The organism is Aquimarina megaterium XH134 (assembly GCF_000520975.1).
GTDB classification, from domain to species: Bacteria; Bacteroidota; Bacteroidia; order Flavobacteriales; family Flavobacteriaceae; genus Aquimarina; species Aquimarina megaterium.
The window spans coordinates 57672-288357 of record NZ_JACB01000003.1; the positions used below are offsets into that span (position 1 = coordinate 57672).

The 230686-nt window shown below is 32.4% G+C and carries 201 protein-coding genes and 1 other RNA gene (1 of these 202 running past the window's edge); 121 read left to right on the top strand and 81 right to left on the bottom strand.

The features are described 5' to 3' along the window. The 5 genes in view from Z053_RS31310 to Z053_RS0103100 are tightly spaced (at most 53 nt apart) and all read left to right on the top strand, a layout consistent with a single transcriptional unit that may run on beyond the window. On the top strand, window positions 1-1956 hold the 3' portion of the coding sequence (locus Z053_RS31310; RefSeq protein WP_160170044.1) for a NeuD/PglB/VioB family sugar acetyltransferase. The gene continues 279 nt to the left of window position 1, outside the view; only the last 1956 of its 2235 coding nucleotides appear in the window; its start codon lies off the left edge, out of view; its stop codon occupies window positions 1954-1956. 38 nt (window positions 1957-1994) lie between these two features. After that, window positions 1995-3083, top strand: a complete 1089-nt coding sequence (locus Z053_RS0103085; protein WP_025663566.1) for a GNAT family N-acetyltransferase — start codon at window positions 1995-1997, stop codon at window positions 3081-3083. Then, window positions 3080-4255, top strand: a complete 1176-nt coding sequence (locus tag Z053_RS0103090) for a GNAT family N-acetyltransferase (RefSeq protein WP_025663567.1) — start codon at window positions 3080-3082, stop codon at window positions 4253-4255. The genes Z053_RS0103085 and Z053_RS0103090 overlap by 4 nt, the downstream gene beginning before the upstream one ends. Window positions 4256-4308: 53 nt before the next feature. Continuing rightward, complete coding sequence (locus Z053_RS27805) at window positions 4309-4587, top strand: putative quinol monooxygenase (protein ID WP_025663568.1); 279 nt, start codon at window positions 4309-4311, stop codon at window positions 4585-4587. Between the two features lies 1 nt (window position 4588). Beyond that, window positions 4589-5404 (top strand): AraC family transcriptional regulator, encoded by an 816-nt coding sequence (locus Z053_RS0103100; protein WP_316930156.1) that lies wholly within the window; start codon window positions 4589-4591, stop codon window positions 5402-5404. 2 nt (window positions 5405-5406) lie between these two features. On the opposite strand, the gene Z053_RS0103105 is transcribed toward Z053_RS0103100, so the two are convergent. Next, the gene (locus tag Z053_RS0103105) at window positions 5407-6378 is read right to left on the bottom strand and encodes a hypothetical protein (RefSeq protein ID WP_025663570.1); all 972 of its coding nucleotides are present in this window, start codon (window positions 6376-6378) and stop codon (window positions 5407-5409) included. 54 nt (window positions 6379-6432) lie between these two features. Then, entirely contained in the window at window positions 6433-7884 is a 1452-nt protein-coding gene (locus tag Z053_RS0103110) for an MBOAT family O-acyltransferase (protein ID WP_025663571.1), read from the bottom strand. Window positions 7885-8564: 680 nt separating this feature from the next. On the opposite strand from Z053_RS0103110, the gene Z053_RS0103115 reads away from it, so the two are divergent. From Z053_RS0103115 to Z053_RS0103130, 4 genes are all read left to right on the top strand, one after another. Next, on the top strand, window positions 8565-9698 hold the full coding sequence (locus Z053_RS0103115) for a DegT/DnrJ/EryC1/StrS family aminotransferase (protein WP_035094878.1): 1134 nt from the start codon (window positions 8565-8567) through the stop codon (window positions 9696-9698). Continuing rightward, window positions 9695-11623, top strand: a complete 1929-nt coding sequence (locus tag Z053_RS0103120) for a polysaccharide biosynthesis protein (protein WP_025663573.1) — start codon at window positions 9695-9697, stop codon at window positions 11621-11623. The genes Z053_RS0103115 and Z053_RS0103120 overlap by 4 nt, the downstream gene beginning before the upstream one ends. A 332-nt stretch (window positions 11624-11955) precedes the next feature. Further along, window positions 11956-12648: a polysaccharide biosynthesis/export family protein gene (locus Z053_RS0103125; RefSeq protein ID WP_231389118.1), complete on the top strand. Its 693-nt coding sequence runs from the start codon at window positions 11956-11958 to the stop codon at window positions 12646-12648. Between the two features lie 7 nt (window positions 12649-12655). Further along, window positions 12656-15016, top strand: a complete 2361-nt coding sequence (locus Z053_RS0103130) for a GumC family protein (RefSeq protein ID WP_025663575.1) — start codon at window positions 12656-12658, stop codon at window positions 15014-15016. Here the strand turns inward: Z053_RS0103130 and Z053_RS0103135 are convergent. From Z053_RS0103135 to Z053_RS0103155, 5 genes are all read right to left on the bottom strand, one after another. Then, the gene (locus Z053_RS0103135; RefSeq protein WP_025663576.1) at window positions 15013-15750 is read right to left on the bottom strand and encodes a tyrosine-protein phosphatase; all 738 of its coding nucleotides are present in this window, start codon (window positions 15748-15750) and stop codon (window positions 15013-15015) included. The genes Z053_RS0103130 and Z053_RS0103135 overlap by 4 nt on opposite strands. 166 nt (window positions 15751-15916) lie before the next feature. Next, window positions 15917-16651: a head GIN domain-containing protein gene (locus Z053_RS0103140; protein WP_025663577.1), complete on the bottom strand. Its 735-nt coding sequence runs from the start codon at window positions 16649-16651 to the stop codon at window positions 15917-15919. A 29-nt stretch (window positions 16652-16680) separates the two neighbouring features. Beyond that, window positions 16681-17772 carry a DUF4097 family beta strand repeat-containing protein gene (locus Z053_RS0103145; protein WP_025663578.1) on the bottom strand — a complete coding sequence of 364 codons (1092 nt, stop codon included), beginning with the start codon at window positions 17770-17772 and terminating at the stop codon, window positions 16681-16683. Continuing rightward, window positions 17753-18313: a hypothetical protein gene (locus Z053_RS0103150; protein ID WP_025663579.1), complete on the bottom strand. Its 561-nt coding sequence runs from the start codon at window positions 18311-18313 to the stop codon at window positions 17753-17755. The genes Z053_RS0103145 and Z053_RS0103150 overlap by 20 nt, the downstream gene beginning before the upstream one ends. Further along, the gene (locus Z053_RS0103155) at window positions 18310-18858 is read right to left on the bottom strand and encodes an RNA polymerase sigma factor (RefSeq protein ID WP_025663580.1); all 549 of its coding nucleotides are present in this window, start codon (window positions 18856-18858) and stop codon (window positions 18310-18312) included. The genes Z053_RS0103150 and Z053_RS0103155 overlap by 4 nt, the downstream gene beginning before the upstream one ends. Before the next feature lie 222 nt (window positions 18859-19080). Here Z053_RS0103155 and lon point away from each other — a divergent pair, with 222 nt between their 5' ends. Next, window positions 19081-21531, top strand: coding sequence for an endopeptidase La (lon, locus tag Z053_RS0103160; RefSeq protein WP_025663581.1), 2451 nt, complete (start codon window positions 19081-19083; stop codon window positions 21529-21531). Between the two features lie 63 nt (window positions 21532-21594). Here lon and mreB read toward each other — a convergent pair whose 3' ends face one another. Further along, window positions 21595-22632, bottom strand: a complete 1038-nt coding sequence (gene mreB, locus Z053_RS0103165) for a rod shape-determining protein (protein WP_025663582.1) — start codon at window positions 22630-22632, stop codon at window positions 21595-21597. Between the two features lie 325 nt (window positions 22633-22957). Here mreB and cmk point away from each other — a divergent pair, with 325 nt between their 5' ends. Further along, entirely contained in the window at window positions 22958-23662 is a 705-nt protein-coding gene (gene cmk, locus Z053_RS0103170) for a (d)CMP kinase (protein WP_025663583.1), read from the top strand. Here the strand turns inward: cmk and Z053_RS27810 are convergent. From Z053_RS27810 to Z053_RS0103190, 4 genes are all read right to left on the bottom strand, one after another. Continuing rightward, on the bottom strand, window positions 23652-24020 hold the full coding sequence (locus Z053_RS27810) for a hypothetical protein (protein ID WP_035094881.1): 369 nt from the start codon (window positions 24018-24020) through the stop codon (window positions 23652-23654). The genes cmk and Z053_RS27810 overlap by 11 nt on opposite strands. Window positions 24021-24348: 328 nt before the next feature. After that, window positions 24349-24717, bottom strand: coding sequence for a hypothetical protein (locus Z053_RS27815; protein ID WP_025663585.1), 369 nt, complete (start codon window positions 24715-24717; stop codon window positions 24349-24351). Window positions 24718-24914: 197 nt separating this feature from the next. Next, entirely contained in the window at window positions 24915-28235 is a 3321-nt protein-coding gene (locus tag Z053_RS29785) for a reprolysin-like metallopeptidase (RefSeq protein ID WP_025663586.1), read from the bottom strand. Window positions 28236-28525: 290 nt separating this feature from the next. Beyond that, window positions 28526-28903, bottom strand: coding sequence for a LysM peptidoglycan-binding domain-containing protein (locus Z053_RS0103190; protein ID WP_025663587.1), 378 nt, complete (start codon window positions 28901-28903; stop codon window positions 28526-28528). Between the two features lie 150 nt (window positions 28904-29053). Here Z053_RS0103190 and Z053_RS0103195 point away from each other — a divergent pair, with 150 nt between their 5' ends. The 4 genes from Z053_RS0103195 to Z053_RS0103210 all read left to right on the top strand — a co-directional run bounded on the left by Z053_RS0103195 (window position 29054) and on the right by Z053_RS0103210 (window position 32526). Beyond that, window positions 29054-29842 carry a tRNA pseudouridine synthase A gene (locus tag Z053_RS0103195; protein WP_025663588.1) on the top strand — a complete coding sequence of 263 codons (789 nt, stop codon included), beginning with the start codon at window positions 29054-29056 and terminating at the stop codon, window positions 29840-29842. Window positions 29843-29845: 3 nt separating this feature from the next. Further along, window positions 29846-30493, top strand: coding sequence for an MOSC domain-containing protein (locus tag Z053_RS0103200; RefSeq protein WP_025663589.1), 648 nt, complete (start codon window positions 29846-29848; stop codon window positions 30491-30493). Between the two features lie 3 nt (window positions 30494-30496). Next, a complete protein-coding gene (locus tag Z053_RS0103205; protein ID WP_025663590.1) occupies window positions 30497-31297 on the top strand; it encodes an aldose epimerase family protein in 801 nt (266 codons plus the stop codon). 284 nt (window positions 31298-31581) lie between these two features. Then, window positions 31582-32526: a hypothetical protein gene (locus Z053_RS0103210; protein WP_025663591.1), complete on the top strand. Its 945-nt coding sequence runs from the start codon at window positions 31582-31584 to the stop codon at window positions 32524-32526. Window positions 32527-32528: 2 nt separating this feature from the next. On the opposite strand, the gene recQ is transcribed toward Z053_RS0103210, so the two are convergent. The 9 genes from recQ to epsC all read right to left on the bottom strand — a co-directional run bounded on the left by recQ (window position 32529) and on the right by epsC (window position 39942). Next, window positions 32529-34658, bottom strand: coding sequence for a DNA helicase RecQ (gene recQ, locus Z053_RS0103215; RefSeq protein ID WP_025663592.1), 2130 nt, complete (start codon window positions 34656-34658; stop codon window positions 32529-32531). A gap of 151 nt (window positions 34659-34809) precedes the next feature. Next, entirely contained in the window at window positions 34810-35274 is a 465-nt protein-coding gene (locus Z053_RS0103220; protein WP_025663593.1) for a hypothetical protein, read from the bottom strand. A gap of 254 nt (window positions 35275-35528) precedes the next feature. Beyond that, window positions 35529-36005 (bottom strand): hypothetical protein, encoded by a 477-nt coding sequence (locus Z053_RS0103225; protein WP_035094886.1) that lies wholly within the window; start codon window positions 36003-36005, stop codon window positions 35529-35531. A 140-nt stretch (window positions 36006-36145) separates the two neighbouring features. Further along, a complete protein-coding gene (locus Z053_RS0103230) occupies window positions 36146-36553 on the bottom strand; it encodes a GNAT family N-acetyltransferase (RefSeq protein ID WP_025663595.1) in 408 nt (135 codons plus the stop codon). Window positions 36554-36579: 26 nt separating this feature from the next. Then, entirely contained in the window at window positions 36580-37218 is a 639-nt protein-coding gene (locus Z053_RS0103235; protein WP_025663597.1) for a class I SAM-dependent methyltransferase, read from the bottom strand. A gap of 37 nt (window positions 37219-37255) precedes the next feature. After that, window positions 37256-37594, bottom strand: a complete 339-nt coding sequence (locus tag Z053_RS0103240) for a hypothetical protein (RefSeq protein ID WP_025663598.1) — start codon at window positions 37592-37594, stop codon at window positions 37256-37258. A gap of 161 nt (window positions 37595-37755) precedes the next feature. Further along, a complete protein-coding gene (locus Z053_RS0103245) occupies window positions 37756-38037 on the bottom strand; it encodes a hypothetical protein (RefSeq protein WP_025663599.1) in 282 nt (93 codons plus the stop codon). 229 nt (window positions 38038-38266) lie between these two features. Further along, window positions 38267-39151: a cysteine synthase CysM gene (cysM, locus tag Z053_RS0103250; protein WP_025663600.1), complete on the bottom strand. Its 885-nt coding sequence runs from the start codon at window positions 39149-39151 to the stop codon at window positions 38267-38269. Then, window positions 39151-39942: a serine O-acetyltransferase EpsC gene (gene epsC / locus Z053_RS0103255; protein ID WP_025663601.1), complete on the bottom strand. Its 792-nt coding sequence runs from the start codon at window positions 39940-39942 to the stop codon at window positions 39151-39153. Before epsC ends, cysM begins: the two co-directional genes overlap by 1 nt. A 285-nt stretch (window positions 39943-40227) precedes the next feature. On the opposite strand from epsC, the gene Z053_RS0103260 reads away from it, so the two are divergent. The 10 genes from Z053_RS0103260 to Z053_RS0103305 all read left to right on the top strand — a co-directional run bounded on the left by Z053_RS0103260 (window position 40228) and on the right by Z053_RS0103305 (window position 48603). Continuing rightward, complete coding sequence (locus Z053_RS0103260) at window positions 40228-40662, top strand: c-type cytochrome (RefSeq protein WP_025663602.1); 435 nt, start codon at window positions 40228-40230, stop codon at window positions 40660-40662. 21 nt (window positions 40663-40683) lie between these two features. Beyond that, window positions 40684-42024 (top strand): cbb3-type cytochrome c oxidase subunit I, encoded by a 1341-nt coding sequence (locus Z053_RS0103265; RefSeq protein WP_025663603.1) that lies wholly within the window; start codon window positions 40684-40686, stop codon window positions 42022-42024. Between the two features lie 188 nt (window positions 42025-42212). After that, the gene (locus Z053_RS0103270; protein WP_025663604.1) at window positions 42213-43049 is read left to right on the top strand and encodes a CbbQ/NirQ/NorQ/GpvN family protein; all 837 of its coding nucleotides are present in this window, start codon (window positions 42213-42215) and stop codon (window positions 43047-43049) included. Between the two features lie 9 nt (window positions 43050-43058). Beyond that, on the top strand, window positions 43059-44828 hold the full coding sequence (locus Z053_RS0103275) for a nitric oxide reductase activation protein NorD (protein ID WP_025663605.1): 1770 nt from the start codon (window positions 43059-43061) through the stop codon (window positions 44826-44828). Next, a complete protein-coding gene (locus Z053_RS0103280; RefSeq protein ID WP_025663606.1) occupies window positions 44829-45803 on the top strand; it encodes a DUF438 domain-containing protein in 975 nt (324 codons plus the stop codon). Between the two features lie 67 nt (window positions 45804-45870). Beyond that, window positions 45871-46446 carry a cytochrome c oxidase subunit 3 gene (locus Z053_RS0103285; protein ID WP_025663607.1) on the top strand — a complete coding sequence of 192 codons (576 nt, stop codon included), beginning with the start codon at window positions 45871-45873 and terminating at the stop codon, window positions 46444-46446. A gap of 55 nt (window positions 46447-46501) precedes the next feature. Continuing rightward, window positions 46502-46735 (top strand): cytochrome C oxidase subunit IV family protein, encoded by a 234-nt coding sequence (locus tag Z053_RS0103290; protein ID WP_035094890.1) that lies wholly within the window; start codon window positions 46502-46504, stop codon window positions 46733-46735. Between the two features lie 154 nt (window positions 46736-46889). Further along, the gene (locus tag Z053_RS0103295; RefSeq protein WP_025663609.1) at window positions 46890-47309 is read left to right on the top strand and encodes a CBS domain-containing protein; all 420 of its coding nucleotides are present in this window, start codon (window positions 46890-46892) and stop codon (window positions 47307-47309) included. A 154-nt stretch (window positions 47310-47463) separates the two neighbouring features. Next, entirely contained in the window at window positions 47464-48141 is a 678-nt protein-coding gene (locus Z053_RS0103300) for a DUF2461 domain-containing protein (protein ID WP_025663610.1), read from the top strand. A gap of 6 nt (window positions 48142-48147) precedes the next feature. Continuing rightward, on the top strand, window positions 48148-48603 hold the full coding sequence (locus Z053_RS0103305; protein ID WP_025663611.1) for a hypothetical protein: 456 nt from the start codon (window positions 48148-48150) through the stop codon (window positions 48601-48603). Between the two features lie 152 nt (window positions 48604-48755). Here Z053_RS0103305 and Z053_RS0103310 read toward each other — a convergent pair whose 3' ends face one another. The 7 genes from Z053_RS0103310 to Z053_RS0103335 form a co-directional block, all read right to left on the bottom strand. Continuing rightward, window positions 48756-49508 (bottom strand): SDR family NAD(P)-dependent oxidoreductase, encoded by a 753-nt coding sequence (locus Z053_RS0103310; protein ID WP_025663612.1) that lies wholly within the window; start codon window positions 49506-49508, stop codon window positions 48756-48758. Window positions 49509-49594: 86 nt separating this feature from the next. Next, window positions 49595-49906: a hypothetical protein gene (locus Z053_RS27825; protein ID WP_035094892.1), complete on the bottom strand. Its 312-nt coding sequence runs from the start codon at window positions 49904-49906 to the stop codon at window positions 49595-49597. Window positions 49907-50153: 247 nt separating this feature from the next. Then, a complete protein-coding gene (locus Z053_RS0103315) occupies window positions 50154-50903 on the bottom strand; it encodes an SDR family NAD(P)-dependent oxidoreductase (protein ID WP_025663613.1) in 750 nt (249 codons plus the stop codon). Window positions 50904-50968: 65 nt separating this feature from the next. Beyond that, on the bottom strand, window positions 50969-51550 hold the full coding sequence (locus tag Z053_RS0103320; RefSeq protein ID WP_025663614.1) for a TetR/AcrR family transcriptional regulator: 582 nt from the start codon (window positions 51548-51550) through the stop codon (window positions 50969-50971). 71 nt (window positions 51551-51621) lie between these two features. Further along, on the bottom strand, window positions 51622-52149 hold the full coding sequence (locus Z053_RS0103325) for a GNAT family N-acetyltransferase (protein ID WP_025663615.1): 528 nt from the start codon (window positions 52147-52149) through the stop codon (window positions 51622-51624). A gap of 155 nt (window positions 52150-52304) precedes the next feature. Continuing rightward, window positions 52305-53054, bottom strand: a complete 750-nt coding sequence (locus tag Z053_RS0103330) for a C40 family peptidase (RefSeq protein ID WP_025663616.1) — start codon at window positions 53052-53054, stop codon at window positions 52305-52307. A gap of 121 nt (window positions 53055-53175) precedes the next feature. Then, on the bottom strand, window positions 53176-54354 hold the full coding sequence (locus Z053_RS0103335) for an acetyl-CoA C-acyltransferase (RefSeq protein ID WP_025663617.1): 1179 nt from the start codon (window positions 54352-54354) through the stop codon (window positions 53176-53178). A 290-nt stretch (window positions 54355-54644) separates the two neighbouring features. On the opposite strand from Z053_RS0103335, the gene Z053_RS0103340 reads away from it, so the two are divergent. Continuing rightward, a complete protein-coding gene (locus tag Z053_RS0103340) occupies window positions 54645-56690 on the top strand; it encodes an HD family phosphohydrolase (protein WP_025663618.1) in 2046 nt (681 codons plus the stop codon). A 94-nt stretch (window positions 56691-56784) separates the two neighbouring features. Then, window positions 56785-57360: a hypothetical protein gene (locus tag Z053_RS0103345; protein ID WP_025663619.1), complete on the top strand. Its 576-nt coding sequence runs from the start codon at window positions 56785-56787 to the stop codon at window positions 57358-57360. On the opposite strand, the gene Z053_RS0103350 is transcribed toward Z053_RS0103345, so the two are convergent. The 6 genes from Z053_RS0103350 to Z053_RS0103375 form a co-directional block, all read right to left on the bottom strand. Then, window positions 57357-57629: a DUF3817 domain-containing protein gene (locus Z053_RS0103350; protein WP_025663620.1), complete on the bottom strand. Its 273-nt coding sequence runs from the start codon at window positions 57627-57629 to the stop codon at window positions 57357-57359. The genes Z053_RS0103345 and Z053_RS0103350 overlap by 4 nt on opposite strands. A gap of 18 nt (window positions 57630-57647) precedes the next feature. Continuing rightward, window positions 57648-58886: a mechanosensitive ion channel family protein gene (locus Z053_RS0103355; RefSeq protein ID WP_035094896.1), complete on the bottom strand. Its 1239-nt coding sequence runs from the start codon at window positions 58884-58886 to the stop codon at window positions 57648-57650. Between the two features lie 248 nt (window positions 58887-59134). Then, entirely contained in the window at window positions 59135-62104 is a 2970-nt protein-coding gene (locus tag Z053_RS0103360) for a TonB-dependent receptor (RefSeq protein ID WP_025663622.1), read from the bottom strand. Between the two features lie 417 nt (window positions 62105-62521). Continuing rightward, window positions 62522-65143, bottom strand: a complete 2622-nt coding sequence (locus tag Z053_RS0103365; RefSeq protein WP_025663623.1) for a TonB-dependent receptor — start codon at window positions 65141-65143, stop codon at window positions 62522-62524. Between the two features lie 244 nt (window positions 65144-65387). Continuing rightward, on the bottom strand, window positions 65388-65555 hold the full coding sequence (locus Z053_RS31790) for a hypothetical protein (protein ID WP_165944061.1): 168 nt from the start codon (window positions 65553-65555) through the stop codon (window positions 65388-65390). A gap of 200 nt (window positions 65556-65755) precedes the next feature. Further along, on the bottom strand, window positions 65756-66280 hold the full coding sequence (locus tag Z053_RS0103375; RefSeq protein ID WP_025663624.1) for a hypothetical protein: 525 nt from the start codon (window positions 66278-66280) through the stop codon (window positions 65756-65758). Window positions 66281-66488: 208 nt separating this feature from the next. Here Z053_RS0103375 and ychF point away from each other — a divergent pair, with 208 nt between their 5' ends. The 3 genes from ychF (at window position 66489) to Z053_RS0103395 (ending at window position 70262) form a co-directional block, all read left to right on the top strand. Beyond that, a complete protein-coding gene (gene ychF / locus Z053_RS0103380) occupies window positions 66489-67583 on the top strand; it encodes a redox-regulated ATPase YchF (RefSeq protein ID WP_025663625.1) in 1095 nt (364 codons plus the stop codon). 119 nt (window positions 67584-67702) lie between these two features. After that, window positions 67703-68593, top strand: a complete 891-nt coding sequence (locus Z053_RS0103390) for a DMT family transporter (RefSeq protein WP_025663626.1) — start codon at window positions 67703-67705, stop codon at window positions 68591-68593. A gap of 166 nt (window positions 68594-68759) precedes the next feature. After that, complete coding sequence (locus Z053_RS0103395) at window positions 68760-70262, top strand: response regulator (protein ID WP_025663627.1); 1503 nt, start codon at window positions 68760-68762, stop codon at window positions 70260-70262. A 3-nt stretch (window positions 70263-70265) separates the two neighbouring features. On the opposite strand, the gene Z053_RS0103400 is transcribed toward Z053_RS0103395, so the two are convergent. Beyond that, window positions 70266-71042, bottom strand: a complete 777-nt coding sequence (locus Z053_RS0103400; protein WP_241459806.1) for an alpha/beta fold hydrolase — start codon at window positions 71040-71042, stop codon at window positions 70266-70268. Between the two features lie 131 nt (window positions 71043-71173). Here Z053_RS0103400 and Z053_RS0103405 point away from each other — a divergent pair, with 131 nt between their 5' ends. Further along, window positions 71174-73051, top strand: coding sequence for a M61 family metallopeptidase (locus Z053_RS0103405; protein ID WP_025663629.1), 1878 nt, complete (start codon window positions 71174-71176; stop codon window positions 73049-73051). A 54-nt stretch (window positions 73052-73105) separates the two neighbouring features. On the opposite strand, the gene ppk2 (Z053_RS0103410) is transcribed toward Z053_RS0103405, so the two are convergent. The 4 genes from ppk2 (Z053_RS0103410) to Z053_RS0103425 form a co-directional block, all read right to left on the bottom strand. Continuing rightward, window positions 73106-73912: a polyphosphate kinase 2 gene (gene ppk2 / locus Z053_RS0103410; protein ID WP_035094902.1), complete on the bottom strand. Its 807-nt coding sequence runs from the start codon at window positions 73910-73912 to the stop codon at window positions 73106-73108. 3 nt (window positions 73913-73915) lie between these two features. Then, window positions 73916-74761 carry a polyphosphate kinase 2 gene (gene ppk2, locus Z053_RS0103415; protein WP_025663631.1) on the bottom strand — a complete coding sequence of 282 codons (846 nt, stop codon included), beginning with the start codon at window positions 74759-74761 and terminating at the stop codon, window positions 73916-73918. 126 nt (window positions 74762-74887) lie between these two features. Then, on the bottom strand, window positions 74888-75331 hold the full coding sequence (locus Z053_RS0103420) for a GNAT family N-acetyltransferase (protein ID WP_025663632.1): 444 nt from the start codon (window positions 75329-75331) through the stop codon (window positions 74888-74890). Window positions 75332-75340: 9 nt separating this feature from the next. After that, window positions 75341-75733: a rhodanese-like domain-containing protein gene (locus tag Z053_RS0103425; protein ID WP_025663633.1), complete on the bottom strand. Its 393-nt coding sequence runs from the start codon at window positions 75731-75733 to the stop codon at window positions 75341-75343. Between the two features lie 133 nt (window positions 75734-75866). Here Z053_RS0103425 and Z053_RS0103430 point away from each other — a divergent pair, with 133 nt between their 5' ends. The 4 genes from Z053_RS0103430 (at window position 75867) to Z053_RS0103445 (ending at window position 82055) form a co-directional block, all read left to right on the top strand. Further along, window positions 75867-76757 carry a LysR family transcriptional regulator gene (locus Z053_RS0103430; RefSeq protein WP_025663634.1) on the top strand — a complete coding sequence of 297 codons (891 nt, stop codon included), beginning with the start codon at window positions 75867-75869 and terminating at the stop codon, window positions 76755-76757. A gap of 160 nt (window positions 76758-76917) precedes the next feature. Then, on the top strand, window positions 76918-78777 hold the full coding sequence (locus tag Z053_RS0103435) for a DNA topoisomerase IV subunit B (RefSeq protein WP_025663635.1): 1860 nt from the start codon (window positions 76918-76920) through the stop codon (window positions 78775-78777). A 25-nt stretch (window positions 78778-78802) separates the two neighbouring features. Continuing rightward, a complete protein-coding gene (locus Z053_RS0103440) occupies window positions 78803-81469 on the top strand; it encodes a DNA gyrase/topoisomerase IV subunit A (RefSeq protein ID WP_035094906.1) in 2667 nt (888 codons plus the stop codon). A gap of 91 nt (window positions 81470-81560) precedes the next feature. Further along, window positions 81561-82055 carry a GNAT family N-acetyltransferase gene (locus tag Z053_RS0103445; protein WP_025663637.1) on the top strand — a complete coding sequence of 165 codons (495 nt, stop codon included), beginning with the start codon at window positions 81561-81563 and terminating at the stop codon, window positions 82053-82055. A gap of 11 nt (window positions 82056-82066) precedes the next feature. Here Z053_RS0103445 and Z053_RS0103450 read toward each other — a convergent pair whose 3' ends face one another. Beyond that, window positions 82067-82645 carry a PhnA domain-containing protein gene (locus Z053_RS0103450; protein ID WP_025663638.1) on the bottom strand — a complete coding sequence of 193 codons (579 nt, stop codon included), beginning with the start codon at window positions 82643-82645 and terminating at the stop codon, window positions 82067-82069. Window positions 82646-82820: 175 nt separating this feature from the next. Continuing rightward, the gene (locus Z053_RS0103455) at window positions 82821-85175 is read right to left on the bottom strand and encodes an outer membrane beta-barrel family protein (protein WP_025663639.1); all 2355 of its coding nucleotides are present in this window, start codon (window positions 85173-85175) and stop codon (window positions 82821-82823) included. A gap of 291 nt (window positions 85176-85466) precedes the next feature. Between Z053_RS0103455 and Z053_RS0103460 the strand changes: the two genes are divergently transcribed. The 4 genes from Z053_RS0103460 to Z053_RS0103475 all read left to right on the top strand — a co-directional run bounded on the left by Z053_RS0103460 (window position 85467) and on the right by Z053_RS0103475 (window position 89977). Next, a complete protein-coding gene (locus Z053_RS0103460; protein ID WP_025663640.1) occupies window positions 85467-86906 on the top strand; it encodes a serine hydrolase domain-containing protein in 1440 nt (479 codons plus the stop codon). A gap of 96 nt (window positions 86907-87002) precedes the next feature. Next, window positions 87003-88088 carry a hypothetical protein gene (locus Z053_RS0103465; protein WP_206539204.1) on the top strand — a complete coding sequence of 362 codons (1086 nt, stop codon included), beginning with the start codon at window positions 87003-87005 and terminating at the stop codon, window positions 88086-88088. 99 nt (window positions 88089-88187) lie between these two features. Then, window positions 88188-89249, top strand: a complete 1062-nt coding sequence (locus Z053_RS0103470; RefSeq protein WP_025663642.1) for a sensor histidine kinase — start codon at window positions 88188-88190, stop codon at window positions 89247-89249. Beyond that, complete coding sequence (locus Z053_RS0103475; protein WP_025663643.1) at window positions 89246-89977, top strand: LytR/AlgR family response regulator transcription factor; 732 nt, start codon at window positions 89246-89248, stop codon at window positions 89975-89977. The genes Z053_RS0103470 and Z053_RS0103475 overlap by 4 nt, the downstream gene beginning before the upstream one ends. Before the next feature lie 42 nt (window positions 89978-90019). Here Z053_RS0103475 and Z053_RS30650 read toward each other — a convergent pair whose 3' ends face one another. From Z053_RS30650 to Z053_RS0103530, 11 genes are all read right to left on the bottom strand, one after another. After that, the gene (locus tag Z053_RS30650) at window positions 90020-90913 is read right to left on the bottom strand and encodes an AraC family transcriptional regulator (protein ID WP_081748206.1); all 894 of its coding nucleotides are present in this window, start codon (window positions 90911-90913) and stop codon (window positions 90020-90022) included. Between the two features lie 220 nt (window positions 90914-91133). After that, window positions 91134-93860, bottom strand: a complete 2727-nt coding sequence (fdhF, locus tag Z053_RS0103485) for a formate dehydrogenase subunit alpha (protein ID WP_025663645.1) — start codon at window positions 93858-93860, stop codon at window positions 91134-91136. Window positions 93861-93872: 12 nt separating this feature from the next. Beyond that, window positions 93873-95525: an NADH-ubiquinone oxidoreductase-F iron-sulfur binding region domain-containing protein gene (locus tag Z053_RS0103490; protein WP_025663646.1), complete on the bottom strand. Its 1653-nt coding sequence runs from the start codon at window positions 95523-95525 to the stop codon at window positions 93873-93875. Between the two features lie 9 nt (window positions 95526-95534). Then, window positions 95535-96371, bottom strand: a complete 837-nt coding sequence (gene fdhD / locus Z053_RS0103495) for a formate dehydrogenase accessory sulfurtransferase FdhD (protein WP_025663647.1) — start codon at window positions 96369-96371, stop codon at window positions 95535-95537. A gap of 109 nt (window positions 96372-96480) precedes the next feature. Next, complete coding sequence (locus Z053_RS0103500; RefSeq protein ID WP_025663648.1) at window positions 96481-98148, bottom strand: formate--tetrahydrofolate ligase; 1668 nt, start codon at window positions 98146-98148, stop codon at window positions 96481-96483. A gap of 190 nt (window positions 98149-98338) precedes the next feature. After that, entirely contained in the window at window positions 98339-99133 is a 795-nt protein-coding gene (locus tag Z053_RS0103505) for an ABC transporter permease (RefSeq protein ID WP_025663649.1), read from the bottom strand. A 5-nt stretch (window positions 99134-99138) separates the two neighbouring features. Further along, window positions 99139-100056 carry an ABC transporter ATP-binding protein gene (locus Z053_RS0103510; protein WP_025663650.1) on the bottom strand — a complete coding sequence of 306 codons (918 nt, stop codon included), beginning with the start codon at window positions 100054-100056 and terminating at the stop codon, window positions 99139-99141. 96 nt (window positions 100057-100152) lie between these two features. Beyond that, the gene (locus Z053_RS0103515) at window positions 100153-100806 is read right to left on the bottom strand and encodes a tetratricopeptide repeat protein (RefSeq protein WP_025663651.1); all 654 of its coding nucleotides are present in this window, start codon (window positions 100804-100806) and stop codon (window positions 100153-100155) included. A gap of 66 nt (window positions 100807-100872) precedes the next feature. Then, on the bottom strand, window positions 100873-101679 hold the full coding sequence (locus tag Z053_RS0103520; RefSeq protein ID WP_025663652.1) for a TerC family protein: 807 nt from the start codon (window positions 101677-101679) through the stop codon (window positions 100873-100875). Beyond that, complete coding sequence (locus Z053_RS0103525; protein ID WP_025663653.1) at window positions 101679-102053, bottom strand: hypothetical protein; 375 nt, start codon at window positions 102051-102053, stop codon at window positions 101679-101681. The genes Z053_RS0103520 and Z053_RS0103525 overlap by 1 nt, the downstream gene beginning before the upstream one ends. A 69-nt stretch (window positions 102054-102122) precedes the next feature. Beyond that, window positions 102123-102602, bottom strand: coding sequence for a helix-turn-helix domain-containing protein (locus Z053_RS0103530; RefSeq protein ID WP_025663654.1), 480 nt, complete (start codon window positions 102600-102602; stop codon window positions 102123-102125). Between the two features lie 383 nt (window positions 102603-102985). Here Z053_RS0103530 and Z053_RS0103535 point away from each other — a divergent pair, with 383 nt between their 5' ends. The 5 genes from Z053_RS0103535 (at window position 102986) to Z053_RS32240 (ending at window position 108511) form a co-directional block, all read left to right on the top strand. Continuing rightward, the gene (locus Z053_RS0103535; protein ID WP_025663655.1) at window positions 102986-104143 is read left to right on the top strand and encodes a M14 family zinc carboxypeptidase; all 1158 of its coding nucleotides are present in this window, start codon (window positions 102986-102988) and stop codon (window positions 104141-104143) included. 76 nt (window positions 104144-104219) lie between these two features. After that, window positions 104220-104699 (top strand): Lrp/AsnC family transcriptional regulator, encoded by a 480-nt coding sequence (locus Z053_RS0103540; RefSeq protein ID WP_025663656.1) that lies wholly within the window; start codon window positions 104220-104222, stop codon window positions 104697-104699. Window positions 104700-104866: 167 nt separating this feature from the next. Next, entirely contained in the window at window positions 104867-107452 is a 2586-nt protein-coding gene (locus Z053_RS0103545; protein WP_025663657.1) for a phosphoenolpyruvate carboxylase, read from the top strand. 166 nt (window positions 107453-107618) lie between these two features. Beyond that, window positions 107619-108131, top strand: a complete 513-nt coding sequence (locus Z053_RS0103550; RefSeq protein WP_025663658.1) for a DinB family protein — start codon at window positions 107619-107621, stop codon at window positions 108129-108131. 2 nt (window positions 108132-108133) lie between these two features. Beyond that, window positions 108134-108511 carry a nuclear transport factor 2-like protein gene (locus Z053_RS32240; RefSeq protein ID WP_025663659.1) on the top strand — a complete coding sequence of 126 codons (378 nt, stop codon included), beginning with the start codon at window positions 108134-108136 and terminating at the stop codon, window positions 108509-108511. A gap of 10 nt (window positions 108512-108521) precedes the next feature. Here the strand turns inward: Z053_RS32240 and Z053_RS0103560 are convergent, their stop codons facing one another. From Z053_RS0103560 to Z053_RS0103570, 3 genes are read right to left on the bottom strand one after another with little or no spacing between them, the layout of a single operon-like run. Continuing rightward, a complete protein-coding gene (locus tag Z053_RS0103560; RefSeq protein ID WP_025663660.1) occupies window positions 108522-109160 on the bottom strand; it encodes an alpha/beta hydrolase in 639 nt (212 codons plus the stop codon). 28 nt (window positions 109161-109188) lie between these two features. Next, window positions 109189-110040: an alpha/beta hydrolase family protein gene (locus Z053_RS0103565; protein WP_025663661.1), complete on the bottom strand. Its 852-nt coding sequence runs from the start codon at window positions 110038-110040 to the stop codon at window positions 109189-109191. Between the two features lie 3 nt (window positions 110041-110043). Continuing rightward, window positions 110044-110607: a TetR/AcrR family transcriptional regulator gene (locus Z053_RS0103570; RefSeq protein WP_025663662.1), complete on the bottom strand. Its 564-nt coding sequence runs from the start codon at window positions 110605-110607 to the stop codon at window positions 110044-110046. Between the two features lie 87 nt (window positions 110608-110694). On the opposite strand from Z053_RS0103570, the gene Z053_RS0103575 reads away from it, so the two are divergent. The 7 genes from Z053_RS0103575 (at window position 110695) to Z053_RS0103605 (ending at window position 116407) form a co-directional block, all read left to right on the top strand. Further along, complete coding sequence (locus Z053_RS0103575; protein WP_025663663.1) at window positions 110695-111120, top strand: PaaI family thioesterase; 426 nt, start codon at window positions 110695-110697, stop codon at window positions 111118-111120. Window position 111121: 1 nt separating this feature from the next. Further along, window positions 111122-112213: a chorismate-binding protein gene (locus tag Z053_RS0103580; RefSeq protein ID WP_035094909.1), complete on the top strand. Its 1092-nt coding sequence runs from the start codon at window positions 111122-111124 to the stop codon at window positions 112211-112213. 63 nt (window positions 112214-112276) lie between these two features. Beyond that, entirely contained in the window at window positions 112277-114001 is a 1725-nt protein-coding gene (gene menD, locus Z053_RS0103585; RefSeq protein WP_025663665.1) for a 2-succinyl-5-enolpyruvyl-6-hydroxy-3-cyclohexene-1-carboxylic-acid synthase, read from the top strand. A 105-nt stretch (window positions 114002-114106) separates the two neighbouring features. After that, window positions 114107-114448, top strand: a complete 342-nt coding sequence (locus Z053_RS0103590) for a DUF2853 family protein (protein WP_025663666.1) — start codon at window positions 114107-114109, stop codon at window positions 114446-114448. Between the two features lie 111 nt (window positions 114449-114559). Further along, window positions 114560-115393, top strand: a complete 834-nt coding sequence (locus tag Z053_RS0103595) for a CvfB family protein (protein WP_025663667.1) — start codon at window positions 114560-114562, stop codon at window positions 115391-115393. A 101-nt stretch (window positions 115394-115494) separates the two neighbouring features. After that, window positions 115495-115806 (top strand): hypothetical protein, encoded by a 312-nt coding sequence (locus Z053_RS0103600; protein ID WP_025663668.1) that lies wholly within the window; start codon window positions 115495-115497, stop codon window positions 115804-115806. Between the two features lie 91 nt (window positions 115807-115897). Beyond that, entirely contained in the window at window positions 115898-116407 is a 510-nt protein-coding gene (locus Z053_RS0103605; protein WP_025663669.1) for a ferritin, read from the top strand. Window positions 116408-116471: 64 nt separating this feature from the next. Here the strand turns inward: Z053_RS0103605 and Z053_RS0103610 are convergent, their stop codons facing one another. Then, the gene (locus Z053_RS0103610; RefSeq protein ID WP_025663670.1) at window positions 116472-116882 is read right to left on the bottom strand and encodes a hypothetical protein; all 411 of its coding nucleotides are present in this window, start codon (window positions 116880-116882) and stop codon (window positions 116472-116474) included. Between the two features lie 161 nt (window positions 116883-117043). Here Z053_RS0103610 and Z053_RS0103615 point away from each other — a divergent pair, with 161 nt between their 5' ends. From Z053_RS0103615 to Z053_RS29790, 3 genes are all read left to right on the top strand, one after another. Then, window positions 117044-117886: a 1,4-dihydroxy-2-naphthoyl-CoA synthase gene (locus tag Z053_RS0103615; protein WP_025663671.1), complete on the top strand. Its 843-nt coding sequence runs from the start codon at window positions 117044-117046 to the stop codon at window positions 117884-117886. Window positions 117887-117936: 50 nt separating this feature from the next. Next, window positions 117937-118752 carry a hypothetical protein gene (locus Z053_RS0103620; protein WP_025663672.1) on the top strand — a complete coding sequence of 272 codons (816 nt, stop codon included), beginning with the start codon at window positions 117937-117939 and terminating at the stop codon, window positions 118750-118752. 69 nt (window positions 118753-118821) lie between these two features. Beyond that, entirely contained in the window at window positions 118822-119424 is a 603-nt protein-coding gene (locus tag Z053_RS29790; RefSeq protein ID WP_152538252.1) for a hypothetical protein, read from the top strand. 4 nt (window positions 119425-119428) lie between these two features. Here the strand turns inward: Z053_RS29790 and Z053_RS0103630 are convergent, their stop codons facing one another. The 4 genes from Z053_RS0103630 to uvrA all read right to left on the bottom strand — a co-directional run bounded on the left by Z053_RS0103630 (window position 119429) and on the right by uvrA (window position 128581). After that, window positions 119429-121843 carry an alpha-ketoacid dehydrogenase subunit alpha/beta gene (locus Z053_RS0103630; protein ID WP_025663674.1) on the bottom strand — a complete coding sequence of 805 codons (2415 nt, stop codon included), beginning with the start codon at window positions 121841-121843 and terminating at the stop codon, window positions 119429-119431. 202 nt (window positions 121844-122045) lie between these two features. After that, complete coding sequence (locus tag Z053_RS0103635) at window positions 122046-124874, bottom strand: gluzincin family metallopeptidase (protein WP_025663675.1); 2829 nt, start codon at window positions 124872-124874, stop codon at window positions 122046-122048. 164 nt (window positions 124875-125038) lie between these two features. Continuing rightward, window positions 125039-125728 carry an LOG family protein gene (locus Z053_RS0103640; RefSeq protein WP_025663676.1) on the bottom strand — a complete coding sequence of 230 codons (690 nt, stop codon included), beginning with the start codon at window positions 125726-125728 and terminating at the stop codon, window positions 125039-125041. A gap of 24 nt (window positions 125729-125752) precedes the next feature. Then, window positions 125753-128581, bottom strand: a complete 2829-nt coding sequence (gene uvrA, locus Z053_RS0103645) for an excinuclease ABC subunit UvrA (protein WP_025663677.1) — start codon at window positions 128579-128581, stop codon at window positions 125753-125755. A gap of 577 nt (window positions 128582-129158) precedes the next feature. Here uvrA and Z053_RS0103650 point away from each other — a divergent pair. Beyond that, window positions 129159-131258, top strand: a complete 2100-nt coding sequence (locus Z053_RS0103650; RefSeq protein WP_025663678.1) for a M12 family metallo-peptidase — start codon at window positions 129159-129161, stop codon at window positions 131256-131258. A 63-nt stretch (window positions 131259-131321) separates the two neighbouring features. Here the strand turns inward: Z053_RS0103650 and Z053_RS0103655 are convergent, their stop codons facing one another. Continuing rightward, window positions 131322-132035: a hypothetical protein gene (locus tag Z053_RS0103655; RefSeq protein WP_025663679.1), complete on the bottom strand. Its 714-nt coding sequence runs from the start codon at window positions 132033-132035 to the stop codon at window positions 131322-131324. Window positions 132036-132224: 189 nt separating this feature from the next. Further along, a complete protein-coding gene (aroB, locus tag Z053_RS0103660) occupies window positions 132225-133295 on the bottom strand; it encodes a 3-dehydroquinate synthase (RefSeq protein WP_025663680.1) in 1071 nt (356 codons plus the stop codon). A 150-nt stretch (window positions 133296-133445) separates the two neighbouring features. Here aroB and Z053_RS0103665 point away from each other — a divergent pair, with 150 nt between their 5' ends. The 3 genes from Z053_RS0103665 to Z053_RS0103675 all read left to right on the top strand — a co-directional run bounded on the left by Z053_RS0103665 (window position 133446) and on the right by Z053_RS0103675 (window position 135668). Continuing rightward, on the top strand, window positions 133446-134618 hold the full coding sequence (locus Z053_RS0103665) for a proline dehydrogenase family protein (RefSeq protein ID WP_025663681.1): 1173 nt from the start codon (window positions 133446-133448) through the stop codon (window positions 134616-134618). Window positions 134619-134701: 83 nt separating this feature from the next. Beyond that, window positions 134702-135079, top strand: a complete 378-nt coding sequence (locus tag Z053_RS0103670; RefSeq protein WP_025663682.1) for a VOC family protein — start codon at window positions 134702-134704, stop codon at window positions 135077-135079. Between the two features lie 19 nt (window positions 135080-135098). Next, a complete protein-coding gene (locus tag Z053_RS0103675; protein ID WP_025663683.1) occupies window positions 135099-135668 on the top strand; it encodes a pentapeptide repeat-containing protein in 570 nt (189 codons plus the stop codon). 16 nt (window positions 135669-135684) lie between these two features. On the opposite strand, the gene pdxR is transcribed toward Z053_RS0103675, so the two are convergent. Further along, window positions 135685-137190: a MocR-like pyridoxine biosynthesis transcription factor PdxR gene (gene pdxR, locus Z053_RS0103680; RefSeq protein WP_025663684.1), complete on the bottom strand. Its 1506-nt coding sequence runs from the start codon at window positions 137188-137190 to the stop codon at window positions 135685-135687. Between the two features lie 83 nt (window positions 137191-137273). Between pdxR and Z053_RS0103685 the strand changes: the two genes are divergently transcribed. The 7 genes from Z053_RS0103685 (at window position 137274) to Z053_RS0103715 (ending at window position 142495) form a co-directional block, all read left to right on the top strand. Next, entirely contained in the window at window positions 137274-137936 is a 663-nt protein-coding gene (locus Z053_RS0103685) for a pyridoxamine 5'-phosphate oxidase family protein (protein WP_025663685.1), read from the top strand. Window positions 137937-137944: 8 nt separating this feature from the next. After that, a complete protein-coding gene (locus tag Z053_RS0103690) occupies window positions 137945-138394 on the top strand; it encodes a pyridoxamine 5'-phosphate oxidase family protein (protein ID WP_025663686.1) in 450 nt (149 codons plus the stop codon). Window positions 138395-138406: 12 nt separating this feature from the next. Then, window positions 138407-138712: a DUF1272 domain-containing protein gene (locus Z053_RS0103695; protein WP_025663687.1), complete on the top strand. Its 306-nt coding sequence runs from the start codon at window positions 138407-138409 to the stop codon at window positions 138710-138712. Between the two features lie 30 nt (window positions 138713-138742). Continuing rightward, window positions 138743-139204 (top strand): GNAT family N-acetyltransferase, encoded by a 462-nt coding sequence (locus tag Z053_RS0103700; RefSeq protein ID WP_025663688.1) that lies wholly within the window; start codon window positions 138743-138745, stop codon window positions 139202-139204. A 51-nt stretch (window positions 139205-139255) separates the two neighbouring features. Then, entirely contained in the window at window positions 139256-139786 is a 531-nt protein-coding gene (locus Z053_RS0103705; protein ID WP_025663689.1) for a GNAT family N-acetyltransferase, read from the top strand. A 6-nt stretch (window positions 139787-139792) separates the two neighbouring features. Next, window positions 139793-140305, top strand: a complete 513-nt coding sequence (locus tag Z053_RS0103710) for a GNAT family N-acetyltransferase (protein ID WP_025663690.1) — start codon at window positions 139793-139795, stop codon at window positions 140303-140305. A gap of 303 nt (window positions 140306-140608) precedes the next feature. Further along, a complete protein-coding gene (locus Z053_RS0103715) occupies window positions 140609-142495 on the top strand; it encodes a tetratricopeptide repeat-containing sensor histidine kinase (protein WP_025663691.1) in 1887 nt (628 codons plus the stop codon). Between the two features lie 15 nt (window positions 142496-142510). Here the strand turns inward: Z053_RS0103715 and Z053_RS0103720 are convergent, their stop codons facing one another. The 4 genes from Z053_RS0103720 to porX all read right to left on the bottom strand — a co-directional run bounded on the left by Z053_RS0103720 (window position 142511) and on the right by porX (window position 146284). Then, window positions 142511-142885, bottom strand: a complete 375-nt coding sequence (locus tag Z053_RS0103720; RefSeq protein ID WP_025663692.1) for a DUF4258 domain-containing protein — start codon at window positions 142883-142885, stop codon at window positions 142511-142513. Window positions 142886-142985: 100 nt separating this feature from the next. Beyond that, entirely contained in the window at window positions 142986-144188 is a 1203-nt protein-coding gene (locus tag Z053_RS0103725) for an alanine dehydrogenase (protein WP_025663693.1), read from the bottom strand. Window positions 144189-144283: 95 nt separating this feature from the next. Continuing rightward, on the bottom strand, window positions 144284-144685 hold the full coding sequence (tsaE, locus tag Z053_RS0103730; protein WP_025663694.1) for a tRNA (adenosine(37)-N6)-threonylcarbamoyltransferase complex ATPase subunit type 1 TsaE: 402 nt from the start codon (window positions 144683-144685) through the stop codon (window positions 144284-144286). Between the two features lie 48 nt (window positions 144686-144733). Next, complete coding sequence (gene porX, locus Z053_RS0103735; RefSeq protein ID WP_025663695.1) at window positions 144734-146284, bottom strand: T9SS response regulator signal transducer PorX; 1551 nt, start codon at window positions 146282-146284, stop codon at window positions 144734-144736. 145 nt (window positions 146285-146429) lie between these two features. Here porX and Z053_RS0103740 point away from each other — a divergent pair, with 145 nt between their 5' ends. The 8 genes from Z053_RS0103740 (at window position 146430) to sucD (ending at window position 153822) form a co-directional block, all read left to right on the top strand. Beyond that, entirely contained in the window at window positions 146430-147659 is a 1230-nt protein-coding gene (locus tag Z053_RS0103740) for an HD domain-containing protein (RefSeq protein ID WP_025663696.1), read from the top strand. A gap of 24 nt (window positions 147660-147683) precedes the next feature. Then, window positions 147684-148712 carry a UDP-3-O-(3-hydroxymyristoyl)glucosamine N-acyltransferase gene (gene lpxD / locus Z053_RS0103745; RefSeq protein WP_025663697.1) on the top strand — a complete coding sequence of 343 codons (1029 nt, stop codon included), beginning with the start codon at window positions 147684-147686 and terminating at the stop codon, window positions 148710-148712. Continuing rightward, the gene (locus Z053_RS0103750) at window positions 148705-150108 is read left to right on the top strand and encodes a bifunctional UDP-3-O-[3-hydroxymyristoyl] N-acetylglucosamine deacetylase/3-hydroxyacyl-ACP dehydratase (protein ID WP_025663698.1); all 1404 of its coding nucleotides are present in this window, start codon (window positions 148705-148707) and stop codon (window positions 150106-150108) included. The genes lpxD (Z053_RS0103745) and Z053_RS0103750 overlap by 8 nt, the downstream gene beginning before the upstream one ends. 12 nt (window positions 150109-150120) lie before the next feature. Then, window positions 150121-150903 (top strand): acyl-ACP--UDP-N-acetylglucosamine O-acyltransferase, encoded by a 783-nt coding sequence (gene lpxA / locus Z053_RS0103755; RefSeq protein ID WP_025663699.1) that lies wholly within the window; start codon window positions 150121-150123, stop codon window positions 150901-150903. Between the two features lie 41 nt (window positions 150904-150944). Then, entirely contained in the window at window positions 150945-151511 is a 567-nt protein-coding gene (gene efp, locus Z053_RS0103760) for an elongation factor P (RefSeq protein WP_025663700.1), read from the top strand. A 24-nt stretch (window positions 151512-151535) separates the two neighbouring features. Continuing rightward, window positions 151536-152474 (top strand): UDP-3-O-(3-hydroxymyristoyl)glucosamine N-acyltransferase, encoded by a 939-nt coding sequence (gene lpxD, locus Z053_RS0103765; protein ID WP_025663701.1) that lies wholly within the window; start codon window positions 151536-151538, stop codon window positions 152472-152474. Further along, window positions 152467-152874 (top strand): nuclear transport factor 2 family protein, encoded by a 408-nt coding sequence (locus Z053_RS0103770; protein ID WP_025663702.1) that lies wholly within the window; start codon window positions 152467-152469, stop codon window positions 152872-152874. The genes lpxD (Z053_RS0103765) and Z053_RS0103770 overlap by 8 nt, the downstream gene beginning before the upstream one ends. 75 nt (window positions 152875-152949) lie before the next feature. After that, window positions 152950-153822, top strand: a complete 873-nt coding sequence (gene sucD / locus Z053_RS0103775; RefSeq protein WP_025663703.1) for a succinate--CoA ligase subunit alpha — start codon at window positions 152950-152952, stop codon at window positions 153820-153822. Window positions 153823-153907: 85 nt separating this feature from the next. Here the strand turns inward: sucD and Z053_RS0103780 are convergent, their stop codons facing one another. Both Z053_RS0103780 and Z053_RS0103785 read right to left on the bottom strand, forming a co-directional pair. After that, window positions 153908-154705, bottom strand: coding sequence for a tetratricopeptide repeat protein (locus Z053_RS0103780; protein ID WP_025663704.1), 798 nt, complete (start codon window positions 154703-154705; stop codon window positions 153908-153910). Continuing rightward, complete coding sequence (locus Z053_RS0103785; protein WP_025663705.1) at window positions 154702-155265, bottom strand: RNA polymerase sigma factor; 564 nt, start codon at window positions 155263-155265, stop codon at window positions 154702-154704. Before Z053_RS0103785 ends, Z053_RS0103780 begins: the two co-directional genes overlap by 4 nt. 116 nt (window positions 155266-155381) lie before the next feature. Here Z053_RS0103785 and Z053_RS0103790 point away from each other — a divergent pair, with 116 nt between their 5' ends. From Z053_RS0103790 to Z053_RS27835, 11 genes are all read left to right on the top strand, one after another. Then, window positions 155382-155777, top strand: coding sequence for a hypothetical protein (locus tag Z053_RS0103790; protein ID WP_025663706.1), 396 nt, complete (start codon window positions 155382-155384; stop codon window positions 155775-155777). Window positions 155778-155779: 2 nt separating this feature from the next. Next, the gene (locus Z053_RS0103795; RefSeq protein ID WP_035094916.1) at window positions 155780-158524 is read left to right on the top strand and encodes a CHAT domain-containing protein; all 2745 of its coding nucleotides are present in this window, start codon (window positions 155780-155782) and stop codon (window positions 158522-158524) included. A gap of 170 nt (window positions 158525-158694) precedes the next feature. Continuing rightward, the gene (locus Z053_RS0103800) at window positions 158695-159504 is read left to right on the top strand and encodes a hypothetical protein (protein ID WP_025663708.1); all 810 of its coding nucleotides are present in this window, start codon (window positions 158695-158697) and stop codon (window positions 159502-159504) included. Between the two features lie 223 nt (window positions 159505-159727). Then, entirely contained in the window at window positions 159728-160324 is a 597-nt protein-coding gene (locus Z053_RS0103805; protein WP_025663709.1) for a hypothetical protein, read from the top strand. A gap of 423 nt (window positions 160325-160747) precedes the next feature. Further along, complete coding sequence (locus Z053_RS0103810) at window positions 160748-163729, top strand: M16 family metallopeptidase (protein WP_025663710.1); 2982 nt, start codon at window positions 160748-160750, stop codon at window positions 163727-163729. A gap of 143 nt (window positions 163730-163872) precedes the next feature. Beyond that, entirely contained in the window at window positions 163873-164619 is a 747-nt protein-coding gene (gene fabG, locus Z053_RS0103815; protein WP_025663711.1) for a 3-oxoacyl-[acyl-carrier-protein] reductase, read from the top strand. A 165-nt stretch (window positions 164620-164784) separates the two neighbouring features. After that, the gene (locus tag Z053_RS0103820; RefSeq protein WP_025663712.1) at window positions 164785-166815 is read left to right on the top strand and encodes a hypothetical protein; all 2031 of its coding nucleotides are present in this window, start codon (window positions 164785-164787) and stop codon (window positions 166813-166815) included. A 21-nt stretch (window positions 166816-166836) separates the two neighbouring features. Continuing rightward, a complete protein-coding gene (locus Z053_RS0103825) occupies window positions 166837-167652 on the top strand; it encodes a prohibitin family protein (RefSeq protein ID WP_025663713.1) in 816 nt (271 codons plus the stop codon). A 156-nt stretch (window positions 167653-167808) separates the two neighbouring features. Next, window positions 167809-168948: a diaminopropionate ammonia-lyase gene (locus Z053_RS0103830; RefSeq protein WP_025663714.1), complete on the top strand. Its 1140-nt coding sequence runs from the start codon at window positions 167809-167811 to the stop codon at window positions 168946-168948. Window positions 168949-168970: 22 nt separating this feature from the next. Then, on the top strand, window positions 168971-169885 hold the full coding sequence (locus Z053_RS30660) for a GNAT family N-acetyltransferase (RefSeq protein WP_025663715.1): 915 nt from the start codon (window positions 168971-168973) through the stop codon (window positions 169883-169885). Between the two features lie 135 nt (window positions 169886-170020). After that, complete coding sequence (locus tag Z053_RS27835) at window positions 170021-174154, top strand: CUB domain-containing protein (protein WP_025663716.1); 4134 nt, start codon at window positions 170021-170023, stop codon at window positions 174152-174154. A 159-nt stretch (window positions 174155-174313) separates the two neighbouring features. Here the strand turns inward: Z053_RS27835 and Z053_RS0103845 are convergent, their stop codons facing one another. Together Z053_RS0103845 and Z053_RS0103850 are read right to left on the bottom strand one after the other, a co-directional pair. After that, window positions 174314-174823 (bottom strand): hypothetical protein, encoded by a 510-nt coding sequence (locus Z053_RS0103845; protein WP_025663717.1) that lies wholly within the window; start codon window positions 174821-174823, stop codon window positions 174314-174316. A gap of 13 nt (window positions 174824-174836) precedes the next feature. Next, window positions 174837-175760 carry an OmpA family protein gene (locus Z053_RS0103850; RefSeq protein ID WP_025663718.1) on the bottom strand — a complete coding sequence of 308 codons (924 nt, stop codon included), beginning with the start codon at window positions 175758-175760 and terminating at the stop codon, window positions 174837-174839. Window positions 175761-176104: 344 nt separating this feature from the next. Between Z053_RS0103850 and hisG the strand changes: the two genes are divergently transcribed. The 20 genes from hisG (at window position 176105) to pdxH (ending at window position 196738) form a co-directional block, all read left to right on the top strand. Then, window positions 176105-176962 (top strand): ATP phosphoribosyltransferase, encoded by an 858-nt coding sequence (hisG, locus tag Z053_RS0103855; RefSeq protein ID WP_025663719.1) that lies wholly within the window; start codon window positions 176105-176107, stop codon window positions 176960-176962. A 41-nt stretch (window positions 176963-177003) separates the two neighbouring features. Next, window positions 177004-178287, top strand: coding sequence for a histidinol dehydrogenase (gene hisD / locus Z053_RS0103860; protein WP_025663720.1), 1284 nt, complete (start codon window positions 177004-177006; stop codon window positions 178285-178287). 70 nt (window positions 178288-178357) lie between these two features. Further along, window positions 178358-179416: a histidinol-phosphate transaminase gene (hisC, locus tag Z053_RS0103865; RefSeq protein ID WP_025663721.1), complete on the top strand. Its 1059-nt coding sequence runs from the start codon at window positions 178358-178360 to the stop codon at window positions 179414-179416. Between the two features lie 148 nt (window positions 179417-179564). Further along, on the top strand, window positions 179565-180701 hold the full coding sequence (gene hisB / locus Z053_RS0103870) for a bifunctional histidinol-phosphatase/imidazoleglycerol-phosphate dehydratase HisB (protein WP_025663722.1): 1137 nt from the start codon (window positions 179565-179567) through the stop codon (window positions 180699-180701). A gap of 59 nt (window positions 180702-180760) precedes the next feature. Further along, window positions 180761-181342 (top strand): imidazole glycerol phosphate synthase subunit HisH, encoded by a 582-nt coding sequence (hisH, locus tag Z053_RS0103875; RefSeq protein ID WP_025663723.1) that lies wholly within the window; start codon window positions 180761-180763, stop codon window positions 181340-181342. A 111-nt stretch (window positions 181343-181453) separates the two neighbouring features. Continuing rightward, a complete protein-coding gene (gene hisA, locus Z053_RS0103880; RefSeq protein ID WP_025663724.1) occupies window positions 181454-182182 on the top strand; it encodes a 1-(5-phosphoribosyl)-5-[(5-phosphoribosylamino)methylideneamino]imidazole-4-carboxamide isomerase in 729 nt (242 codons plus the stop codon). Window positions 182183-182186: 4 nt separating this feature from the next. Next, the gene (locus tag Z053_RS31315; RefSeq protein ID WP_160170046.1) at window positions 182187-182330 is read left to right on the top strand and encodes a hypothetical protein; all 144 of its coding nucleotides are present in this window, start codon (window positions 182187-182189) and stop codon (window positions 182328-182330) included. Beyond that, window positions 182324-183079: an imidazole glycerol phosphate synthase subunit HisF gene (gene hisF / locus Z053_RS0103890; RefSeq protein WP_025663725.1), complete on the top strand. Its 756-nt coding sequence runs from the start codon at window positions 182324-182326 to the stop codon at window positions 183077-183079. The genes Z053_RS31315 and hisF overlap by 7 nt, the downstream gene beginning before the upstream one ends. A 77-nt stretch (window positions 183080-183156) precedes the next feature. Next, complete coding sequence (gene hisIE, locus Z053_RS0103895) at window positions 183157-183753, top strand: bifunctional phosphoribosyl-AMP cyclohydrolase/phosphoribosyl-ATP diphosphatase HisIE (protein ID WP_025663726.1); 597 nt, start codon at window positions 183157-183159, stop codon at window positions 183751-183753. 284 nt (window positions 183754-184037) lie between these two features. Further along, window positions 184038-186686, top strand: a complete 2649-nt coding sequence (locus Z053_RS0103900) for a gliding motility-associated C-terminal domain-containing protein (RefSeq protein WP_025663727.1) — start codon at window positions 184038-184040, stop codon at window positions 186684-186686. Window positions 186687-186690: 4 nt separating this feature from the next. Then, a complete protein-coding gene (locus Z053_RS0103905; RefSeq protein WP_025663728.1) occupies window positions 186691-187608 on the top strand; it encodes a PorP/SprF family type IX secretion system membrane protein in 918 nt (305 codons plus the stop codon). After that, on the top strand, window positions 187609-189696 hold the full coding sequence (locus Z053_RS0103910; protein ID WP_025663729.1) for an OmpA family protein: 2088 nt from the start codon (window positions 187609-187611) through the stop codon (window positions 189694-189696). Between the two features lie 174 nt (window positions 189697-189870). After that, entirely contained in the window at window positions 189871-191691 is a 1821-nt protein-coding gene (gene rpsA, locus Z053_RS0103915; RefSeq protein WP_025663730.1) for a 30S ribosomal protein S1, read from the top strand. Between the two features lie 375 nt (window positions 191692-192066). Continuing rightward, window positions 192067-192468, top strand: a complete 402-nt coding sequence (locus Z053_RS0103920; RefSeq protein ID WP_025663731.1) for a hypothetical protein — start codon at window positions 192067-192069, stop codon at window positions 192466-192468. Window positions 192469-192691: 223 nt separating this feature from the next. Continuing rightward, entirely contained in the window at window positions 192692-193231 is a 540-nt protein-coding gene (pyrR, locus tag Z053_RS0103925) for a bifunctional pyr operon transcriptional regulator/uracil phosphoribosyltransferase PyrR (protein WP_025663732.1), read from the top strand. A gap of 46 nt (window positions 193232-193277) precedes the next feature. After that, on the top strand, window positions 193278-194207 hold the full coding sequence (locus Z053_RS0103930; RefSeq protein ID WP_025663733.1) for an aspartate carbamoyltransferase catalytic subunit: 930 nt from the start codon (window positions 193278-193280) through the stop codon (window positions 194205-194207). A gap of 3 nt (window positions 194208-194210) precedes the next feature. Further along, window positions 194211-194543 (top strand): hypothetical protein, encoded by a 333-nt coding sequence (locus tag Z053_RS0103935; RefSeq protein WP_025663734.1) that lies wholly within the window; start codon window positions 194211-194213, stop codon window positions 194541-194543. Between the two features lie 49 nt (window positions 194544-194592). Then, window positions 194593-195051, top strand: a complete 459-nt coding sequence (locus tag Z053_RS0103940; RefSeq protein ID WP_025663735.1) for a thioredoxin family protein — start codon at window positions 194593-194595, stop codon at window positions 195049-195051. 62 nt (window positions 195052-195113) lie between these two features. Further along, the gene (locus Z053_RS0103945) at window positions 195114-196019 is read left to right on the top strand and encodes a ribonuclease Z (protein WP_025663736.1); all 906 of its coding nucleotides are present in this window, start codon (window positions 195114-195116) and stop codon (window positions 196017-196019) included. A gap of 74 nt (window positions 196020-196093) precedes the next feature. Beyond that, window positions 196094-196738 (top strand): pyridoxamine 5'-phosphate oxidase, encoded by a 645-nt coding sequence (pdxH, locus tag Z053_RS0103950; RefSeq protein ID WP_025663737.1) that lies wholly within the window; start codon window positions 196094-196096, stop codon window positions 196736-196738. Between the two features lie 6 nt (window positions 196739-196744). Here the strand turns inward: pdxH and Z053_RS0103955 are convergent, their stop codons facing one another. Next, window positions 196745-198946, bottom strand: coding sequence for an OmpA family protein (locus tag Z053_RS0103955; RefSeq protein WP_025663738.1), 2202 nt, complete (start codon window positions 198944-198946; stop codon window positions 196745-196747). Window positions 198947-199333: 387 nt separating this feature from the next. Here Z053_RS0103955 and Z053_RS0103960 point away from each other — a divergent pair, with 387 nt between their 5' ends. The 4 genes from Z053_RS0103960 (at window position 199334) to Z053_RS0103975 (ending at window position 203509) form a co-directional block, all read left to right on the top strand. Then, entirely contained in the window at window positions 199334-199819 is a 486-nt protein-coding gene (locus Z053_RS0103960) for a SixA phosphatase family protein (protein WP_025663739.1), read from the top strand. After that, entirely contained in the window at window positions 199819-201924 is a 2106-nt protein-coding gene (gene ppk1 / locus Z053_RS0103965) for a polyphosphate kinase 1 (protein WP_035094920.1), read from the top strand. The genes Z053_RS0103960 and ppk1 overlap by 1 nt, the downstream gene beginning before the upstream one ends. Window positions 201925-201929: 5 nt before the next feature. Continuing rightward, the gene (locus Z053_RS0103970; protein ID WP_025663741.1) at window positions 201930-202829 is read left to right on the top strand and encodes a Ppx/GppA phosphatase family protein; all 900 of its coding nucleotides are present in this window, start codon (window positions 201930-201932) and stop codon (window positions 202827-202829) included. A 119-nt stretch (window positions 202830-202948) separates the two neighbouring features. Continuing rightward, window positions 202949-203509 carry a porin family protein gene (locus Z053_RS0103975; RefSeq protein ID WP_025663742.1) on the top strand — a complete coding sequence of 187 codons (561 nt, stop codon included), beginning with the start codon at window positions 202949-202951 and terminating at the stop codon, window positions 203507-203509. A gap of 16 nt (window positions 203510-203525) precedes the next feature. Here the strand turns inward: Z053_RS0103975 and Z053_RS0103980 are convergent, their stop codons facing one another. Next, window positions 203526-204179 (bottom strand): Crp/Fnr family transcriptional regulator, encoded by a 654-nt coding sequence (locus Z053_RS0103980; RefSeq protein WP_025663743.1) that lies wholly within the window; start codon window positions 204177-204179, stop codon window positions 203526-203528. Between the two features lie 367 nt (window positions 204180-204546). Here Z053_RS0103980 and Z053_RS31830 point away from each other — a divergent pair, with 367 nt between their 5' ends. The 3 genes from Z053_RS31830 (at window position 204547) to Z053_RS29800 (ending at window position 209250) form a co-directional block, all read left to right on the top strand. Then, window positions 204547-207567, top strand: a complete 3021-nt coding sequence (locus Z053_RS31830) for an amino acid adenylation domain-containing protein (protein WP_025663744.1) — start codon at window positions 204547-204549, stop codon at window positions 207565-207567. A 128-nt stretch (window positions 207568-207695) separates the two neighbouring features. Beyond that, window positions 207696-208487 (top strand): enoyl-CoA hydratase, encoded by a 792-nt coding sequence (locus Z053_RS0103990; protein WP_025663745.1) that lies wholly within the window; start codon window positions 207696-207698, stop codon window positions 208485-208487. A 31-nt stretch (window positions 208488-208518) separates the two neighbouring features. After that, window positions 208519-209250, top strand: a complete 732-nt coding sequence (locus Z053_RS29800) for a DUF6733 family protein (protein WP_025663746.1) — start codon at window positions 208519-208521, stop codon at window positions 209248-209250. A 146-nt stretch (window positions 209251-209396) separates the two neighbouring features. On the opposite strand, the gene miaE (Z053_RS0104000) is transcribed toward Z053_RS29800, so the two are convergent. Next, window positions 209397-209978: a tRNA-(ms[2]io[6]A)-hydroxylase gene (gene miaE, locus Z053_RS0104000; RefSeq protein WP_025663747.1), complete on the bottom strand. Its 582-nt coding sequence runs from the start codon at window positions 209976-209978 to the stop codon at window positions 209397-209399. A gap of 147 nt (window positions 209979-210125) precedes the next feature. On the opposite strand from miaE (Z053_RS0104000), the gene Z053_RS0104005 reads away from it, so the two are divergent. After that, window positions 210126-210554, top strand: coding sequence for a hypothetical protein (locus tag Z053_RS0104005; protein WP_025663748.1), 429 nt, complete (start codon window positions 210126-210128; stop codon window positions 210552-210554). Window positions 210555-210590: 36 nt separating this feature from the next. Here the strand turns inward: Z053_RS0104005 and Z053_RS0104010 are convergent, their stop codons facing one another. Further along, a complete protein-coding gene (locus Z053_RS0104010; RefSeq protein ID WP_025663749.1) occupies window positions 210591-212405 on the bottom strand; it encodes a DNA polymerase III subunit gamma/tau in 1815 nt (604 codons plus the stop codon). A 127-nt stretch (window positions 212406-212532) separates the two neighbouring features. On the opposite strand from Z053_RS0104010, the gene rnpB reads away from it, so the two are divergent. After that, window positions 212533-212840: RNase P RNA component class A (gene rnpB, locus Z053_RS29855), an RNA gene on the top strand. A gap of 67 nt (window positions 212841-212907) precedes the next feature. Further along, the gene (gene bshA, locus Z053_RS0104015) at window positions 212908-214035 is read left to right on the top strand and encodes an N-acetyl-alpha-D-glucosaminyl L-malate synthase BshA (protein ID WP_025663750.1); all 1128 of its coding nucleotides are present in this window, start codon (window positions 212908-212910) and stop codon (window positions 214033-214035) included. Window positions 214036-214114: 79 nt separating this feature from the next. Here bshA and Z053_RS0104020 read toward each other — a convergent pair whose 3' ends face one another. From Z053_RS0104020 to Z053_RS0104030, 3 genes are all read right to left on the bottom strand, one after another. Further along, on the bottom strand, window positions 214115-214654 hold the full coding sequence (locus tag Z053_RS0104020; RefSeq protein WP_025663751.1) for a hypothetical protein: 540 nt from the start codon (window positions 214652-214654) through the stop codon (window positions 214115-214117). A 91-nt stretch (window positions 214655-214745) separates the two neighbouring features. Then, the gene (locus Z053_RS0104025; protein WP_025663752.1) at window positions 214746-215240 is read right to left on the bottom strand and encodes a porin family protein; all 495 of its coding nucleotides are present in this window, start codon (window positions 215238-215240) and stop codon (window positions 214746-214748) included. A gap of 91 nt (window positions 215241-215331) precedes the next feature. Then, complete coding sequence (locus Z053_RS0104030; RefSeq protein WP_025663753.1) at window positions 215332-216144, bottom strand: DUF1338 domain-containing protein; 813 nt, start codon at window positions 216142-216144, stop codon at window positions 215332-215334. Window positions 216145-216301: 157 nt separating this feature from the next. Here Z053_RS0104030 and Z053_RS0104035 point away from each other — a divergent pair, with 157 nt between their 5' ends. Continuing rightward, a complete protein-coding gene (locus Z053_RS0104035) occupies window positions 216302-216790 on the top strand; it encodes an Lrp/AsnC family transcriptional regulator (RefSeq protein WP_025663754.1) in 489 nt (162 codons plus the stop codon). Continuing rightward, window positions 216783-219704: an FAD-binding and (Fe-S)-binding domain-containing protein gene (locus Z053_RS0104040; protein WP_035094925.1), complete on the top strand. Its 2922-nt coding sequence runs from the start codon at window positions 216783-216785 to the stop codon at window positions 219702-219704. Before Z053_RS0104035 ends, Z053_RS0104040 begins: the two co-directional genes overlap by 8 nt. 59 nt (window positions 219705-219763) lie before the next feature. Here Z053_RS0104040 and miaE (Z053_RS0104045) read toward each other — a convergent pair whose 3' ends face one another. The 3 genes from miaE (Z053_RS0104045) to Z053_RS0104055 all read right to left on the bottom strand — a co-directional run bounded on the left by miaE (Z053_RS0104045) (window position 219764) and on the right by Z053_RS0104055 (window position 222053). Further along, window positions 219764-220345 (bottom strand): tRNA-(ms[2]io[6]A)-hydroxylase, encoded by a 582-nt coding sequence (gene miaE, locus Z053_RS0104045; protein ID WP_025663756.1) that lies wholly within the window; start codon window positions 220343-220345, stop codon window positions 219764-219766. Window positions 220346-220552: 207 nt separating this feature from the next. Further along, complete coding sequence (locus Z053_RS27850) at window positions 220553-221065, bottom strand: hypothetical protein (RefSeq protein WP_025663757.1); 513 nt, start codon at window positions 221063-221065, stop codon at window positions 220553-220555. Between the two features lie 130 nt (window positions 221066-221195). Next, window positions 221196-222053, bottom strand: a complete 858-nt coding sequence (locus tag Z053_RS0104055) for a UDP-2,3-diacylglucosamine diphosphatase (RefSeq protein WP_025663758.1) — start codon at window positions 222051-222053, stop codon at window positions 221196-221198. Window positions 222054-222347: 294 nt separating this feature from the next. On the opposite strand from Z053_RS0104055, the gene bglX reads away from it, so the two are divergent. From bglX to Z053_RS0104085, 5 genes are all read left to right on the top strand, one after another. After that, window positions 222348-224615 (top strand): beta-glucosidase BglX, encoded by a 2268-nt coding sequence (gene bglX, locus Z053_RS0104065; RefSeq protein ID WP_035094928.1) that lies wholly within the window; start codon window positions 222348-222350, stop codon window positions 224613-224615. Between the two features lie 11 nt (window positions 224616-224626). Then, the gene (gene gndA / locus Z053_RS0104070) at window positions 224627-226540 is read left to right on the top strand and encodes an NADP-dependent phosphogluconate dehydrogenase (protein WP_035094930.1); all 1914 of its coding nucleotides are present in this window, start codon (window positions 224627-224629) and stop codon (window positions 226538-226540) included. A gap of 5 nt (window positions 226541-226545) precedes the next feature. Continuing rightward, entirely contained in the window at window positions 226546-227889 is a 1344-nt protein-coding gene (locus tag Z053_RS0104075; protein WP_025663761.1) for a GntP family permease, read from the top strand. 228 nt (window positions 227890-228117) lie between these two features. Further along, window positions 228118-229182 carry a chorismate synthase gene (gene aroC, locus Z053_RS0104080; RefSeq protein WP_025663762.1) on the top strand — a complete coding sequence of 355 codons (1065 nt, stop codon included), beginning with the start codon at window positions 228118-228120 and terminating at the stop codon, window positions 229180-229182. Between the two features lie 178 nt (window positions 229183-229360). Then, window positions 229361-230683 (top strand): dicarboxylate/amino acid:cation symporter, encoded by a 1323-nt coding sequence (locus tag Z053_RS0104085; RefSeq protein WP_025663763.1) that lies wholly within the window; start codon window positions 229361-229363, stop codon window positions 230681-230683. Window positions 230684-230686: the final 3 nt, after the last annotated feature.

Below are 230686 nucleotides of genomic sequence, written 5' to 3' on the forward strand. Positions count from 1 at the left end.
ATACACCACTCAGCAATTATAGCCCCAACTGCAAAAATAGGAGAAGGTACCGTTGTTTTTGCGGGAGCGATAATTCAACCCAATACGGTTATCGGAGAACATGTAATTATAAATACAGCGGCAAGCATAGACCATGATAATATTATAGGAAATTTTGCACACATCTCGCCAAAAGCTGCTTTATGTGGCCATGTTGAAGTTGGAGAAGGTTCACATGTTGGAGTTGGTGCTGTTGTAATACCAAAAGTTAAAATAGGAAAATGGTGTACCATTGGCGCAGGAACCGTAGTTTTAAAAGACGTTCCTGATTATTCTACAGTTGTTGGTAACCCTGGTAAAATTATAAAAACAAAACTCACAGACTTGAAGCTTAATAACAAACCAAAATCGTCAGATATCACTTTTATTGGTTCGGGAATTTCATCATCCTTCACTATTTTGCATTTCTTGGATCTTATCGAAAACCATAAGACAAAAAGAAAGATTAATATTAATATAATCGATAAATATCGAGAGTTTCACTCAGGGATACCATATGGGTCAAGATCTGGTTTTTCGGTTCATCTTATAACATCTTTAAAAAACTTTTTACCAGAGCCAGAGTTGGGGAAATTTATTAAATGGCTTAATAACAATAAGAATTGGTTATTAGATGAATTAAAAAAAGATGGAGGTACCTTATCTTCCGAATGGATTACCAAACATGAGGATAAAATTAAAAATAATGAGTGGGAGGATCTTTTTATTCCTCGCCGCTTTTTTGGATGGTATATCAATGAAAAAGTAAAAAACAGATTAGAAGAATTTAAAATCAAAGGTGCTATTGATGTTAATTATATCAATGCAGAAGTGATAGATATAGAAAAATTAGAAAATACATATGAATTGCTTCTAGATAACAAAGACACTGTTTTTTCTGAAAAAGTTATCTTATCTGTTGGTTCTCTACCCGTTAATCACCTTTGGAAAAATGAAGATATAATAGAAGAGGATAAATTACTTTTTGTAAATGATCCTTACAGTTCTGAGTTAAAGACAACTTTAGAGAAAATAGATAGCTTTCTTGAAAAACAGTCAGAAAAGAAAACTAATGTGCTTATAGTAGGAGCCAATGCGAGTGGATTAGAGTTGCTGTATAAGTTAAATGACGTCGAAAATATAAAGTCCAGAATTAATAAATTCATTATTCTTTCTACTCAGGGATTATTGCCAGATGCTGTTATTGATGAAGAACGAAAAAAAGAATACACACCTTTTAACTTACAGGCATTAACCAAAGAAAAAAATATAACTGCAAAAATTATAGCAGAAGCAACATTTAAAGATTTGGATTATGCCGATCAGATTGATCTGGGAGCAGCTTCTACGGTAGATATTATATCAAAAGCTTTTGGTGCTTTATTAAATAAGTTAAACCCAGAAGAATTAAAAAAGTTTGCTTGCTATTATGGTAATGAAATAGGAAGAAGACAACGATGTGCCGGTTTTCATTATTCTAAAACCGTTGATGAATTGAAGGAGGAAAATCGTTTTGATCATATTGCAGGACGATTTAGAGATATTGATAATACAACTACGGGAGAATATTCTCTAGAATATTTAGATACAAAATCTGGGAAAAACAAAATCTATGAAGATTCTGTTGGGATAGTAATTAATTGTGTGGGTAGTACAAATCTAACCAAACAAAATATCCCAGAATTGTTAAAGAAATTAATAGAGAAAGGATATTGCAAACCTAATGATTCTAAGATAGGATTTGAGGTTAATGAGCAATTAGAAGCTTCTGATAATTTACATATTGTTGGACCACTACTAGCGGGAAATGTGTTTGATGGAAAAGCTGTGTGGCATGTAGAACATTGTGGTAGAATTATTTGGTTATCACAAGTGTTGTCTGAAAAAATAAATGATTACTTTTTAAAAAAAACAGAATTAAAAGAAAAACCTATATAGTACTAATAAACAACCATACCTAACTAATATTTTTACAATTGGAGCAAAATTACAAACTGTTAATTAAAAACCTTGATGAAAATTCAGACATCATAGAATATAAGACGCTCCTTCAAAAAAAATGGAACAATAATGTATATTATTCGGCCGAACATTTGTTACATTTTGAGAAGGACTCTGATACGCTAAAATACTTTTTGTTTGAAAAAGATAATGAGCCTGTTATTCTAATGCCTTTTGTTTTTAGAGAAATAAAGATAAAAGATAAGAAACATCCGTATTTTGATGTTACAAGCCCATATGGCTATAGTGGACCTTTGTTTAATGATACTGTGACAGAAGAAGATATTGTTCAATTTTGGAACAATGTTGATCAATGGTATATGGATCATAATGTAGTAACAGAGTTTATTCGATTTAGTTTAAATGGAAACCACAAAAAATATTCGGGATGTGTAACCAATACATTATCAAATGTAAGAGGGCATCTTTTAGAAAATTTTGACGATCAATGGGTGGCATTTTTACCTAAAGTTAGAAACAACTATAGAAAGGCAGTAAATCACAATTTAGTGTTTAAAATCTTTCATAAGCATGAAATAACAAAAGATATCATTAAAATCTTTAATGATATCTATGTGAATACGATGAATCGCAATAATGCAGATCGTATTTATTTTTTCTCCAATACTTATTTTGAAAACCTGATATTATCAAATTTAGATAATTTTTCTATTGCCATTGCATATTATGAGGGTACCCCAATTTCTATAGAACTTATCATTGGTTATAAGGATACTATTTTTGCATTTCTTGGAGGAACAAATGCAGAGTATTTTAGTTATAGGCCCAATGATTTTCTTAGAGTGAAAATTATAGAGTGGGCGATCAATAATAAGATCAAGTGTTATGTCTTAGGAGGAGGTATGAAAGATGGTGATGGATTGTACAGACATAAAAAATCACTTTTTCCAAAAGATGAGGATGTAATTTTTCATACCGGCAGAAAAATTATTAATGAAAAAATTTATGATGAGCTATGTCTCTCTGCCAATCTAGAATATTCTCATGTTCATAAAGAGAATGTAAAAGATTACTTTTTTCCCTTTTATAGATTAAGTATATGAAAAAGGTCCAGATAGATTATTTTTTTGAGCTTTTTGAAAAAGGATTGATTCCAAAAATCTTTCCTAAGATTGGTACTTTAGAAAGTGAAGAAGGATTAATTAATCCAGATTATGATGAAAAACTAATAAACAATCCCGATACGGTTTACTCGGTTTTCTTTATAGCTGATTATCTGAAGCCAGAACTTAATAAAAGAGTGTTTAATCTAAAAAAAATTGATCAGTTTTTTAAAGGGTATGCTATTTTACTGGAAGGTTTTGCTAGTGCAGATGCTTATGTAAAATATCGTTTCAGAAGTAATGCAAAAGGAATAAGAAGGAGAGTAAAACGACTCGAATCGTGTTTTCAGATTTCATATAGAACATATTATGGTGCAATAGAAGAGGAGGAATACGATCTATTGATGGATTGTTTAGAAAAAATGTTGATCAGAAGATTTAAACAGCGTAATGATGTGAGTCAAAGTCTTATTCGATGGAATCACTATAAAAGCATATATTTTTCTTTAATCAATCAAAAAAAAGCATCATTGTTTGTTGTTTATGACAATGATAATCCAATAGTTATATCACTTAATAATCATTTTTACGGACAACTATTTAGTGCAATATCATCATATGATATTGATTACCGAAAATTTAGTTTAGGGAGTGTAGAGATTTATAAGAAATTAGATTGGTGTATTGCAAATAATCATAAGTCTTATGAGATGGGGATGGGAGATCTTACTTACAAAAGAGAATGGTGCAACCATATCTATAATTTTGAACACCAAATAATCTATCCCAAAAAATCTATTTCTGCTGCTGTTACTGCCGCTATTGAATATTTGAAAGTAAGTTTTAAAGAACTTGTTTTTAAAATAGCCTATGTTCGATATAAAAAATATAAAGCAAAACGAAAAAAGAATACTGTTGCCTTACAGGAACCAACATATCAGGCATTACCTATAATAGAAGTACAGGATGATAAGCAATATCCTATAATAGATTATAATAGTGCCGAGTATAATTTTTTACGGAAAATTGTGTTTGACTTTTTGTATACGAGTATTGAAAAAGTATCAGATGTTAAAGTGTTAAAAGTTTTAGAAGAAGAAAATACATATTTGATTATAGGGAAATCGAAGATGCAAAAAATTGTTTTTGAGATCAATTCACATGTGTCCTAATTGATGTCGTTTTTTTACAATCCAGACATTGTATATCGGTATATATTTGTGATATGAAAAAAACAATTATAGCACGATTAAGTGTACAGAAAGAAAGTACTGATCAATTTTTGATACATGCAAAAAAGATGGTTCGGGAAAGTAATTTAGAAGATGGTTGTATGACCTATCGTTTATATCAAGAAATAGATGTCGATACAGAGTTTATTTTTTATGAAGAATATACAAATATGAATGCAGTTGATGCTCATAATTCTTCGAATCACTTTAAAGAGTTTATCTCACTAGTATCTTCAATGCTTACATTAGAACCAGTAATAGAAGTCTTCTAAATTGTTAATCAATAAAACGTCATATAAACCTAATAAAAGTTTGGCAATGTATGTTGATCGAATTTATGTGCTAAAACATTCGGGAGCATTTAAATTGCCTGCGATTTTGCCTGGCACTGGTTTAGAATTGTTGTTTCATACTCATGAACCACTGCTAATAAATAATTATAAATGTGATAATGGGCATATTATTTGCCCTAGAAATTCAATATTACATATAGATGAGTTTAGTGATGTTTCTTTCATATCGGTTCGATTTAAAAGTGGGGCTTTTCGTCACTTTTCTTCAATTCCATATATAGAGTTAAACAATCAGTTTGCTTCTGTCGAAGATATTTGGGGTTTCAGAGGTAAAGATTTTTTAGAGAAACTAAATGAGCACCATACTATTGATGACAAAATTAAATGTATAGAATCCTTTTTGCTTAAGTGTTTGTATGATTATCATGATAAACAAAATGACAAATGGGATACTATCATACATTCTTTGTATAAGCAGTATAATTCAATTTCTTTAAAGGAATTAGCTGCTTATACTAATTTGAGTTACCGCCAGTTTGAAAGAAATTTTAAATCTCAATTTGGGATTACACCAAAGAAAATCCAACGAATTATACGGTTTGAAGCTACAGTAAAAAAAATACTATTAAACAGAAATCCTGGGTATTTGTCTACTGCATTAGATCATGGCTATTATGATCAAAGTCATTTTATTAACGAATTTCAGTTTTTTACAAAAGAAAAGCCTTCTAACTATTTTGTAACAAAAAATTATGATCATCATTTTTATGATAAATCAATAAAAACACTAGAATGATATTAGTTTTTTACGAAGTTGGTATCTCTTAAATATTGGGTAATATCCTTTGCTATGATATCTCTACCGTGATTGTTCCAGTGTCTGTCATAGATCAAAGTGGTAGAACGATCAGAAGTTTCAAAAGAAGCAGAGAAATCAATGTAATTAAATTCATTTTTTTCTAAATACGATAAAAATAGAGGACTTGTTATTCTGGAGTCTAAAAGAAGCGTAAATCGTTTTTTATCATATCCATATTTAGAAATCAAACTTTTGAAGTTGGCCAGGTATTTTTCTTCATTTTCTTTTTTAATTCTCAAAATTTCGACATCATCTATCGAAACTGTCTTTTTTTTAGGTTTAAGCATATTAAGGAATCGATACATTAGTTCCTGAGGAGGATCTAAAACCCCAATGCTTTTACAGTATACTATTAGTTTACTTTTTTTAAGCATTTTGTTTATGGGAGATTCTAAAGCTAATCGACTATTAACAACCCGATATTCTGCACGGGTTAAATCGTTAGAGAATTTTATGCCCAAAATAACGTGGTCAATAAGGTCGAATTGAGAAGCATACGAATGTATCAGGTGCAGTTGATCTGCAAAATCATAGCCGGCATAACCATATTCATATACTTCAATTTCAGGAATAGCATTTTCAATCTTTTTACCAATAGAGTTATAGTAGTTTTGATGAAACCCTTCTATAAATGAATCCCCAACCAATGCTACTTCTATTTTATCTTTTGTTGGAGTAAATTCTCTATAAGAATTATACCCTGTTGTATTAATATGATATTCTGAAAAATTTTGCCTTCTGTTTCCGGTAACCGAAAAACCATTTTGGTTTGGTTTCCATTTTTCTACTTTATATTCGTCGAGAAATCGGGTAGGAGTGTCTTTTCCTAAATGAAAAACACGCACTAATCCTTCTAATACGATGAGTATTAAAAAAACATATAAGATACTTTTGATTATAAGTTTTTTCATGCGACTTTAAAATTATATCATAACGCTTTTTTTATTGTCATTGCCTATTTTTAATTAGAATTGGAAATAGATAAATGATCTGTCTATGTTGTCATCAAAGAACAGTAACATTCCTAAAATTACTAAAGTATATGCAACAAATCTCACGATTCTAGACTTAAATTTAAAAGGAGCACGCTCGTCTCTTCTAATTCTAAATTCATATAAAATAAAAAGACCTAACAAGATAAAATAATCTATCATACGATACCCTAAAGGATGTTGATAGGTTTCATAAGAAAAATTGACATATATCTGTTCTAAAAAACCAAAAGCATCTGTGATGGACTCAGATCTAAAGAATACTCTAGAAAATGTGACTAATAAAAAAGTGAGTAAAATTTGTGAGATTTCTGTTAAAGAGGGGAACCAACGATTTTCTGCTACCACAGTATTCATATAAATACGATTTCGCCCCATTAAAAAAACAGGAATGTATAAAACAGCATGAATTGCTCCCCATACGATAAAAGTCCAGTTTGCACCATGCCAAAAACCACTCACTAAGAAAATGATAATAATATTTCTAACCGATTTAAGTTTACTTACTCTGCTTCCGCCAAGAGGGATGTATACGTAATGTCTAAACCAGGTAGATAAAGAAACGTGCCATCGCTGCCAATATTCGGCAACATTTCTAGAAAATGTTGGAAACTTAAAGTTAGACATTAGTTCTATTCCAAATAGTTTGGCGGTTCCTATAGCAATATCAGAATATCCACTAAAATCTCCATAAACCTGAAAACTAAAAAGCGACACACCAAGGATTAAAGTAGAAGCAGAATAATCGTTATAATTAAGAAAGATGTCATCTACAATTGGTGCAATAGAATCTGCAATAACTACTTTTTTAAATAATCCCCAAAGTATAAGTCTTAGACCTTCTGTACATTGTGTGTAATTAAAAATTCTTTTGGTGGTGATTTGTGATAAGAGATTAGAAGCTCTTTCTATGGGACCAGCAACCAATTGAGGGAAAAAGCTAACAAATGTAGCAAAAGCAATAAAATTCTTGGTTGGAGTTAATCTTTTGTAATAAATATCTAATGAATACGACATGGTCTGAAACGTATAAAAAGATATCCCTACAGGTAAAATAATCTGTAATGTCCACGTGCTTTTAAGTTCGTATCCGAAAACAGAAAGAAAATCTACCCAGGATCCTATAAAGAAATTGTAGTATTTAAAGAAGCCTAAAAGACCGATGTTAAAAATTACACTTACCCATAACCAGACTTTTCTTTTTGAAGTAGAATCATTGGCGTGAATAGTTTGACCAATAAAAAAGTCAACAACTGTACTTGCCAGTATAAGAAATAGAAATCTCCAATCCCATAATCCATAAAAGATATAACTGGCGATAAGTATAAATAAATTCTGAACCTGATTTTTTTTATAGAACACAAACCAGTAAAGAACAAAAACGACTGGCAGGAATATAAAAAAATCTAAAGAATTGAATAACATCTATACTGTATATAATTATAAAATTCGGAGAAGGGGTATATAAAGAAATATTGCAAAAATATCTCATTGCTATTGAAGGGCATAAATTTTGTGTATTTAATTTTATAAATCAAATATTTATGAGATTATTTTTTATTTCATGCCAAATAATAGGTTTTGTTATAAAAAAAATGATGATAAGTGGGGGAAATCCCCCTATTCATAAATAGGTGTTATCCCCATGAAATTAATTTATTATTAAGCTATACTTGTACTACCCAAAATAGTTTACAAAAAAGTAATACAAAAAATGAATTTTGGTTATGCATTATGTATAATTTTGCGGTGAATTATGATTTTAGGTATAAATTCGTTTTTTATTACAAGTAGTTTTATGGAGTATCTATAATACTTTTCTTACGGGATTTCCGTATTGTAAGACAATATTTAGGCAAACGTGAGTCATTGAACGTTTTTTTTAAGTATTCTGTCTAAAAAATTAAATTTTGAATTGTTAATTGATTTAACTAGACTATTTTAGCTTTGGAAAACAAATTTAGAGTAAGTTCAAAAAAGGAAGTTCTACCCCCCTTCTTCCAGCGTTTTTTAGATTGTCATCAAAAAGATTTGACTAATTATTATACATGTTGTGTAATTGTTATGTCAATAGGAAATTATTGTTCATTATTAATGGGAAAATTATGAATATAATTGATTCAAAAAAAATATGGCTTTCTTCACCGCATATGGGTGGATCAGAGCAGAAATTTGTGAAAGAAGCATTTGACACAAACTGGGTAGCACCTTTGGGTCCAAACGTTAATGGATTTGAGAGTGATATCGAAAGTTATCTTGGAGAAGATGTTTATGCTGCAGCATTAAGCTCTGGTACAGCTGCATTACACCTCGGGTTAAAACTACTTGGTGTTACAGTAGGTGATGAAGTGTTATGCCAAAGTATGACATTTGCTGCTTCGGCCAATCCAATAGTATATCTTGGTGCTAAACCTATATTTATAGATAGCGAAAGAAGTACCTGGAATCTATGTCCAGATCAACTAGAAATAGCAATAAAAGATAGAATAGCAAAAGGTAAAAAGCCTAAAGCAATTATTGCTGTCCATTTATATGGAATGCCATATAATGTAGAAGCTATCCATAAGATTGCTTCAGAATACAAAATCCCAATATTAGAAGATAGTGCAGAAGCTTTAGGGAGTTCTTATCAAGGAATTAACTGTGGAACTTTTGGTGATATTGCAATCCTTTCATTTAATGGGAATAAGATTATAACTACATCTGGTGGTGGAGCACTTGTTTCAAAAAAACAACAATATAAAAATAAGGCCATTTTCTTGGCAACTCAAGCCAGAGATAATGCACCTCATTATGAGCATTCTGAAATAGGATATAATTACAGGATGAGCAATATTACTGCAGGTATAGGAAGAGGGCAGATGGAAGTTTTAGATGCCCATGTAGCCAATAGACGTAGTAATTATGAATTTTACAAAAAGAATCTTGAAGATTCATCTGAAATAAAGTTTTTAGAAGAGCCTTCGGGATATCATTCTAATAGATGGTTAACTTGTATAGAAACCAGTTCTTATAAATTAAGAGAAGGAATACGGTTATCATTAGCAGAAGAAAACATAGAATCAAGACCGTTATGGAAGCCCATGCATCAACAAGCTGTATTTGCAGATTGTGATGCGTACCTCAATGGAATTTCTGATGACCTATTTGATCGAGGCCTTTGCTTACCCAGCGGGTCTAATCTTGAAGAAGATGATTTATATAGAATTGTATCAGTAATTAAAAATGTATTGAGATGATAAAGAGCTACCTTATAAATAATTCGCATAAACACGCATCTAAATGGCTTGTTTTATCAATTGATGTGTTAATTACGATCTTTAATTTCTTTTTGGCGTATGTAATTAGATTTGGAATCACTTTAAATTTTGATACTACTAATTTAATATACCAATTACCAATTATAGCGGGGTTATCTACCTTAAGTTTTCTAATGATAGGCTCCTATAAAGGAGTGGTTAGACATACAGGAATGAGAGATGCTTATAACCTGTTTCTTGCTGTAACTATCTTAATTTGTTTAATGGGATTCTTTATGGCATCCAGTAGATTAGCACTAATGCCAGAATTGCTAAATATCCCTGTGTCTATAATTTGTGTGCATTATTTATTAAACATTATAACACTTACTACAAGTCGTTTGGTGTTTAAATATTGCTATTACTATGTGAAATCAAAAATAGGAGAGACTTCAAGAATATTGATTTATGGAGCAGGAGACTCTGGATTAATAACCCTTGCTGCAGTAACTAATGATTCTAATAGATCTTTGTCTGTAGTTGGTTTTATTGATGATAATTCTCAAAAAATAGGAAAAACCATTAATGGGATTAAGGTATATCCTTCGGGAATGATTGATCAAAGCTTTATCACAAAAAATAATATTAAGGAGATTGTTGTATCAATTCCGCATATAAGTAAGAAAAGGCTTTCAGAAATTTCTGATAACTTGCTTAAGCTAAAAGTTACCGTTAAAATAATCCCTGCAGTAAATGATTGGATTGATGGTAAGCTAAAAGTTTCTCAGATTAAAGAAATTCAAATAGAAGACTTATTAGAAAGGGCTCCTATTAGTATGGATAATCAGAATATCACACAAGAACTTAATGATAAAGTGATTTTGATAACAGGAGCAGCTGGATCAATAGGAAGCGAAATAGTAAGACAAGCTTCATTTTATAACTATAGACATCTTGTTTTGGTTGATCAGGCAGAATCTCCATTATATGATTTACAACAAGAACTTTTAAGTAAAGGAGTAACTAATTTTACGCCAATTGTTGCCGATATAAGAGATCATCAAAGAGTAGAAACTATATTTGAAAAATATAGACCTAATATGGTCTTTCATGCAGCTGCTTATAAGCATGTACCTCTTATGGAGAATAATCCTTGTGAGGCAATTAAAATTAATGTACTTGGAACCAGGAAACTGGCAGATTTGTCATCTGAGTTTGGTGTAGATAAGTTTGTTTTTGTATCTACAGATAAAGCAGTGAATCCTACAAATGTAATGGGAGCAACCAAGAGAGTTGCCGAAATGTATATAAAATGTATTAATGGAACCAGTAAAACTAAATTTATTACCACTAGATTCGGAAATGTACTGGGGTCGAATGGATCTGTTATTCCATTATTTAAAAAACAAATTCAAAAAGGAGGACCGTTAACAGTTACTCATAAAGATGTAACTCGCTTTTTTATGACTATACCAGAAGCTTCTCAATTGGTTATAGAAGCAGGAACAATGGGTAATGGAGGCGAAATATTTATCTTTGATATGGGAGAATCTGTAAAGATTTTTGACCTCGCAAAGAAAATGATACGATTATCTGGCCTTAGATATCCAGAAGATATAGATATAAAAATAACAGGCCTTAGACCTGGAGAGAAATTGTATGAAGAACTCCTGGCTGATACAGAAAATACGTTGCCAACATATCACAAGAAAATAATGATAAGTAGATTTGATGATAATGATTGTGTATTGGTAAAAGATAAAATTGATGACCTTTGTATTATGAATTTACTAAGTCAGGATCATCAAATTGTAGGGAAATTAAAAGAGATAGTTCCAGAATTTATCTCCAATAATTCTACGTTCGAAAGTATTGATAAAATTAATAAAAAAAGTATTCAAGGCAAGCGAGAAGTTCTTGCATAGAGCTTGATGTAACAAAAAAGTAGGGTATTATATAGTAAGGGAAAAAATACCTTCAAAATATTTTAGTAAGAAGAGATAGGCTTGTTTAGGGGAATAAACTTGCCTAAATGTTTTATGGTGTTCTTTTGGAACACATGAAAGGAAAATAGTATAGATAAAGCAAAATCTTATTGCTAAACTAAATAAAGTTATATTTTTGTAACTCATTAAAAGGCTTACTTATAAAGTATTAAAATATGCGATGTAGATTTTTGTTATTATTTGTGGTATTAATATCAGTTTTTTCCTGTAAAGTACCTGAAAATGTGGTTTATTTTCAAAATTCTGCAAATTTGGAGAAGATTTCTTCTACAAATTCTTTCACCTCTGTTTTTAAAGTTGATGATATTGTTGGCATACAGGTTTCTGCAGCAGATATGGATGCGGCAAGACCATTTAATTTGATGCAAGGTTCTTCTATATCGCTAGGAGAAGGTGGAGGAGGAAATACAGCAAGTTCTGCTGGGTCAAGTGAACCTACGTATCTAATAAACGAAGAAGGGAATATTGATTTCCCAGTTTTGGGGGAGCTAAAAATTGCTGGCCTAACTCGAATCGAGGTTAAGGAAATGATTAAAGAAAAATTAAAAATTTATATCAATGATCCTATAGTAAGTGTACGGCTTAAAAATTTTAAAATTACCGTTATGGGAGAAGTGTCAAGACCTGGTTCTTATACAATACCCAATGAGAGAATTACTATTATTGAAGCCCTTGGTTTAGCAGGAGATATGACTATTAAAGGAAGAAGAGAAAACCTAATGGTTATTAGAGAAAATGAAGGAGTAAATACATATCATCGTGTAGATCTTACTTCTAAATCAATTTTTGAATCCCCTGTATATTATCTAGCACAAAATGACGTTGTTTATGTTGAGCCAAATAACTCAAGAATAAAAGAATCCAAAACACGTAATAATACCCTTGGTGTCATTATTAGTATTGTTGGTGTAATTATATCTGTAGTAACTCTAGTTGTAAGATAATAAGTATATGATTTCTAATACCAATAATACCTCTACAAAGAATACTAATTTTGATTCGTCTTCTGGATTTAGTTTTAATCTTAGAGATCAAATTTTAAAATACCTTAAACGTTGGTATTGGTTTGTATTAAGTGTCTTTATTTTTGTTGGTTTAGCATATCTTAAAGTAAGGTATACAATTCCTCAATATAATGTGTCTTCTAGTATTGTGATCTCTCAGGATGAAAGTATGAGTGAATCAGAGTTATCGGCATTTAAAGATCTTGGTTTATTAGATGATGGGCAGAATAAAATTGAAAATGAGATTCAGATTCTAAAATCAAGAACACTATTAACTAATGTGGTTAATAATTTAAAACTTAATGTTCGATATTTTAGTGAAGGAAGAATTCTGGAAGTAGAGAATTATCCAAAATCACTTATTGAAATCAATTTTTTATCAGATGATTCTATTGTACATAAAAAATCAAAAGTTTTTCATGTGCAAATTGATTCTGATACCTCTTTCTCTTTTCTAGATGAAAAAAAGCAAAAAGTAAGTAATCATTCCTTCGGAAATACTATTAGTACTAGTATTGGTGATATTATTATTACCCCAAGTATGGATACTATGAATGCTAGTATTGGCAAAATCATCAAAATTGTAGTGACGCCAGTAAAGTTTGTTGCCGAGTCATATAGAAATAGGTTATCCATTATTTCGGTTAAAAATTCAGGTATTGTTAGATTGTCGTTAAACGACCCGGTCAAGGAAAAAGCAAAAGATATTATTAATAACCTTGTCGAAGAATACAACAAGGCAACTATAGAGAATAAAAAACAAGCTTCGGCAAGAACAGCAGATTTTATAAATGATCGTTTAGAGCTTATTTCGGGAGATTTGACCCAGGTAGATGATCAAGCAGCGACATATCAATCCAGTAGAGGATTAACTAGTAGTGATGTGGCAGTTCAAGCGCAGCAATTTTCAGATTTAGATACAAAAAACTCTCAAGAAATAGCACGATTAAATACGCAGCTTTACTTTATAGAATCCATGCGAAAGTTTGTGCTTAGCCAAGAGGGTAAGTTTGATCTTGTACCACAATCTAATTCTGGATTTAGTGATCCAACAGTTGCTAGTACGATATCAAGATATAATGGATTAATTCTTCAGAGACAACGTTTATTAAAAACGTCGAGTATAAAGAATCCCGTTGTTGTAAATATAGATCAACAAATTGGTGGATTAAGACAGGTTCTAACAGGAAGTTTGAATAGCCTTAAAAATTCTATCAATGGGCAATTACGAAGCTTAAATACCCAGAATCAATATTTTGGAGGTCAAATATATAGCGCACCAACACGACAGAAAGATATTAGAGCTATTGAGAGGGAGCAGACCATAAAAGAACAATTATATCTTTATCTACTTCAAAAAAGAGAAGAAGCAGAGATAAAGAGCCATATTACGCTTTCTAATGCCAGAGTAATCGATAAAGCATCTACATTAGGTTCATATCCAGTATCTCCAAATAAGAAAACAATATATGCAGGAGCTTTCTTTCTTGGTTTGATATTGCCTTTTCTTATTATTTATACTTCAGATTTGTTGAATGTAAAAGTAAGCTCAAGAGAAGATCTGGAAAAAGTGCTTTCTATGCCAATTATTGGATCTATACCAAAAGTGAAATCTAAAAATAAAATCATGATTTCGCAAAATGACAGATCAGGAATAGCGGAAGCATTTAGGATCTTAAGAACAAATTTAGACTTCTTAATGGCAGGAATTAACAAAGCTAAAGGGAAAGTTATTTTTGTTACATCTACTATTTCTGGGGAAGGAAAGACCTTAATCTCTTCAAATTTGGCTAAAACTTTGGCCATTTCAGGAAAAAAAGTAGCCTTTTTGGGTACAGATTTAAGAGATCCAAAATTGCATAAGTTTTTTGATCTGCCTAATGGGAAAGATTCTAAAGGACTTACTAATTTTATAATGAATGATGACTTAACTCCAGAAGATATCATATATAAATATAAAAAAGAAGATGCATTTGATATTGTACCATCTGGAGCAATACCGCCTAACCCTGCAGAACTTTTAATGCAAGAAAGAGTAAATGTAATGTTTAAGTATCTAGAAGAACACTATGATTATATTATTGTAGATACTGCTCCTGTTAGCCTTGTAACCGATACACTTTTAATAGCAAAACACGCAGATTTAAGTATTTATATAGTAAGAGAAAATTACTCTGATAAAAGAGTATTACAGGTTCCAGAAAATTTTTATAGAGAAAAACGTTTACCAAATATTGCAGTTTTACTTAATGCAGCTGGTAATAAGACTGGTTACAACTATGGATATGGTTACGGGAAAAAGAATTAAGAAAACTCGATATTGTTTTTCATTAATGAAGTAATCTTTTTAGCAATTTTAAAATCAAATCCTTTCTCAAGAATCTCTAGTTGATGATAATTGTGAACATCTGTACCCGTAAAGTCAATATAGTCCTGATCTATCAGTTTTTTTGTAAAAGATTTGATTTGCTCACCATAATATCCAGATATTGATAATAGGTTAACCTGAAACAGAAACCCTGATGCTTTTAACTCATCATATTTTTTTAGGTCATTTAGATAAAAAGAATATCGTTCTGGATGTGCCAAAATAGGAATGTATCCTGCTAATTTAATTTCGAATAAGATTTCGTTAAGATTAATAGGAGGAGCAAAAGTAGACATTTCGACCAGGATATAATTTTGGTGTAATGGTAAAATGTCATTGCTTTTTATACGTTCATAAAACAAATCGTCCATCATATATTCTGCACTTGCCTGTAATTCGATTTTTGTTATTCCCAAAGGAACAAGAACTTCTTTAAGTTTTTTAAAAGTACTAGTTATAGTTTGCGAAGAATTTGGCCATATATCTTGCATTATATGAGGAGTAGTAATTACTTTTTTAAAGCCAAAATTTTCAAATTGTTCCAAGATATAACCCGATTGATAAATTGTCTTTACTCCATCATCAATACCCGGAAGTAAATGTGAATGAATATCAATGTAACCATCGGGTACAATTTCTTTAAAAGGAACATCTTTTCTTGATAGGAACCGCAATTTGATTTTTGTTTTGGGGTGAACGTAAAATAATATATCTGTTATAATAACATTATTAGTGCATTATAACAAATAAAATGTAAAAATATAGATTTATTACACATAAAAAACTGTTTAAGAACAGAGATTCTTAAACAGTTTGATGTATTTAATAGTTATCTTAATGCTATCTTTTTGTAATATCTCCTGACCCAGATACCTTTTTATCTTCTTTTTGAGGGTCTCCTTTATAAAATATATCACCAGATCCTGATACACGAGCCTTTAAGTAGGTAGTGGCCATTACTTCAATATCACCAGAGCCAGATACGGTTGCTGTTACATTTTTTGCATTTAAGTCATATGCAGAAAGGTCACCAGATCCAGATACATTTCCGTTAAAACTACCAGCACTTCCTTTTAAAGCCAGATCACCAGACCCAGATACTTGTCCCCATATATTTTCGGCATCAACAACAAGTTGAACATCACCAGACCCAGATACTCCGGTTTTAAAATCAGAAGCCTTAATTGTATCAGAACTATACACATCTCCTGATCCTGATAATGTAACTTGAGTTAGATCTTTAAAAGGAACGGTAATAATTAATTTTTTTCCTACAGAAGGTTTTAGGTAATACCCTTTTTTTACATAAATTCTAAGAGCATCTCCTTGGATCTCGGTTACTATATAATCAATAAGGTTACTTTCTCCTTTGATTGTGATTTTTCCTTCTGTACCTGATATTAAGGATACATCTAGACTTCCTTTTACTTTTACTTGATCATAGTCTGATGTCGTTCTATTTTTGGTAACAGAATTGCCATTACCATTAATTTTTTTTCCATTTCCCCACCATTGTGCTTGTAAAGAAGTTATACTGCATAATGTAAGTCCTATAATAAATGCTGCTGTTCTCATTGTATTGATGTATTAATGTTTTGTATATATTAGTTTTTTCTTAATTTGATCCCACCATAGCTAGAGGTTATATTAATTGTTTTCCCGCTATTAGCTTGGCCATTATATCCCTGATAATCCTTTTTAGAATCCTTAACGTATTTCTTTTGCACATTTATATTGTCATCTAGTTTAATGCCTCCATACGAAGTTTTGATTGCAAAATCAAAAGTACATCCGTCCTCATATCCTATATTCACACTGGTATAATCTGTTTTGATTCTTACGCTTTTAAAGGTTGGTTGTAGTGAACGAACTTCGATAGATCCATAATCAGAATCAATACTTAGTTCTTCAGAAATACTTCCAAATTTGGTATTTACATAATCTGAAAAGCCTATTATTTTTCCTCCATTTTCTATTCGAATCCCGCCATAATCGCAGTTGTAGTTTAAGTTTTTTATAGATTTAAATTTTGATTGTGTATAATCTGCATTAAGATCAATCTTATCACCATTACCAACTTCAAAATCAGAATAATCGGCGTTTATTTTTCCATTTTTCATGTAAGAAATAGTACTGTTATTAGTGTAATCTATGTTGATATAATTATTGTCGCCTAATAGTTCTCCGATAATGATTTGACCATAATCGCAGTTAATTTTAGCATTACCTTTTATTTTATCCAGAGTGATGCTTCCGTAATCATTATTAAAATCTACACTATTAGTCACAGGAACTTTTACGGTATAATTGATTTTCATATTCATATTGTTGTTCCATCCACTTGTCCATTTATCCCACCAGGAGCTATTATTTTTATTAAAAGTGGTTTTGGCACTAACCATTTGAGAAGAAGAATCAAACTCAACATCGATAGATTCTAGTTTTTTGATCACTTTTTCTTCATTGTTTCCACTTACTTTAATGGTAATCTCCATAACAATTCGATTTTCATTCCAGGAAGTAATATCCAGATTACCATAATCGTTACTAATTTTTAATAAAGCATCTGCGTTAACCGAGAAATCTTTTTTTAATGTTTTTTCTTTGGTGTATTTTCCTTTCAGGTCTCCGTTATTGGCTAATGCCAAAGCAGGGATCATCAATAGGAGGATTATTTTATAGTATAAAGTTTTCATTTTCTGATAATTTAAATTCATTAATGCTGTTAATTTTTTGTAGTACCTCTTCTAATAAATTTGCACGTTTCTGAAAGTTCTTAATCATAGCGCTAATTACACGTTTATCGTTTCCACTATGAAAAAGGTCTTTTTTTAATATTTCATAATCAGATTCCAGCTTTTCTAATTGATTCATAGCATCCAAAACCAATTCTTTGGTTTCTGCAGAAGAAACTTTGTCGATTTCTTCGAGTTGCAATTGAATGGCAGAGGTAAAAAAGCTTTGAGTTTCCTTCATTTGAGGAGATACATTTGCTAGATCTACTTCTTCTTTTGGATTAAACATAAAAGTCATTGCTGCCATTCCAAATACTATAGCAATCGAAGCGGCTATTGCAAGTGGGGTATACCAATTCACCTTTTTAGGCTGCAATTGTACAACTTTGTTTTGTTGCTGCAACTTTTCTAAAAACCGAATTTGGTGATTAGCAGAAGGTTCGTGTATGTCTAATTGATCTTGCATACGTTTAAATAACTTTTCTATTTTATCGGTACTCATACAAATTGTATTTTTTTTCGTAAGCTTTCTTTTGCGCGCGAAATAAGCGTACGACAATTAGAATATGATATATTCATAATTTGACAGATTTCTTCATAATCATAACCTTCTATAAGGTGTAATGATAATGCAGTACTATAGCTGTCTTTAAGTTGAGTTAGTGTATTTAGCACTGTTTTTACTTTTACAGAAGAAAGGTCTTCTTCTACAATTCCGTTACTATCTGTAAGAGCATACTCAACAGTTTCTAGGGCTATTTCACGATGAACATCTTTTTTACGTGCTGCGGTTAAACTGGCGTTAATTACAATCCTTTTTAACCAAGCCCCAAACATATTATTGTCTTCTAGCATTGATAATTTTGTAAAAGCAGTTAAAAAGGCTTCTTGCATAATATCTTCAGCTTCTGCTGTGTCCTTTATGATTCTCAATGCTGTATTGTACATTGCCTTATAATAACGATTATATGTTTCGAGCTGCGCATTTTGATCTCGCTCGCGACATTTCGCAATTAATTGCTCTGTATTTAGTTGGGTTAGTGACAAAAAAAATAATTTACTTTAACATAAAGATATATATTGCAACGCATTGTTACAGTTTTTTAATTTTTTTTTTAAAACTTGTGGCATAACAATTGAAATGTAAATAATGAATCTATAATAAAGCCACTGTATTAATGGGTTTTATAAGGTTTTTAATCAGTTTCATTAAATTCTAAAAAAAAATGTTGTTTTGTCGTGATGACAAAATGACTTTGATATATACTTATGGCTAAAACCAAATTTACAACACTTGACAGTTTGTCATTTCAAGGGATAGATGAAGATGCAGAATTAATTCCTTTAATGACGCCAGAAGATGAAGAAGAAATAGACAAAGAAGATTTACCCGAAATATTACCGATATTACCTTTAAGAAATACTGTATTATTTCCTGGAGTTGTTATCCCTATTACTGCTGGAAGAGATAAATCGATTAAACTTCTTAACGAAGCTAATAATGGTAACAAAACAATTGGTGTAGTTTCTCAGAAAGAAGAGGGTATAGAAAACCCATCTTTAAAAGATATTAATAGAGTAGGTGTAGTAGCTCGTATTCTAAGAGTTTTAAAAATGCCTGACGGTAATACTACGGTAATATTACAAGGAAAAAAACGATTTCATATAGACGAAGTTGTAGAAGAAGTACCTTATATTAAAGCTAAGGTTAGAGAAGTTCCCGAAGCCAGACCGGCAAAAGAAAATAAAGAATTTAGTGCTATAATTGATTCTATCAAAGATTTGGCTCTAGAAATTATAAAAGAAAGCCCAACAATACCTTCTGAAGCTTCGTTTGCTATAAAGAATATAGAGAGTAATTCTTTTCTTATCAATTTTGTGTCTTCTAATTTAAACCTTCCTGTAGAAGAAAAACAAAAGTTATTAGAGATTAATGATCTTAAGAAAAGAGCTTTAGCTACTCTAAAATATATGAATGTAGAGTTTCAGAAACTGGAACTCAAAAATGTCATTCAAAGTAAGGTTCAGCATGACATGAGTCAGCAACAGCGAGAATATTTCTTACATCAACAGATGAAAACCATACAAGAAGAACTTGGTGGTGTTTCACATGAAGATGAAATCGAAGAAATGCGTGTACGCAGTAAGGATAAGAAATGGGACGAAAAAGTGAAGAAACACTTTGATAAAGAGCTATCCAAAATGCAACGTATGAATCCTCAGGTTGCAGAATATTCTATACAACGTAATTATTTAGATCTATTTCTGGATTTACCCTGGAATGAGTTTAGTACAGATAAATTTGATCTAAAAAGAGCTATGAAGATTTTGGATAGAGATCATTATGGTTTAGATGAAGTAAAGCGAAGAATTATAGAATATCTCGCAGTGTTAAAACTGCGTAATGATATGAAATCACCTATATTATGCCTATATGGCCCTCCTGGTGTAGGTAAGACTTCATTAGGAAAATCTATTGCAGAAGCTCTTGGAAGAGAATATGTGAGAATATCATTAGGGGGATTGCGTGATGAAGCAGAAATAAGAGGCCATCGAAAAACGTATATAGGAGCAATGCCAGGTAGAATTATCCAAAGTCTTAAAAAAGCAGGAACCAGTAACCCTGTATTTGTATTAGACGAAATAGATAAATTATCTGTCGGTAATCAAGGTGATCCATCTTCTGCTTTATTAGAGGTTTTAGATCCTGAGCAAAATTCTGAATTTCATGATAATTTCCTTGAAATGGGATTTGATCTCTCTAAAGTAATGTTTATAGCCACTTCTAATAGCTTAGGAACAATACAACCTGCTCTTAGAGATCGTATGGAGATTATTAATGTTACAGGATATACAATTGAAGAAAAAATAGAGATCGCTAAGCAACATTTGTTACCAAAACAGTTAGAAGAGCACGGGCTGGATAAGTCTCATATTAAAATAGGAAAACAGCAACTAGAAAAAATAGTTGAAGGATATACAAGAGAATCTGGAGTACGAGGCCTAGAAAAACAAATTGCTAAAATGGTACGTTATGCTGCGAAAAATATAGCAATGGAGGAGGAGTATAATGTAAAAATTAGTAATGAAGATATTGTAGAAGTTCTTGGAGCACCAAAGTTAGAACGCGATAAGTATGAAAATAATGATGTTGCAGGTGTAGTAACAGGACTTGCGTGGACAAGTGTAGGTGGAGATATTCTATTTATAGAATCAATTCTGTCTAAAGGAAAAGGAAACCTAACTATTACAGGAAACTTAGGAAAGGTGATGAAAGAATCTGCTACCATTGCCATGGAATATATTAAAGCTAATGCTGCAGAACTGAGTATTAATCCAGACATTTTTGATACTTACAATGTACACATACATGTGCCAGAAGGAGCTACACCAAAAGATGGTCCTAGTGCGGGAGTTACCATGCTAACATCTCTGGTTTCTTTATTTACACAACGTAAAGTTAAGAAAAGCCTGGCGATGACAGGAGAGATTACACTACGTGGAAAAGTATTACCTGTTGGTGGAATTAAAGAAAAGATCCTTGCTGCAAAAAGAGCGCATATAAAAGAGATATTACTTTGTGAAGATAATAGAAGAGATATTAATGAAATTAAAGAAGAATATTTGAAAGGACTTAAATTTCATTATGTTAAAGATATGGAAGATGTATTAAAACTTGCAATTACCAATACCAAGGTTAAGAATGCAAAGAAATTATAAGAATATAGCTTAACATGATTACAAAAACAAAGCAGCATTTTTAAATGCTGCTTTGTTTTTAAATTATCTTCTCTTTTTAATCAGGACATCTTTATACAATTCCATATTTTTTAAAACAATATCACTTCCTTTTACCACAGTTTTTAGTGGCTGATCTCCAAGATGTACTGGGAGTTCTGTAGCTCTGGATAATCGATCATCTAACCCTCTTAACATTGACCCACCACCTGTTAAATAGATTCCAGAATTATAAATATCAGCAGAGATTTCTGGTGGGATTTCAGAAAGCGTTTCCATAATTGCATTTTCTATCTGTATGATAGATTTGTCCAGGCTTTTTTCTATCTCTTTATATGATAACTGTATTTGCTTAGGTTTTCCGGTAAGAATATCTCTTCCTTCTACCCGCATTTTTTCTGGAGGTGATGCCAAGGTATCAATTGCAGAACCGATCTTAATTTTTATTTTCTCTGCCATAGATTCACCAATATGTAGATTTCGAGATTCTCGCACATATTGAGTAATATCTTCATTAAAAACATTTCCGGCAATTTTTACAGATTGCCCACTAATTATTCTACCCAAAGAGATTACTGCAATTTCTGTAGTTCCTCCACCTATATCTACAACCATGTTTCCTTTTGGCTCTAAAACATCTATCCCTCCACCTATAGCTGCTGCTATAGGTTCTGGTATAAGAAATATATTTTTTGCATTGAGTCGTTTTGCAGATTCTTGCACAGCTCGCATTTCAACTTCGGTACTTCCGCAGGGGATAGATATAATCATATTATAAGAAGTAGAAAAAGCAGAAGTATTAAAAACAGATAATCCTTTAATAAATGTTTTGAGCATTTTCTCTGCTGCATCAAAATTAGAAATAACGCCATTGTTAAACGGAGATATTGTTTTTATGTTCTTGTTAATTTTGCCACGCATCATACCAGCTTCTTTACCTACTGCAATAATTTTTCCGGTAATTTGATGAATTGATATGATAGAAGGATTGTCTACTGCTATTTTTCCTTTATAGGTAATAAGCGTATTTGAGGTGCCAAGATCTATTGCTATTTTTTCGTTTAAAAAATCAAAAAAGCCCATGATTTGTGTGTACTTATTAGATTAGTGTGTGATGATTTAAGGTGTGATAAAGTAGCTTATATTCATGCAGTTATGGTTTAAAGGTAAATAACTTCGATAAAACGTAATTATTGTATTTATAAATAAGTTTTACATTATTTCTTGTAGTGTCAAATGATAACATGCCCTTGCTGTAGCACAGTAACCCTGTATATTTTAATAAATAATTTATAAGATATCATGCGATATAATTATTTTATTAATAATAACTTTTTTTGTATAATCTGTATTTTCCAAATAGTTTGGTTTATTTTTGATTTTTAATACAAATAGTATTTCTCGTAAATTGGAAGACAATAAGATAATAATAGCTATAGATGGACATTCCTCTACAGGAAAAAGTACCGTCGCGAAACAATTGGCCAAAGCATTAGGGTATATTTATGTAGATACTGGAGCAATGTATCGAGCGGTTTCTTTATATGCTATGAGGAAAGAAATTATTGATGAGTTTCATTTTGATCAAGAAGAACTAGAAAAAGATCTTTCTGAAATAGATCTTAGATTTAAGATAAACCCAGAAACAGGCTTGGCAGAAATCTTACTTAATGGAGAAAATGTAGAAAGAGAAATCAGAACCCTTAAAGTTTCTAAATATGTAAGCAAAATTGCTGCTATCTCGAGTGTTCGTAAAAAATTAGTCGAACAACAACAAAAAATGGGGATAGATAAAGGGATTGTTATGGACGGAAGAGATATAGGAACTGTTGTTTTTCCAAATGCCGAACTTAAACTATTCATGACAGCAACCGCCAAGGATCGTGCAGAACGTAGATTTCTAGAACTTAGAGAAAGGGGAGAAGATGTAACTTATGAAGATGTTTTAAAAAATGTCGTAAATCGAGATCACATAGATAGTACAAGAAAAGATTCACCACTTAAGAAAGCAGAAGATGCTATCAAAATTGATAATTCTAATCTTACCTTAAAAGAACAATTTGAACAGATTATAGAATTGGCAAATAGTACAATACTAAAGGTTAGTTTTTAAGTCTTTTTTCTTTGATAATTGAAATAGAAATTTTTTTTGCGGCTATATTATTTACATCTCTGTATTCATAATATTTATAACCTTTCTCTGTCCATTCAACTAATCTTTTGAATCTCTGATTATTTTTAAGCAGTAATACACGGTTAATTCTTAATACTTGATTTTTTGCCGAAATGTATTTAGGGATTGAAGGATCGTTAACCCTGTAGAAAGGTTTGATTGTTGATATTTGATATTGCTCGCCATTATTCATAACTATTAGACTCGTATCTTCAAAGATTAATTGTACTTTAGAAAGACACTGGGCATAGTTATTAAATGAGAACAATAAAAATAATAATAGTATAATTTTTATCATAACTCATTGATTTAGTTGTTTTAACGTAATTAATTTACGGTTTTAAAGTAAGAAATCAAAAAATAATAAGATAAATTTTATTTGTGATAATGTAGCCGATGTATACAAGCCAGAAAAGTAAGAAGTAGGTTTTTACCAAATTACATGATTAAAATACAAGCACAAGCTTTATTTTCTATGTGATTGTTAATCATTGTTTTATGTGTTTAACTCTTTGTTGAAAATAAAAAGTGTTTATTATGATTAACTAATACTCGTATGTATTAATCAATAAAATAGTCTTTAGGTAAATTCTATACCTATTTAAAGCTAACATTATAATAAGAAATTAATTTCTTGGGGCAACAAGAGAACCCGAGATATTATTTTCCTGTAAATTTAAATCAGAAAGCTCACGAGATTCGTATAATTTCATTTCTTCTTTTACCCATTCGATTAATTGTATATACTCTTCATCATTACTAAGAATAAGGACACGATTTAATCGTAAAAGATGGTGATTAGCGTATTGCTTGTATTTTTTTATCGTAGTATCAGAAACTGAATAAAATGGTTTGTCAACCAGTATTTTATATTGTTTTCCGTTATTCATTACTATTTGATCCTTATGCTCGTATATAATCCTTGTTTTGGATAAGGATTGTGCGTAATTATGTAATGAAATAAATAAGAAAACTAAAAGTAATAATTTTTTCATATAAATATTCTATCGATTCGGAAAGCAAAAATACGGTAAAACCGTAAAACAACAAGGTTTGTAGTGCTTAGATCGTTGTTTTTTCGATGAAATGCATGATTTTTACCTTTTAACTAACTTAAAATGGAAAAAAAGCCATTAAAAAATATTTTTTAATGGCTTTTTATTCATGTTATATTAATGAAATTGATTCATAATTAGTTCATAATTAGCTTATGAACAGATGTTTTATGATCAGTTTTTAGCTTAACCAAATATGCTCCATTGGCAAGATTTCCAGGATTAAATGATTTATTACTTACATTATCATTTTTGTATACACTTCTTCCAAATAGATCGAAAATGATAACCGAAATATTATCTGTAGGAGCAGTAACTCTAAGGATTGTGTTAGTACCACTTACTACTGGATTTGGTGCTATTGAAACTTGAGAAGCTTTTGTAGTATTAAAACTCTCTACTGTTACGCCTCTAGCAGTACCACCTATCGTGAATGAAGTACTTTCTGAACTACCAAAAGAACCACCAGATGCTAATGTTGTACTACCTGCTGTTAATGAGTACGATCCGTTACCATATTGACAGCAAATTCCATCTCCATAAACATCACTTATTGTAAATGTATAAGTACCAGCAGCCAAACATTCTGTAAGAGTTAATGTAGAACCATCGGCCTGAGAACCATATGTTCCTCCAGAAGCTACAACTTGATTGCTACTATTAGTAATTTGCCAGCTTGTTTCTTCTGGGTAATTATCGAATGTAAAAGATAAATTTACATCAGTACAAGAAGGGGTTGTTCCTGTAGATAGTTTAACGTCATCAAAAGTGATATCACCACTCCAGGATGTGCTGGTAATACCATTAAATCTTAATTTTACTGTAGCTCCGGTATAGGATGCTAAATCAACACTTGCTGATTTCCAAGAATTACCTTGATTACCAGATTTGGTCCATAAAGAAGTCCAATTAGATCCATTATCTGTACTCGCTTCTAGTGTTAATGTTCCTATGCTAGTACCATACATATGATATTGAAAAGTAAATGTTGCTTGAGAAGCAGCACTAAGATCAAAACAAGGAGAGTTTAATATTGCTCTTTTGTTAGGGAATCCTGAACCGTTTCCTGAAGCTTCTGTATATACATAGTATGTACCTTCTGCCGCACTTGATGGCCCGGTGTTATTTGATGGAGTTCCGTTAGCATCTATAGTCCAGTTAATATCATCACTAGTAGCTTGAGACCATGCTCCAAGTGTATTTTCGAATCCTTCAGCATAAGGGAAAGACGAAATCTCTCCTGTACATCCTCCGCCAGTATTTCCTGGTAGTGTAGTTGCAGTTGCAGTATTACTAAAACCAGATTGGTTTCCTGCAGCATCTTTAGCTTTTACTCTAAAAGAATATGATGTATTAGCAGATAATCCAGTAGCTTGATAGGTTGTAGTTGTAGCTGTTCCTATAACTGTATTACCTTGATAAACATCGTATCCACTTACTCCAACATTATCTGTAGAAGCGCTCCAGGATAGATCAATGGTAGTTTGCGTTGCGTTAGAAGTAGCCAAACTTGCAGGAGTAGTAGGTGCTTGTGTATCTCCACCTGTTCCTCCGGTAATTTCGAAGTTAGCATTAGAGATATCAAAGAATATGTTTCCAGATCCTCTTACCATGATTCTGTTTTGTGTTCCTTGAGAATTCGGAACTGTTATGCTATGCGAACCGTCGTTTGGTACCGCTGTAGCGATAACGGTTGGATATGTATTTCCTCCATCTGTAGATAATAAAATATCTACATTAGCAGCATTAATTCCATTTCCAGTTGTACCAGCAACATCCCAGGTTACAGTTTGCGTAGAACCTGCAGACCAGCTAACATTAGTATTCGGAGTGTTAACTACAAAAGGCCCAGCAGAAGCAGTAACATTAACTTTCATGTTATCACTATTATTTGCTCCACCACCAGCTTTGTTATCTCTAACAGTTAACCTGAAGTTTAAAGCTCTCGTTACATCTGGTACAGCTTCCCATTTCCATGAGGTAGCACCAGTTTTAATAGTTTGTAATCTTGGAAAATACCTTTGATTAGATGCAGTAGGAGTATAAGATCTGAAAGCAACACCAGAAGTTACAGTTGGTCCAGGATATGTTCCTACACGATTATCCATTTGTTCCCAGCAGTAAGTAAGTGCGTCTCCACTATTAGCATCAGTACTTTGTCCAGTTAATACAAATGGAGTTCCTTTTGGAACCGTATAATCTGCTCCTGCATTAGCAGTAGGAACAGCATTACCTGTATTGGTATTGGTCTGACAGCTTGTTGATTTTACATAATTTGTAATCTGCTGGATTGTTGCTGCATGAAAATAAGGATCACTATTCTGTTGTACATCCGTAGCACCAGTAATTCCTGCATACCCCATTATAGTAGTACCACTTCCTGGTTCCATTTGTACGTTTGTTCCTTCACTACGGAATGTATACGTATGATTTCCTCCAAATTGATGTCCCATTTCGTGTGCTACATAATCTACATCATAAATATCTCCCTGAGGCGTATTTCTTGAAGAAAACGCACTTCCTTTTTTTCCATCTACACATACACATCCGATACATCCGGCATTACCATTTTTTGGAGCAAGAACAAATACATGGCCAACATCATAATTAGCTTCTCCAATTACACTGGTTAATGTAGATTGTAATTGGCTGTTGTAACTTCCTGTATAGGGATCTGTATTTGCATTTGTATACACAACATCATCATTGTTTGCAATGAGAACCATTGTAACTCCAAAATCGGTTTCATATATTCCGTTTACACGAGTCATAGTAGCATTAATTGCTGCCATGGCTCCAGCCTTAGTACCTCCGTGAAATTGAGCATACTCCCCAGTAGTCGAAACGGCTAATCTATACGTTCTTAAAACACCATCATCGGCATTTTTTTGATTGATTGCACCACTATTAGAAAAGTTAGGTGTATTCTCATTAACAGAACAATTTAACCTATCAACAGTACCTGATCTCTGATCTCTAGAGTAAATAGTATATACAGAACCACTGGTTGTATAAGGCTCTATAAATACAGTTTTAGAATTACCAGATAGACGCATACTTTGTAACCCAGAAGGAGCAACACTAAATCTGATTGTAGCTGTTGGGTCGTCAATTCCCTGGCCAGCATACGATTTAATCTCAGGATATTTGGCTGCAAGATCAGGGTGCATTACAGGAGCTTCTACTATTCTAAAAGATTCCATAGCACCTTCCGCATTCGGAAACTGCATAATAACAGTAGAGCCATTTGATGATTTTCCTCGCAATTGAGAGTTCTGAAGTGCTTTTTTCAGAGCTTTGATATTAAGATCAAAAAGAGTGTTTGATGGTAAATCGGTCTTTGTTTTTATAACATTAAGACTTTTTGAGGAATTAGTTCTTTGCCAAGGATTATTACCTTGTGCGAATACGTGGCCTACAATAAATAAGCCCACGAATAAAAATAATCGCGTTTTCATATAAGTTGAGTTTGAGTTAGGGGGCAAAAGTAGAAATATTATCTAAATTTTTGCTAAATGTTTGAGGATTTGTTGGTGTTATGTTGTTATTTATGGTTTTTACGTAATCAGTTAACGGTTTTAGTGAAGAATTTTGCAATAAATGCGATTCTGTAATAGGTTTCTAGTACGCAAAATTTGGAAAGATTAATTTAGGAAGGAGAATTTTTAAAAAAAGCAGAGTTCAAAAAGAAGAATAAAAAAAGACCACTATAATAAGTGGTCTTTTTTTATTTTAAATATGTATAATATTATAAATTAGGAATAACAAGCTCCTGATCTGGGTGAATAACGTCAGGATTTTTAAGAATATTTGTATTTGCTTCAAAAATAGCCTTGTATTTCATTGCATCACCATAATAGTGCTTTGCAATTTTGCTTAATGATTCACCGCTTTTTACTGTATGTCTATGATATACAGAAGTATCAGCAACTTTAATATCCGCCATAATATCAGAAGGAGAATTACCACCTATTTCTTTTATTTTATCCCAAAGTTGGTTTTTTTCATACTGTGTTTTTGCAGTACCTTTTATCTTAAGAGTTCCATTTTCTTCAGATACATCACCATCCTGGATATTTAATTCTTGTCCTAAATCCAGAACACTTTGATATTTTGACTTCACCATAACTAAGTTGATTTTAAATTATTAATTAGCTTTACCCAAATATAACAAATAATAGAATGGTGTTCACATAATTTTAGGATTAAAAATTGATCAATTATCGTTGAAATGCATAATTTATCTATATCCGGACACTTTTTAATACTATATTCAATGTTCCGTAAACGTTATTATTATATCATTCAGTTGCAATACCTTGGTTTTAGATATCATGGTTGGCAGAAACAACCTACAGTAAATACTCTTCAGCGAATGGTAGAGCGAACAATCGCTTTTGTTCTGGAACATAAAGACTTTAAGGTCTTGGCTACAGGAAGAACAGATGCCAAGGTATCGGCTAATGAAACCTATATTGAGTTATTTGTAGACCATCAACCTTTGGATATTGAAGTGTTTTATCCTTTATTGAATCAAAATCTTCCTCAGGATATTAGGGCTTTGGGTATTGAAGAAACTAATGAGCAGTTTAATATTATTCAATCCCCAAAGAGTAAAGAATATTTGTATTTATTCTCCTTTGGAGAGAAATTTCATCCATTTTGCGCTCCGTTTATGTACAATATTGCAGAAGAACTTGATATAAATTTAATGCAAGAAGCAGCTGCGTTATTTGTAGGAAAACATAATTTTAGATCGTATTGTCACAGGCCTACAAAAAATACGATTTTAGAAGGTGAGGTAACACATTGCGAAATTGAAAAAAATGAAGTGTATACTGCTAGTTTTTTCCCTAAAGAAAGTTATCTTTTACGAGTAAAAGGTGAAGGGTTTAAAAGAAACCAAATTCGTTTAATGATGGGAGCATTATTGGATTTAGGAAAAGGAAAAATAAATCTTGATTTCATTAGACAAACCCTGGATCCTGAATCAGAAGAAATTATATTAGAGCATATAGTTCCTGGCTCCGGATTAATATTAAACTCTGTTGAATTTAAAACATAAAATATGAAAGTTTTATCTACTAATATCGCAACACCACGTAGTATACTTTGGAAAGGAAGAGAAGAAAAAACAGGGATCTATAAACTTCCTGTAGAAGATTCTATATATTTAGAAAAAGAAGATGTTCGAAATGATCATGTTGTAGATAGAAAATATCATGGTGGCGTTGATAAAGCTTGTTATTTATATTCGGCAGATCATTATCCCTATTGGAAAACAAAATATCCAGATTTAGAATGGAATTACGGAATGTTTGGTGAGAATGTTACAGTAAAAGGGTTTGACGAAAAAAATATAAAAATAGGATCTATTTATCAACTTGGAAGCGCTACAATACAGATTTCACGCCCCAGGCAACCTTGTTACAAACTAGGTATTCGTTTTGGTAATCAAGCAGTGTTAAAGCAAATGATAGACTCATTGCTTTCTGGAGTTTATGTAAGAGTCATTCACCCGGGATCTGTTACTGCCAATGATGAATTACAGCTAACAAAAGAAAATGATGATGGAATATCTATTGCCGAATTAAATACATTATTATTTCATTATGATGAAAACACACACTTAGAACTTGCTAAGAAAGCACTTAGTGATACTTTGGTTTCTGATAGTGATAAAAAATATTTTAGAAAAAAAATAAAAGCTTATTAGCATATGCCAGATAAGACAAGATTGTATAGTCCTGATAAAAATACTATAGTTACTATTGATAATGGAGAGTTAATAAGTTACCAGGTCGATGGTATAGAAGTAATGCACCAAAAAGGAGATTTAGGATGGGGAAATACAGAAATCGAAATGTTTCCTACGATTGGCTCGACTAAAGAAAATCAATTTTCGGTACAAACTCCAAAAGGAGAAGCAAAACTGGATCAGCACGGGATTTTAAGAGTTATGGACTATCTTCCTTTAACAATTGAGAAAAGTAGTGCTTGTTTTCATAAAAAATACGTAGCGAATACCCAGTTGTCTAATCATAAATTTCCTAATAAATCTTCACAACAATGGCTTAATTGGCCATATGATTTTGAGTTTATTAAAACTTTTGAATTATCGAATGAAGCTTTAAAAATTGTCTTTGAGATAAAATCAGAAAGAAATATGCCATTGATGTTAGGGTTTCATCCTGCATTTAAGATTTATAACCAGAATATCATATTGAAAACTGCAGATCAGCATATTTCTTTGGATACGATTTTAAAAGCAGGAGCATCTGCTTTTTTATTAGAAAATTGTAAAGAAATATCTATCACCAACAATGGTAGTCTTGCTATTAATATAAAGACAAATGGTTTTAGACATATCATGCTATGGAGTGAAGTAACAAATATGGTTTGTATAGAACCCATTACTTTTTATCCTGCCAGCGTTCCTGTACACAAATTACATACAGGGTTTGATTATAGTTCTGGGTATGAAAAATATGAAGTTATTATTTCTCCAGACTCTAATTAGTATTTCTTTTGTTTTAAACTTTTAAATCTATTATAAAATTGTGATTTGCGATTTTTGAATAGTAAAACACAATTAATTCATAAAATTTTAGTTACTATAGGGTTGATTCTTAAAAAATTAAGTTTTATTAACGCTCCAAAATTTTACAATAGAGATCGCTCTATAATTGTTAATATTTTAGTTTAACTATTTCAAGAGTCTTAACTATGATACATTACAGCCCTTCTATTTTTGTAATGATTATATGGTAGGCTATAAAAAGTAATAACACAAACTCAGTATTTTTGAAAAGGGGCCTTTACATACTAATTTTAATCTATACTATTCTCCTATCCTGCAGTAATGATGATAAACTTTTAGACGATAAATATGTTCGTGGTGTTCGGCTAACGAATAATTATGCAGAAAAAACAAATGATGATACCTTTTTAAGGTACATACTTAATGATGATTATATAATTACAGGGGTGCATAAAGTTAGAATAAAACCGAGTGTCTCAAAAAAAGAAGATACTATATCGGTAAAGAAAGAAAAATCTCCTGAAAAAAAGCCAAAGGAAAATACTAAAAAAATAAAGAAGAAAGTAAAGAAAGAAATAGAAAGTGATTCTATCGAAATTAAGTATAGAAGGTATCATTTTATTGGGTTACCACAAGAAGTCACGAACCAAATAGTAACGCTACCCAAAAGAGAAGGCTTTGACAGGTTGATACAACAACAAGAAGCAACATTAGAAATATTAGAAGAAAAGTTAATAAGCAGAGAAGATATTGGTGGTAAAGTATATAAAGATATAGCAATTGACTACCTTGTAGAAATTGACAATCATTTAAAATTTGTAGAATTTTATAATGAAAGATTGTACGATGCATATTTAAAATTGGTAATAGAAGCAAAACAACTCGATCGTTCGATAGAAGAAGAATACAATACTGTATATGGGAGAATCAATAGCAGTACCGTTAAAGATTCTTTAGATGTAGAAAAACTGGTAATTTTAGAAAAAAAATATACATCACATAAAGAATTATTACAGACGCTCTTGGACTGGAATTTGAAGTTAGAAGATTTTCAAAATTCTACTGATGACTTTAAGATATTAAAAGATCGTAATATTGCAGAGACATTCGAGATGTACAAAAATAAAACTTCGCAAAAAGAAGTAATTCATTATTTAGAAATACGATTAGCAGATTTATTTCATAATGCTATGCGATCTCCAGAATAACATTAAGATTTTGAGTTTTCTTCTTCCAAAATTGTTAGTACTAATTTAATAGTATTGTACGCTATAGCCCCTTCAAAATGTTCAAAATATGGTTTTAAGGTTTCTGGGTTGTCCAATTCTTTTTTAGCATTTTTTACGGCATTAATATCTTCTTTATTTACAAATTGTTTTAAATCAATACTTTCACCATTTTCATAGAGTTTCATTATATGTGAGAAGATAGTAGATTGTGCCAATTGGCGTTGCAGTGCTATTTCTTCTATAGAAAGTCCTTGTTGATACAAGGTTAAAGTTTCTAAATGTGTATTTCCTTTTTTAGTGCTTTTCTTTTTTTTCTTTTTTGTTTTTTCGGCAGAAAAATCAATAATAGCTTTAATAAATTGGTATCCGTAGTTTTGCATCTTTTGTCGTCCAACCCCATTAATCTGCATAAATTCTTCATCACTCATCGGGCGAAACTTCTCCATTTCTTTAAGAGTTGCATCACTAAAAATCTGATAGGCAGGAATACCAGCTTCTTTTGCTAATTCTAACCGCAGTTGACGTAATTTCTCAAATAGGTTAGGTGCGGCTCCCTGATCTACCTGCTTTACAATAGCCGCTTGTTTTGCTTTTTCAAACTCTTTTAAATGTGCCAGACTTACTTTTTCTCCTTCGAATAGTACTTTTTTAGAAAGTGAAGTAAGTTTTAATTTGTTATTTTGATGAAAAGCAATTTCCAGATATCCTTGATTGATTAATTGTATAATGTATTGTTGCCAATCTCTCCACGCTATATCCTTACCAATACCATATGTTTTTATATTTTGATATTCTTTATCATATACAGCTGCATTTTGCGCACCTCTTAATATATCAATCACAGTACCGATAGGTTCCTGTTCTTTGATTCGGGTTACTGTAGATAATGCTTTTTGGGTAATAATAGTTCCATCTATAAAAGTTGGAGGATTTTTACACACATCACAATTACCACAATTTTCTTCGATTAATTCTCCGAAATAACTAAGCAGAATTTTACGTCGACAACTCAGCGAATCAGCATATTGTTTCATGCGATCCAATTTCGCTAATTGTACTTCTTGATTACCAGACATGTTAGCAAATTTTTGCAATTGTACTACATCTGCATAGCTATGAAAGAGTAGAGTAGAGGATGGTAAGCTATCTCGACCGGCACGTCCGATTTCCTGATAATACCCTTCGATATTTTTTGGTAAATTATAATGAATCACCCAGCGTACATTAGATTTATCTATACCCATACCAAAAGCGATGGTAGCACAAACAATTTGAATAGTATCATTAATAAAACCTTCTTGCACATAGGATCTCTTTTGATGATCTACTCCTGCATGATATGCTTCTGCATTAAATCCCTGGTTTTGCAGTTTTTCTGATAGCATTTCGGTAGTTTTTCTACTTAAGCAATAGATAATCCCACTATCATTTGGTTTGTCTTTTAGAAATTCGATGATTTGCTCAATTCTTTTGTTTCCTGGTCGTACTTCGAGGCTAAGGTTTTTACGATCAAAAGAAGCAAGATGTTGTTTGGCATTAGAAATATTTAACTGGTCACAAATATCTTGACGTGTCGCTTTATCCGCAGTAGCAGTTAGAGCGATAACCGGAGTTTTAGGAAACCTGTTTTTAAGATACCCCAGTTGTGTATATGCAGGTCTAAAATCATGACCCCAGGCAGAAATACAATGCGCTTCATCTATTGCAATTAAGCTAATCTCTATTTGCGAGAATATCACATCTAAAAAAGATAAACTCTCTGGAGCGATATATAATAGTTTGATTTCTTTATCCGATAATTGTTGATAAATTTCCTGTTGCTCGGTTTCGGTTTGGCTGCTATTGATAAAAGCTGCTTTAATACCGTTTGCCAATAAGCCATCTACCTGATCTTTCATTAAAGCAATTAAAGGAGAAATAACCAAAGTCACCCCAGGCAATAATAGCGCTGGTAGCTGGTAACATATAGATTTACCACCTCCTGTAGGCATAATAACAAGGTTATCATCTCCGGCAAAAACAGAGGTAATGATATCTTGCTGTAATGGACGAAAGCTGTCGTACCCAAAATATTCTTTTAAGGTATGTGAAATGAGTTGTTGATCTGGCATAACTACAAAGAAAAGAAAATAGCATGTGAAAATGAATTTGTATGTATTATATGTTAATTGCTTTATAAAAAACATTAAAAGAATAAAAAAAAGAGATTACTAAAAATGTAATCCCTTTTTAACTATTATGTCTGATTAAATAATTTCTGCTTTACTTTAATAAAACACTTCCAAAAATAGGGGCATTGTTATTACAGTTGGTATATCGTCTGGTTTCAAAACTAAATTGTAATACAAAATCAGAAGGGATATTACCATTTATAGATAATCGAACTAATCCGTTTCGAGTTTGCCCAGCAGTCTGAAATGTTCCTAGGGACCCTCCATTAGCACTAATATTAAGTCCAGAAGGGAGGTTTAAAAATTTAAAATTCCTCGCTTGAGGATATACTGCATTAACACCTGATATGTTTGTGGTGGTCAATTGTAGAAACGCAAACCCATTTCCATAATTCTGAAAAGAAGTTTGATCCAAAGTAATACAGTTACCATTACTGTTTTTTTCGAAAACTTTTGTTTGTGGTAATTCTTTAGATACATTATTTTTTTCACATGCTATAATAATAGTAGCTAAAAAGAATAATGAAATCACTTTTTTAAATGCATTGTAGTTCATGTGTGTAAGTTTTAAAAGTTTAAAACTAAGTTAGTTATGTTTTGCTTGGAAATTTTACACAAAAAAACAAAACAGTTACACTTTTTGAAGAAAAGAGTTATTTGTCCGATATCTTCTTCAAGGATGATATGAAACCCTTATTCTACAATAAAGATATTATTTCCTTATTCCTAATCTTTTCTAGAAGAAAGGTTAGAATAATATGTGTTGCAATTAAATTGGTTACAAATCTATTCTTATAAGTCGCAAGTAGTTTATTTTAATAATACATTTCCGGAAATTGAATTATAACAACTGGTGTCTCTATGACAGATATTAAAACTAAATTGTAATACGAATCCAGGGGGGATATCACCTCTTATCTGAATTGGTATTATTTCGGTTTTATTCTGTCCAGAATTTTGAAGTATGTTTAGTGATTCTTGTGAATATTTGGTAGTGATAGAAAGTCCTAGTGGAAGATTTAGAAATTTAAAATCTTTCGCTCTTAAGTATGAAATATCAATATCCGGAATATTTGTGATGCTTAGTTTTATATATGTTAGGTCGTTTCCTAATTTTATAAATGAAGTTTGATCTAGCAAATAACAGCTGTTGTTGCAATTCTTTTTAAATATTTTGGGAACTTGTTCTGTAGCAGAATAACTATATGTACAGGCTATAGTACATACCATAATAATAGTTAATAAGGAACATAGTAAAATTCCTCTTTTCAGCGTATTGTTAATCATTATAAAGATTTTGGGGTTTATATTATATAGAACAGTTTAAAATATATTTACCCTACTTTTTATAAAAAGAAAATGTTTATTTCTAATTCTTTTTCAGCAATGCTTACATAGTTTTTAATGTAGTTTGGAGAGATTTCCCCTTAATGCTCATTGCCTTTATAAATCCACATGGGTTCGGTTTCACCAGCTCTAACGAATCCTACTTTTTGATAAAAATCAATTGCTTTGCCATCTGCTGTTAACATTTGCATATGAAAATGGCCATATTTTTCCTGCATTTTGTCTACTATCATTTTTCCAATACCTTTTCCCTGATAATCAGGATGGATAAGTAAATGAGGATAATACACAACCAAATATCCATCAGAAATTGCATTACCCAGTCCAACCAGATGATCTCCGCTCCAGGCAGAAACTAATGAATGGGAATTCAGTAAGGCATTATGTAATTCTATAGGCCTATCTGCAGAACTCCATTTATTAGCTTTATATAAATCAATGATTTGTTTTAACTCAATATTTTTTGTTTCTGAGATTTTTATTTCCATTTTATTTGTACTAGTATTCTACAGTGTTATTTGTTTATTTTTTCTACGATAAGTATAGTATGAATTTCTTCAATATCATCTGCTTTTTTATATTTTTTTTGAAATGATTCTTTGATCTCTAAGGATGCTGTCGTTAAATCTTTTTCAATATTTTTTAAATCATGATAGTAAAAATATACTCTATCTCCACTACTTCCTGATAGATATCCAGAGTCACTTGGGTTTCCGGCAATAAAACTTATATAAAATATTCCTGAATCATTAAGTAATTTATTACAATCCATTATCATTTTCGTACAATCTGATTGTGATAAATAGGGGATACAGAAACCGCAAATAATGGCATCAAATTTATTTGGTATGGTATGTAGATCTCTGCTATCCATTACCTGTACTTTGGCTGTTGGATTATTTTTTTTAGCCAGCTCTATCATATTTACCGAATTATCTATGGCTGTTATTCTAAAATTAGGATTTTTAGTTAGAAGATACTGGGTAATATTCCCCGGGCCACAACCAATTTCGAGAATATTAGGATTAATTTTAGGAATTAATTCGCAGAATATGTCATAGGTATCATTGTACAAATCCAGATTCATGAATTTATCTTCATAAACCTGAGCTATTTTATCCCAAGTTTTAAATGTTTCCTGATATCTATCCATTTTTTCTTTTTAGAAGTACATGAAGAATACTTTCATTTCAAATCTCGATTATGGTAGATTCTCCAGAACTAAAATCGTTACAAGTCCATTGCCAAAATTCGTTTAATTTTATTTTTCCCTCTTCCATATATTCAATGTATGATTTGCATTTTCCGGTCATTAATTCATGCTCTTTGTTTATGTGTTGATATACAAATTCTAAGTGATCATTAACCCATTTTCCTACCAAATGCCCTTTTATAATTTGCCCACCGTCATAATTAGCCCAAATGATGTTTTCATTTTGGTTATATCTAAAAATAGTTTCATCTGATACTTCTCCATTATTGGTATTAGACTGTGTCTTGAATTTTTTATTGTTTAAATCAATCTTCATTGTTTTACTTTATCGTGTTCATGAGTGGCAATATACCTGATACAAAGTATTACTTACTCTGTTTTTACGTTTTAAAATTTGTCGATTAGAGAGGGTAACTTTAGGTGAAATGTATTGAAAATAGATTTTTGGAATAAAAAAACTATTCATGATGGAGCGACTTACTTTTCTATTAATCGATATCTTTTTCTGTCAAATTCATCTTTCATTTCATTTTGATTATAAACTTTCAAAAGTTCAATAAAGCCATTTTTGCACAATCGATCTAAATCATTTTGAGAAATATCGTTTGCCGTAAAATACATCGATTCTCCATTTACTTCAATAAACCATGGCATCCACAAAACGCCCCACATTTCCCAAAAATATTCAAATTCACTACTATTATTTTCAGAACACCTTTCTTTTAATTCACTCAAGAATAATTCTAAACGATCATCCATAAATAATTTGAATTTTTAAAATTATCAACATCAATAGTATCAATTCCTATTTGTATCCTAAGGGTAATCTAAGATAATGAAAGAGAAGTATATGTAGCATGTTATAATTCTAATTTTTTGGCCCCTATTTCTTATTTTTTAGAACTAAAGAAATTAGGCGTGATATGCATCTAAACTAGAAAAACTTATATAAAAAAATTATGAAGTATATGATAAGAAAAAACAGGTATTACTCAAATAAATCAGAACTTAGATACCTATCTCCACGATCACAAATAATAGCAACGAGCACGCCGCTTTTTAGCGTTTTTGCTAATTTTATAGCAGCAGTAACAGCTCCGCCGCTACTCATGCCAGAGAAAACACCTTCTTCTTTTGCTAATCGTTTTGCCATATCAGTGGCTTCTTCCTGGCTTACTTCGATAACCTGGTCTACTTTATTTGGATTAAAGATTTTAGGAAGATATTCTTTTGGCCATTTACGTATTCCGGGAATTCTGGATTCGTCTGTAGGTTGTACTCCAACAATTTGTATATCTTTTGATTGTTCTTTGAGATAAGTCGATGTTCCCATAATTGTTCCTGTAGTTCCCATGGAGGATACAAAATGTGTAATTTTACCTTGCGTATCTTTCCAGATTTCTGGTCCGGTAGTTTTATAATGAGCACGCCAATTATCATCGTTAGCAAATTGATTAAGCATTACATACCCTTCTTTATTAACTTTATCTTCTGCATAATCTCTAGAACCTTCTATTCCTATATCTGATGAGGTAAGTGTTACCTTTGCACCAAAAGCACGCATAGTCTGTACTCGTTCTTTGGTAGAATTTTCGGGCATTACCAATTCAATATCCAGTTTAAAAATTCCTGCAATCATCGCCAAAGCAATTCCTGTGTTACCGCTTGTTGCTTCGATAAGCTTAGTATTTTGATTAATATCACCACGATCCAGTGCAGATTTAATCATATTATAAGCGGCACGATCTTTAACACTTCCTCCTGGGTTATGCCCTTCTAGTTTTAGATATAATGTAATATTGGGATTGTCTATTAGGGAAGTAACCTTTACCAAAGGGGTATTTCCTATCAGGTCTAAAATACGATGTGACATTAGATAACTTTTTTGATCTTAATTTCTGCTGTATTTGAAATAATTGAATTTTCGGAAACCGAAGAGGTAATCCATGCATTACCACCAATGGTACTATTGGCTCCAATAACAGTACTTCCACCTAGTATTGTTGCATTAGCATAGATAGTTACATTGTTTTCTACAGTTGGGTGACGTTTTACATTACGAAGTTTTCTGTCTACATATAATCCACCAAGAGTTACACCTTGATATATCTTAACATTGTCTTTTATGATTACTGTTTCTCCGATAACAATACCAGTTGCATGATCAATAAAAAACGATTCTCCGATTTCTGCTCCTGGGTTAATGTCAGTACCTGTTAATCGATGTGAATATTCTGTCATTAATCGAGGGACAAGGGGTAAACCAAATTTAAGAAGCTCGTGACTTAATCTATAGATTGCTATAGCATAAAACCCAGGATAGGCCATATATATTTCTTCTATAGAATTTGCTGCCGGATCACTTTTCATAAAGGCCTGAGCATCCAGATTTAATTTTTCTAGTATACCAGGTAACTTCTCTAGATAGGATTGCCATAGTTTACTACATGGTTTATCGGTTTCCCAACACGATAGATCAACAAGCGTTTCGAAAGTTTTTTCAAGACGATCTATATTCTTAGCTACTTCTGTGTCTGTATCGAATAATGTATAGAAAAGTAATTTCGTAAAATATTCGGTTTTTTCCTTTAGCTCAAGCTTAAGATTCGGATTCTTTTTCAGCTCTTTTATCTCATCGATAATTTGATCTCTTTCTTTAGTCATTGTAGTTTGTTTGAAAACTCTAGTAAATATATAGAATAAAAGGTATAAAAGTCTTTTTAAACCATAAATACTTACATTTTTAAAATAATAATAACATTAGAAGGGTATAATTGGTTGTATTCTGTAATTTTTAGTTAAACTTTCATCAGTATAGGATATGTGAATAATGAATCATTATTGATCGGTTTATGATTTAAATCATATTTGGAGGCATTGTGTTTATTTATTTTTACATCAATAAAAGATAAAAAGATCTTTTTATAATAAATTAAATTAATTATCACTATGTTATCTAAAAAACAAGCGCGAAATTTCTTTCTGGGAGGAACATTGGTCACTTTTTTGGCATTTATTGGGTTAACGATCTATTCTTTTAGTGAAGAACAAGATCAATCCAACTATACCAACATAACAGAACAAGTTGTGCGTGGAAAACAGTTATGGGAGACAAATAATTGTATGGGATGTCATACTCTTTTAGGAGAAGGAGGATATTATGCTCCAGAACTAACCAAGGTTCTCGATAGAAGAGGAGAAGGGTATGTAAAAGCAGTGTTAATGACTCCTGTTCCCTGGGCACCAAATGGCAGAAAGATGGTAGCTTATGGTTTCTCTGAAGAAGAAGCAAAAGATCTTATCGCCTTTTTTGATTGGATTGATGATATTGATCTAAATGGCTTTGATAGAGTTGTGTCTCCATTAGCAAAAGATGAAAACTAAATAACTTAAAAATATAAATAGATGAAATACAAATCTCAAAAAGTAGCATACTGGTTCTTTGCCTTATCCATGTTACTATTGGTCTTACAAATTACCTATGGATTTATTATGGGTTTTGCTCGTATTGGTATGGATGGGTTACATGATTTTATTCCCTTTAATACAGCTAGAGCCGTACATACAAATTTATTAGTAGTCTGGTTATTATCAGGCTTTATGGGGGCTGCATATTATATTATTCCCGAAGAAGCTCAACGTGAACTTGTAAATGTAAAATTGGCTTATGTACAATTAATTTCACTAGCACTGGTTGGTGTTACTGCCATTATAGGATATCACTTTAATTGGTGGGAAGGACGTAAATTTTTAGAAATACCAAGACAATTAGATTTTTTGGTTGTTATTAATGTTCTATTATTTTTAGGATTAATACTCATAACTCTTTTTAAAGGAAAACGTAGGACAACTACAGCATTAGTACTTTCTATGGGATTACTGTTTGCTGCCTTATTGTATTTGCCAGGAATGTTACCATTTGATAGCCAGGTGACGGATTCATTTTTTCGTTGGTGGGTAGTACATTTATGGGTAGAAGGAGTTTGGGAACTTATTATGGGAGGTATTCTTTCCTTCTTGCTAATAAAACTTACCGGAGTTGATAGAGAGGTTATAGAGAAATGGTTGTATGTTATTGTGGGGTTAACTTTTTTATCAGGAGTATTAGGTACTGGTCACCATTATTATTACATAGGAGTTAACAAAATATGGTTAATTGTTGGAGGTATATTTTCTGCTTTAGAGCCTCTGGCCTTTTTAGCAATGGCACTTTTTGCAGTAAATATGTATCGAAAAGGAGAGAAAAAACACCCTAATACCATAGCGTTATTCTGGACTATAGGATCGGCAATTGTGTCTTTTGTAGGAGCAGGGCTATTAGGTTTCGCTCATACATTACCTCAAACTAATTTATATACGCATGGTACTCTGGTTACGGCCATGCATGGTCACCTTGCTTTTTGGGGAGCATATGCAATGATTGTACTTGCAATTATTAGTTATTCTTTACCAAATCTAACAGGTAGAAAATTGTACAATAGTGTAAGAGGAAGAACTTCATTCTGGACATCAAATATAGGTATGATAGGTATGACAGTTGCTTTTGGTGTCGCTGGTGTTGCTCAGGTATATTTAGAACGTAAGTTTAAAATGGAATTTATGGCTGTACAAAAAGAGATTAGCATTCACTTCGTTGTATTGATTCTCTGTGCATCATTATTTACTATCGGAATCATATTATATATAATTGATTTCATAAAGCATGGTCGCCCTAATGATGAAGCTATGGAAGTTCGAGAAGTCTAATTGATATAAAATATAGTTTTCTTTTTTCAAGATAAGGTCTAAAAAGACATGTTGCGTTTATGTATCTACCTTTCCCCCATATACTGTAGATGTACGATTGATGTTACAGTGATAAAACGATTCGAAAGACTTCATTTATTACTACTCATAACTTTTTAGGCCTTTTTCAATTTAAAAACAATAAAATTATGGATCATAATGCTACCAACGGAAACAAAACAATACTATCTAAAATAGCTGTAGAAGTACCACTAAATCCACCTTTTTATAAGCCCATTGCCAAGGAGATAGAAGTTTTTGAGCATACTTATAAAAATAAACTTCCTGTTCTTTTAAAAGGACCTACAGGAACAGGAAAGACAAGATTTATTGAATATATGGCATATCAATTAGGGAAAAAGCTAATTACGATTTCTTGTCATGAAGAGACGTCATCTACAGATTTGATAGGTCGTTACATAATTAAAGGAGCAGAAACTATATGGATAGATGGTCCTTTGACAAAAGCGGTAAAAGAAGGAGCTATTATTTATCTCGACGAAATAGCAGAAGCCAGGCCAGATGTTATCGTGGCAATTCATGCATTAACAGACCATCGAAGAGAGTTGTTTATTGATAAATTAGGAGAGACTATAAAAGCACATCGGGATTTTATGTTGGTTGCTTCTTTTAATCCAGGGTATCAAAAAGGATTTAAAGAGTTAAAACCATCTACAAGACAACGATTTATTGCAGTATCATTTCAATATCCATCTCCAAAGATAGAGTCTGAAATTATAGAAAATGAAACAGGTGTTACCGAGGCATTAGCAAGAAAACTGGTGAATATTGCCAATAAGATCAGAAATCTTACAGAATTAGGGTTAACAGAAACGGTTTCAACACGATTATTGGTTGATGCTGCAAAATTGATTCATTCTGGATTGCCAAAACGATTATCGGTTAAGGTAGCTGTAGTAGAACCACTAACAGATGATGAGGAAATAACAACTGCATTGACAGACCTATGTGATTTAATGATATAACAGAATCTTATGTTTGAGCCTGATGAATACATATATAGCAAAGTAGTTAGTTTTTTAAAAAGACGGAAAAAAAAGTCTCAGGAAAAAAATCAATTTGCAGTAAAGTTAGAAGATATAAAACCACGATTAACGATTCTGGCTCGAGCAATAACTGGAGAAGCAATAGAGCTTTTTGAAGCCGAAAGAGAAGGCGGATATAAGAATAATAATTTCTTTCTACCAACTCGTTTTTCAGAATTTTTAACGATAGAAGAAAATATTTCATTTTATGTATTTAGAACAGTCTATTTATCGATGCAAAAAAAACTGGGATTTAATTTTACTCCAGCAGATGAATATGCTATAGAAGAGGCTCAAAAAAAAGCAAGAGAAACCTCTGATAAGGTTTTGATTGAAGTACAGGGTCAATTTCCTTTTGTACTAGAGATATATCAGAAACTAAAAACCTGTTTTGAAGCAATAACACCAAAAGAAAAACAGCCAGATTTTACCTATATCTATGGAAAATGGATGAGCAATGATCCATTTTTAAAACCAAAATATGAGCTAAAGAATTTTTCTGAGAAAGCAAAAGAAGCAATTCTGGATGAAATCAAAACTACGCTAAAGGCTAATGCCGTAGAAGAGATCGTAAATATAGAAGTAGACAAAAAGACACAGGAAGATTATGTACTTACCCATAATTTTGAAAAAGTAGAAACAGCAGAGGAGTATGATGGGGGATGGCGTGATTTTGATGGAGATGATGAACTAGAGGAGCATGGCAATGCACTAGAAGAGCTTACTATGAAACATACGGTAAGGGTTGATGATCCCACACACTCTATATATCAGGCTGATTTTATAGAAAATACAACAATTTCAGAAAGCATTGAAGCAGATACCAAAGGATACCATATATCTTATGACGAATGGGATTGTTCTAAACGAGACTATAAACCAGATTTTTGTAAGGTTTATCCTAAAAATCAAATCGAAACCGACATTGAGTATTATAAAAAAACATTAAAAGAAAATGCTTCGACTTTAATGGGACTTCGTAAAATGCTTACCTCTGTTAATAATAAATACCAACAACAACGAAGACAGGTACAAGGAGAAGAATTCGACTTAGACATGATTACAGACTTATTTACCGATGTGCATTCTGGACATACACCTTCGGATAAAGTGTATGTGTCTAAACGGAAAAAAGAAAAAGATCTTTCTATTTTATTATTGTTAGATGTTAGCTTATCTAGTGATGGATATGCTGCTGGGAATAAAGTAATTGATGTAGAAAAACAGGTGTCCATAATTTTTGGAGAAATCCTGAATGAGTTTGGAGTCGACTTTTCTATACAATGTTTTTATTCTAAAACCAGAAACTATTCTACTTATATCACTCTAAAAGGATTTGAAGATGACTGGAATACATCCAAGTTTAAGATAGGAGCAGTATCGCCTTGTGGATATACTCGTATTGGTGCTGCACTAAGACATTCTGGAATGCTGATGGATCAGCGTACTACCAAAAATAAATGGGTAATTCTTATTTCTGATGGGAAACCTAATGATTATGACAAATACGAAGGGAAATATGGCATTAACGATGTGAAACAAGCACTTAGAGAACTAAACCAAAGACAAATAAATTCGTATGCATTAGCTATAGAAGCTCAGGCAAAATACTACCTACCACAAATGTTCGGGCAGAATCATTATCAGATTTTAACAACACCGGTAGAACTCTTACAATCATTAGTACAGCTTTATGAAAAAATAAAATACCAAAATTAAATGAATTCTTTTTTACCAGAAGTAGAGAAATTACCCGAGGGACACCCGGTAAAAGTGTATTATCAGGAAAGTGAACTCATCCAGAAATTACTATCAGAATTATATGAAGCAGATGCGATAGAAGACTTTCAACAGTACTTCAATATATTTAACCAATTAACAACTATAGAAAAACGATTTGCTCGAAAAGAGAACCAGCTATTTCCGTATTTAGAGAAACATGGTTGGAATGGCCCCAGCAGGGGTATGTGGTCTTTTCATGACAATTTAAGAGACCAGATTAGGCTGCTAAATACACATAATGCAGAGAGAAATACTACTAAAATCATAGAAAACCTTCCGTATTTGATAGAAGGAATAAAGCGCCTTCTCACTCTTGAAGATATGAGATTGTTTCCTATTGCCATGCAAATACTTAGTGAAGAAGATTGGAAAGAATTTTATGAAGGAGATGAAGAAATGGGGTGGATGTTACCCCAGAAACCAAAGCCATATCCCGCAATAGAAACAGCATATATTCACCCAAGCGAAGATTTTACCGAACGTGATTTACCATTTTCTTTAGAAGATACCTTTCATTATGATGAGGGTTACATGACCCCAAATCAGGTAAACCTATTGCTTTGCTATTTACCGGTTGATATTACTTATGTAGACGAAAACGATAAAGTTATTTTTTATAATCGGGGAGAAGATCGCGTTTTTCCCAGAAGCAAAGGAATTATAGGAAGAGAAGTTCGTTTTTGTCACCCTCCCAAAAGTGTAGATATGGTACTACGTATAGTAGATGAGTTTAGAGCTGGTACAAAAGACGTGGCAGAATTCTGGTTTAATTACAGAGGTCAGGTAATTCATATCCGATACTTTGCCATTAGAGATAAACACAAAAATTATAAAGGAGTTATCGAAATGTCCCAGGATGTAACCGAAATTCAAAAACTGAAAGGAGAAAAACGACTGTTGGATTGGGATTAAAAATATAAAGAAAAGTACAATTGTTAGATAGAACTCTATACAAGTAGTGAAGGATTAAAGAAGATAAATGAAACAAACAACTATTAACTATAGCAATATATACTACCCGCCAGGAGGAATTCTTATGTGGATCATAATTTCTTTAGAATTAATAACTTTTGGAATGGCTATAATAGCAATGGTATATTGTGGCAAACAAGAACCTGATCTTTTTCATCAATCAAGGATGCTGTTAAATCCGGTTTATGGAATTCTTAATACTATTCTTTTGCTTACCAGCGGTTTTTGTATGGCAATTTCGGTTCATTATCTAAAAATTAATATCCCACAAAAATCTAAAATACTGTTATTAGTAACCATGCTGTTTGGAATACTATTTTTACTAATAAAGACCTTTGAATATAACGAGAAAATAAATCTAGGCCTTGATATTAATCATAATTTGTTTTTTACATTTTATTGGTTACTCACTTTATTTCATGTCATACATGTTATTGTTGGTTTGGTGATATTAGGCTCTGTTTACTTCGGACTAAGAAAAGAGAAAACAAATATAGAAGATGTTGAAGCAAGTGCTTCATTTTGGCATATGTGTGATTTGATATGGTTATTTATTTTTCCTATCATTTATTTATTTTTTTGATAAAAAAGAGACATGTCTGTTTTAAGTGATGTACACTAATTTTAAAAGATATCCCATGAAAAAAAGTATAACTATTACCTATGTGTTTTTAATATTGCTAACCGTTATTTCGGGAATAATATCAGGTGCAATAAATAAAAATATTTCTTTTATCATTTTACTATTATCTGCATTAAAATTTATTGGCGTATCGTTTTATTTTATGGACTTAAAAAAAGCACATACTTTTTGGCAATCTATTATAATAGGTTATGCAATAGCATTGGTTATCATTGTTTTAATGATTTGATGATGTTATCATTTTATAACTGTGAATCGATCTGCAATTGATAGGAATAATGTATTGAAATATCGACACAAATTTTGAATACATGAACTGATATTTATCATAATTTTTTTATGAGTTTGATCCTATCTTTAGTATAGAATTTAAACCTAATAGAATGAAAAAAAGAACACCTGTTTCCAAAATTATGACTTCCGATGTAATTACCTTAAATCACACTAATGGTTTAGAAACAGCGGAAAAGCTATTTAAAGAAAATAATATTCGTCATATTCCTGTAGTTAGTGGCGATGCCATTATTGGTATGTTAAGTTATACAGATTTACTACGTATAAGTTTTGCCGATGCCGTAGAAATAGATGAGCAAGATGTTGACACGGTAGTTTACGAAATGTTTACTATAGAACAGGTAATGGCAAAAAATCTGATAAGTGTAAGTTCTAGTACAACAATCAAAGAAGTTGCAGAAATATTGTCAAAAAAAGAATTTCATGCATTACCCGTAGTAGATAATGATAAACTGGTAGGTATAGTAACCACAACAGATTTGATAAATTATTTATTAGATCAATTCTAATAACCCAGTTTTTAGAAAATGCAAAAAAGGGAAGCAATGTGCTTCTCTTTTTTGTTGAAATAAAGTAAAGTTTGATCTACTGTATTCCATAAAATTTAGTTAAACTTCTATAGAGAAAACAGATTTTAGTATTTTTAAGATCAAAGTATATTATATGAGTACCATACCAAAAACAATATTTGAATTTTTAAAAGATCTAAAAGAAAACAATCATCGAGATTGGATGACAGAAAATAAGAAACAGTATCAAAGTAATGAAAAAATACTCAAAGCGTTTTATGCATCTGTTGCAGAACGATTAAATGAGAAAGACGAGATCGAAAAAACTAAAGTATTTAGAATTAATCGAGATGTTCGTTTTAGTAAAAATAAAACACCGTATAATGTGCATCGCAGCGCAAGTTTTAGTAGGGCAGGAGCACATAGGAGAGGAGGGTATTATTTGCGATTAGAACCAGGTAATTCACTTATGGCAGGAGGTTTTTTTAGCCCAGAACCAGCAGATTTATTACGAGTTAGGAAAGAATTCGAAATGGATGACCAAGAGATTCGTGAAATATTATCAAATGCAGATTTCAAGAAAGCATTTAATGGTTTTGACTCTTCAAACCAGGTAAAAACAGCTCCAAAAGGATTTAGTAAAGATCACCCTAATATTGATTTGATCAAAAACAAATCATTTTTTGTCGCTCATAACTTTACAGATGATGAGGTTTTTGCACCTGATTTTCTAGATAAAGTAGTATACCATTATGAATTGCTAAGACCATTTTTTGATTACATGAGTGATGTGCTTACTACGGACCTTAATGGTGTTTCTTTAATTGATTAGAGAATAATGGAAATACGAATCATAAAAGATAATAGAAGAAATGTATTGTCTTGTATTAGAGAAGATGGCAGTATAACCAGTACTGGTTTAGGCCCTGATCTTCCTAATCATGATATGGCACATTTTGTTGTAGAATCTTATTTTGGTTTAAAACAAGGGTTTTATGGAATGATAAAATCAGGGATGACTATAGAAGACCTTTCTAATAAAGAAATTATTAAAACCTTAGGAAAAGAATCTTGGCTTGCCGAGGTCTTAGCAAGAAATCTTCAAGCATTAGGTTCGGGTTCTAGTACGATAGAAGAATTTATTTCTTTGGTTATTTGGGAAACAAATACGATGTCAATTCAACCTCCAAAAATGAAATTATCCGATGTTAAAAAAATCAAATCCAGTTTTAATGAGCTATGTAAACAATGGAAACAATTATCTGATCAGGATTGTCTGAGCTTGACGTTTTAAAAAATTATATTATTAACATTGGAAAATTCTGTGAGGTTTTTAAACTTAAAATGATTTATTAATAAAACCTCACAGATATATTGATCAGTAAACAACAAACTCTTCGATCTTGATTTAATGTAGTTTATGTCGTGATAGAATAGATAAGGAAATTAAACCTGAGTCATTCCTCCATCAACTTCTAATTCTATACCATTAATATAAGATGCATCATCAGATGCCAGAAATAAAGCAGATTTAGCTATTTCTTCTGGAGTCCCAAAACGACCTAAAGGTACTTGACTGGCAAAACCTTTTCCCATTTCTTCTGAAACATCTTTTGGTAGCCCCATTTTACTAAAAATAGGAGTTGTAATAGGCCCTGGAGAAATAGAATTAACGCGAATACTTCTGGACTTTACTTCTGATGTTAAAACCCTTTGGTAAGCACGTAATGCACCCTTGGTGGCAGAATATATCGCTAGACCGTCAAAAGCTCGATGTGTTACTACAGAGTTATTAAAAAGGATTGTTCCTTCATCATTAATATGTGGTAATGCTTCTTTAACGGCTAATATTGGTCCTTTTACATTAATATTAAAAATCTCTTCATAATGTGCTTCTGTGATTTCATGAGTTGGAGTGGGACGTAAAACAACGCCAGCATTAAGGAATAGAATATCAATTTTACCATATTTATTTATAGCTTCTTTAATCAATCTTTTATTATCTTCTGGTTTGGCTACATCTGCTGTAACGGTTATAAAATCCCCTACAAGTGTTTCTGAAACTTCATCCAATGCTTCCTGGCGTCTTCCTGAGAGTACCACTTTGGCACCTTCTTGTAAATACAGCTTGGCCGTTGCTAATCCGATTCCGCTGTTTGCTCCTGTAATAACAGCTACTTTGTTGTGCAGTTTTTTCATCTTAATTGATTTTTTGTTAATAAATTTTACTTGAGGCAATTATTTCGAATATGCTAAACGATACATATGACAATCCGATAACTCCCTTATAGGGTTTCTACTGGGGAAGTAGAACTAGAATTATTTTTATCGAATATACGGTAGAAATCATCATTGTAGTAATATACATGATGTATACCATTAGAATTATGTGTATGTGTTAAGAAATTTTTAGAATTGAAGAATAAACGATATCCCGAAAAGAATATATCTGAGGTTGACTTGTTATTTTGAAGCGTTATTGCTTTATGATAAGTATAGCTATGTCTATTTGTAGTAACAGGTATTATTTTTTTGAAGAAATTTCTATATAATTCTGTTTGACAGAACCATTTGCGAGTATCATTTTTTTCTCCCATAGTATAGTGGTTTTAAGAAGTATATACCAGATGGGATTTGTCTGGAAATTACGCAAAAAAAGTAGGTTTTTTTTATACGTATCATTAATTTTCGGATGATAATATACAAATAATCAATGTGTTATGCAAAACCTAATATTTTGAGTTTTATAGAGTTTTGATACTAAAAAGAACGATAAAAGAATTGAGACATATTTAAAAAGGCTGATTTTGATAGAAATCAGCCTTTTTTTCACGAAGAAGTATTTTATATTTGACTTAGCCCACCATCAATTTCTAAATCCACACCATTAATAAAAGATGCATCTTCTGAGGCTAGAAATAAAGCTGATTTTGCAACTTCTTCAGAAGTTCCGAAACGGCCTAATGGTACTTGTTGAGCAAAACCTTTACCCATTTCTTCTACAACATCTTCTGGTAATCCCATTTTACCGTAAAGAGGTGTTTCGATAGGTCCCGGCGCAATAGAATTAACACGAATACCTCTAGATTTCACCTCAGAGGTTAAAACACGTTGATAGGCTCGTAATGCTCCTTTGGTCGCAGAATAAACACCTAATCCATCAAACCCTTTTTGAGAAACAATAGAGTTTGTAAATAATATAGCCCCACCGTCATTGATATGAGGTAATGCTTCTTTGGTAGCTAATATTGGCCCTTTTACATTGGTATTAAATAAAGTATCGTAATGCTCTTCTGTTATTTCGTGTGTAGGAGCTACTGGTGCAATTCCGGCATTTAGAAATAACACATCAATTTTTCCATATTTAGTGGTTGCTTCCTCAATTAATCTTTTGTTATCTTCTGCTTTTGCTACATCTGCTTTTACGGTAATAAAATCGCCTTCAAGTGCTTCTGCAGCTTCGTCTAGTGCTTCTTGACGCCTTCCCGAAAGTACCACTTTGGCTCCTTCCTGTAAATATAGCTTTGCTGTTGCCAATCCTATTCCGCTATTGGCCCCTGTAATAACTGCAACTTTGTTTTGTAACTTTTTCATTGTATTATTTTTGTATTTATAAATAGTTTATTTGAAACAATCGTTTCAAAATAGGTTAAAAAAAATTAGTATAGTACTTTGAGTACAGTACGAGTGAGATTCCTTAAATCATTTTCATTTTTATTTAGTATTCCTGTCATTCTAAGTCCTTGTATAGACGAAAAGAGGTATAATGCATATTGGCCAGCTGTCTGATTTTGGTTAAATATCTTTTCCATTTGCCCTTTGGTCACAATATCTTCGAGCATTGCAATCATTCTATCTTGATTTTTTTCCATAAAGGATTTAATCAAAGGCTCCTGGTTTGTCATTTCTGATTTACAATTAATAACCAAACAACCTTTACGATCATTATCATTAATAATTTCGTGAATATATAAATCAAAAATAGCTTCAATGGCTTCGGTTGCATTATAAGATTGTGCTAACTTTTGGCTAAAACTGTTTCCGTATATAGATTGATAATGCGAAAGAACTTCGAGAAACATATTTAATTTACTTCCAAAAGAGTTGTAAATACTAGATCGATTTAAATCAGTAGCATCTACCAAATCTTGCATAGAAGTACCATTATATCCCTTTTTATGAAATACTTCGGTAGCTTTTTGCAAAACTGTGTTTCTATTAAATGTTTCTACTTTTGGCATACTTATAGTGAAATGATCGTTTCAAAAATAATTAAAATTAGCAATGTGTATTGTTATAAAAATCATAAAGTTTATAAAATGAGTTTCATCATCATATCTGTTTGAAGATCTGTTCCTAACATAAATCGGTGAGTATCAAAGATTTTAAAACCATTTCTTTTATAAAACTTGATAGCCCCGGGATTTTTCTCCCAGACACCTAACCAGATAAACTCTATAGATTTTTCTTTTGCTATTTGTAAGATTTTTTGAAATAGCAATTGCCCAATTTTTTTGCCCTGATGCTCCTTTACGACATATATTCGTTCTATTTCTAGAGTGTTACCTTCTACGGGTTCTGTTTGAGCATTACTAAAATTTATTTTAATATACCCAGCTATATCATTATTTATTGTCGCAAAGTAAAACTTAGAGTTTGGATTTTGAAGTTCTTGTGTAATGTTATCCAAGGTGAATTTTTCATTAAGGTACCCATTGATATTTTCTTCTGTATTATGAGGAGGACCAAAGGCATCATAAAATGTCTGACGTCCGATATCCAATAACTTACGGTTATCTTCTGGTTGCACTGGTTTGATTAGAACTTCTGGTAATTCCATTTTGATACTGAATTAATTGGATACTAATTTTTTAAAAACCTAGATAAGATCATCACTACATTTACAGCTATCAAGTTCTGGGAACTTAGAAAATAAAGATTATGATTGCAGCAATTAATTAATAAGTATAAAAGATCAAAGCGAATGTATCTTAACTAGATAATTCGTTTGATTACTCTTAATTTATGTGTGTGTGTACGTTTCTCGGCATTATAAATCCCAGTATGATCGATACGATCTACACGTACTTTACCATGCGCATGAATGATATAGTTGTCCTTCATTATAATACCTACATGGGTAATTGCCCCTTCTTCATTATCAAAAAATGCAAGATCTCCAGGTTCACTTTCTTCTATAAAACTTAACGGATCTCCTTGAGTTGCTTGTTGAGATGCGTCTCGTAATAATTTATACCCATTAAGTTTATATACCATTTGAGAAAAGCCACTACAATCAATACCAAAATTTGTTTTTCCACCCCATAGGTACGGCGCATTAAGAAATAGAAAAGCGGTATTTATGATATTATCTTTAGGTTGTTTTTCTGTAATTCGAGCCCCTTCATAGTGATGTTTAAAAAAGTCTAATGCTTTCAGAGAAGATCCAAGAGGAATAAGCATTAGTTGGTTCTCATCACAGCTTACAAATTCGACCATATCTCCCACCATGCAAAGCGGTTTTTTATCGAAATTAGTATATTCTTCTTCGGTGATTTCTATATATTGTTTGTTATCAATCCAGCCTTCATAACGATCAAAAGCCAATCGAATTTTACTCCATTTTTTACGTTTTTCTAACACTTTAAAATGTTCACCGTATAATATTTGGGAAACCATTTCACTAGGGTCTTGAGGTTCAAAACGTAACGGGACAATACTTAAATTACAAATACCGTATTGCATGAATTTTTTATAGGAAAAAGACGAATAAACGTCAGATTATTATATGATTAGATTGAAATTCAGAAAATCGAAGTTAAGGGGAATAGCTTTCGGCCCTTAACTTCGGTTTTCTAATGTACAACTATACTCTTTCGATTACCATAGCCGATGCACCACCACCACCATTACAGATAGCTGCAGCACCGATTTTGGCGTCGTTTTGTTCTAATACGTTGATTAAGGTAATTAATATTCGTACACCTGAACATCCTAGTGGATGTCCTAAAGAAACAGCACCCCCATTTACATTGGTATTGGTGTCATTAAGTCCCAGAATTTTTTGATTTGCTAGCCCAACAACAGAGAAAGCTTCATTAAATTCAAAGAAATCTACATCATCAAGAGAGATTCCTGCTTTTTCTATTGCTTTTGGTAATGCTTTTGCTGGCGCAGTAGTAAACCATTTCGGCTCTTGTGCAGCATCTGCATAACTTTTTATTCTTACAAGAGGCTCTAATCCAAGTTCTTGAGCTTTTTCGGCACTCATAACAACAACAGCCCCTGCACCATCATTAATTGTAGAAGCATTTGCAGCAGTAACTGTTCCTTCTTTAGAAAAAGCAGGACGTAAAGCAGGTATTTTTTCCATTTTTACGTTTTTATACTCTTCGTCTTCTGTAATCATAATAGGCTCTCCACGACGTTGTGGTACTGCTACAGGTACTACTTCATTATTGAATTTACCATCTGCCCAAGCTTTTGCAGAACGTTCATAAGATTGAATAGCAAAAGCATCCTGATCTTCTCTGCTAAAATTATGTTCTGTAGCACAAAGATCTGCACAAACTCCCATTGCATTATGATCATAAGCATCTACTAATCCATCTTTTTGCATACCATCATCCATAGTCTGAGGTCCAAATTTATGCCCTGCTCTTAATCGCACATAATGAGGTATTAAACTCATATTTTCCATCCCTCCAGCAACTACAATATCTGCATCACCCAAAGCAATAGTTTGTGCAGCATGCATAACAGCTTTCATACCACTCGAGCATACTTTATTTACGGTTGTACAAGGAACAGTGTCGTTGATACCTGCTCCTAATGCAGCTTGCCTGGCAGGAGCTTGTCCATTTCCAGCCTGAACTGCATTACCCATATATACCTCTTGAACTAGTGAAGGATCCAGATTTATTTTATCTAATGCACCTTTGATTGCAGTAGCTCCCAATTGGGTAGCCGGAACAGTAGATAAGCTTCCCATAAAACTTCCTATTGGTGTACGTGCTGCAGATACGATTACTACTTCTTTACTCATTATTTATGTTTTAAAAATGTGTGTATTGTTTTTTGCGAATTTAGTGATTTTTAAAGGATATGCATAGTGAAGTTACTAACAAGAGTTATAATGAGGTGCTGACTTATTTTTTATTACTTTTGAGTAATTTATATAATACTACTTGTAGGGTACATAAATAAAGTTTTAGTTATTGGATTTTATGAATTATGAACTAAAATGTTTGATAGAGAAACAATGCTGAAAAGACATTACAAGTAATATTGAATTTTTAATCAGTGAATTGGGATTGATTAAAAAAAAATAGGATCATGAAAAGTTTTTTGAACAAATTATATAAAAGACAATCCTCTATATATAGGATTTTTCTTTTTATATGCACTACAGCACTCATTGTATATTTATTTCCTAAAGGGGGGATATTTAAATATGAATTTACAAAAGGTAAACCTTGGCAATATGAGAATTTATACGCTCCTTTTGATTTTGCTATTGCAAAAACTGAAGCAGAAATAGAGGAAGAGAAAAAACGAATTAATGATAATGTAATTCCCTATTTTGAGTATGATACTATAATTGCTAATTCTGCTAAAGAATCTTATGATACTACATTTTCTAATTATTTAAAAGTACTTGATCAAAGTAGCAGTAGAGACCAAGCAAAGCTTTTTGGTAGAATATTGTTAAATGATATATATAGACATGGAGTGCTGCAAGAAAAATACTCTTATGGCAGTGATAGACAAATTTTTTTAAATAAAGGAAATACTGCAGAAGCAATAACATATGGCCAAATTCTAACCTCTGATGCCCTAACTAAAACTATTAATTCTCGTATTGATAAAAGTGAATATACAAAGTTTAAAAGCGATTACGTCGCACTGTTTTATGATTTGATAAAGCCAAATGTAAGATTAAACAAAAGGCTAACAGAGAGCACTTTAGAAATTGAACTAGAGAAAGTTCTTACTACAAGAGGAGGAGTGTCCAGGGGGAGCAGAATTATAGCCAAAGGAGAGGTAGTAGAAGGAGATAAATTACAAATATTAAATTCGTTAAAAGCAGAATATGAATCCCAGGTATGGAGTGATAAAAACTTCTACTGGATTGTATTAGGATATTGCTTATTGGTTTCATTAGCACTTATGATGCTACTATTGTTTATTAAAAAATATAGAACAGATATATATGAAAACAATACTCAGGTAACTTTTATTTTTTTCAATGTTCTTTTTCTGGTATTGATAACCACTTTGGTGGTTAAATATCGATCAGAATATATCTATGTTGTTCCTTTGTGTATTCTTCCTCTGGTTCTTAAAGCATTTTTTGATTCGAGATTGGGGTTGTTTACTCATGTTATTACAGTACTTATACTGGGGTTTGTTGTTCCTAATAGTTATGAGTATACCTTTTTGCAGATTATTGCAGGAATTGTAACGATATTAACAATTTCAGAATCTTTTAAGAGAGCTAATTTGTTTATTTCTGTGGGCCAGATCACACTAATTTATATCCTGGCATATATTGCATTTCATATTATTCATGAAGGAAGTATAAGTAATATCGACTGGGTAACGGTTGGGTTGTTTGTGATAAGTGGATTTGCAACTCTTATAGTGCATCCTTTAATCTATGCTTATGAAAAGGTTTTTGGATTAATTTCTGATGTTTCATTATTAGAACTTAGTGATACAAATTCGGTTTTACTTAAAGAATTGTCTAATAAAGCTCCAGGAACATTTCACCATTCACTTAATGTGGCTAATATTGCAGAGGCTGCCGCTAATGAAATAGGAGCTAATGCTATGTTGGTAAGAGTAGGAGCATTATATCATGATATTGGTAAGATGGCAAACCCTACATATTTTACCGAAAATCAATCTGCCTCGGGTAATGCACATGATGTGTTATCCCCGAAAGAGAGTGCAAAAATTATCATTAACCATGTGATACGAGGCATAGAGATTGCTAAAAAAAATAACTTACCTGATCGTGTTATCGATTTCATTAGAACTCACCACGGTACTAGTACCGTTTATTATTTTTATAGTAAAGAAAAAGAAACTAATGAAAATGTGAATATTGAGGATTTTAGGTATCCCGGTCCGAAACCATTTTCTAAAGAAACTGCTATTTTAATGATGAGTGATAGTGTAGAAGCTGCTTCAAAAAGCCTTAAAAATCCTACAAGTAGTTTGATCGATTCTTTTGTAGAAAAAATTGTTAGTAAACAAATGGAAGATGATCAGTTTCTGAACGCCAATATTACTTTTAAAGAAATCCAACAGATTAAAAAAGTCTTTAAACGTAAACTAACTAATATTTACCACCTTAGGATAGAGTATCCAGAGTAATGGTTGAGTAAATAGTTAGAATTTAATTGTTTTCATTTATGGCATAACGTTTGATAAAATTGTTTGAGAAATAATAAAGACAATTTCTATCAGCATGAAAAAATATTATATTCCTTTCGTATTTTTAATATTAATAGTAATGTTTCCGGTTTCTGCTCAAATTAGGATTGTAGGAAAAGTATCTGTAAATATAAATCATCCTATCCCAGAAGTTGTGATTGTAAAAGGAAGATCAAAACGCCCTATGCCAAGGCAAAGACGTAAACCTCCTGTAATTGTGTCAACTTGTAATCCATGTAACCATAGTTTTGGAGCAATAAATAATCAAAATGGTCCAAGCGGAAGATATGTATATCAAGTGACTAATGCTTCTTTATTACCTTCCGAAAATGAGGGAGAACGTATAATATATAACTTAGATACAGGCGAGGTACTTGAGATAATTATTGTTACCGCTCATTCTAATGATTATAATTATCATTATAATAAGCCTGATTGTAATTGTGTGCAACATAATAATACTATTTTAGCAATACTCCTCAATGGAAAGGAGATTCCTTTACGAGATGGAAGTTTATCTTTACAACCAAGGAGTAATGGGAAATTCCATAGTGTTATTAATTTGCATAGTATTTACCATGGTGATTTTAATGGCACAATAAACTTTTAGCGTAAATACTTTCGATCCATCCAAAAAGTTCCGAAAGGGATAATAGAGCAAACTAAGACAATCATAAGTGTTTTGTTGTTCCATTGTTTTTCTGGTTTCACAAGAAATGCAAATACAATATAAATTAGAAAAAGAAACCCGTGAGCCATTCCTATTATTTTATTAGGCTCTGGAGATTCGAAAATATATTTTAAAGGCATGGTTACAAAGAGAATAAGTAGGTATGAAATACCCTCAAGATAGCTGATTATTCTAAAGCTTGAAATCATAAAATTATTGGTGTTACGTTATTTTTCAGGAGTATAATTTAGTTCGAATACCTCTAGATTAAAATAGGGTATTGCAGATAGTAAATGATCAAAAATGTCTGCCATTATCTGTTCATAGTTTTTCCAAACTTTGTTATTACTAAAGGCATATATTTCTAAAGGTGTTCCTTGTGCAGAAGGTGGTAATTGACGACTCATAATTGTCATTTCCTTATTGATAAACGGGTGGTTTTCTAGGTATAACTCTACATACATTCTAAAAACGCCCATGTTGGTCAGGTTTCTTCCGTTCATCAACACGCTTTTATCAATCTTAGATTCATGATTGTAAGAGTCTATTTTTTGTTGAGTTGTAGTAAGATACCCTTCAATAAGTTCAATTTTTTTTAATTTATTGAGATCATCTTCAGATAAAAATGAAATACTCGATGTTTTGATTAACAATGCTCTTTTAATTCTTCTTCCACCAGAATTCATCATACCTCGCCAGTTTTTAAATGATTGCGATGTAAGATAATACGTTGGGATTGTCGTGATCGTTTTATCAAAATTCTGAACTTTTACCGAAGATAGGTTAATCTCGATCACATCTCCATCTGCTCCATATTTTTGCATAGTGATCCAATCCCCAATTCTCACGGTATCATTTACTGCTACTTGTATACTTGCAACAAACCCCAGGATAGTATCTTTAAAAATTAGAAGGATAACGGCAGACATAGCTCCAAGTGCTGTTAAAAATGTCCATATTGATTTGCCCGTCATTGATGAGAATACCAGAATAGCCCCTATAAACCATACAAATATCATAAACACCTGTACATAACTGTCAATAGGTTTATCTTTAAAGGAGTCTAAAGATTTTAAAAAATCTCTAAACGTTCTAAGGATACTTCTTAAAATCCATATCGTTAAAACAATAACCATAATATTGAATAGGGTTTCCAGATATTTTTCTGCTGTAGGAAAAGCAATAAACAGCATGGGAACAATCCATATGGTTAGCGATAATGGTACTATATGTGCCAGGTAATCAAAGGTTTTATTTTTTACCAAATGATCATCGAAGGTATTTTTAGATTTTGAAGCATAGCTTTTAAAGATCGTTACAATAACTTTTTTCATTACAAAATCTAATACAAAAAGAACAACTACCAGGATACATATCCCAATAAGAAGGTTTAAGTATTCTGCTGTATGTTCTGAAATACCTTTTGAAACTAAAAGGTTGTAAAAGTAACGAGTTAAATCTTTCATGAATATCTATTACTAAAATTCATGCAAAAATAGGATTCTAGCTTTTGATACAATACATAAAGTGAAAGATTTAACTTTTTTAAAAGATATAGAGCAAATAAGAGGGGCAGAAAAGTTTATTTTTTTGACATGTAAAGCAGAGCCGAAAGACAATCATCTTTTACTCTAGGTATATTTCGACTCTGCTTTATATGACAGAATGGATGTTTTTTAGCTGTTATTTAAACAATCCATTCTAATTTAATTAACTATAATTTATAGTTTAGTGATACATTAAACATAGTACCTAATTGACTAAAATGAAAACCATTATATGTCATTTGAGAATACCTTTGATTAAAAGTGATTAAATTAGAACGGGTTTTTAATTCTGCCGGATCATTAAGAAGTGCATCACCAGCAGCGTTAAGAGATTTAAATTCCCATTCTGGTAAAACGTTTAATAGATTGTTAACGTTTACAGACACAGTAAATTTATCTGTTGCATTAAAATCAATACCTAAATCCGTAACAATTTTTGGGATAAACTCAGTTTTTAAATTAGGACCTAAACCTTGTTGTCTAAATTCTGTTTTTCCGAAATATGTATTATTTAGGTTAAACCCAAATTTACCGATATTGTAATTGGTTCCCAAAATCCATTTGGTCTTAGGCCTAGAGGTAAAGAATAGAGCTTCCTGAGTTAGGTTAACGACAGATTGTCCTGCATTCGCAACAATTTCCGGATTCTTAACATCTCCATCTCTTTCGTTTTCTATTGTATAATTACCAGATAAACTAAACCCAAGAGAACCACCGGCAAGATCTATATTTTTATAATTTGCAACGACATCTATCCCAGAAGTTCTGGTGTCTAATGCATTAACAAAAAAGCTTAGATCATTTAGGTTATTATTATTTAGTAATTGATCAAGGTTTGTATTACCAATACTATTACCAACGGCATCGGTGGCAGTTTTTCCAATTTCGGTACTAAGTACAATTCTATCTTCAACCTGAATATTGTAATAATCAATTGTGAAGTTTATATTGTTGTTGATTTTAGCTCCAATACCTACAGTTATATTTGTAGATTCTTCTGCATCTAATTGTGGAATATCTAATAATTTTGCTTGAGGAGAAACATTATTTATTAGTCCGCCAACTTGAATTCCTGCTCCCGGAACAAAACTATATTGCGCTTTTTGAGTATAAATTTGATGAAGTGTTGGTGCTCTAAATCCTGTAGAGATAGAGGCTCTTAACGTTAATTTATCTTCTAAAAATTTGTAGCGTGAACTCAATTTCCACACAAAAGCGTCACCAAAATCACTATAATCTTCTAATCTAACTGTACCGTTAACCAGAAAATCTTCGGTAATATCATACGCTATATCCAAATATCCTCCAAAATTATAACGGTTAAAAGTTCCTGAATTTTCGGGACTATTCCCGGCAAATGAATCGGCACCACCGCCATCATACGAGGCAAGATCTCCTTCAATAATTTCAAAGGTTTCTGTTCTAAATTCTGCTCCAAAAGCAATACTGATTTTATCGGTAAGTAATTTTGCGATATCAATATTTCCTACGCTATGTCTGAATCCAGTTCCTCCGGGATCAAATGATATAGGACTATTTTCTCTATACAATTCAGAACCTTGTGTGAGTTCACCAGGATCTACAGTACCATTGTCATTAGAGTCAATCCATGTAGATGGAGAATATACCGTATTACGATTGTGCGAGTTATTTACTTTATAGGTTTGTGTGTTACCCCCAGTAGTATAACTTAGATCATAATTCCAGCCATTTCTTTTAGTTTTAAAACCAATGGTTGCATTATAATCATTAAGATCTCCTTCAAAAGTAGGTACATACCCTATATATTGACCATTTGGCCCATCAGGGAAAAAATCTGCCAGATACGGAAAGTCTGTCAATGTTCTCCAATATGGAGTCCTATAATTAGCAAAACTATTTACTTTTTTATACACATAAGCGGCATTCATATAGATCTGTGTATTTTTACTGATATCATATCCACCGTTTACCAAAAATTTTGCTGCAGATGTTTCTGGCGACCCGTTAATATTTCCGGCATCTGGTTTAAGAGCCAAAAATTGATCAACATCTGCTCTTCCTTGTGTATTGGCAGCATTGATTTCTGCAAGCCTGGTAGTATGATTAGGAGTGCCTACATAGTTATCAATAAATTCTTGCTGAGCTTGCTCTGCCGTAAGACCTGTTAGTGTAGCTCCCCCGTCTAAAGCTTGTCCTCCAGCATCTAAATAGCTGCTATAGCTATCTGGATTTGTGAATACAAAATCATCAAATTCCCCTTGTGCATCTACAGTTCCTGGTCTGTTGGCCAAGCTTACCTTAGAGAAATCTACAGTATAGTTAAAAAAACCTTTATCTTCTCCTATAGAACTACCATTATTTAAACTAATACCAATCGTTTCTCCGTCTCCTTCAGATGTAATTCCTGATCTAATGGTCACCGAACCTTCTTCGGGATTGTCTTTTAGAATAATATTCATCACACCTGCGATAGCATCAGAACCATATTGTGCAGATGCACCATCTCTTAATATTTCTACTCGTTTTATAGCATCTGTTGGTATTGCAGAAATATCTGAGCCGGTTTCCCCTCTTCCCGGAGAGGTTTGAGTATATAATAAAGCACTTAAGTTTTTACGTTTTCCGTTAATAAGAATTAAGGTCCTACTCGGTCCCATATTTCTAATCTCGTAAGGATCTAATAATGAAGTAGCATCATTTACTGGTGTTTGAACGGTATTAAATGATGGTATTTTATATTGTAACGCTTTATCGAATGTAATTTGACCAGTAGAAGTTAGTTCTTTTGCTGGTAATACATCAACAGGAAGCGAAGAAGTAGTATTACTTCTTGGTAGGGCTCTGGATCCTACTAAGATAATCTCTTCTAGTTCTGCTCCACTATTTAGTGAGATATTGATGATCGTTTGAGAATTTACAGATACTTCTTTAGAATTAAAGCCTACATAGCTGAAAACCAGAATGCTTTCTGGATTAACTTCGATGCTGTATTTACCATCAAAATCGGTTGTAGAACCATTACTGGTTCCTTTTTCAATAATATTTACTCCAGGTAAAGGAGAACCATCTGCATCCGAGACGACTCCAGTTACTGTCTGTTGCGAAAAGCACAGACTTGTGGATAGTACGATTAAAATAAATGCGAGTTTTTTCATGTAATAATTTGTGTTTAAATGAATGTTGGTTTAAAATGATTGTCGGCTAAATATATTTAAAAATGATAGTATTTAACATAAAGTATTATGAATTTTTCAAAATATATGTGAAAAAATCATAAAAAAATGTGTTTTTTTTACTTTGAAAACCTTAAGAATTGATACTTAAAATATGTAGTAATAGAAGTTGTTCTGGTGGGATGTTAGCCAAATTCGGCTGCTATATTTTAGGCTCAAAACGATGAGCAGATGTAGGAAAACACTATAAGTTATTATTAAGAAGATAAGAGTTATGTTGTATTTAAGAAAGTTCTAGTTTTATGTTTAAACAAGAAAAAAAGAAAGGATGTACAAATGAAAAGTAAAAAGACCGCTTTAAGCGGTCTTTTAGTATATACTTTTAGGTGTTTTGTTGTTTTAGAAATTAAAATCTAATCTAGCATAGTAATAAGCTCCACCAAATCCCATTTGAACAGCATCCCAGTATCCACCAGCTTCTGTTTCTCCGTCATTCTGTTGATCAGGATACTCATTAAAGATATTGTTTCCTCCAATAGTAAATTTTAGATTTTCTGTTAACTTGTATCCTAGATTTAGATCAGCAGTAATTTTAGCACCATATACATCTTCTGTATCTGCAAAATCGATAAGAACAATCTCACTAAAATGTGTCAAGCCAAGTCCTGCATTAAATTTGTTTTTGCTATAATTAGCATTAAAAGCAAATTTACTTTCTGGAGCAGAGGCTAATAAGAATGCTTTTTCTCTTTCTCCGAAGAAGGTAGCTTCGTCTAGGCTTCCATTGTTTACATCTTCAATAGTCATATTATTAATATTTCCGGCTAATGTTGCTGATATATTACCAAAATCAAAGTTTCCTTTCCAGGATAGTATTAAATCTAAACCAATAGTTTCTGTATCCACACCATTGGCGAAGAATTGTGCTTCTGCTACATTTGGTATTTGAGGAGCCGCAAATGTTCCTGTCAATACAATTCTATCTTTAACATTAATATAGTACCCATCTACTGTAGCTGTAAACCCTCCAAAAGTTGCTGTTGCACCTAAGGCTCCATTTAGCGCTGTTTCTTCATCGAGTTGGTCAATTCCAAAAGAAGCTGTTACAGGGCTATTATTAGCAGATAATAAGGTTTCGGTTGCAATACCCCCCTGGAAATCAGTGAACCTAAGGTTGTAGTATATCTGAGCTAGGGAAGGAGCTCTAAAACCGGTACTTACAGATCCACGAATATTAATAGCTTCTGTAGCTTTAATTCTAAAAGCTAATTTACCATTAGTGGTACTTCCAAAATCACTATATTCTTCAAACCTTCCTGCAACTCCTAATAAAAAACTATCAGAAATATCTAATTCCGCATCTGCATATATAGAAAGGTTAGACCTTGAGCGATCCACCTCGTTTGCAGGACTATATCCTGGGAACCCTTGTGACCCACCAGGCCTCAATTCTCCAGAAAGAGGATCCGTAGGCTGTGTTTGATTTGCAGGATCTGTAATCGGCAGACCATTTACATCATACGTTGCATAAGATCCTTCTTCACCAGCAAAAATTACGAAATTTTCGGTTCTGTATTCTGTACCAAAAGCAATGTTTAATCCTTTAAGGATGTTTGGATAATATCTAGAAAGGTCAAGACTGGTTGTATTTTGACTTAAACTATGTCCACCAGCATCAAAATCTGTTGGTGAAGAACCTTGTAACGATGCATTTAAAGTTCCTTTGATGAAATAGTGAAAATTATTTTTACCCCAGGTATTATTAATATCAATTTTCCAACCGTCTTTGGTTTCGGTTCTAACACCGGCAGAAACAGAGTTATCGATGATATTTGATGTTATCCTTGGTGTAAAGCCATTCGAATAAATTGATGGTATCACACGCTCTCCGTCGTTACGCGTAAATGCAAAAGCGTCTGTGTCACGATAATTTCTTCCTCCAAAAGCATATATCTCAGTTTTTTCAGATATTGGGATTGCGGCATTAGCAAAGAAATTAAAACCATCTATAGCAGCTTCACCAAAACCTCTTCTGAAATCAAAACCAGGACGTAATGTTTTGTGTTTACTAAGATATTCTGTAGTAAAGTTTGCATAGCCTCTTTCTCCAATCTCTACCCCATAATTGGCAGTTATTTTTACAGATCCTCCATCAAAATTTTTATCATCAGCAATCATGTTTCCATCATTTTCTGTATCCAAACGATTTCCATCGGTATTAGGTGTTCCTGCTGGAAAATCTCCTTTGGCATTCGCATTATAAGCGCCATAACTAATACTTCCTGTTAATTTATTAACATTATCTTTTAGAACAATATTAATAACACCTGCGATAGCATCAGAACCATATTGTGCAGCAGCACCGTCTCTTAAGACTTCAATTCTTTTAATAGCAGATGCAGGAATAGCATTAAGATCTGTTCCAGAGTTTCCCCTTCCACGGGTTCCAAAAACATTAATTAAAGAAGAAGAATGTCTTCTTTTTCCGTTTATTAAAACCAAAGTTTGATCTGGTCCAAGACCACGTAATGTTGCCGGGTCGATATGATCAGCTCCATCTGATCCTGATTGCTTATTTGCATTAAAAGAAGGAGCAGTATATTGCAGAAGTTCATTAATTTCTATTTTACCACTTTTGGTAATAATATCTTGCATATCGATAATATCAATTGCTACAGGAGTATCGGTTGCAGTTCTTTTTGGGCTTCTGGACCCAACCACAATAATTGTGCTTAGTGATTCTCCTTCGAGGAGGGTGACATCTATTTTTTCTTGTGTTCCTACTTCTATTTCTTGTGTCTCAAAACCAATAAAGCTAAATACAAGAATAGCATTTGCGTCTACAGCAATTGAGTAGTTTCCTTGATTATCTGTTGTCGTACCTTTTGCAGATCCTTTTTCTATAATATTTACATAAGGTAACGGAGATCCCGAAGAGTCAGTAACTGTCCCTGTTATTACTTGTTGGCTAAAGCACCAACTAGTGAATAAGCAAAATAAAATGAGTGTGATTTTTTTCATAAAAAATGTTTATTTAAGGTGATTGTGTCCTTAAATATATCTAAAAGGTTGGTATTTAGCATAAACTCTCACGTGTTTTTTAATTGAATCCCTAGTTTCATTGGCGATTGCAGTTTAAAAAAAGAAGTATTAAAATTGCTTATAAAACCAAAAAAGATGAACATTATTTATAAATTAAGGGTGTAAGGATTTACGTCGATATTTTACACCCTTAAGTTTCGAAATATTTAATTACTTTTACTACTTATGCACATGGAGAATTCCATGGTAGTGCACATAAGGGAGCACTCCATTCACCACCACAAGCTAGGCAATCTTGTTCGTTTCTCGGCCATCCAGAACCCTTAATAACCTGAAGTTGTTTTCTGTTAAGTTTCTGGACTCCTTTAAAATTTAAAATTGTTTGTAACATAATTTTTGGTTTTAAGATTTATACTATGATTTTAAATCATCACCTAAATTTAGGTTTTTCAAATAAAGCTGTGCCTATTATTTATCATAAATTATTTATAAATAGAAGTTTACATAGAAAGATCTATATGATATACATCATAAAAAAACCGAATCTTATTAGAGATCCGGTTTTAATTGTAAATTAATATTGTTTAATATTTAGTTTTCTTGATATTTATATACAATTTTGGTTACCTCATCTATTTTGGAATCATACATTTCTAGGATGAAATTTTTGTTTTCATCAAAATACCCTAGACAGTTATCGTTACCTCCAGAGTTCACAATATAAAGTCCCTTTCTAAGTGGTCTTACTTTAGCTACTTTATCTCCTGATTTATTTAAAAAAGTCATTATAAAACCTTTTTCATCAGCAACTTTAGTATAACCTACCATATCAGAAGTGGTTTCAAACTTTTGTACTACTACTTCATCATCTTCATAAATAGCAGATTGATTAATTTGATCTTCACCGTCAGGGCTAAACTTTATTTTGCCTTTTTTAGTAATAACTTCTTGTTTTTTAATAACTTTTTCTTCACCATTAGGCCCTTTGATACGAATCGTCTTAGTTACTGTTTCTTGTGAAGAATTTTGTTGGTCTTTTTTTTCGTCAGATTGCGCGTGGTTAACAGCGGTAAACATCAAAAATACCACTACGATTAGAGTTTTTAAAGTTTTCATTTGTGTATTTATTAGGTATAAATTTACAAAAAAACTAAAATATGCTAAAATCTAAATATCTTAATTGGTAATTTTTGCTATAAACTATTTATTAAATAATCTTATGAATCTGTACTTGTTTACTATAGATGAATAGCATTATCTTTGCACTCTTAAAAATTGGGAGCGAACTATAGAATATATCCCAGCCATTATTAATATACGTACCATGAAAGCAGGAATCGTAGGGTTACCAAATGTTGGAAAATCAACATTGTTTAATTGTTTATCTAATGCAAAAGCACAAAGTGCAAATTTTCCATTTTGTACCATAGAACCCAATATTGGGGTGGTGAATGTACCAGACCCCAGGCTAGAGAAACTAGAGGAATTAGTAGTGCCCGAACGAGTAATCCCCGCAACGGTAGAAATTGTGGATATTGCAGGTTTAGTAAAAGGAGCAAGTAAAGGAGAAGGATTAGGGAATCAATTTTTAGGCAATATTAGAGAAACAGATGCTATAATACATGTATTACGTTGTTTTGATAATGATAATATTGTTCATGTAGATGGCTCGGTAGATCCAATTAGAGATAAGGAAACGATCGATATAGAATTGCAGCTTAAAGATCTGGAAAGTGTAGAGAAAAAACTAGATAAAGTAAAAAGGGCAGCCAAAACCGGTAATAAAGAAGCACAAAAGGAAGAAGCAATTTTACTAAAACTTAGAGAAGGGCTAGAAGCTGGGATATCGATTAGAGCAATCGACATCTCTGAAGATGATCATACCGCGTATGTTAAACCATTACAGTTTATAACAGATAAACCAGTACTTTATGTCTGTAACGTTGATGAAGGGGCTGCGGTCGATGGAAATGATTATGTAAAAAAAGTAAAAGAAACTGTAGCATCAGAAAGAGCAGAAGTAATAGTATTAGCCGTAGGTACCGAAGCTGATATCACCGAGTTAGATGATTATGAAGAGCGCCAATTATTTTTACAGGATATGGGGTTAGAAGAAGCGGGGGCATCAGTATTAATTCGCGCAGCATATAAATTATTAAACCAGCAAACTTATTTTACTGCTGGCGAGAAAGAAGTAAGAGCATGGACGGTTAATATAGGAGCTACAGCACCACAAGCTGCAGGAGTGATTCATACCGATTTTGAGAAAGGTTTTATACGAGCAGAAGTTATTAAATACGATGATTTTGTAAAGTATGGTAGCGAATCCAAGGTGAGAGAAGCTGGAAAGCTAGGAGTAGAAGGAAAGGCATATGTCGTAAATGATGGAGATGTAATGCATTTCTTATTTAATGTATAAAAATATCTTGTTGATTTATAAAACCCTTTCTGGTAATACTAGAAAGGGTTTTTTGTTGGGTATCGTAATTAGAAAGTACTTAGATTTTTCAAAAATAACAATACTACTATTTTTGAAAAATGCAAAATAGTAAGTTATCCTCCTACGGAATTGTACTGGCAATTGTTGGTATCGTTTTATTCTCTGCAAAAGCAGTATTAGTCAAATTAGCGTATAAATTTGAAATAAGCTCAGAGCACCTATTATTGTTTAGAATGTTGTTTTCTTTACCAATATACATTGTATTGGCCTTGTATAAAAAGCCAGTCGAGAAAAATAAAATTAGAAGAATAGATTACCTGTGGATTTTATTTTTTGGGTTCGTTGGGTATTATTTAGCGAGTTATTTTGATTTCCTTGGATTGCAATACATTAAGGCAGGATTAGAACGAATAATTCTTTTTATTTATCCAACACTGGTTATTATTATTTCACGTATTTTTTTGAAGAATATAATAACGAAGCAACAACTATTGGCTATTTTGCTAACTTATATAGGTGTAATCGTTACATTTTGGGGAGAGCTTCAAATTGAAACTACGCATGTCATTCTTGGTGGCACTTTGGTTTTCTTAAGTGCATTAACCTATGCTATTTATCTCGTGGGGAGCGGATGGTTAATTCCTAAGTTTGGTGTTGTAACTTTTACTTCATACGCAATGATAGTTTCATCTCTATGTATAATTATTCAATATTTGGTTTTTGATAGGCAAAATATAATGAACTATCCCTTAGAAGTATATTTTATTTGTATTGTCATGGCAGTCTTTTCTACAATTATACCTTCTTATTTGGTATCTGCAGCTATTGCTAAACTTGGGGCTTCTAATTTTTCGATTATAGCAAGTTTGGGGCCTGTATCTACAATTTTATTAGCTTATTTCCTTTTAGGAGAAAATTTGTCAATGATTCAGATAATTGGTGCTACAATAGTGATTCTTGGTGTATATGTAATCTCAAAGAAAAAATAAGATATGGTAAAATCTATTCACCTATAAAAAGTTTCAATGTTATTTTTGAGCTTTTTTTAATGTTTTTTCATTAATTTAACACTCTAATTAGTAAGTGTTTACTTACGTTGAAGGGGATTACTTTCCAAAGAAAAGATTGGATAAGTAAATTAGATTTGTAATATTTATGGGTAAAGGGGGCTTAAGGATAGTAGTACTGTACTGCTTTGTATATGTTAGTATTGTTGGTTATGGACGAATAAACGATAATATTGGTGATAACAAAGTGGCATCACTAGAGAAATCCAGTAAAGGAAAATCAAAACCGGTAGAGGTTAAAAAAGTAAACTTTGATGAAGATATATATCAAAGAGCGCTTGAAAACAATAAACAAGAAGCATATTTAGAAGAGATAGCCAGAAAAAATACTATTATTAATATACTATGGGCTAGTCTTGTTCTATTATTAATCATTTTGCTTTTATTGTATCGAAAATATAGAGTAAGGGAAAAAAATAGTGATGCCTTAAAAGAAAAAAATGAAGAGCTTATTGAAGCAAAGGCAGAAGCAGAAAAACTTACCAATACAAAATCTCAATTTATTTCTACTGTAAGTCATGAACTAAGAACTCCTCTTTATGGAGTGGTAGGGATTACCACATTATTGTTAGAAGAAAAAGATATTTCGCCAAAGCACAAGAAATTACTTAGTTCATTAAAATTTTCTGGAGACTATCTTCTGGATTTAATAAATAAAGTATTGAAAATAAGTAAGATTGAGTCTAATAATGAAAAACTTACAAAGACTCCTACAAATCTACTTAAGCTTTCTCAAAACTTATTGTATTCTTTTGAGTACCAGGCAAAAAACAAGAATAATGAGCTTGTTTTAGAAATACCTAATGAACTACCAGATGTACTAAATGTGGATTCTCTTAAAATATCAGAAGTTCTAATTAATCTGATCGGAAATTCATCAAAGTTTACTGAAAATGGTAAGATATGGCTTAGGATAAAAATCCTCTCTATAGAGAATGAGATGATTACCATTAGGTATGAAGTAGAGGATAATGGTGTAGGAATCCCAGAAGACAAAAAAGAGTTTGTATTCGAGAAATTTTCCCAGGTAGGTAGAGAGTTTAATAAATCTGAAGGAACAGGATTAGGTTTATCTATTGTTAAAAACCTTTTAGAGATGATGGATAGCAAAATTTATTTAGACAGTAAAGAAGGGAGAGGGACAAAGTTTCATTTTGATTTACAATTAGAAATTATAGATGAAAAGGAAGAGAAAGAAATAGATTCAAATAGCAATAACATCAATACCGTTTATAGACGAATATTGGTGGCAGAGGATAATAAAATAAATCAAATTGTTACCAAAAACCTTTTAAATATAATAGGGTATGACTGTACTATTGTAGAGAATGGCTTTAATGCTTTGCAAATGGTTAAAAAAGAAGATTTTGATCTTATCCTGATGGATTTAAATATGCCTTATCTTAATGGAACAGAAGCTACTAGACGTATACGAGAATTTAATGAGATCACACCTATTATTGCTCTTACAGCTGCAGAGTTAAGTGAAGTGCAAGAAGAATGTATGGAAATAGGAATGAATGATATTATTAATAAGCCATTAAATAAGAATGATCTTAAAAACATTATAACAAAGCATTTGTTGCCTTAGTTTTTAATGAGAAGGATATATCTTATTAATAAATGAAATGACGTTTTTAACCACAATTTCTGTACTCTCTTTATGAGGTGTATGTCCAATATCAGAAATTAGTAAAGCTTCAGAGTAACTCGATGTATTTTTTACAATAGAATTTACCTGATCCAGTGTTCCATACTCATCTTTTTTGCCCTGAATTATTAAAGAAGGACATTTAATCTTAGGTAAATATTCTTCAATATTCCAGGATTGATACGTTTCAGAAAGCCATGTCTCTGTCCACATTCTAAAAACAGCTTCAGTTTTATCTCCATGGTATTTATATAGCTTTTCTTTAAGAGAAGTATTTTGATATGCAAGGACTGCCGCCTTAATACCATTAATGGTCTCTTGTTCTACAAATACATGGGCTCCTTCGGTAATAATACCTGTAATTTTTTCTGGAAACAAAGCTGCAGTTAATAAGGCAATACTACCACCATCACTATGACCAAATAATATCACATTTCTCAATCCTAGATTTTGTATTATTTTTTCTAGAATATAAGCCTCTTCTTTTAAGTAATCATTATTTCTTTTAGAAGTAATAAAAGGAGCAGATTTACCATACCCCTGGCGATCATAAGAAAGAATATTGCACTCCGTTTTTGATGCTATTTGTTTGGGGAAATCTTTCCACAATTCAATACATCCTAAAGAATCATGTAAAAAAATAATGGTTACCTTTTCTGGTGCTAGTGACTCAGGGTATTTAGAGAATTGTAACCGATGTTTATCAATTATTAAATTCAAAATAATGGTTTTGTTATAAAAAGTGCTAAAAATAAGCTAAAGTCTATGCAAATTGTATATTTTGCATCATCAAAATTGACACACTAGACATTTTTTTAAGTCTAGCTAAAGTAAATAGTTAATCCAATACAATGAAAAAAACATTAGCCAAGATTTCCATTGGTGTATTATTAATTGGTTGTGGAACCAGTAATCCTACAAATGATATAGCAACAAATGTACCTATAGCAACAGCTATAGATTTAACCCAGGTAAAAGACGATAAAGTTCCGGTTACTATAGATCCAGGACGCTTTATTCAGGATACCGTAAAATATCGTATTCCCAAAGTGGTGCAGGGTACTTATGCGGTAAGTGATTTTGGGAAATTTGTAGATGATTTCAAGGCTTTTGACTATCAGGGGAATGAAATTAAAACAGAAAAAAAAGACACCAATACATGGTTGATTGTAAATGCCAAGCAGCTTGATAAAATTAGCTACCTGGTTAATGATACTTATGATATAGAAAACACAGATGTCGGTACACCTTTCTCTCCTTCTGGGACCAATATAGAGCCAGAAAATTATGTGTTAAATCTTCATGGATTTATAGGATATTTTGATGTACTGAAAAATAATCAGTATGCATTAGAGGTAAAAGCACCATCAGAAATGAAGAGAACCTCTGCTTTGCCCAATGCAGGATCAACAGTTAGTGAAGATAAAGCAGTTACTACAGATAAATATTTGGCAACACGGTATTTCGAAATTACAGATAACCCAATGATGTATGGAAATCTTGATGTCGAAGAATTTATGGTTGGGGATATCAAAATTGTGCTAAGTATATATTCTCCAAATAAAGTACATACAGCGGCTAAGATAAAAGAAACGGTATTTAAAATGATGAAAGGGCAAAAGGCATACCTTGGAGACATAAATAGTACGCCTCGTTATGATATATACTTATATTTAGCGCCTAGCACAGAAAATGCTCCTACAGGATTTGGGGCATTAGAGCATCATACATCTACAGTAGTAGTATTGCCAGAGCAAATGCCTGATGAAGCATTGGCGTCTGCAATGATTGATGTAGTTTCTCATGAATTCTTTCATATTGTAACCCCACTTAGTGTGCATTCTGAAGATGTACATTACTTCGATTATGACAAACCCACTTTTTCAAAACATTTATGGATGTATGAAGGAGTAACCGAATATTTTGCGACCTTATTTCAGGTTAATCAGGGATTGGTAGAAGAACAGGAGTTTTATGATAAAATCATGGGTAAAATTCAGAGTGCAAGTGGATTTGATGATACCATGAGTTTTACGGTAATGAGTGAAAACATATTGGATCAACCCTATGCTTCTAACTATGTTAATGTATATGAAAAAGGAGCATTAATAGGAATGTGTATCGATATTCTAATGCGTGAAGAAAGTAATGGAAATCGAGGAATTTTATCTTTAATGAAAGAATTATCTCTTAAATATGGTAAAAACAAACCTTTTAATGATGATAACATTATAGAAGAAATTACAGCAATGACTTATCCTGCTATAGGTGAGTTTTTGAAAACTCATGTTGTAGGGAAAACTCCTATTAACTATGAAGAATTCTTTAAAAAAGTTGGACTATCTGTAGAATCAGAGCGGGTAGAAACAAATTATATTCAAAACTCTGGAGTTTTAATCGTAGCCGGAAACCAAGAAAAAGGGACAATATTTTTTACAGATTTAGTTTCTGAAAATAGTTTCTGGGCAGAAAACGGCGCCAAAGCTAATGATGATATTGTAGAGGTAAATGGTACTAAATTGACATTGCAGAATGCTAATAATATATTAGGCTCAACTTTTCAATGGCAAGAAGGTGATGATATTGAAGTTAAACTTAATAGGGCAGGAGAAGAAGTTATTATTAAAACTAAAGTAACTAAATCCTTCACCAAAGGAAAAAAACTTAAAGTGATTGATAATTCTACAAAAGAGCAAACAGAGCTTAGAAAAGCTTGGTTAAAAGGGTAGGTATTTATAAAACAAAACTAAAAAAAGCCCCTTGTATAAGGGGCTTTTTTAGTTTTAAATAACTTCCTCATCTTTATAAGGAATCGTATTTAAAACATATTGTATGGCTTTAATTCGTGCCTCGGTTTTACGATCAGCCTCGATAATAACCCAGGGAGAAAGTTCTGTATTCGTTTTTTCAAACATTTTAACCTTATACTTTGTATATTCTTCCCAGAGCTCTTGGGCCTTTTCATCTACCGGAGTCATTTTCCATTTTTTTAAAGGGCTTGATTTAATATCTTTAAAACGAGCAGCTTGTTCTTCTTTGGTGATAGAAAAATAAAACTTAATGAGGTATGTATCAGATTCTAATATCATTCTTTCAAAATCATTTACCTGCCCCATAAATGTTGTATACTGATTTTCGCTGCAAAACCCATTAACAGGTTCTACAACCGCCCGATTATACCAGCTACGATCAAAAAGAACCATTTCTCCTGGTGTAGGTAGTTGGTTAACATAACGCTGAAAATACCATTGCCCTTCTTCTTCGCTAGTAGGTTTTGGTAATGCCACAATTCGAAAATGCCTGGGGTTTATATGAGAAGTAATTCGGCGAATTGCCCCACCTTTTCCTGCAGCATCACGACCTTCAAAAATAATTACTATTTTCTTCCTGTTTTTTATGGTCCAGTTTTGTAATTTGATAAGTTCTGCCTGTAGTTCTTTTAATTGTATTTCATATTTAACCATTCTCAATACCTTTTCAACATCGGTCTTTTTATCCATAAACAGATATTTTAGACCAATAGGAGAATTTAGTATTTCCAGATCTTCTTTAGAAAGATTAATATGTTTTGTTTTTTGAGTTGTCTTCATTTATCAAATATCTATCTGTTCAATATATCTATAGTACCTTAGGATCACATTAGGATCAGGAAGTAATGTAGTTTTTGCCTTGGATTTACCTGTGTAGTCAAATCTCGATAACACATATCTCATACTTTCTAAACGAGCCGTTTTCTTGCTATTGGTTTTTACAATTACCCATGGGCTAAATGTTGTATGGGTTTTCGAGAACATTTGTTCCTTGTACTTAGTGTATTTATTCCAGAGTTGTTGCCCTTTCATATCTACAGGGCTAAATTTCCATACTTTTAATGGGTTTTGTAGTCTTGCATCAAAACGTTTTTTCTGCTCTTCTTTCGATATCGAGAACCAAAACTTGATTACTATAATTCCATCTTCATATAGCATATGTTCAAATTCGGGAACCTGTACCATAAAATTTTTATATTGTTTATTGGTACAAAACCCCATTACAGGTTCTACAACAGCACGGTTATACCAGCTACGATCAAAAAAAACAATCTCTCCCGGATTAGGCAATTCTTTAATGTACCTTCTAAAATACCATTGCCCTTTTTCGACTTCGGTAGGTTTTGATAACGCAACAATACGCATAGAACGAGGGTTAAGATGCTCTGTAAATCGTTTTATAGACCCTCCTTTACCAGCAGCATCTCTCCCTTCAAAAATTACTGCAACGCGTAGCTTCTTTTTTGCAATCCATTGCTGAAGATTTACCAATTCTCCTTGTAGGGAACGTAATTCTTCTTCATATCGAAGTTTCTGTAATATTTTTTTGATATTGATGTTTTTTTGATCTGCAAGATTGATCAAATGTTTCCGTTTTTTGACTTGATTTAACTCTTCAAGTGTAAACATAAAGTTTGTAATTTGTTATTCTGTAAGTAGCGATTAAAGGTAAAAATAAAATGAATTTTATCGCACTATAGTAACAATTCTTTAGCATAAAAAAACTTGAAGAATATATTTATATCGTTTTTAGGGTTACACTTTCCAGAAAAACCTTTCTTTAGTTTTTGATTTTGCTCCTATTTTTTTATAAAAGTTGATAGCATCGGTATTAAAATCGGGAGTTTGCCACTGAATAATAGTACAGCCTTCTGATATAGCAAATTCTTTTACCAAAGCCATTATTTTTGTGCCAACTCCTTTTCCCCGCGTTTCTTCTTTAAGATATAAACAATCGAGATAGATATAAAAATGAGCATCCCAGGTAGAGAACTGTTTCATAAAAGTTGAATATCCCAAAAGCTCGTTATTTTGCTCTACAACAACACATTTTAAGACATTCTCTGAACCGAAAAGATATTGCAAAAGTAATGTTGCTTTCTCATTAGAATCAAAGGTTGCTTTTTCATATAGAGCATGAGCTTTACACAGTAAAACAATTTGTTTGATATCTTCTTCTTTTGCAAATCTAATAATCATAATTTCATTTTAACATGCACATTGAATTAAGGAACCTTTAGAAGGTTTGGTTCCCTGGGTGGCATATCCATCAAATTTCCACCATTCAATACCACCGATTAATTCTTTTACTTTAAACCCAAGTCTGACCATATGTAATGCTCCTTTGGTAGAAGCATTACAACCAATACCATCGCAATAACAAATATAAGTTTTTGTTTTATCAAGATGAGTGGTGTTTTCTGCTGTCATTTCCTGATGAGGTAGGTTAATAGCGGTCGGGATATGTTCTTTTTCATACCCAAAAGATTGTCTGGTATCGACCACTACGATATTTTCTTCTTTTTCAAGAGCATCAAATAAGTCAGAAGGATCCATTTCATAAGCTAATTTGTTTTCGTAAAATTTAATTTGATTTTCCATAATGCTGTGTTTTTATTTTGTCAAATGTACTATCAATTTATAGTCTATTCCTACCAGGTTAGATGAATGATTCGAGGCAGTAATTGAAATATTTTCACATTCGTTACACTAGTATTATTGTAGCTTTGTAGGTATGGATATTAAGTATTTTAGACTCATAAAAACTATTACTGAAGAAGGTAATATTGCCAACTCATCAGAGCGATTATTTTTAACGCAATCGGCATTAAGTCATCAATTAAAAGAATTAGAAACAAGATTAGGTTTTAAAGTATTTCATAGAACAAGAAATAAATGGAAACTAACAGAGGAAGGTATAGAATTATATAAGATAGCTAATAATGTGCTTGAAACTATTGAACAGGGGTTTAATACGATCCAACAAATAAAAACAGGATCTAAAGGAAATATTAAAGTAAGTACAGAATGTTATTCTTTTTATCAGGGATTACCGGGATTCATTCAAAAAATGGGAATGCTATATCCTCAGATTGATGTAGATCTTATTCTTGAAGCCACACATCAACCGATTTCAAAACTATTATCAAACGAAATTGATATTGCTTTGGTAACTTCTATACCCGCAAATGATCGATTATCAAGTATTACATTGTTTGAGGATGAAACGTATGCTATTATGCACAAAGAACATAGGTATGGCAAAACCAAATATTTAAGTGCTAGTGACTTTGCAGATATTCATTTGATTATTCATTCTTTCCCTTTAGAAACAGTATCTGTTTATGAGCAATTCTTAAAACCCAATAACATAACACCAATAAAAATTTCTGCTATCCCGCTTACCGAAGTTTCTTTAGAAATGGTGAATGCCAATATGGGAATTATATGCATGCCGAAATGGGCATTAAAATCACTAAAAATACCTACAGATTTAATATTTAAAAGCATTGGAAAGTATGGAGTAAAACGAACCCATTATTTGGTCGTTAGAAAAGAAGATATGCATAAAAAATACATTAATGATTTTGTTTTAAGTTTTAAAGAGGAATTTCTGGGTATCTGATTTGTATTTTTTATTTAAAAACGGTCTAATTAAATGCATCAAATGGCTGCGTACCAAATAATCAACAAAATTCACTGTCGATTTGTTAATTACTTTGTAGAAAGGCTGTTTTAATTTTGTAAGTGAAACCTTATATTAGCAGGCATTCTACCCTATATTTATGAGCAAAGAAACCAAATATACCGAAGATAATATACGATCCCTCGACTGGAAAGAACATATACGTATGCGACCCGGAATGTATATCGGGAAACTAGGTGATGGTTCTTCTGCAGATGATGGTATCTATATTTTATTAAAAGAAGTGCTAGACAATTCTATTGATGAATATGTAATGGGCGCCGGTAAAACGATTGAAATCTCTATTCAAGGAGATAAAGTAAATGTAAGAGACTACGGTCGTGGGATTCCATTAGGTAAGGTGGTGGATGTAGTTTCTAAAATGAATACCGGAGGTAAATATGATTCTCGAGCATTTAAAAAATCTGTAGGGCTAAACGGTGTAGGTACAAAAGCAGTTAATGCATTATCTACATTTTTTAGAGTAGAGTCTACGCGAGATGGCAAATCAGCTTCGGCAGAATTCGAAAAAGGAAACCTCACCAATCAGGATACATTAGAAGAAACTTCTCGTAGAAGAGGAACCAAAGTATCTTTTGTACCAGATAGCACTATATTTAAGCATTACAAGTATCGTTCTGAGTATGTAGCCAAAATGCTTAAAAACTATGTGTATCTTAACCCTGGTTTGACCATTATCTTTAATGGAGAAAAATATTTTTCAGAAAATGGATTAAGAGATCTTTTGTCCGACAATATAAAAGAAGAGGATAGACTATATGATATTGTTCATCTTAAAGGTGATGATATAGAAATTGCGATTACACATAGTAAAACACAATATAGTGAAGAGTACCATTCTTTTGTAAATGGGCAACATACAACCCAAGGAGGAACACATCAGGCAGCATTTAGAGAGGCCGTAGTGAAAACAATTAGAGAGTTTTATGGTAAAAATTATGAAGCCAGTGATATTCGTAAATCGATTGTATCTGCGATAAGCATTAAAGTGATGGAACCTGTTTTTGAAAGTCAGACCAAGACAAAATTAGGTTCTACAGAAATGGGAGGAGATTTACCAACGGTTCGAACCTATATTAATGATTTTGTAAAAACTAAATTAGATAACTTTCTTCATAAAAATACCAGTACGGCAGAAAGCTTACAGCGAAAAATATTACAGGCAGAACGTGAACGTAAAGATTTATCTGGAATTCGAAAACTAGCAAAAGAGAGAGCAAAGAAAGCTAGTTTGCATAATAAAAAATTAAGAGATTGCCGTATCCATCTTACCGATAGTAAGAAAGACCGTAATCTCGAAAGTACACTGTTTATTACCGAGGGAGATTCTGCAAGTGGATCTATTACCAAATCCAGGGATGTAAATACCCAGGCTGTTTTTAGCTTACGCGGAAAACCGTTGAATAGCTATAACATGAGCAAAAAGATCGTGTATGAAAATGAAGAATTTAATCTATTACAAGCAGCACTTAATATAGAAGAATCCTTAGAAGATTTACGTTATAACAATATTGTAATTGCTACTGATGCCGATGTAGATGGTATGCACATACGATTATTACTGATTACTTTCTTTCTGCAATTTTTTCCAGAGGTAATAAAAGAAGGGCATTTATATATATTACAAACTCCATTATTTAGAGTACGTAATAAAAAAGAAACCATTTATTGCTACTCAGAACAAGAAAGAAGAGATGCCATAGCAAAATTATCGGGTAAACCAGAAATTACACGATTTAAGGGATTAGGGGAGATTTCTCCAGACGAATTTGTGCATTTTATAGGAGATGATATACGTTTAGATCCTGTGATGTTAGATAAAGAAAAGTCGATCGAAGAATTATTGTCTTTCTATATGGGGAAAAACACACCGCAAAGACAAGAATTTATTATTGATAACCTTAAAGTAGAACTGGATTCAGTAGAGGAAGAATTATAATTATTAGAAGCCCCAGAAGTTATATATGGATTTGGAAAACGAAAACGAAGAATTACATCACGATTTAAACCCTGAAGATCACGAACCGCAAGAGGTTATTACAAAGGTCACAGGAATGTACAAAGACTGGTTTCTGGATTATGCATCTTATGTAATCCTGGAACGGGCAGTACCTGCAATTGAAGATGGTCTAAAACCGGTACAACGTCGTATTCTTCATTCTATGAAGGATTTAGATGATGGTCGATATAATAAGGTAGCCAATATTGTTGGGCATACGATGCAATATCATCCCCATGGAGATGCCAGTATTTCTGATGCAATGGTACAAGTGGGACAAAAGGAGTTACTAATCGATATGCAAGGAAACTGGGGTAATATTCTTACCGGGGATAGAGCAGCGGCTTCGAGATATATAGAAGCTCGGTTATCTAAATTTGCATTAGATGTAGTATATAACCCTAAAGTTACCGATTGGCAATTATCCTATGATGGAAGGAAGAAAGAACCGATTAATCTTCCGGTTAAATTTCCCCTATTATTAGCACAAGGCGCAGAAGGAATAGCCGTTGGGTTAAGTACTAAGATTCTTCCTCATAATTTTATAGAACTAATAGATGCATCTATAAAGCATTTACAAGGTAAACGATTTACGATCTTACCCGATTTTCCTACGTCTGGTATTGCAGATTTCACGAATTATAATGATGGCAATCGAGGGGGTAAGGTAAGAGTACGTGCAGAAATATCCCAATATGACAAAAATACTTTGGTCATAAATGAAATACCGTTTTCTACAACAACTACTTCTTTAATAGATTCTATTCTTAAAGCGAATGAGAAAGGAAAGATAAAAGTTAAAAAAATAGAAGATAATACCGCTGCAGAAGTAGAGATATTAGTGCATCTTCCTTCTGGTATTTCTCCAGATAAAACAATTGATGCCCTATATGCATTTACGAATTGTGAAGTATCTATTTCTCCTCTTGGTTGTGTTATAGAAGATAATAAGCCAAACTTTATTGGTGTTTCAGAAATGTTACGTCGTTCTACAGACAATACTGTGGAGTTATTGAAAAAAGAACTCGAAATTCAATTAGATGAATTACAGGAACAATGGCACTTTGCTTCGTTAGAAAGAATTTTTATAGAAAATCGTATTTATCGTGATATCGAGGAAGTAGATACATGGGAAGGAGTGATACAAGCAATTGATAAAGGATTGAAACCTCACATAAAACACCTGAAACGAGCAGTTACTGAAGAAGATATTGTACGTCTAACAGAAATTCGAATTAAGCGTATTTCTAAATTTGATATTGATAAAGCGCAACAAAAAATAGAAGCGCTTGAAGAAGATATAGCCCAGGTAAAACATAATCTCGAACACCTTATAGAGTTTGCTATAGATTATTTTAAAAGGCTAAAAACTACTTATGGTAAAGGAAAAGAGCGTAAGACCGAAATCAAGATCTTTGATGATATTGAAGCGACCAAAGTAGTAATTCGAAATACAAAATTATATGTAAATCGAGAAGAAGGATTTATTGGAACTTCACTTCGTAGAGATGAATATGTAGCAGATTGTTCTGATATTGATGATATTATATGTTTTACAGGAGAAGGAAAATTGATGATTACCAAAGTTGGATCAAAGACTTTTATTGGTAAAAATATAATTCATGTTGCTGTCTTTAAGAAAAAAGATAAGCGTACCATTTATAATTTGATTTATCAGGATGGTAGAGGAGGAGCTTCATATGTAAAGCGTTTTGCCGTTACTGGAGTAACTAGAGATAAAGAATATGATCTTACCCAAGGTAAAAAAGCATCTAAAATCTCATACTTTTCGGCAAATCCGAATGGAGAAGCCGAGGTAATTACTATATATCTAAGACAAGCTGGAAGTATCAAAAAATTAAAATTTGATTTAGATTTTGCAGATTTGTTAATCAAAGGTAGAGGAGTAAAAGGAAATATTGTTACCAAGTATAATATTAAGAAAATTGAACTAAAAGAGCAGGGAGTATCTACTCTAAAACCGCGAAAAATATGGTTTGATGATTCAGTACAACGACTTAATGTAGATGGAAGAGGAGAATTATTAGGCGAGTTTAGAGGAGAAGACCGTATTTTGGTTATAAATCAAAATGGTATGGTGAAGACAATTATCCCCGAGATGACATTGCATTTTAGTTCGGATATGATTGTTTTAGAAAAATGGAAACCTAAAAAACCAATATCTGCAATATATTGGGATGGGGAGAAAGAAAAATATTATGTAAAACGGTTTTTAATTGAAAACTCAGAGCGCGAAGAGACTTTTATTACAGAACATCAAAAATCTTTCTTAGAAGTTATCTCTACCGATTATAGACCGATGGCAGAAATAGTATTTACTAAGCTTAGAGGCAAAGATCAACGGCATAATGAAGAAATAAACCTAGAGGAGTTTATATCGATCAAAGGAATAAAAGCATTAGGAAATCAGCTAACTACACATAAAGTAAAACAAATCAATCTACTGGATCCATTACCATATGAAGAACAAGAATCTCTTCCTGCAGAAGAAATTGAAGTGATTGAAGAAGAGAATGTATCTCCAGAAAAAATAGATACTAAAACTTCTGCAAAACCTTCTGATGATGATACTGATGCTGGTGGAGAAGGAGAACAAGCTAGTTTATTCTAGATTTTGATGGAAAGCATAAATATGCTGATATAGATAGACTTAATTAAGAAACTAACTTCTTCAGAAATGAAAGAAGAAAAAATATTTTAATTTGTTAATCTGTAAAACTCAAGAAATAGATATTGATACGGTAGTATCGATAGAAGCTGATACTGAAAACTCACAGTTCATATTGCCTAACTCCAAAGAAGAACATTTACATCTGATAGCAGATAGTGATATAGAACATTTGATACTGAAATCTGAAAATAACATAACTATTGGTTTTGTAATATTGGCAGGATTGCAAAATAATAACAGGAGTATTGAATTTCAAAGAATCGTTATAAACTCAAAAGGAAGAGGGTATGGTAGAATGGCAATTAAAGAACTAAAACAGTATTGTTTTAAAAAATTAGACTGTCATCGCTTGTGGTTAGATGTATTCGAAACGAATAAAAGAGCCAGATATTTATATCAATCTGAAGGGTTTAAAGAGGAAGGGATATTAAGAGATAGTATATGGGTTAATGGTGAATTTAAAAACTTAATAATCATGTCGATGCTTGAAAACGAATACATAAACACTACTACCAACAAAATATAGAGCTATTTATCTTAAGATTTCTTTACAAACTTTGTAAGAATAACTATATGTTGCCCATTTGCACGACCTTCGATATGCTCTGGGTTATCATGAACTAATGAAATATTTCTAACATGAGTCCCTCGTTTAGCAGTAAAATTAGCACCTTTTACATCTAGATCTTTAATTAAAACAACAGAATCTCCAGCTTGTAATAGCGCACCATTAGCATCTAAATGCTTAATTGCATTTTCTTTATCATCCCCATCTCCAGAGGCATTTGCCCATGCTGTCATATCCTCATCCAGATAAAGCATATCTAATAAGTCTTGTGGCCAACCTTCAGATTTTAATCTATGTAACATTCTCCAAGCCATTACTTGTACTGCAGGAACTTCACTCCACATACTATCATTAAGACAACGCCAGTGATTTATATCTACTTTCTCTGGGTCTTCTATTTGTTCTAAACACACTTGAGAAATAAGAATATGTGAGTCTAGACCTGTCCCAGGAGATTTAGGCACTTCATAGACTTTCAAATTTTCAGTTACCCCTGATAATTCACATACAGATCCGCTACGCTTGTGTAATTCTCTTTCTAGACTCATTATAATGATACGTTTATGGTGTAGATTGTTTAATACTGCAAAAGTGCATTAAAATTTATAATTATGAAATAGCAGATAACCTATTTATTGATGATGACAGATAATAATAAAGACCCATTAGAATTCAAAAATGTAATGAGCCTTTATTATCGAAATTTTAATACCTACACATTGATTAATCTGGTAAGCGGTCACGATCAGATTTTTTACGATTAAATCGGTATGTGAGCGTTGCAGTAACCCTTCTACCACTTCTAATAGTAGAGGAAACCAAATTGTAGTTTTGTCCTGTAACTGTAGATTTATCAATTCTCGAATCAAAAATATTATTTGCATTAAGTGTTAGAGAGACTTTATCTTTAAACAGGTCTTTACTAATCCCAAAATTTGCCCAATACTGTGATTTGATAAGCCTTTGTCCGCTATTACTTTTTCCTTGGTAGGTAAAATTTGTTTGTATAGAAAACCCTTTTGAAAACTTCATTCTAGAATTTACTCGTGTAGACCATTTTGTGTCTTCGGTATCATAATTGATATTTTCATGAGTTCCTTCTTGTGTAAAAGTATAATAATTAAATTCACCAGATAAACGCCACCATTTAAATGGGTTGTATGTCGTTGCCAACTCAAACCCAAGACGTTTTTCGCGAGATAAATTTACTGGTGTTGTTATAAAACCACCTTCAGCAGTAGGTGAGGTAATAAATTGAAAGAAATCGGTATGATATTGATAGTAGATTGATGGGTTGAGTGTTATTTTGGTCCACCTTTTTAATAGTGCAAGTTCAAGAATATTAGCATATGCAGGATTTAAATCAGGGTTTCCTGCAAAGAGATCTCTGGGGTCAGAAAGTCCTCCAAAAGGATTTAATTGCCAAAATCTAGGCCTGTTAATTCTTCTGCTATAACTTAATTGAAGATTGGTTCTTTCTGTAAAATTATAGGTAAGATGGGTGGTAGGAAATATATCTGTGTATTTTTTGGTATTGCTAAAAAGTGCTTCACGATCACTAATACCAATATCAGAATGTTCTAATCTAACTCCAAGAAGGTAATTAAACTTTTTTCTATTGTTACCATATTGCATATATGCTCCATAAATACGCTCGTCATAGTCCAAACGATTGTCAAAACCTTCTAATATTTGATCGTCTATCCATGCGGTATAGTCACTGGTAATTCTCCTGATTTCTGCCCTAAGACCTGTTTCTAATCTTGATTTTTCGGTTAATGGCGATATGAAGTCAGATAATATGAGCAAATCTTTACTACTTTCTACGTCTCGGGTTCTTATTCTTGATAAATTTCCTTCAGTTGGAAAAATACGTTGTTGAGTAATCATTTCATTTTCATCATCATTCCAAAAATCATACTGAACATTAGCTGTGAATTTTTGTCCCTTTTTATCAAATGTCTTTACATAATTGATCTCCAGTTGATTAAAATTTTGAGGCTCTTTATAATCCTCTTTTCGAGACAGTATACTATCTGTTTCTTTATTGGTATTTAGATAGGTGTATATGAAATCGGTTTCATCTGTATTTTTTAATTTGTTATGATAAAAGCTTGCTGTAAGTGTATTTTTATCATTAATGTAATAATCCCCACCAAAATAAATATTGTAATGGTCGTCATTTCTCTTGGTGTCTGCGTTAAGATTTACACTATTAGTTATAGGACCTATTTGAGTCGTTTGTGTTTGTTGTTCTTCTCCAAAAAAATTAGCATATCTGTACCCTAGGTTAGCGAATACATTAATTTTTTCTGTTTTATAGTTTAGATTAACATTAGCATTATGGTTTGCAGGAATTCCTGAAGTAAACTGTAAAGAACCTCCAAAACCAGAACGTTTATTCTTTTTAAGAATAATATTAATAATACCTGCTGCACCTTCAGATTCATATCTAGCTGAAGGATTAGTAATCACTTCTACTTTTTCAATATTTTCTGCTGGGATTTGTTCAAGCCCATTGTTTGCAGTAAGTACAGATGGTTTGCCGTTAATTAATATTCTAACACTTGGATTCCCTCTAAGGCTAACACCTCCAGCGGCATCTACACTTACAGAAGGTACGTTGTCTAATACATCACTTATTGTTCCTCCCTTATGAATAAGATCTTTTCCTACATTAAATACCTTTTTATCCAATTTATACTCTACAGTAGTTTTTTCTGATACTATTGTTACTTCTGCCAATTGCTCATTATCTTCTTCGAGCTCTATAGTATTAAGAGTATGATCTGCATCGATGGTTATATTATTTATGTGATAGGATTTAAAAGAGATATATTCTACTTTGATATGGTATTTCCCAGGAGAAACTTCTATCGCAAAGCTTCCTTCTGCATTGGTGATTCCGCCAGTGATAGTTTTTTGATCTGTAGCGTTTATAATTGTTATTGTTGCAAATTCTAAGGGTTGTTTATATACTTTTTCTATTATCTTACCGCTAAGCGTTAGTTGTTTTGACATTTGGGCTTGTAATGACATAAAACCACTTAACAAGCATATAAATGCTATTTTTTTCATTCTGATTCGTTTTTTGATTCTTGCCAAAAGTGCTTGTTTTGTTGATACCGATTTTGAGTTATCGACAAACACTATCAAGAAATCGTCAAATGATGAAAAACATATACTCAGTATATATTCGTCTTTTATTTTACCTGATTCAGGTGGTTTTTTTAAGGATTGGTCTACTTCAGTACTTTAGACTCATAACAAGACATATTTTTGTTTAAATATATTTTCTGAAATAAGGAATTAAATGAATTTTTTAAACCCTTATATGTATATAGAATAATCAAAATAAATAGTAATGATATGTTTGACAAACGATTAATTGTTTTAAGTTTTTTGCTTTTAATTTGGAATAATACTTATGCTCAAGATTCCTTTGAGCAACCCAAAAACCTTGCTAAAGCGATGATAGAAAAATTGATGGATTTACCAAATACACCTCCAGGAATGTCAATTGCAATAAGTCAGAAAGGAAAAATTATTTTTGCTGAAGGATTTGGGTATGCGAATCTGGAAACAAAAAGACGGGTAACACCAAATACTCAATTTAGAGCAGCATCAGTATCTAAAGTTATAGCAGCAACTTCGTTAGCCAAATTAATTCAAGACAAAAAAATAGATTTGGATGAACCTGTATATTCCTATGTACCCATGTTTCCAAAGAAAAAATATTCGTTTAGTACAAGACAACTTGCTGGACATATTGCAGGTATTCCCCATTACTCATATAAAGATAAAATTGAACAACGTTTTTATAAATCTGTAGAAGAAGCATTAGGTGTATTTGCCCATATAGAACTTTTACATGAACCAGGTTCAGAATATCAATACAGTACACATGGATACACTTTATTATCTAAGGTAATTGAAGGAGCATCGAATCAAAACTTTCTTGATTATCTAAATAATAAGGTATTGAAACCTTTATCTATGCAAGCAACTCAGCCCGATTTTCGATCCAATCCATCTATTGAAATGACAGAGTTATATGATTTTTATAAAGAAGGAATGAATAAAGGACTTCCAGTAAAGATCAGTAATCCAGAAGACCCTAGTTATAAATGGGCAGGAGGAGGAATGGTTTCTACTCCAACTGATTTAACCAAAATGGGCGATTCCTATATAAATGGATTTATAAAACCAAGTATTGTTAAAACAATGTTTGAAAGTCAAAAACTAAGTTCAGGTAAAAAAACAGGAGTGGGGATAGGATGGCGTGAAAATTGGGATATAGATGGACGGCGAATTCATGAACATGCAGGCTCGATGGGAGGAACTCGAAGTGTAATTAGTATTTTTCCAGATGAAAAACTTACAATTTCTATCATGGCAAATGCCCAAAAAATATGGGCTATTGAAGAAACTGCACATATGATTGCTTTACTTTTTTTGACTCCATCCACTCCAATTACTCAACCTAAAGGAAAAGCAGAAGTTATTCTTAAAGTCAGAAATAAAGGAAAAGAAATTGGTAAAAAAGGCATTCTCATTCTTGACGGTGAAAATGACAGGCTTATTATTGAACCAAATACAGGCAACATGAAAATATACCCTCTTATTTATTTACAAATAAAAAATAAATACGCACTAATACATCCTCATGGAATTTTAAATACAACAATTGATTTTAATAACAATACCATTTCTGGAAAAACCATGTATTATAGGAGTCCAGGACTTGTAAAACCGTCACAGGGTTTACCATTACTTAGATTTTCTGGTTCTTTTACAAGCGAAAACTAATCTTTTTTAATTATAACAAAAACTATAGTATAACCTCTTAAACGAGATATTAAACTTTAGTAGAATAATATGTATAATTACTTAATGAACAAATAGATGGAAACCAAACCAATTTTTCTACTTATCATAGTTCTAATTTTTACTTCTTTTGAAAATCAAATAGAGGACTATGTCTGCAAACCTTGTGAGTTATCCTGTGATGAATTAACTTTTTCTAAACCGGGAATTTGCCCACATTGTAAAATGAAACTCATAAAGAAAAGCGATCTAGAAAAAAAGCTGGTTTTGAATGAAATCAACATTCAAAACGGCTCAGGAGAATTTCTTATTGATGGAGGAAATCAAAATAAAGACAAGACTATAAAAGTGTTTTATCATAAACCAAAAAATTATCAACCAGAATCACAAATCTTGATTGTTGTTCCGGGAGCAGGAAGAAATGGTGATAGTTATAGAGATGCCTGGATTTCGGCTTCAGAAAAATATGGGATTCTTATTCTTTCACCAATGTATTCTGAAAAAGAATTTGGATTCGGTGCTTATCATATGTGTGGATTGATGTATGATTTGAATCTAAAGAATAATATAGAGTATGTAAAAAACTCTAATATTGTAAAACTAAAAGAGGATGGCTTTACTTTTAAAGTAAATTCTAATCCCGAAAAATGGATTTTTAATGATTTCGACAGGATATTTGATCTTGTTGTTGATGCTCTAGGTGCAACCCAAACACAATATGATCTTTTTGGGCATTCTGCAGGTGGTCAAATTTTACATCGTATGGCAATCTTTCAGCAAAATTCTAAAGCTAACAGGATTTTAGCATCTAATTCTGGTTTTTATACGTTGCCAGATTTTGAATCAGAACTTCCTTTTGGAATAAAAAACACAAAACTTACAGAGCAAGATTTGAAATCTTCGTTTAGAAAAAAATTAATTTTATGTATTGGAGAATTAGATAATGAACACGAAAAGGGAGGTACGTTGTTGAGATCTGTGTCTGCTGATAAACAAGGAAAACATAGATTAGAAAGAGGAAAATTCTTTTTTAATGAGGCAAAAACAAAAGCGAAGAAAATGAATCTTGAATTTAATTGGGAATTGAAAATAACACCTAATATTGGTCATAATCATCGAAAAATGGGAGCATCTGCCGCCGAATTTCTATATAAAAAACAGTAAAACCTATAGTAAAGAATCTCCTCAAAAAAGTAGTACTTTGGAATAAAATAAATAATTTCTTTTTTGAGAAAGAATCATACATAACAGCATATTTAGATTATGGATTTTAAAAAAGTAAAAAAAGATTTTAAACAGTCAAAATTATCTTTTCATATTATATTTTGGTTGGTTGTTTTATTATTTTTTATGGTTAGAGATGATTTTGAAGAAAATCATACAATGGTAGCTTCTTTGGTGTATAAGATTTGTATTATGATTCCTCAGGTATTGGCTTCTTATTCTTTAGCATACGTTTTGGTTCCCAAATTTATTTATACAAAAAGATATGTGAGTTTTACTGTTCTAATTATCCTTAGTGCCTACATATTTAGTGCATTAAGTAGAGTATTGATAGTTCATGTGGCAGAACCTTTGGTAAGAATACCACCATTTACTCAAGAATCAATAGCAGAGATTTTTCTGGATCCAAAATTCTTAATGGCTCATTATTTTCCTAGTATTTATATAGCTGCGTTAATTTTCCTGGCAGTTCGGTTTATAGTTGATATTTCTAAAGTGAAACAACAAAATTTGTTATTAGAAAAAGAGAAAGTGGGAGCAGAGTTAAAAATGCTTAAGACCCAATTACACCCTCATTTTCTATTTAATACACTTAATAATATCTATATGTTGTCTTTGGAGAATTCTCCAAAAACTCCAGAATCAATAAGTAAGTTATCAGAGATATTAGATTATGTACTATATAGATGTAATACTAAATTTGTTTCAGTTACAAACGAAATTTCTTTTTTAGAAAATTATATTGCTCTCGAAAAACTACGATATGATGATCGTTTACAAGTAACATTTAATACATCATTAGAGAAGGATATTGAAATAGCCCCGCTTATATTACTTCCATTAGTAGAAAATGCCTTTAAGCACGGAGCAGGAGAGGACAGCGGATCTCCAAAAATTGATATCTCTATTCGTTATCAAAACACTATTTTTACCTTTGTAGTCGCTAATTCTATTGCAAATGCTATACAAGAGGGAGTTAAGGAATCTATCGGACTTAATAATATCACTCAACAATTGGATTTGATTTATCCTCATGGTTATGTCCTTAATATAGATGAAAAAGAAGATGTATTTACTGTAACACTAGAAATTGAAATATGAATACAAGTACAACAAAGACAAGGTGTTTGATTGTAGATGATGAACCTTTAGCCACAAGACTTATAGAAAAGCATATTTCTCAAATAGAATCTTTAGAAGTAGTGGCTTCTTGTAATAATGCATTAAAAGCATTTGAAATTCTTAATAATGAAACCATTGATTTACTTTTTTTGGATGTAAAGATGCCTTCGGTTACAGGGATAGATCTTTTAAAAACGATAAAACATCCTCCTAGCACTATCTTAACAACGGCTTATAGGGATTATGCATTAGAAGGCTATGATCTGGATATAGTAGATTATATTTTGAAACCTGTAACTTTTGATCGGTTTTTTAAAGCGGTAGAACGTTATTTCAGAATAAAAAATGGAATTCAGAGAGACGCAGAAGCGCCTGCTAATGCGTTAACAAGTGAAAATCCCTATATTGTTATCAAATCAGGTAATAAACATCACAAAATACATTTAAATACCATTTTATACATTGAAAGTCTAAAAGATTATATAAAAATACATACCAATAAGAAATGTATTGTGGCGAAGTATAAAATCGGTGATATAGAGCTCGAATTAGCAGATAAAGAATTCTTAAGAACACACCGATCTTATATTATTAATCTAAAAAAAGTAACAGCTTTTACAACAAATGATATTGATATCGATACTGTAGAAATTCCTATAGGTGTTAGTTACAGAGATAAGGTATTTCCTTTCCTCGAGAAAATATAAACACTCTCTTCATTCACATATTAAAATTGCAGCTTATATGTATTATTGAATGGGAACCCAGATTTCTTCTTCAGATTTTGGATGATGCGGGCCATGATATTTATCTCCCATAATGGCAAAATGATTTCTTTGATCTAATTCATACCCAGAATTAGGAAGCCATTTTCCGTGTATATAATTCATTGTCTTGTTAAAAGTGTCTACAGGGCCTTTGTGAATAAATATAGCATATTTACCACCAGGTAGTACATAAGAGGTCATACCTTCTGGAATATGATCAAAATCTGTGACTTCAACGGCAGCCCATTTTTCGAATACCACATCTTCTGTAAAAGTATCAAAAGTGATGTCTTCATCAAAAGTCTGTACAGAATAATACCCTGTGTTTTTATTGTTTTTAATTTCAAATCTTCTGGGCATAAATTGTCGCCACATTTGTGAAGTTGTATCATTTGCTAGAGAGGTCTTTATTCGCATCCCTATTAATTTTCTGTCTGTAATCGTAATAATTTTTGGCTCCATAGAAACAAAATCGTTTTGTAGTGTATTGATATCTGTTGGTGATAAAGTATATCGTTCAAAAGCTACAAATCGATGCCCTTTTTTTCGATACTTTCCAGGACTTGTCTTAAAAACAGATTGAAAAGCTCGTGTATATGCTTGTTGAGAATCAAACTGATAACGTTCTGCAATAGCTACAATAGGTTGTTGAGTAAGAATTAACTCATGTGCAGACTCAGATACCCTTCGTTTTCTTACATAGTTTACTACTGTTTCTCCTGTAACTGCTGCAAAAAGACGAATGAAATGATATTTAGAATAACACGCTTCCTGTGCAATACGATCTAGTGTAAGCACATTCTTCAGGTTACCCTCAATAAAAGTAATAGCTTTAGAAATCCTAAGCTGATATGAATCTTTTATGTTTTCAGACATAATTTGCTTTTTGAACACTACAATAGTACATCTAAAACCCGATTATTTTTTGACCGGTATTGCGAAAGTATACGTTCAGAAAAAACAAACCAAAATATTATATACTGTATAGCTCAAAACACAAGGCTTGTCTGGCAATTTGAAAATATTTTACACTACTACTAAGTAGTCCCTTGTCTTTATAGGGGCAAAATTATCTGGTTAATTAAAAGTCACTTAACTAACTTAATTGAGGTTTAAATTTACCTTTACTTTTTCTTATCCTCACAGCGACAACCTTGTATTCTGGACACATTGCCTCTGAATCATGAATGTCCCCAGTTAAATTATTAATCATAATTTCTGGAAAATGAAAAGTAGTACTTAAAACACCCTTTTTTACTTCGTCTGTAATTCTGGCTTTTACATCTACCTTTCCTCGGGGAGATTCCAGACAAACATAATCACCTTCATTTACCAAGTTTTCCTGGGCATCCTCGGGATGAATCATCAAATAATCATCTGATAATATCTGTTCATTTGATGTTCTGCGTGTCATTGCACCACAATTATAGTGCTCTAATTCTCTATTTGTTGTCAAAATATACGGGTAATCTTTGGCATGCGAAATTAATTCTTTGGTTTCTTCCCAAGGATTAAATTCAAAGTACCCTTTTCCTCGTTTAAAATCAGTTTTATGAAGAATCTGGGTGTCTGTGCCATCTTTGGCAACTGGCCATTGCAATCCATTTTCACCTAATCGATCCCATTTAATTCCGGCAAAGAAAGGAACGATTTGAGATATTTCTTCCAGCATTCCATCAGGTGTATAATCTGGTTGTGCATATCCCATTTTATTCATGATATCTACAATGATTTGTCCATCAGGCTTAGAACCTTCAATAGGATCAACAACTTTGTGTACTGCTTGCACACGTCGCTCTCCATTAGTAAAGGTTCCGCTTTTCTCTAAGAACGATGCTCCTGGTAATATAACATCTGCATATTTTGCAGTTTCTGTCATGAATAATTCCTGTACAATTACTAAGTCTGTAGCTTGAAGTGCTCTAATAACTTTTTGAGTATTTGGATCAGTTTGCACTACATCTTCTCCGATAATCCAAATAGCTTTGAGATTACCTTTTAGAGCGGCATCAAACATTTCTGGGATTTTATACCCAATATTTTTAGGCACATTAACACCGTAAAATTCATTATATGTTTTATTAACCTGATCATTTGTAACATCCAGATATCCTGCTCCCTGATGTGGTTGTACCCCCATATCTGCAGAACCTTGAACATTATTTTGACCACGTAAAGGGTTTACACCAACACCACGTCTACCAATGTTTCCTGTAAGTAAAGCCAAATCAGCAATTTGCATTACAGTAAATGTTCCTTGAGAATGTTCTGTTACCCCTAATCCATGAAAAGACATAGCATTTGGAGCAGATGCATATGCAATAGCTGCTTCACGCACCTGGTTACGATCTACACCAGAAACGGCTTCTAGTTTGTCTATATTTATAGCAAGAATTTCTTTTTTATAATCTTCGAACCCTTCAGTCCTGCTTTCGATAAAAGAAGTGTCTGCTAATCCTTCGGTGATGATATAATACATCATCATATTAAGAACAGCTACATTAGTTCCTGGTCGTAATGCTAAGTGATGTGTTGCATATTTAGCCAATTCGGTACGTCTTGGATCAATAACAATAGATACATTGTCACTTTTCATGGCAAATTGCTTTAATTTGGCACCTGTAACGGGGTGTGCATCGGTTGGGTTGGCCCCAATAACCATAATACAATTTGTATCTTTTAAATCATCGATAGAATTTGTAGCAGCACCAGTACCAAAAGTACGTTGCATCCCTAAGGCAGTAGGAGAGTGGCATACCCGTGCACAACCATCAATATTATTGGTTTGGATTACAGCTCTAAAGAATTTTTGCATTAAATAATTCTCCTCATTGGTACATCGTGAAGAAGAAATCCCTGCCATAGAATCAGACCCAAATTCATTTTTATAAGCAGTTAACTTTGAAGCTATATAGTCATATACTTCATCCCAGCTAACCTTTTCAAATGTTCCATTTCTTTTAATCATAGGAGAGTTTAAGCGCTCTGGGTGATCATAGAACTTAAATGCATACCTACCTTTTAGACAAGTATGCCCTTGATTTACCTCAGCATCATAAGGAGCTTGTATGCTTAAAATTTCTCCATTACTCGTAGCGACTTCAAGGTTACATCCCACACCACAATAGGTACAAATAGTTCTTGTTGTATCGGTTGCTTTAATAGCTTTTGACTGAAAAACATCTGAAATAGCAGAAGTTGGACATGCTTGAGAACAAGCACCACAGCTTACACAATCAGAATCCATAAAAGATTGATCTAGCCCTTTGATAATTGAAGAATCAAAACCGCGACCAGACATGCTCAATACAAATTGTCCTTGTACTTCATCGCAGGCACGTACGCATCGATAACAATTAATACATTTAGACAAATCTGAAGTCATATATGGATGACTTAAATCTTTTGTTTTATAAAGGTGATTATCTCCTTCGGGATATCGTACTTCTCTAATTCCTACCTGAGCCGCAACTGTTTGTAATTCACAATTTCCATTTACTTCACAAGTCAAGCAATCAAGAGGGTGATCGGTGAGTACCAGCTCAACGATATTTTTTCGTAATTCTTTTACTGATTCAGAATTTGTGTATATATATTGTCCTTCTACTACAGGAGTATGACAAGAAGCCATAGTCTTAACGGCTCCATTCTCTTCTAATGCTACTTCTACACTACACACACGGCAAGAACCAAAAGGATCTAAGTTGGGTGCGTCGCATAAAGTGGGAACAAGATTTCTTTCCTTATACCTCCTTATAAAGGTGAGCATGGTTTCTCCTTCAACTATTTCAAAAGCCTGATTATCTATATATGCTGTTTTCATGGTATCAAATATTTAGTTGAAGTACATTTTCAATTCATCTTCAAAATAATGTAATGTGTTTCGGATAGGTAACGGAATACCTCCTCCGTGTGCACATAATGACCCTTGTTCGAGGGTTGTTAAAAGGTCTGTGAACAGTTTTTGATCTATTTTATGGCCAGCATGTAGCGCTTTGGTAGAAAGTTCATGTCCTCGTTTCGTTCCTAACCTACAAGGAAAGCATTTTCCACAGCTTTCATAAGCAGCAAAATCAAATAAATGTTCAATAAATTTCATCATTGGAAAGCTAGAAGGAATACAAATAATAGATGCATGACCCAGTAAGAAACCTTCTTTTGAAAAAGATTCAAAATCTATTGTTAAATCATTAATTTTTGAAACAGGTACCACTCCACCAAGAGGGCCACCAATCTGAAGCGCCTTTACTTCGGATTTAAATCCACCTCCCAGATCATTAATAACAACAGAAAGAGGCGTTCCCATTTCTACTTCATATAGACCAGGTTTGTTAAAAAAGCTATCTAAAGATACTAGTTTTGTTCCAGAAGATCGCTCGGTTCCGATTTGTTTCCAGGTACTTCCTCCATTGCTAATGATATAATGTAAGGCTGCCAATGTTTCCACATTATTGACCACGGTTGGCTTATTAAATAGACCTTTTTGAGCAGGATACGGTGGACGAACACGAACTTCTGGTCGTTGTCCTTCTATTGAATTTATAAGAGCGGTTTCTTCTCCGCAAATGTATGATCCTTGTGCTTGTATAATTTTAAAATCAAAGCTAAACCCACTATCATTAATATTATTACCTATCAATCCCTCATTTCGAAGATCATCAATAGCATCTTGTACAATTTTTACCGCTTCAGGATATTCTGCACGGATATATACAATCCCATAACTTGCATGTGTAACATATCCAGAAATAAGCATTCCGAATAGTACCGAATGCGGTCTGTGTTCTAGTAAATATCGATCTGAAAAAGCTCCAGGATCTCCTTCATCTGCATTGCAAATAATGAATTTTGTAGTGTTTTCTACATTTCTGCAAAACTCTAACTTTAACCCCATCGGGAAACCAGCACCACCACGACCTCGAACATTTGAGGTTTTAATTTCTTCTAGTATTTCTTCAGAATCCTTTTGTAGTGCGCCTATAAACGGTTTGTAAAAATCAGCAATAGTAGTAAATGACTCAGTAAGTACTGCTTTTCCACTAGCTTTCACGTTATAGCTATCTTGATTTAGTTCATTTTTTGAGTTAATAATAATATCAAGATTTTGAAGCGCATCACCAGAGTAATTTTTTCCGTTATAATGAAAAGCGTTATTTTCATGACATCTTCCCAGACAAGTCATATGTCCGATTTCTTCTTCTTTAAAATGATTTTTAAGTGTTTTATTTACAGTGTCTTGTGTGCCGGCACAAACACATGCGGTTCCATTACATACATATACTTTTTTGCCTTTGTTTTCAGGTTTCAAAAAGTCATAAAAACTGGCCGTACCGAATGCATTGGCTTTTCCAATTAAAAAATCATCAGCCAATATTGCTAATTCTTCATCACTTGGAGCCCCTGTAGGTTTTGCCAGCTCTCCCATTTTATTGAAGAGGCTTTGATCTACTTTTTTTCTACCTAATAATTCACTTAAATTATCTGACATATATTTTTTTTAACTTGCTTTTATATCGATGTTTCGAAATCCTTTATTTGTTTTGGTTCGATGAGGATTAGAGTAGCAGGTTGCTCTATGATTACGACAAAACGCTAACAATGTGATTCCTAGTTCTTTAGAGTAATCTACTGCTAAAGAAGATGGAGCAGAAACAGCTGCTAAAAACGGAATTTTTGCTTTAAAACATTTAACAACAATTTCATAAGAAACACGTCCGCTTACAGTAATTATTTTTGCCTGATCCAATTTGCGCATCAAAATTAGTTTACCAATAACTTTATCTACGGCATTATGACGACCAATATCTTCCATCGAGCATAGCAATTCTCCGGTAATAGTAAACGCTGCTGCTGCATGTGCACCACCAGATTGATTGAAATTATGTTGTAAGGCACTCATTTTTATAAATAATTGATGAATAAGATCAACATCGATTATTTCGGTATCATCAATGGTTTTTCCTAGGAAGGATAAATCTCCAAGTTCTGTTCGGCCACAAATACCACAAGAAGAGACAGATAATAAACTTCTACTGTTAGCATATCCATCACCTAATTCTTCTTTAGGAATAGTGAGATTTACCACAGTTACTATACCATCATCATTTTCTTTTTTTAAAACGATATCGGGAAGAAAATTTTTATTTTTAATGATATCTTCAGAATGAAGCATGCCACGAATTAAGCTAATATCTTCTCCCGGAGTCCTCATAGACACCGTAAAAGGTTTATCGTTGATATTTATTTGCAATGCTTCTTCAATAGTAAGTGAATCTAATGTTTTATTCACTGAATCTACTTCATATTTCTTGCCTTCATAATTTCTAATTGCCATAACGAACTATTAATTAATAAAGAGCTATTTACACAAAGTTAATAGAAATAATTGTATTACGTTAAACATTAACTATAATGTAAAAGGGCGTATTTATTACTATTGACTTCTAAAATAACCCAGTAATATTACCATCATTATCAATATTGATGTTTTCTGATGCCGGATGTGCAGGAAGACCAGGCATTCTCATCATATCTCCTGTAATTGGTACTAAGAATCCTGCACCTGCAGCAATTTCTATTTCTCTAATCGTTATTGTGAAATTTTTAGGACGACCAATTAATTTCGGATTATCGGATAATGATTTTTGAGTTTTGGCAATACAAACAGGAAGATTTTCTAGTCCTAATGCTTCAATTGTTTTTAGATTTTTCTTTGCTTTTGCAGTATAATCAACACGATTTGCACCATATATTTTTGTAGCAATGGTTTCGATCTTAGTAGTTACATCTGTTTCCCAATTGTATAAAGGAGTAAAGTTTGATTCACCCGACTCTACAATCTCTATAACATGTTTTGCAAGTTCTAGAGCGCCTTTACCTCCTTTGGCCCAAACTTCGGCTAAAGCAACTCTCACGTTATTGTTTTTTGCAAACTCTTGAATAGCTGCAATTTCTTCATCACTGTCTGATACAAATCTATTAATAGCAATAACAGGAGTGATTCCAAACTGCTTTACATTTTCTAAGTGTTTTTCAAGATTTGGTATTCCGTTTTTCAAAGCTTCTACATTAGGATCGGTCAATGATTTTAAATCCGCTCCTCCATGATATTTTAATGCTCGTATTGTAGTAGTGATTACAATTGCTTTTGGTGATATTCCTGCGCTTTGACATTTAATATCTAAAAATTTCTCTGCACCTAAATCGGCACCAAAACCTGCCTCGGTTACGGTGTAATCAGAAAGTGACATTCCCATTCGCGTAGCAATTACAGAGTTGGTACCTTGTGCTATATTTGCAAAGGGGCCGCCATGAATAATTGCAGGATTACCTTCTATAGTTTGCACCAGATTTGGTTTAACAGCATCTTTAAGAAGTGCTGCCATGGCTCCTTCTACTTTTAAATCCTTGGCATAGATTGGTTTTTTACCAAAAGTATAGCCAATAAAGATGTTTCCTAATCGTTGTTTTAGATTTTCTAAATCATCAGCAAGACATAGGATTGCCATTATTTCTGATGCAGCTGTGATATCAAAACCTGTTTCTCTTGGTACACCAGAAGTTGTTCCTCCCAGGCCAACAACAATATGTCGAAGGGCTCTGTCGTTCATATCCATTACTCTTTTCCAGGTAACTGTTCTGGCATCTATCCCTAATGAATTCGTTTTGCTTTGAATATTATTATCAATAACAGCAGAGAGTAAATTATGTGCTTTTTCAATAGCAGAAAAATCACCTGTAAAATGCAAGTTAATATCTTCCATAGGAAGTACTTGTGAATAACCACCTCCTGTTGCTCCACCTTTAATTCCGAAAACTGGACCTAATGATGGTTCTCTTAAAACCACTGTGGTTTGTTTTCCAAGTTGATTTAATCCTTCAGACAACCCAATAGACATTGTCGTTTTTCCTTCACCTGCAGGTGTTGGAGAAATAGCAGTAACAAGAATTAAGTTACTTTTGTTAGCCTTATCTTTATCAATAACAGAATGTGGTAATTTAGCTTTATGCTTACCATACATTTCAATATCGTCTGAGTTTAATCCCAGTTTTTCGGCAATAGTACTTATGTGTTTAAGTTGTATCTGTTTTGCTATTTCTAAATCATTCATGTGAAAATCATTTTTTTAGGAGTATAATATTAATTAAATTATTTTGATTCTAATATTATACTTGTGAAAAACATCTTCAAATAATACTAATTTGTGTTGATTATAATTAAGAATAAGAATGGATTCTAAGCCGGATTATTTAGAAGTATAATTGCTTATAAATTTGATTGTTTTAGCAATGAATGTTCTTTTATTTTACATTCATTCTTTTGATATCAAAGAAGCCTGCAATCGCAAAAACAAGAAAATATCCCAAACTATACCATGTTACAGTAGGGAACCACCAGAAGAGATTTAGATCAGAAGTTTTTTCGTCTAATGGGTTCATGCTTATCATAGAATAGGAATACGGAAAATAAATAGATTCTGGTGCTCTTGCAGCGATTAAACCTACAATTACTAATACCATACCAACACCTAAAGGAATAATAAAATTTTTAAATCGAAAACTTAACCAGAATTGAATGGCTAGAATACCTAAAACAGAAACAAAAGAGCGAAATAGTATTTTTATATGAAATACATATTCTGGAGAAAATTCTGAAAAATTTAATTGTGGACGCATGCCACCTAATAAATTTCCATTTAGTAAAATTAAACCATAATACATAGCATATGTAGCAAATACAGCAGCAATAATTATGCTTAGTTTACCAAAATAAACACTCCATTTTGGGATTGGTAAAGCAAACAAATGTTTAATAGCTGTAGCTTTATGTTCAATCTGAATAATTAGACTTGTAATAAGGACAATAAATAAAGGAACCAATGCAGGAAGGCTGTTCACAATTTGCTCATTTGCGAATTTATTCCAGGGGTTAACTCCTTCGGCGGGAATCAGTTTTTCCCACTTTACGATATAAACTATAAAAAATAATAAGGGAATTAATAATGCACAAATAGCTGTTAGCCATAAGGCAAACGTATGTTTTAATTTTAGTGTTTCGTTTCTTAAGCTATTGAAATAGAATGCTGTAGTTGTCATTTTAATTAATTTTCGGTGAGATTAAGAAACAATTCTTCTAAGTTATTTTTAATCGTTACCTGATAAATACCAATGTTATTTTTCCGAAGCGAATCGACCAATACAGGGATTTGGGACTTTTCTTTTACTGAAACAGAAAGAAGGTGTTCTTCATGTTCTATCTTTTTTATTTCGAAGCCCATTTGAATCAGTTGATCATATGTACGATGTTTATCGTCTGTTTCAAGTTCGATCTGTAATTGATCTGATTGCGAATCGGTTAAAGCCTTAACAGTATCTTGAAAAAGCATCTTTCCTTCTCTAATAATGCCAACATGAGTACATGTTTTTTCAATTTCACTTAATAAATGACTTGATATAAAAATGGTGATACCATCTTTGTTCAATTTTTTTATTAATTCCCTCATTTCGATAATTCCCTTTGGGTCCAATCCATTTGTTGGCTCATCTAATATCAATAACTCTGGTTGTGAAAGTAGTGCTATTGCTAACCCTAAACGTTGTTTCATTCCTAAAGAAAAAGTTTTAACCTTTTTGTTTTTTACATGTAAAAGATTGACTGTTTCTAAAACTTCATCTATTCGATCTTTCTTGATATTTTCCCGATATGTAGAGGCAATACGCAAATTTTGTTTTGCACTTAAATGGTTGTAAAGAGATGGGTTTTCTATTAATGCCCCAATTTTTGATAGTGCATCAATTCTATGGTTTGCAAAAGGTTTTTCAAAAACTCTAATATTTCCTGAGTTTTTATTGAGTAAACCTAAGAGAAGTCTTATGGTAGTTGTTTTTCCTGAACCATTTGGACCTAAAAAACCATATATACTTCCTTTAGGGACTTCTAAGTCTAAACTATCGATATCTTTTTTAGATTTCGAATATGAGAAGTTAAGCTTTTCTGTTTGGACTATTAATTGACTCATTATCTATACATTTCCCAGAAGACGAATCAATGGGTAAGTTGTTACACTTATCATAATCACTTCAAGGAAATGTATAGTTTTATAAGTAGTATCAATTCATTCTTTTGATTTTCTTGTAGCAATCTCAATAAATAAAACTATTTCTTGTTTTTTAGTTGCTTTTTGGATAACCTGATAAAGTTTGATTGCTTTGCTATAATTTTTATTTTTTTCATATAACCAACCTAAAAAAAACATACTTGGAATATGATTTGGTTCCATTTTTAAGCATTCTAGATAATCAATTTCTGCATTTTTCAATTCGCTATTAGCGAAATACAAATTTGCTCTTTCCCAAAGTAATTCAGTTGTTTTATTTTTTGAAATAAGAGTAGTGATAGAATCTACTTTTGATTGACTATATTTCTTTTTCATGGCGAGAATAGATTGCTCCCTTAAGTTTTCAAAGAAAAGAAAATAGGCATCACATTTTTGAATTAAATTCTGTTGCATTTCAAAGAATATTTTTTTGCCAATGACCTTGCCTTGTTCATACTCAGAAATAGAAGAATTTTTATCAATAAGTTTATCTAATTCATTTCGATAATTACCAATATTTTGGCTAAAACAGTTTTCTAGCGTATTGATCCCTTTTTTATTGTTTTCTGTAAAACAGTTACAAACATCATTGCTGAGTTTTTCTTTATATTCTTGTCCATATATGGAAATAGAAATAAATAATAGAGATACAATAGAGAGAAAATTATTCATATTTTATTTTTGATACGTTCAAACGATTTACCTTTTGAATCGGTTTATACTATTACAGATTATATTTTATACTTTTTGTTTAGCTGCTTTTTGCTTTTTTCGTAATTTAAAATTTAAAAACTCTACTAATAGTGAGAACGCAATGGTAAAATAGAGGTATCCTTTTGGTATAGTACCAACTTCGCTTTCAAATATCTGAAGATGCGCTAGGTGTGCAGCTTCGGCGATAAGCATAAATCCAATAAGGATTAAAAATGAAAGCCCAAGTATCTGAATTGACGGGTGTTTGTTTACAAAGCGTCCTACAGGAGTTGCAAATATCATCATAATTAGTACGGATACTACTACAGCAATAATCATTATTATTAAAGCATCATTAGGATTATCACTTAATCCGTTTGTCATTCCTACTGCTGTAAGGATAGAATCAAAAGAAAAGACAACATTAATTAAGGTGATTTGTACAATCGCATTAGAAAGAGAAGAAGAACTTTTAGCTTGAATTTCTTTTTCTTCTTCACCTTTTTCATCGACTTTTTCATGAATTTCATGAACACTCTTATATAGAAGAAACATCCCACCTGCAAATAAAATTAAAGCCTGACCGCTAATACCAGCTTCTATCCAGGGAAGATTGATATGCCAGAAAGGGGCTTCCATGGCAACTAATAGTGATATACCAAATAATAGAACAACACGCATAAGCATAGCTAATAGTAATCCAATATTGGTTGCTTTTTTTTGTTGCTGATCCGGTAATTTGCTAGAGGCCAATGAAATAAATATGATATTGTCAATACCAAGAACAATTTCTAAAAATGTTAGTGTTAATAAGGCGACCCAGGCATCTGCAGATGTAAAAATTTCGAACATTATTTTATTTTTTTTGCGGTTCCACGTTGTTTATTAGTTGAATCTACTAATCCGTATTCAAAAGTGTAGATGTTTTTATCGGTTGTTAAGATTTTCATATGTATAGCTTTTTTCTCTGCCATATTTTTGGGAGACAATTTTTGTACAATATATTCACAATCATTAATCCATCGAATACTGGCTGTGTCAACCTTACCTCTGAAAAAATCAATTTCTATAGAATCATTGCGAATAAAAGTGGTTGTAACCAATTCACCATCCAGAAAAGTTTCAAATTCAAAAGTCCCTGTATGAAAATCTGTACAGTTGCGTTCTTGTTGGTAACAACTACTCATAAGTAGAGTAGAGAAAAATAGTAAAGCAAATCGCTTCATAATTGTTATAAATGAAAAACGAAAATAATTCTATTTCCAGAAAGTTAATAGAAAGGAAGAAAAAAGTTGTTAAGATTTTTTCATGTGATATGAACTAAAGGTACCATCGGTATAAAAAATAACAATTCTATCTATTTCATTTTCTGTAGAAATTACTCGAGAAATTTTTTCTAGTGGAGGAGTATTTGGGTCAGCTATTTTTTCTTCTGGTGATGACTGTGAAAATAAATCTTGTTTAGAAACTGTAACTGGAGGAGGTGTAGGTTGAGAAACAGTAGAGGTGTTTGACAAAGGAGTTTTTTTCTCAACAGAAACATTCTCAGATTTAGGAAATGTTCCTTTTCCATATAACAACCATTGTAAATCTACATCGGTATATGCATCAATAATCTTCATTACAAAATCAAGACTAGGCTTGTTTCGTCCGCTAAGAATATGAGAAATAGAGGAACGACCTACACCCATGTAATCTGCAAAGGATGAGGCAGATACAGCATGGTAATCCATTATTTTTTGGATTCTTTTGCCAAAATCTTTATTGTTTACCATTGTAAACTAGTTTAAGAGTAAATATTGGTTACAAAGGTAAACAAATTTGTTGAAAACACTGGTTTACAATTGTAAACTAGTAATATATAGTGTTAAATTATCTGTTTATATAAGTGTGTATAAATATCTGATTATTAGAATATTAATTAATATGGATAATTACCATTATTTTTTCTGTTAATAACTGAAATACATTTGGAAACATAGTAAGTATTACTGTTTAACTATGTAAACAAATAGATATATTTTGAATGTTTACAAATGTAAATTGATTGTTGTTACACTTGTAAACAGCACTCTAGTTTACAAGTGTAAATATTAATCTGATTTGTTATGAATCTTCGGTAAACTGTAGTAATTTCGTAGCTTTCTAAAACAAATTAATGGATACGCATATATTACAGAACTGGTTCGATACCTATAAAGAAGTTTCCTTATTTGGGCGTTATATTACTCTGGATCATATTTCTCCTTTATTAGATCTCTTGTCTTTAAAAACAGAAATTGAACAGATAGGATTTTCTGAGAATAATGCATCTATAGATCTCATTAAATTAGGTAGTGGATCTAAAAAACTTTTGTTTTGGTCGCAGATGCATGGTAATGAAAGTACAACAACAAAAGCTGTATTTGATCTCTTAAACTTCTTTACAGACGTCTCAAATGATTTGGCAAAAACTATTTTAAAAGAGTGTACAATATATATAATACCTATTTTAAGTCCCGATGGAGCAAAGGCATATACCAGACTTAATTTTAACCAGGTAGATCTTAATAGGGATGCACAGCAAAAAACACAAAAGGAGAGTATAGTATTTAGTAAACTAGTCGAGCGTATTCAACCAGATTTTGCGTTTAATCTTCATGGGCAACGTACTATTTTTAGTGCAGGAGAAACTAAGTATCCTGCTACTGTGTCTTTTTTATCTCCTGCAAGTGATTTAGAACGATCAATAACCCCGAGCCGTAAAATAGCTATGGAAATCATTGCTAAGATGAATACAGTGCTTCAACAATTTATTCCGAATCAAGTAGGGCGGTATGACGATGGTTTTAATTTAAATTGTGTAGGAGATACTTTAGCGAGTATGGGAATACCTACTATATTATTTGAAGCAGGGCACTACTCAAATGATTATGATCGTGAAATAACCAGAGAATATATATTTTATTCTCTTATAACCTCGATAGAATATATAACGACTACTCAAATTACAGGAGATAGATATAAAGATTATTTTTCAATACCAGAAAATGGAAAATGCTTCTATGATGTCATTATAAGAGATGTGATGTTAAAGGGTGAAAATGTAGATATAGCGGTTCAATACAGTGAAGAATTGATCAAAAATAGTGTGAAATTTATACCAAAAATTGTTAAAATTGGGGATCTTCAAAAATTTTATGGTCATAGAGAGATTATTGGCAAAAAAAGGGCAATATATAACGAAAACGTTACAGTAGAGATAGTTCCAGAGGCTATGCTGTTAAAATTTCACCTAAACTCTGAATTATTCTTAATAGAATCAACAAAAAGTTAAAATAAAATGTATGGAAACTGTATTTTTCTGCTAAATTTGCAATGTAAATAATCGGGAAAAATAATAAAAAAACAATATGGCAAAGTTTAAATTAGACGAAGTTGACCACCAAATTCTAGACATGTTGATCGAGAATACTCGTACACCATTTACAGATATCGCAAAAAAATTGTTGATTTCTGCGGGTACGGTACATGTGCGAGTTAAAAAAATGGAAGAAGCAGGTATTATTGAAGGATCTTCTTTAACATTAGACTATAAGAAATTGGGATATTCATTTATAGCATATGTTGGAATTTATCTTCAAAATACTTCGCAAACCAAATTCGTCTTAGAAAGGATTAATGAAATACCATTTGTAACGGTTGCTCATATTACAACAGGAAAGTTTAATATTTTCTGTAAAGTAAGAGCTAAAGATACGAATCATGCTAAGGAGATCATTTTTAAACTAGATGATATTGATGGCGTATATCGTACCGAAACTATGATTTCATTAGAAGAGAGTATTAATGATAAGAAACGATTAATGCACTCTATTTTTCAGGATTTATAAAGGGAATGTACTAAACAAATATAGAATAAGCCCTTTAAGAAAACCTTAAAGGGCTTATTAATTAATAACCTTTTAATAACCCATATGGCAAGATGTGCTAAACAAGTTTTATCTGCTATATCACTAACAAGAATACATATTAACCATAAACAAGTACCACCACACCAATGGCTAGAAAACCAAAAATTGAACGTTTTAATGAAAACGTTCTTGCTAAGTACCAGATATACAATAGTATATTTATAACATTACCTTTTGATACTATAAGTAACACCGGGGTTTTATTACCACTGTTTAAAGAAGTATGCGAAAAAGGCTATGATCAACACAAAAATCCTACAGAAATCGTAGAAGACTTTTTTTTATTATACCAGGATAATCCTGAGTCAAAAGAAAAGCATGATTTGCTATTTAGGTTTATTCAGTATATCGAACGTCAAGTTGTATTGTTTGATGCAATAGAAGATGCTGCCTTTCCTATAGTGAACAATATGGATGGTAGAGGGACTTTAAGAAGTATCAAAGAAGAAGCCCAGGCAAAAGGTAAATTAGAAGAGTTAAAAGATTATCTAAGGAGGTTTAAGATTCGTCCTACCTTAACAGCCCATCCTACACAGTTTTATCCAGGAACAGTACTCGGGATTATTCATGATTTAGACGCGGCAATTCGTAATAATGATTCACCTAGAATAAAAAAACTACTAGCTCAGCTAGGTAAAACAGCTTTTTTTAAGAAAGAAAAACCAACACCTTATGATGAAGCAGTAAGCTTGATCTGGTATTTAGAAAACGTATTTTATCATTCTGCAGGAACCATATATAATTATGTCCAGCAAAATATATTTGAAGGAGAAGATCTCGAAAATGACTTAATTAATTTAGGATTCTGGCCAGGAGGAGATAGAGACGGAAACCCATTTGTAACCACAGAGATTACTTTAAAAGTAGCAAAACGATTACGAAAAACAATTTTGATCAATTATTACCGTGATATCCGAGCATTAAAACGAAGAATTACTTTTGGTAACCTTCAGGATAAAATAGCGGTCTTAGAAAATGCATTGTATGATAACTTTTATTATGCAAAAACCGCAGAACCATTATCGATAGAAACATTAATGAATGGATTGCTCGAGATTAGAGAAGAATTAATAAAAGAGCATCAATCTTTATTTCTTGAGGACCTGCAAGATCTAATTAATAAGGTGAAAATTTTTGGTTTTCATTTCGGAACACTTGATGTTCGACAAGATTCAAGAGTTCATCATAAAGTACTTACAGAAGTTGTACAGAAAACGAATGAATTGGGACTAGATATTTTCCCCAAACAGTATGAATCTTTTTCTGAAAAAGAACAGGTTAGTGTGCTTTCTACTATTAAAGGAAAATTAGACCCTTCTGTTTTTGATGATGATATAACAAGAGCAACAATAGAATCTATTTATGCGATAAAAACGATACAGCAAAATAATGGAGAACGAGCAGCGAATCGTTATATTATTAGTAATAATGGAAGTGAACTTAATATAGTAGAGACATTTGCTTTAATAAAGCTTTGTGATTGGGAGTTCCCTACGGTAGATGTAATTCCTCTTTTTGAAACAGTACCAGATTTACAGGTTTCGCACCAGGTAATGGAGTCTTTATATACTAATCCAGAATATATGGAGCACTTAAAACGCCGTGGAATGAAACAAACTATTATGCTTGGTTTTTCTGATGGAACCAAGGATGGAGGATATCTTATGGCGAATTGGGGAATCTTTAAAGCAAAAGAAGCATTAACTGAAATTTCTAGAAAATATAATGTAAAAGTTATATTTTTTGATGGTAGAGGTGGACCACCTGCAAGAGGAGGAGGAAATACAAATCAGTTTTATGCATCTCTTGGCCCAACAATCGAAGATGAGGAAATTCAATTAACTGTTCAGGGGCAGACGATTAGTTCTAATTTTGGGACATTGGATTCTTGTCAGTATAATTTAGAACAATTATTAGGAGCCGGAGTAGAAAATGAATTAACAAGTAACGAGGGTAATCTTTTTTCTGCAGAGAATAAGCAAACTATGCAAAAGCTTGCTGATATAAGTTATCAAACTTATGTTGATTTTAAAAATCACCCTAAATTTCTTCCGTACCTGGAGCATATGAGTACATTAAAGTATTATGGGAAAGCAAATATTGGTAGCCGACCTTCTAAAAGAAGTAAAAGCGCGACTTTAGATTTTGGTGATTTAAGAGCAATACCTTTTGTTGGAAGTTGGAGCCAGTTAAAACAAAATGTCCCTGGCTTTTATGGAGTAGGAACAGCTCTAAAAGTATTTGAAGAAAATGGAGAATTTGATAAAGTAATGTCTCTGTATAAAGGTTCACCATTTTTTAGAACGTTGATAGGTAATAGTATGATGAGTCTTACTAAGTCCTTTTTTGAATTAACTTCTTATATGAAAGAAGATGAAGAGTATGGTGCATTTTGGGATATCATTCATAACGAATACTTGTTAACCAAACGATTGTTATTTAAGTTAACGGGGTATTCAGAGTTAATGCAAAACGAGCCGGCAGGAAAAGCATCTATCGATATTAGAGAAAATATCGTATTGCCTCTGCTCACGATACAGCAATATGCATTGAAGAAAATTCAGGATTTAAATAAAAATAAAGACGCAAAACCAGAAGATGTTGCAATTTATGAGAAGATGGTAACTCGCTCTTTGTTTGGGAATATTAATGCTAGTCGTAATTCGGCATGATTTTTTAATAAAGTACTGTTAAGGATATTATATTATGAAGCTGGAATGATTAAATTTCAGCTTCATTGTTTAACTCATATTATACTTTATGGCAAAGTTTTATAGTGTAATGTGAGTTTATATATTATTACAAATAAATTTAAATTTAATCTATATCTAATACACTATGGTATCACAGTTAAAAGAAGGAGAATTTAACCCGTATTATGAAACATATATTGCTAAAGCCGGATCGCCAGATATTGTAAAGGGGTTAGAAAGTAGTCAAAAAGAATTTGTTGATTTTGTACAATCCATTCCTGATGAAAAACTTACTCATGCCTATGCAAAAGATAAATGGACTGTAGCAGAGGTGTTGCAACATGTAATTGATGGAGAACGTATTTTTGCATATCGTGCTTTGCGTTTTGCAAGGAATGATAAAACGCCAATTATGGGTTTTGAACAAGATGATTATGTTCCGTATTCAAATGCGAATAATTATAGTAAAGAAGAATTGATTTCAGATTTTCAATCTGCGAGAAATAACTCTATTTCATTATTCAAAAGCTTCACTGGTGAAATGTTAACCAGAATAGGAGAGGCGAGTGGTAGCCCTATGAGTTCAAGAGCTGCAGGATATATATTAATAGGACATCAAAAACATCATTTTGAGGTTATAAAAGAAAGATATTTATAAGTATGACAAAAGAAGAAGTTGCTCAGAATTACTTATCGTTTTTAGAAAAAAATGAAGTGAATAAAGTTGTTGGTTTATTTGCCGACGACGGAATTGTTGAATCTCCATTGTATGGAACAATGCCAGCCAGTAAATTTTATAAGGCTTTGGCAGATGATACCACTACTTCAAAATTAAAATTTGATGGTTTGTTTTTTGAAAAAAACTCCAATAGAATTTCACTGCTCTTTGATTTTGACTGGGAATTAAAAGACGGAAAAAGAGTGGTCTTCAAAGTAGTAGATATTATAGTGCTCAATTCAGAAAATGAGATTCAAAAACTTACTATTATTTATGATACCGTTCATAGTAGGTCAGCAATAGAAGCGTTAAAAAAGTAGTGCAATAGATTTATAATAAGTTGGTTAGAGTTTTTGGTTCTAGCTCGTGTCCTCCTGGATGAGTTCTAAATTCAATCTGAGGTAATATTTGCTGCACCCGTACTTTCTCGGCTTCAACTTTTTCGATTTCAAAAAAAGGATCTTTTTCTCCCAGAATATGAGTGATTCTTGTCTGATCAGTTAGAAAAGAAAAATCTTCTCTGGATAATTCTTTAGGAAAACCACCAGATATCATAACCAGGGCGTCACAATTTATTTTACGGCTGGCAACCCATCTACTGGCGATACTTACACCTTGGGAGTACCCTAAGACAATTAGCCTGGCATGCTCAGGGACTTCTTCAGATGACAATATTGCATCAACATATCGTAATACATTTTTGGTCTCTACCATAGTGTTTTCTTTGGTTAGCCAACTAGAGCCGACTCTTCTGTAATTATCACCTTTGTAATATTTAGAAGGAGCCTGCGGTGCAATAAAATAATTATCTTCTTTATTAAGGCTTTCAAACAACCGTATAAAATATCTACTTAAGTATCCGATCCCATGAAAAACTAGCCAAACATTTTTAGTACCAGGGTGTAAATTATTAAGTGTAGAATATGTGTTTGTAGCAGTATAAGAAATTTCTTTTTCAGTAGCACTCATGTGATATATGATAATAGATCTTTTGTATTTAATTAAGATGAAACCAATCGTCGATAATCGGCCACAAGATATCTCGATTTTTTGTCCTAAAAAAATCAAAGTGACCAATAGTTTTTAGGTTAAAATCTCTTGGTTTTAGATGTTTTCTAGTCACTTTAGCATTTTTGTATACGCGTTCACCCAAAATGTCTACCGATTTTTTGGGAGCAAACAAGTCATCATCAATACTTAATAAAAGCATAGGTTCTTTGATTTCTTTATAATATGTGCTAGTATCTTTTTGGGTAAAATACAGCATCGAATCCGGGTGCAATAAAAAAATAGCCCAATCTTTGGCTACTCTGGTGGTTAAGGGGTTTCCTAATCCAAACCAACCAGAAGGGTAGTATTCTAAGAGTGATGTGGTAAGCGGTACAAAGAACTTAAAATTAAGGTAGATGAGTATTCTCATTTTTAAAGTGAAATGCTTGTAAAATCCAAATTGAGAAGCTACAGTAAAGTATTTATCGTAATATTGATATGCATCGCTAAAGCCTACACTATTACCACCATAACTATGGCCGATCATGTATTGTTCGTTTTTAGGAAATTCTTCTTTGGCATGTTTAGAAACTGATTTAAAATCCTGTGCCCAGAATAAAAAACCATGTTCTTTTAAAGATTGAATGCTTTGAGAAAGAGAATCTCCAATTCCGCGATAGTCAAAAGTAAATACATTACATCCCTTGGTAGCGAGATATTTTGCAAGAGGAAAATAAATTTTTTGAGGAACTGCCACCGCAGGAGCAAAAACTACTGTTTTGCGATTAGGAGATCTAGGAACAAATTCATGTACCGAAATTGGGTAACCGTCAAAAGAACGAATAGTGTATGATTCCATGTTTTATTGATTTAATATTGCCGTTTCTGTTCTTTCCATGGCATTGTTAAGGTACTTTGGGTCGTCATAAATCTGCGTTAATAAGATACCTCCTTCAATATCCTGTACCATTTGTTCTGCCAGTAGTAATGCTTTTTCTGTTGAGTGATGTACTTCAAACAGTTGTTGTAGGCCTAAAATAAAATCCTTAAAAAATGATTGTATTTCTTTTTTATATATGGGGTCGAGGTGAATGGTTTCTAATGCTGTATTTGCCATAATACATCCACCATCTGAAGCTCTGAATAATTTGTCCAGAAGTAGCTTCATTTTTAACACTTTTTCGTTAAGAGTTAAAGTATTACTTTCAATAATCCTAAATAGATTGTAATTAAAATAACTGTGAACAGTTGCAAGAACTTCTCTAATTAGATCTTCTTTATTGCTGAAATAATAATAAAAATGAGACTTCTGTATACCGCAAGCTTTAGAAAGTTCACTCATACTACTGTTTTGAACTCCTCGAGAGCGCAGGATAGGGATTATCTTTTTTAGAACTTCTTCTTTGGATGTTTTTGATTTCGGCATTTTATTGAACGTTCGTTAAAATAATAATCAAATATAGTTAGAATTATTAAATAGCATTGTATATTTTTGGTTTAAATTATTAAGCTTATGAATTTGACACAGACAGAAGTGCTGGAACAATGCGCTAAGATGTGTAAAAACACTTTAATGGAAACTTTAGAGATTTCTTTCTGTGAAGTTGGTAAAGACTACCTTGTTGCTAAAATGCCAGTGACTCCCAGGGTGCATCAGCCAGATGGTGTTTTACACGGGGGAGCTATGGTAGCACTTGCAGAGAGTGTAGGGAGTGCAGCATCATTTATTTTTCTTAATGCTAAAGATTTTTATATAAGAGGAATAGAGATTTCTGCAAATCATGTAAAGAGTGTTAAGCAGGGCTATGTGTTTGCGAAAGCAGAAATTCTACATCAAGGCCGTACTACTCAGTTATGGGATATAAAGATAAAGGATGAAGAAGGTAACTTGGTTTCCATAGTTAAGTTGACGACTATTGCGCTTCCTAAAACCAAATAGTATGGACATAGGGGATGTTTATGCTAAAATTGAAGAGCAGTTAGGTCAAAATCTACCTTTTGTGGTATATAGAAAAGCTGATTCTATGACGCTACATGCTGTTTTTCAAGAAAATAATCAGGTATACGAAGTAGAAGATTATACTGTTTCGGGATTTGTTTTTGCTCCTTTTGATAATGCTCATAAAGCCGTTATTATTCCTTCAGAAAAAAGTGACTATTGCACTGCTACCATTTTATCACAAACCATAAGTAGTGAAAAAAGAACTTCAGGAACAATAGATAATGCTCTTTTGGTAGAATCTGAAGCTCAAAAAAAACATATTGAGCTTGTAAAAAAGGGTATTGAGGCAATACAATCTGATCGTTTTAAAAAAGTAGTATTATCTCGAAAAGAGGAGGTTTCGATATCAGATTCTTTTAGTAGTCTACATATATTTAAAAATCTAATACACTATTATCCAAAAGCTTTTGTGTACCTATGGTGCCATCCAAAAATTGGTACATGGATGGGGGCGACTCCAGAAACCTTGATTCGGGTAAAAAATAATAATTTTTTCACTATGGCTCTGGCCGGTACTCAACCTTATATAGATACTATAAATGTCGATTGGGGGACTAAAGAATTAGTAGAGCAGGAAATGGTTACTTCTTTTGTTACGAATAAATTATCTTCAATTATTAATGATATACAACACTCTAAAACTTATACGCATAAAGCCGGTACACTTTTGCATCTGCGTACCGATATTAGTGGGGTTTTGGATAATGAAAACTCAAGAATTGAAAAAATAATTGAAGTATTGCATCCCACTCCTGCGGTTTGCGGGCTTCCTAAAGACGAGGCTAAATCTTTTATTCTAGCTACAGAAGGGTATAATCGTAAGTATTATACTGGTTTTATGGGAGAACTAAATATGAATGAAGATGGTATTATTAAATCAAATTTGTTTGTAAACCTTCGTTGTATGGAGTTGAGTAATGGTAAAGCTATTCTTTATGTGGGAGGAGGAATCACAAAAGATTCTGATCCAGAGAAAGAATGGGAGGAAACTGTGAAGAAAACAGAGACAATGAAAAGAGTTTTGTTGTAATCAGGGTTAAATTATTTAAAATTCTGGTGTAAATTAGATCGATATTGTAATTTAGCGATTCGAATGAAGAAACGCTTATATTCAAAAATTCCTTTAGCACAATCTATTGTTACCTTATGCGAAGCAAAAGGAATTACCCATATTGTTATTTCGCCGGGATCTCGTAATGCACCGCTAATAATTGGTTTTAGTGAACATCCCGATATGCAATGTTATAGTATCGTAGATGAACGATGTGCTGCATTTTTTGCATTAGGTATTGCACAACAAATCCAAAAACCAGTTGCTTTGATCTGTTCTTCGGGTAGCGCGTTGTTAAACTATTATCCAGCAATTTCAGAAGCATTTTATAGCGATATACCATTAGTGGTTCTAAGTGCAGATCGCCCTATTGAAAGAATTGATATTGGAGACGGACAAACGATTCGTCAAAAAAATGTATTTGAAAACCATATTTTGTACTCGGCCAATTTATATTCTGAAGTGGTTGCAGAAACAAAAATTGATGACCCCAAAGTACGCCAAAAACACCATGAAGCTCAAAAACATAATGAAAGAGAAATCAATCTGGCGCTAAATAAAGCGATAGAACGAAAAGGACCAGTGCATATTAATGTACCTTTTTATGAGCCTTTATATGATAAACTAGAGCATCCTACTATTGTTTCTAGAAATATCCCGGTAGAAAAGCCACATCATCAGTTTTCTGAAGATTTACAATCAGAAATGCGTGAAGAGTGGAACCTGGCAAAACGTAAAATGGTACTGATAGGTGTTAATTCACCAGGTACAGTTGAGCAAAAATGGATAGAATATTTTGCCGATGATCCTTCGGTCTTGGTACTCACAGAAACAACGTCTAATATTCATCATGAGTCTCATATTAATTGTATTGATCAATTGATTTCTACTTTGAATGAGAACGAATTTAAAGCATTGCAGCCAGATATTCTTTTAACTATTGGAGGTATGGTTGTTTCTAAACGAATCAAAGCATTTTTGCGACAATATCAACCAAAATCGCACTGGCATATTGATTCGAAAAAGGCATACGATACCTATTTTTGTCTTACAGAGCACATAAAATTGCAACCTAATGTATTTTTCTCGCGTTTTTTTCAAAAAAAGAAGAGCATCGATAGTACTTATAAATCTTTTTGGATTTCTATTAGAGATCATCGCAGATTGAAACATGCAGCATATCTTGATAAAATCCCTTTTACAGATCTTAAAGCGTTTGAAGTTATTTTTAATAGTATTACAGATGGGCAGATGATACAGTTAAGTAATAGTTCTACTGTTCGTTATGCGCAACTCTTTACACTAAATCCAACTTTTCAGGTGTTTTGTAATAGAGGAACAAGCGGTATCGATGGAAGCACATCTACTGCCATTGGTGCAGCTCTTGCTTCGGGGGCGCCTACAACTTTGATAACGGGAGATCTAAGCTTTTTTTACGATAGTAATGGGTTATGGAATGAGTATATTCCTTCAAATTTCAAAATTATTGTTATTAATAATGAAGGAGGAGGGATATTCAGAATTTTACCCGGAAAAGAAGAAAGTGTTAATTTTGAAACATATTTTGAAACGACACATCATCTTACAGCAATACATTTATGTAAAATGTTTGGTTTTGAATATCATACTGCGCATACGCTTGAAGAATTAATTCATGAATCTAAAAAAGTATACGAAAATGATCATATGCCCCAACTGCTTGAAGTTTTTACGCCTCGAAAAGAAAATGATAGTACTTTGATCGATTATTTTAGGCATTTTGTCTAATTTCCTTGTTTTAATATACTTTGCAGATGAATTATTAATGAATAATTCATCTATATTTGATCTGGAAAAAAAAGTGAACTAAAAACCTAAAAACACATTTATCCTATGAGTAAAAGAGATGAATTAATCACAAAATACGCCGCAGATATCAAAGATAAAATTGGTCAGACTCCAGATATGGATCTTTTAACCATGGTTACTATTGGATGTGGGCCTTCAATTTACAATGCAGATGCTGCTACAGTATCTGGTTCGGATCAAAGTGAATTAGATACCGTAAAGAAAAACTTTTTAATCAATAAACTTGGTCTTTCTGATGGACCAAAGTTAGATGAAGGTATTGCTTCTGTCATTGAAGCTTATGGTAAATCAAATCGTAATAAGTATAGAGCGGTTGTTTATTATCTTTTGACAAAACATTTCGGAAAAGAATCTGTTTATAAATAATATACGATTTTTACTGCAGAAAAAGGTGTCCATGATCATGGGCACCTTTTTTTGTTGAATTTAGATAAACAGGAGAATTAAAGAATTATCTTTGCGCAAAAAAATAGAGACATGCTTAAGCTTGGGGAATACAATATGTTAGAGATTGTTAGGGAAAGAGAACAAGGAATTTACCTTTGTGACGAAGAAGGGGATGAAGTGTTATTACCTAATAAGTATGTGCCAGAACAATTTCAAATAAGAGATGTTTTAAAGGTGTTTGTGTATTTGGATAGCTCAGAACGTATTGTTGCTACTACCTTAGAACCTTTTGCGACTGTAAAATCTTTTGCTTATTTAAAATGTACAAACGTATCAGGAATTGGTGCTTTTCTGGATTGGGGATTAGAAAAAGATCTTTTTGTTCCGTTTAGAGAACAATCTTCAAAAATGAGAGTAGGTAGCTGGTATCTCGTTTATGTTTACCTCGATGAAGAAACTAATCGACTTGTTGCATCAAGTAAGACCAATGCTTTTTTAGATAATTCTTTGGTTTTACTATCATCGTATGATGAGGTTGATCTTATCGCTTCTCATCCTTCGCCACAAGGATGGAACATGATTGTAAATCAAAAACATTTGGGGTTAGTATATAGCGATGAAATTTTTCAAAAGATCACACCGGGAGATCAGCTTAAAGGGTTTGTGAAAAAAGTTCGCCCTGATGGTAAAATAGATCTTACATTACAACGACATGGATTTAGAGGAATAGAACCAAATGCAGAGCAGATTTTAAAAGAATTAAAATTGAGTGGTGGTTTTATTGATCTGAATGATAAATCTGATCCAGAAGATATTAAAGAAGTTTTTCAATTAAGTAAGAAAAGTTTTAAAAAAGCTATTGGATCGTTGTATAAACTCAGAAAAATTGTTATCGAAAAAGAAGGAATACGTTTGGTAGAGTAGGACAAAAATATACACTACAGTTATAGTTAAAGGAAAAGCTAATTTTTATTTGTTTTATTTGGATTAAATCTAAATAAAAAGTATTTTAGCCGCCGTTAATTATGGAATTAATTTTTTCTTCAACATACTACTCCTCTTATCAATCATCAACAGAGCGATGTTATTATATCGATTTTGGCCATAAAATGGTTAAAATTTCTTTCTGTCAATTGCTTAGCTTAAGATATAAGGCAAAACAAATGTCTACATTTGACTATATAGACGATTTGCTTAATCATAATGACACCGTATTATTATCGTTATGCGATAAAGAACATTTAATTTTATTAGACACATTAATGGTGCTGGATTTTGTAGATCTTATGAAAGGAACATTTGCAATGATAGAATTAAATGCTATGCTGGTGTCATGATATTTTAATATTAGATTTAGACTTACTATAAATTGAGTGTCGATTAAGTTTTACATCTAGATTTTCTATACTTTTATTAAAAATATTGGAAATGGAAAATCTAACACGACAAGAAATAAGCATTAATCTAGAAGTAATGGATATGCTTAATAAGCAAATTGAGAAAGAACAAAAGGCCTCGTCACTGTATTTAGCAATGGCTTCATGGTGTGATCAGAAAACGCTTGTAAATAGTGCTTCCTTTTTTTATAAACAAGCAGAAGAGGAAAGAGAGCATATGATGAAAATTTTTAAATTCATTAATGATACTGGTGGGTCTGCTTATTCTCCAAATGTCTCTAATATTACTCATGAATTTTCTTCACTTCGAGAAATTTTCGAAATGACACTTAATCATGAGATATCTATCACACAATCAATATACAAAATTGTTGCAAAATGCAGACAGGTAAATGATTTTGGTTCAGAGAACTTTTTGATGTGGTTTGTAGAAGAACAACTAGAAGAAGAAGAAACTATCAAAGATATTTTAGATATGTTTGATTTATCTGGAGATATGCCACTTCAATTTATCGACGAAAGAATTCCTGTTGGTAAATAACCGCATAAAAAGATTTTAAGCCAAAGTGATATAGTGAGTTTCAGGTTCTTTTTAGAATAATAAATTAGTATGCTAAACCTGTGATAGGACAGAAAGCACCACTGTACAAACTAGCATCTTTATAAGCCGTGTTTTTTATACCTCCTCTGTTAGTATTGGGGGTATAGCCGTTACCGTATACTCTAAAACCAGATGTTTTAGGTTGCGGAATTGCAACATTGTATTTTGATGAAATATCTTTATATTTTGGAGTATCGATATACATCGTATAGCTTTTTTTAAAAGCTTGTTCTCTTAAATCTATAGCCAAATCTACTTCTTGTAATTGATATTTTTGAGTTTTAACCTCTTTTTCATGCATTACCAGTGGAGCACTTAGTTGTTCCCATTCTATGGCTATGGTTTGTATTGCATCCTCTTGTCCATATGATAAAAAGCTGATGCTTCCGATAAGTATTACTAAAAAAACTTTCATAATGGTAAATATATTATCAATTCAGAATAAAACTATCAAAAACTATACTAAAATCTATTTTTTATTTGAAATAAAATTAAAAATTAGGGGATTTACCCTGTAATTGATGCAGTGAGATATAGTATATTGTAGTATTTTTGAGGATACAAAAAAACATATTAATGAGTTCAATAGATTGGAAAACTGTAAAGGAATACAAAGATATTACCTATAAAAAATCGGGAGGTGTTGCAAGAATAGCATTTAACAGACCAAATGTACGTAATGCTTTTAGGCCAAATACAACAAGCGAACTTTATGATGCTTTTTATGATGTGCAAGAAGATACATCTATAGGTGTGGTTTTGCTTTCTGCAGAAGGACCTTCGACAAAAGACGGAGTATATAGTTTTTGTAGTGGAGGAGATCAAAAATCTAGAGGTCACCAGGGGTATGTGGGAGATGATGGTAGACACAGGTTAAATATCTTAGAAGTACAAAGGCTTATTAGATTCATGCCAAAAGTTGTTATTGCAGTTGTGCCAGGATGGGCTGTAGGAGGAGGGCATAGCCTACATGTAGTTTGTGATCTTACTCTGGCAAGTAAAGAACATGCTATTTTTAAACAAACTGATGCAGACGTTACAAGTTTTGATGGAGGATACGGTTCTGCATATCTGGCAAAGATGGTTGGGCAAAAAAAAGCACGTGAAATTTTCTTTTTAGGAAGAAATTACTCAGCGCAAGATGCTTATGAAATGGGAATGGTAAATGCAGTGATTCCTCATGATGACCTTGAAGATACGGCATACGAATGGGCGCAAGAAATACTTGAGAAATCACCAACATCTATCAAAATGTTAAAATTTGCAATGAACCTTACAGATGATGGTATGGTAGGGCAACAGGTATTTGCAGGAGAAGCAACACGACTAGCGTATATGACAGACGAAGCCAAAGAAGGAAGAGATGCGTTTCTTGAAAAGAGAAAACCAGATTTTAAAAACATTAAATGGATGCCTTAGTTTATGTAATTATCAATCTTTCCTAAAATAAGAATTACCTTAGCTATACAATGGATAAGAAAGAAGAAGAGCTTATATCGATGCATTATCAGATGGAAAAAACTGATATCAAACAGCAACGGCTGGAGGATCGACTTATCTCTATTTCTGAAGATTTAAAGAGAAGTAAAAGAAGACGTAATTTTTATTTTATATTTATTCTTGTTTTGATGTTGTTGCTAACTGCAGGGAGTTTCTATATGATTCTCGGGAAAAAGGAAAATATTACCAAAATTGATTCTTTAGAAGGAGGAATGGATGTTCAGCAGCTTGTATTTGAAAATGATTCTTTACAAAAGGAAGTGAATAAACTTAAAACTGATATTTCTAAGTATCAAAATGAAGAATTATCAAATAATGCAAATTCGACAACTTCTCTTTCGGTTGGTATAGGAGATGTAAAGAAAGAAGAAGAGGGTACTAAAGATGGTAAATCTAAATTAAAATTTGAAAGGAAATATTGTTACATAAATAAGGTGTATAAAAGCAATGATGTTGTTTTTATAGAAGCAGATATTATAGAGTATTATCAGGGTAGAAAAGCAGTTAAAAAAGCTAAAGAATTAGGCAAAGCTGAGTATGATTTGGATAAAAATGGAGATACATTGTATTTTTTATATAATAATTATTATATTCATAACCAGAGTTCTAAGTCTAAAATATTGGAGCTCGACGATAAGGCGAGGGTGAAGATTGAAAATATTAATCAGATTTCTTCCGGTTTTCCATTAAAGGCCTTCCAGAAAGTAATTACAGATAGACCTGTTTTGATTTTGGAAATTAGTAATGGGATAGTGTATAAAATAACCGAACAGAAACTCCCTTAAGCATTGTTTAAAAAATATCTTTAGAAATAACTAACTAAACTTTTGAAGCTATCCCCCACAATGAAAGTTATGAAAGATGAGGATCTTCTATCTTTACATTACCAGATAGAAAAAGCCGAAATTAAACAGAAAAAGCTCGAAGACCTTCTGGATGAAGAGTCTGATAAGCTGAAAAAAAGTAAGAAATCTAATAGGCTATTTGGGTCTTTCTCATTAGTTCTATTTTTATTAGCCATTTTTCTTGTAGCGAATGCTTTTTATTTTAGCAAATCACAATCAAAAAGCAGTGAAGTAGAAAATAATGAGATTTCTGTAATAAAGCAAGAACTAGTCTCTGCTAAGAAGGAGTTAGAAACATTAAAAAAAGAAAAAATTAGCTTAAAAGAAATCAAAGATTTATATCTATATAGAAGTTTGATTAAAAAGGATACTGTGTATTCGGTGCAGTTAAAAGCATTTAGTGCAAAAAACACACCAGCTATTTCTGAGAAATATACAAATGCCCTTATTTATAGTGATACTTCTTTCTATAAAATGAGTTTAGGTATTTTTGAAACCCTGGGTGAAGCTCAGGATTTTAGAAAAACACTTATAGCTTCCGGATTTGACAAAAGAATATTTGTAATATCTTATAAAGACGGAAAACGATTAAAAATAGAAGACTTTCAGTAGTTAATTACCTTAATTTCGGAAAATTAGCTGGATTCGCTTCATTTATAATAGCATACACTTTTTCGAAAATATCTTCTGTGGAAGGCTTACTAAAATAATCTCCATCAGTTCCAAAAGCAGGTCTATGCGGTTGTGCACTTAAAGTCTGTGGTTTGCTGTCAAGATATTGATACACATTTTGTTCATCAATCAATTTGTGTAAAATATATCCGGTAGCACCACCAGGCACATCTTCATCTATAATCAATAATCGGTTGGTCTTGGCAACACTTTTAACAATATCGTGATTTAGATCAAAAGGAAGTAAAGACTGTACATCGATTATTTCGGCATTAATTCCTACGGTTAATAGTTCTTTTGCGGCTTGCTCAACCAATCGTAAAGTAGAACCGTATGATACCAAAGTGATGTCTGTTCCTTCTTTAACTGTTTCAACAATACCAATTGGTGTTCTTATTTCAGATAAATTAGAAGGCATCTTTTCTTTTAAGCGATATCCATTAAGGCATTCTACAACTAGGGCGGGTTCATCGCTATCCATTAGTGTGTTATAAAAACCTGCAGCTTTGGTCATATTTCGAGGCACAAGAATATGAATACCTCTTAGTAAATGAATAAGGCCACCCATTTGAGAACCAGAATGCCATATTCCTTCTAGTCTGTGCCCTCGGGTTCTTATAATTAAAGGGGCTTTTTGTTTTGCAAAAGTTCTATATCGCAGTGTAGCAAGATCGTCACTTAACCCTTGAATACAATATAAAATATAATCTAAATATTGAATTTCTGCAATGGGCCTAAGTCCTCGCATAGCCATCCCAATTCCTTGCCCTATTATTGTAGCTTCTCTAATACCTGTATCAGATACTCTGGTTTCTCCAAACTTTTCCTGAAGCCCTTCAAGTCCTTGATTTACATCACCAATTTTACCACTATCCTCTCCAAAAATAAGAGCTTCGGGAATTCGGCTAAACAGCTTTTCGAAGTTATCTCTTAAAATAACTCTACCATCAACTTGTGGTGTATTGGTATCGTATTGAGCTTTTACTTCCTCTACATGAATAGCGCTAGAATCATTTTCATTATATAAATGACTACTATATTTTGGTTGAATACGAGAAATGTAATTATTTATCCATTCCTGAAGTGTAGATTTTTCTACAAAATTTTCTTTTGTAATGTATTGCAATGTTTTTCTTGTAGCTTCAAGAATATCTCTGCGTATCGGTTCTTCTTTTGAAGCTAAAATATTAACCAGAGGAGAGATGAAGTTTTTATTAGCACTTTTGTTTTCGACAGATTTAAGAATTTCTAATGCTTCTTTTTGTTCTGATTTGATTTCTGACAAATATGCATTCCAGGCTTCGGTTTTTCCTTTTCTTACTTCTTTTTTTGCAGTTTTTTCAAAATCAAGAAGCTCTTCTGCTGTTGCAATATTATGTTCAATGATCCATTCTTTAAACTTTTTGTTGCAATCATATTCGCGTTCCCAATTTAATCGCTCTTCACTTTTGTATCTTTCATGAGACCCAGAAGTAGAGTGTCCTTGCGGTTGCGTTAATTCTTTAACATGAATAATAACAGGGATATGTTTTTCGCGTGCTAATTTTTCGGCTTTTTCATAAGCGTCCATTAGTGCAGGGTAGTCCCAGCCATTAACTTTTAAGATTTCATAACCTTCGTGATTTTCATCACGTCTAAAGCCTTCTAAAATTAGAGAAATATCTTCTTTGGTTGTTTGATGCTTTGCATGAACAGAGATACCATATTCATCGTCCCAAACACTAACCACCATTGGCACTTGTAGTACACCTCCTGCATTAATAGTTTCCCAAAACAAACCTTCACTCGTACTTGCATTGCCAATAGTTCCCCAAGCTACTTCGTTTCCTTTACTTGAGAAGTTAGAATGATTAGTAATTCCTTTTTCGTTACGGTATACCTTTGATGCCTGAGCAAGACCTAATAATCTTGGCATTTGTCCGGCGGTAGGAGAAATATCTGCACTCGAGTTCTTTTGTTGCATCAGGTTTTTCCATGTACCATCTTCATTAAGACTGTGAGTAGAAAAATGACCTCCCATTTGTCTTCCCGCAGCAAAAGGTTCTTTATTGATATCTGTATGAGCGTATAATCCGGCAAAGAATTGTTCTACCGTATATTGATCAATAGCCATCATAAATGTTTGATCCCTGTAGTATCCTGATCTAAAATCACCATCACGAAAAACTCTGGCCATTGCAAGTTGCGGTAACTCTTTTCCTCCTCCAAAAATTCCAAACTTAGATTTACCGGTCAATACTTCTCGTCTTCCCAGCAAACTACATTCTCTACTAATCAATGCTATTTTGTAGTCTCTAAGTATTTGATCTCTATATTCTTCGAATGAAATATTAGATGAAGTAATGGTTTCAGGCTGCATGTGAACGGTGTTTTAATGTTTTGCAAATTTAGCTAAAATCCTAGCCATTTGCAAGGTCGAAACTCTTAATTTTTTTGAATATAATTCATTAAAAATGTGTTTTTATTGATGAATTATAGTTTTTGGACAGTATTTTAAGGATTGGTTAACAAATGTTCAAAATTTTCACATTTATTTTTCAATATGACTTTTTGTAAGAACATTAATACCATTCTCTGGTAAAAAGGCCTATTAATGTTTCTGGACTTAATGTTATGATAAATCGAATTTGTTCTTCGTAATTTGGCTGTGATATTTCCCACCCTTTATTAGACACTACAGGAAAAAAGACCTCGAAGTAATCAGCTACTAAACTAAGTCTAACTCCTGCATCATAGACAAATTTTGGGGAGATGTTTTTATTTTTCACCAATCCTACATCACCATATGCATAAATCCATTTCCATATATTGGTATTTGCATTAAAGGTGGTAATCCATTGATTAGCAAAAGGATATTCGAGTTGTGATTTAAACCCTCCTTCTGCCAAAATAATCTGTTGGCTTACCAAACCAGTATCTTCACTACGCCCAAGGTAATTATAATCGAATAAATAATCTGTGGGTCTGTCTAGCGCAAAGCTAAAGAAATTGCCATCTTTTTCTGTATCATTAAAAAGAAAAGACCCCGCAAATAGACGTAAATTTAATTGCCGATTATTAAGAAACAACTTCCTGTAATTTATGGTAGCGGATAGTTTACTAAAGTTTTTTGATATTTGATAATCAATAGTGTACCCTAGAAAATTAATAAGATTAAAATCAGAATATCGATATCTTACATTAAATACGTTATAATCTGGGGTGGTAACAGGATTCTCTTTATCTCGATCTCTAAATACATTAATGTTTCTAATGAGAAGCCTCTGTTTTTTATTAGACCTTAGATCTTCTGGCCTAAAATAGAAACTTAGAGATGATGAGAATCGTTTAAACAACAGGTCGGGAGCATAGCTAAACATACTACCATTTATTCCATATCGCATTTTGTATAATCCATAATCTGAAAGTTGTTGTCTATAGAAAATAGATGCTGATCCCAATAATTTATTGGATTTGAAACCGTAAGCAGGGGAGAAATTATATTCTAAGTTTCTTTTTATAAAAGACTTGTTGTAAAATTTTGAAGCTAATGTAAAACCATCATATACATTAAACTCGATTTCTGGGATAAAAAATACTTGGGCATATCTGGGATCTTCTATATCCTGTAAAAATCTAAACTGTATAGGTTTGTTAAATATCCATTTTAGGTTTCTGTAATTATTACGTCTGTTTACTTCTGGAATGTTCTGGTCATAATCCAATACCAGTTTACTAATATCTTCATTGGCAATTTTTACTTTTTTGGTCCCAGTGATCCCCATAACCCAGGTTTTAGAAACCATGTCTTTTTTTCTAAATCCGTAGAGAGAAACCGGCATTGTATTATTACCATTATTCTTAATCGTAACTTCAATAGAATCTTTTCCTTTTTTTACAGATTTGATTTTAAAATCAAGTTTTTCATTAGTTTGTACATAATCCTCAAAAAACCATTCTATATCGAGAGGAGCTATATCGATAAGTGCCTTTTTATATTTTTCAGAATTTGTATATTTTAATACATTTTGAGTGTAGAAATCTTTAATACTCTGGTCGACAATATTGTCATCGCCCAAGTAATCTTCTAAATATTTAAATCCTACTCCTGCCTTATATGCATTTGCTATATTTTTATTAAATTTTACCAATTCATCTTGTGGCTGTAATAAAGGCTGATCTAAAAACAATCGAGCCATGTTTTTATAAGCTAAGAAATATTGATCATTAAAGTCCAGGTCGGCAGCATGAAACCACCGTATACCAATTACTTTACTCAGTTTACCGATAATTTTCATTTCGGGATAATACTGTTCTGTGTATGCCATCATTAAATAGATGTGTATCGCATCTTTTATCCAGGCATCGTATCTGGGGTTTATAATAATAGTTTTTTCAAGATAATTTTCGGTAATTGTTTTAAGTTGTTTGATTTCAAACTGAAAACCATCAGGGAAAGGCCTTAATATATCGGGTAATTGATTTAGCCCATATACAGGATTGCTTTTGTAATCATTTTCAGAAATTACAATCTTGTCAAAAGGATACGGCCCTAACTTTTTTTGTAAAAATCCAATAATTCTATCGGTTGCTACCGATTTCATTTCTGGCATTAAATCATTGTCATCTATATTGCTTATAAATTGAACACCATCAGAAGGGAAACTATAGAAAGAAGATGTTTTTTCTAAGTATAAGTTTGCTTCATTTCTTTTGTTGCCTTCGAGTTGTATAGTTTTGGTTGTTTCATCCTTTGATAGAATGCTATTTTTTTGTTTTAGATCACTAACTATTTCATAGGCAGAAGGCAACGTGAAATGAATTTGATAATCTGCTATAGGAGCATATAAGTCATCCAGATTTTTATGGCTATAGATATTCCATTTTGTATCATATACGGCCGGAAGGATATACCAATATTTTAAACTAAAATTTCCGTTAGGATGATATCCGTACCTGGTAAATTTACTGCTTGCAATTTTAATTTGATATTTTAAAAGAAAGGTTTGACTTTCTCCTGGATAAATAGGTTTAGAAGATTTTACCCATAATATATCCTGGATTCCATCGTGTCGTCCCCACTGTAGAGGTTGTAATTCTTTATCACTGACATTTTGGATTATAGTTCCTCCTCGTTCTTCGTCTTTGGCAAAATAAAAACGTTTTATAAAATCTTCTGCAAATCTTTTGCCAAGGGGAGTGGTCTTATCAGAGAAGCTATTGGCCCAATCATGAAAGAATATTTGTGTAAGCGTATCTTTTGATAAATTCGTATAGGTAACTTCCTGCTCTATAGTTATTGTCTTTTTTTGGGCATCTAGATTAGCATTTATAATGATGTTATGCTGTGCAGACCCTGCGGTAAGCGCAAAAAAGAAAATTATAAAACTATATATTTTTAAAATATTCAACTTTTATGTTTAATTAAAAGACGTTTTTAAGATATAAATCAAAAAGGAATATTGTTACCTATCTGGTCTTATCTATTAAAACTTTATTAACTATAGGCAGAGCCTTATTATGATATTCTTCAAAATCGATTTTATATTAATAATTGATTTGATAACAAAATGAATTAGAAATTCGGACTTAAATTATACTGAGTATAAAATTTATCTAAAATATCTAATACTTCACCTGGGGTATCTACAATATGTATTAGGTTTAAATCCTCGGGACTTATATTTCCGAATTTTTGGAGTAATGTACTTTTTACCCAATCGATTAGTCCACCCCAAAACTCTGTACTCACCAGTATAATTGGAAATTTTGCAATTTTTTTGGTTTGTATTAATGTTATTGCTTCGAATAATTCATCCAAAGTTCCAAACCCTCCTGGCATAACTACAAATCCCTGAGAATATTTTACAAACATCACTTTACGTACAAAAAAATAGTCAAAATCCAGGCTTTTATCACTGTCGATGTACGGATTGTCATGTTGTTCAAAAGGTAAATCTATATTAAGTCCTACAGAGGTTCCTCCTCCCAGATGTGCTCCTTTATTTCCTGCTTCCATTATACCAGGACCACCGCCAGTAATAACTCCGTAACCCTGATCCACAATTTCTTTGGCAACATCTACAGCTAATTGGTAGTATTTGTCATTTGTTTTTGTACGAGCAGATCCAAAAATAGATACACAAGGCCCTATTTTACTCATTTTTTCAAACCCATTAACAAATTCTCCCATAATCTTGAAGATTGCCCACGAATCATTTGTTTTTATTTCATTCCAGCCTTTATGGTGTTGCTCTTTTCTCATAATTTATTTTTTAAATATTGTTACTTACAGCTCGTTCTTTAAAAACTGAGCAGTATAGCTTTTTTTATCTTTTATAATTTCTTCTGGTGTACCTGTAGCTACAATTTTTCCTCCATTTTTCCCTCCTTCATATCCGATATCAACGATATAATCAGCCATTTTGATTACATCCAGATTATGTTCTATAATTAAAACTGTATTTCCTTTATTTACCAACTCATTTAGTACGTCCATCAAAACACGAATATCTTCAAAATGCAGCCCTGTCGTAGGTTCATCCAGAATATAAAAAGTATTACCGGTATCTCTTTTTGATAATTCTGTCGCTAGTTTAATACGTTGTGCTTCACCACCAGATAGTGTAGTTGATTGTTGCCCAAGAGTAATATATCCTAAACCAACATTTTGGATAGTTTTCAATTTTCTTGAAATCTTGGGGATATGTTCAAAGAATACACAGGATTCATTGATTGTCATTTCTAAGACATCAGAAATAGATTTTCCTTTATATCGAATCTCTAAAGTTTCTCTATTGAATCGTTTCCCCTGGCAAGTTTCGCATTCTACATATACATCGGGTAAGAAATTCATTTCTATTACTCTTAATCCACCACCTTTGCAGGTTTCACATCTTCCTCCTTGAACATTAAAGCTAAAACGTCCCGGTTTATATCCACGAATCATAGCTTCGGGAGTTTTGGCAAATAAACTTCTTATTTCAGAAAAAACACCTGTATATGTTGCAGGGTTTGACCTTGGTGTACGGCCTATAGGAGATTGATTAATATCAATTACTTTATCTGAATGTTCGAGGCCTTTAATGCTTTTATATGGCATTGGTTTTTTTACACCATTAAAATAATATGCATTTAAAATAGGGTAGAGTGTCTCGTTTATAAGTGTAGATTTTCCGCTACCTGAAACCCCGGTAACAGCAATCATTTTACCTAAAGGAATATCAATAGATACGTTTTTTAAGTTATTTCCTGTAGCTCCTTTTAGTGAAATGGTTTTCCCGTTTCCTTTTCTGCGTTTTGCAGGAGTCTCAATTTGTCTTTTACCACTTAAATAATCTGCTGTAAGTGTATCGTGTTGTTGTAATTCTTCTGGAGTACCCTCGCTAATAATTTCTCCACCGTGTTTCCCGGCCAATGGTCCAATATCGATAACATGATCAGCGCGTTCTATCATATCCTTATCGTGCTCTACAACAATAACAGAATTACCTATATCTCGCAACTGGACTAGTGAATTGATTAGTTTTTGATTATCTCTCTGATGTAAACCAATACTGGGTTCGTCTAGAATGTATAAAACTCCAACCAGTTGCGAACCGATTTGAGTAGCTAATCGTATACGTTGTGCTTCGCCACCAGAGAGTGATTTGCTACTTCGGTTTAAAGATAAATATGTAAGCCCTACATCTACCAAAAATTGAAGTCTGGCATTAATTTCCTTTAATATTTCTCCCGAAATCTTATTTTGTTTTTCACTTAAATGCTCGGGAAGAGATTTAAACCATTCAGAAAGCTCACTAATATCCATTGCAGATAATTCGGCAATATTCTTAGTATTTACTTTGAAATATAAAGATTCTTTACGCAGTCTTGACCCTTTACATGATGGACATTGAATATTATCCATAAAATCTTTGGCCCATCTTCTTAATGAGGTTGAATCATTATTTTTATATGTATTATCGATAAACGAAGCTACACCTTCAAAATCAATTTTATAATCTCTGGTAACTCCAAGAGATTTGCTATTTACAGTAAACTTTTCTTTCCCACCATGAAGGATAATTTGCATGGCTTCTTCGGGGATTTTTTTTATAGGATCACTTAATTTAAAATCATAGCGTTGTGCGATTAATTCTAATTGTTTAAAAATCCAATTATTTTTTTGAGGTCCCTGCGGAGCTAAGCCTCCATTTTTTATAGATATAGTATCATCTGGGACGATTTTTTTTAGGTTTACTTCATATAAATTTCCTATACCATTACATTTAGGACAGGCTCCTTTTGGGGAGTTAAATGAAAAGTTATTGGGTTCTGGGTTAGGATAAGAAATACCACTAGATGGGCACATTAAATTTCGACTAAAGAAGCGTACTTCCTGAGATTCTTGTTCGATCACCATCAATACATCATTACCGTGGTACATTGCAGTATTGATCGTCTCCATTAGACGTTTTGAATTATCCTGATCTTTGGTGACCTTTAATCGATCAATAACGATTTCGATATCGTGAGTTTTATAACGATCGAGCTTCATACCTTTGGTGATATCTTTAATTTCTCCATTGGTACGCACTTTTACAAACCCTTGTTTTGCAATTTGCTCAAATAACTCTCGATAGTGCCCTTTTCTAGAACGAACAATAGGGGCCAGAATACTTATCTTTTTTTCGGCAAAATCTTTTAAAATTAGATTCTTGATCTGCTCATCACTATAGCTTACCATTTTTTCTCCAGTATTAAAGCTATAAGCATCACTTCCTCTTGAGAATAATAACCTGAGAAAGTCATAAATTTCGGTAATGGTTCCAACTGTACTACGCGGACTTTTACTGGTCGTTTTTTGCTCGATTGCAATAACAGGAGAGAGTCCATCAATCTTATCGACATCTGGTCGCTCTAATCCTCCTAAAAATTGTCTTGCATAGGCAGAAAAGGTTTCTATATAACGCCGTTGCCCTTCTGCATAAATAGTGTCAAAAGCTAAAGAAGATTTACCAGATCCCGATAAACCTGTAATCACTACTAATTTTTCACGAGGTATGGTAACGTCGATATTTTTCAAGTTGTGAACACGTGCTCCTAAAACCTCAATATTTTCTTCTGATGTAACCATAAATTCTAAACCAAGATTGCAAATGTAGTTATTTGACAGCGTTTTGTGAAATTGGAAAAGTTTCAGTCATGTTAAATCAACATTTTTGTTAGAGATATATGTTTTGAATCTTGTGAAAATATTTTTAATCAACTGAAAAACAGTATTTTGTATATGTGTAAAACATAAAACCAGCGTATTAATTTTCTTTCAATATAAAGTGCATGTAAGAATTTTGTTTTAACAAGTAAGAAGTTTTATAAATTTTTTTGGGCTAGCATTCTAAAAAAAAACTATTACGTAATATGAGACATTTATTTGAATTTGAGATCAAGTTTTAGAAATAAATATATCTAACAATATGTTCTTTTTTAAGGTTTTTTTTGATTAAAATGATTTTATTAATGATGTTTTTTTAGTTTTTTAACTAAAATATTGAATGATTTATATTTTTTAGAACTGCTTATGAACTTTTTTAAATCGGTATGTAGAATTAGTAACTTAATTATTCACAAACTCTTTGAAGTTTTTACTATTGATAGTATAAATAGCCCAATGTAGTCAATAGAGGAATTCTTCAAAATTAAAACTAATCACGATGAAAAACATGTTCAAAATTGCAATTACCTTTTTTATGGTAATAAATTTTATGCAGGCTCAACAGTCGCAGCATAGACCTAGTGAGTTGGTAAAACAACAAAAAACACAGGGTTCAGATTTTCAAGACGTTAAATTGTTTAGTTTAATGACAGCTAAGCAAAAATCGAATGTACAATTACCAAAAGAGGTTAAAGATTATACTTTATTTTCTTTAGATGCCAAAAAAATGGCTTCTATAAAGTCTAATGCTCCCAAAGCTATGAATTTGGAAATCCCAGGGCAAAAATCTTCTATGGTACTAGAGTTGGTTAAAGTAGATATTGCTACAGATGATTTTAAAATTGTAGAAATGCCTTCTGGTAACGTTGTTAAATCGGATAAAACTGTTTCTCATTATAGAGGAGTAGTAAGAGGTAAAACAAACTCTATTGCCGCCATTAGTTTATTGGATGGTGAAGTCTCGGGTGTTATAAGTATAGGTGGCGAAAACGGAAACCTTGTTATGGGGCGATTAGAAAACAGTTCGAAACATATCATGTATGAGGATAATAACTTAATTCATCTACAGGACTTTACCTGTAATACCGAAGCGAATTATGAAGGTTATACAAAAGAAGAGCTTTCTGATAACCCTTCTACCAGTAAAGCGGCAGAAAAGTGTGTTAAGGTGTACTTCGATATAGGGAATGATGTTGTAAGAGACAAGGGAGGAAGCCAGCAAGCATCTGATTATTTGCAATCTATATTTAATCAGGTAGCTATATTGTATTCTAATGATAATGTGACTGTAAAAATATCACAGATAAATGCGTGGACTTCTCAAAACCCTTTTAGTGGGTTGTCTGATTATTCGCGTTATAGAAGGCAAAATGGTCTTAATGGAGCAGACCTGGGACATTTTGTAACTTATGATTTCTCTGGTGGAGTAGCATATTTAAGTGGTGTTTGTCAATCTAATTACAGATTTGCAGTTTCTGGTATTAATAAAACTTTTAATAATGTACCTACATACTCATTTTCTGTAATGGTAATTGCACATGAGATGGGACATAACTTAGGTTCAAATCATACCCAGGCATGTGTTTGGAACGGTAATAATACTGCGATTGATGGTTGTTATAATGTAGAAGGTAGTTGTTCTAGACCAGCGATCCCATCAGATGGAGGAACCATTATGAGTTACTGTCACCTTACTAGTGCAGGAATTAACTTTACTAAAGGGTTTGGTCCACAACCGGGTAATGTGATTCGTAATACGATTAGTTCTTCTAGTTGTCTTCAAACATGTAGCACTACTGGATGTAATACTGGTGATTCTGCAACGGTAACATTTAACAATAATACAGATTGTACTTTAGAGTATTTTACAAACAATAGTTCTCAGTTTTCAATTAATTCTGGTCAAACCAGACAGGTTTCAACGACTAGAGGAGCGAGTTGGGAAGCTAAAAATTCATCTAATGCTACTGTAGATTCTTTTACGGTTCAATGTAGCCAGGATAGTTATGCTTCTACTGGTAACTGTACAGATGGAGGAATCACCTGCGAAGGAGTACAGCCCTATTCTAGTGGTACTGTGTATTCTGTAGGAGATCGTGTAACCTATCAAGGAAATTTATATGAGAGAACATCTACTGGTTGGAAAAACCTGGGGCCATGCCCAACTGATCCAAATGATCCATGTGCAGGAGTACAGCCCTATTCTAGTGGTACAGTATATTCTGTAGGAGATCGTGTAACCTATCAAGGAAGTTTATACGAAAGAACATCTACTGGTTGGAGGAACCTCGGACCTTGTGGTTCTGCTACTCAAGCTTCTCTACAAAGAGGTGGGATTTCTGGTGAACTAAGTATTAAAGCGTATCCTAATCCAGCTGATGAAATTCTTACCATTGAAGTTAGTAATGTATTAAATACTTCTTCTACATTATCTATTAAAGATATTAATGGTAGAGTACTAAAAGTTGTTGATTTAGATACTACTCCGGGAGGAAAAGATCGTCATACGATTGATATTAGTACATTCTCTCCTGGAATGTATTTTGTTCAGGTAACAGATTCTAAAAAAACAATTACCAAAAAAATATCTATAAAATAATTAGAATATAATATTTGGGCTATTAGGGGGTGAAACTTTATGTTTCACCCTTTTTTATGTCTTTTAATCATTCCACGTTTTAAGGTCGCTAATTGGAATCCCGAAACCAAGTAATTTATGATGTTGAGAGAGGTGGGCTCCTGTTTTTGTAGTTGTCCAGTTTTTCCAGGTAGCTTCAAGCCCTCCAATCGGAATGATAGATACCCACATTTTATAACTTGTAGGTCTGTAATTCTTATCAACTTTCCAGAGGTAAGAATCTCCAGGAGTAGTCCCTCCAGATTGATAGGTAACCAATAATCCTTTAGTGTCGTTTTCTAAAGTTACTAATTTACGAACTGTTCCTTTGTCAAATATCTTATGAGGAGCAACCAACCAAAAAGAATCATTGTTAAAATTTACCAATGCATTTTCTATCATTTTTTTCTTTTTATGATCACTAAGGTAGGCTGTACTAAGTACTCGGTTTTTTTCTGGAAAATCCAAATGTAAAAGCACCGAGTGACCATCTATTTTTACAGTTACAGTATTTGATTTTTTATCCCAGAGATAATGGTTTTTATTTCTAAAAGTCCATTGTAAATAATCAGTATTTAGATAGTTGTCATGCTTAACAGCATCTAGTATTTTTAATGCAAATTTATCAGCTTCAGGGCCAGGTTTTCCTTCAGGAAGTTTTTCATGTAAAGCAAAATACAAGGTCGCAACCGTAATAACTACCAAGGTGAGTATGCTTAGTAGTAGTATTTTGAAAAGCTTTATAAGTTTTTTTCTCAAGAGGTTATGATTTTTAATAAGTGTTGTCTTTTGCTAATGTAATGAAATGCTAAGAATGTAGCTTCTCAATATTATGATTAATAGCCGTCTATTACAGAAATAGAAATCCCCGTTTAAAGAAAAAGAATAGTTCGTGTGCCTCTCTAGTTAGTCATAAAATATAAAACCATTACACCTTAACATCCTATATCATAAAGAAGCATAATACTCAAAAGATGTAAGAATCAATTCATCCGATACAATACAGTTGTATTTTGCTTCACCAATAGTATTTAACAGAACAAAGTAAACATTTCCGTTCTCATTCTTTTTATCATGAATAAGAAGTTCCATTATTCTTTTATAATCTCCAGCATCAATATCTATTTTTGGAAATGTAGCCAAAATTACAGAGCTAATATATTCTAAATCTTCTTTGGTTAAGGAAAGTAATTCTGTAGATATATAAGCTTCCATAATCATCCCTATTGCTATAGCTTCACCATGAAGCAATGTTGGTTTTTCGGGATGAGTGAGATAAAAAGATTCGATAGCATGACCTAGTGTATGACCATAATTAAGATACTTACGAACATTTTGCTCGGTAGGATCTTCAGAAACAATTTTGTTTTTGATCACTACAGAGTCATAAATCATTTGGTCCAGATCTTCAAAATTAAGTTGAGAAAGGTCACTTATCTTTTCCCAATACCCACGATCTTGAATGAGTCCGTGTTTTAGCATTTCGGCAAATCCACTACACATTTGATTTACTGGTAAAGTAGCCAGGTATTCTGTGTCAACAAGAACCATTTCTGATTCACTGATCACACCTACCATATTTTTTAAGTTACCCAAATCAACACCGGTTTTTCCTCCTACAGAGGCATCTACCATTGCCAGTAATGAAGTTGGGATGTTAATATAGTTAATTCCTCTTTTATAAGTACAAGCTATAAAACCCCCCAGATCTGTAATAACACCACCTCCCAGATTAATCATTAGGCTTTTTCGATCCATACCTAATTCTGAGAGCGCATTCCAGATACCACTACATGTTTCGATATTTTTATGGATTTCGCCACTCTCTATTTCAATCACTTCGATATCATATTCTTTTTCAATCTTGCTCATTAATAAAGATAAACAATGCTCATGGGTATTATCATCCACGAGGATACATATTTTTGAATGGTTGGCTTTTTCGAGATATGCGTTCAATGCTGTATAGCATTCTTCACCAAAATATACAACAGAGTCTTTTGAAACTATGGGCTTCATATAGTATTAAATTATATGGAGCGAAATTAAGCAGAATTTATAATAAAATAAACTCGCAAGTTCTATATTTGCAGATATCTTAAAATAAGTGCAATGTATGCATAAGAATTAATGATATTTCTATGTGCATATTTTTAAAATTAACTTTTGATGAACCAAAACAATTTGTTTGATAATACTGAGACTGCATTTAGCTTAAAAAGCGACTCAGAGCTAGAAAGAGCGTACTTTCTATTTAAAATGATTTCTAATGAACCTTTGGTTAGAATAGGAACTGCGGTTACAAATTTTGCTATAAAAGCACATTTACCTGTTCAGGGATTAATAAGAGCTACTGTTTTTGATCATTTTTGTGGAGGAGTTAGTGAAGAAGATTGTTTGTCTGTGGTTGATAAAATGTATGACAAGAGAGTATGTTCTGTATTGGACTATTCGGTAGAAGGAAAAGAAGAAGAAGCGCAATTCGATGCAGTATTAGAAAAAACAATGAAACTTCTTGAGTTTGCTGATCAAAAAGATGCAATGCCCTTTGGTGTATTTAAACCTACAGGGTTTGGCCGGTTTTTGGTTTGGCAAAAGAAAACCGAAGGCACTCCTTTAAATGCAGAAGAGGAAAAAGAATGGGAGCGTATCGAAGAACGTTTTGATATGGTGTGTAAAAAAGCCTATGATTGCGATGTAGCTTTACTGATTGATGGAGAAGAAAGCTGGATGCAGGATGCTGCTGATGAATTGGTGGCAAAAATGATGAGAAAATACAATAAAGAAAAAGCTATAGTATATAATACATTGCAACTTTATAGACACGATCGCCTAGAGTACTTACAAAAATTACACGAAGAAGCACGAGTTTATGATTTTAAGATTGGTGTAAAAATTGTACGCGGTGCTTATATGGAAAAGGAAAACGAGCGTGCTAAGGAAAAAGGATATCCAACTCCTATTTGTAAAGATAAACAACATACAGATCAGAATTTTGATACTACTATGAAATATATTCTTGAAAACATAGACGATATCTCTGTTTTTATAGGAACGCATAATGAAGATAGTAGTTACCTGGCAATGAAGCTAATGGCAGAACTTAATATTGCTAAAGATGATTTTAGAGTTTGGTTTGGTCAATTGTATGGAATGAGTGATCATATAAGCTTTAATCAGGCTGCAGAGGGATATAATGTGGCAAAATATTTGCCTTTTGGTCCTGTACGGGATGTAATGCCATATCTAATTCGTAGAGCAGAAGAAAATACTTCGGTTGCTGGACAAACCAGTAGAGAATTGAATCTACTTTCTCAGGAGAAAAAAAGAAGAAGACTATAGGATACCTTTAGAAGTTTTGAAACATGCGATAGAATAGGAGGTATAGCATTATAGTGCAAGTTTTATAATTTAAAGAATATAAAATGAATCTAAACCAGGTTACCATACCATCTCTTGATGTTTCTACCTCTATTTCTTTTTATAAGAAACTAGGATTACATCTTATTGTTGAATCATTACCACAGTATGCACGTTTTGAATGTGTAGAAGGTGATGCTACTTTTTCTATTCACTTGGTTGATGTATTGCCCGAAAATAATGGTGTACATGTATATTTTGAAACTGAAAAATTAGATAAAGAAGTAGAACGCCTTATTAACGAAGGGCTGCAATTTGATCTATTGCCTACAGATCAACGCTGGTTATGGAGGGAGGCAAGGCTTAAAGATCCCGATGGAAACCTAATCATTTTATATTTTGCAGGAGATAATAGAAAAAATCCACCTTGGAGAATAAACTAACGTATTGATATCTATTTTTATGAGTCATCCAATCATCGATAAAACTTTTGAAAACAAAGATTTTTCTAATCAAAAATTACCATCAAAAGAATATGATAATTGCACATTCGTAAACTGTAATTTTTCTAAGACAGACATGTCTGTGGTTACTTTTTTAGAATGTAGATTTGATACTTGTAATTTTAATACAATAATGATGAAAGAGACTTCTTTTCAAGAAGTTGTTTTTGATGCTTGTAAAATGCTGGGATTAGATTTTAGTACATGCAATGATTTTCTGTTTGAAGTAGAATTTAATCATTGTAACCTTGATTATGTATCTTTTTATGGCTTTTCTATGAAAAATACTACGTTTAATGATTGTAGCTTAAAAGAAGCAGATTTTACTGATGCTGACCTTACAGGTTCGATCTTGTCTAATTGTAATTTATCTGGAGCAATTTTTGAAAGAACTATTGCAGAGAAAGTTGATTTTAGAACTGCCAAAAATTTTATAATAGATCCAGAAATCAACAAATTAAAGAAAGCAAAATTTAGTACATCGGGACTTATAGGGCTGTTAACAAAATATGATTTGACGATAGAGTGATTTTGTGTAGTCTTTGTCAGATTATCAATTTGTTTTGTTTGACGAATTCGAATACTTTTACTAGTCGCTCGATAACTTCAAGAATCTCTTCTTCATTTAATGAAGCAAATCCCATTCTGATTCCGTTGTGTCTTGAGTTATCATTATCATAACGACGCCAGTCCGGATTAAGCTCTATATCTAGTTTTTCGGCTTCATTACATATTACATCCCAATTATATGCTTTGTTTAGCTTTACCCATATTGCCATTCCTCCTTTTGGAATTTCAAAATCAAAATAATTACCTAGTTTCTCTTTCAATAAAGAACAAAATAGATCTCGTCGCGTTTTATAAATTTTAAGAACCTTGTTGCAATGTCGTTGTACATCTCCTGTACTAATCATTTGAGCTAAGGTTTGTTCTAGCAGTGTATCTCCTTGTCTATCAATAATACGCCTTAATTTGGCAGCTTCATCAACAAAATCTTTCGAGGCGACTAAATATCCAATTCGAATTGCTGGGGCAATAATTTTGGTGAACCCTCCGATATAGATTACATTTCCGTGGTCATCATTACTGGCTAATGGTAAAATCGGAGCATTGTTATAATGAAAATCATAGTCATAATCGTCTTCGATAATTGCAAAATTGTAGTATTGAGCTAATTGTAGTAAGTGCATACGTCGTTCTGCAGAAAGTGTTACAGTAGTTGGGTGATGATGATGAGAAGTAGTATAAACAGCATTAATCTGTTTGATTTTACAAAGCTTTTCGATAGCATTAGTATCTAAACCCTGATCATCAACAGGTACTTGTTCTATACGAGCTCCTGCTTCTTTAAACGTATTATCTGCTGTCATATAGTTAGTATTGCCAACAACAATAACCTTATTCTTTGCAGAAAGGAGTAATTGACTATTTAAATAAATCCCCATCTGACTCCCACGGGTAATCAAAATATTATCAACAGTAATGTGTAAACCTCTGGTTTGATTAAGATAAGTAACCAGGTTTTTTCTCAATTCTAAATTCCCATATGTAGAACCATAAGTAAGTAAATTTTCATGATGACTTTTTTTGGTAATATTTCGGTATACTTTTGCAATCTCTTCTATTGGTGCTAATCTATGATCAGGGCAACCGTCATCAACAACGAGCATTTTTTTATCGGTCTTATGCTTGGGTTTACGCACCAAATGTGATCGGGTGAGAAAAGAGAAACCACTTTTTTCTTTCGTACTGTTTTTTAGAACTGGTCGAACAAAGTTTTTAGGGTTAATGATTGGTAAAGAGCTGGTGACAAAAGTGCCTTTTGTAGGAATGGTTTCGACCCACCCCTGGGAGATAAGTTCTTCATATGCCGAAATTACTGTTTTGCGATGAACATTAAGAGCTTCAGCTAATTTTCGGGATCCCGGTAATTTGGTAGAAGGTGGTAGTTTTCCAGATTTTATGAAACCAATAATTTGATCACATAACTGAAGGTATAGATTACGGTTACTATCTCTAACAAGAACTATATTATTTTTAAATGGAAACAAAACTGGACTACTAATTATTTATAAACTGGATTGCTTTAGCACACCATAAAACTATTATTTTTGAGTAAGAAATAAAATAAATTATGGCAGAATATTCAACTTCCGCGCTCAATAAGGTAGTTCGTGGACCAAAAAGAGCAAATTACGATGTAGATACTATTAATACCATATTAGACGATGCATTTTTGTGTCATGTTGGATATGTGTATAAAAACCAGGCTATTGTGATTCCTATGGCTTATGCCAGAAAGGATGATAAGATCTATTTACATGGATCACTTAAAAATAGAATGATGTTGAGTTTATTAGAAGCAGGAGAGGCGAGTATATCGGTAACACATCTTGATGGATTAGTATTAGCAAGGTCGGCTTTTCATCATTCTGCGAATTATAGATCAGTAAATGTATTTGGTAAGGTAAAAAAAGTAGAAGACCCACAAGAAAAAATGGAAGCTCTGGAGTATATACTTAATCATATGGTTCCTGGTCATTGGGATAATGTAAGACAGCCAAACGAAAAAGAATTTAAAGGAACTTTAGTTCTTGAAATTAGTATAGAAACGGCTTCGGCAAAAGTAAGGGCAGAAGGAGTAAATGATGAGCCTGGCGATCTTGATTTGCCAGTATGGGCAGGGGTAGTTCCTATTAAACAAGTAGCTTTTGATGCTATTTCGGATAATGATCTGCAAAAGGATATTAAAGTACCAAATGCAGTATTAAATTATGTGACGAACAATAAAAAATAATAATCGAAATGCTCACTCCAGAAATAAAGAGGTATATTGATAAAAGTGTTTTATGTTGGTTAGCCACATCTTCATTAGATAATATTCCGAATGTATCGCCCAAAGAAGTTTTTACATATTATAGCGATACTACTATTATTATTGCCAATATTGCTTCTCCGCAAACCGTAAAAAACATTAAAAAGAATAATAATGTATGTGTTAGCTTTATAGATGTTTTTGTTCAAAAAGGATTTCAGTTAAAAGGAGTGGCTAAGATTGTAGCAAAAAATGATCCCGAATATGCTGCTATGCAGACTCCTTTGTTGCAGTTAACCGGGGGTAAGTTTCCATTTGCAACAATCACAAATATTATTGTTAAAGATGTAAAACGAATAATAGCCCCAAAATATGTTTTATATCCAGAAACAACCGAAGAACAGCAGATACAAAGTGCACTAAAACAATACAAACCATAAAAAACAAAGGATATGCTAGAAATAAGACCTAATTGTGAACATTGTAATAAAACACTACCTAATGATAGTGATGAGGCAATGATTTGTTCTTATGAATGTACTTTTTGCATTAGCTGTGTGGATAATGTTTTACATAATGTGTGTCCTAATTGCGGAGGTGGTTTTGAAAAAAGACCAACTCGACCGGTAAATTGCCTGACGGGTAATTGCATAGAAAAACACCCTGTTGGTACAAGAATAGTATATAAACCAATTGATGAAAATGCTTTTAAAGAGATTTTGAAAGAATTTAACAACATAGAACCGCGAAAAAGATAAGAACAAATCTAAGTAACATACCACAAAAAAATGAATATTAAAATTATTGAAACTACTGTTGAAGAATTAGATGTTTTGACAGAATTATTTGATCAATATATGGTTTTTTATAAGAAGCCTTCAGATAAAAAAAAGTACAGGTCTTACCTAAAAGAAAGGCTTCAAAATAAGGAGGCAACAGCCTATTTAGCTTTAGATAATAACACTAGTAACCTTGCAGGTTTTGTGTTAAATTATCACTCATTTAGTTCAGTATCACAGGGGAAAATAGTGATTTTGAATGATTTATTTGTGGTACCTGAGTATCGTAAAAAAGGAATTGCAGAACGTTTAATTAATTCAGCTTTTGATTTAGCAAAACAAGTTGGAGCTATAAGAGTAGATTTAGGAACAGGAAAAGATAATGCTACAGCCCAAAGATTGTATGAAAAAATTGGATTTGTAAAGGATGAAGATTTTTATGCATACAGTTACGCTATCAGAAATAATTAAGATACTAAAATAATAACTTAAATAAGCTTACTGAAGAAAAGATGGTAAAAAATGAAGATGATTGACATAAGAAGAGCAACTATAAAGGATGCAGAAAAAATTTCATCTTTAGGAAGAAAGACCTTTGATGAATCCTATGGAGAGTTTTTTAATAATAAAAGCAACCTGATCAATTACTTGGATTGGGCTTTTTCTATTGATAAGATTAAAAATAGTTTAACAAAACCCGAGAACTTATATTGGTTGGTTACAGATACCTATAATTCACTGCCCATAGGATATGCCAAATTGAAACTAGACACCCCTTCAGAGTTTATAGATGAAGAGCATGTTTGTAAGCTTCAGCGTATATATTTGCTGCAAGGGTATGAAGCAAGAGGTATAGGAGGGAAGTTGCATCAGTGTATTGTAAAGGCAGCTGTTGATAACAAAAATAATTACATATGGTTGTCTAACTTAAAACTAAAAAAACAGGCCGTTGCTTTTTATAAAAAGAAAGGCTACCAAATTGCTGGAGAACATAACTTTACTGTTGGCGATGAAACTTTTGAGTTTTGGGCAATGCAAACTAAACTGAAATAGCCATACATGAATATGAGTTTGAAATATAGAGAAGCTAATGCTGATGATCTTGAGGGATTACAGCAATTAGGGAAAATTTCATATGCAGAGTTTTCAGATGTATTAAGTCCAGAGAACTGGAAAACATTGAGTACTATTTTAGAAAGCGAAGAAAATGTATTAAATCTTATAGAAATTAGTAAAATTTTTATTTGTGAAATCGATTCAGATATAATTGGGATGATTTATTTTATTCCGAAAGGAAATCCAACAGAGTTGTACGAATCTGATTGGTGTTATATACGATTCTTAGGAGTTGATCCAAAATATCGAGGTTTTGGGATTGGAAAAGAATTGGTTAACTCTTGTTTAAGGTATGCGAAAAAAAGTGGAGAAAAAACTATTGCTCTGCACACATCAGAGTTTATGAACCCAGCTCGAATCATGTATGAAAAAATAGGATTTGAAAGAATAAAAGAAATTGAACGATTAGGAAAAAAGTATTGGGTGTATACCATGAAATTACCCTTTATTGCTTAATTTAAAAACCTGGGGATTAAAGATCAAAATACATATTGTTCTACTTAGTGAAATAGCAGTATTAGTTATTTGAAAACTCTTCTTTTATTTTAAGTTAATTAGTTTTTTACAACTGTCATCTTCTATATTTTTATGATTTTACTCAAATTTTGGATATTAATTTGTAAAAATTCATTTTTTATCGGATATTTTTATCCGAATTATTTTTATACATAAACAATTAGTATATTACCTACCTAACTCATTAATTTCTTTTTTTGAGTGTAACCGCAATGTCAATAAACCTAACCTTATTTTTGTGTCATGAATTATATTCATAACCATATTCTTGCCCTAATTTTTGCCCTTTTTGCTTTTCATGTATATAGTCAGCAGAATTACTTTGAAACTTTAGAGAGGCAATTTGATAGTATTGAGAACGAATCGTCTGATAAAGCATTGCTACATGCCCAAGAGATGATAAGCTATAGTATAGATTCTAAAAACAAAACCTACATAGTTAGTAGTTATGTAAAACTAGCTACTGCTTATGAAAATTTAGCGAAGTCTGATTCTGCAGTTGTATTTTATGACAAGGCTCTTGATATAAGTAGAACTGTTGATAGTGATACCTTATTTGCTTTTGCGGTGATAGGAATGAGTCGATTAAATAGTATACGTGGGGATCAAGAAAGAGTTGTAGAGTTAATTTTTGAAGCATTAAAAAAAATAGAAAATGACCCAAACCCAAAACAAAAGCATGAGTTGTATTATAAGCTTTCTGAAGTACATAGAGAATTAGGGAGTTTTGATAAAGCAAAATATTACTTACAGCTCATTATTGAAGAAACAGAATTAGATTATTTATTAGCAGCTGCATATAACTCTTTGGGATTGATTCAATACAGTAATAAAGAGTATAATAAAGGAAAAGCTAACCTTTTGAAAAGTATGGAGTTGTATAAGGAGCAGAAAGACAACCATAATATTTGTAAGATTTTAATAAATCTAGGGGCGATGCATTACAAATTAAAAAAGCTTGAAAAATCTAAAGAATACCTAATTGAAGCAAGTAAATTAACTAAAGAATTCGGCTATATAAATTTATATAGTATGGTTTTGATTAACCTATCTGTTATATATCATAAAGAAAAGGATTATGAAAAGGAACTAGTTTATTTAAAAAAAGCAGAAGAATTAGCAAAAGAAACTGGTAATTATCAATCACTTTCTGTAGTGGCTAATAACATGATGTTTGCATATGCTTTACAATCTGATATGAAAAATGTTCAACGATATGCCAAGCGTTATAGAAATGCAATTGATAGTTTATATAAGACAGAACAGAATAAGAAAATATTTGAAATTGAAACCAAATATGAAACTTCAAAAAAAGAATTAGAAATAGCTCGCCAAAAAGAGTTGGTGCTTACACAGAGAACACATATTGTTATTGCTATAGTGTTAGTTCTATTATTAAGTATAATATTGTTTATGTATATACAACGTTTGAAGAGTCAAAAACTGTTATATGCGAATCAGAAAGAATTAAACGAAGAAAAGATTAGTAATCTATTAGATACACATAAGCTACAAAAAATTAAAGCCTATGTCGATGGTCAGAATAAAGAACGGGAAAGAATTTCTAAAGACTTACATGATGGTATTGGAGGCAATTTGGCTGCTATCAAAATGCGATTGAATCGTATAAAAAACAGGTTACCTTTAGAATTAGAACCTATAATTACTAGTGTAGATTCTACTTATAATGAGATTCGATCTATTTCTCATGATCTAATGCCAAAAAATATTAATCATCTGTATTTTACAGATTTAATGAAAGAACTTGTAGGTTTTTCTACCAGTAAAGATATAGAGTACAAATATTATATTCATCCAGAAAAAAAACTAAACAATATATCAGAGAGTTTGCAATTAACAATTTATAGAATTATTCAAGAATTGATAACTAATATAAATAAGCACGCTCGGGCAACCGAAGTATCTATAAATATAACTATTCATGAAGAAACGAATATTGTGAATATGATAGTAGAAGATAATGGCAGTGGTTTTAATACTAAAAAAGCCAACTCTGGAGTAGGGTTAAGAAGTATAAAACAAAGAATATCGGATAATAGCGGACTTATAAAAATAGATTCTAACTATGGTATTGGTACAGTAGTTTGTGTAGAGCTTCCAATAGGGTAAATAAGTATAATTAGTTTATTGAATAACATTCAGTACATTAATTTTGGCAATAGAATCACAATTTTCGATAAGCATATTAATATTTTTTTCTTTAATAGCTCCTTCAATAAAATAGGTTTTACAAGAATCTAATTTAGTATTGCTTTTAGAAAAAATAACATCCCCATTTGTTAATAAAAAAGAAACATCTGCAGTATCTATTTTGTATTTCGTCATATTACTTGATACTTGTTCAGAAAAAGCTTTTTTCTTTATTCTAATACTTTTTAACACCCTGGCCGAAGGACCATAATCACAAGAAGCTTTTTTTCCGCCAAGAAAGAAAAATAAAAGAATAAGACCGATGGCAAATCCACCTAAGTAATAAAATAACCGTTGTGCTAATTTCATAAACAGAATGCAATATTATGACGCCAAAAGTAAGCAAAGTTTTAAAAAATCATACGCTTAGCGTTGCAAAGTTTACTATAAAAAGAGTAATACTGTATTACTATAAAATTAGCAAGTTTATATCTCTATAAGAAAGGTCAAACCAATCTGCAATAGGTTTGCTGGTCAAAATCCCATGATAGAAATATAGACCATTCTTAAGTCCACGATCAAAACGTACAGCATTTTCTATTCCTCCTTCATCACCAATTTGCAATAAATAAGGTGTAAAAATATTACTTATCGATAATGAGGACGTTCTGGCATATCGAGAAGGGATGTTAGGTACGCAATAATGTATAATCCCATGTTTTTCAAAAGTGGGGTGGTCGTGAGAAGTAACTTCGCTTGTTTCAAAGCATCCTCCCATATCTATGCTTACATCAATGATTACTGCGCCAGATTTCATACGTTCTACCATAGTTTCAGTAACTATAATCGGAGCGCGGTTTTTTCCTCTTACGGCACCAATTACTACATCACAACGACGTAGAGCTTTTAATAAATTTTTTGGCTGAATAGTAGATGTGTATAAAGGACGCCCCACATTGGTTTGTATACAACGAAGTTTGGTAATAGAATTGTCAAAAACTTTTACATTTGCACCTAATCCAATAGCCGAACGTGCAGCAAACTCACCAACAGTACCAGCACCAAGAATAACAACTTCTACAGGAGGAACACCACTAATATTACCCATCATTAATCCCGAACCCATAGTTGTAGCACTACTCATCAATTCTGAAGCAATAAGTACCGCTGCTGTTCCTGCAATCTCGCTAAGTGCTCTTACAGCTGGATAGGCACCATCCATATCTCGAATAAACTCAAAACCAAGAGCGGTGATTCTTTTTTTGGCAAGTCCCTGAAAATATTCTTTGGACTGCGTTTTAAGCTGTAGAGCAGAAATTAATACAGTTTGTGGGTTTATATATTCGAGCTCCTCTAAAGAAGGTGGTTCTACTTTTAAAATAATTGGGCACCCAAAAACTTTTCTCTTATCATTCGTGATCTCTGCACCTGCCTCGCTATAATCTCTATCGGTAAAACTTGCTCCAATACCGGCATTGGTTTCTAATAAAACTCGGTGACCATGCGCTGTTAATGCAGCTACAGCATCTGGTGTAAGACATACTCGTTTTTCTTGATAATGGGTTTCTTTAGGGATACCAATAAAAAGTTTTCCTTTTTTGCGGGCTACTTCTATCATTTCTTCCTGCGGTAGCAGCTGCTCTTTGGTAAAAGGAGATTTTGGTGTACTCATTTGTGTGAAATTCTGTATCTCAAATTACGAATAAAAATGCCAAGAAAACAAATAGGATTAATTATTTGATGGTATAACTTTGATTATCAGTGTTTCTAAAATGAAAGAATACGTTTTTCATTATCAAGTAAATTAATAGTAATACTAACACTATTTTCGGGTAATAATCCTGAAATTTTTTCGGGCCATTCTATAAATATCCATGCATCAGAGTCCAAATATTCTTCAAATCCTATTTGATACGCTTCTTCTTCTTCTTTTATTCTATAAAAATCAAAATGATATATAACTCCATCATTGCTTTCATATTCGTTTACCAAAGAATAAGTGGGGCTAGAGATGATATCTTCTACCCCCAGGTGTTTACATATTTCTTTTATTAATGTAGTTTTACCAACTCCCATCTCGGCATTAAAGAGAATTATTTTATTCGCTACATTCGAGATTATTTTTTCTGCCACATCAGGAAGATCCTGCAAGGTATATTCTATTGTCATTTTAATAATTCTATATTCTAAAACCAGAATACTATATAATTTTTGAAACTATCTAGGATTTAATACTATAAAAGGAATGATCATTTCTTCTAAAGATACTCCACCATGTTGGTATGTATTTCTATAATAACTAACATAATGATTATAGTTATTTGGATAGGCAAAGAAATAATCTCCTTTTGCAAAAATAAAAGAACTACTCATATTTATTGATGGTAAATGTACCGCTTTTGGGTTTGTTGCTTCCAAAACTTCCTTTCTTTCATAAGTAAGACTTTTTCCTGTCTTATATCGTAGATTAAGACTGGTGTTTTTATCACCTATCACCTTAGAAGGATTCTTTACATTTATTGTGCCGTGATCTGTAGTTAACAGTAGTTTAAATCCAAGTTGTTGCGCTTGCTGAATCATTTCTAGTAAAGGAGAGTTTTTGAACCAACTTTGAGTCAAAGATCTGTATGATTTGTCATTTGATGCAAGTTCCTTGATAACTTCCATTTCTGTCTTGCTATGAGAAAGCATATCCACAAAATTATATACTACAACTGTTAAATCGTTGTTTTTTAGTCCTTTAAAATTTGCTGCTAAGGTTTTTCCAGATTTTTCGTTAGTGATTTTATAATATTCATGTTTGATATCCATCCCTAATCGCTTTAATTGTGCGGTTAGAAATTCATTTTCATTCATGTTTTTCCCTCCCTCATCTGTGTCGTCTAACCAGAGATCAGGATGCATTTTTTTCATTTCAGAAGGCATAAGTCCAGAAAAAATTGAATTTCTGGCGTATTGTGTTGCCGTTGGAAGAATACTACAATATGAGATTTCTTGTTCTTTTTTGTAATAATTATTTATGGTAGGTTCAAAAGCTTTCCATTGATCATATCGCAGATTATCAATTACTACCAAAAGAGTAGGTTGATTTTTACTAATTTCAGGCACTACTTTTTCTCTAAATAAAGTATGAGACATTACCGGAGCTTCCCTGTTTTTGTCAAACCAATTGGGATAGTTTTTGTCGATAAATTTGCAGAATTGAGAATTTGCCTCTACTTTTTGTGATTCTAAAATCTCAAACATCCCGGTATCCTCAATGTTCTCTAGTTGTAATTCCCAGTAAATTAGTCTTTGGTACAAATCAGACCACTCTTCGTATGAATTTACCATAGCCATATCCATAGCTATTTTTCTAAACTCTTGTTGGTAGTTTGCTGTAGTTTTTTCTGAAACCAAACGAGAATTGTCTAAGTTTTTCTTTAAACTTAAAAGTATTTGATTAGGATTAACAGGCTTAATTAAATAATCAGCAATCTTACTACCAATTGCTTCTTCCATAATATATTCCTCTTCACTTTTGGTAATCATTACTACAGGAATACTATCTTCTTTTTCCTTAATTTCTGATAATGTTTCTATTCCAGAAAGGCCTGGCATGTTTTCATCCAAAAAAATGATATCAAAATTATCATCATCAATTATATCTAATGCTTCAGTTCCACTTTGACACTTGGTTACGTCATAGTTTTTTTGTTCTAAAAATAATATATGTGGTTTAAGCAAATCAATTTCATCATCTACCCAAAGTATCTTTATTTTACTCATCAAATTTTATTTTTTTTATTTATAAACTTAATATATAGCCTATTTATTCACTTTACTAAGAAAACTTTAATAATTTAAATTCATTTTGAAATGTTTTATATGCCTAGCATATATGTATATTTGCTTCCGTAAATGTAAGATGAACTTGAAAAAAAGAAATAAGCTTAAAATATTAAACGATCCAATTTACGGTTTTATTACGATACCTAATGAACTAATTTTCGATCTTATCGAACATAAGTATTTTCAGAGGTTACGTCGCATATCTCAGATGGGCCTCTCATATTTGGTATATCCGGGAGCGCATCATACTAGATTTCATCATGCTTTAGGATGTATGCATCTTATGCAAAAAGCTGTGAGAGTTCTTAGTTTTAAAGGGATTAGCATTTCTGAAGAGGAAGAAGAAGCCCTTTATGTAGCGATCTTATTACACGATATTGGCCATGGTCCTTTTTCTCATGCAATGGAACATAGCATCGTAAATGAGGTAAATCATGAGTCTATTTCTCTCATGTTTATGGAAAAGATTAATGAAGAATTTAACGGTAGTTTAACGCTGGCAATTCAGATTTTTAAAGGAGAATATCATCGTAATTTTTTGCATCAGTTGATTTCGAGCCAATTGGATATGGATCGTTTGGACTATCTGAAACGCGATAGTTTTTATACCGGTGTGGCCGAAGGAAATATTAATAGTGAACGCTTAATTACCATGCTTACTGTTGTTAATGATGAATTGGTAGTAGAAGAAAAGGGGATTTATTCTGTAGAAAAGTTTTTATTGGCCAGGCGCTTGATGTATTGGCAGGTATATCTTCATAAAACAAGTTTGGTAGCAGAGAATTTATTGATTAGAGTATTGAAAAGAGCTAAAGAATTGGTAGAGAAGGGGGCAGAACTAAAAGCTAGTGAAGCACTAACATTTTTTCTCGAAAATAAGATAACAGCAGAAAATTTTACTACAGAAGTTTTAGAAACATTTTCTAGATTAGACGATTATGATATTATTTCTGCAATGAAAGAATGGTCTCGTTCAGAAGATTTTGTTTTAAGCATGCTGTCTTCAATGATTATTGATAGAGATCTTTTAAAAATAAAAATTAAAAAGAAACCTTTTCAGAGTCATAAAAAAGAAAATCATATCGAAAAATTTAAGAAACAATATAAAATTTCTGATGAAGAAGCCCGTTATTTTATTTTTGAAGGGACTATTTCTAACCAGGCCTACCACCTTAATAAGCAGAATATAAATATTTTATATAAATCAAGAAAAATTGTAGATGTAGTTAAAGCTACAGATGAGTTTAATCTTGAAGCCCTATCAAAACCAGTAACCAAATATTTTATGTGCTATCCAAAGCACAAACATTAACACATTTTTTATACTTTTGCTAGAATGATTTTTACAGCCACACAAATTGCGGGTATTTTGAACGGGGAAATCGAGGGAGATGAAACCGTCGAAGTATCTAAACTAGCTAAAATTGAAGAAGGAACTAAAGGTTCATTAACCTTTTTGTCAAATCCTAAATACACCCAATATATCTATTCTACTGATGCATCAATAACTATTGTAGATAAAAACTTTGAGGCAGAGTCTACAATTAAAACAACTCTTATTAGAGTAGATGATGCATATAAAGCTTTTTCTCAACTGCTAGAGTACTATAATATGGTAAAGATGAATAAAGCAGGGATAGAACAACCGAGTTTTATTTCTGAAACAGCATCTTTTGGAGAAAATATTTATTTCGGAGCATTTTCGTACATAGGAGATAATGTGAAAATTGGTGAAAATGCTAAAATTTTTCCTAATGTATATATAGGAGATAATGTAACTATTGGTGATAATGTAATTGTTTTTGCTGGTGCAAAAATATATTCAGAGACCATAATCGGAAATAATTGTGTAATTCATAGTGGAGCAATAGTAGGGGCAGACGGTTTTGGATTTACACCTAACGAAAAAGGAGAATATAGTAAAGTACCTCAAACCGGTAATGTTATAATAGAAAATAATGTTGATGTAGGAGCGGGTACAACTATTGATAGAGCTACACTAGGATCTACAATCATACGTACAGGAGTAAAACTAGATAATCAAATACAAATTGCTCATAATGTAGAAATAGGAGAGCATACAGCAATTGCAGCTCAGACAGGAATTGCAGGATCTACCAAAATAGGTAAACATTGTCTTATTGGTGGGCAAGTTGGTATTGCAGGACATCTTGTTATAGGTAATAATGTAAAAATACAAGCCCAATCAGGTATAGGAAGAAATATAAAAGACGGAGAAGCTATTCAGGGTTCCCCTGCTTTAGGATACTCTGACTTTAATAAATCTTATGTACATTTTAAAAATCTTCCCAAAATTGTGGATAGAGTATACAAACTAGAGAAAAAGATAAACAATAATGAGTGATATTGTCGTAGGAAAACAAAGAACCATTAAAAAGGAAATAAAGCTTACAGGTGTGGGCTTACATACCGGAAAAGAAGTAACATTAACTTTTAAACCGGCACCAGAGAATCATGGCTATGCTTTTTGCAGAATTGATCTTGAAGGCAATCCAATTATTGAAGCTGATGCTAACTATGTTGTAAATACACAACGTGGGACAAATCTAGAGAAAAACGGAGTTAGCATTCAGACATCAGAACATGTGCTTGCAGCTTGTGTTGGATTAGAAATCGATAATCTTTTGATAGAGTTAAACGCATCAGAACCTCCTATTATGGATGGTTCTAGTAAGTTTTTTATCGAAGCTCTTGAGCAGGCAGGAATTGTAGAACAAGAATCAGAAAGAGAAGAATACATTGTAAAAGATGTAATTTCTTATGTAGACGAAGAGTCTGGTAGTGAAATTATTGTAATGCCATCTGATGAATATCAGGTGACTACAATGGTTGATTTTGGAACCAAAGTATTAGGAACTCAAAATGCTTCTTTAAAACGTCTTTCAGATTTTAAAAAGGAAATAGCAGATGCTAGAACTTTTAGTTTTCTACACGAATTAGAAATGCTGTTAGAACATGGCTTGATTAAAGGAGGAGATTTAAATAATGCTATAGTGTATGTGGATAAAGAATTAAGTCCAAGTACGATGGAAAAACTTAAAGTAGCATTTGGAAAAGAATCTATCGCTATAAAACCTAATGGTATATTGGATAATTTAACTTTACATTATCCAAACGAGGCTGCACGTCATAAACTATTAGATGTTATAGGGGATATTGCATTAATAGGAACAAGGATTAGAGGAAAAATCATAGCTAATAAGCCTGGACACTATGTAAATACCCAGTTTGCTAAAAAGCTTTCTAAGATTATAAAAATAGAAAAGCGTAATAAAGTTCCGCAATTTGATCTTTCTAAAGAACCTTTAATGGATATTAATAAGATCATGGGGATGCTTCCACACAGGCCTCCTTTCTTGTTGATAGATAGGATTTTAGAAATGTCTGATAAACATGTGGTTGGTCTTAAGAATGTAACCATGAATGAGCCGTTTTTTGTAGGACATTTTCCGGGAGCACCAGTAATGCCAGGAGTGCTTCAGATTGAAGCTATGGCTCAAACAGGCGGGATTTTAGCATTGAGTACAGTACCTGATCCAGAGAATTATCTTACCTATTTCATGAAAATAGATAAAGTAAAATTTAAGCAGCAAGTATTACCAGGTGATACCTTGATATTTAAATTAGAATTGATAACACCCATTCGTCGAGGTATTTGTCATATGCAGGCTTTTGCTTATGCCAATGGCAAATTAGTTACCGAAGCAGAGCTTATGGCGCAAATTGTAAAATCAAAATAATCAATAAAATAGATGAATCAACCATTAGCATACGTTCATCCAGGAGCAAAAATTGCAAAAAACGTTGTAATAGAACCTTTTACGACCATACATAATAATGTGGTAATAGGAGAAGGAACCTGGATAGGTTCTAATGTTACCATTATGGAAGGAGCGCGCATAGGAAAAAACTGTAGTATTTTTCCGGGAGCTGTTATTTCTGCGACTCCTCAGGATAAAAAATTTAATGATGAAGATACTATAACCGAAATCGGAGATAATACTACGATTCGAGAATGTGTTACAATCAATAGAGGGACTGCAGACAGAATGAAAACCAAAATTGGAAAAAATTGTTGGATTATGGCGTATTGCCATATCGCTCATGATTGTATTGTAGGTGATAATTGTATATTTTCTAATAATAGTACATTGGCTGGCCATATTAATGTTGGTGATTATGTTGTTTTAGCTGGTATGGCTGCGGTACAACAATTTTGCAGTATTGGTAATCATGCATTTGTAACAGGAGGATCATTAGTACGTAAAGATGTACCTCCATTTGTTAAAGCTGCCAGAGAGCCTTTGTCATATGTTGGAATTAACTCTATAGGTCTACGCCGAAGAGGATTTACAACAGAAAAAATAAGAGAAGTACAGAATATATATCGAATTTTATATCAACAGAACTATAACAACACTCAGGCAGTTGCAATTATCGAAGCAGAAATGGAAGCAACACCAGAGCGTGATGAGGTTTTAGAGTTTATTAAGAACTCTCAGAGAGGAATTATGAAAGGATATTTTTCTAATTAAGTAATTCGATACAGATAATAATCATAAGAAATTAAAGAATAATGGCAAGTACTAGTGATATCAGAAATGGATTGTGTATCAAATACAATCACGACATCTATAAGATTATTGAGTTTTTACATGTAAAACCAGGTAAAGGACCTGCTTTTGTGCGTACAAAATTAAAAAGCGTTACTACAGGAAAAGTGATTGATAATACATTCTCTTCGGGACATAAAATTGATGATGTACGAGTAGAAACACATAAGTTTCAGTATTTATATGCCGAGGGTGATACTTTTCATTTTATGAATACCGAGGATTATAATCAAATTACATTACAAAAGTCTACTTTAGATGCTCCTGGTTTATTAAAAGAAGGAGAAGTAGTGACTGTTATCATTAATTCTGAAGATCAAATGCCTCTTTCTGTAGAAATGCCTGCTAGCGTTATTCTTGAAGTAACAGCTACAGAGCCAGGTGTTAAAGGAAATACGGCTACCAATGCTACTAAACCAGCTACTGTAGAAACCGGAGCAGAGGTAATGGTACCTCTTTTTATCAATGAAGGAGATAAAATTAAAGTTGAAACAGAAAAAGGGACGTATAAAGAAAGAATAAAAGAATAATATTTTATATCCCAAATTTTTATAATGAAATTTCCACAAGCGCATACCTTACAGCAAATAGCTACTATTATATCGTCAGAGTATGTAGGGGACTCTAATTTCCCGGTTTTAGGGATGAATGAAATTCATGTGGTTTCTCCAGGAGATATAGTTTTTGTTGATCACCCAAAGTATTACGATAAGGCATTACAAAGTGCTGCAACGGTAATTTTGATTAATAAAGAAGTAGAATGCCCAGAAGGTAAGGCACTCCTTATTTCTGAAGATCCTTTTAGAGATTTCAATATACTTACAACATATTTTAGACCCTTCAAAAAAGCAGATTCTTTAATTTCGGAAACCGCTAAAATTGGTAAAAATACAATTATACAACCAGGTAGTTTTATTGGAAATAATGTAAGTATTGGTGATAATTGTATTATTCATGCCAATGTAAGTATTTATGATAATACTAGTATTGGTAATAATGTTACTATACATGCAGGTACTATTTTAGGAACCGATGCTTTCTATTATCAGAAAAGACCTCATGGATTTGATAAATTAATTTCTGGAGGACGTGTAGTAATAGAAGATAATGTAGATTTAGGGGCATCCTGTACAATAGATAAAGGAGTTACCGGCGATACTATTATAAAAGAAGGAACCAAAATAGATAACCAGGTACATGTTGGTCATGATACTGTAATAGGTAAGAAATGCTTGATTGCATCTCAAGTAGGAATTTCGGGCTGTGTTGTTATTGAAGATGAAGTGACGATCTGGGGACAGGTTGGTATTACCAGTGCTATTACAATTGGTAGTAAAGCTATTATTTCTGCACAATCAGGAGTGAGTAAATCATTAGAGGCTAATAAGAGTTATTTTGGTACTCCTGCAGATGATTTTAGGAAAAAATATAAGGAGATTGCATCAATACGGCTAATTCCTGATTTAATAGATAAATTGAAAAAAAATGAGTAAAACAGTTAAGGATATAGTACGATCTTTTTATGAAACAGATCTTATTCATAATACTGAAGCCTTTTCTGAGTATTTACATCCCGAAATTGAATTATATTGGAATAGTAGTTTTGGGTTTAATAAGAAAGATTTTAATGATATTAAGACCATGTTTAATGAAATGGCATTGTCTTTTGAAGCTCTGAGATGTGAAATTAGTCACCTAATAGTCGAAGGAAATACAGCGACTATACGATATACATATTTTGTTCAAACTATCGAAGCGCCAGATAAAGAAGAGCCTATAGCTCATTTTATTACAATTTGGGAACTTAAAAATGATAAATTATATAGAGGATATCAAATAAGTCAACAAGGAGATAATGCTCCAGAAAGTATAATGTCATTTATTTCAAAATAATTAGTTTTTCATTTCAACCATAATTTTCAAAAGCTTACTTTTGGAGCTCTAAAAAAAATAAAAAATCATAACGCAATGAGTGTTTTAGTTAATAAAGATTCAAAAATTATTGTACAAGGGTTTACAGGTAGTGAAGGTACTTTTCATGCAGGCCAAATGATCGAGTATGGAACAAATGTTGTAGGAGGGGTTACTCCCGGAAAAGGAGGACAAACTCATTTAGATAAACCCGTTTTTAATACTGTAGAAGATGCAGTTAGAGAAGTAGGTGCAGATACTACAATTATTTTTGTACCACCAGCTTTTGCCGCAGATGCAATTATGGAAGCTGCAGATGCAGGAATAAAAGTAATTATTACAATTACTGAAGGTATTCCCGTTGCAGATATGATTACGGCATCAAACTATATTAGCGATAAAGGATGTAGACTTATTGGTCCAAATTGCCCAGGGGTAATTACTCCGGGAGAAGCAAAAGTTGGTATTATGCCAGGGTTTGTATTTAAGAAAGGTAATGTAGGTATTGTATCAAAATCAGGTACGCTAACCTACGAAGCAGCAGATCAAGTTGTAAAACAAGGACTTGGGATAACTACTGCAATAGGAATAGGTGGTGACCCAATTATTGGTACCACTACAAAAGAAGCGGTTGAACTATTGATCAATGATTCAGAAACAGATTGTGTGGTTATGATTGGTGAAATTGGAGGTCAATTAGAAGCAGATGCTGCAAAATGGATAAAAGAAAGCGGAACTTCTAAGCCTGTTGTAGGTTTTATTGCTGGAGAAACTGCTCCTGCCGGACGTACTATGGGACATGCCGGAGCTATTGTTGGCGGTAGTGAAGATACTGCAGCTGCCAAAAAAGCAATTATGAGAGAATGCGGAATTCATGTTGTAGACTCTCCTGCAGAAATAGGTAAAAAAGTTGCCGAAGTACTCGGTTAGAAATTATACGATTAATCTCAAAAAAATGAGATTAGTTTATTGCTTATAAAAAAACTTATAATGAATTTTCATTATAAGTTTTTTTTTATAGCTTACTTAAAAGCTCTGATGCTTCTTTAAATTTATAATTACTTGAAGACTCTGTTATTTGAAATAATATATTCTTTGCTTTTGACACATCATTCTTTTTAAGAAATAATAAAGCTTTATACCATTTACCTTTGGGGCTATCTATAAACTTGTTTTCTATTAATGTATTAAAACTAATTTCTGCCTTGTCAAATTGCCCTAGTTCCATTTGAGAAATTCCAGTATAAAGATATATGATTGCTTTATTCTTTTGAGCAGTAGAAAGCTGCTGCTCTAAAATACTTAATGATTGATCGTATTCTTTAGCTTCAAATAATTTTTGCGCTTTGATTAGTAATTTTTGTTCGCTATTTCCTCGGTCTATTAAAGATGGTAATTCGGATAAATTTATATAATTGGCATATAATTCATTAGTAGAAGTTTTAAAAGGCGAAAAAATAGTGAGACCAATGATAATTAAAATGACAGCGATACCTGCGTATAAAAACCAAGATTGACTTCTTTTCTTTTGTTGTAGCTGATATTTAGAATTTACTATATGTAATGTGTTTTTTAATGTTTGGGTTGATTCACTTCTAAATAATACTTCATACTCATCAATTTCAGAATGGCTGGTATTGCTGCTAATACTCCATTCAGAATCATTTAAATTAAGAAAGAGCTGTTTCTCAAAATTCACTTTTTCACGAAAGTCTTTATCGTTTTCCATTCTCGATAAAACGAGATCTCTTTCTTTTTCTGTGAGTTTATTGTTTAGAAAATCCTGAATTAATATATGTTCATCTATACTCATAGTTTTTTTAGAGAATTATAACGCTTATCGTTTTTGATTACTTCAGATAATTTTGCTTTACATTTAAAAACACGCTGCCTGGCAACAGTTTCAGAATTGTACCCCATTGTTTTTACAATATCTTTATAAGAGATATTATTAAAAAACATGGTTAATACTTTTTTGCAGTTATCCGAGATTAAACTCAATTTTTCGGTAAACAATTCCCATCTTTTTTGCTCTAGAATTGATAATGCGAGATTACGTTCGGCAGGTACTAGTTCAATAATCTCACTATTTGTTACCCTGTTTTTTGATATTTTTAACTCTCTACGCCATAAATTCTTACAAGTGGTAAATAAATAGGCTTCAAAACTACTCTTGATTTCGAATTTTTCTCTCTGGTAACGTACGGTAATCTGTAACAAAGCTTTTTGAAAAATATCTTCAGCATCTTGTTGCTGTCCTTTATTTTGTAAAATAAACTTTCTAACTCTAGGAAACACCAAATTATAGATGTTCATAATTCCTTTAGAATCATTGTTTAGTAAACTAGTAAGGTGTTGTATTTTTTCGGCCATTAAGAGATTGTAAATCCATTATACGAAAATAATTTTTTTATCTTCATTTGGGTAACAAAATTGATGTTTTGGTAACTTATAAAGTGAAATTAAATTAATTTGTAAAAATTATAACGATGAAAAGAAGTTTTTTTTTAAACATAGTGTTAATTATATGTACATTCTTTTGTATTGTAAGTTGTACATACGATACTGATATCCCTGAACGTGTTGTTACTAAAAATGTAAATACTAAATTAATTAGTGTAGATAATACAATGGAACTTTTAGTTGAATATAGAAAAGGAACTTCTGCATCTACAAAAAAGAGAATACGAAGTAATTATATTATTACAGGTCTGTTGTTAGGATGGGAACAATGTAAAATAAAGGATAATGAAAATGTAGAAGTTTGGATAGTGAATCCCGAAATATATTATGCAAAGGATCCTGCGCCAATTACTGATAGTGATAAGGAAGATATGGAAAGATTAATGGAGAACGCTAATTGTAAAGATTATAAGAAAAATTAATATTGAAATCGTCGTATAAATTTCTTTGGATTGGTTTCTTGTGTATAACGGTAAATAGTAATGCTCAGGATCTATACAGATACTATGAATCCTTATGGAGCCGTAATAATATCACTATTTCTAGTGTACAAAAAGAAGTTGATAGTATTATAAAAATTTATGAAACTAAAGGAGAGGTTTTGAATAGCATTAGAATTGCTCACGAATTTTCTAAAAAACTTTATACAGAAGATTTATATGAAAAGGGAATTAAGTATGTAGAATATGAAATATCGTTATACAGAAAGCTACATTTAAAAAATAGTAAGTATGCAAAAGCTCTATATAACTTAGGGCTTTTTTATGCTCTAATAGGAAATTTTGAAAAATCTATATCGTGTTATCAAGAAGTAGTAACTATTGATGTAGATGAATATACTACCGCCAAAGCCTTTTGTGAATTAGGGAAATATTATTTTAAAAAAGGAGATTTTTTTAGATCAAACGACTACTATTCTCGTGGTCTTTCTGAGCTAGAAAAATTTGACAAAAAAAAGCTTTTGATTAAAAAGTATATTGATTATTCTCATGTTTTATATGAAATGCGGACTAGAAATAGTTTAGACCGAATGTTAGAAGTACTAAATAAAGCCAATCAACTTTTTAGTCTAATTTCTAATTATTCATTAAAGGATTATAATACCTTAAATAATGATTACGTAAATTATTACAATACCCAAGAAAGATTAGATTTTTATAAAGCCAGATATTATTGTTCTAGAAATTTAAATAAAGCCATACAAAACAATGATTCTACTTTTATCTATGCATCATATACTAATCTGGGAATTTTGTATACAGATGCTAAGGATCAAAAACAAAAAGACAGCGTTCTTTTCTTTTTAAATAATGGATTAAGATATTCTCGAGGAAGAAAAGAGAAATCTATAGTATATCATCAATTCAGCAATTATTTTTTTGAAAATAAAAAGTATCAAAATGCACTTGATAATATCCAAAAATCTCTAGTCGCCAGTACTCATTTAGATGGGGGTATTAAAGCATTACCCAAGCTTAATGATTTAACAATTTCTGATAATAAGTATAATATTTTATTAGCATTGATTCAGAAAGCAACGATTCTTATAAAATTATATGAGAAAGAAAACAATAGTAAACATATTGAACTTGCTCTTTCTAATTTGTTATCAGCAGATAAATTAGTAGATATTTTACTCAATGTTAGTAAGGAAGAAGAATCAAGACTAAATTGGCGAAAAAAAGCTTCAGAAATTTATCTAAAAGGAATATTGGTATGTGAAATTCTTGATGAAAAAGAAAAGGCCTTTTACTTTTCAGAAAAAAAGAAAGCATTACTCTTAACAGAAGATATCCTCAAGAATACTAATAAATGGCAATTACCTGATGAAGTATTAGAGCGTGAAAATGAACTTAAAAAACAGATTCTAGATCTAGAAAATTTAATTTCTTCTCAGAAAAATAGAGATAGTATTAAGAAGTTGGAGTATAATCGTTTTGAATTAAAACAACAATACCAGAAAGAAGAAGACTCTTTACAAATGATTTTCCCAGATTATTACAAAGAGAAAGAAACGACTAGCATAATTGATTTAAAGAATATTCAGGAAACTTTAGATAAGGACAGTGTTGTTATATCTTATGTTAGTAATATGGGTGATGATGATGATTCTTTTAGTGAATTGTATGCTGTTTTGGTTTCTAATACCAAAACAGAAATAATAAGAATAGGTGGATTAAAAGTTGTAGAAAAATTGATTAGAACATACAGAAATCAATTGTCTAAACCTTTTGAGGTAGAAGAAGATCGATTAAGATTTCAAGAAATAGCTTCTCAATTATATGCTTTATTGATGCCAAAAGGCAAAATCTCAATGTCTTTGAATCAAAAACATCTCATTATAATTCCTGATGGTAAACTACAATATATTCCTTTTGAATCTTTAGTAGTAGATAAGAATACAAATCGATATCTTATAGAAGAAAACGAAATAAGTTATGGATATTCTATGTCTTTTTTACGACATAATGCTACAGTGCATAGAAAACCATCTATGGATTTGGTGGCCTTTGCTCCAATAACTTTTGCACATAGTGATTTAGAGGATATTGCCAATAGTATCAATGAGATTAATGCTATTAGTGATTATATACCTATAAAAAGTTATATAGAAGCTGAAGCTTCTAAACAAAATTTTTTATCCAAAACAGAGAATCATAAAATAATCCATCTGGCTACGCATGCTAATTTTTCGGATAACCTTCAAATAGCATTTAATGATACTAATCTAGAATATCATGAGTTATATACGTCCAGAAATCAAGCAGAATTAGTGGTATTAAGTGCTTGTAATACATCTTTAGGAGAAATAGCTAAAGGTGAGGGTGTTATGAGTTTGGCTAGAGGGTTTTTCTATGCAGGGACTAATACGGTGATTTCATCTCTATGGAATGCTAATGATAAATCTACAGCTCTGATAATGGAAAACTTTTATAGTAATTTAGACAAAGGGCAAACCAAATCAGAGGCTTTACATAATGCAAAAATTAAATATCTAAACTCGGCTTCTTTATCAGATGCATCACCTCATTATTGGGCAACATTTGTGCTAATAGGTGATTCAGAAACTAAATTATTTTCATCAAACGTTCTCTTTTATGAGATCATATTTTTTCTTCTTTTAATACTGATAATCAGTATTCTAATAGCTCTTGTCAAAAAAAAATAATTTTTTTGGGTAACAAATTAATGATTATAGTCACAGGACAGGGTAATTATTAAAAGAGTGTCGCTTTCCTTTCTTAATTATACCATAAAAATTCTTTCGCGAAGAATAGACATAAACTATGAGTGTCTTTAAATGTTTATAGTATTAATACAATTAAAATTATAATAAATATGTTACACAAATCAAAAATTATAATAACGTTACTTTTAGGTTTTTTACTGTTTTCTTGTACAGAAGAGAATAATACAGACTTACAAAAAAATGAAATAGAGAACGTATTAGATAGTTCTAAAAATGCTTTAAAATATTGTAATGGATCAGAAGATTCAAAAAATCCATATAATTATGTAGGCGAAATACATAATGAAATAGTTAACGCGTTTGTGATAAATCATTCTAATGAAAAACTAGACGTTGATGAAATTGTTGCTGTTGTAGAAAATTTGGCGAATGTTAATCAGAATTTTTTAAGAATTAAAGATGAAGAGTACACTCCTGTAGATTCATCAATCATATTAAAAGGAGCTAATGATTTTGAAAATAATTTTCATACCATCATAAATTCTCTGGATTTGTCTTTGCAAGCAAAAGATAAATTAGTAACTGTAGTTGATTATCTATTCGATAAAGCATATTCAAGTAGAGAACCTAATCTAGAAGATGTTCAGAAAAATTTAATAAAATTCGAAAATGATATTTTAAGCAACAAAGGTTTCAATGAATTGGAAAAAAGAACAATTTTATCAGCTATTTCTACAGCAAGATATTCTACATGTTATTGGTATAATTATTACGGTGCTATAAAAGTAGCTGATAATTCCATTACAAAGAAAAGAAAATGGTGGCAGTGGCTTATAGTTGGGGTTGCAGATGTCGGAGGTGCTATCGCTGGTAGCGCAGGAGGGCCAGCTACTGCTGTGACAACAGGAGCATCAGCAAGTACTACTGCTTATAATTTGACAAACCCAAGAAATAAATAAAAAGTTTGGGTTTTGTTCGTAATAGCATAGCCCCATTTTAGTATAGCGTGAGTTCGAATTGTGAAAATTAATGGTTTTCATGAATTATTTATAAATAGAACTCATGCTATGAAGTGATTTAAACTTTTTAAAACCATTTAAAAAGTTTAAATCACTTCTATGTTAAAAATTTAGGTATTGTAAAGCAAACCGCAATAATTTTAATTTGTATTTATAGATAAATATGAAGTTTTCTTCAATTAATATATTTACTTTCTTTCTAATTACTTTTATGTTATTAAGTTGTGATAATATAAGTTATGACGGATGTGTATATATAGTATCACGAAATTCGAAAAGTAAAGAAGGGGATTTAGTTTTAAAATATAATTCTACTTCTAATAATATTTCACACATTGGTATTGCACTAAGTAAAGGTGTTGATGCATATGTATATAATGTTAGTTATGACAGTATTAATAGTTTTGGCTCTTCATTAATAAAAGAAAAATTAGATCTTTTTTGGTCTTCCCCAAATAAAGAAGATAATAGAATATGGTCATTACCAGTTAGTAAGGAAGATTTCGAAAAAGCAAAAACATACATACGCAAACTAGAAAAGGAAAAAATCTTTTTTGATTTTAACTCTAAAACAGATCTAGGGTTGTATTGCTCAGAATTCGTTCACAATGTTTTACTGTATGCTAATGATAAAAAATTTCAGGTAAAACCTATTAGTAAAAAATTAAAAGGTTATGAAAGGTTAATAACCAATGAAGAATACTTATCTTATTATCCAGCAGATTTTTTTCTTGAATATTTAAAAATAAAAGAATTGTGAATAATCTATTTAGTGTATTTAATGATTTTTCTCTTCCCTAATTACATATATCTTCAATACCAGTATTTCCTTTTTTAAAAATCCTACAATGTAATCTAATTGTACTACAGAAGCCTTTTGAAAAACTTCTCTTTTAATCTCCTATGGCCTACTTTACGATGCTTTGCCTCTTAGAGAAGAAAAGTTTGAGTACCTAAGGTTTTTCAATAAAAACCTTTCTTTTATTGAATACTTGGTTATACCTGTATCAAGGCAGTTTACTATTTATAATTTACTCTTCTTGTATAATTCTATTCCTGTTAAAATATTCTTAATATTTGTAACATTGATAATAACTACACGTATTATAGTACATTAATTATAAACTAACTCATATAATCACTCTGGTGTTATAAAGACACTATAAAATAATTAAAATAACGTATGAAATTAATTAAAACGATTTTGTTATTGCTGTCAGTCATTTGTCTTAGCAATTGTAAAAAATCATCACCAGAAACGAATGTTTCGCAAGAAATTAAAGTCGAACAACATACCGACGCAGCAGGTTTCAACTATGAAACTGTAACCAATGATCCAACAGGGTTAAGATTATATACCCTTGAGAATGGCTTAAAAGTATATTTGGCTAAAAATGAGGAAGAACCAAAAATTCAAACTTTTATAGCTGTACGAGCTGGTTCTAATTATGATCCAAAAGAAGCTACCGGGCTTGCTCATTATTTAGAGCATATGGTTTTTAAAGGTACTGATGAGATAGGTACTCAGGATTTTGAAAAAGAAAAAGTACTGCTACAGCAGATTTCTGATTTATATGAACAGCATAAAGTAGAAACAGATGCAGATAAAAAGAAAGAGATCTATAAGAAGATAGATGAAATTTCTTTCGAAGCTTCAAAGATTTCGATATCGAATGAATATGATAAAATGATAAGCTCTTTGGGAGCAGAAGGAACCAATGCACATACGTGGTTTGAAGAGACCGTATATAAAAACAAAATCCCAGCTAATGAATTAGATAAGTGGCTTACTGTAGAAAGCGAGCGATTTAGCCAGTTGGTGTTACGTTTGTTTCATACAGAGTTAGAAGCAGTTTATGAAGAATTTAATAGAGGACAAGATAATGATGGGTGGAAATCATACGCAGCAATGCTAGAAGGCTTGTTTCCCAATCATCCATATGGGCAACAAAAAACAATTGGAACCTCTGAGCACCTTAAGAACCCTTCAATGGTAGCGATACATAATTATTTTGATAAATATTATGTTCCTAATAATATGGCGATGGTATTAGTTGGAGATATTGATTTTGATCAAACCATACAAAAAGTGAACAAAGCTTTTGGCGGTTTCGAGAAAAAAGAAGTAGTTCACCCTGTATTACCAAAAGAAGATCCGATAACCAGTCCGGTTATTAAAGAAGTATTTGGACCTACTGCCGAATCTGTTTCTATAGCATTTCGTTCTGCTGCTATAGGTACAAAAGAAGAAAAATTACTCACATTAGCAGATATGTTACTGGCTAACGGTAATGCGGGTCTAATTGATTTGAATTTAAATCAGAAACAAGTCGTTCAAAATGCAGGTTGTTCACCTACATTTTTAAATGATTATGGGTACCACCAATTTTATGGATCACCAAAAGCAGATCAAACTCTGGATGAAGTAAAAGATTTATTACTTTCTCAAATTGATAAATTAAAAAAAGGGGAGTTTGAAGATTGGATGATCTCTGCAGTGGTTAATGATTTAAAACTTAGTCAAACAAGAGAATATGAAAATAATTCTGCATTAGCCTCAGCATATTATAACGCATTTATTCATAGAGAAGATTGGAAAGATAAAGTCGAATTCTTAAATGAACTTAAAAAAGTTTCGAAGCAAGAATTAGTAGATTTTGCAAATTCTTTTTATAAGGATAATTATGTAGTGATATATAAGCGTAAAGGAGAAGATAAAAATATTACCAAGGTAGAAAACCCTGGTATTACACCAGTAGAGTTAAATAGAGATAAACAATCAGAATTTATCAAGGCATTTGCTCAGCAAGAAACACCTCCTTTAACACCTAAGTTTATTGATTATAAATCGGCAATTAAAGAAACTAAAACCGATAGCGAATTAAAAGTATCTTATATTGATAATCCTAATAATGATTTATTTAATCTTAGTATCATTTTTGATATGGGAAGAGATAATGATCGTAAGGTTTCTCTGGCAACAGGATATCTAGATTATTTAGGTACAGATAAATACTCTCCCGAAGAGTTAAAGAAAGAGTTCTATAAACTCGGAATTGATTATTATGTAAATGCAGGTTCAGATAAAACGTATGTTGGTATTTCTGGATTAAAAGAAAACCTTGATGCAGGCTTGGCTTTATTAGAACATTTATGGACTAATGCAGTTCCTAACCAGGAAACATATGCAAAATACGTAGATCAGATCGCAAAAGGACGTCAGGATGCGAAAACGCAAAAAGGAAACATTTTGTGGAATGGATTGATGAATTATGGTATGTATGGCGATAATTCTCCTTTACGTAATATTTATACAATAGGAGAGTTGCAAGCTGTTAATCCACAGGAATTGGTAGATAAAATCAAAGAACTTCGTAATTTTAAACAACGCATATTTTATTATGGTAAGGATATAGATGCTGCAATTGCATCAATAAACAAAAACCATAAAGTACAAAATGAATTGTTAGACTATCCAGAAGAAGTTAAATATGTCGAAAAAGAAACAGGAGGTAATGTCTACTTTGTTGATTATGATATGGTGCAAAGTGAAATGATATTTTTGGCAAAAGGATCAGAGTTTGATCCAGATAAAATGGCAGCTTCAAGATTGTTTAATACATACTTCGGGAGTGGATTGTCATCTATAGTATTTCAAGAAATAAGAGAGTCAAAATCACTGGCATATTCTGCGTTTTCTGCATATTCGACGGCATCAGAAAAAGGAGATTCGAATTATGTATACGCGTATATAGGCACTCAGGCAAATAAAATGCCTCAGGCAGTAGATGCAATGATGGATTTAATGACAAATATGCCAGAAGCAGAAGAACAGTTTAATGCTGCAAAAGAAGCAACATTAAAGAAAATTGCTGCCCAGCGTATAACCAAATCTAATATTTTCTGGACTTATGAAGGGTTAAAGAAAAGAGGGATCGATAATGATAATCGAGAAGAGATGTATAATACTATTAAAGATATGACTCTAGATGATCTTAAATCTTTCTTTAATGAAAATATAAAAGGAGAAACCTATAATGTACTTGTAGTAGGTAACAAAAAAGATGTAAATATGGATGCGTTATCTAAATTAGGTGTGGTTAAAGAAATGGATATTGATTATCTTTTCAACTATGAGAAGAAAAATGAAGATATAAAACTGTAAAATCAGATAAACGATTATTAATTTATAAACCCTGTGAGAAATCACAGGGTTTATTGCTGTTGACCTGTTTGTAATTCTTATATTTGAATTCACAATGCAAATTATAAATGGTTTAGATACCACAAAAATTAGAAACATAACGAATGAATCTTTTACAAGGTAAAACAGCTATTATCACTGGAGCTACTCGTGGTATTGGCAAAGGAATAGCAGAGATTTTTGCACAACAAGGAGCAAATATTGCTTTCACTTATAGTTCTTCTGTTGAAGCAGCTAAAACATTAGAAAAAGAATTAAACGGATTAGGAATAAAAGCTAAAGGATATCAAAGTAATGCAGCAAGTTACGATCAGGCACAGGAATTAGCCGCAGATGTCTTAGAAACATTTGGTAGTATTGATATTTTAGTAAATAATGCAGGTATTACTAAGGATAACCTTTTAATGCGCATGAGCGAGGAAGACTTTGATAAAGTTATCGAGGTAAACCTGAAAAGCGTATTTAATATGACAAAAGCAGTTCAAAGAACTATGCTTAAGCAACGTAAAGGAAGTATAATAAATATGAGCTCGGTGGTTGGAGTAAAAGGTAATGCGGGCCAAGCTAATTATGCAGCTTCAAAAGCAGGAATTATTGGTTTTTCAAAATCTGTTGCGCTAGAACTTGGCTCTAGAAATATTAGAAGTAATGTAGTTGCACCTGGTTTTATTGAAACCGAAATGACAGAAAAACTTGATGAAAAAGTTGTAGAAGGATGGCGTAATGCAATTCCGCTAAAACGAGGAGGTAGTCCCGAAGATATTGCAAATACATGCCTATTTCTGGCAAGTGATTTAAGCGCATATATTACTGGGCAAGTACTTAATGTGGATGGAGGAATGCTTACTTAATTTTAGAATTACGATTAACGATTTAAGAATCATTTTTTTTGAATATTTTAATATTTTTTGATGCTAAAAGTCATTAAATTTCAACTTGTATGAAAAGAGTTGCACTTAACACTCTAAAATAAATTGTTATTCGTAACTCAACCATCGTATATCGTAATTAATAGAATGCAAACACAAACAATCTTATTGATCATAGCCGCTTTTATAACAGCATTAATTGTTGCATTGTTTCAATATTGGTATAAAACAAAAAACAGGAAAAAAAACATCCTGTTTTTTGCTTTTTTACGCTTCCTTAGTGTTTTTGCACTACTATTGTTATTAATTAACCCTACTTTCAAACAGAATACTTATTATATAGAGAAACCTGCTCTGGTAGTTGCAGTGGATAATTCTTCTTCAATAAAATATCTTAAACAAGATCAGAAAGTTACTCAGTTCGCAAACCAAATTGCGGATAATGAAGAGCTTAATGAAAGATTTGATATTACTTACTACTCATTTTCTGATAAATTAAATGATTCCCTGCGCTTTTCTTTTGATCAAAAGCAGACTAATATATCAAAAGCGTTAGAAGAACTTGAGCAAATTCATAAAAATACAATTGCTCCTACAATTGTGATCACCGATGGAAATCAAACTTATGGTAAAGACTATCAATTTAGTAGCATAGGGTATAAGCAAGCGGTGTATCCGATTATTTCTGGGGACACAATTAAAGTACTGGATACCAAAATACAGCAACTCAATGTTAACCGTTATGCATACTTAAAAAATAAATTTCCTGTAGAAGTAATTCTTACATATTCTGGTAATGAGGAAATTACAACCACATTTCAGGTAAGGTCAGATAGTGGTACAGTTTTTTCTCAGCCCGTTTCTTTCTCAGGAACAAATAACTCTACAGTAGTTAATTTTACCCTGCCAGCAAATACGGTAGGTGTAAATCAATACGTTGCTGCATTGACACCTTTGGATATAGAAAAAAATACAATAAATAATTCAAAAACTTTTGCTGTCGAGGTAATTGATCAAAAAACCAATGTGTTGTTAATTAGTGACATAGTACACCCAGATCTTGGAGCTATAAAGAAAAGCGTCGAAAGTAATGAAAGGCGAAGTATAACGATTAGTAAGCCTAATGAAAATAAGGAATTAAATGATTATCAGTTGGTTATATTGTATCAGCCCAATACTAGATATAGGGCAGTATATGAAAAATTAAATACCCTGAAAAAAAACTATTTTACGATTACCGGCTCAAAGACAGATTGGGTTTTTCTTAATAGGATACAAAATAAATATACCCAGGAAATTACACGACAGAATGAATATTACGTTCCTAGGTATAACAATAATTATGGAGCATTTCTTCTAGAAGATATTGGTTTTCAAGGTTACCCTCCTTTAATAGGAACTTTTGGAGAAATTAGAATGAATTCGAACCATGACCCTTTATTATATAAGACAATAAGTAATATTGATACAGATGAAATGTTACTTGCAACCATAGAACAAGGAGGAATAAGAGAAGCCGTTTTGTTTGGAGAGGGAATATGGAGATGGAGAGCTCAAAGTTATTTAGATACTCAAAAATTTGAGGATTTTGATGAGTTTTTTGGTAAACTGATCCAGTATCTGGCATCAAACAAAAGAAAGAGTAGATTAAATACCATCTCAGAATCATTTTATTATGGTAATGCCAGTGTCGTTATTAAAGCAGAATATTTTACCAAGAATTATGAATTTGATAGGAGAGGAAATTTAAGGATTTCGATTAAAAATAAAGAAACAGAGGCTACTCAAACTATACCTATGTTATTGAAAAATAATTCATACGAAGTTGATTTGAGTAATCTTGATGCAGGAAATTATGACTATACAGTAACTGTGTTAGGTGAAAATATAGCACGTTCTGGAAGTTTTGCAATTCTAGAATATGATGTAGAACAACAATTTCTTAATGCAGATGTAACAAAACTGAAGCAAGTAGCTACTAATACTAATGGTAAGTCATATTATTTAAACCAAAAAGACACACTTATAAAAGAATTACTAGAAGATCAAAGATATCAAACGATACAAAAAAATAAGGAAAATGTAGTATCTTTAATAGACTGGAAATATCTTTTAGCAATAGTTATTTTGTTACTTACTATAGAATGGTTTGCACGAAAATATAACGGACTTATTTAAAATTAAAAACTCAAAATTATTATGGAAAAATTACCAAAAATAGGATTGCCTATTCTAATTCTATTAGTATTAGCAATCGTCTTTATTTCAAAATCTACAGAAACTATTGGTTCAGGAGAAGCCGGTGTACTTTATAAAACATTTGGAGGCGGTGTCGTTACAGATGCCCCACCTCTGGGAGAAGGGTTTCATTTAATTGCTCCCTGGAATAAAGTAATCGTTTATGAAGTACGACAGCAAGAAGTTTTTGAAAAAATGCAGGTACTTTCTTCTAACGGATTAGAAATTAAATTAGATGCTTCTGCGTGGTTTCAGCCAGATTATGACAAATTAGGACTATTACATCAACAAAAAGGAGAAAATTATGTGGCAAGAGTTTTATTGCCAACGATACGATCGGCAGCCCGTAGTGTAGTGGGAAGGTATACACCAGAACAATTATATTCTAGTAAACGAGATGCAATCCAAAAAGAAATTTTTGAAGAAACAAAAAAGATAGTAGGTAATCAATACATTCAGCTTAATGAAGTACTAGTACGTGATGTAACGTTACCGCCTACGATCAAAGAAGCAATCGAGCGTAAACTAAAACAAGAGCAAGAAGCTTTAGAATACGAATTTAGATTAGAAAAAGCCAAAAAAGAGGCCGAAAGACAAAAAATCGATGCAGAAGGTAAGGCAGTAGCGAATCAAATTTTAAGTGCTTCATTAACAGATAAAATTCTTACAGAAAAAGGAATAGAAGCAACATTACAACTAGCTAAATCACCTAATGCTAAGGTAGTAGTTGTAGGATCAGGAAAAAACGGAATGCCAATAATTCTTGGTAATCAATAAAAAAACAAGATCGTATGATTAGGCTTACAGGCACTCTAGAGTGCCTGTCTTTTTATGAATTTAAATACGTGTAAAAACCTCTTGGTGATCATAAAACAGTAAAGAATTATTGCAGATGCTGTACTATGAAGATCGTAAGTACAAAAAATCATTCAAATGGAGATAAAAAATAAGGAGGATTCTTCGTTTTACATAAATAATCCGGATAATACATTTGTAGATAATGTAACTACTGCTATTCTAGAGAAATGTGATGATACAAAGGCATTTCATGCATCTTTACCAGGATATAAACCAACACCTTTAATTCCTTTACCTAACCTATCCAAAAAGTATAATGTTGGTAATATTTATATCAAAGATGAATCATTTCGTTTTGGTTTAAATGCATTTAAAGGGTTAGGTGCTTCGTATGCTATACATCAGATCCTTAAAAAGAAACCACAGATAGAAACTTTTTGTACCGCTACAGATGGTAATCATGGAAGAGCCGTGGCATGGTCTGCTAATTTTTTTAATAAAAAAGCAGTAGTTTTTGTTCCAAAAGGCACGACAAATCAACGTATTAAAGCTATTGAAAAAGAAGGAGCTATAGTTGAACAAGTAGATGGTAATTATGATAAAACCTGCGCCTATGCTAAAGCAGTAAGTGAAAAAAATGGATGGGAGTTAGTACAAGATACGGCTTGGGAGAATTATGAAGAAATACCAGCATATATTATGGGAGGGTATTTAACACTCTTTCAAGAAATGGAAAATAGCCTTCATCTTGCGTTGGACCCAAAAATAGATCTTGTTTTTCTACAAGCCGGGGTAGGGAGTTTTGCAGGAACAGGGATTAGATATTACTTAGAAAGGTATGGAGCAAACCGTCCTAAGATTATCATTGTAGAACCAACAGAAGCAGATGCAATTCTTGCTTCCTTTAAAAAAGGAAAAATAACTACTTCGTTAGGAAATAGTGAAACAATAATGGCGGGACTTAATTGTGGAACACCTTCTCTGGGAGCATGGGATTTAATAAAAAATGGTAGTGATGTCTCGATCAAAATTGATGATAAGTATTCTAGAGAAGCAATTCGAGAACTTTATTTCTCTAGTGGTTCGGATACAAAAATAATTTCTGGAGAATCTGGTGCTAGTGGTTTAGCAGGTTTTATTGCGATCATGAAAGAACAAGAATGCAAACCGATAAAAGAAACGCTACGTATAAATGAAACCACTAATATTCTTTTTATAAGTACCGAAGGTGCAACAGATATAGATATGTTTGATAGTATTATAAGTGAGAAATAATTAATAGAACATTAGAATACAAATGAAAAAAATATTAGAAACCGAAAGATTATCTCTTCGTGAATTTAATCTAGAAGATTCTGACTTTGTTTTAAAATTGATGAACTCTCCAAAGTGGATAGAATTTATAGGAGATAGGAATATTAAAACAAATGTTGAAGCAGAGGAATATCTAAAAAGTAACTTAATAAAAAGTTACAAAGAAAATGGGTTCGGTTTATGGGTAGTGGTATTAAAAGAAACCAGTGTTTCTATAGGAATGTGTGGATTAGTAAATAGAGATACACTAGAGGATATTGATATTGGATTTGCAATGCTTCCAGAATATTTTGGATTTGGGTATGGGTATGAAATAGCCAATGCAACAATGAAATATGCTAAAAACACTTTACGCCTTGATAAAATTGTTGGAATTACAAACCCTAATAACATTGCTTCAATTAAATTGTTAAACAAAATAGGATTGCGTTTTGTGAAAACAATAGAATTATCAGAAAAGGATACGGTTCTATTTTTTTCTACCCCTACAAACACTAAAGAAGAAAATGAACTAAACAAACTAACAACTAGATTTTTTAGCCTGTTTACCAATGCAGAGGGGAGGATTCCTAATGTTGAAGAAATTGAGAATATCTTTATTTCTAATGGCATCATAATAAGTAATACTCATGGTGTTCCAGAAATCTATGATCTTAATGAGTTTATAGCCCCGAGGAAAAAAATGCTAAGCGATGGGACACTTACGGATTTCAGAGAAAGTGAAATTTTACATAGGACAGAGATATATGGTAATGTAGCACAACGATTTAGTTTTTATAAAAAATCTGGTAAATTAAACGGCGTGTATTTTGAGTCTCGAGGAATGAAAACTATTCAATTTATCAAAGAGGGACTTGATTGGAAAATGTCTTCTGTTGCTTGGAGCGATGAAAAATAAGATATCATTAGTATTGAGTGTGTTAAGAATAAGAAAGTGATACAATATGTGTTAAATTTAACTTATTTTTATGTTAAATTAGGTAAAAAACCATAATTACACTACTTTTATACCTCAAACTCAACTAATGCTAACATGAAAAAAAGAATGACCCGCCCGGTTCTACTGGGCCTGGGATTAGTCGCCCTATCAGTACTTGTCATAAACTCTGTAAAGAAAGACAATTTAGAACAAAGTACAAATGAGACTGAAATTACCAATTTACGAAAACAACATGCTTCGTATTTAAAAAACAGCCCCTATAAAGAGACTTTAAAACTAACAAAGTCTGAGAGAAAAGCCAAAGGACTTCCACCAAATAAGTATTTTGAACAGATGTGGGAGTTAACCATAAACCCTGCAACAGGTAAAACAGAACCTGAGAAAATCTACGCAGTTCAAAAACAATTGGCAAATACATCAAAAAGAGCTCCAGGAGATGCTCAGAATAACCCTTGGGTAGAAAGAGGTCCTAATGATATTGGAGGACGTACCAGAGCTATTTTATTTGATCCCAATGATGCTAATAATAGAAGAGTTTATGCCGGTGGTGTAAGTGGTGGATTATGGGTTAATAATGATATCACATCTGCCGCTTCACAGTGGAGTCGAGTGCAGAATGTTCCTGGAAATCTTTCGGTAACCTCAATAACTGTAGATCCTAGAAACTCAAATACATGGTATGTGGGTACAGGAGAACAATATACAGCAGGAGATGTTGTGGGTAGTGGTGTGTACCGATCAACAGACGGAGGAACGACCTGGCAGGCGGTAAATATCCCACCTGCTGGAGGAGGTAATATTAATTTTAATGCTTCAAACCTTTTCCTTTCAGGAATTTATTATGTGAATGATATTGTAGCCTGGAATAATACAGCACAGAATCGTACTGAATTATTTGTTGGAGTAGGAGCACATGTATATGGAGATTCTTCTGGACCAGCAAATTGGCTAGGAATCCAGTCTGCAGGAATTTACCGATCAATAGATGGTGGAGCTAACTGGAATAGAATAGAATCTGCTAATATGCAGTATCAAAGAAATAATGTAAATTATTACTATGTACCTAATGATTTTGAAATAGGAGCAAACAACAGATTATGGGTTGGTACGATCAATTCGCCATTAGGAAATGGAGGAGGACGTGTATTTAGTTCTGATGATGGTGCAACATGGACAGAAGCAGCAGCTTCTCCTCTTAATGATTCTAATAGAGTAGAATTAGAAACATCTGAAACCAATGCTAATAAGATATATGCATTAACTCAAGGAGTTGCAAGAGATGCAAATAATAAAGTTATAGATCCTGTTCATATTTATCGTAGTTTGGATGGTTTTGCAACTGCTCCAACCGCAACAGCATTACCTAATGATGTAGATAATGGTATTCCTGCAAAAGATTTTACCAGAGGGCAAGCTTTTTATGATTTAATGATAGAATCAGACCCTAATAATGATGATATCGTATATGTCGGGGGAATTGACCTTTTTAGATCTACAAATAGTGGTAATGCATGGAGCCAGATTTCTAAATGGTCTAACAATAATAATTTAGCTGGATTAGGAGCTTCTATTGTACATGCAGATCAACATGCAATGGCATTCAGGCCAGGAAATTCAAATCAAGCAATTTTTGGTAATGATGGAGGGATATTCTATGCAAATAGTTTATCTACTGCGGCTAATAATAATGTTTTTGGAGCAAGAAATAATAATTATAATGTAACACAATATGTAAAAGCGGGTATAGGTCCGAATGGAGTGGGTGATGTTAATGGGATTTTCTCTGCAGGAGCTCAGGATAACGGATCACAGGCATTTAGAAATGTAGTGCCAGGGATAAACGGATCCGAACCACTAACAGGTGGGGATGGGTTTTATACATTTGTTGATAAGGATGGTCAATATATGATAGCCACCTATGTTCGCAATGTTATTTATAGATTTAATTTGCCATGGGATGGACGTAGTAGAATCCAAGGAGGAGCAACAACGCTTGTAAATGATGATTCTAAGGGAGATTTTGTAAACCAAATGGGGTATGATAGTGACGCAAATTTTCTTTTATCAAATAATACTCATAGAGTAAATAACAATACAGTTTATTCTATAAAAACGGTTGATGTAGCAAGAAATAGAAATGCAGATATTACAAATGCTTTATTAACAAGCAAACCTACTGCTTTTATAGCTTCTTCTTTTGCTAATAACACGTGGTATGTGGGTACAGCTTCCGGAGGTTTATTAAGATTAACAAATGTAGGTTTAGGAGCAGCTAATTGGGCAGAAATAAATACACCTTTTGTTGGATCTATTTCCTCTGTTAGATTAGGTGCAACAGCAAATGATATTATGGTAACTATTCATAACTACGGAGTTACAAGTATATGGTACTCGTCTGATGCCGGAGTAAATTGGTCAAGTAAAGAAGGAGATCTTCCTGATATCCCTGTTAGAGATATTTTACAAAATCCATTAGATAGAACAGAAGTTATTGTTGGAACACAACTGGGTGTATGGGTTACTACTAATTTTGATGCAGCAAATCCAAATTGGGTTCGATCACAAAACGGAATGAGTGATGCTAGTGTAACTTCTTTCGACTATTGGGAAGTAAATGGAGATCAAAATAATAATAAAATTATTGCCTCTACCTACGGACGAGGAGTATTTACAGGTTCATTTACAGCTAATGGTGCACAAGATAACGAAGCACCAACTGCACCAACAAACCTTATTGCCTCAAATATTACACAGACAACTATAGATTTGGCATGGACAGCATCTAATGATAATATTGGAGTTACAGAATATGATGTATATCAAGATGGAGTTGTTATTGCAACTATAAACGCTACAAATAGAACAGTAACCGGTCTAATAGCAAATACTTCTTATACATTTAAAGTAAGAGCTAAAGATGCAGCAGGAAATGTATCTGCCGATAGTAATATAATTAATGCTACAACAAGTGCTGCTGCTTCTGACCCTTGTAATGGAGGAGCTACACTAACAGCAAACTCTGGCAATTTTGAAGATGGTAGTGGTGCCCAAAATTATGCGAATAACAGAAATTGTACATGGTTAATAAAACCAGGAAACGGAGGCACTGTAACATTAAACTTTGATAGCTATAACACAGAATCTAATTATGATTTTGTTACAGTATATGATGGAGAGAATGCTAATGCAGCGCAATTGGGTAGATTCTCTGGAGCAACAGTACCAAATCAAATGGTTTCTACAGGCAATGCAATGTTTGTTCAGTTTACATCTGATGGATCAGTTACTGCATCTGGATGGGCAGCTAGATATACTTCTACAGTTCAGGGAGTACCAACTTGTAATGATGGTATTCAAAATGGAAATGAAACCGGAATAGATTGTGGAGGAGATTGTTCACCTTGTAATGCTGTAGATCCTGGTTGCGCAAATGGTATTAGTGCTTTTCCTTATAATGAAGGGTTTGAAGCTGGTATAGGAAGCTGGACCCAAGGTGCTGGGGACGATTTTGATTGGACTCGTCAATCAGGAGGAACACGCTCAAGAGATACAGGACCATCAGGAGCACAAGAAGGTAGTTTTTATGTGTATGTTGAAACTTCTGTTCCGAACAGCCCTAATAAAACAACAATTCTTAACTCTCCATGTTTTGATTTGAACGGAGTAAACTCACCAAGTTTTGCATTTAGGTATCATATGCTAGGGAATGCAGTAGGAGAGCTTAAATTAGAAGTAAGTGGTGATGATGGAGCAAGCTGGGCATCGATCTGGAGTAAAACAGGTACTCAAGGCAATGCTTGGAATAATGCTAATGTTGATTTAAATACTTACGTAGGAAGATCAATAAAAATGCGTTTTGTAGGTACTTCAGGAAATTCTTGGCAAGGAGATATGGCTGTCGATAATATCTCATTAACTACCTCAAATGTGGGAGCTGTAGCTGATAGATCAACAGGAGACTTAACAGATTTAGGACTTAATAACCCAGAAAGTAAAGCTTTTGATGTGAGTTTTTACCCTAATCCGGTAGAAGGCGTTATGTATATTAATGCAACTAAGACAACATCTTTGATCAATTATAAAGTAATGAATATCACTGGTCAAATTGTTAATCAGGGAGTTATTAATAATAATAGTATTGATCTACAAAACTTAACCAAAGGAGTATATATTCTGGAATTGAAGTCAGAAAAAAATAAAAGCATTAAACAATTTATAAAAAAATAATAATTTTTATAACAGTGATTTGTTTAGGAGGCTGTCTGAAAAGACAGTCTTCTTTTTTTTAATACGTTATTTTACCTCTGCTTATAATTTATAAATAAAAAAAGCCTCCATAATATACATTATGAAGGCCTTACTAAATAGTAAAATGGTTAGTGGTTACTACTTATCTTTAAGTTTCTTAGCTTGCTTTGTCCATTTATCTCTTTCAATCCTACCAGGAAAGAATTGAATAAGTGTCGTTACCGTATCAATATCTTCTGGGGTAAATTTACTAATTTGATCAAAAGTATAGATACCAATACTGTTTAATTTTTCTTCAATAAAGGGGCCAATACCGCTAATTAGCTTTAAATCATCCTTTTGAGAGGCATCTGCTTTACCAAAACTATCAAAATTTAATGTAGGCATTTCTCCACCATTAGTAACCGCAACTCCTCCGTGATCCCTCGTCTTAACTGCTTTAATTCCATTTTCGGGATTAGAAAATGTCGAATTTGCTTTTTGGTTACTTGCATTTTTAAGCATAGCATTTTCTCTTTCACATTCATCTAATGCCTTTTTATATTTTTTTTTGAGCGCTCTTCTTGATAAGAATCTTCCTAATAAAAATGCCAGGAATAATAGCAATAATAAGCACCACCAATTTGCTTCGTTTAAAAAATCTAACATAGTTGTAATATTTTTAGTTTACGGTTATTTCTATTCTTCTGTTTTTTGCTTTGTTTTCCTCATTATCATTCGGAACGATAGGATTTGATTCTCCTTTAGATAAGGCTATAATCTTATCTTTAGCTATGCCTTGTGAAATAAGATATTCTCGCACATTATTTGCTCTTTGTTGTCCAAACCAGAGATTTGCTTCTTCCTCACCAACATCATCTGTATGTCCAGTGATTATAACCGATTTATCAGGATATTTATTAATGTAATTCTTAAGCTCTAATGCATAATTAGATAAAGTAGCATCGGGTTGAAATGTTTTTTGACCAAAATTAGAATGCAACGTTCTGGTAGCTATACTTTTTTCGACTTCGACCAATCTAGCTTCATTTAATGTGCTAAAATTTAATAGTATTCCGCCGGGATATTCTCCATTATTAGAATAGGTGTAATTATTTAATTGTGTTTTGGTTACAATACGATCTGCATTAATTCCTGCTTTAACCAAGATATCTTTAATAAAGTTAGCTCTAGAAATACCTAATTGTGTACTATCACTATTTTCAGAAGAATTTTCATAACCATAAATGATAAGTTCCTGATCCTGATGTTGTCCTAAGTAATCAGCTACTTGTTGGCTAAAACCTTTTAGAGAATTGGGGATAAATACATCTGCATTGGTATTGTTAATCTTTAGATTTTCAACATATCTAAATACATCTTGCCCGTGAGGTCCTTTTGCAAACAATCCAACATTTCTATTTGCTGCTGCGATGCTATCTTCATATGCTTTTTTTGCTAATGCTTCTAATTCGGGATCAGGTTTTTGTTCTACCACAGGTATACTTTCATTAGTGCTTTTTGTACACCAATCACAAGAGTAATACCACCATATTGCCAGCCAGGCAAAAAGTAAAAAAATAAGAAAAGAGGAGAAATTTTTCATGCGTTGTTGATTAGTATTGGTTTTTTAAAGTTATAAAAATGTTTATAATCAACCTATTGCAGGCTTTAAATTCTATGAATTTAATGATAGAAAAAAGATGAATCGCAAAAAAATAAGTTGAAATGCGTTTGAGTAAAAATAATTTTTTATAAATTCGCAGGGTATTTAGAAAAAACAATGAATAATATATTTGTACATCATCATCATTCTTACATTTTCGCTCAGGCGTGGTAGGTATGGTATGTGTATAACACAATAATATGAAAACCCGTTTGAGTAATTCAAACGGGTTTTTTGTTTCTGCAAAACTCGTTTTTGAATTGCTCAAGCACAACAACAAAAAAATGTCAAAAATTAAAATTGCAATTCAAAAAAGCGGGCGCCTTAATGAAGATTCAGTAAAAATATTGAAAGACTGCGGTATTTCGATTGATAATGGTAAAGATCAACTAAAAGCCCAAACCCGTAATTTTCCTATGGAAGTTATGTTTTTACGAAATGGAGATATACCTCAATATCTTAGGGATGGTATCGTTGATATCGCTATTATAGGAGAAAATGTACTTATAGAAAAGGGAAAAGATATTTCGATTACAGAACGACTTAATTTTTCAAAATGTAAGGTTTCTCTAGCAGTCCCAAAAGATTTTGAGTACAATTCGATTAAAGATCTTGACGGAAAAAGAATTGCTACATCTTATCCCAACACAGTTAATGAATACCTAGAAAAACAAGGAATCTCGGCAGAATTACACCAAATATCTGGATCGGTAGAGATTGCACCCAATATTGGTTTGGCAGATGCAATTTGTGATATTGTATCTAGCGGTAGTACATTGTTTAAAAATAACCTTAAAGAAGTAGAGGTTATGCTTACTTCTGAGGCTGTACTTGCAGTATCTCCAAAAATATCGGACGATAATAAAAGACTTCTTGAAAAATTAGAATTTAGAATCAAAGCCGTTTTGAAAGCCAGGAATTCTAAATATGTCCTGCTTAATGCTCCTAATCATAAAATTGAAGATATTGTTAAAATACTACCTGGTATGCGAAGCCCTACAGTATTGCCACTGGCAGAAGAAGGTTGGAGTTCTATTCATACTGTTGTAGAAAAAAACAAATTTTGGGATATTCTTGATGAGTTAAAAGCAGAAGGAGCAGAAGGGATTTTGGTTTGTCCAATAGAAAAGATGGTTTTATAAATAATTTAATGTGTTTCTGTGAAAGCAGAAATGAAGAAGAGATGCAAAAAATATACAATCCAAATAAAAATAATTGGCCAGAGATATTAAAAAGACCAACACAAACTGTAGCTGATATTGAAGAAAAAGTGTTGACTGTTTTTAATGAAGTCAAAACAGAGGGTGATCTGGCGGTACAACGATATACTAAGAAATTTGATAAAGTAGATCTTGATGCAATTCTTGTAGATTCTAAAGAAATAGAAGAAGCAAAGAAACAGGTAGATCAGGATTTAAAAGATGCAATACAATTAGCTAAATCTAATATTGAAAGGTTTCATGCGGCACAAAAAACAAATAAAGTTTCTGTCGAAACAACAATCGGAGTGAAATGCTGGCAGGAGAAAAGACCAATTCAAAAGGTAGGATTATATATCCCAGGAGGAACAGCTCCTTTGTTTTCTACAATTTTGATGTTAACCGTTCCTGCTAATCTTGCAGGATGCAAAGAAATCGTATTATGCTCCCCCCCGAATGAGGAAGGAAAAATTCACCCTGCTATTTTGTATGCTGCTAATCTTTGCGGGGTAACAAAAATCTGTAAAGTAGGAGGAATTCAAGCTATTGCAGGAATGACTTTTGGAACAGAAACTATTCCGTCGGTATACAAAATATTTGGTCCGGGAAATCAATTTGTAACGGTGGCAAAACAGCTGGCAACGAAGTTTGGAGTCGCTATTGATATGCCAGCAGGACCAAGTGAATTGCTTGTGGTTGCAGATGATACTGCCAATGCATCCTTTATTGCTTCTGATTTGTTAAGCCAGGCAGAACACGGTAAAGATAGCCAGGTGATTTTGGTATCCACCTCCAAAGAAATGATGACTAAAGTAGAAGAAGAAGTTATCAAACAATTAGCGGTTTTACCAAGAAAAGAAATTGCAGAAGGGGCTATATCCAATTCAAAATTAATTTGTGTTGAAGATGATCGGCAAGCTATACAATTAATCAATGAGTATGGCCCGGAGCATTTTATAATATGTACAAAAAATGAAGATTTTTTTATTGATAATATAACCAATGCAGGCTCTGTGTTTATCGGTAATTATACTCCAGAAAGTGCAGGTGATTATGCTTCGGGAACTAATCATACGTTACCAACTAATGGATATGCAAAGCAATATAGCGGTGTAAATCTGGATAGTTTTATGAAGTCAATGACATTTCAGAAAATATCAAAACAAGGTATCCAGAACATAGGTAGAGCAATTGAACTTATGGCAGAAGCAGAAGGTTTACAAGCGCATAAGAATGCAGTAACATTACGATTAGAGAGCTTGAAATAGTTGTTAATTAATAGGTACAAGTAGCTAGTTAATCATTAATGAGAGTTTAACCAACAGCAATAAACTAAAAATGAGCAAAATACAATTCAACATAAAACAATTAGTTCGTAAGAACATACAATACCTAAAACCGTATAGTTCGGCCAGAGACGAGTTTACAGATTTTGATCAGGATATGGTTTTTTTGGATGCCAATGAAAATCCTTATGAAAATGGAGTCAATCGATATCCTGATCCGCAACAGAAAAGTTTAAAAAAGATAATAGCAAATCAAAGAAAAGTTTCAGAAACAAATCTACTTCTTGGTAATGGTAGCGATGAAGTATTAGATCTAATATTTAGAGCGTTTTGCGAACCTGGTATCGACAATATTATTACAATGCCTCCTACATATGGGATGTATAAAGTATTGGCAAACATCAATAATATAGAAGAACAGCAAGTATGTTTAAGAGAGGATTTTCAACCAAACGTCGAAGCGATACTCGCTACAGCGAATAATTATTCTAAATTACTTTTTATTTGTTCTCCTAATAACCCTTCAGGAAATTTGATTGAACAAAAAAGAATAGAAGAACTTCTTGAGGGTTTTAGAGGATTGGTAATTATTGATGAAGCCTATATCGATTTTACTGATAGAGAAAGTTGGGTAGGGAGTATAGATAAATATCCAAACCTTATAGTAACGCAGACGTTATCCAAAGCGTATGGTTTGGCAGGTATACGATTAGGGGTTTGTTATGCTTCTGATAAAATAATAGCTGTTCTAAATAAAATAAAACCACCTTATAATGTGAACGAATTAACACAACAGCGAGCTTTGCAACGTGTTATCGAAGAAGATCAAATTCTAGCCGAAGTATCCGCCATAATAGAAGGACGTACCCTTTTGGAAGAAGCTTTATCTACCATAAATTTTGTAGAGGAAATATTTAAAAGTGATGCCAACTTTATTTTGGTAAGAGTAGATGATGCCAATAAGCGATACGATCAGTTAATTAAAGAAGGTATTGTGGTTCGCAACAGAAGTACACAACCTTTATGCAAAAATACACTTCGGTTTACAGTAGGTACTAAAGAAGAAAATGAAAAACTAATACGGGTACTTACTTCAATTTCGAAATCGTGAACCCATTTCATAAATTTTTTAAATAAAAGTAAAATTAGAGACAATATTACAGTATGAAATAAGCCTTAACAATTAAGTTGATATCCAGCTGAAATGATTTTATGGCGATTCCATCTGACCATTAAAAAAACAATAAATATATAAACAGATGAAAAAGAAAGTATTATTTATAGATCGTGATGGTACGATTATCAAAGAAACTGCAGATGAGCAGATAGACGCATTCGAGAAGATGATATTCTATCCAAAGGCATTTACATATTTAGGTAAAATTGCTCAGGAATTAAACTATGAACTGGTAATGATTACCAATCAAGATGGCTTGGGTACCGATGTATTTCCTGAAGATACATTTTGGCCTGTGCATAATTTTATTATGAAATCTTTTGAAAATGAAGGAGTCGTATTTGATAAAGTATTTCTTGATAGAACTTTTCCTCATGAAAATGCAAATACCAGAAAACCAGGAACAGGCTTGTTAACCGAATATTTTTCTGAAGAATATGATTTGATAAATTCTTTTGTGATCGGTGATCGTTTAACCGATATGGAATTGGCTAAAAATCTGGGAGCAAAAGGAATTTTTATTAATGATAATACCAATCTGGGAACAGGAGAAATTACAATAAAAAGGGAAGAGTTAAACAATCATATTGCTCTGGAGAGTAATGATTGGCAAAAAATATATGAATTTCTTAAACTAAAAGATCGCGTTGCAGAAATTTCACGAAAAACCAATGAAACCGATATTTATATCAAACTAAATCTTGATGGTATCGGTAAAAGTAATATTAATACAGGGTTAGATTTTTTTGATCATATGTTAGACCAAATTGCTCGTCATGGTCAAATGGATTTAGATATCAAGGTAAAAGGAGATTTAGAAGTCGATGAACACCACACTATTGAGGATACTGCAATAGCATTAGGAGAAGTATTTAGTAAGGCTCTGGGGGATAAATTGGGAATCGAACGTTATGGCTTTTGTCTACCAATGGATGATTGCTTGGCACAGGTAGCTATTGATTTTGGAGGACGTAATTGGTTGGTATGGGAAGCAGAATTTAATCGCGAAATGATTGGTAAAATGCCAACAGAAATGTTTTTCCACTTTTTTAAATCATTTACCGATGGGGCTAAAGCAAATCTTAATGTAAAAGCAGAAGGCACCAACGAGCATCATAAAATTGAAGCAATTTTTAAAGCTTTTGCAAAAGCTATTAAAGTTGCAGTACAACGTGATCCTGGTAAAATGATTTTGCCCAGTACCAAAGGAGTACTATAATTAGTTACGAATTAAGATTGAAGAATTGTAAATCTGAAATCATAAATCTGAAATATAAAGTGAAAATTGTAATTATCAATTACGGAGCAGGAAATATCCAATCTATAAAATTTGCAATACAAAGACTGGGATACGAAGCGATATTAAGTAATGATCCCGAAGAAATCAAAGCAGCAGATAAAATTATCTTTCCTGGAGTAGGCGAGGCAAGTAGTGCAATGCATAAGCTTAGAGATTCTGGATTAGATCACTTGATCCCAGAATTAAAACAACCGGTTTTGGGAATTTGCCTGGGGATGCAATTAATGTGTAACTATACCGAAGAAGGAAATACCAAGGGGTTAGGAATTTTCGATGTTGATGTTATACGATTCGATAATCAGGTAAAAGTACCACAGATAGGCTGGAACCAGATAGAATCTCTTGATTCACCTTTGTTTGAAGGGATCTTAGAAAAAGAGCATATCTATTTAGTACACAGTTACTACGCACCAGTTACCAAAAATACAGTGGCAAAGACTCGTTATGGAGTTGCCTACAGTACAGCTCTGCAAAAAGGTAATTTCTACGGAACCCAGTTTCACCCAGAGAAAAGTAGCGTTGTCGGTGAGAAGATATTAAAGAATTTTTTGAAACTATAAAAATAAAGTAATAAGTACAAAGTGTTAAGTTATAGTATGAACAAATTTGAGAATTTAAATGTTTGGAAGAAATCTTATAGCATAATACTTAAGACATAATACCGTAAAACTATGAGAATAATACCAGCTATAGATATTATCGACGGAAAATGTGTTCGTCTTTCGAAAGGAGATTATAACACAAAAAAGATATATAATGAAAACCCATTAGAAGTAGCTAAGGAATTTGAAGCCCATGGAATCGAATATTTACATTTAGTGGATTTAGACGGAGCAAAATCTAAACATATAGTCAATCATAGAGTACTAGAGCAAATCGCATCAAGGACAAGCTTGAAAATTGATTTTGGAGGAGGTCTTAAGACCGATGATGACCTTAGAATCGCTTTTGAAAGTGGAGCAAATCAAATTACAGGAGGAAGTATTGCCGTAAAAGATCCCGAAATTTTTACATCGTGGTTACAAAAGTATGGAACAGATAAGATCATTTTAGGAGCTGATGCGCATCATGAAAAAATTGCAGTAAGTGGATGGTTAGAAGAAAGTGACAAAGAATTAATTCCGTTTGTTCAGGAGTATCAGAAAGAAGGAATAACTTATGTGATTTGTACCGATATTAGTAAAGACGGGATGCTACAAGGACCTTCATTTGAGCTGTATCAAAGGATTTTAAACCAAACAGACAATCTTAAGTTAATAGCATCAGGAGGAATCTCTACCTTTGATGAATTGCCAAAACTAGCAGAAATTGGTTGTGAAGGAACTATTATTGGAAAAGCGATTTATGAACATAAAATAAGCTTGAAACAATTAGAAGAATATATCCTGTTAAAAGCATAAAAAAATGGATCAAAAGCTTGCTGTTTCTTCTGAAAATAAATCTGCAGAAAAGCAACTTTTTGAAAAACTGAAGTCTATAGTACATAAAGCTCAAGAAGTAATTAGAGATCGCACTGTAAAAGAACTGAGTAAAAAAGAATTATGTTAACAAAGAGAATTATACCATGTTTAGATATCAAAAATGGGCGTACCGTAAAAGGAGTCAATTTTGTAGATCTACGAGATGCAGGCGACCCTGTAGAACTTGCTGATGCGTATTCAAAAGCAGGTGCCGATGAATTAGTGTTTTTGGATATTTCTGCAACAGAAGAACGTCGTAAAACATTAGCAGAATTAGTGCTTAAAGTAGCAGAAAAAGTAAATATCCCTTTTACTGTAGGAGGAGGAATTTCATCTATTGAAGATGTAGATGTTTTATTGCAAAATGGAGCCGATAAAGTATCTATAAATTCATCTGCGGTAAAGAACCCACAACTAGTTAATGATCTGGCAGGAAAATTTGGATCACAATGTATTACTGTAGCTATAGATGCAAAACAAATCGATGATAAATGGGTAGTACATTTAGTAGGAGGCAAAGTGCCTACAGAGTTGGATTTGTTTGACTGGGCAAAAGAAGTAGAAAAACGAGGTGCTGGAGAAATATTGTTTACATCTATGGATCATGATGGTACCAAAGACGGGTTTGCAAATGAGGCATTGTCTATACTATCAGAAGAACTAAATATCCCTATAATTGCTTCTGGTGGAGCAGGAAATGTTCAACATTTTGTAGATACGTTTAAAGAAGGTAAGGCAGATGCAGCACTAGCAGCAAGTGTTTTTCACTTTAAAGAAATAGAAATTAAAGATTTAAAAAAGAAGTTACAGGATAATAAAATCCCTGTGCGATTATAAAAAAAGAATCTTCGATAGGTAAAAACAAATGATATAAATTTTGATATCATATAAAACTTCTCGAAGTGTATTAGATTATGGAAATAAATTTCAATAAAAATAGTGACGGACTTGTTCCCGCTATTATACAGGATGCAATAACTAAGAATGTATTAATGCTTGGATACATGAATCAAGAGGCATATCATACGACTGTAGAAACGAAAAAAGTTACTTTTTTTAGTCGCACCAAAAATAGATTATGGACAAAAGGAGAAGAAAGTGGTAACATTTTGAATCTAGTAGACATAAAGAATGATTGCGATAATGATTCCCTTTTGATTACAGTGAATCCAGTAGGCCCAACTTGTCATAAAGGATCAGATACATGTTGGAATGAAGATAATAAACAATCTTACGGATTTTTGTCAGAACTTGAAGATGTGATTAGAAGTCGAAAAGAAAATCAGAATGATTCTACATCATATGTAGCATCGTTATTTAAGAAAGGAATTAATAAAGTAGCACAAAAGGTAGGGGAGGAAGCTGTAGAAGTAGTTATAGAAGCTAAGGATGATAATGAAGAGTTATTTTTAAACGAAAGTGCAGACTTGTTATTTCATTATTTGATACTGTTACAAGCAAAAGGATATGAGTTAAAAGATGTTGTGGGAGTTTTGAAATCAAGATCTTAGTTTTGCTTGTATTGAAGTGTAGGAAATATTTTATATTGAGATTTGACACGAAAAAAATATTTATATTTGCTGTCAAAATTTTCCTACCCTTGTTGAATCTTCATTTAATTGTAAGATTTGTATCTATTTTTAGTAAAATATTTTAGATGTCTAATATTTATTAAATAAATCCAATTTTGAAATATACTAGCAAGTTACTAGTTCTATTATTTACCGTATCACTAATTACTAAGAGAATACATTCACAATGTAATCTAGGTCTCATCACTATAGAAAAGTGTGATATGGAAAATATAGACTTCGATGGAGTTAATGGCCCCGACGGGATTATCAATTTGTATAATGAAACGGGTACTACATTAGCAGATGGTACATGGCGTATAGATCCAAGATTTAGATCAGCTTTTGATGAGGCAACGGGTAATTTGTCTACATGGGCATTAAAAAGAGCAACTACAGTAGCGACTCAAAATGATTATTTTTTCGAATTGATGAATGCTGCTACCTGTGGTACAGATCCGGTTAGAACTGCGCGACTAATTCTTGGCCCATTTTCTGGAGTTGCATTACCACCATCTGGCCCAAATAATGTAAATGCTCAAGGTTGTGATTTTGATGGCTTTGATTTGTTTAGTGCGTTTGCATTAGATAGTAATACACCCTCTCCACATTTAAATGGAGAATGGACATATAACGGATCTAGTCCTAATTTTGGAGGAATTAATGGTTCTGTACTCTTAGTAGATATTCCTTATCAGCCAGGAGTGCCACTAGTAGATCAGGAGGTCTTTGAATTAACATATACAGTTTTTGGGGTTTCAGGATGTATTGCAGAGCAAACTACAGTGAGAGTGGCAATGGTTAGACAAGTAGATTCGGGAGAATCAGAACCTACTCATATTTGTGAAGACGATCTTTTGGCCGGAGTATATGATGCCGATATAGATTTAACTAATGATCTGTATTTATTAGGAGAAGATATTGAAGGAATCTGGTTGCCAGAACCCACAGGACAAATTGAGAATTCGCAGGACTCTATGGTTAATTTGAGAGCGATTTATGACAACCTTATTAGTGGTAATAATTTACGATTTGGAAGAGAGCAATTTGATTTTGTTTATAGTGTAGAGCAACGTTCTGCGGTGTGTGATGATAAAACTACAAAAGTAAGTTTTGTGCTCTATGAACAGCTAAGGCCATTTAATCAAAAAGACCCTCCTTTTCAAATATGTAATAATATTCCAGGAACGATAGATTTATATGATTTGTTAGAATTTACTACAGAAAATGGCATACCATTCGAATATTTTAGTGATAGAAGCACGAATTGGCGTTTAGTTTCTGGTGCATCAGATTTAGGGCTACATGTTTTATCACCTCCTGATCCATTAAAACCTTATACACACAGAGGAACTGTAAATACCTTTGGTGCAGATCCAGGCACTTATATTTTTGAATATGCGGTGAGTCCTAATATAAATAGCGATCCCAGTTCTTTTTGTGATCCCTATGAGACTGATGTAATGGCAGATTTTTATTGTGAACACCCTTGTAATATTATGACCGCCAGAGTAGAAGTTCAAATATTTGGATTTGACTATGCAGGAGAAGATACAAAAGATATCAATTTATGCGAATCTCAAGGGCAGGTAGATCTTAGAAGCTTATTAAGAACTAATGGTAATACAATAGCAACTACAGGAGTTTGGACAAACACAGCAGGAGATGTAATTGATAATACATTTGTTTTTCCGAATAGCAGTACTTCACAAACATTTACATTTACGTATTCAACAAATACAGTAAATGGATGTGTTGATAGTGCAGATTTAATATTTACAATTAACAAATTATCTAATGCAGGAGAAGATGCAAGCGCAACACTCTGCTCAGATGATTTAACGATAACTCTTTTTGATCTTTTGGGAGGCAATCCAAGTACAACAGGAACCTGGGCAGGCCCTTTTGGATATACATCACCAGATCATTTAGGTGTTTTTGATTCAAGTAATGTTTTATTACCGGTTTTGGGAGCAGGTGATTATATATATGTAGTGCCGGGTAATGCGGGGTGTTCTGCATCAGATCAATCTACAGTAACTATTACCATTGTAGAACCGGTAGAAATTGGCAATGATCGAAGTGAAACTTTCTGTAAAATCGATGGTAGGGTTAACTTATATTCACTTTTAGATAGAGATACTCCACGTACTGGAGTTTTTGAAGATACTGATAATACAGGTGCATTAAGCGTAGATGGAGTAGTAGAGTTTGAGACATTAACAAACAATATTTATAATTTCAGATATATAATAGCAAATACGCTGCCTTGTGACCAGTCTTCTTTAAATGTAGCCATACAAATTGTGGATTTACCAATCCCTAATGTACCCCCTCAGGAATTTTGTATTCTTGATGCCGCCAGATTAGAAGATATTGAAGTTGATGTTCTAAACTATAACTGGTATACTACTTTAGAAAGTGAAATTCCTATTATTGATAACCCTTTACTTTTTGATAATCAGGTATATTATATTGCTGCAATTGATGCAAATAATTGTGAATCCGAACGTCTTGAAGTTCCGATAAATATACTAAATACCGGAGAGAGGTTTGCCAATGGAGAATTGTGTACTCTTGATTTTCAGGATGGAGTATCACCAAACGGTGATAGTCAGAATGATACTTTTGATTTGTTGATAGAAGAGGTATATAATATCCCAGAAGCATTTCCCGATTTTGATTTGAAAATATATAATAGATATGGTAGTCTTGTCTATGAAGGAAATATTAATACAGAAGAATTTAGAGGAGAAAGCAATGTATCAGTACAGTTAGGAGACGATCTTCCTTCGGGAACATACTTTTATGTTTTTGTTCCAAATTTTGAAAATAATTTACCAATACAAGGGAGTTTTTACCTAAGCAGATAAACCAATGAAATTGAAGTTAGTTTTTATAATGTCAATAATTTTCTGCTCGATGGTCTATGCCCAGCAGGAGCCACAATATTCTCAATATATGTATAATATGAGTACGGTTAATCCCGCATATGCTACAGGTCAAAGTGGTCTGATTTCGACCGGGTTATTATACAGAAGACAATGGACAGGGATTGAAGGAGCCCCTCAAACAGCCAATATATTTGCTAATATTCCTATGAGTGAAAAAATTGAGCTAAGTGTAAATTACGTAAATGATAGGATAGGAGACGCTATCCCAGTTAATAATGATTATATAAACGTTGATTTTGCGTATATCACAAAGATTTCTGATCAAACTCGATTATCATACGGATTGAAAGCAGGTATTAATAATTTTAAAATTGATCCTTCTGGTTCTGATGTCGCTAACGATCCTGCATTTGCAGATAATACATCAACCACACAATTAAATATTGGAGCTGGTTTGTATTTGTTTACTAATAATTTTTATGCAGGTATATCTTCCCCTAATTTACTTCCTAGTGATATTGATATCGATGGTATTGGTGTTGCGCAAACAAAGACACATATATATGGAATTGCTGGCTATGTTTTTGACTTTGTTGATGAAGTGAAATTAAAACCTTCGATGGTTATTAAGCAGGTTTTAGATTCTCCTTTAACCTTTGATCTTTCACTAAACTCTTTGATTTATGATAAGTTCGAATTAGGAATATCTTATAGGTATACAGACTCTTTTATTGCTTTGGCAGGCTTTAATATTACAAAAAACCTAAAAGTTGGATATTCTTATGATTTTAGTGTTAGTGACTTAAGCGGTTATAATAATGGAAGTCATGAAATTGTAATACTGTTTAATTTTGACCTTCTTAAGTTTAGTAATAAATATTCCTCTCCAAGATTTTTCTAGATGATAAAAGCTAAGATATTATTGATACTAACTATACTGATTACTCAGTTTACCTTTTCCCAACAAAAAAGCAGAGCAGATCGTTTTTTTGAAAAAGGAGATTATATAAACGCAGCACTGCAATACGAAGAAGAGTTAAATCAGGAAGGATATACCAAACATATCCTTAAAAATATTACTACCTCATATTATAATACTTTTCAATTTAGGCAAGCGTATCGATATTTAAAGGTATTAACTTCTGGTAAATTTTATGATAAGGATAAAACATATGATAATCAGTATAACTTTATGATGTATCAGGTGTTGTCTGCTTTAGGAGAATATGAAAAATCTGTAGAATATCTCTCTTTGTATAAATCAAATAATACCATAAGAGATTTTAGCGCCTCTGATGCGATTTCTACAATAGAAGATTTTAAATTGAAAGATGACGATTATACTATAGCAAGTGCTATTTTTAATTCTGAAGCCTCAGAGTTTGGAGCTATTAGGAGAGATAGTATTCTTTATTTTACTACCGATAGACGTCCTTATGGTCCTTTGGACAAGAATTATAGATGGACACATCGACCATTTTTGGATATTTATAAAGTGAGAGTAGACAAGGATAATAAACCTGTTTCCGAAATTGAAATGATTTCCAAAAAAATTAATTCAAAACTTCATGAAGGTAATTTTTGTTTTACCGCAGACGGAAATACAATCTACCTATCTAAAAGTAATTCTGAAAAAGGAAAAAAGAAATTTGATAGTATTAATAATAATGCTATTCATTTATATAAGGCTACTAAAGTTGATGGTAAATGGGGTGAGCCAGAGAAATTAGAATTTAATAATGTAAACTATTCTATTGAGCACCCATCATTAAGTGCAGTGGGGGATACATTGTATTTTAGCTCTAATATGCCTGGAGGATATGGAGATTTTGATATTTATTTTGTTGCTGTAAATCAGGATGGTACGTATGGCGAGCCAACTAATTTAGGGCCAACAATTAATACCGAGAATCGAGAACAGTTTCCGTTTATTTCAGAAAAAGGAAATCTATTCTTTTCTTCAAATGGGCATTTAGGATTAGGTATGATGGACATATTTGTTTCAGAATTAAGAAGAGGAGAATTTATAAAACCTATTAACCTGGGAGCGCCAATTAATTCTAGCTACGATGATTTTTCTATAACTTATTACAATGAAACAGATGGTTTCTTTGCTTCAAATCGAAAAAAAGCAGGAGATGATATTTATACTTTTTCTCAAATTGGAGATATTTTCCCACGAGAGTATAGAGCACGTTTTGAAGTTCGGGATTATGCAACCGATAATTATATAGCCAATCCAGATGTTGTCTTGTATAATAATGATAATATAAAGGTATATGAGGGGCAATTAGATTCTATTGCAGCTTTTGATATTAAGATATTTCCTGGGAGATATAACTTTAAAGCTTCTGCAAATAAATATAAAACGAGGACGAAGCCGCTGGTGGTTAAAGAGAAAGAAGAAGAGACCTACATCATTTATTTAGATAGAGCAAAAGATGCTGTTGTAACAGATGAGAGCGATGATAAAAATAGGACACAGATCAACGATAGTACTAATATTAGTGAGCGTACCCGAATCAGTGAATCTAATACAGAACGTAGGAAAGAAGAAATTACCAAAACCAGGCTAAGAGAAATTCTTCTTGCAGATAAAGATGGCCCTCCGGTTATCGAAAGGAATGGAAAACTATATTTTGATATGCCTCCAATTTATTTTGATTATGATAAATGGAATATACGGGCTGATTCTAAAAAAGTACTGGATAAACTTGCAGTAAAGTTAGAGCGATATAAAACCGTTTATATTAATATAAGTTCTCATACCGATAGTAGAGGTACAGAATCATATAATCAGATATTATCAGCCAAAAGAGCAGAATCTACTCGTAATTATCTAGCTTTGGTGGGATATGTAAATGCAAGAAGAATGCAGTTTGTTGGGTTTGGAGAATCTCAACCTTTAATCGACTGTGATAGTAAGGTGTGTACAGAAGAAGATCATCAAACCAATCGAAGAAGTGAATTCGAAATTGTTAGGTATTAGTAATTTGCTGAAACGCATTATAATCTTTTGTTTTCTAATAAATTTAATTGTACTTTTGCACTCCTTTTTAACGGATAAGAGAATTAAAAAGGACATAGTGTAAATTTAATTAATACTTCTGTATAATTTTCGTCTTGATTCTCAATAATATACAGGATACAAATTTTATCTTCAATGTCTGAAGAAACAAAAAACACAGACGTTCAGGAAGTAGAGAAGAAAGCAGTAGCTGAAACTCCGCAACAAGCAAACCCTGAACAATTCCTAAAAGATTTTAATTGGCATAACTACGAAGAAGGGATAGATCCTATCGCTGATTCGAAACTTGAAGAATTTGAAAAGTTAGTTGCCGAGAATTTTGTAGATACCCTAAATGATGAGGTAGTAGATGGAACAGTAATTAACATCACAGATCGTGATGCTATTATTGATATCAATGCCAAAAGTGAAGGTGTTATCTCATTAAACGAATTTCGTTATAACCCAGATCTTAAAGTAGGAGACAAGGTAGAGGTTTTAATTGATGTGCGTGAAGATGCAACAGGTCAATTAATTTTATCTCACCGTAAAGCTCGTGTAATTAAAGCATGGGATAGAGTAAATGGTGCTCATGATACAGGTGAAATCGTAAATGGTTTTGTAAAATGTAGAACCAAAGGTGGTATGATCGTAGATGTATTTGGTATCGAAGCATTCTTACCAGGTTCTCAGATCGATGTGAAGCCAATTCGTGATTATGATGCGTATGTAGGAAAAACAATGGAATTTAAAGTGGTAAAAATAAACCACGAATTCAAAAACGTTGTTGTATCGCATAAAGCACTTATCGAAGCAGATATCGAAGAGCAGAAAAAAGAAATTATTGGTCAATTAGAAAAAGGTCAAGTATTAGAAGGTACTGTTAAGAATGTTACTTCTTACGGTGTATTTGTTGATCTTGGAGGAGTTGATGGATTAGTTCATATTACAGATCTTTCTTGGTCTAGAATCAATCATCCAAATGAGATCGTTGAACTTGATCAGAAGTTGAATGTAGTTATCTTAGACTTTGATGAGGCTAAGACTCGTATTCAATTAGGTCTTAAACAATTAAAACCACACCCATGGGAAGCTCTTGATAAAGAACTTAAAGTAGGTGATAAGGTTAAAGGTAAAGTTGTTGTAATTGCTGATTACGGTGCTTTTATTGAAGTTGAAGAAGGAGTAGAAGGATTAATTCACGTTTCAGAAATGTCTTGGTCTACACATTTACGTTCTGCACAAGATTTCGTAAAAGTAGGTGATCAGGTAGAAGCAGTAATTCTTACCTTAGATAGAGAAGAGCGTAAAATGTCTCTTGGTATCAAGCAATTAACTCCAGATCCATGGACAGATATTACGACTAAATATCCTGTTGGATCTAAGCATAATGGTATCGTTCGTAACTTCACTAATTTTGGTGTATTCGTAGAATTAGAAGAAGGTATCGATGGTTTAATTTATATCTCAGATCTTTCATGGACTAAGAAAATTAAGCACCCATCAGACTTTACTAATGTAGGTGATAAACTTGATGTAATTGTTCTTGAGCTTGATGTAGAAGGACGTAAGTTAAGTCTTGGTCATAAGCAAACAGAAGATAATCCTTGGGATAAATATGAAGGAGAATTTGCTTTAGGAACTAAGCATACTGCAACCATCGGTGAAATTGTAGACAAAGGTGCTACTATAGATTTCAACGAAGATGTTGTTGCTTTTGTACCTTCTCGTCATCTTGAAAAAGAAGATGGAAGCAAGCTTAAGAAAGGTGATGAGGCAGAGTTCCAAATTATTGAATTCAATAAAGAATTCAAGAGAGTGGTTGCTTCTCATACAGCTTTATTCAAAGAAGAAGAAGCTAAAATCGTTAAACAAGCTGCGAAGAAAGCTGCTACAGGTTCAGCAGAAAAAACAACGCTTGGAGATATCGATGCATTAGCAGATCTTAAAGCTAAGATGGAAAAAGGAGGGAACTAGTTTCTCAACACTTTTTAATATAACAAAGGCCGTTCGTAAGAACGGCCTTTTGTTTTTTAGAATACACTGTATTCAGGGTTGTTGTGACTCCTGCCTATTTTGAGTTTACTCTATGTAAAATTACAGCTCTACTTTCTTTAAATATGCTGTGATCGTAATTATACATGGGGTTTTGATATATATCGCAAAAAGAAATAACACGGTTATTGAATCATAATATAATGATATTACTATATGATAATGTATTGGTGTGGTTGAATTATGATGTTTTTATATCCCTGAAAAACGGGACGACATTTTCACTATTAGTGGTATAGTACTAAGGATGAAGCTTCCTGATATTTGCATTGTAAAAAATCATAAACGTTTTTTAAAATGAAAAATATAAACAGGGTAATCATATTTACATTAAATTTTTTAATAATCATTCAGGCAAATGCCAAAGAAACAAATAGGTTGGCAGTTGTAGCAAATGATAAAGCGATTATAACATCTGTAAAAAAGAATACAGATACTGAACCAAAAAGTAAAAAAACAAAAAAAGCAGTTGAGAATAAAAGTTTTCATTCTATCAAAAAATGGAAAATAACAATAGAATATACAGATGGTGGTATTATGTCTAAAACTATTGTGGTACAAGAAAGCTCAGATTTAAGTGCTTTGGAAACAGCATTTTTAGAAGCTGAAAAATACATGGAAACTATTGAGAATATAAAGAATTATGAAGTTTCTCCGGTATCCAAAAACTCGTTTGTATTATTAGCAGGGGGAATATAGTGTAAAGGATTATTTGATGAAGGCGTAATACGACAATTACGCCTTTTTTTATAGCTAATTCTATTGAATTCACCTCTTTTATAGATACTACGAATTTAGAACGACTAATTCACATTAATGTGTTTTCTGCAAAGTAGATTTTCTATAGTATGTTATTTAGAAATTGAATTGTATTGTTCTAAAATTTCACTACTTTTGTATTCCAGATATCCATTTGGAGATTATGAGTCAAAAATTACTACTTAGTGCGAAAGAGATTGATATAATTCTGCACCGTTTGGCTTGTCAATTAATTGAAAATCACACGCATTTTAGAGATACTGTTTTAATTGGTATTCAGCCAAGAGGAGCTTTTTTAGCCGATCGTATTAAGAAAATTTTGGTTGATGACTATATGGTAACAGATGTCAAATTAGGTTACCTTGATATTACATTTTATCGAGATGATTTTAGGAGAGGAGAAAAAATTCTTGAGGCTAATAAAACTCATATAGATTTTGTAGTAGAAGATAAGCGAATTGTATTTATTGATGATGTGCTGTATACTGGGAGAAGTATTAGAGCAGCTTTAACAGCTGTGCAATCCTTTGGAAGACCACAGGAAATCGAACTACTAACATTAATTGATAGGCGTTTTAGTAGACATTTACCTATACAGCCTAATTATAGAGGTCGCCAGGTAGATGCTATAAATCAAGAAAAAGTAAAAGTAGATTGGATAGAAAATGATGGCAAAGATGCCGTGTATTTAATAGAAAATTAAGATCTCTAAATAAGATTGTTTTATTTAAAATTATAAATTAAGACGAATGAGCGAATTAAGTGTACATCACTTATTGGGAATAAAATATCTAAATAAAGAAGATATTGATTTAATCTTTGAGACTGCTGATCACTTTAAAGAAGTTATTAATCGGCCAATTAAAAAAGTTCCTTCGCTTAGAGACATAACGATTGCGAATCTTTTCTTTGAAAATAGTACAAGAACAAGATTATCTTTCGAATTAGCAGAAAAAAGACTTTCTGCAGATGTAATTAATTTTTCTGCAGCATCTTCTTCTGTAAAGAAAGGAGAAACACTCATTGATACCGTTAATAATATTCTTTCTATGAAAGTAGATATGGTAGTCATGAGGCATCCTAATCCGGGAGCCGGGGTTTTTCTTTCTAAACATGTTGATGCAAGTATTGTTAATGCAGGGGATGGTGCTCATGAGCATCCTACACAAGCTTTATTAGACTCCTATTCTATACGTGAACGATTAGGAGAGGTAGGAGGAAAGAAGGTTGTGATCGTAGGAGATATTTTGCACTCTAGAGTTGCACTTTCTAATATCTTTGCTTTAAAATTACAAGGAGCCGAAGTAAAAGTTTGTGGCCCCAAAACTCTGATTCCTAAATATATCGAGAAATTAGGAGTTGAGGTCGAAACAGATCTAAGAAAAGCACTAGAGTGGTGCGATGTAGCCAATATGTTGCGTGTACAAAATGAAAGAATGGAGATTAGTTATTTTCCATCAACACGAGAATATACCCAACAATTTGGAGTAAATAAAAAGTTATTGGATAGTCTGAATAAGGAAATTGTAATCATGCACCCAGGACCAATCAATCGTGGAGTAGAAATCACGAGTGATGTTGCTGATTCTAACCAAGCCATAATATTGGATCAGGTACAGAATGGAGTTGCAGTGCGAATGGCTGTAATATATCTTTTAGCTTCAAAAATTAAACGATAATTTATGATTTTTAATAAAGAAGGTTCTACTACTATAATCACACAAGAAAAAACTACAATTATTGAATTTGTTAATGGTCTTGAAGACAAGTATGCTTCCCTGGAAAATGATAACATAATTGTTAACTTGTTTTCATTAGAACAAATCTCTGTAGATGATGTTAATGAATTTTTAAGGATTTCTAATAAGCATAAAGCCGCTAAACATTCATTCGTGATTGTTACAAATAAGATATCCTATGATGAAGTCTTACATGAAATAACAATTGTTCCTACACTACAAGAAGCGTATGATTTGGTAGAGATGGAAGAAATAGAAAGAGATTTGGGTTTTTAAAAAACTCAACTTTTTGTAATTATTTATGTTGCTTTTCGTCTGATAGGTTATGAACAGATTAGCCCCAATTGTAAGTATACTCTTTTTTGTGTTTTTTGGTCATGATGTTATTGCTCAGGACTGGAAATATGATTTTGATGAAGCAAAGTCATTAGCAAAAGAAAAAGATCAAAATATTGTATTGTTTTTTACCGGATCAGATTGGTGCCCACCCTGTATTAAATTAGAAAGAAATATTTTTTCTAATCAGGAGTTTATAGAATTTGCTGATCAAAAATTTATTTGGGTAAAGGCAGATTTTCCTAAGCGGAAAAAAAATAAACTTTCTTTGACTCAACAAAAGAAAAATGAGGTACTTGCTCAAAAATATAACAGAAAATGGGTTTTTCCTGTTATTCTAGTTTTGGATAAGGAAGGAAAAGTATTAGGAGTAACAGGGTATAGAAGAAATCTTGATGCCAAAGGATATATATCATTATTAACATCGTTTGATTCTTTTGGTCGTTAAATTGATTTATAAATAAGATTAGATTATATTCACAACCTGTTTAATAAATAGGAAAAATAATTTTGAAACTTACGATTTTAGGTTGCTATTCTGCAACTCCCCGAACATTTACAAATCCTACTTCTCAGGTCTTAGAAATAAACAACCATATCTTTTTAATTGATTGTGGTGAAGGTACTCAAGTAGAATTACGACGAAATAAAATCAAGTTTTCAAGAATCAAACATATTTTTATTTCACATCTTCATGGAGACCACTTTTTCGGACTAATTGGATTAGTATCTACTTTTAGATTGCTTGGTAGGGATGCACCATTACATATTCATGGTCCTAAGGGAATAAAAGAAGTTATTACATTACAATTAAAACTTTCTAATTCGTGGACAGATTACCCGTTATACTTTCATGAACTTACCAATACAGAATCAGAAATTGTTTTCGAAGATGAAAAAGTAATAGTACATACAATACCTTTGCAACATAGAGTATATTGTAATGGGTTTTTATTTCAGGAAAAACCAGGAGATCGAACCTTGTTAATAGACAAGGTATCTGATTATGGTATTGATAAGGCATATTATCGTGCTATAAAAAAAGGAAAAGATGTTGTTTTAGACAATGGCACTGTGATTTCTAATGAAGAGCTAACCGACCCTCCTAAACCCGTTAAGAGCTACGCATTTTGTAGTGATACTAAATATAACGAAGAGAAAATTCCTTTAATCAAAGACGTTACAGTATTGTATCACGAATCTACTTTTTTAGAAAGTCATAAACATTTGTGTGCAAAAACTGGTCATAGTTCGGCCATTGAAGCAGCTACTATTGCCAAAAAAGCAAATGTTGGATCCTTGATTTTGGGCCATTATTCTACCAGGTATGAAAACATTGAACTTTTTAGGGAAGAAGCAAAAACTGTTTTTGATGATGTAGAAATAGCTGATGATGGTAAAGTGTTTGAGTATTGATATGGTAAAAATTATCTACTTATTATTGTTTTCTATATTTTAAAAATAGGTAAATTGCATAATAATTTGAGATAATGAATAGAGATCTAACAGCGTACAGAAAGTCATATGAAAAAAGTTTTTTAGAGGAAGAAAATCTTCCAGATTCTCCTTTTAATCTTTTTTCTGAATGGTTTGCAGAGGTAGAAGAGGCTGGCGGAGTTGATGAGGCTAATGCAATGACAATAACTACCACAGGATTAGACGGATTTCCAAAAGCAAGAATAGTATTGTTAAAACATTTTGACGAAGACGGTTTTGTGTTTTATACTAATTATTCTTCAGAAAAAGGTAAAGCTATAGCTGCTAATAATAAAGTATGCATTTCCTTTTTTTGGCCTAATTTAGAACGACAGGTTATTATTAAAGGCACAGCACAAAAAATAGAAGAACAAGAGAGTACTCGTTATTTTTTATCTCGCCCAAGAGGGAGTCAATTAGGAGCTTTGGCATCTGATCAAAGCGAGGTGATTAAATCAAGAGAAGCATTAGAAAAACGATTACAATCTTTAGAAAAGGAATATAAAGATACCGATATACCTAAGCCTAAATTTTGGGGAGGGTATTGTATAGCACCTATTGAGTTCGAATTTTGGCAAGGTAGAGCTAATCGATTGCATGATCGAATTCGTTATACTAATCAAAAAAAGAATTGGCAGATAGAAAGATTGTCTCCGTGAAAAAGATTACATAATTACAAAACTAGAACGTCTGTTCTTTTGGTATTGGTCTTCAGAACAGTCTTCTCCATCTTTACAGTTATTAACAGGTCTGGTTTCTCCAAATCCAACATAAGAGAGAATTCTGTTTTTAGATATATTTTTACTTATCAGATAATTATAAATAGATTCTGCTCTTTTTTGAGAAAGCGTTAGGTTATAATTTTCTTCACCACGACTATCAGAATGTGTTTCTATTTTGATTACCATATTTGGGTAGTCATTATTCATAATATCTACCACTTTATCAAGTTCAATTTCTGCTTTTTTGGTGATATCCCATTTATCAAAATCAAAATAAATTTCATTCAAATTTATCAGATCATTTATGGTTTTGGTTAATTTTAAATCTGATTTTAAAGGTGAATCGGGTGTGCCACTAGACTGTACAATATCTCCCGATGCAATACCTCCACTTTTGGTGTTATTAGATTTGGTTACCTCATCCATCTCTCCTGGTATTACTGCAGCAAATTGACTATTCATTTTCTTTTTAGGAATAGAAACAAGACGGCTGGCATTAGGACAGTTTAATTCGCTAATATCTATAGCTAACTTAAATTGATAGAAATCAGGTAGTTCACAAGAGTTGATATGATTATACCCTTTAGAATATTTTACGGTTTCATTTAGCGTTCCATTAAACTCGGCCATCACTGGTTGATCCACTACAAGAATATCATCAATTGTATTAATTGATTCACATTCGGTGTCTACAATCACATTATAACTAATTTTAAATGGTTCACTATCTGTTTTTACCATTTTATTAGGTACTATAAAGTTTAATGTTCGAGATGCTTTATCATATTTTACCTTTATTCTTTTAGAGGGTAAAATCATAGTTTTTTCAGAAAAGACTACATTTTTTGGTAAAACATCTTTTATGATAGTATTTTTTGCATCATCATTACCATCATTATATATGGTAAGATTATACGTTATTTCTTGTTTTGGAGCTAAAACATCATTTGGGTGAATATATTGATTATTAGCAGTATATTTTGATCTTTTTACAATATGAATTGCAGGTTCGTATATTTCTACACTAAATGCAACTGCCATGACAGAATACCCATCATTATTGGTTGATAATCTAAATTTAGCTTCTGTTTGATTGTTGCCTATAATACTATTTCTTACATTTTTTATATCAAATAAATCGGCATCATATCCCAATGTGTTTTGGCTGGCAGGGACTCTGGTTTTTACATTTTTTCCATTTTCGGTGATATTGGCATTAAAGAAGTTGTTCATAGGATTAATACCATCTGCAAGACTTTTATATCTGTTAGTTTCATTAGACATTACCTGGAAACGATCTCCTATAATTCCTTTGTCTCCTTCATAAGCAATTACACCTATTTTCCCGTGAACTGCTCCATTAGGAATAGTTTGAAAATTGTTAAAAGAAAAAGCTACAGGTTTTGCTTTTGAGTCAATATTTACAAACCCATCATATACATAAAATCTTTTTCTTGGTTTGGTGTCATCCTCATAAATTACAACCATTGTCCACCCACCGGCAAGGCCATTACCTAAAGTTTCATCATCATTTATCGCACTAGTAGTAGCAGGGATGTTAGCAACAGTATATGTTCCTAATGGGTTTTCTAATTCTAAAATATCTGCAGTGATATCTTTATAGCAAGAATATTGTTTGAACAAAGATTCGCTATCATTATAGTAATCATGAATTATTTGTCCATTACTAATGGTCGAATAAGATTGTTGTCCTGGATATTTTATTTTTATAGAAGTAATATCATGTTGTCTGCTATCATCTGCATAAGCAGCTGTCCAATATAAACCAACATGTTTAATAGCATTACAGTTAGAATCAATATCCAAATCTGCACTACTAGAATTAAAAGTAGTTGGATCATTATCAATATCGATAAAGCCCATCTTAAACAGGTTATTTAATCCACCATCATTGTAGCTTTCATTAGGATCAAATACATCAGTTCCATCATCATTACTAACTTTACCCAGAACAGTATTAGATACAAACTTGAAATCCCCCTTAAGTGTTAATTCTGTACGCTTCTTAAGAGGCACCTCTACTTGCCCATATGCAATTGTAGAACCAATACTGCATATGAAAATAAGTAGGAACATATTTTGAAACCATTTAAGATTTCTTTTTATAGTAATCACTTTTTCCACCTTTCTTGTTTTTTATTACCCTACTGATATTATGATAAATTTGTGCTCATAATGTTTGGGGGGAAACACTCTGATTTAAGGGAAAACCGTATGTAAATTTATATTTTAACATTTAATTTTATACGAAAAAAAACATGTTTTCGATGTAAATACCATTTTTATCGATTAAAATCAAATGTTTATTATGTTCATTTTCATTATTTTAGCTCTTTTGTCTGTTATTTTTATATTAATTATTTGATAAGTAAAACAGCTAAATATGAAAACCAATCTTAGCTATAATTACATAAAAATTGATTTTTTATATTCTTATATTTAAGATTTGTAAAAACGAATCCTTAAACTTGTATTAAATAACTTCATTTTTGCTAAAATAGTATCAGATTCATGAAAACTTTATATATAATAAGACACGCAAAATCTTCTTGGGAATTTGATGTATCGGATGATAAAAGACCACTTAATGATAGAGGAGTAAGAGATGCCGGATTGGTTGGTGAGCAATTGAAAACACTGGTAGGACCGATTGATAAAGTTTTATGTAGCCCAGCTAAAAGGGCATATAGTACTGCAAAAATTATTGTAAGTCATTTAGATATTCCTGAAAACATATTTTCTTTAGAACCAAAACTTTATGATTTTGAGGGAACCCAGGTTATTGATGTAATAAAAAATTGTCATAATGATATTAATACTTTAATGATATTCGGACATAATCATGCTTTTACTTCGATCGCTAATCTTTATGGAGATCAACATATAGATAATCTACCGACTGCTGGAGTAGTTGCTATAGAATTTGAAGTGGATATGTGGCAAAATATTTCTGTAGGAAAAAACTTATTAACAATTTTTCCTAAATCTTTGAGATAATGACAGAAAATATTAAAAATCAATATGTTAATAGAGAATTAGGTTGGCTTCAGTTTAATGCGAGAGTATTACAAGAAGCTGCAGATGATACAGTTCCACTGTTAGAAAGATTACGTTTTATAGGGATATTTTCTAATAATTTGGATGAGTTTTTTAAAGTGAGGTATGCTACCATTAAACGAATAGACCTGGCAGGAAAGGATGGAAAAAATGTACTTAAGGGTACCACGGCAAACGAACTACTAGAAAAGATTACAAATATAGTTATCAAGCAACAGGCAGAAAGCCTTAAAACCATTGATAATATTAAAATTGAACTTGAAAATCATAATATTTTTATTATTGATGAAAATCAGGTTACACCAGATCAAGATGCCTTTATCCGTAACTATTTTGTAAGTAAAGTTAGCCCAGCTTTAGTTACTTATATACTAAATGATCTAGAAAAATTTCCTCATTTAAAAGATAGTGTAGCGTACTTGGCAGTAAAACTGGTACTAAAAGATAAAGTCCCTAAAGAAGGACGAATCTCCAAAATATTACAACAAACCACCAAAGAAAAAATATATGCACTAATCGAGATACCAAAAAATACAGATCGATTTGTTGTACTTCCAGAAAAGGATGGAAAACAATTCATTATCATTTTAGATGATTTGATCAGGTATTGTATGCATATTAACTTTAGTATTTTTGATTATGTTAGAGCGTCAGCTCATATGATTAAAATAACCCGGGACGCTCAGTTGGATTTTGATAATGATTTAAGTAAAAGTTTTATTCAAAAAATATCAAGTAGTGTACGATCTCGTCGTGACGGAGAACCAGTTCGATTTGTATATGATAAAACTATCGAAAGAGATACCCTTGATTTTTTAATGGAAAAAATGGGAGTTGATAATACAGATAGTATTATTCCTGGAGGAAGATACCATAATCGCAGAGATTATATGAATTTTCCAGATTTGGGAGCTATTAACTTGGTATACCAACCAATTAAACCTTTAGCTATACCCGGTCTTGTTTTGCAAGGAAGCTTATTAGATAAGATTGCCAAAAAAGATTTTCTGCAATACACACCTTATCACACGTTCTCATATACCGTAAAATTTTTACGAGAATCTGCAATTGATCCAAAAGTAAAAAGTATTAAAATTACGATATACAGATTGGCAAATATATCTCATATTGCCAGTTCTCTTATAAATGCTGCCAAAAATGGTAAAAATGTTACTGTGCAAATAGAATTACAAGCTCGTTTCGACGAAGCTGCAAATATTCGTTATGCAGAGCAAATGCAAAGAGAAGGTATACATTTGATTTTTGGAGTTACCGGGCTTAAAGTACATTGTAAAGCATGTGTAATCGAACGAGAAGAAAAAGGAAAACTTAAACGATATGGTTTTATAAGTACAGGAAATTTTAATGAATCTACAGCAAAAATCTATACCGATTATACTTTGTTTACAACCAATGAATCTATTCTGAAGGAAACCAATAGAGTATTTAAATTTTTTGAAATAAATTATAAAATAAACCGCTATAAACATTTATTGGTGTCCCCACATTACACAAGATCTTCTCTGGTAAAACTAATAGAAAAAGAAATTAGAAATGTAAAAGAAGGTAAACCTGCAGGAATTAAACTAAAATTAAATAGCCTGAGTGATTATGATATGATAGATAAACTATATGAAGCAAGTAGAGCAGGAGTGAAAATAGACTTAATTATTAGAGGTATTTGTTGTTTGATACCTGGTATTCCGGGAATGAGTGAAAATATACGAGCAATAAGTGTAATAGATAAGTTTTTAGAGCACACGCGATTATACATATTTCAAAACGGAGGAGAGCCAAAAGTATATATATCATCGGCAGATTGGATGACACGTAACTTAGATAGAAGAGTAGAAATTTCTTGTCCCATCTATGATGAGGATATCAAATTAGAATTAATGGATACTTTTGATATTTGCTGGAACGATAATGTTAAAGCCAGAAGGCTTTCTAAAGAGCAAGATAATGTGTACATTAAAAACGACAATGAGAAAGTAAGATCACAAAAAGCCACATACGACTATTATTTAAAAAAACTAGGAAATTAATTATTTTGTTAACTATAGAAAAATATGGAGCCATAGATATAGGTTCCAATGCAGTACGATTATTAATAAGTAGTATTCATGAAGAGAAAGGAAAAACTACTAGATTTAAAAAAACAAGCCTGGTTAGAGTACCCATACGATTAGGAGAAGATGTTTTTAAATCCGGACGGGTTTCTCATGAAAATATTACTAGAATGATAGACGCTATGCAGGCGTATCAGCTATTAATGAAAACGCATAAAGTGATTAGATATAAAGCTTGTGCAACATCTGCTATGCGAGAAGCTGAGAATGGAGAAGAAGTAGCTCACCTTATAAAAGAGAAAACAGGTATTCAAATAGATATTATAGATGGTAAAGATGAAGCCGCTATAATTGCAATGACCGATTTACACGAGTTGATAAATACAGATGCCACATATCTATATGTAGATGTTGGAGGTGGTAGTACAGAGTTTACATTATACCATAATGGAAATACTGTTAAATCCAGATCTTTTAAATTAGGAACAGTAAGACTTCTTAATAATCTGGTTTCTGATGAAGTATGGAAAAATGTAGAAGATTGGATTAAGGAAAGTATTATAGGCTATCGTAAAGTTTCTTTAATTGGATCTGGAGGAAACATTAATAATATTTTTAAGAATAGTGGTAAAAGAATGGGTAAACCACTATCTTTTTTATACCTAAGTTCATATTATAAATTGCTTAATTCTTTAACCTATGAAGAAAGAATTTGGCAACTTAATTTAAATCAAGATAGAGCAGATGTGATTATTCCAGCTACTCGAATATATCTTTCGGCAATGAAATGGAGTGGTTCTAGAGAAATCTTTGTTCCAAAAATTGGTCTATCAGACGGGATTATAAAATCATTATATAATGAAAAACTAAATAATCGTTGAAATTCATAAGTAATACGTTTTATCGATTTTTAGAGAGTAATAATCTGTGTGGAGCTCTAAAATGTTAATGAAAATCCATTATTTTGTACTAAATTGAACCGTAACCTAATATTTATACTATGAAAAAAACAGTACTATTCGCTGTGGTTTTATTAATGTTTGTTGTTTTAAAATCTCAAGCTCAAGAGATTGCATATGGAATAAGACTTGGAGCTAACCTTAGTTCTATTAGTTCTGATGATATTCCCGAAAACCTTAAAGATAGCAGATTTGGTATAGTAGCAGGGTTCTTAGCAGAAATTCCTATTAACCAAAAATGGAGTGCTCAACCAGAGTTTCAATATTCTTCTTTAGGTAATGATGACGAATCCCTAAGAGTAGACTATCTTCAATTACCAATAGTGCTTAAATATAATTTTTCTGAATTGTTTAATGTGCATGTTGGCCCTCAAGTAGGGCTTAAAATATGGGAATGGGAAGATAATTCGGCAGGAGAAACCAATTTTAACACATTTAACTTATCTGCAGTTGCAGGTGTTGGAGTACGTATTACAGAGAATTTCTTTGCTGATTTACGATATGGTTTTGGGGTCTCTAATATTATAGATGATGAAGATATTCCTGGAGGAGCAAAAGGAAGTAATAGGAATATTCAACTCTCTTTTGGTTATAAGTTATAATAATAGGGTAAAAATATTATACATTATATTGCTTATAGTTATCAAAGAAAGACTTCTTTATGATAATACTTTTGTTGCTATATTCTAACAAAAGGTTACTATTAAATTTATTAATGATTTTATTGGCTGTTACTCTAGAAACCCTAATGTAATTAGACAACTCATTTTGATTAAGAGGAGAGTTTATAATAATTTTTTCAGAATTGTAAGGACTCCCAAATTTTTCTTTAAATTCAAAGAGCACTTTTATCAACCGTAATTCTGCAGATTGAATCTGAAGTGTTTTTATTCTGTTTTCATATTCCTGATATTCCTTACCTAGTATTGACAAAAAATCTTTATAAAGATTAGGGTTTTTTTTTATCGTTTTTTGTATGATGTTTTTATCAAATTCATACACTTTTGTTTCTTCACTAAGAGATTCATATATACAATATGAACAAAAGTCTATAAAAATAGAGCTTGCTCCAAAAACTTGATTTTTTGTCAATATAATAAGAACTACCTCCGCTCCGTGGTCAGTGAAACAACCAATTTTCATAACTCCATTCTTAATAAGATAGATCTTCTTAGAGCATGCCCCAGTACTTTTTATAATCTCATTTTGATAATAAATGTTACACTTGTATTGATTGTTTTTTACTAGAATGTTTAATAATTCAAAGCACATAATAGGGGTTATTTTTAGAAATTGAATTATTTACTGACTTTCATTAAATAAATGTTAAAAAATCGAATTGTTAACAGATAATTAAGTTTTTTATTGTGACTTAAACACATTCTTTTTACGCTAAAAATGTAATATCATACTAATCATAACTAAAATAAAAATGATTAAGTGTTAGAATTTTTATATCAATAATTTCTATGCGTTTCTAATTTCGATGCAACAAATATTAACTCTTAATTTGCACAAACTCATGAAGCGCACAAACTCAACGTGTAGAGGTATATACGACCTCTATAAAAATAATATTCCCAGAAGTCGATATCAGATAATTTCATTTAGTAGATTAAATTAGAAAGGTATTTTTATTATGGAAACTACAGTTTCTCATGCTACTTCTGAAGCAGAAGTACGTGACACTTTTGGGCATATACCCTTAGTACCGGGCGATACTTTTATAAAATCTACAATAGCGAATTTATCATTATCAGATCAATATCTTTTTCAAAGATTTGGTCAAGGACCAATAACCAGAGTTCCGTATAGATGCATACATCATGCATTTGAGGCTCATGCCAAGGTAAATCCTAACGCTATTGCTGCTAGTTATTTAGGTGAGGTAATCACTTATAAAGAATTAGACCATCAGGCAAATTTACTGGCTTTAGAACTCATAAAAAATGGAGTTCAAAAAGGTGATAATGTTGGGTTATTTGTTCAACGATCAATACCAATGTTAGTAGGGATATTGGCCATCTTAAAAGCAGGAGGTGCTTATGTTCCTCAGCATATCGGACTAGCCAAAGATGAGCAATTAAGGTATGTTGTCAAGTCGGCAAGTATAAAATTAGTACTCACTTTATCAGAGTTTAAAGATTTAGTACCCGCAATAAACGATAATAAACTTATTGTAATAGATGATTTTTTAAAATCAAATACAAATAGTAATAAGGAAATTATACTACCAAGTGTACCTGTCACCGAAAATGATATTTGCTATATAATTTTTACATCAGGAACAACTGGAGATCCTAATGGAGTCCAGGTTAGCCATGGAAATACGTGTAATATACTCCTTACGTCACCGGGTAATTTAGGAATGAGACCTGGATTAAAAGTAGGACAAATTTTAAGCATTGCTTTTGATATGTCTGTTTGGGAAATTCTGGGGAGTTTGGCAAACGGAGCTACCTTAGTTATACGCGGAAAAAATATTCAAGAAACAGTAAGTGAGGTAGATGTAGTGATTTCTACACCAACGATTCTTAGTTCTTTAGATGTTACTCGTTGCCAGAATGTTCGCGTAGCTATAGTTGCAGGTGAGCCTTGTCCTAGGATTTTAGCAGAAAAATGGTCTTCGTTTTGTGCTTTTCATAACTCTTGCGGACCTACCGAAACTACAATTATCAATACCGTAAAGCGGTTTTTTCCAACAGATGAATTACTTACCATAGGAAAACCTACACCAAATAATACAGTATATGTTTTAGACGAAAACTTGAAACCCTGTAGCATAGGCGAACCTGGTGAAATGTGGGCAGGAGGTCTTTGTGTAACTCACGGATATATCAATAATCAAGAGTTAACAAATGAAAGATATGTAGATGACCCATTTCTGGGTCAAGGTAAAAAAATGTTCAGAACACGAGATTTGGGAAGATGGACTTTAGATGGTGAATTAGAACATTTGGGAAGAACCGATGATCAGGTAAAGATATGCGGGTTTAGAGTAGAATTGGATTCTGTATCCTCTATTATAGAGAAAATGCCAGAAAGTAAAAGAGCAGCTACTTTAAAAATAGATAATAGAACTTTAATATCCTTTGTAAGCCCAGAGGATATTGACCAGGAAAAAGTTAAAAAACAGGTAGAAGAAGTACTCCCATACTACTGTGTTCCTGCAATAGTGGTCGCTATGCCGGAACTTCCAATGACAGACCGTGGTAAAATAGATAAAACGAAATTAATGAATCTGATCCCTCTTAAACAAGAACAGGAAGAAAAAACAACCTCCTCAATAACAGGTCAAAAACCTGTAGAAAATGATGAAATTCCTAATTTAGAAATGGTACAGTTACCTCCTCAAAAAAAATCTTTTAGTAGGATATGGAAAGGAGAAAAACTAATGCACTACTATCGTTTATTTGCACTGCTTTTAATAGCAAATATAGGAATAATGATCTATGGGGCAACAGAGGGTAATTGGTGGTCTCAGCAAGAAATGCGCTTGGATATTATCTCTAAAATCACATTGATTAACTTTACAATAGGGATCCTTATTAGACAACAATATATTATTAATTTCTTGTTTTGGGTTGCGACTAGTATTCCTACAAGTTGGCCTTTGTCGATAAGAAGAAGAGCAGGGAAAATATATCATTTTGGAGGAATTCATATCGGTGGGACAATAAGTGGAACCCTTTGGTTTATAGTGTTTATGGGATCCTTATATTATGATTTTTTTAATCCTCAAAATGAAACTTCTAAGGACATTACATTGTTATGGGTAACTACAATGCTTACAGGGATTTTAGTTTTTATGATTATTATGGCTTTGCCAAAATTAAGAGCAAAATTTCATAATAGTTTTGAAAAAACGCATCGATTTGGTGGATGGACAGCACTAATATTATTTTGGGTACAAACAATGCTTATATTAAGCAAGAATGGTTCAGAGCAACCTTTTTTAGAAAACGTATTCGATTCTTTTAGTTTTTGGGCATTAACAGTAATAACGATTAGTATTGTATTACCATGGTTAAGACTAAAAAAAGTAGAAGTCGATATTACAAGACCATCAAATCATGTTATTCTGGCAAGATTCAATTATGGAGAAACTCCTTTTGCCGGCTCCTCTACGGCGATTAGTAGAGATCCCTTAATGGAGTGGCATTCTTTTGCAAATGTACCAGAGCCAGGCAGAGATGGATTTCGACTAACTATCTCGAGAGCAGGAGACTGGACAGGTGAGCTTATTGATGATATGCCAAAATACTTATGGGTTAAGGGAATTACTACCGCAGGAGTAGGAAATGTTGATAAGTTATTTAAAAAGGTCATTTGGGTAGCAACAGGTAGCGGTATTGGCCCATGTTTACCACATCTTTTTTCTAGAGAAACTCCCGCTCGTTTAATATGGGCAACGCGAAATCCAAGAAAAACATATGGAGATGAATTGGTAGAAGAAATTCTCGAATCACAACCAGAAGCTATCATATGGGATACAGATGCACATGGAAAACCCGATATGGTGAAGCTTGCATACAAAGCATATAAAGATTTTGATGCAGAAGCAGTAATATGTATTTCTAATAAAAAACTTACCTGGAAAGTAGTCTACGGAATGGAAAGTAGAGGGATACCAGCATATGGCGCAATTTGGGATTCTTAAACTTAAATATGTACTAACACAAACTCAACTTTTTTATACAACAACACATAGCTGAAACCAGCAATTTTAATAAAGACATCTTTAAAAAATGAATAGTCTTTAGGAGATGCTATGTAAAAATTAAAACTATGAATATAAAAATCGAACAAAGAAAACGGGTAGTGATTATAACCTTAAATCGCCCAAAAGCATTAAATGCACTAAATAGTGAATTAATGCAAGAAATGGTTTCTGTTATGCAGAAACTAGATAAGGACCCAAGTGTAGGGTGTTTTGTAATCACAGGATCTAAAAAAGCGTTTGCGGCAGGAGCAGACATAAAAGAAATGGAAAATAAATCCTATATGGATATGTTTCATGAAAATTATTTTGCTGCTTGGGAAGCTTTTACAGCGATTAGAACACCTAAAATTGCTGCCGTATCAGGGTATGCTTTAGGTGGAGGATGCGAATTAGCTATGATGTGTGACATTATTTATGCATCGAATACAGCAAAATTTGGTCAACCAGAAATAAAACTGGGAGTGATCCCAGGTATCGGCGGAACCCAACGCTTAACAAAAATGGTAGGAAAAACAAAGGCTATGGATTTGATTCTTACCGGACGTTTAATGAATGCAGAAGAAGCAGAACGATCAGGATTGGTATCTCGTATAATACCAGTAGAAACCTTATTAGAAGAATCTGTAGAAGCTGCAGCAGTTATTGCTTCTTATAGTAAAACAACAGCTATGGTTGCAAGAGAAGCTATAGATAGAGCTATGGAGTTAAGTCTTCGCGAGGGAGTGCTATATGAAAGAAGAGCCTTTCATGCATTATTCGCTACAGAACACCAAAAAGAAGGTATGCAGGCTTTTGTAGAAAAACGAAAAGCTAACTTTTCTATACCTAATCAAAAACAAATCATTCAAGCTCACTAATCATTAAACACATAATTAAAGAAACTAAATCATGAAAAAACTCATAATAATATTAATTGCAATAGGTTTTCAGTATTCAACAATACAAGGACAAGAAGAGAAAAAGAAAAAAGCAACATTAGCAGTAAAAGTGATCCAAAACAGTGTTGCGGGGTTTTCAACCTTATTTTTAGGAGGTTTTGAAACTAATAAAAATTTCGATATTACTTTTTATAGTATGTTCTGGACGAATCCTTCTTTCGGAACCCCAGAATCTGGTAGTGATCAATTATTAGAAACTGGTATTGGATTAGGATTTAAACTAATGGACGGAAAATTATTTCTTAACCCAGGAATTGGGTTTGCGCACGGTAAATTCTTTTCTGATGTTGCAGGTACAAAGATAGGAGAGGCCGTAATCCCTAATACTTTTGTAGCATACCATAACTCCATTTTTGATATAGAAGCATATCTGGCTTATTATAAATCGTTAAGAGATAGAGATGATATCTCGACCAAAGATTTACTTCTTTTTTGGGCAGCACCCGGAATTAATGTAAGTGATCGTTTAGTGTTAGGTGGTTTTTTTGAAGAATTAGCCTTTATGAACCTAGAAAATGACGATGTTAATAAGAATATACAGGTATATCGTTATTTAGGAGGTTCTGTGAAATTAAAACTTGATAACGGTATGGCATTTAGATTTTCTGCAGGAGCTAACCTGGTTACAGATGTAGGAGCATCGGACGAATTTTATAAAGTATCTGCTTTTATACCATTTTAAAAAGGATAAGTGTTAATCCGTATACCAATTTATGCGGTAAGGATTAAAAGTCCGTTTTCACAGTTCAGATTGTTATATTATCTTTACTTGTGATGTAATGAATAAAGCTATCGAAAGGTAGCTTTATTCTATTTTAATCTATCTTGTTATCCATGAATCGTTTCTTTATTTCCCAAAGATTTCATTATTTCTGCTTCAAAAACTAGTAATTCCTGCCACTTTTTATCGACTTCTTCACGATTTCCATATTGGCGTGCAAAATTTAAAAACATAGTATAATGATTAGCTTCACTTACCATCAGACTTCTATAAAAGTCAGCTAGTTCCTGATCTTCTAATTCTTCAGATAATAATTTAAAACGCTCACAACTTCTGGCTTCAATCAAAGCCGCATATAATAAACGATGTACAAGCTGGGTTGTTCTACTTCCTCCTTTTGGGAAAAAAGTTATTAATTGAACCACATAATCATCTTTTCGATCTCTACCCAAAATCCAACCTCGTTCAAGGATTTTATCATGAACCATTTTAAAATGACTTATTTCTTCTTTTACCAGTTTTACCATTTCTTGCACTAATTCTGTGTATTCAGGAAAACTCACCATAAGCGATATAGCTGTAGAAGTAGCTTTTTGCTCACAGTATGCATGATCTGTAAGAATTTCTTCAATGTTTTTTTCTACAATATTCACCCATCTAGGGTCTGTAGGAAGTTTTAAGCCTAACATGGTTCTGGTGTTTTTTAATAATAATCACAAATTTATGAAGTAACTCATTATAGAACTAAGATTCGAAAGAAAATATTAAATTTTTCATTTATCCTTACTCTAAGCAACCTTATAGATTTTTATTCATCTTATTAAAAAGTAGATACCATGAATACAAAAAAACTGATTGGTCTAATCGTAATATTCGGAATTTTGGCTTGTAACAGTGATGATGACAATAATAATACAGATAGTTGCGATCAATTAACTGTAATTAACTCAAAACAATATGTTAGTGAACCAAATCATAATCTAACAATAAGTAGTTTAAAAATAAATGGAAATTGTTTGAAAATCAGTTTTGGCTCTAGTGGATGTAGTGGAGATACCTGGGAGTTAAAACTTATTGATTCTGAAGAGATTTTGGAAACCAATCCACCACAAAGGAATTTGAGATTGTCTTTAAAAAATGAGGAGTTATGTAATGCATTTATTACCAAAGAAATATCGTTTAATATTCTTGGGTTAAAAGTAGATGGTAATAAGGTACTGCTTAATATAAAGAACTCAGATGATCAAATACTTTATGAATATTAAAAAAATAAATAATTTTAAAGACAAGACAAGACAAAACTAAATATCTAAATCAAAAGAGGAGCGTAACTTATCAATAAGAGGGTTTTTTTCTCTTAATTTTTCATATTTATCCTGAGGGGTGAAAGCATATTTTTTAGAAGCTTCTTCGTTTACAGTAATCTTCATTTCAATACTGTAATTTTTTAATTTTTTGAATAAAAACTGCAATAATCCAGATTGAGCAGCTTCCATATCAATCTTCATCGATTGGTTAGGTAATTCTAATGAAATATAACCTTTATCAAGGGTAGGAATATTCATAGCAAACATAGATCCGATAATACGTTCTCCTTTTTTATCTTGCATTTTACCATATTCTATCCAGCCTTCCTGCATTTGTGATTCTGTAAATTCTTCTTTTGGTAAATTTTCAGGATCAATTACCTGCTCTTCTTTACTTTCTTCATGTTCTTTCTTCCTCTTAATACTACTTAGCGATAATCCAGAAGTTTTGCGTTTCTTATTTATTAAAACTGATTTTTTCTCTACTACAGGAGCTTCAGCGGTAATTGTATCCTCAGAATTTTCTTCTTGAATATGAGGTTCTGTATCTTTGTCTTGTGAAACCTCAGAAACAGGAGTAGTTGAAGGTTCTTGTTTTTCTTCTGTTTGAGGAGGTGTGCTATTTTGTTTTTCGGTTTCGGTTTTTTCTAAAACCTTTTCTTTTATTTCAGATGAAATTTTAACTGGCTTAATTCCTTTTTCCTTAAAATAAGAAGGAGGAATTATGTAGGGTTTGTCATTTTTTTTTTCTCCATCCACAAGGATAGAGGCAAGCTGCATTAGGCATAACTCAACCAGCAGTCTTTGATTGCGACTGGTTTTATATTTTAGATCACAATCATTAGCAATCTCAATACCTTTAATAAGAAAACCATGGGGAGCTTTTTGTGATTGTTCTAAATACTTAGTCTTCGTTTGTTGTCCCACTTCGAGAAGATTGATAGTAGCTTGATTTTTACATACTAATAAATCTCTAAAGTGCGATGCAAGTCCAGATACAAAATGATGCCCATCAAAACCTTGGGCAAGAATTTCGTTAAATTTTATAAGGAGTTGTGGGATATTGTTCTCAAGTATTAAATCAGTAGTTTTGAAATAAGTTTCATAATCTAATACATTTAGGTTTTCAGTTACTGCCTGTCTGGTTAAATTTTTTCCACTAAAACTAACAACTCTATCAAAGATTGATAGCGCATCTCGCATTGCTCCATCTGCTTTTTGAGCGATAATTTGCAAAGCGTCTTCATCAGCAGTAATTCCTTCTTGCACTGCTACTTGCATTAAGTGATTTTTTGCATCAGTTACAGTAATGCGTTTAAAGTCGAATATTTGACATCGCGATAAAATTGTAGGTATGATTTTATGCTTTTCTGTCGTAGCCAGGATAAAAATTGCATGTTTAGGAGGTTCTTCTAATGTTTTTAAAAAAGCATTAAAGGCCGCTTGAGAAAGCATATGTACCTCATCAATAATATATACTTTATATTTTCCAACCTGGGGAGGGATGCGAACTTGGTCGATAAGACTTCTAATATCATCAACAGAATTGTTTGAGGCTGCATCGAGTTCAAAAATATTAAAAGCAAAATCTTCATCAGGATGCTCATTTCCATCCTGATTAATTGTTTTTGCAAGAATTCTGGCACACGAAGTTTTTCCTACTCCTCTTGGTCCGGTGAATAATAAAGCTTGTGCAAGATGATTGTTTTCTATAGCATTAAGCAGTGTATTGGTAATTGCTTGTTGCCCTACAACATCCTTAAATGTTTGGGGTCTGTATTTACGTGCTGATACTATAAAATGCTCCATCGCTACAAAGTTAAAAATTGCTTACAAAAAATAAATTATAGACATCGGTTTTTATTTTTAGTTATTAACAGCCAAAAAATAATGCTGAATTCTGAATTCTAAGTTCAGAATTATAATACTTTTGCACAAAGCAGATCACCTTATCGCTCTCGATTATTCGGGGGAGGAAAGTCCGGACACCATAGCACAGTATAGCGGGTAACGCCCGTCCGTCGTAAGGCGAGGACAAGTGCAGCAGAAAGTATGTACAGGTAATGCTGTAGTGAAACCAGGTAAACTCTATACGGTGCAACGCCATGTAAACCAGCTTTTGAGGGTTGTGCGCCCAATGTTGGAGGGTAGGCGGTTTGAACTGATAAGTAATTATTAGTCTAGATAAATGATAAGGACCCGATATATCGGGAAACAGAATCCGGCTTATGATCTGCTTTTTTTTACAACTCTTTTAACAATATCTAATATCAATTTTCTTGTACCTTGTACCACAAGAAAAATTATTTGAATGAAAATTGCTATAGTCTGTTATCCTACCTTTGGAGGTAGTGGAGTGGTAGCCACAGAATTAGGGATTGCTTTGGCAAAACTAAACCACGAAGTACATTTTATTACCTACAAACAACCTGTTAGGCTAAACCTGTTGAATCCGAATATTCATTTTCATGAAGTTAACGTACCTACATACCCTCTTTTTCATTATCAACCATACGAATTGGCATTATCTAGTAAATTAGTAGATACCATTAAAAAGTATAAAATTGATGTACTTCATGTTCATTATGCAATTCCGCATGCATATGCGGGATATATGGCAAAAAAAATGCTTGAAGAAGAAGGAATTTATGTTCCTATGGTAACTACATTACACGGTACTGATATTACCTTGGTAGGAAACCATCCTTTTTATAAACCGGCAGTAACATTTAGCATCAATAAAAGTGATATGGTTACTTCTGTATCTCAAAGCCTTAAAGACGACACATTACGTCTGTTTGATATCAAAAATGATATTGAGGTAGTCCCTAATTTTATTGATGCGAGCCAGAGAAAGACTAGTTTTACAGATTGCCAGCGAGAACTCATGGCAACTGCAGAAGAACGTATAGTTACTCATATTAGTAATTTTAGAGCTGTAAAACGTATTACTGATGTTGTAGATATTTTTTATAATATTCAGAAAAAGATGCCTGCAAAGTTGTTGATGGTTGGAGAAGGCCCGGAGCGTAAACCGGCAGAAGAAAGATGTAAAGAACTTGGTATAAAAGATAAAGTGGTTTTCTTTGGTAACAGTAATGAAATAGATAAGATACTGTGCTTTTCTGATTTGTTTTTACTTCCATCAGAACGAGAAAGTTTTGGTCTGGCGGCATTAGAAGCGATGGTAAATAAGGTGCCTGTAATATCGAGTAATGCAGGAGGGATTCCAGAAGTTAATAACCATGGTGTTTCTGGTTATATGAGTGATATAGGAGATGTAAAAGACATGTCAGAAAATTCGATCAAAATTCTGGAAAATGATAGCAGATTAGAAACCTTTAAGGAAAATGCATATAGAGAGGCAATGAAATTTGATATAAGTAACATTATCCCGCTATATATAAAAATGTATGAGAGTGCTTTATCAGCAGTATAATATCATTTATTTTTAAAATTAAAACCCCCTTGTTATGGTATAACAAGGGGGTTTTTGGTTATTATTTTATGATGTTTGCCTAAAATGTATATCTGGCAGAAATACCAACATTTACTCCGGTATTGTCTACGTCTCTAAATCCGTTTGATCGATCGATATCATGGATATCAAATGTAGGACGAATACTAAATGCCACCTGAAGTGGGAAATCAAAACGATAATCAACTCCAAAATCTGCTCCGATGTAAGGGAAAAATTCACCATCTCTATCTACATCACCAATAATCACACCAAGGTATCGGGTTTTAAAATCTATATACCCTGCACCTGCACCTGGGCCAGCAAACCAATTTAGTTTATCCCAAATATTATATGTCCAATGAAAAAATACTCCACCACGATATGTAGAGATAAAAGAATTTGTTTTAAAGCCTAAATTGGCATCAATTCTATTATGTTCACTTATTATTTGTCGCTGGTATGTAATTTCGGGACCAAAGCCTTCATCTCCTATAACACCTTCTGATAATCGAATTCCTATAGCGTTTTCAGGAATATCTTGTGCTTGCAGTTGTGAAACCGAGATAATGATTGATAGAATAAAAAAAAGTTTTTTCATGATTTAAATTTTTTAAAAGTTTTAATTGATTATTATAAAAATGGTTAGTGTATCTTAAAATATGGTTTATAAAACCAGTGTATTGAGAATATTAATCAAATTTATATCTGGCACTTAAGCCAAAGTTAAAAATGATATCGTCATTAGTATAGCTATCGAAGTATATTTCTGGTCTAAAGTCTAGAGAGATTAATAGCGGAAAATCAAAATTATACTCAATACCAACACCCCCCGTTACAAACCCAAAAGTGGTTAAATCATCATCACGAACAATATCAGAATCAAAATCAACTAATCCACCTCCAATTCCTGGACCAATATACCAATTTAGGCCTCCGTTAATATTAAAAACCCACTGATACATCCCTGTAAGTTTTAGAGCATTGTAGCTTCTTTTACCTTGTGCTCCAAGTCCTACTTCTATTCTTGTCTTAGAACTTAAAGCATTTTGATATGAGGCTTCGGCCCAAAAACCATTCGCTTCACTTAGACGTAAACCAATAGTATGTTTAGAAATTTCCTGAGACTGTATATTACCCATACAAAGAAATAGAAAAGAAAGTGTAAAAAAAATATTCTTCGTCATAATCGTAAATAGTAATTTCCTACTTTCCGACTATAACGTCATAAATCTTCTATTCTGTAAGGATAAATCTTAAATCTTTGTTAAGATTGAACTAACTACTTTGTAACTGCATATCGGTACTCTCAAAAATCTTATCTGCAGAATCAGCAATGAAGCCATTAAAAATAACATCTTGACTATTTTTATAACGATATGAAAATTCATAATAACAGGATGTGATTTCTTTAACGTTTTCTTCAAATTCTACCTCGACTACATCGGCCAAAATACTGGATTGTTCTAGTAGTTGGGATGGAGAACCTTTTATTTCACCTCCAGAAGTATTCATTTTGAAACCATTCTCTTTGAGGAATTCATTTACCTTGGATAGATTTTTAAATGTTTGAAGTTTATTAACATCTACTGTGAAATGATTAGAGCAAAAGCCATTAACATATACCCAGGCCGCATATTCTGATACCGAAAGAAGTCTTTTGTAAATCTCAAAAGATGGTTTAGCCCAAACTCTACCTTTTAGGATAAGATCTTCTTGTTGTATAACTGTATGATCTATTTGATTTATAGTGTTTTGAACAATACTATTTAGCTCAACAGAAAATTCTTCAAGAAGCAATTCGCTAATAAAGATTTTTGGAGCATTACGATCACTTTTGTGTTCAAAATGTTTTGCACGCAATTTTTTGGCCTTAAAATGGTATTCTCCTTTGGGTTCATAACCCATGGCAATAAAAGGTTTTGCCAAAATATCAATATTAACTCTTGGATCATTAAAAGTGCGTATTGCAATATGATCATTAAAAACGGTATTGCCTTCTGCTTCAAATAAAGATTTAATTTTTTGTGCTGAAGGAGTTTTTACAGTGTATTGTTTCCAGAGTTCTTCAAAAAAATAAGTCAAATCCATTTTAATTATGTTTTTATTTGAAGCAAAATTATTATTTTTGACTATTATTGTGTGTATATATATTGTTTTTAGTCTCAATTTTATAAATTTTGTGTCAAATTGAAGATAATGTTTTGTTTTTATTATCAATTTTGACTGCAAGTGTTTTAAATTTTTTATGAGTATGAATCATTTTGATTATATAGATCAGCAGATTTTATTGCAGATACGTGAAGATGCCAGAAAGCCTTTCTCTCAAATAGCAGAGAATTTAAAAATTTCTAATTCTTTGGTACATCAAAGAATTAAAAAACTTAAGCAACGTGGTGTAATAAAGAAAGCCGAGTTTGTTGTAGATGAAAAACAGATCGGTTTTAAAACGAAATCTTATGTAGGTATTCGTCTAAGAGAAGCTAGATATGCAAAACAAGTGGTTGATGGTTTAAAAGAAATTCCAGAAATATTAGAATGTAATTATGTTTCAGGTCATTATGCTATTTTCATTCTTATTTTTGCATTTGACAACCATCATTTACGTAAGATTCTGTATGAACAAGTGCATCAGATTGATGGAGTCGCAGGAACGGATAGTTTTATTTGTTTTGATACTAATTTTAGAAGGCAGGTTTCTTTAAATTCTTTAGGAAAGAATATTTCATATGATTGATAAAAGTATATTGACATCTTTACAAAACCAGCTAGAAGGTCAACTACAATTTGATACTCTAATTACTGCTTTATATGCTACAGATGCTTCGGTGTATCGTAGAATTCCTCTGGCGGTAGCATTTCCAAGATCAATACAAGATATTAAAAAAATAGTTGCTTTTGCATCTCAACACGATATTGGTATTATTCCCAGAACAGCAGGAACTTCGCTTGCAGGGCAATGTGTAGGGGATGGTATTGTGGTAGATGTTTCTAAATATTTTACTAAAATAATTGCTGTTGATAAAACCAAAAAAACAGTGACTGTTCAACCAGGAGTGATACGGGATGATCTTAATCGTTTTTTGAAACCGTATGGATTGTTTTTTGGACCTAATACATCGACATCTAATCGCTGTATGATTGGAGGAATGGTCGGAAATAACAGCAGTGGTACTACATCGATTCAATATGGTGTTACAAGAGATAAAGTCTTAGAGTTACAAACAGTATTGTCTGATGGTAGTGAAGTTACTTTTTCTGAAATATCATCAAATGATTTTGAGACGAAACGAAATTTGAATACCCTTGAAGGAAAAATCTACGACCAGATTTATACCGAACTTTCTTCTAAGGAGATTCAACAACAAATTACGACTCATTTTCCGAAACGAGAAATTCATAGACGTAACACAGGTTATGCTATTGATGAACTAATTGATTCTGAGGTGTTTTCTACAACGAATACACATTTTAATATGTGTAAACTTCTCACAGGAAGCGAAGGTACATTGGCTTTTACAACACAAATTACGTTAGAGTTAGATGAACTTCCACCAGAAGAAACTTTAATGATTGCCGCGCATTTTAAGACTATCGATGATTGTATGAGAGCAGTAGCGCCTGTAATGCAACATTCGTTATTCACTTGCGAAATGATGGATAAAACTATTTTGGATTGCACAAAAAATAATATCGAGCAATTAAAGAATCGTTTTTTTATTGTTGATGATCCAGAAGCAATCTTAATGCTAGAACTTAGAGCAAAAGATGCGAATCATTTAGAACAGCAAAAGGATAAATTATTAAAAACTCTTGATGATTCAAAACTAAGCTATGCCAATCCAATTTTACGTAAAGAAGAAATAGATAAGGCTTTAGAATTAAGAAAAGCAGGATTAGGATTGTTAGGTAATATTGTTGGCGATAAAAAAGCAGTTGCTTGTATAGAAGATACGGCAGTTGCTATTCCTGATTTGGCGGATTACATATCAGAATTTACAGATTTAATGAAGTCTTATGACCAACAAGCTGTGTATTACGCACATGCTGGAGCAGGAGAGATTCACCTTCGACCGATTCTGGATCTGAAAAAAAGTAAAGATGTAACCCTATTTAAAAAAATAACAGACGATGTAGCATCTTTGGTAAAGAAATATCAAGGCTCTATGAGTGGTGAGCATGGTGATGGTATTGTAAGGGCTGGATACATACCTTTTATGATTGGTGAGGATAATTATAAGATTTTAGAACGTATTAAAAATACATTTGATCCTAATTCTATTCTTAATCCGGGTAAGATTATAGATGCCTATCCCATGGATCAAAAACTACGATATGAGATAGATCGAAAAGAACCAGAGATAGATACCATTTTTGATTTTACCGATTCGATGGGAATTCTAAGGGCTGCAGAAAAATGTAATGGTAGCGGTGATTGCCGTAAGTCTGTAGAAGCGGGAGGAACTATGTGCCCCAGTTATCGGGCTACAAAAAACGAAAAAGATACTACCAGGGGTAGGGCAAATACACTAAGAGAGTTTTTAACCAATAGTGAGAAGGTTAATAAATTTGATAATAGAGAATTAAAAGAAGTTTTTGATCTCTGTCTAAGTTGCAAAGGATGTGCCAGTGAGTGTCCTTCAAATGTTGATGTAGCTGCGCTGAAAGCAGAATTCGAATATCAATATCAAAAAGAAAATGGAGTATCATTACGTACAAAGCTTTTTGCTCACAATAATAGATTGAATGCTATAGGGAGAATCGCGCCTGGTTTAACAAATTTTTTCTTTTCTAATGCATTAACATCTAGTATTTTAAAATCTACTTTAGGTATTGCCAAACAACGAAATTTACCTTTGTTAAGCAAACAATCCTTAAGAGGTTGGTGTAAACAAAACATAAAAAGAATACAACCAGAGCAACCTATAAAAACAGTGTACTTTTTTATAGATGAATTTACGAATCATCTGGATGCCGAAATCGGTATAGATGCTATCGAGTTACTGACCAAATTAAATTATGAAGTAAAGATAATTGATCATAAAGAAAGTGGACGGACTTTTATATCAAAAGGATTATTAAAACAAGCCAAAATTCTGGCAAATCTTAATATTAAAACGTTTAATAATCATATTACTGCAGAAACTCCTTTGATCGGGTTAGAACCCTCTGCCATACTCACTTTTAGAGATGAGTATTTGAGATTGGCTGATGATAAAGAAAATGCAGCTGCAGTGGCAAGACATACTTTTTTGATTGATGAATTCTTACATGCAGAAATAGAAAAAGGAAATATAAATGCTGATTTATTTACTGCAGATACTAAAACAATTAAAATACATGGTCACTGCCATCAAAAAGCTTTATCTGGTATACACAATACATTTTCGATTCTAAATTTACCCAAAAACTTTAATGTTACGATTATCCCATCAGGGTGTTGTGGTATGGCAGGATCTTTTGGATATGAGAAAGAGCATTATGATGTTAGTATGCAAATAGGGGAGCAGACCTTATTTCCATCGGTTAGAAAAACACCTAAGGATACTATTATTGTGGCTGTAGGAACCAGCTGTAGACATCAAATAAAAGATGGAACGCAACGAGAAGCATCGCATCCTATTAGTATTCTCAAAAGTGCTTTAGTGTAGATAAGGTTTTAAAACCAGGAATTTCAAGTAAATGTTAGATTTAAAATTATACTAAAATGTTATCCATGTATAGTTTCAGAAGTGCCATAGTTCTGAATAAGCTCTCCTTCAAATTTTAATAAATCTTCCCATTGTTTATCTACATCAATACCTTCTCCGTATTTACGTGCAAAACCAATAAATGTGGTGTAATGACCAGCTTCACTAATCATTAAATCGTGATAGAATTTTGATAGCTCAGGGTCTTTTATTTTTTTTGAAAGAAGCTTAAATCGTTCGCAACTTCTGGCTTCGATCATTGCTGAAAATAACAATCGGTTAACTAAGCTTTGCTTACGACTACCACCTGTAATACCATATTTAAATAATTCATTTACATAACTGTCCTTTCGTTCTCTACCTAATTTATAACCACGCTTTTTAATAATTTCATGAACCATTTCAAAGTGCTGTAATTCTTCTTGTGCCAAAGTTAATAAATCAGTAACCAAATCAGTATGTTCAGAATTTAACGTAATGATGGTAATGGCATTTGTGGCTGCTTTTTGTTCGCACCATGCATGATCTGTTAAGATTTCTTCAATATTTGTTTCCGCAAGAGCTGCCCAACGTGGATCTGTTGCCAGTTTTAAACCAAGCATATTTATATTGTTTTAAGAGATATATAGTATTGTCAAAGATACGTTTTGCGATTTTTATTTCAATGATTCTAACAACTTATTAATATATCATTTTTCAAAATATTTATATATACATATAAATTGCTGGCATCAAATAAAAGATGAGGAGATACAAAATGAGGTGTAACACCTCATTTTGGCATGGATAGAATTTTTAAGAGAGAAATATTAGAATTGATAACGAATCCCTAATCCAAATCCTGTATAAAAATATGTTGAATCAGTACTTTTATTATCGGTAGAAAAAAATATTTCTGGCCTTATATTTAAAGAAATTTGTATTGGGGACTTATTAGGACTGTATTCAATACCTCCATCAGCTATTATTCCTAAATTAGCATTAAATAATGCTCCTCCGCCAATACCCAGATACCAATTAAAATTATTGTAAATAGGAAATACTCTTTGATATATCCCTGTAGCCATTAGACCAACAGTAGGTATGAATTCACTCCTATAAACGCGTAATCCCGTATCAAATTCTAATCTATTTTTACTGTTGATACGAAGTTGATAAGAAATGCCAATACCTGCAATATTAGGATCGTTATAATTATCATGATTACTAATAAGAAACTCTGGTCGAACCCCTAGGGTGTGTCTAGAAAACTCTTGTGATTGAGTAGTATTTATAGCCAATACTAAAACAGCAAAAATTAAAACATGTCTTTTGTATATCATAAAAAAGTTTAGGAGTAACAACAACAGGTTTTATTGGGACATCACAAATATGCTGCGAGGTTTTTAAGAAAAAGTCACGGTTTTCGGAGATATTGAAAAAGTAATAACAGTAAAGCGGGAGTAAGACAGATTATGATTTCTTGAGAGATGTGATTACTTCGTTTACCATAAAAGAGGCTTGCAGGGTCTCGGGATCAATTTCTAAGCTTTCTGCCTCTTCAACAGATTCTTCATAAGCTTTCATTGATTCATTCTCATAATGTACTAGTTTCCATGCTGCATCATGATATTCTAATGAAGTTAGATTTTCTATCCAATCTCCAGAATTTAAATAAATGCAGGACCCGTTTTTATCCTCGTATTTACGCATTTGAGGTTGATGGATATGACCACATACTACATAGCTATATTTGTTTTTAACAGCTAACTCTGCAGCAACATCTTCAAAATCATTAATATATTTTACTGCTTTTTTTACACTATTTTTGATTTTCTTAGAAAGAGAAAACTTTTCTTTTCCTATACGTAGCAAAAACCAATTAATAGCTTGATTAAAAAGAATTAGCATATCATATCCCCAACTGCCTAATTTAGCTAACCATTTTGCGTTTTGAATTGAGGCATCAAAAACATCGCCATGAAAGAACCATGCTTTTTTGCCATCTAATTCCAGAACAAGTTTATCAACTAACTTAAAATTTCCCATTTGAGCATCACTAAACTTGCGAAGCATCTCATCGTGATTGCCTGTGATATAGATAACTTCTGTTCCTTTTGATGCAAACGAAATAATCTTTTTGATAACCTTAAGATGGGATTTTGGAAAATATCGTTTTCTAAATTGCCAGATATCTATAATATCACCATTAAGAATAAGAGTTTTTGGTTTGATACTATTTAAATAGTTGAGAAGTTCTTTTGCTTGACATCCATAAGTACCAAGATGGATATCCGAAATTACAACAATTTCTACAATACGTTTCTTCATATAAAATATGATAATATCACAAATTAAATGAATCTGTTTTCAAAGATAATTATCTTATTATAAGTTTATTGTTATCTAAATTTAATCATTTTAATGAGTTGTTATCAAAACATTAAAATTTAATTATTGCTTACAGATTTTGATAAGAATTATAGTAAAACCCCCAGAGTACTTATAATTTCTCTAAGAATTTAGTCTATATCTCTCATTTAATATACTCTATTAAAGAGAATAGTATTGGTCGTATATGACCGATGATATGTTTAGATGTATTGAATAGAATCAAATTTATATATGAGAAATTATCTAGTATTGACCCTTATTACTTGTTGCTTATTATCAAATTGTACTCCTAAAGAATCAATAACTAATGTTTTGATATCAAAAGAAGATGCCATTGAGTTTAAGATTGATAGCATCCTATCAAAAATGACATTAGAGGAAAAGATAGGTCAAACTGCCCAACGTGGAAAATCAAGTAGAGTAAAAGAGCTACCTGTAGAGCTTAAGGAGGCTGTAAAAAAAGGAGAAATCGGCTCTTTTCTTAATATTATGAATAAGGATGATGCCAAAGAACTACAGCGTATCGCAATGGAAGAGAGCCCTAATAAAATACCATTAATATTTGCAAGAGATGTTATTCATGGTTTTAAAACCATTTTTCCAATTCCATTAGGTCAAGCTGCTTCATTTGACCCTAATCTGGTGCAAAAAGGAGCCAGGATATCTGCGATCGAAGCTTCTACATATGGTATACGTTGGACATTTGCGCCAATGCTCGATATATCCAGAGACCCCAGATGGGGGCGTATCGCAGAATCTGCAGGAGAAGATCAATATCTTACTAGCATTATGGGAGAAGCTTATATTAAAGGTTTTCAAGGAGATGACTTGTCATCTTCTACAAGTATAGCCGCCTGTGCAAAACATTTTGTAGGTTATGGAGCTGCCGAAGGAGGGAGAGACTATAACACGGCAAACATCAATGAATTTTCTTTACACAACACATACTTGAAACCGTTTAAAAAAGCTGTAGAAACTAACGTTGCGACCTTAATGACTGGCTTTAATGATCTTAATGGAGTTCCGGTTTCAGGAAATAAATATCTTTTAACAGAAGTATTGCGTAATCAGTGGGGTTTTGATGGGTTTGTGGTAAGTGATTGGAATTCTATAATTGAAATGGTTCCTCACGGATTTGCAGAAGATGAAGCGGCCGCAGCAGGAAAAGCAGCAAATGCAATGCTGGATATGGAAATGACCAGTACTTCATATCAGGATAATATGAAGAATTTAATAGAAGAAAGAAAATTCTCTGAAAATCAATTGGATGAAATGGTTCGGAATATTCTTAGAATCAAATTTAAATTAGGATTATTTGATAAACCATACTTCGAACCAGAATCTGATGTACTGTATGCCAAAGAACATCTGGAAGCTGCTAAAGAAGCTGCAAAAAAAAGTATGGTATTACTTAAAAATAAAAATCAAATATTACCTCTAAGTACTAAAAAAAGTTTAGCTATAATTGGTCCTTTAGCAGACGCACCACACGATCAATTAGGCACATGGACTTTTGATGGAGAAAAAGCACGTACGATTACCCCATTAACATCTTTTAAAGAAGATGGCGAACATCCTATTTTATATAGTAAAGGTTTATCATACAGTAGAGATAAATCTAATAAAAGGTTTAATGATGCGATCAAAATAGCTAAAAACTCAGATATCATCGTATTCTTTGGAGGTGAAGAAGCTATCTTGTCTGGGGAAGCTCATAGTAGAGCAAACCTAAATCTTCCTGGTAAACAAGAGTCTCTTATTAGTGAACTTCATAAAACTGGAAAACCAATAGTATTAGTACTAATGGCAGGTAGACCTATTACATTAGGCAATATTATTGATAAAGTAGATGCGGTATTATTTGCATGGCATCCAGGAACGATGGGAGGCCCTGCAATATTGGATATACTTACAGGTAAAGCTTCACCGTCAGGGCGATTACCAATTACATGGCCCAAAGAAGTAGGTCAAATACCAATATATTATAATCATAAAAACACAGGCCGCCCTACAATTCCTGAAGAATTTGTTCAAATTGACTCTATCCCTATAGGAGCGTGGCAAAGTTCTCTAGGAAATACATCACATTATTTAGATCTGGGATATTTACCGCAATACCCTTTTGGCTACGGTCTTACATACAGTAGTTTTGAATACTGTGACGTTAAAATTTTATCAAATGAGATTAATGAAAATGGTCCAATTATAGTAAGTGCAAAAATCACAAATACCGGAAATGTAATAGCCGAAGAAGTAGTACAATTATACTTTAGAGATATGGTTGGTAGTATTACTAGGCCTGTAAAAGAATTGCTGCGTTTTAAGAAAATAGAACTCGAACCTGGAGCCTCAAAAATCGTTGATTTTGTATTTAGTAAGGATGATATTTCGTTTTATGGACTAGATAAAAAGTGGGTTGTAGAACCGGGAAAATTCAAATTATGGGTTGGCAAACACGCTTTAGACCAAACACATGAGTTAGAATTTGTTATAGAATAACTATTGTTGAAGTGGGTTTAAAAAATATATACATCGTTTTTGGGGTTTCAGGATGTGGAAAAACGACCTTAGGTAAAGAACTAGCAACAACATTAGGAATTCCTTTTTATGATGCAGATGATTTTCATCCAGAAGAAAACATAAAAAAAATGTCTGATGGTATTCCTCTAAATGATCATGATAGAGCTCCGTGGTTACAAATCTTGGCAGATCATATTGTAGATTGGAGTAATGACAAAGGAGCTGTATTAGCTTGTTCTGCGTTAAAACAAAAATATAGAGATGTATTACAATCTGTTGGTCATAGTTATATAAACTGGATTTTTTTAGAAGCCTCATACGAATTGATTTTAAATCGTTTAGAGGCAAGGCAGGGGCATTTTTTTAAAAAAGAATTATTAGTATCCCAATTTGAAACTTTAGAAAGACCCGAACATGGAATTTTTATAGATGCAGAACAAAGTATTATAAATAGTATTACTCAAATAAAATTAGAATTGAATATTTCAAAATCACAATTAGGACTTATAGGACTTGGCGTTATGGGGAAAAGCCTTGCTAAAAATATGCTATCCCGAGGCTTTAGTTTATCTGTCTATAATCGACAGGTTGAGAATAGAGAAGTTGATATCGCCAAACACTTTGTGAATGAGCAATCAAATGATACAAATGTTCTGGGATTTGATGACTTATTATCTTTTGTGAATTCGTTAGAGCAACCTCGGACAATCATGATCATGGTCAATGCAGGAAAACCTATAGACATGGTTATAGAATCGATATTACCATTGTTATCAAGAGAAGATTGTTTGATTGATGGAGGGAATTCTCATTATAAAAAAACTTTGGAAAGAGAACAATTAGTATCCAAATCTGGAATACATTTTCTTGGAACTGGAGTTTCTGGTGGTGAAGAAGGAGCATTAAAAGGACCATCTATTATGCCAGGAGGGTCGAAAGAAGCATATATGCGTTCGGGAAAATTCTTAGAGGCTATTGCAGCTAGAGATAAAAATAATAATCCATGTTGTACTTATATTGGTACTCAGGGATCAGGACACTATGTGAAAATGATTCATAATGGGATAGAATATGCAGAAATGCAATTATTATCAGAAATATATCATTTTTTGAGATTTTATGGAAACAAAAACCCAAAGCAGATTAGTGATGTTTTTGAATCCTGGAGAATGAATAAAAAAGATAGTTTCCTTTTAGAAATTACAGTAGATATTCTAAGAAAAATGGAAGGAGAAGAGTTTTTGATTGATAAAATTCTAGATAAAGCGGGACAAAAAGGAACTGGAGGATGGTCAGCAGTATCAGCCTTAGAAATAGGAATGCCAATATCAACCATTTCAGAAGCTGTAATGGCAAGAAATCTTTCTGGTATGAAATCAGAACGTGTTCATGCCTCAGAAATTTATAAATTGAAGCCTTCTACAGGTTTTAATGATGAAGAACTATTAGCTACTTTAGAAAAAGCTTTTTACGCCACAAGTATTATCAATCATGCAATAGGATTTGACCTTATATCACAGGCATCTCAAGAATACCAATGGAATCTTAATTTATCAGAGATAGCACGAATATGGACCAATGGATGTATTATTCGTAGTGATATAATGGAGAAAATATCTACTTTATTTAAAGATAGTAATCCAATTTCATTGCTTTTGTTTCCAGAAATTGTAGAGATGATGAAAATTAATATCACCAAATTAACAGATACGGTCTCTATGGCAATGAAAGCTGGATATCCTCTGCCAGTAATGTCTGCTGCTACAAACTATTTTTTGATCTATACATCGGCACAATCTTCTGCAAATATGATACAGGCACAACGAGATTATTTTGGAGCACATACATACCAACGAGTTGATGCTCCAATTACCGAATATTTTCACACAAACTGGAAAAGCTAATATATATGGAATATCAATTACTAATTGCTGTAGGAGTAGGTATTTTTGCTCTACTTTTCATGATTCTAAAATTGAAAATACAGGCTTTTATTGCGCTTCTTATTGTATGCATACTTGTCGGCATCATTACTGGGTTGTCACCAGAAATGATTCTTGATAGTATAAAGAATGGAATGGGAGGAACTTTAGGTTTTGTGGCTACAGTAGTTGGGTTAGGAGCCTTATTTGGAGGATTATTAGAACATTCTGGCGGAGCTCAGGGCTTAGCAAGATATATATTAAAAATCGCCGGTGAAAAAAATGCATCCTGGGCGATGATGATTACTGGTTTTATTATCGCTATTCCGGTATTTTTTGATGTGGCATTTATCATTTTAGTTCCTGTAGTGTATGCTATTGCGAGAAATACCAAAAAATCGGTATTATTATATGCGATTCCTTTACTAGCAGGGTTAGCTATTACACATAGTTTTATTCCGCCAACTCCTGGACCCGTTGCGGTTGCAGATATTCTTGGAGCTAATTTAGGCTGGGTAATTATCTTAGGATTTATTACTGGTATCCCTGCCGCGATCATTAGTGGACCCGTTTTTGCAAAATATGTTTCTAAGAAAATAAGTGTTTCGATACCAGAACAAGGCGTAAATATCCTAGAAGATAAAGAATACCCTAATCCAATCACTATTATAGCAATTATAGCATTACCAATTCTTTTAATCGTTTTAAAGACTATTTTTCTTGGAGATTGGATGGGCGAGAATTTTTTGCCAGAATCAGTAACATATAGTAGTGCATTACTGGGGCATCCATTTACTGCTTTAATTATAGCAAACCTTCTTGCATGGTATATTTTAGGGATTAGAAGAGGAACAGGAAGAGACGAATTACTAAAATTGTCAATGAAATCTTTTCAACCCGCAGGAGCTATAATATTACTTACTGGGGCAGGAGGTGCTTTTAAACAAATTTTAGTAGACACTAAAGCAGGAGAAATATTAGCTTCTTCACTACAAGGATCGTTTATACACCCTTTACTATTTGCTTTTATAGTAGCAGCTTTGATACGTATACTTCAAGGGTCAGCCACAACAGCAATGATTGCTGCTGCCGGAATAGCATCCCCAATTATTTTAATCGGTGATTTTAGTGCTGCTCAAATTGCACTTTTTGTTATATCAATAGCTTCTGGAGCGACTATTTTATCGCATGTTAATGATAGCGGATTTTGGTTGGTAGGACAATACCTCGGTTTAACCGAAAAGCAGACATTTCGCTCATGGACAGTAATGACCACTTTGATTGCGTGCACAGGCTTAATAATGTCCTTGTTATTATGGTATGTATTCTAGTTGTAATAGTTCAAACCTAACTAATTTATTATAAATAAGAGTGCAATTGATAGTGTTTTCTTAGGTGAAAATACTCCGTTTTCGGTGAGAGTATAAATTGATACAATTTTTAACTTTTAATAAAAAATGAATTTTGATTGAATTTTTGTAAATAAAACCCAATTTTTTATATGATAATACTACTGTATTTTTGAAGATTAAAAATTACATTTGCTAAAAATTGTATGCATGGCAGGAAATACATTTGGTAACCTATTTAAGGTTACTACTTTTGGAGAATCACACGGAGTAGCAATTGGTGGAGTCATTGATGGCTGCCCAGCTGGTGTAACACTCGACTTAGACGCTATTCAACAAGAACTTGATCGTCGTAAACCTGGTCAGTCGGCTATTGTTACACAACGTAAAGAACCCGATACTGTCGAGTTTTATTCTGGTATTTTTGAAGGTGTTACAACAGGAACTCCAATAGGTTTTGCAATCAAAAATGCAAATCAAAAGTCTAAAGATTATTCTCATATTAAAGATTCTTATCGACCGTCTCATGCAGATTATACCTATGATCAAAAATATGGCATTAGAGATTATAGAGGAGGAGGACGCTCTTCTGCTCGCGAAACAGCAAGTAGAGTAGTAGCAGGAGCAATCGCTAAACAAGTATTGTCTGATATAAAATTTCAGGCCTATGTGAGCGGTGTTGGCTCCATCAAATTAGAAAAAAGTCATACAGAACTTGATTTATCATTAACCGAAAGTAATATTGTACGCTGCCCGGATCCTAAGATGGCTTCGGAAATGGAGCACTATATCAAACAAATTAGAAAAGAAGGAGATACTGTTGGCGGAATTGTAAGTTGTGCCATTTCTGGTGTGCCAGTAGGGTTAGGTGAGCCAGCTTTTGATAAGCTGCATGCCGAATTAGGGAAAGCTATGCTATCTATTAATGCAGTTAAAGGATTTGAATACGGAAGTGGTTTTGCCGGATCAGAACTAAAAGGAAGTGAGCATAATGATCTTTTTAATACCGATGGGACTACACAAACGAATTTATCTGGAGGTATACAAGGAGGGATTTCTAATGGGATGGATATCTATTTTAATGTAGCTTTTAAACCTGTAGCTACAATTATGCAGGATCAGGAAACTATCGATAAAGAAGGTAATATTGTTACTATGCAAGGAAAAGGGAGACATGACCCTTGTGTAGTCCCAAGAGCAGTACCTATTGTAGAGGCTATGGCTGCTTTGGTACTTGTCGATTATTGGTTAATGAATAGAACAATTAAGAAATAAATTAATATAGAGTAGTGTAGTTTTAATGTGTGGTACAAATTAGAATTACTAACCTGTAAAACACTTATATATTAAAAAAAACAGGTCTTTTATTTCGTATTTCACAATTTCTATCCCCTTTTATTATTTTAAATTTATATATTGGACGCTGTTTTGGCTTAAAAATTAAATTCTTCACATGAAAAAAATCGCACTGCATTGGAAAATTATGATCGGAATGATATTAGGTATATTATTCGGGTTTTTAATGACAACATTTTCATGGGGAAAGGAATTTACAGGAGATTGGATAGCACCTTTGGGAACCATATTTGTAAATCTACTGAAACTAATTGCAGTTCCGTTAATTTTAGCCTCTTTGATCAAAGGAATCTCTGATCTAAAAGATATTTCTAAATTTAAACTGATAGGAGGAAGAACTATCGTTATTTATATCTTAACTACGGTTATTGCAATAGCCATTGGTTTATTATTAGTAAATACTTTTAAACCAGGAAATGGGATTACTCCCGAAACTATAGAGAAACTAACTACAGAATATGCTGGTAACGCTAAAATATCAGAACGTATAGCTGAAGCAAGTAGACAAAAAGAAAGTGGTCCTTTGCAATTTATTGTTGATATGGTTCCTCAAAATGCTTTTAAAGCAATGAGTGATAACAAGATGATGTTGCAGGTGATATTCTTTGCAATTTTTCTTGGTATCAGTATGTTATTGATAAAACCTACACAGTCAGAACCTCTTAAAAAATTCTTTGATAGCTTAAATGATGTAGTGTTAAAGATGGTTGATTTGATTATGCTTACTGCACCATATGCTGTTTTTGCATTATTAGCTAATGTAGTGGTTACTTCTGATGATCCTGATATATTGTTAGCTTTATTAAAATATGCTGGTGTTGTAATATTCGGACTAGCGTTAATGATTGTGTTCTATTGTACATTGGTTGCTGTTATTACCAAGAAATCTCCATTATGGTTTTTAAAAGAAATCAGTCCTGCACAACTATTAGCGTTTTCAACAAGTTCTAGTGCAGCTACGCTTCCTGTTACTATGGAAAGAGTAGAAGAGCATATTGGTGTGGATAAAGAAGTATCTAGTTTCGTATTACCAGTTGGTGCCACGATCAATATGGATGGTACTAGTTTATATCAGGCAGTAGCTTCAGTATTTATTATGCAAGTGCTTTGGCCAGAAGGATTAACTTTTAGTAATCAAATTACTATTGTACTAACTGCTTTATTGGCTTCAATAGGATCGGCAGCTGTTCCCGGAGCAGGAATGGTGATGTTAGTTATTGTATTAGAAGCAATTGGTTTCCCTTCGGATAAATTACCAATAGGTTTGGCACTAATCTTTGCAGTAGACAGGCCTTTAGACATGTTAAGAACAACGGTTAATGTTACTGGAGATGCTACGGTATCTATGATTGTAGCAAAGTCAGTTGGAAAATTAGGAGAACCCAATGTAAAAGAATGGGACGATGATTATCAAGGGTAGATT

Excerpts from the sequence above, each read along its gene's own strand:
- Z053_RS0103275 (WP_025663605.1), top strand. The coding sequence starts at position 43,059 with ATGTTTGAGCCTGATGAATACATATATAGCAAAGTAGTTAGTTTTTTA.
- Z053_RS0103545 (WP_025663657.1), top strand. The coding sequence starts at position 104,867 with ATGGCTAGAAAACCAAAAATTGAACGTTTTAATGAAAACGTTCTTGCT.
- Z053_RS0103335 (WP_025663617.1), bottom strand. The coding sequence starts at position 54,354 with ATGAGTAAAGAAGTAGTAATCGTATCTGCAGCACGTACACCAATAGGA.
- Z053_RS0103810 (WP_025663710.1), top strand. The coding sequence starts at position 160,748 with ATGAAATTAATTAAAACGATTTTGTTATTGCTGTCAGTCATTTGTCTT.
- Z053_RS0103305 (WP_025663611.1), top strand. The coding sequence starts at position 48,148 with ATGGAAATACGAATCATAAAAGATAATAGAAGAAATGTATTGTCTTGT.
- Z053_RS0103225 (WP_035094886.1), bottom strand. The coding sequence starts at position 36,005 with ATGATTAACAATACGCTGAAAAGAGGAATTTTACTATGTTCCTTATTA.
- Z053_RS0103910 (WP_025663729.1), top strand. The coding sequence starts at position 187,609 with ATGATAAAAGCTAAGATATTATTGATACTAACTATACTGATTACTCAG.
- Z053_RS0103390 (WP_025663626.1), top strand. The coding sequence starts at position 67,703 with ATGCAAAATAGTAAGTTATCCTCCTACGGAATTGTACTGGCAATTGTT.
- Z053_RS0103900 (WP_025663727.1), top strand. The coding sequence starts at position 184,038 with ATGGAAAATATAGACTTCGATGGAGTTAATGGCCCCGACGGGATTATC.
- Z053_RS0103690 (WP_025663686.1), top strand. The coding sequence starts at position 137,945 with ATGCTCACTCCAGAAATAAAGAGGTATATTGATAAAAGTGTTTTATGT.
- Z053_RS0103270 (WP_025663604.1), top strand. The coding sequence starts at position 42,213 with ATGGATCATAATGCTACCAACGGAAACAAAACAATACTATCTAAAATA.
- fabG (WP_025663711.1), top strand. The coding sequence starts at position 163,873 with ATGAATCTTTTACAAGGTAAAACAGCTATTATCACTGGAGCTACTCGT.
- Z053_RS0103530 (WP_025663654.1), bottom strand. The coding sequence starts at position 102,602 with ATGGTAAACAATAAAGATTTTGGCAAAAGAATCCAAAAAATAATGGAT.
- Z053_RS0103845 (WP_025663717.1), bottom strand. The coding sequence starts at position 174,823 with ATGTTAGATTTTTTAAACGAAGCAAATTGGTGGTGCTTATTATTGCTA.
- Z053_RS0103450 (WP_025663638.1), bottom strand. The coding sequence starts at position 82,645 with ATGAGTCTAGAAAGAGAATTACACAAGCGTAGCGGATCTGTATGTGAA.
- Z053_RS0103540 (WP_025663656.1), top strand. The coding sequence starts at position 104,220 with ATGGCAAAGTTTAAATTAGACGAAGTTGACCACCAAATTCTAGACATG.
- Z053_RS0103505 (WP_025663649.1), bottom strand. The coding sequence starts at position 99,133 with ATGACAACTACAGCATTCTATTTCAATAGCTTAAGAAACGAAACACTA.
- Z053_RS0103235 (WP_025663597.1), bottom strand. The coding sequence starts at position 37,218 with ATGGATAGATATCAGGAAACATTTAAAACTTGGGATAAAATAGCTCAG.
- Z053_RS0103685 (WP_025663685.1), top strand. The coding sequence starts at position 137,274 with ATGGCAGAATATTCAACTTCCGCGCTCAATAAGGTAGTTCGTGGACCA.
- Z053_RS0103525 (WP_025663653.1), bottom strand. The coding sequence starts at position 102,053 with ATGAAGCGATTTGCTTTACTATTTTTCTCTACTCTACTTATGAGTAGT.
- Z053_RS0104020 (WP_025663751.1), bottom strand. The coding sequence starts at position 214,654 with ATGAAAAAACTTTTTTTTATTCTATCAATCATTATCTCGGTTTCACAA.
- Z053_RS0103570 (WP_025663662.1), bottom strand. The coding sequence starts at position 110,607 with ATGCCGAAATCAAAAACATCCAAAGAAGAAGTTCTAAAAAAGATAATC.
- Z053_RS0103350 (WP_025663620.1), bottom strand. The coding sequence starts at position 57,629 with ATGATTTCAAGCTTTAGAATAATCAGCTATCTTGAGGGTATTTCATAC.
- hisG (WP_025663719.1), top strand. The coding sequence starts at position 176,105 with ATGTCAAAAATTAAAATTGCAATTCAAAAAAGCGGGCGCCTTAATGAA.
- Z053_RS0103330 (WP_025663616.1), bottom strand. The coding sequence starts at position 53,054 with ATGCAATACGGTATTTGTAATTTAAGTATTGTCCCGTTACGTTTTGAA.
- Z053_RS0103935 (WP_025663734.1), top strand. The coding sequence starts at position 194,211 with ATGATTTTTAATAAAGAAGGTTCTACTACTATAATCACACAAGAAAAA.
- Z053_RS0103240 (WP_025663598.1), bottom strand. The coding sequence starts at position 37,594 with ATGAAGATTGATTTAAACAATAAAAAATTCAAGACACAGTCTAATACC.
- Z053_RS0103120 (WP_025663573.1), top strand. The coding sequence starts at position 9,695 with ATGATAAAGAGCTACCTTATAAATAATTCGCATAAACACGCATCTAAA.
- Z053_RS0103500 (WP_025663648.1), bottom strand. The coding sequence starts at position 98,148 with ATGAATGATTTAGAAATAGCAAAACAGATACAACTTAAACACATAAGT.
- Z053_RS0103515 (WP_025663651.1), bottom strand. The coding sequence starts at position 100,806 with ATGAATAATTTTCTCTCTATTGTATCTCTATTATTTATTTCTATTTCC.
- Z053_RS0103105 (WP_025663570.1), bottom strand. The coding sequence starts at position 6,378 with ATGAAAAAACTTATAATCAAAAGTATCTTATATGTTTTTTTAATACTC.
- Z053_RS0104055 (WP_025663758.1), bottom strand. The coding sequence starts at position 222,053 with ATGAAGAAACGTATTGTAGAAATTGTTGTAATTTCGGATATCCATCTT.
- Z053_RS0103150 (WP_025663579.1), bottom strand. The coding sequence starts at position 18,313 with ATGAGTACCGATAAAATAGAAAAGTTATTTAAACGTATGCAAGATCAA.
- Z053_RS0103820 (WP_025663712.1), top strand. The coding sequence starts at position 164,785 with ATGCAAACACAAACAATCTTATTGATCATAGCCGCTTTTATAACAGCA.
- lpxD (WP_025663697.1), top strand. The coding sequence starts at position 147,684 with ATGATTTTTACAGCCACACAAATTGCGGGTATTTTGAACGGGGAAATC.
- Z053_RS0103990 (WP_025663745.1), top strand. The coding sequence starts at position 207,696 with ATGAATATAAAAATCGAACAAAGAAAACGGGTAGTGATTATAACCTTA.
- lon (WP_025663581.1), top strand. The coding sequence starts at position 19,081 with ATGGCTAAAACCAAATTTACAACACTTGACAGTTTGTCATTTCAAGGG.
- Z053_RS0103785 (WP_025663705.1), bottom strand. The coding sequence starts at position 155,265 with ATGGCCGAAAAAATACAACACCTTACTAGTTTACTAAACAATGATTCT.
- Z053_RS30660 (WP_025663715.1), top strand. The coding sequence starts at position 168,971 with ATGAAAAAAATATTAGAAACCGAAAGATTATCTCTTCGTGAATTTAAT.
- recQ (WP_025663592.1), bottom strand. The coding sequence starts at position 34,658 with ATGCCAGATCAACAACTCATTTCACATACCTTAAAAGAATATTTTGGG.
- ychF (WP_025663625.1), top strand. The coding sequence starts at position 66,489 with ATGAAAGCAGGAATCGTAGGGTTACCAAATGTTGGAAAATCAACATTG.
- Z053_RS0103590 (WP_025663666.1), top strand. The coding sequence starts at position 114,107 with ATGAGTAAAAGAGATGAATTAATCACAAAATACGCCGCAGATATCAAA.
- pdxH (WP_025663737.1), top strand. The coding sequence starts at position 196,094 with ATGAATAGAGATCTAACAGCGTACAGAAAGTCATATGAAAAAAGTTTT.
- Z053_RS0103425 (WP_025663633.1), bottom strand. The coding sequence starts at position 75,733 with ATGGAAAATCAAATTAAATTTTACGAAAACAAATTAGCTTATGAAATG.
- Z053_RS0103280 (WP_025663606.1), top strand. The coding sequence starts at position 44,829 with ATGAATTCTTTTTTACCAGAAGTAGAGAAATTACCCGAGGGACACCCG.
- Z053_RS31790 (WP_165944061.1), bottom strand. The coding sequence starts at position 65,555 with ATGTTACAAACAATTTTAAATTTTAAAGGAGTCCAGAAACTTAACAGA.
- Z053_RS0103630 (WP_025663674.1), bottom strand. The coding sequence starts at position 121,843 with ATGCAGCCTGAAACCATTACTTCATCTAATATTTCATTCGAAGAATAT.
- Z053_RS0103615 (WP_025663671.1), top strand. The coding sequence starts at position 117,044 with ATGAGTTCAATAGATTGGAAAACTGTAAAGGAATACAAAGATATTACC.
- Z053_RS0103355 (WP_035094896.1), bottom strand. The coding sequence starts at position 58,886 with ATGAAAGATTTAACTCGTTACTTTTACAACCTTTTAGTTTCAAAAGGT.
- Z053_RS0104030 (WP_025663753.1), bottom strand. The coding sequence starts at position 216,144 with ATGGATTTGACTTATTTTTTTGAAGAACTCTGGAAACAATACACTGTA.
- tsaE (WP_025663694.1), bottom strand. The coding sequence starts at position 144,685 with ATGACAATAGAATATACCTTGCAGGATCTTCCTGATGTGGCAGAAAAA.
- Z053_RS0103790 (WP_025663706.1), top strand. The coding sequence starts at position 155,382 with ATGAAAAGAAGTTTTTTTTTAAACATAGTGTTAATTATATGTACATTC.
- Z053_RS32240 (WP_025663659.1), top strand. The coding sequence starts at position 108,134 with ATGACAAAAGAAGAAGTTGCTCAGAATTACTTATCGTTTTTAGAAAAA.
- Z053_RS0103430 (WP_025663634.1), top strand. The coding sequence starts at position 75,867 with ATGGATATTAAGTATTTTAGACTCATAAAAACTATTACTGAAGAAGGT.
- Z053_RS0103595 (WP_025663667.1), top strand. The coding sequence starts at position 114,560 with ATGCTTAAGCTTGGGGAATACAATATGTTAGAGATTGTTAGGGAAAGA.
- Z053_RS27825 (WP_035094892.1), bottom strand. The coding sequence starts at position 49,906 with ATGGGAGAAAAAAATGATACTCGCAAATGGTTCTGTCAAACAGAATTA.
- sucD (WP_025663703.1), top strand. The coding sequence starts at position 152,950 with ATGAGTGTTTTAGTTAATAAAGATTCAAAAATTATTGTACAAGGGTTT.
- Z053_RS0103670 (WP_025663682.1), top strand. The coding sequence starts at position 134,702 with ATGAATCTAAACCAGGTTACCATACCATCTCTTGATGTTTCTACCTCT.
- Z053_RS0103975 (WP_025663742.1), top strand. The coding sequence starts at position 202,949 with ATGAAAAAAACAGTACTATTCGCTGTGGTTTTATTAATGTTTGTTGTT.
- Z053_RS0104025 (WP_025663752.1), bottom strand. The coding sequence starts at position 215,240 with ATGACGAAGAATATTTTTTTTACACTTTCTTTTCTATTTCTTTGTATG.
- Z053_RS0103230 (WP_025663595.1), bottom strand. The coding sequence starts at position 36,553 with ATGGAAATAAAAATCTCAGAAACAAAAAATATTGAGTTAAAACAAATC.
- Z053_RS0103710 (WP_025663690.1), top strand. The coding sequence starts at position 139,793 with ATGAATATGAGTTTGAAATATAGAGAAGCTAATGCTGATGATCTTGAG.
- Z053_RS0103435 (WP_025663635.1), top strand. The coding sequence starts at position 76,918 with ATGAGCAAAGAAACCAAATATACCGAAGATAATATACGATCCCTCGAC.
- Z053_RS29785 (WP_025663586.1), bottom strand. The coding sequence starts at position 28,235 with ATGAAAACGCGATTATTTTTATTCGTGGGCTTATTTATTGTAGGCCAC.
- Z053_RS0103600 (WP_025663668.1), top strand. The coding sequence starts at position 115,495 with ATGGAATTAATTTTTTCTTCAACATACTACTCCTCTTATCAATCATCA.
- Z053_RS0103290 (WP_035094890.1), top strand. The coding sequence starts at position 46,502 with ATGAAAAAAAGTATAACTATTACCTATGTGTTTTTAATATTGCTAACC.
- Z053_RS0103715 (WP_025663691.1), top strand. The coding sequence starts at position 140,609 with ATGAATTATATTCATAACCATATTCTTGCCCTAATTTTTGCCCTTTTT.
- Z053_RS0103980 (WP_025663743.1), bottom strand. The coding sequence starts at position 204,179 with ATGTGCTTTGAATTATTAAACATTCTAGTAAAAAACAATCAATACAAG.
- Z053_RS30650 (WP_081748206.1), bottom strand. The coding sequence starts at position 90,913 with ATGTCTGAAAACATAAAAGATTCATATCAGCTTAGGATTTCTAAAGCT.
- Z053_RS0103620 (WP_025663672.1), top strand. The coding sequence starts at position 117,937 with ATGGATAAGAAAGAAGAAGAGCTTATATCGATGCATTATCAGATGGAA.
- menD (WP_025663665.1), top strand. The coding sequence starts at position 112,277 with ATGAAGAAACGCTTATATTCAAAAATTCCTTTAGCACAATCTATTGTT.
- fdhD (WP_025663647.1), bottom strand. The coding sequence starts at position 96,371 with ATGGCAATTAGAAATTATGAAGGCAAGAAATATGAAGTAGATTCAGTG.
- Z053_RS0103315 (WP_025663613.1), bottom strand. The coding sequence starts at position 50,903 with ATGAAAAAGTTACAAAACAAAGTTGCAGTTATTACAGGGGCCAATAGC.
- Z053_RS27810 (WP_035094881.1), bottom strand. The coding sequence starts at position 24,020 with ATGATAAAAATTATACTATTATTATTTTTATTGTTCTCATTTAATAAC.
- Z053_RS0103145 (WP_025663578.1), bottom strand. The coding sequence starts at position 17,772 with ATGAAAACTTTATACTATAAAATAATCCTCCTATTGATGATCCCTGCT.
- hisB (WP_025663722.1), top strand. The coding sequence starts at position 179,565 with ATGAAAAAGAAAGTATTATTTATAGATCGTGATGGTACGATTATCAAA.
- Z053_RS0103465 (WP_206539204.1), top strand. The coding sequence starts at position 87,003 with ATGGAAACCAAACCAATTTTTCTACTTATCATAGTTCTAATTTTTACT.
- Z053_RS0103700 (WP_025663688.1), top strand. The coding sequence starts at position 138,743 with ATGAATATTAAAATTATTGAAACTACTGTTGAAGAATTAGATGTTTTG.
- Z053_RS0103140 (WP_025663577.1), bottom strand. The coding sequence starts at position 16,651 with ATGAGAACAGCAGCATTTATTATAGGACTTACATTATGCAGTATAACT.
- Z053_RS0104035 (WP_025663754.1), top strand. The coding sequence starts at position 216,302 with ATGAGTATGAATCATTTTGATTATATAGATCAGCAGATTTTATTGCAG.
- Z053_RS0103695 (WP_025663687.1), top strand. The coding sequence starts at position 138,407 with ATGCTAGAAATAAGACCTAATTGTGAACATTGTAATAAAACACTACCT.
- epsC (WP_025663601.1), bottom strand. The coding sequence starts at position 39,942 with ATGACTAAAGAAAGAGATCAAATTATCGATGAGATAAAAGAGCTGAAA.
- Z053_RS0103605 (WP_025663669.1), top strand. The coding sequence starts at position 115,898 with ATGGAAAATCTAACACGACAAGAAATAAGCATTAATCTAGAAGTAATG.
- Z053_RS0103345 (WP_025663619.1), top strand. The coding sequence starts at position 56,785 with ATGAAAAAATATTATATTCCTTTCGTATTTTTAATATTAATAGTAATG.
- aroC (WP_025663762.1), top strand. The coding sequence starts at position 228,118 with ATGGCAGGAAATACATTTGGTAACCTATTTAAGGTTACTACTTTTGGA.
- Z053_RS0103285 (WP_025663607.1), top strand. The coding sequence starts at position 45,871 with ATGAAACAAACAACTATTAACTATAGCAATATATACTACCCGCCAGGA.
- rpsA (WP_025663730.1), top strand. The coding sequence starts at position 189,871 with ATGTCTGAAGAAACAAAAAACACAGACGTTCAGGAAGTAGAGAAGAAA.
- aroB (WP_025663680.1), bottom strand. The coding sequence starts at position 133,295 with ATGAAGCCCATAGTTTCAAAAGACTCTGTTGTATATTTTGGTGAAGAA.
- Z053_RS0103920 (WP_025663731.1), top strand. The coding sequence starts at position 192,067 with ATGAAAAATATAAACAGGGTAATCATATTTACATTAAATTTTTTAATA.
- Z053_RS0103440 (WP_035094906.1), top strand. The coding sequence starts at position 78,803 with ATGGATTTGGAAAACGAAAACGAAGAATTACATCACGATTTAAACCCT.
- Z053_RS0103205 (WP_025663590.1), top strand. The coding sequence starts at position 30,497 with ATGCCAGATAAGACAAGATTGTATAGTCCTGATAAAAATACTATAGTT.
- Z053_RS0103510 (WP_025663650.1), bottom strand. The coding sequence starts at position 100,056 with ATGAGTCAATTAATAGTCCAAACAGAAAAGCTTAACTTCTCATATTCG.
- Z053_RS0103800 (WP_025663708.1), top strand. The coding sequence starts at position 158,695 with ATGTTACACAAATCAAAAATTATAATAACGTTACTTTTAGGTTTTTTA.
- Z053_RS0103580 (WP_035094909.1), top strand. The coding sequence starts at position 111,122 with ATGGACATAGGGGATGTTTATGCTAAAATTGAAGAGCAGTTAGGTCAA.
- Z053_RS0103940 (WP_025663735.1), top strand. The coding sequence starts at position 194,593 with ATGAACAGATTAGCCCCAATTGTAAGTATACTCTTTTTTGTGTTTTTT.
- Z053_RS27835 (WP_025663716.1), top strand. The coding sequence starts at position 170,021 with ATGAAAAAAAGAATGACCCGCCCGGTTCTACTGGGCCTGGGATTAGTC.
- Z053_RS0103220 (WP_025663593.1), bottom strand. The coding sequence starts at position 35,274 with ATGAACTACAATGCATTTAAAAAAGTGATTTCATTATTCTTTTTAGCT.
- Z053_RS0103960 (WP_025663739.1), top strand. The coding sequence starts at position 199,334 with ATGAAAACTTTATATATAATAAGACACGCAAAATCTTCTTGGGAATTT.
- pyrR (WP_025663732.1), top strand. The coding sequence starts at position 192,692 with ATGAGTCAAAAATTACTACTTAGTGCGAAAGAGATTGATATAATTCTG.
- cysM (WP_025663600.1), bottom strand. The coding sequence starts at position 39,151 with ATGTCACATCGTATTTTAGACCTGATAGGAAATACCCCTTTGGTAAAG.
- Z053_RS0104085 (WP_025663763.1), top strand. The coding sequence starts at position 229,361 with ATGAAAAAAATCGCACTGCATTGGAAAATTATGATCGGAATGATATTA.
- hisA (WP_025663724.1), top strand. The coding sequence starts at position 181,454 with ATGAGAATAATACCAGCTATAGATATTATCGACGGAAAATGTGTTCGT.
- Z053_RS31315 (WP_160170046.1), top strand. The coding sequence starts at position 182,187 with ATGGATCAAAAGCTTGCTGTTTCTTCTGAAAATAAATCTGCAGAAAAG.
- Z053_RS0103780 (WP_025663704.1), bottom strand. The coding sequence starts at position 154,705 with ATGAGTATAGATGAACATATATTAATTCAGGATTTTCTAAACAATAAA.
- Z053_RS0103115 (WP_035094878.1), top strand. The coding sequence starts at position 8,565 with ATGAATATAATTGATTCAAAAAAAATATGGCTTTCTTCACCGCATATG.
- Z053_RS0103300 (WP_025663610.1), top strand. The coding sequence starts at position 47,464 with ATGAGTACCATACCAAAAACAATATTTGAATTTTTAAAAGATCTAAAA.
- Z053_RS0103375 (WP_025663624.1), bottom strand. The coding sequence starts at position 66,280 with ATGAAAACTTTAAAAACTCTAATCGTAGTGGTATTTTTGATGTTTACC.
- miaE (WP_025663747.1), bottom strand. The coding sequence starts at position 209,978 with ATGTTAGGCTTAAAACTTCCTACAGACCCTAGATGGGTGAATATTGTA.
- Z053_RS0103190 (WP_025663587.1), bottom strand. The coding sequence starts at position 28,903 with ATGGTGAAGTCAAAATATCAAAGTGTTCTGGATTTAGGACAAGAATTA.
- bshA (WP_025663750.1), top strand. The coding sequence starts at position 212,908 with ATGAAAATTGCTATAGTCTGTTATCCTACCTTTGGAGGTAGTGGAGTG.
- Z053_RS0103260 (WP_025663602.1), top strand. The coding sequence starts at position 40,228 with ATGTTATCTAAAAAACAAGCGCGAAATTTCTTTCTGGGAGGAACATTG.
- Z053_RS0103770 (WP_025663702.1), top strand. The coding sequence starts at position 152,467 with ATGAGTAAAACAGTTAAGGATATAGTACGATCTTTTTATGAAACAGAT.
- efp (WP_025663700.1), top strand. The coding sequence starts at position 150,945 with ATGGCAAGTACTAGTGATATCAGAAATGGATTGTGTATCAAATACAAT.
- bglX (WP_035094928.1), top strand. The coding sequence starts at position 222,348 with ATGAGAAATTATCTAGTATTGACCCTTATTACTTGTTGCTTATTATCA.
- Z053_RS29800 (WP_025663746.1), top strand. The coding sequence starts at position 208,519 with ATGAAAAAACTCATAATAATATTAATTGCAATAGGTTTTCAGTATTCA.
- Z053_RS29790 (WP_152538252.1), top strand. The coding sequence starts at position 118,822 with ATGAAAGATGAGGATCTTCTATCTTTACATTACCAGATAGAAAAAGCC.
- hisF (WP_025663725.1), top strand. The coding sequence starts at position 182,324 with ATGTTAACAAAGAGAATTATACCATGTTTAGATATCAAAAATGGGCGT.
- Z053_RS0103905 (WP_025663728.1), top strand. The coding sequence starts at position 186,691 with ATGAAATTGAAGTTAGTTTTTATAATGTCAATAATTTTCTGCTCGATG.
- Z053_RS27850 (WP_025663757.1), bottom strand. The coding sequence starts at position 221,065 with ATGATATACAAAAGACATGTTTTAATTTTTGCTGTTTTAGTATTGGCT.
- Z053_RS0103090 (WP_025663567.1), top strand. The coding sequence starts at position 3,080 with ATGAAAAAGGTCCAGATAGATTATTTTTTTGAGCTTTTTGAAAAAGGA.
- Z053_RS0103560 (WP_025663660.1), bottom strand. The coding sequence starts at position 109,160 with ATGAGTGCTACTGAAAAAGAAATTTCTTATACTGCTACAAACACATAT.
- Z053_RS0103475 (WP_025663643.1), top strand. The coding sequence starts at position 89,246 with ATGAATACAAGTACAACAAAGACAAGGTGTTTGATTGTAGATGATGAA.
- Z053_RS0103805 (WP_025663709.1), top strand. The coding sequence starts at position 159,728 with ATGAAGTTTTCTTCAATTAATATATTTACTTTCTTTCTAATTACTTTT.
- hisD (WP_025663720.1), top strand. The coding sequence starts at position 177,004 with ATGCAAAAAATATACAATCCAAATAAAAATAATTGGCCAGAGATATTA.
- Z053_RS27805 (WP_025663568.1), top strand. The coding sequence starts at position 4,309 with ATGAAAAAAACAATTATAGCACGATTAAGTGTACAGAAAGAAAGTACT.
- Z053_RS0104075 (WP_025663761.1), top strand. The coding sequence starts at position 226,546 with ATGGAATATCAATTACTAATTGCTGTAGGAGTAGGTATTTTTGCTCTA.
- ppk2 (WP_035094902.1), bottom strand. The coding sequence starts at position 73,912 with ATGAAGACAACTCAAAAAACAAAACATATTAATCTTTCTAAAGAAGAT.
- ppk2 (WP_025663631.1), bottom strand. The coding sequence starts at position 74,761 with ATGTTTACACTTGAAGAGTTAAATCAAGTCAAAAAACGGAAACATTTG.
- Z053_RS27815 (WP_025663585.1), bottom strand. The coding sequence starts at position 24,717 with ATGAAAAAATTATTACTTTTAGTTTTCTTATTTATTTCATTACATAAT.
- Z053_RS0103325 (WP_025663615.1), bottom strand. The coding sequence starts at position 52,149 with ATGGAATTACCAGAAGTTCTAATCAAACCAGTGCAACCAGAAGATAAC.
- porX (WP_025663695.1), bottom strand. The coding sequence starts at position 146,284 with ATGAGTAAAATAAAGATACTTTGGGTAGATGATGAAATTGATTTGCTT.
- hisC (WP_025663721.1), top strand. The coding sequence starts at position 178,358 with ATGAGCAAAATACAATTCAACATAAAACAATTAGTTCGTAAGAACATA.
- Z053_RS0103930 (WP_025663733.1), top strand. The coding sequence starts at position 193,278 with ATGAGCGAATTAAGTGTACATCACTTATTGGGAATAAAATATCTAAAT.
- Z053_RS31830 (WP_025663744.1), top strand. The coding sequence starts at position 204,547 with ATGGAAACTACAGTTTCTCATGCTACTTCTGAAGCAGAAGTACGTGAC.
- Z053_RS0104010 (WP_025663749.1), bottom strand. The coding sequence starts at position 212,405 with ATGGAGCATTTTATAGTATCAGCACGTAAATACAGACCCCAAACATTT.
- Z053_RS0103720 (WP_025663692.1), bottom strand. The coding sequence starts at position 142,885 with ATGAAATTAGCACAACGGTTATTTTATTACTTAGGTGGATTTGCCATC.
- Z053_RS0103395 (WP_025663627.1), top strand. The coding sequence starts at position 68,760 with ATGGGTAAAGGGGGCTTAAGGATAGTAGTACTGTACTGCTTTGTATAT.
- Z053_RS0104005 (WP_025663748.1), top strand. The coding sequence starts at position 210,126 with ATGAATACAAAAAAACTGATTGGTCTAATCGTAATATTCGGAATTTTG.
- fdhF (WP_025663645.1), bottom strand. The coding sequence starts at position 93,860 with ATGAAAACAGCATATATAGATAATCAGGCTTTTGAAATAGTTGAAGGA.
- lpxD (WP_025663701.1), top strand. The coding sequence starts at position 151,536 with ATGAAATTTCCACAAGCGCATACCTTACAGCAAATAGCTACTATTATA.
- Z053_RS0103365 (WP_025663623.1), bottom strand. The coding sequence starts at position 65,143 with ATGAAAAAAATCACACTCATTTTATTTTGCTTATTCACTAGTTGGTGC.
- Z053_RS0103650 (WP_025663678.1), top strand. The coding sequence starts at position 129,159 with ATGAAAAACATGTTCAAAATTGCAATTACCTTTTTTATGGTAATAAAT.
- Z053_RS0103550 (WP_025663658.1), top strand. The coding sequence starts at position 107,619 with ATGGTATCACAGTTAAAAGAAGGAGAATTTAACCCGTATTATGAAACA.
- Z053_RS0103295 (WP_025663609.1), top strand. The coding sequence starts at position 46,890 with ATGAAAAAAAGAACACCTGTTTCCAAAATTATGACTTCCGATGTAATT.
- Z053_RS0103665 (WP_025663681.1), top strand. The coding sequence starts at position 133,446 with ATGAACCAAAACAATTTGTTTGATAATACTGAGACTGCATTTAGCTTA.
- Z053_RS0103310 (WP_025663612.1), bottom strand. The coding sequence starts at position 49,508 with ATGAAAAAACTGCACAACAAAGTAGCTGTTATTACAGGAGCAAACAGC.
- Z053_RS0103490 (WP_025663646.1), bottom strand. The coding sequence starts at position 95,525 with ATGTCAGATAATTTAAGTGAATTATTAGGTAGAAAAAAAGTAGATCAA.
- Z053_RS0103825 (WP_025663713.1), top strand. The coding sequence starts at position 166,837 with ATGGAAAAATTACCAAAAATAGGATTGCCTATTCTAATTCTATTAGTA.
- Z053_RS0104040 (WP_035094925.1), top strand. The coding sequence starts at position 216,783 with ATGATTGATAAAAGTATATTGACATCTTTACAAAACCAGCTAGAAGGT.
- Z053_RS0103405 (WP_025663629.1), top strand. The coding sequence starts at position 71,174 with ATGAAAAAAACATTAGCCAAGATTTCCATTGGTGTATTATTAATTGGT.
- Z053_RS0103200 (WP_025663589.1), top strand. The coding sequence starts at position 29,846 with ATGAAAGTTTTATCTACTAATATCGCAACACCACGTAGTATACTTTGG.
- Z053_RS0103725 (WP_025663693.1), bottom strand. The coding sequence starts at position 144,188 with ATGAGTACACCAAAATCTCCTTTTACCAAAGAGCAGCTGCTACCGCAG.
- Z053_RS0103675 (WP_025663683.1), top strand. The coding sequence starts at position 135,099 with ATGAGTCATCCAATCATCGATAAAACTTTTGAAAACAAAGATTTTTCT.
- Z053_RS0103455 (WP_025663639.1), bottom strand. The coding sequence starts at position 85,175 with ATGAAAAAAATAGCATTTATATGCTTGTTAAGTGGTTTTATGTCATTA.
- Z053_RS0103195 (WP_025663588.1), top strand. The coding sequence starts at position 29,054 with ATGTTCCGTAAACGTTATTATTATATCATTCAGTTGCAATACCTTGGT.
- Z053_RS0103640 (WP_025663676.1), bottom strand. The coding sequence starts at position 125,728 with ATGAGAAAAGAGCAACACCATAAAGGCTGGAATGAAATAAAAACAAAT.
- Z053_RS0103610 (WP_025663670.1), bottom strand. The coding sequence starts at position 116,882 with ATGAAAGTTTTTTTAGTAATACTTATCGGAAGCATCAGCTTTTTATCA.
- Z053_RS0103245 (WP_025663599.1), bottom strand. The coding sequence starts at position 38,037 with ATGGATGATCGTTTAGAATTATTCTTGAGTGAATTAAAAGAAAGGTGT.
- Z053_RS0103420 (WP_025663632.1), bottom strand. The coding sequence starts at position 75,331 with ATGATTATTAGATTTGCAAAAGAAGAAGATATCAAACAAATTGTTTTA.
- Z053_RS0103750 (WP_025663698.1), top strand. The coding sequence starts at position 148,705 with ATGAGTGATATTGTCGTAGGAAAACAAAGAACCATTAAAAAGGAAATA.
- hisIE (WP_025663726.1), top strand. The coding sequence starts at position 183,157 with ATGGAAATAAATTTCAATAAAAATAGTGACGGACTTGTTCCCGCTATT.
- Z053_RS0103110 (WP_025663571.1), bottom strand. The coding sequence starts at position 7,884 with ATGTTATTCAATTCTTTAGATTTTTTTATATTCCTGCCAGTCGTTTTT.
- ppk1 (WP_035094920.1), top strand. The coding sequence starts at position 199,819 with ATGACAGAAAATATTAAAAATCAATATGTTAATAGAGAATTAGGTTGG.
- uvrA (WP_025663677.1), bottom strand. The coding sequence starts at position 128,581 with ATGGTTACATCAGAAGAAAATATTGAGGTTTTAGGAGCACGTGTTCAC.
- Z053_RS0103340 (WP_025663618.1), top strand. The coding sequence starts at position 54,645 with ATGAAAAGTTTTTTGAACAAATTATATAAAAGACAATCCTCTATATAT.
- lpxA (WP_025663699.1), top strand. The coding sequence starts at position 150,121 with ATGAATCAACCATTAGCATACGTTCATCCAGGAGCAAAAATTGCAAAA.
- Z053_RS0103460 (WP_025663640.1), top strand. The coding sequence starts at position 85,467 with ATGTTTGACAAACGATTAATTGTTTTAAGTTTTTTGCTTTTAATTTGG.
- mreB (WP_025663582.1), bottom strand. The coding sequence starts at position 22,632 with ATGGGCTTTTTTGATTTTTTAAACGAAAAAATAGCAATAGATCTTGGC.
- Z053_RS0103520 (WP_025663652.1), bottom strand. The coding sequence starts at position 101,679 with ATGTTCGAAATTTTTACATCTGCAGATGCCTGGGTCGCCTTATTAACA.
- Z053_RS0103575 (WP_025663663.1), top strand. The coding sequence starts at position 110,695 with ATGAATTTGACACAGACAGAAGTGCTGGAACAATGCGCTAAGATGTGT.
- Z053_RS0103470 (WP_025663642.1), top strand. The coding sequence starts at position 88,188 with ATGGATTTTAAAAAAGTAAAAAAAGATTTTAAACAGTCAAAATTATCT.
- Z053_RS0103565 (WP_025663661.1), bottom strand. The coding sequence starts at position 110,040 with ATGGAATCATACACTATTCGTTCTTTTGACGGTTACCCAATTTCGGTA.
- Z053_RS0103535 (WP_025663655.1), top strand. The coding sequence starts at position 102,986 with ATGGATACGCATATATTACAGAACTGGTTCGATACCTATAAAGAAGTT.
- miaE (WP_025663756.1), bottom strand. The coding sequence starts at position 220,345 with ATGCTTGGTTTAAAACTGGCAACAGATCCACGTTGGGCAGCTCTTGCG.
- Z053_RS0103130 (WP_025663575.1), top strand. The coding sequence starts at position 12,656 with ATGATTTCTAATACCAATAATACCTCTACAAAGAATACTAATTTTGAT.
- Z053_RS0103265 (WP_025663603.1), top strand. The coding sequence starts at position 40,684 with ATGAAATACAAATCTCAAAAAGTAGCATACTGGTTCTTTGCCTTATCC.
- Z053_RS0103705 (WP_025663689.1), top strand. The coding sequence starts at position 139,256 with ATGAAGATGATTGACATAAGAAGAGCAACTATAAAGGATGCAGAAAAA.
- Z053_RS0103850 (WP_025663718.1), bottom strand. The coding sequence starts at position 175,760 with ATGAAAAATTTCTCCTCTTTTCTTATTTTTTTACTTTTTGCCTGGCTG.
- Z053_RS0103360 (WP_025663622.1), bottom strand. The coding sequence starts at position 62,104 with ATGAAAAAACTCGCATTTATTTTAATCGTACTATCCACAAGTCTGTGC.
- Z053_RS0103830 (WP_025663714.1), top strand. The coding sequence starts at position 167,809 with ATGGAGATAAAAAATAAGGAGGATTCTTCGTTTTACATAAATAATCCG.
- Z053_RS0103320 (WP_025663614.1), bottom strand. The coding sequence starts at position 51,550 with ATGCCAAAAGTAGAAACATTTAATAGAAACACAGTTTTGCAAAAAGCT.